Origin of the sequence: Streptomyces sp. NPDC007929 (assembly GCF_042959065.1) — a bacterium.
GTDB lineage: Bacteria > Actinomycetota > Actinomycetes > Streptomycetales > Streptomycetaceae > Streptomyces.
In genome coordinates, this window is sequence record NZ_JBIBKD010000006.1 from 434,404 (window position 1) to 652,235 (window position 217,832).

Annotated in this window: 186 protein-coding genes, 3 tRNA genes, 3 pseudogenes and 1 riboswitch (1 of these 193 running past the window's edge); of the genes and pseudogenes, 111 read left to right on the top strand and 81 right to left on the bottom strand. The window is 71.0% G+C overall.

Annotation, left to right across the window (positions count from 1 at the left end):
- The 3 genes from ACFZDE_RS22715 to ACFZDE_RS22725 form a co-directional block, all read right to left on the bottom strand.
- Positions 1-1,055: the 5' portion of an Ig-like domain-containing protein gene (locus ACFZDE_RS22715; protein ID WP_391202231.1), read on the bottom strand. It extends 163 nt beyond the left edge of the window; 1,055 of the gene's 1,218 nt are visible here — the first part of the coding sequence; it begins with the start codon at positions 1,053-1,055; its stop codon lies off the left edge, out of view.
- 207 nt (positions 1,056-1,262) lie between these two features.
- Positions 1,263-2,291, bottom strand: a complete 1,029-nt coding sequence (locus ACFZDE_RS22720) for a P1 family peptidase (RefSeq protein WP_391202234.1) — start codon at positions 2,289-2,291, stop codon at positions 1,263-1,265.
- Positions 2,292-2,327: 36 nt separating this feature from the next.
- On the bottom strand, positions 2,328-3,386 hold the full coding sequence (locus ACFZDE_RS22725) for a low temperature requirement protein A (protein WP_391202598.1): 1,059 nt from the start codon (positions 3,384-3,386) through the stop codon (positions 2,328-2,330).
- A gap of 5 nt (positions 3,387-3,391) precedes the next feature.
- On the opposite strand from ACFZDE_RS22725, the gene ACFZDE_RS22730 reads away from it, so the two are divergent.
- From ACFZDE_RS22730 to ACFZDE_RS22750, 5 genes are all read left to right on the top strand, one after another.
- Positions 3,392-5,089 carry a recombinase family protein gene (locus ACFZDE_RS22730; RefSeq protein WP_391202237.1) on the top strand — a complete coding sequence of 566 codons (1,698 nt, stop codon included), beginning with the start codon at positions 3,392-3,394 and terminating at the stop codon, positions 5,087-5,089.
- 1,059 nt (positions 5,090-6,148) lie between these two features.
- The gene (locus ACFZDE_RS22735; RefSeq protein WP_391202240.1) at positions 6,149-6,862 is read left to right on the top strand and encodes a hypothetical protein; all 714 of its coding nucleotides are present in this window, start codon (positions 6,149-6,151) and stop codon (positions 6,860-6,862) included.
- A 1,241-nt stretch (positions 6,863-8,103) separates the two neighbouring features.
- Complete coding sequence (locus ACFZDE_RS22740; RefSeq protein WP_391202243.1) at positions 8,104-8,946, top strand: phage major capsid protein; 843 nt, start codon at positions 8,104-8,106, stop codon at positions 8,944-8,946.
- Between the two features lie 660 nt (positions 8,947-9,606).
- On the top strand, positions 9,607-10,026 hold the full coding sequence (locus tag ACFZDE_RS22745; RefSeq protein ID WP_391202246.1) for a P27 family phage terminase small subunit: 420 nt from the start codon (positions 9,607-9,609) through the stop codon (positions 10,024-10,026).
- Between the two features lie 4 nt (positions 10,027-10,030).
- Complete coding sequence (locus ACFZDE_RS22750; RefSeq protein ID WP_391202249.1) at positions 10,031-10,276, top strand: hypothetical protein; 246 nt, start codon at positions 10,031-10,033, stop codon at positions 10,274-10,276.
- Positions 10,277-10,572: 296 nt separating this feature from the next.
- Here ACFZDE_RS22750 and ACFZDE_RS22755 read toward each other — a convergent pair whose 3' ends face one another.
- The 3 genes and pseudogenes from ACFZDE_RS22755 to ACFZDE_RS22765 all read right to left on the bottom strand — a co-directional run.
- A complete protein-coding gene (locus tag ACFZDE_RS22755; RefSeq protein ID WP_391202252.1) occupies positions 10,573-11,043 on the bottom strand; it encodes an NUDIX domain-containing protein in 471 nt (156 codons plus the stop codon).
- A gap of 2 nt (positions 11,044-11,045) precedes the next feature.
- Positions 11,046-11,789, bottom strand: coding sequence for a helix-turn-helix domain-containing protein (locus ACFZDE_RS22760; protein ID WP_391202255.1), 744 nt, complete (start codon positions 11,787-11,789; stop codon positions 11,046-11,048).
- Positions 11,790-12,542: 753 nt separating this feature from the next.
- Positions 12,543-12,803, bottom strand: a pseudogene (locus ACFZDE_RS22765) (low temperature requirement protein A); the annotation flags it as partial.
- 56 nt (positions 12,804-12,859) lie between these two features.
- Between ACFZDE_RS22765 and ACFZDE_RS22770 the strand changes: the two are divergent.
- On the top strand, positions 12,860-13,039 hold the full coding sequence (locus tag ACFZDE_RS22770) for a hypothetical protein (RefSeq protein WP_030845027.1): 180 nt from the start codon (positions 12,860-12,862) through the stop codon (positions 13,037-13,039).
- Between the two features lie 10 nt (positions 13,040-13,049).
- Here the strand turns inward: ACFZDE_RS22770 and mscL are convergent, their stop codons facing one another.
- The 6 genes from mscL to ACFZDE_RS22800 form a co-directional block, all read right to left on the bottom strand.
- A complete protein-coding gene (gene mscL / locus ACFZDE_RS22775) occupies positions 13,050-13,508 on the bottom strand; it encodes a large conductance mechanosensitive channel protein MscL (RefSeq protein WP_391202258.1) in 459 nt (152 codons plus the stop codon).
- A gap of 123 nt (positions 13,509-13,631) precedes the next feature.
- Positions 13,632-14,129, bottom strand: coding sequence for a hypothetical protein (locus tag ACFZDE_RS22780; RefSeq protein ID WP_391004351.1), 498 nt, complete (start codon positions 14,127-14,129; stop codon positions 13,632-13,634).
- Positions 14,130-14,367: 238 nt separating this feature from the next.
- Complete coding sequence (locus tag ACFZDE_RS22785) at positions 14,368-15,228, bottom strand: S-methyl-5'-thioadenosine phosphorylase (protein WP_391004353.1); 861 nt, start codon at positions 15,226-15,228, stop codon at positions 14,368-14,370.
- Positions 15,229-15,325: 97 nt separating this feature from the next.
- Positions 15,326-15,652 (bottom strand): FmdB family zinc ribbon protein, encoded by a 327-nt coding sequence (locus ACFZDE_RS22790; RefSeq protein ID WP_391202263.1) that lies wholly within the window; start codon positions 15,650-15,652, stop codon positions 15,326-15,328.
- A gap of 67 nt (positions 15,653-15,719) precedes the next feature.
- Positions 15,720-17,012 carry an MFS transporter gene (locus ACFZDE_RS22795; RefSeq protein WP_391202266.1) on the bottom strand — a complete coding sequence of 431 codons (1,293 nt, stop codon included), beginning with the start codon at positions 17,010-17,012 and terminating at the stop codon, positions 15,720-15,722.
- A gap of 301 nt (positions 17,013-17,313) precedes the next feature.
- Positions 17,314-18,843 (bottom strand): potassium/proton antiporter, encoded by a 1,530-nt coding sequence (locus tag ACFZDE_RS22800; protein ID WP_391004359.1) that lies wholly within the window; start codon positions 18,841-18,843, stop codon positions 17,314-17,316.
- A gap of 238 nt (positions 18,844-19,081) precedes the next feature.
- Here ACFZDE_RS22800 and ACFZDE_RS22805 point away from each other — a divergent pair, with 238 nt between their 5' ends.
- The gene (locus tag ACFZDE_RS22805; RefSeq protein ID WP_391202269.1) at positions 19,082-21,949 is read left to right on the top strand and encodes a penicillin acylase family protein; all 2,868 of its coding nucleotides are present in this window, start codon (positions 19,082-19,084) and stop codon (positions 21,947-21,949) included.
- A 144-nt stretch (positions 21,950-22,093) separates the two neighbouring features.
- Here the strand turns inward: ACFZDE_RS22805 and ACFZDE_RS22810 are convergent, their stop codons facing one another.
- A complete protein-coding gene (locus ACFZDE_RS22810; RefSeq protein WP_391202272.1) occupies positions 22,094-22,717 on the bottom strand; it encodes a 5-formyltetrahydrofolate cyclo-ligase in 624 nt (207 codons plus the stop codon).
- A gap of 93 nt (positions 22,718-22,810) precedes the next feature.
- Between ACFZDE_RS22810 and galU the strand changes: the two genes are divergently transcribed.
- The 7 genes from galU (at position 22,811) to ACFZDE_RS22845 (ending at position 28,325) form a co-directional block, all read left to right on the top strand.
- Positions 22,811-23,710 carry a UTP--glucose-1-phosphate uridylyltransferase GalU gene (galU, locus tag ACFZDE_RS22815; RefSeq protein WP_391202274.1) on the top strand — a complete coding sequence of 300 codons (900 nt, stop codon included), beginning with the start codon at positions 22,811-22,813 and terminating at the stop codon, positions 23,708-23,710.
- Positions 23,711-23,714: 4 nt separating this feature from the next.
- Positions 23,715-25,055, top strand: coding sequence for a gephyrin-like molybdotransferase Glp (gene glp / locus ACFZDE_RS22820; RefSeq protein WP_391004364.1), 1,341 nt, complete (start codon positions 23,715-23,717; stop codon positions 25,053-25,055).
- An 82-nt stretch (positions 25,056-25,137) separates the two neighbouring features.
- Positions 25,138-25,647 carry a cyclic pyranopterin monophosphate synthase MoaC gene (gene moaC / locus ACFZDE_RS22825; protein WP_391202277.1) on the top strand — a complete coding sequence of 170 codons (510 nt, stop codon included), beginning with the start codon at positions 25,138-25,140 and terminating at the stop codon, positions 25,645-25,647.
- Positions 25,644-26,144 carry a molybdenum cofactor synthesis domain-containing protein gene (locus ACFZDE_RS22830; protein WP_391004366.1) on the top strand — a complete coding sequence of 167 codons (501 nt, stop codon included), beginning with the start codon at positions 25,644-25,646 and terminating at the stop codon, positions 26,142-26,144. Before moaC ends, ACFZDE_RS22830 begins: the two co-directional genes overlap by 4 nt.
- 23 nt (positions 26,145-26,167) lie before the next feature.
- A complete protein-coding gene (locus ACFZDE_RS22835; RefSeq protein ID WP_391004685.1) occupies positions 26,168-26,788 on the top strand; it encodes a GNAT family N-acetyltransferase in 621 nt (206 codons plus the stop codon).
- A 171-nt stretch (positions 26,789-26,959) separates the two neighbouring features.
- On the top strand, positions 26,960-28,168 hold the full coding sequence (gene glpR / locus ACFZDE_RS22840) for a gephyrin-like molybdotransferase receptor GlpR (RefSeq protein ID WP_391202280.1): 1,209 nt from the start codon (positions 26,960-26,962) through the stop codon (positions 28,166-28,168).
- An 83-nt stretch (positions 28,169-28,251) separates the two neighbouring features.
- Positions 28,252-28,325 (top strand) — tRNA-Ala (locus ACFZDE_RS22845).
- Positions 28,326-28,422: 97 nt separating this feature from the next.
- Here the strand turns inward: ACFZDE_RS22845 and ACFZDE_RS22850 are convergent.
- A complete protein-coding gene (locus ACFZDE_RS22850; protein WP_391202282.1) occupies positions 28,423-28,911 on the bottom strand; it encodes a GNAT family N-acetyltransferase in 489 nt (162 codons plus the stop codon).
- 69 nt (positions 28,912-28,980) lie between these two features.
- Here ACFZDE_RS22850 and ACFZDE_RS22855 point away from each other — a divergent pair, with 69 nt between their 5' ends.
- Complete coding sequence (locus ACFZDE_RS22855) at positions 28,981-29,775, top strand: exodeoxyribonuclease III (RefSeq protein ID WP_391202285.1); 795 nt, start codon at positions 28,981-28,983, stop codon at positions 29,773-29,775.
- On the opposite strand, the gene ACFZDE_RS22860 is transcribed toward ACFZDE_RS22855, so the two are convergent.
- Positions 29,772-30,389, bottom strand: coding sequence for a MerR family transcriptional regulator (locus tag ACFZDE_RS22860; RefSeq protein WP_391202601.1), 618 nt, complete (start codon positions 30,387-30,389; stop codon positions 29,772-29,774). The genes ACFZDE_RS22855 and ACFZDE_RS22860 overlap by 4 nt on opposite strands.
- 155 nt (positions 30,390-30,544) lie before the next feature.
- Between ACFZDE_RS22860 and ACFZDE_RS22865 the strand changes: the two genes are divergently transcribed.
- From ACFZDE_RS22865 to ACFZDE_RS22880, 4 genes are all read left to right on the top strand, one after another.
- Positions 30,545-32,068: an NAD(P)-binding domain-containing protein gene (locus ACFZDE_RS22865; protein WP_391202289.1), complete on the top strand. Its 1,524-nt coding sequence runs from the start codon at positions 30,545-30,547 to the stop codon at positions 32,066-32,068.
- The gene (locus ACFZDE_RS22870) at positions 32,065-32,988 is read left to right on the top strand and encodes an alpha/beta fold hydrolase (RefSeq protein ID WP_391202292.1); all 924 of its coding nucleotides are present in this window, start codon (positions 32,065-32,067) and stop codon (positions 32,986-32,988) included. Before ACFZDE_RS22865 ends, ACFZDE_RS22870 begins: the two co-directional genes overlap by 4 nt.
- Positions 32,985-33,869 (top strand): short-chain dehydrogenase/reductase, encoded by an 885-nt coding sequence (locus ACFZDE_RS22875; RefSeq protein WP_391202296.1) that lies wholly within the window; start codon positions 32,985-32,987, stop codon positions 33,867-33,869. The genes ACFZDE_RS22870 and ACFZDE_RS22875 overlap by 4 nt, the downstream gene beginning before the upstream one ends.
- A gap of 76 nt (positions 33,870-33,945) precedes the next feature.
- Positions 33,946-34,170 carry a hypothetical protein gene (locus ACFZDE_RS22880; RefSeq protein WP_391004382.1) on the top strand — a complete coding sequence of 75 codons (225 nt, stop codon included), beginning with the start codon at positions 33,946-33,948 and terminating at the stop codon, positions 34,168-34,170.
- A gap of 69 nt (positions 34,171-34,239) precedes the next feature.
- Here the strand turns inward: ACFZDE_RS22880 and ACFZDE_RS22885 are convergent, their stop codons facing one another.
- Positions 34,240-37,509 carry a S41 family peptidase gene (locus ACFZDE_RS22885; protein WP_391202299.1) on the bottom strand — a complete coding sequence of 1,090 codons (3,270 nt, stop codon included), beginning with the start codon at positions 37,507-37,509 and terminating at the stop codon, positions 34,240-34,242.
- 165 nt (positions 37,510-37,674) lie between these two features.
- Between ACFZDE_RS22885 and ACFZDE_RS22890 the strand changes: the two genes are divergently transcribed.
- Together ACFZDE_RS22890 and ACFZDE_RS22895 are read left to right on the top strand one after the other, a co-directional pair.
- Positions 37,675-38,277, top strand: a complete 603-nt coding sequence (locus ACFZDE_RS22890; RefSeq protein WP_391004386.1) for a TetR/AcrR family transcriptional regulator C-terminal ligand-binding domain-containing protein — start codon at positions 37,675-37,677, stop codon at positions 38,275-38,277.
- Positions 38,278-38,374: 97 nt separating this feature from the next.
- On the top strand, positions 38,375-40,579 hold the full coding sequence (locus tag ACFZDE_RS22895) for an MMPL family transporter (protein ID WP_391202303.1): 2,205 nt from the start codon (positions 38,375-38,377) through the stop codon (positions 40,577-40,579).
- Between the two features lie 60 nt (positions 40,580-40,639).
- Here the strand turns inward: ACFZDE_RS22895 and ACFZDE_RS22900 are convergent, their stop codons facing one another.
- Complete coding sequence (locus ACFZDE_RS22900) at positions 40,640-41,041, bottom strand: ATP-binding protein (protein ID WP_391202306.1); 402 nt, start codon at positions 41,039-41,041, stop codon at positions 40,640-40,642.
- A gap of 137 nt (positions 41,042-41,178) precedes the next feature.
- Here ACFZDE_RS22900 and ACFZDE_RS22905 point away from each other — a divergent pair.
- Together ACFZDE_RS22905 and ACFZDE_RS22910 are read left to right on the top strand one after the other, a co-directional pair.
- A pseudogene (locus tag ACFZDE_RS22905) lies at positions 41,179-42,010 on the top strand (helix-turn-helix domain-containing protein).
- Positions 42,007-42,192, top strand: a complete 186-nt coding sequence (locus ACFZDE_RS22910) for a DUF397 domain-containing protein (RefSeq protein WP_391202309.1) — start codon at positions 42,007-42,009, stop codon at positions 42,190-42,192. Before ACFZDE_RS22905 ends, ACFZDE_RS22910 begins: the two are co-directional and overlap by 4 nt.
- Positions 42,193-42,205: 13 nt before the next feature.
- Here the strand turns inward: ACFZDE_RS22910 and ACFZDE_RS22915 are convergent, their stop codons facing one another.
- A complete protein-coding gene (locus tag ACFZDE_RS22915) occupies positions 42,206-43,348 on the bottom strand; it encodes an alcohol dehydrogenase catalytic domain-containing protein (RefSeq protein ID WP_391004396.1) in 1,143 nt (380 codons plus the stop codon).
- 90 nt (positions 43,349-43,438) lie between these two features.
- Between ACFZDE_RS22915 and ACFZDE_RS22920 the strand changes: the two genes are divergently transcribed.
- The 4 genes from ACFZDE_RS22920 (at position 43,439) to ACFZDE_RS22935 (ending at position 45,374) form a co-directional block, all read left to right on the top strand.
- Complete coding sequence (locus tag ACFZDE_RS22920; protein WP_107457033.1) at positions 43,439-43,624, top strand: hypothetical protein; 186 nt, start codon at positions 43,439-43,441, stop codon at positions 43,622-43,624.
- A gap of 44 nt (positions 43,625-43,668) precedes the next feature.
- Positions 43,669-44,184, top strand: coding sequence for a YbaK/EbsC family protein (locus ACFZDE_RS22925; protein ID WP_391202312.1), 516 nt, complete (start codon positions 43,669-43,671; stop codon positions 44,182-44,184).
- Complete coding sequence (locus ACFZDE_RS22930; protein ID WP_391202315.1) at positions 44,181-45,026, top strand: EamA family transporter; 846 nt, start codon at positions 44,181-44,183, stop codon at positions 45,024-45,026. The genes ACFZDE_RS22925 and ACFZDE_RS22930 overlap by 4 nt, the downstream gene beginning before the upstream one ends.
- Before the next feature lie 72 nt (positions 45,027-45,098).
- Positions 45,099-45,374: a dsRBD fold-containing protein gene (locus ACFZDE_RS22935; protein WP_391004403.1), complete on the top strand. Its 276-nt coding sequence runs from the start codon at positions 45,099-45,101 to the stop codon at positions 45,372-45,374.
- Between the two features lie 15 nt (positions 45,375-45,389).
- Here ACFZDE_RS22935 and ACFZDE_RS22940 read toward each other — a convergent pair whose 3' ends face one another.
- From ACFZDE_RS22940 to ACFZDE_RS22955, 4 genes are all read right to left on the bottom strand, one after another.
- Positions 45,390-46,553, bottom strand: coding sequence for a serine hydrolase (locus ACFZDE_RS22940; RefSeq protein WP_391202318.1), 1,164 nt, complete (start codon positions 46,551-46,553; stop codon positions 45,390-45,392).
- A 246-nt stretch (positions 46,554-46,799) separates the two neighbouring features.
- Positions 46,800-47,567, bottom strand: a complete 768-nt coding sequence (locus ACFZDE_RS22945; RefSeq protein WP_391004407.1) for an ATP-binding cassette domain-containing protein — start codon at positions 47,565-47,567, stop codon at positions 46,800-46,802.
- Complete coding sequence (gene cbiQ, locus ACFZDE_RS22950) at positions 47,555-48,316, bottom strand: cobalt ECF transporter T component CbiQ (protein WP_391004409.1); 762 nt, start codon at positions 48,314-48,316, stop codon at positions 47,555-47,557. The genes ACFZDE_RS22945 and cbiQ overlap by 13 nt, the downstream gene beginning before the upstream one ends.
- A gap of 1 nt (position 48,317) precedes the next feature.
- Complete coding sequence (locus ACFZDE_RS22955) at positions 48,318-49,376, bottom strand: energy-coupling factor ABC transporter permease (RefSeq protein WP_391202321.1); 1,059 nt, start codon at positions 49,374-49,376, stop codon at positions 48,318-48,320.
- Positions 49,377-49,543: 167 nt separating this feature from the next.
- Here ACFZDE_RS22955 and ACFZDE_RS22960 point away from each other — a divergent pair, with 167 nt between their 5' ends.
- A complete protein-coding gene (locus tag ACFZDE_RS22960; RefSeq protein ID WP_391004413.1) occupies positions 49,544-49,909 on the top strand; it encodes an SsgA family sporulation/cell division regulator in 366 nt (121 codons plus the stop codon).
- Between the two features lie 85 nt (positions 49,910-49,994).
- Here the strand turns inward: ACFZDE_RS22960 and ACFZDE_RS22965 are convergent, their stop codons facing one another.
- The 3 genes from ACFZDE_RS22965 to ACFZDE_RS22975 form a co-directional block, all read right to left on the bottom strand.
- On the bottom strand, positions 49,995-51,662 hold the full coding sequence (locus ACFZDE_RS22965; protein WP_391202323.1) for a penicillin-binding transpeptidase domain-containing protein: 1,668 nt from the start codon (positions 51,660-51,662) through the stop codon (positions 49,995-49,997).
- Positions 51,663-51,763: 101 nt separating this feature from the next.
- Complete coding sequence (locus ACFZDE_RS22970) at positions 51,764-53,395, bottom strand: penicillin-binding transpeptidase domain-containing protein (protein ID WP_391202326.1); 1,632 nt, start codon at positions 53,393-53,395, stop codon at positions 51,764-51,766.
- Between the two features lie 129 nt (positions 53,396-53,524).
- Positions 53,525-55,273: a phospholipid carrier-dependent glycosyltransferase gene (locus ACFZDE_RS22975; RefSeq protein ID WP_391202329.1), complete on the bottom strand. Its 1,749-nt coding sequence runs from the start codon at positions 55,271-55,273 to the stop codon at positions 53,525-53,527.
- 62 nt (positions 55,274-55,335) lie between these two features.
- On the opposite strand from ACFZDE_RS22975, the gene rsmI reads away from it, so the two are divergent.
- The 11 genes from rsmI to ACFZDE_RS23030 all read left to right on the top strand — a co-directional run bounded on the left by rsmI (position 55,336) and on the right by ACFZDE_RS23030 (position 69,620).
- A complete protein-coding gene (gene rsmI / locus ACFZDE_RS22980; protein WP_391202332.1) occupies positions 55,336-56,184 on the top strand; it encodes a 16S rRNA (cytidine(1402)-2'-O)-methyltransferase in 849 nt (282 codons plus the stop codon).
- Positions 56,185-56,483: 299 nt separating this feature from the next.
- The gene (locus tag ACFZDE_RS22985; protein ID WP_391004423.1) at positions 56,484-56,894 is read left to right on the top strand and encodes a hypothetical protein; all 411 of its coding nucleotides are present in this window, start codon (positions 56,484-56,486) and stop codon (positions 56,892-56,894) included.
- Between the two features lie 94 nt (positions 56,895-56,988).
- The gene (locus tag ACFZDE_RS22990) at positions 56,989-57,879 is read left to right on the top strand and encodes a TatD family hydrolase (protein WP_391202335.1); all 891 of its coding nucleotides are present in this window, start codon (positions 56,989-56,991) and stop codon (positions 57,877-57,879) included.
- Positions 57,880-58,002: 123 nt separating this feature from the next.
- Positions 58,003-59,595: a ubiquitin-like domain-containing protein gene (locus ACFZDE_RS22995; protein WP_391202338.1), complete on the top strand. Its 1,593-nt coding sequence runs from the start codon at positions 58,003-58,005 to the stop codon at positions 59,593-59,595.
- Between the two features lie 205 nt (positions 59,596-59,800).
- Positions 59,801-60,691 carry a 16S rRNA (adenine(1518)-N(6)/adenine(1519)-N(6))-dimethyltransferase RsmA gene (rsmA, locus tag ACFZDE_RS23000; RefSeq protein WP_391202341.1) on the top strand — a complete coding sequence of 297 codons (891 nt, stop codon included), beginning with the start codon at positions 59,801-59,803 and terminating at the stop codon, positions 60,689-60,691.
- Complete coding sequence (locus ACFZDE_RS23005) at positions 60,688-61,590, top strand: 4-(cytidine 5'-diphospho)-2-C-methyl-D-erythritol kinase (RefSeq protein WP_391004431.1); 903 nt, start codon at positions 60,688-60,690, stop codon at positions 61,588-61,590. Before rsmA ends, ACFZDE_RS23005 begins: the two co-directional genes overlap by 4 nt.
- Before the next feature lie 127 nt (positions 61,591-61,717).
- Positions 61,718-62,932 carry a HEAT repeat domain-containing protein gene (locus tag ACFZDE_RS23010; RefSeq protein ID WP_391202344.1) on the top strand — a complete coding sequence of 405 codons (1,215 nt, stop codon included), beginning with the start codon at positions 61,718-61,720 and terminating at the stop codon, positions 62,930-62,932.
- A 70-nt stretch (positions 62,933-63,002) separates the two neighbouring features.
- Positions 63,003-64,811: an ATP-binding cassette domain-containing protein gene (locus tag ACFZDE_RS23015; RefSeq protein WP_391202347.1), complete on the top strand. Its 1,809-nt coding sequence runs from the start codon at positions 63,003-63,005 to the stop codon at positions 64,809-64,811.
- Between the two features lie 192 nt (positions 64,812-65,003).
- Positions 65,004-66,803: a PQQ-binding-like beta-propeller repeat protein gene (locus ACFZDE_RS23020; protein WP_391202350.1), complete on the top strand. Its 1,800-nt coding sequence runs from the start codon at positions 65,004-65,006 to the stop codon at positions 66,801-66,803.
- A 79-nt stretch (positions 66,804-66,882) separates the two neighbouring features.
- Positions 66,883-68,703, top strand: a complete 1,821-nt coding sequence (locus ACFZDE_RS23025) for a PQQ-binding-like beta-propeller repeat protein (RefSeq protein ID WP_391202353.1) — start codon at positions 66,883-66,885, stop codon at positions 68,701-68,703.
- 236 nt (positions 68,704-68,939) lie between these two features.
- A complete protein-coding gene (locus tag ACFZDE_RS23030) occupies positions 68,940-69,620 on the top strand; it encodes a LuxR C-terminal-related transcriptional regulator (RefSeq protein WP_391004441.1) in 681 nt (226 codons plus the stop codon).
- A gap of 440 nt (positions 69,621-70,060) precedes the next feature.
- Here ACFZDE_RS23030 and ACFZDE_RS23035 read toward each other — a convergent pair whose 3' ends face one another.
- Positions 70,061-70,378 (bottom strand): hypothetical protein, encoded by a 318-nt coding sequence (locus ACFZDE_RS23035; RefSeq protein ID WP_391202356.1) that lies wholly within the window; start codon positions 70,376-70,378, stop codon positions 70,061-70,063.
- Positions 70,379-70,399: 21 nt separating this feature from the next.
- A complete protein-coding gene (locus tag ACFZDE_RS23040) occupies positions 70,400-72,079 on the bottom strand; it encodes a sodium/solute symporter (RefSeq protein WP_391202359.1) in 1,680 nt (559 codons plus the stop codon).
- Positions 72,080-72,243: 164 nt separating this feature from the next.
- Here ACFZDE_RS23040 and galT point away from each other — a divergent pair, with 164 nt between their 5' ends.
- From galT to galK, 3 genes are read left to right on the top strand one after another with little or no spacing between them, the layout of a single operon-like run.
- Positions 72,244-73,305: a galactose-1-phosphate uridylyltransferase gene (galT, locus tag ACFZDE_RS23045; RefSeq protein ID WP_391004447.1), complete on the top strand. Its 1,062-nt coding sequence runs from the start codon at positions 72,244-72,246 to the stop codon at positions 73,303-73,305.
- Complete coding sequence (gene galE / locus ACFZDE_RS23050) at positions 73,302-74,270, top strand: UDP-glucose 4-epimerase GalE (RefSeq protein ID WP_391202362.1); 969 nt, start codon at positions 73,302-73,304, stop codon at positions 74,268-74,270. The genes galT and galE overlap by 4 nt, the downstream gene beginning before the upstream one ends.
- Positions 74,270-75,424: a galactokinase gene (gene galK, locus ACFZDE_RS23055; protein ID WP_391202365.1), complete on the top strand. Its 1,155-nt coding sequence runs from the start codon at positions 74,270-74,272 to the stop codon at positions 75,422-75,424. Before galE ends, galK begins: the two co-directional genes overlap by 1 nt.
- Before the next feature lie 52 nt (positions 75,425-75,476).
- On the opposite strand, the gene ACFZDE_RS23060 is transcribed toward galK, so the two are convergent.
- On the bottom strand, positions 75,477-75,935 hold the full coding sequence (locus ACFZDE_RS23060; protein ID WP_391202368.1) for a GNAT family N-acetyltransferase: 459 nt from the start codon (positions 75,933-75,935) through the stop codon (positions 75,477-75,479).
- A gap of 309 nt (positions 75,936-76,244) precedes the next feature.
- On the opposite strand from ACFZDE_RS23060, the gene ACFZDE_RS23065 reads away from it, so the two are divergent.
- Positions 76,245-77,012 (top strand): LuxR C-terminal-related transcriptional regulator, encoded by a 768-nt coding sequence (locus tag ACFZDE_RS23065; RefSeq protein ID WP_391004455.1) that lies wholly within the window; start codon positions 76,245-76,247, stop codon positions 77,010-77,012.
- Here ACFZDE_RS23065 and tamR read toward each other — a convergent pair.
- On the bottom strand, positions 76,971-77,468 hold the full coding sequence (gene tamR / locus ACFZDE_RS23070; RefSeq protein WP_059196100.1) for a MarR family transcriptional regulator TamR: 498 nt from the start codon (positions 77,466-77,468) through the stop codon (positions 76,971-76,973). The genes ACFZDE_RS23065 and tamR overlap by 42 nt on opposite strands.
- A gap of 152 nt (positions 77,469-77,620) precedes the next feature.
- Between tamR and ACFZDE_RS23075 the strand changes: the two genes are divergently transcribed.
- Positions 77,621-78,451, top strand: a complete 831-nt coding sequence (locus ACFZDE_RS23075; protein ID WP_391202370.1) for a trans-aconitate 2-methyltransferase — start codon at positions 77,621-77,623, stop codon at positions 78,449-78,451.
- Between the two features lie 159 nt (positions 78,452-78,610).
- Here ACFZDE_RS23075 and ACFZDE_RS23080 read toward each other — a convergent pair whose 3' ends face one another.
- Both ACFZDE_RS23080 and ACFZDE_RS23085 read right to left on the bottom strand, forming a co-directional pair.
- Positions 78,611-79,288: a TetR/AcrR family transcriptional regulator gene (locus ACFZDE_RS23080; RefSeq protein ID WP_053675827.1), complete on the bottom strand. Its 678-nt coding sequence runs from the start codon at positions 79,286-79,288 to the stop codon at positions 78,611-78,613.
- A complete protein-coding gene (locus ACFZDE_RS23085; RefSeq protein ID WP_391004461.1) occupies positions 79,285-80,298 on the bottom strand; it encodes a fatty acid desaturase in 1,014 nt (337 codons plus the stop codon). The genes ACFZDE_RS23080 and ACFZDE_RS23085 overlap by 4 nt, the downstream gene beginning before the upstream one ends.
- 295 nt (positions 80,299-80,593) lie before the next feature.
- Between ACFZDE_RS23085 and ppc the strand changes: the two genes are divergently transcribed.
- A complete protein-coding gene (gene ppc / locus ACFZDE_RS23090) occupies positions 80,594-83,326 on the top strand; it encodes a phosphoenolpyruvate carboxylase (protein WP_391004463.1) in 2,733 nt (910 codons plus the stop codon).
- Positions 83,327-83,389: 63 nt separating this feature from the next.
- Here the strand turns inward: ppc and ACFZDE_RS23095 are convergent, their stop codons facing one another.
- From ACFZDE_RS23095 to ACFZDE_RS23130, 8 genes and pseudogenes are all read right to left on the bottom strand, one after another.
- The gene (locus ACFZDE_RS23095) at positions 83,390-84,046 is read right to left on the bottom strand and encodes an LPXTG cell wall anchor domain-containing protein (protein ID WP_391202373.1); all 657 of its coding nucleotides are present in this window, start codon (positions 84,044-84,046) and stop codon (positions 83,390-83,392) included.
- Positions 84,047-84,066: 20 nt separating this feature from the next.
- The gene (locus ACFZDE_RS23100) at positions 84,067-84,558 is read right to left on the bottom strand and encodes a hypothetical protein (protein WP_391004467.1); all 492 of its coding nucleotides are present in this window, start codon (positions 84,556-84,558) and stop codon (positions 84,067-84,069) included.
- Between the two features lie 54 nt (positions 84,559-84,612).
- The gene (gene pth, locus ACFZDE_RS23105) at positions 84,613-85,215 is read right to left on the bottom strand and encodes an aminoacyl-tRNA hydrolase (protein ID WP_391004469.1); all 603 of its coding nucleotides are present in this window, start codon (positions 85,213-85,215) and stop codon (positions 84,613-84,615) included.
- A 69-nt stretch (positions 85,216-85,284) separates the two neighbouring features.
- Entirely contained in the window at positions 85,285-85,881 is a 597-nt protein-coding gene (locus ACFZDE_RS23110) for a 50S ribosomal protein L25/general stress protein Ctc (protein ID WP_391202377.1), read from the bottom strand.
- Between the two features lie 185 nt (positions 85,882-86,066).
- Entirely contained in the window at positions 86,067-87,047 is a 981-nt protein-coding gene (locus ACFZDE_RS23115) for a ribose-phosphate diphosphokinase (protein WP_033312075.1), read from the bottom strand.
- Positions 87,048-87,182: 135 nt separating this feature from the next.
- A complete protein-coding gene (glmU, locus tag ACFZDE_RS23120; RefSeq protein WP_391202380.1) occupies positions 87,183-88,631 on the bottom strand; it encodes a bifunctional UDP-N-acetylglucosamine diphosphorylase/glucosamine-1-phosphate N-acetyltransferase GlmU in 1,449 nt (482 codons plus the stop codon).
- A gap of 134 nt (positions 88,632-88,765) precedes the next feature.
- A tRNA-Gln gene (locus ACFZDE_RS23125) sits at positions 88,766-88,836 on the bottom strand.
- Between the two features lie 22 nt (positions 88,837-88,858).
- Positions 88,859-89,517, bottom strand: a pseudogene (locus ACFZDE_RS23130) (hypothetical protein).
- Between the two features lie 168 nt (positions 89,518-89,685).
- On the opposite strand from ACFZDE_RS23130, the gene ACFZDE_RS23135 reads away from it, so the two are divergent.
- The gene (locus ACFZDE_RS23135; protein WP_391004477.1) at positions 89,686-90,993 is read left to right on the top strand and encodes a histidine kinase; all 1,308 of its coding nucleotides are present in this window, start codon (positions 89,686-89,688) and stop codon (positions 90,991-90,993) included.
- Positions 90,994-91,006: 13 nt separating this feature from the next.
- Here the strand turns inward: ACFZDE_RS23135 and ACFZDE_RS23140 are convergent, their stop codons facing one another.
- Complete coding sequence (locus ACFZDE_RS23140; RefSeq protein ID WP_391202383.1) at positions 91,007-91,501, bottom strand: SUKH-3 domain-containing protein; 495 nt, start codon at positions 91,499-91,501, stop codon at positions 91,007-91,009.
- Positions 91,502-91,592: 91 nt separating this feature from the next.
- Positions 91,593-92,180 (bottom strand): YwqJ-related putative deaminase, encoded by a 588-nt coding sequence (locus ACFZDE_RS23145; RefSeq protein WP_391202386.1) that lies wholly within the window; start codon positions 92,178-92,180, stop codon positions 91,593-91,595.
- Between the two features lie 345 nt (positions 92,181-92,525).
- On the opposite strand from ACFZDE_RS23145, the gene ACFZDE_RS23150 reads away from it, so the two are divergent.
- The 4 genes from ACFZDE_RS23150 (at position 92,526) to ACFZDE_RS23165 (ending at position 98,189) form a co-directional block, all read left to right on the top strand.
- On the top strand, positions 92,526-93,530 hold the full coding sequence (locus tag ACFZDE_RS23150) for an HNH endonuclease (protein WP_391004483.1): 1,005 nt from the start codon (positions 92,526-92,528) through the stop codon (positions 93,528-93,530).
- Between the two features lie 8 nt (positions 93,531-93,538).
- Positions 93,539-96,445, top strand: a complete 2,907-nt coding sequence (locus ACFZDE_RS23155; RefSeq protein WP_391202389.1) for an SUKH-4 family immunity protein — start codon at positions 93,539-93,541, stop codon at positions 96,443-96,445.
- Between the two features lie 245 nt (positions 96,446-96,690).
- Positions 96,691-97,152, top strand: coding sequence for a carboxymuconolactone decarboxylase family protein (locus ACFZDE_RS23160; RefSeq protein ID WP_391202392.1), 462 nt, complete (start codon positions 96,691-96,693; stop codon positions 97,150-97,152).
- A gap of 143 nt (positions 97,153-97,295) precedes the next feature.
- Positions 97,296-98,189 carry a cellulose-binding protein gene (locus tag ACFZDE_RS23165; protein ID WP_391202395.1) on the top strand — a complete coding sequence of 298 codons (894 nt, stop codon included), beginning with the start codon at positions 97,296-97,298 and terminating at the stop codon, positions 98,187-98,189.
- Between the two features lie 280 nt (positions 98,190-98,469).
- Here ACFZDE_RS23165 and ACFZDE_RS23170 read toward each other — a convergent pair whose 3' ends face one another.
- The 4 genes from ACFZDE_RS23170 to ACFZDE_RS23185 all read right to left on the bottom strand — a co-directional run bounded on the left by ACFZDE_RS23170 (position 98,470) and on the right by ACFZDE_RS23185 (position 102,792).
- On the bottom strand, positions 98,470-100,050 hold the full coding sequence (locus tag ACFZDE_RS23170) for a cation acetate symporter (RefSeq protein WP_391202604.1): 1,581 nt from the start codon (positions 100,048-100,050) through the stop codon (positions 98,470-98,472).
- A 29-nt stretch (positions 100,051-100,079) separates the two neighbouring features.
- Complete coding sequence (locus ACFZDE_RS23175; RefSeq protein ID WP_391202398.1) at positions 100,080-100,553, bottom strand: DUF485 domain-containing protein; 474 nt, start codon at positions 100,551-100,553, stop codon at positions 100,080-100,082.
- A 212-nt stretch (positions 100,554-100,765) separates the two neighbouring features.
- The gene (locus ACFZDE_RS23180; protein ID WP_391202401.1) at positions 100,766-101,278 is read right to left on the bottom strand and encodes a GNAT family N-acetyltransferase; all 513 of its coding nucleotides are present in this window, start codon (positions 101,276-101,278) and stop codon (positions 100,766-100,768) included.
- 20 nt (positions 101,279-101,298) lie between these two features.
- Positions 101,299-102,792 carry an MFS transporter gene (locus tag ACFZDE_RS23185; protein ID WP_391202404.1) on the bottom strand — a complete coding sequence of 498 codons (1,494 nt, stop codon included), beginning with the start codon at positions 102,790-102,792 and terminating at the stop codon, positions 101,299-101,301.
- A 469-nt stretch (positions 102,793-103,261) separates the two neighbouring features.
- Here ACFZDE_RS23185 and ACFZDE_RS23190 point away from each other — a divergent pair, with 469 nt between their 5' ends.
- On the top strand, positions 103,262-104,050 hold the full coding sequence (locus tag ACFZDE_RS23190; protein ID WP_391004498.1) for an ATP-binding cassette domain-containing protein: 789 nt from the start codon (positions 103,262-103,264) through the stop codon (positions 104,048-104,050).
- Positions 104,047-106,626, top strand: a complete 2,580-nt coding sequence (locus ACFZDE_RS23195; RefSeq protein WP_391202407.1) for an FtsX-like permease family protein — start codon at positions 104,047-104,049, stop codon at positions 106,624-106,626. The genes ACFZDE_RS23190 and ACFZDE_RS23195 overlap by 4 nt, the downstream gene beginning before the upstream one ends.
- A gap of 119 nt (positions 106,627-106,745) precedes the next feature.
- On the opposite strand, the gene ACFZDE_RS23200 is transcribed toward ACFZDE_RS23195, so the two are convergent.
- On the bottom strand, positions 106,746-108,188 hold the full coding sequence (locus tag ACFZDE_RS23200) for a DUF2079 domain-containing protein (RefSeq protein ID WP_391202410.1): 1,443 nt from the start codon (positions 108,186-108,188) through the stop codon (positions 106,746-106,748).
- A 369-nt stretch (positions 108,189-108,557) separates the two neighbouring features.
- Here ACFZDE_RS23200 and mfd point away from each other — a divergent pair, with 369 nt between their 5' ends.
- Complete coding sequence (gene mfd / locus ACFZDE_RS23205) at positions 108,558-112,091, top strand: transcription-repair coupling factor (protein WP_391202413.1); 3,534 nt, start codon at positions 108,558-108,560, stop codon at positions 112,089-112,091.
- Positions 112,092-112,115: 24 nt separating this feature from the next.
- On the opposite strand, the gene ACFZDE_RS23210 is transcribed toward mfd, so the two are convergent.
- The 3 genes from ACFZDE_RS23210 to ACFZDE_RS23220 form a co-directional block, all read right to left on the bottom strand.
- Positions 112,116-112,517, bottom strand: coding sequence for a MerR family transcriptional regulator (locus ACFZDE_RS23210; RefSeq protein WP_391202607.1), 402 nt, complete (start codon positions 112,515-112,517; stop codon positions 112,116-112,118).
- Between the two features lie 26 nt (positions 112,518-112,543).
- The gene (locus ACFZDE_RS23215) at positions 112,544-113,302 is read right to left on the bottom strand and encodes an SDR family oxidoreductase (protein WP_391004506.1); all 759 of its coding nucleotides are present in this window, start codon (positions 113,300-113,302) and stop codon (positions 112,544-112,546) included.
- A 205-nt stretch (positions 113,303-113,507) separates the two neighbouring features.
- A complete protein-coding gene (locus tag ACFZDE_RS23220; RefSeq protein ID WP_391004508.1) occupies positions 113,508-113,693 on the bottom strand; it encodes an Rv0909 family putative TA system antitoxin in 186 nt (61 codons plus the stop codon).
- Between the two features lie 170 nt (positions 113,694-113,863).
- Here ACFZDE_RS23220 and ACFZDE_RS23225 point away from each other — a divergent pair, with 170 nt between their 5' ends.
- The 13 genes from ACFZDE_RS23225 to ACFZDE_RS23285 all read left to right on the top strand — a co-directional run bounded on the left by ACFZDE_RS23225 (position 113,864) and on the right by ACFZDE_RS23285 (position 127,177).
- Positions 113,864-114,640: a DUF1524 domain-containing protein gene (locus ACFZDE_RS23225; RefSeq protein ID WP_391202416.1), complete on the top strand. Its 777-nt coding sequence runs from the start codon at positions 113,864-113,866 to the stop codon at positions 114,638-114,640.
- A 56-nt stretch (positions 114,641-114,696) separates the two neighbouring features.
- Positions 114,697-115,443 carry an N-acetyltransferase gene (locus tag ACFZDE_RS23230; RefSeq protein WP_391004512.1) on the top strand — a complete coding sequence of 249 codons (747 nt, stop codon included), beginning with the start codon at positions 114,697-114,699 and terminating at the stop codon, positions 115,441-115,443.
- Between the two features lie 212 nt (positions 115,444-115,655).
- The gene (locus ACFZDE_RS23235) at positions 115,656-116,312 is read left to right on the top strand and encodes a hypothetical protein (RefSeq protein WP_391202419.1); all 657 of its coding nucleotides are present in this window, start codon (positions 115,656-115,658) and stop codon (positions 116,310-116,312) included.
- A gap of 38 nt (positions 116,313-116,350) precedes the next feature.
- Positions 116,351-117,850 carry a protein kinase gene (locus tag ACFZDE_RS23240; RefSeq protein WP_391004693.1) on the top strand — a complete coding sequence of 500 codons (1,500 nt, stop codon included), beginning with the start codon at positions 116,351-116,353 and terminating at the stop codon, positions 117,848-117,850.
- A gap of 143 nt (positions 117,851-117,993) precedes the next feature.
- The gene (locus ACFZDE_RS23245) at positions 117,994-118,647 is read left to right on the top strand and encodes a SurA N-terminal domain-containing protein (protein WP_391004516.1); all 654 of its coding nucleotides are present in this window, start codon (positions 117,994-117,996) and stop codon (positions 118,645-118,647) included.
- 176 nt (positions 118,648-118,823) lie between these two features.
- On the top strand, positions 118,824-119,843 hold the full coding sequence (locus ACFZDE_RS23250; protein WP_391202422.1) for a nucleoside triphosphate pyrophosphohydrolase: 1,020 nt from the start codon (positions 118,824-118,826) through the stop codon (positions 119,841-119,843).
- 87 nt (positions 119,844-119,930) lie between these two features.
- The gene (locus ACFZDE_RS23255) at positions 119,931-121,268 is read left to right on the top strand and encodes a cytochrome P450 (protein ID WP_391202425.1); all 1,338 of its coding nucleotides are present in this window, start codon (positions 119,931-119,933) and stop codon (positions 121,266-121,268) included.
- Between the two features lie 140 nt (positions 121,269-121,408).
- A complete protein-coding gene (locus ACFZDE_RS23260) occupies positions 121,409-122,416 on the top strand; it encodes a transglycosylase family protein (RefSeq protein ID WP_391202428.1) in 1,008 nt (335 codons plus the stop codon).
- Between the two features lie 228 nt (positions 122,417-122,644).
- Positions 122,645-122,811, top strand: a riboswitch (cyclic di-AMP (ydaO/yuaA leader).
- Positions 122,812-122,814: 3 nt separating this feature from the next.
- On the top strand, positions 122,815-123,507 hold the full coding sequence (locus ACFZDE_RS23265) for a transglycosylase family protein (protein WP_391004525.1): 693 nt from the start codon (positions 122,815-122,817) through the stop codon (positions 123,505-123,507).
- Between the two features lie 252 nt (positions 123,508-123,759).
- Positions 123,760-125,049 (top strand): phosphopyruvate hydratase, encoded by a 1,290-nt coding sequence (gene eno / locus ACFZDE_RS23270; RefSeq protein ID WP_031138576.1) that lies wholly within the window; start codon positions 123,760-123,762, stop codon positions 125,047-125,049.
- Positions 125,050-125,167: 118 nt separating this feature from the next.
- Positions 125,168-125,662, top strand: a complete 495-nt coding sequence (locus ACFZDE_RS23275; protein WP_391004529.1) for a septum formation initiator family protein — start codon at positions 125,168-125,170, stop codon at positions 125,660-125,662.
- A 34-nt stretch (positions 125,663-125,696) separates the two neighbouring features.
- Positions 125,697-126,227, top strand: a complete 531-nt coding sequence (locus ACFZDE_RS23280) for a DUF501 domain-containing protein (protein WP_020277285.1) — start codon at positions 125,697-125,699, stop codon at positions 126,225-126,227.
- Positions 126,224-127,177, top strand: a complete 954-nt coding sequence (locus ACFZDE_RS23285; RefSeq protein WP_391202432.1) for an exopolyphosphatase — start codon at positions 126,224-126,226, stop codon at positions 127,175-127,177. The genes ACFZDE_RS23280 and ACFZDE_RS23285 overlap by 4 nt, the downstream gene beginning before the upstream one ends.
- A 19-nt stretch (positions 127,178-127,196) precedes the next feature.
- Here ACFZDE_RS23285 and ACFZDE_RS23290 read toward each other — a convergent pair whose 3' ends face one another.
- Together ACFZDE_RS23290 and ACFZDE_RS23295 are read right to left on the bottom strand one after the other, a co-directional pair.
- Positions 127,197-127,466, bottom strand: coding sequence for a type II toxin-antitoxin system RelE/ParE family toxin (locus ACFZDE_RS23290; RefSeq protein WP_217129824.1), 270 nt, complete (start codon positions 127,464-127,466; stop codon positions 127,197-127,199).
- Positions 127,463-127,735: a type II toxin-antitoxin system prevent-host-death family antitoxin gene (locus ACFZDE_RS23295; RefSeq protein WP_391202435.1), complete on the bottom strand. Its 273-nt coding sequence runs from the start codon at positions 127,733-127,735 to the stop codon at positions 127,463-127,465. The genes ACFZDE_RS23290 and ACFZDE_RS23295 overlap by 4 nt, the downstream gene beginning before the upstream one ends.
- A 227-nt stretch (positions 127,736-127,962) precedes the next feature.
- Here ACFZDE_RS23295 and ACFZDE_RS23300 point away from each other — a divergent pair, with 227 nt between their 5' ends.
- The 3 genes from ACFZDE_RS23300 to ACFZDE_RS23310 all read left to right on the top strand — a co-directional run bounded on the left by ACFZDE_RS23300 (position 127,963) and on the right by ACFZDE_RS23310 (position 132,518).
- Positions 127,963-128,877, top strand: a complete 915-nt coding sequence (locus ACFZDE_RS23300; protein WP_391202438.1) for a DUF2382 domain-containing protein — start codon at positions 127,963-127,965, stop codon at positions 128,875-128,877.
- A gap of 556 nt (positions 128,878-129,433) precedes the next feature.
- Positions 129,434-130,822, top strand: a complete 1,389-nt coding sequence (locus ACFZDE_RS23305) for an FAD-dependent oxidoreductase (RefSeq protein WP_391004539.1) — start codon at positions 129,434-129,436, stop codon at positions 130,820-130,822.
- A 388-nt stretch (positions 130,823-131,210) separates the two neighbouring features.
- Positions 131,211-132,518: a class I SAM-dependent methyltransferase gene (locus tag ACFZDE_RS23310; protein ID WP_391202441.1), complete on the top strand. Its 1,308-nt coding sequence runs from the start codon at positions 131,211-131,213 to the stop codon at positions 132,516-132,518.
- A 69-nt stretch (positions 132,519-132,587) separates the two neighbouring features.
- On the opposite strand, the gene ACFZDE_RS23315 is transcribed toward ACFZDE_RS23310, so the two are convergent.
- The gene (locus ACFZDE_RS23315; RefSeq protein WP_391202444.1) at positions 132,588-135,122 is read right to left on the bottom strand and encodes an FtsX-like permease family protein; all 2,535 of its coding nucleotides are present in this window, start codon (positions 135,120-135,122) and stop codon (positions 132,588-132,590) included.
- Between the two features lie 48 nt (positions 135,123-135,170).
- The gene (locus ACFZDE_RS23320; RefSeq protein WP_391004545.1) at positions 135,171-135,941 is read right to left on the bottom strand and encodes an ATP-binding cassette domain-containing protein; all 771 of its coding nucleotides are present in this window, start codon (positions 135,939-135,941) and stop codon (positions 135,171-135,173) included.
- A gap of 440 nt (positions 135,942-136,381) precedes the next feature.
- Between ACFZDE_RS23320 and ACFZDE_RS23325 the strand changes: the two genes are divergently transcribed.
- From ACFZDE_RS23325 to ACFZDE_RS23335, 3 genes are all read left to right on the top strand, one after another.
- A tRNA-Leu gene (locus ACFZDE_RS23325) sits at positions 136,382-136,465 on the top strand.
- 134 nt (positions 136,466-136,599) lie between these two features.
- The gene (locus tag ACFZDE_RS23330) at positions 136,600-137,775 is read left to right on the top strand and encodes a 4-hydroxybenzoate 3-monooxygenase (protein WP_391202447.1); all 1,176 of its coding nucleotides are present in this window, start codon (positions 136,600-136,602) and stop codon (positions 137,773-137,775) included.
- Positions 137,776-137,932: 157 nt separating this feature from the next.
- The gene (locus ACFZDE_RS23335; protein WP_391202450.1) at positions 137,933-138,826 is read left to right on the top strand and encodes a Bax inhibitor-1/YccA family protein; all 894 of its coding nucleotides are present in this window, start codon (positions 137,933-137,935) and stop codon (positions 138,824-138,826) included.
- A gap of 73 nt (positions 138,827-138,899) precedes the next feature.
- Here the strand turns inward: ACFZDE_RS23335 and ACFZDE_RS23340 are convergent, their stop codons facing one another.
- The gene (locus tag ACFZDE_RS23340; protein ID WP_391004550.1) at positions 138,900-139,130 is read right to left on the bottom strand and encodes a DUF4287 domain-containing protein; all 231 of its coding nucleotides are present in this window, start codon (positions 139,128-139,130) and stop codon (positions 138,900-138,902) included.
- A 101-nt stretch (positions 139,131-139,231) separates the two neighbouring features.
- On the opposite strand from ACFZDE_RS23340, the gene ACFZDE_RS23345 reads away from it, so the two are divergent.
- Entirely contained in the window at positions 139,232-139,537 is a 306-nt protein-coding gene (locus ACFZDE_RS23345) for a hypothetical protein (protein ID WP_391202453.1), read from the top strand.
- A 69-nt stretch (positions 139,538-139,606) separates the two neighbouring features.
- On the opposite strand, the gene ACFZDE_RS23350 is transcribed toward ACFZDE_RS23345, so the two are convergent.
- The 3 genes from ACFZDE_RS23350 to ACFZDE_RS23360 all read right to left on the bottom strand — a co-directional run bounded on the left by ACFZDE_RS23350 (position 139,607) and on the right by ACFZDE_RS23360 (position 143,091).
- On the bottom strand, positions 139,607-140,392 hold the full coding sequence (locus tag ACFZDE_RS23350) for a hypothetical protein (protein ID WP_391004554.1): 786 nt from the start codon (positions 140,390-140,392) through the stop codon (positions 139,607-139,609).
- 273 nt (positions 140,393-140,665) lie between these two features.
- Positions 140,666-141,886 (bottom strand): acetyl-CoA C-acetyltransferase, encoded by a 1,221-nt coding sequence (locus ACFZDE_RS23355; RefSeq protein WP_391202456.1) that lies wholly within the window; start codon positions 141,884-141,886, stop codon positions 140,666-140,668.
- Positions 141,887-142,065: 179 nt separating this feature from the next.
- Positions 142,066-143,091, bottom strand: a complete 1,026-nt coding sequence (locus ACFZDE_RS23360; protein WP_391004558.1) for a GDSL-type esterase/lipase family protein — start codon at positions 143,089-143,091, stop codon at positions 142,066-142,068.
- 156 nt (positions 143,092-143,247) lie between these two features.
- On the opposite strand from ACFZDE_RS23360, the gene ACFZDE_RS23365 reads away from it, so the two are divergent.
- On the top strand, positions 143,248-144,636 hold the full coding sequence (locus ACFZDE_RS23365) for a cystathionine beta-synthase (protein WP_391004560.1): 1,389 nt from the start codon (positions 143,248-143,250) through the stop codon (positions 144,634-144,636).
- Positions 144,637-144,981: 345 nt separating this feature from the next.
- Here ACFZDE_RS23365 and ACFZDE_RS23370 read toward each other — a convergent pair whose 3' ends face one another.
- The gene (locus ACFZDE_RS23370; RefSeq protein ID WP_391202459.1) at positions 144,982-145,416 is read right to left on the bottom strand and encodes a hypothetical protein; all 435 of its coding nucleotides are present in this window, start codon (positions 145,414-145,416) and stop codon (positions 144,982-144,984) included.
- A gap of 186 nt (positions 145,417-145,602) precedes the next feature.
- Here ACFZDE_RS23370 and ACFZDE_RS23375 point away from each other — a divergent pair, with 186 nt between their 5' ends.
- Both ACFZDE_RS23375 and ACFZDE_RS23380 read left to right on the top strand, forming a co-directional pair.
- Complete coding sequence (locus ACFZDE_RS23375) at positions 145,603-146,445, top strand: MurR/RpiR family transcriptional regulator (protein ID WP_391004564.1); 843 nt, start codon at positions 145,603-145,605, stop codon at positions 146,443-146,445.
- Positions 146,446-146,539: 94 nt separating this feature from the next.
- Positions 146,540-147,124 carry a hypothetical protein gene (locus ACFZDE_RS23380; RefSeq protein ID WP_391202462.1) on the top strand — a complete coding sequence of 195 codons (585 nt, stop codon included), beginning with the start codon at positions 146,540-146,542 and terminating at the stop codon, positions 147,122-147,124.
- 412 nt (positions 147,125-147,536) lie between these two features.
- On the opposite strand, the gene ACFZDE_RS23385 is transcribed toward ACFZDE_RS23380, so the two are convergent.
- Positions 147,537-148,910 carry a diaminopimelate decarboxylase gene (locus ACFZDE_RS23385; RefSeq protein ID WP_391202465.1) on the bottom strand — a complete coding sequence of 458 codons (1,374 nt, stop codon included), beginning with the start codon at positions 148,908-148,910 and terminating at the stop codon, positions 147,537-147,539.
- Between the two features lie 135 nt (positions 148,911-149,045).
- Here ACFZDE_RS23385 and hutU point away from each other — a divergent pair, with 135 nt between their 5' ends.
- From hutU to ACFZDE_RS23410, 5 genes are all read left to right on the top strand, one after another.
- Positions 149,046-150,710 carry a urocanate hydratase gene (hutU, locus tag ACFZDE_RS23390; protein WP_391202468.1) on the top strand — a complete coding sequence of 555 codons (1,665 nt, stop codon included), beginning with the start codon at positions 149,046-149,048 and terminating at the stop codon, positions 150,708-150,710.
- Between the two features lie 29 nt (positions 150,711-150,739).
- On the top strand, positions 150,740-151,942 hold the full coding sequence (locus ACFZDE_RS23395) for an allantoate amidohydrolase (protein WP_391202610.1): 1,203 nt from the start codon (positions 150,740-150,742) through the stop codon (positions 151,940-151,942).
- Entirely contained in the window at positions 151,933-153,285 is a 1,353-nt protein-coding gene (locus tag ACFZDE_RS23400; protein ID WP_391202471.1) for a formimidoylglutamate deiminase, read from the top strand. Before ACFZDE_RS23395 ends, ACFZDE_RS23400 begins: the two co-directional genes overlap by 10 nt.
- Entirely contained in the window at positions 153,282-154,559 is a 1,278-nt protein-coding gene (gene hutI, locus ACFZDE_RS23405; RefSeq protein WP_391202474.1) for an imidazolonepropionase, read from the top strand. The genes ACFZDE_RS23400 and hutI overlap by 4 nt, the downstream gene beginning before the upstream one ends.
- A gap of 76 nt (positions 154,560-154,635) precedes the next feature.
- Positions 154,636-154,971 carry a hypothetical protein gene (locus ACFZDE_RS23410; protein ID WP_391202477.1) on the top strand — a complete coding sequence of 112 codons (336 nt, stop codon included), beginning with the start codon at positions 154,636-154,638 and terminating at the stop codon, positions 154,969-154,971.
- A 115-nt stretch (positions 154,972-155,086) separates the two neighbouring features.
- Here ACFZDE_RS23410 and ACFZDE_RS23415 read toward each other — a convergent pair whose 3' ends face one another.
- Entirely contained in the window at positions 155,087-156,001 is a 915-nt protein-coding gene (locus ACFZDE_RS23415; RefSeq protein ID WP_381428989.1) for an RNA polymerase sigma factor SigF, read from the bottom strand.
- Between the two features lie 250 nt (positions 156,002-156,251).
- Between ACFZDE_RS23415 and ACFZDE_RS23420 the strand changes: the two genes are divergently transcribed.
- The 4 genes from ACFZDE_RS23420 to ACFZDE_RS23435 all read left to right on the top strand — a co-directional run bounded on the left by ACFZDE_RS23420 (position 156,252) and on the right by ACFZDE_RS23435 (position 159,831).
- The gene (locus ACFZDE_RS23420; protein ID WP_391004579.1) at positions 156,252-156,629 is read left to right on the top strand and encodes an anti-sigma factor antagonist; all 378 of its coding nucleotides are present in this window, start codon (positions 156,252-156,254) and stop codon (positions 156,627-156,629) included.
- A gap of 242 nt (positions 156,630-156,871) precedes the next feature.
- Positions 156,872-157,426, top strand: a complete 555-nt coding sequence (locus ACFZDE_RS23425; protein ID WP_391004581.1) for an ATP-binding protein — start codon at positions 156,872-156,874, stop codon at positions 157,424-157,426.
- Between the two features lie 316 nt (positions 157,427-157,742).
- The gene (locus ACFZDE_RS23430; RefSeq protein ID WP_391004583.1) at positions 157,743-158,465 is read left to right on the top strand and encodes an LPXTG cell wall anchor domain-containing protein; all 723 of its coding nucleotides are present in this window, start codon (positions 157,743-157,745) and stop codon (positions 158,463-158,465) included.
- A gap of 376 nt (positions 158,466-158,841) precedes the next feature.
- Positions 158,842-159,831, top strand: coding sequence for a hypothetical protein (locus ACFZDE_RS23435; protein ID WP_391202480.1), 990 nt, complete (start codon positions 158,842-158,844; stop codon positions 159,829-159,831).
- A 58-nt stretch (positions 159,832-159,889) separates the two neighbouring features.
- Here the strand turns inward: ACFZDE_RS23435 and ACFZDE_RS23440 are convergent, their stop codons facing one another.
- The gene (locus ACFZDE_RS23440; protein ID WP_391202483.1) at positions 159,890-161,395 is read right to left on the bottom strand and encodes an oligopeptide:H+ symporter; all 1,506 of its coding nucleotides are present in this window, start codon (positions 161,393-161,395) and stop codon (positions 159,890-159,892) included.
- Positions 161,396-161,908: 513 nt separating this feature from the next.
- Here ACFZDE_RS23440 and ACFZDE_RS23445 point away from each other — a divergent pair.
- On the top strand, positions 161,909-162,586 hold the full coding sequence (locus tag ACFZDE_RS23445; protein ID WP_062927250.1) for a response regulator transcription factor: 678 nt from the start codon (positions 161,909-161,911) through the stop codon (positions 162,584-162,586).
- A 28-nt stretch (positions 162,587-162,614) separates the two neighbouring features.
- Positions 162,615-163,889 (top strand): ATP-binding protein, encoded by a 1,275-nt coding sequence (locus ACFZDE_RS23450; RefSeq protein WP_391004591.1) that lies wholly within the window; start codon positions 162,615-162,617, stop codon positions 163,887-163,889.
- 24 nt (positions 163,890-163,913) lie between these two features.
- Here the strand turns inward: ACFZDE_RS23450 and ACFZDE_RS23455 are convergent, their stop codons facing one another.
- Positions 163,914-164,420: a GtrA family protein gene (locus ACFZDE_RS23455; RefSeq protein WP_391202487.1), complete on the bottom strand. Its 507-nt coding sequence runs from the start codon at positions 164,418-164,420 to the stop codon at positions 163,914-163,916.
- Positions 164,421-164,583: 163 nt separating this feature from the next.
- Between ACFZDE_RS23455 and ACFZDE_RS23460 the strand changes: the two genes are divergently transcribed.
- From ACFZDE_RS23460 to ACFZDE_RS23475, 4 genes are all read left to right on the top strand, one after another.
- A complete protein-coding gene (locus ACFZDE_RS23460) occupies positions 164,584-165,723 on the top strand; it encodes a 5-(carboxyamino)imidazole ribonucleotide synthase (RefSeq protein WP_391004595.1) in 1,140 nt (379 codons plus the stop codon).
- On the top strand, positions 165,720-166,247 hold the full coding sequence (gene purE / locus ACFZDE_RS23465; RefSeq protein ID WP_391004597.1) for a 5-(carboxyamino)imidazole ribonucleotide mutase: 528 nt from the start codon (positions 165,720-165,722) through the stop codon (positions 166,245-166,247). Before ACFZDE_RS23460 ends, purE begins: the two co-directional genes overlap by 4 nt.
- A 5-nt stretch (positions 166,248-166,252) precedes the next feature.
- Entirely contained in the window at positions 166,253-167,440 is a 1,188-nt protein-coding gene (locus ACFZDE_RS23470) for a membrane dipeptidase (RefSeq protein WP_391202490.1), read from the top strand.
- Between the two features lie 189 nt (positions 167,441-167,629).
- On the top strand, positions 167,630-168,766 hold the full coding sequence (locus tag ACFZDE_RS23475) for a membrane dipeptidase (RefSeq protein ID WP_391202493.1): 1,137 nt from the start codon (positions 167,630-167,632) through the stop codon (positions 168,764-168,766).
- 34 nt (positions 168,767-168,800) lie between these two features.
- On the opposite strand, the gene ACFZDE_RS23480 is transcribed toward ACFZDE_RS23475, so the two are convergent.
- Positions 168,801-169,193 carry a VOC family protein gene (locus tag ACFZDE_RS23480; RefSeq protein ID WP_391202496.1) on the bottom strand — a complete coding sequence of 131 codons (393 nt, stop codon included), beginning with the start codon at positions 169,191-169,193 and terminating at the stop codon, positions 168,801-168,803.
- A gap of 13 nt (positions 169,194-169,206) precedes the next feature.
- On the bottom strand, positions 169,207-169,578 hold the full coding sequence (locus ACFZDE_RS23485; protein ID WP_391004605.1) for a VOC family protein: 372 nt from the start codon (positions 169,576-169,578) through the stop codon (positions 169,207-169,209).
- Positions 169,579-169,694: 116 nt separating this feature from the next.
- Between ACFZDE_RS23485 and ACFZDE_RS23490 the strand changes: the two genes are divergently transcribed.
- Positions 169,695-170,201 carry a CGNR zinc finger domain-containing protein gene (locus ACFZDE_RS23490; protein ID WP_391202498.1) on the top strand — a complete coding sequence of 169 codons (507 nt, stop codon included), beginning with the start codon at positions 169,695-169,697 and terminating at the stop codon, positions 170,199-170,201.
- A gap of 102 nt (positions 170,202-170,303) precedes the next feature.
- Here the strand turns inward: ACFZDE_RS23490 and ACFZDE_RS23495 are convergent, their stop codons facing one another.
- On the bottom strand, positions 170,304-171,647 hold the full coding sequence (locus ACFZDE_RS23495) for a nucleotide sugar dehydrogenase (protein ID WP_391004609.1): 1,344 nt from the start codon (positions 171,645-171,647) through the stop codon (positions 170,304-170,306).
- A gap of 188 nt (positions 171,648-171,835) precedes the next feature.
- Between ACFZDE_RS23495 and ACFZDE_RS23500 the strand changes: the two genes are divergently transcribed.
- On the top strand, positions 171,836-172,993 hold the full coding sequence (locus tag ACFZDE_RS23500) for an acyl-CoA dehydrogenase family protein (protein ID WP_391004611.1): 1,158 nt from the start codon (positions 171,836-171,838) through the stop codon (positions 172,991-172,993).
- 54 nt (positions 172,994-173,047) lie between these two features.
- Here the strand turns inward: ACFZDE_RS23500 and ACFZDE_RS23505 are convergent, their stop codons facing one another.
- Positions 173,048-174,253: a phospholipase D-like domain-containing protein gene (locus tag ACFZDE_RS23505; RefSeq protein WP_391202501.1), complete on the bottom strand. Its 1,206-nt coding sequence runs from the start codon at positions 174,251-174,253 to the stop codon at positions 173,048-173,050.
- Positions 174,254-174,429: 176 nt separating this feature from the next.
- On the opposite strand from ACFZDE_RS23505, the gene ACFZDE_RS23510 reads away from it, so the two are divergent.
- Positions 174,430-174,795, top strand: coding sequence for a four-helix bundle copper-binding protein (locus ACFZDE_RS23510; protein ID WP_391004615.1), 366 nt, complete (start codon positions 174,430-174,432; stop codon positions 174,793-174,795).
- A gap of 59 nt (positions 174,796-174,854) precedes the next feature.
- Here the strand turns inward: ACFZDE_RS23510 and ACFZDE_RS23515 are convergent, their stop codons facing one another.
- Entirely contained in the window at positions 174,855-176,153 is a 1,299-nt protein-coding gene (locus ACFZDE_RS23515) for an LCP family protein (RefSeq protein WP_391202504.1), read from the bottom strand.
- 119 nt (positions 176,154-176,272) lie between these two features.
- Here ACFZDE_RS23515 and ACFZDE_RS23520 point away from each other — a divergent pair, with 119 nt between their 5' ends.
- Positions 176,273-176,830, top strand: coding sequence for an acyl-CoA thioesterase (locus tag ACFZDE_RS23520; RefSeq protein ID WP_260460539.1), 558 nt, complete (start codon positions 176,273-176,275; stop codon positions 176,828-176,830).
- Between the two features lie 129 nt (positions 176,831-176,959).
- Here ACFZDE_RS23520 and ACFZDE_RS23525 read toward each other — a convergent pair whose 3' ends face one another.
- Positions 176,960-178,321, bottom strand: a complete 1,362-nt coding sequence (locus tag ACFZDE_RS23525; RefSeq protein ID WP_391202507.1) for an LCP family protein — start codon at positions 178,319-178,321, stop codon at positions 176,960-176,962.
- A 246-nt stretch (positions 178,322-178,567) separates the two neighbouring features.
- Between ACFZDE_RS23525 and ACFZDE_RS23530 the strand changes: the two genes are divergently transcribed.
- Entirely contained in the window at positions 178,568-179,605 is a 1,038-nt protein-coding gene (locus ACFZDE_RS23530) for a glycosyltransferase (RefSeq protein ID WP_391004622.1), read from the top strand.
- Positions 179,606-179,724: 119 nt separating this feature from the next.
- Here ACFZDE_RS23530 and ACFZDE_RS23535 read toward each other — a convergent pair whose 3' ends face one another.
- From ACFZDE_RS23535 to ACFZDE_RS23555, 5 genes are all read right to left on the bottom strand, one after another.
- Complete coding sequence (locus tag ACFZDE_RS23535; protein WP_391202510.1) at positions 179,725-181,383, bottom strand: LCP family protein; 1,659 nt, start codon at positions 181,381-181,383, stop codon at positions 179,725-179,727.
- Positions 181,384-181,608: 225 nt separating this feature from the next.
- Positions 181,609-183,381 (bottom strand): LCP family protein, encoded by a 1,773-nt coding sequence (locus ACFZDE_RS23540; protein WP_391202513.1) that lies wholly within the window; start codon positions 183,379-183,381, stop codon positions 181,609-181,611.
- Between the two features lie 231 nt (positions 183,382-183,612).
- Complete coding sequence (locus ACFZDE_RS23545) at positions 183,613-185,403, bottom strand: LCP family protein (RefSeq protein WP_391202516.1); 1,791 nt, start codon at positions 185,401-185,403, stop codon at positions 183,613-183,615.
- A 242-nt stretch (positions 185,404-185,645) separates the two neighbouring features.
- Entirely contained in the window at positions 185,646-186,836 is a 1,191-nt protein-coding gene (locus tag ACFZDE_RS23550; RefSeq protein ID WP_391202519.1) for an LCP family protein, read from the bottom strand.
- Between the two features lie 148 nt (positions 186,837-186,984).
- Positions 186,985-187,767: a TIGR03089 family protein gene (locus ACFZDE_RS23555; RefSeq protein ID WP_391202522.1), complete on the bottom strand. Its 783-nt coding sequence runs from the start codon at positions 187,765-187,767 to the stop codon at positions 186,985-186,987.
- A 149-nt stretch (positions 187,768-187,916) separates the two neighbouring features.
- Between ACFZDE_RS23555 and ACFZDE_RS23560 the strand changes: the two genes are divergently transcribed.
- Both ACFZDE_RS23560 and ACFZDE_RS23565 read left to right on the top strand, forming a co-directional pair.
- Complete coding sequence (locus tag ACFZDE_RS23560) at positions 187,917-189,233, top strand: N-acetylmuramoyl-L-alanine amidase (RefSeq protein WP_391202525.1); 1,317 nt, start codon at positions 187,917-187,919, stop codon at positions 189,231-189,233.
- Between the two features lie 135 nt (positions 189,234-189,368).
- On the top strand, positions 189,369-190,451 hold the full coding sequence (locus ACFZDE_RS23565; RefSeq protein WP_391202528.1) for a sugar phosphate nucleotidyltransferase: 1,083 nt from the start codon (positions 189,369-189,371) through the stop codon (positions 190,449-190,451).
- Positions 190,452-190,868: 417 nt separating this feature from the next.
- Here the strand turns inward: ACFZDE_RS23565 and ACFZDE_RS23570 are convergent, their stop codons facing one another.
- The 4 genes from ACFZDE_RS23570 to ACFZDE_RS23585 form a co-directional block, all read right to left on the bottom strand.
- Entirely contained in the window at positions 190,869-191,918 is a 1,050-nt protein-coding gene (locus ACFZDE_RS23570) for a DNA-3-methyladenine glycosylase family protein (RefSeq protein ID WP_391202531.1), read from the bottom strand.
- A gap of 62 nt (positions 191,919-191,980) precedes the next feature.
- The gene (locus ACFZDE_RS23575) at positions 191,981-193,300 is read right to left on the bottom strand and encodes a coenzyme F420-0:L-glutamate ligase (RefSeq protein ID WP_391202533.1); all 1,320 of its coding nucleotides are present in this window, start codon (positions 193,298-193,300) and stop codon (positions 191,981-191,983) included.
- On the bottom strand, positions 193,297-194,256 hold the full coding sequence (cofD, locus tag ACFZDE_RS23580; RefSeq protein ID WP_391004644.1) for a 2-phospho-L-lactate transferase: 960 nt from the start codon (positions 194,254-194,256) through the stop codon (positions 193,297-193,299). The genes ACFZDE_RS23575 and cofD overlap by 4 nt, the downstream gene beginning before the upstream one ends.
- A gap of 35 nt (positions 194,257-194,291) precedes the next feature.
- Complete coding sequence (locus ACFZDE_RS23585) at positions 194,292-194,801, bottom strand: cysteine dioxygenase (protein WP_391202536.1); 510 nt, start codon at positions 194,799-194,801, stop codon at positions 194,292-194,294.
- Between the two features lie 657 nt (positions 194,802-195,458).
- On the opposite strand from ACFZDE_RS23585, the gene ACFZDE_RS23590 reads away from it, so the two are divergent.
- The 3 genes from ACFZDE_RS23590 (at position 195,459) to ACFZDE_RS23600 (ending at position 201,084) form a co-directional block, all read left to right on the top strand.
- A complete protein-coding gene (locus ACFZDE_RS23590) occupies positions 195,459-195,722 on the top strand; it encodes a WhiB family transcriptional regulator (protein WP_010034659.1) in 264 nt (87 codons plus the stop codon).
- Between the two features lie 161 nt (positions 195,723-195,883).
- Positions 195,884-199,549, top strand: a complete 3,666-nt coding sequence (locus ACFZDE_RS23595) for a glycosyltransferase (RefSeq protein ID WP_391202539.1) — start codon at positions 195,884-195,886, stop codon at positions 199,547-199,549.
- Entirely contained in the window at positions 199,546-201,084 is a 1,539-nt protein-coding gene (locus ACFZDE_RS23600) for a DUF5719 family protein (RefSeq protein ID WP_391202542.1), read from the top strand. The genes ACFZDE_RS23595 and ACFZDE_RS23600 overlap by 4 nt, the downstream gene beginning before the upstream one ends.
- A gap of 115 nt (positions 201,085-201,199) precedes the next feature.
- Here ACFZDE_RS23600 and ACFZDE_RS23605 read toward each other — a convergent pair whose 3' ends face one another.
- Positions 201,200-201,655 carry a metallopeptidase family protein gene (locus ACFZDE_RS23605; protein WP_078885356.1) on the bottom strand — a complete coding sequence of 152 codons (456 nt, stop codon included), beginning with the start codon at positions 201,653-201,655 and terminating at the stop codon, positions 201,200-201,202.
- Positions 201,656-201,949: 294 nt separating this feature from the next.
- On the opposite strand from ACFZDE_RS23605, the gene ACFZDE_RS23610 reads away from it, so the two are divergent.
- From ACFZDE_RS23610 to ACFZDE_RS23640, 7 genes are all read left to right on the top strand, one after another.
- Positions 201,950-202,372, top strand: coding sequence for a DUF3499 domain-containing protein (locus tag ACFZDE_RS23610; RefSeq protein WP_031110158.1), 423 nt, complete (start codon positions 201,950-201,952; stop codon positions 202,370-202,372).
- Between the two features lie 119 nt (positions 202,373-202,491).
- Positions 202,492-204,108 carry a lactate permease LctP family transporter gene (locus ACFZDE_RS23615; RefSeq protein WP_391202613.1) on the top strand — a complete coding sequence of 539 codons (1,617 nt, stop codon included), beginning with the start codon at positions 202,492-202,494 and terminating at the stop codon, positions 204,106-204,108.
- 102 nt (positions 204,109-204,210) lie between these two features.
- On the top strand, positions 204,211-205,575 hold the full coding sequence (locus ACFZDE_RS23620; protein WP_391202545.1) for a phosphomannomutase/phosphoglucomutase: 1,365 nt from the start codon (positions 204,211-204,213) through the stop codon (positions 205,573-205,575).
- A gap of 71 nt (positions 205,576-205,646) precedes the next feature.
- Positions 205,647-205,817: a Trm112 family protein gene (locus ACFZDE_RS23625; RefSeq protein WP_391004656.1), complete on the top strand. Its 171-nt coding sequence runs from the start codon at positions 205,647-205,649 to the stop codon at positions 205,815-205,817.
- A 112-nt stretch (positions 205,818-205,929) separates the two neighbouring features.
- Entirely contained in the window at positions 205,930-207,057 is a 1,128-nt protein-coding gene (locus tag ACFZDE_RS23630) for an SIS domain-containing protein (protein WP_391004699.1), read from the top strand.
- A gap of 73 nt (positions 207,058-207,130) precedes the next feature.
- The gene (gene manA / locus ACFZDE_RS23635; RefSeq protein ID WP_391202548.1) at positions 207,131-208,282 is read left to right on the top strand and encodes a mannose-6-phosphate isomerase, class I; all 1,152 of its coding nucleotides are present in this window, start codon (positions 207,131-207,133) and stop codon (positions 208,280-208,282) included.
- Positions 208,283-208,435: 153 nt separating this feature from the next.
- Complete coding sequence (locus tag ACFZDE_RS23640) at positions 208,436-209,416, top strand: cation diffusion facilitator family transporter (protein WP_391004660.1); 981 nt, start codon at positions 208,436-208,438, stop codon at positions 209,414-209,416.
- Between the two features lie 100 nt (positions 209,417-209,516).
- Here the strand turns inward: ACFZDE_RS23640 and lepB are convergent, their stop codons facing one another.
- Together lepB and ACFZDE_RS23650 are read right to left on the bottom strand one after the other, a co-directional pair.
- The gene (gene lepB, locus ACFZDE_RS23645) at positions 209,517-210,203 is read right to left on the bottom strand and encodes a signal peptidase I (RefSeq protein ID WP_391202551.1); all 687 of its coding nucleotides are present in this window, start codon (positions 210,201-210,203) and stop codon (positions 209,517-209,519) included.
- A gap of 106 nt (positions 210,204-210,309) precedes the next feature.
- A complete protein-coding gene (locus ACFZDE_RS23650; protein WP_391202554.1) occupies positions 210,310-212,535 on the bottom strand; it encodes a fructose-specific PTS transporter subunit EIIC in 2,226 nt (741 codons plus the stop codon).
- A gap of 514 nt (positions 212,536-213,049) precedes the next feature.
- Here ACFZDE_RS23650 and ahcY point away from each other — a divergent pair.
- On the top strand, positions 213,050-214,507 hold the full coding sequence (gene ahcY, locus ACFZDE_RS23655; protein ID WP_391004666.1) for an adenosylhomocysteinase: 1,458 nt from the start codon (positions 213,050-213,052) through the stop codon (positions 214,505-214,507).
- A 133-nt stretch (positions 214,508-214,640) separates the two neighbouring features.
- Positions 214,641-215,255, top strand: coding sequence for a hypothetical protein (locus ACFZDE_RS23660; protein ID WP_391004668.1), 615 nt, complete (start codon positions 214,641-214,643; stop codon positions 215,253-215,255).
- A 38-nt stretch (positions 215,256-215,293) separates the two neighbouring features.
- Here ACFZDE_RS23660 and ACFZDE_RS23665 read toward each other — a convergent pair whose 3' ends face one another.
- Positions 215,294-216,355 carry an RDD family protein gene (locus ACFZDE_RS23665; RefSeq protein WP_391202557.1) on the bottom strand — a complete coding sequence of 354 codons (1,062 nt, stop codon included), beginning with the start codon at positions 216,353-216,355 and terminating at the stop codon, positions 215,294-215,296.
- Between the two features lie 128 nt (positions 216,356-216,483).
- Between ACFZDE_RS23665 and ACFZDE_RS23670 the strand changes: the two genes are divergently transcribed.
- The gene (locus tag ACFZDE_RS23670; RefSeq protein WP_391202560.1) at positions 216,484-217,491 is read left to right on the top strand and encodes a stage II sporulation protein M; all 1,008 of its coding nucleotides are present in this window, start codon (positions 216,484-216,486) and stop codon (positions 217,489-217,491) included.
- Positions 217,492-217,832: the final 341 nt, after the last annotated feature.

Here is a 217,832-nt window from a genome sequence, read left to right on the forward strand (position 1 = left end):
TGGACGTCGGCGAGCCCCACGCAGCCGTGGCTGGTGCCCTGGCGGCCGAAGGGCGGGTTGCCCTTGTTGTACCAGTAGTTGCCGTGGAGGAAGGTGCCCGACGTCGTCAGCCGCATCGCGTGCGGCACGTCCGGGATGTCGTACTCCCCGCCGAGCCCGACCGTCCGGCTGTTCATCCGGGTCTGCACGAACTTCTCGGAGATCACCATCTGCCCGTTGTACGTCGTGTGCTCCGCGCTGCCCGCCGAGATCGGGATCGACTTGACGGTCTTGCCGTCCCGCACGACCGTCATGGTCTGGGTGTTGACGTCGACCGTGGAGACCTGCGAACGGCCCACCGTGAAGGTGACCGTCTTCTTCTGCACCCCGTAGACGCCGTCCGCGCCCTCGACCCCGTCCAGGTCGATCTTCATCGTGACCTTGGAACCGGCCTTCCAGTACTCCTGCGGCCGGAAGTCGAGCCGCTGCCCGTTGAACCAGTGCCCGACGACCTTCTGCCCGCTGCTGGACGTCACCGTGATGTGCGACTGCACGTCCTCACGCGCGGTGATGGCCTTGTCGAAGGTGAACGACACCGGCATGCCCACACCGACCGTCGTGCCGTTGTCCGGCGTGTACGTCCCGATGAAGCTGTTCGACGTCGTCACCGTCGTGAAGATCGAGTTGGCCGCGGCCGTCCGGCCCTCCGCGTCCTTGGCGGTCGCCGATATCTGGTACTTGGTGCCGCGCTCCAGCTGCTCCTTCGGCTTCCACGCCTTGCCGTCACCGGAGACCGAGCCCGCGACGGTCTGCCCGCCGTCCGCCACCGTCATCTTCACCTCGGTCAGCTTCCCGTCGCTGACCTTCACCCCGGTGGAGTTGATGGACGCGCCGGTCGAACCGTCCTTGGCCGAGATGGCGATCTTCGCGACGGACGTCTTGGTGCCGCCCTCGCCGTTCTTCTCGTCGTCCTTGGCGTTGGCGCTGCCACCGCAGGCGGTGAGCGTCAGGGCGCCGACCATCAGGGCGGCACAGGCCCCCAGAGTGCGCCGCGCTGAAATGTTCGGCGTTGTCACGGGCTGCTCCCAGTTCGTATATGTTGCGTGATCCGCTCCAGTACGTGGGAGAAGAGGGGCGGGGGAACCGGTCGGGTTCCGTCCGTTCCCCATGAGGGCCGTCACGTGACAGAACCGCGACAAATTCCAGCCCGGCTGTGCATCCGCTGTGCCCCGCGGGCCTGTTCAGCGCTTCAGCGCCCCCCCGTACAGCCCCCGTGCAACGCTTCAGCGCCCCCCGTACAGCTCCCCGTACGACGGCCACGCCCCGCCAGGACCGTCGACCGGCTCCGCGGCCCGCACGGCCCGGACGATCGCCCGCGTCACCATGTCCGCGCCCGCCGCCAGGATCTCGTTCAGGGCGAGCGGGTCCGCGGCGTCCAGCGCGCGGTCACCCGTCGCCAGAGCGAACACCGTGTCCCCGTCGTTGAGGAGATGCACCGGGCGCACCGCCCGGGCGATGCCGTCGTGCGCCGTGCCGGCCACCTTCTGTGCCTGTGCCTTCGACAGCTCCGCGTCCGTGGCGACCACCGCGAGCGTGGTGTTGAGCGGCGGCGGCGTGCTCCGCGCGGCCGTCTCCGTCAGACGCCGCCGCGCAGCCGCGTGGACGTCCGCCGCCGGGTACTCCACCCTCCCCTCGAACAACTCCCCGTACAGCACCCCTGTCTCCGGATCCACCGTCGACCCCGCCGCGTTGGCCACCACCAGCGCGGCCACCGTGATTCCCGAGCCGAGCACCGTGCTCGCGCTCCCGACACCTCCCTTCACCACACCGGTCACCGCTCCGGTGCCGGCGCCCACGCACCCCTGCGGCACCGGCGCGCCGGGCTCGCTCGCCGCGGCCGCCTCGACCGCGGCCCGGCCGGTCGCCGCGTCCGGCCGGGCCCGGAAGTCGCCGCCCCGCCCCAGGTCGAAGACGCAGGCCGCGGGCACCACCGGCACGACATGCGCCGGATCCGGCCCGACCCGGATGCCGCGCCCCCGCTCCTCCAGCCAGGCCATCACCCCCGACGCCGCGTCGAGCCCGTACGCGCTGCCGCCGGTCAGCACGACCGCCTCCACCGTCCGCACCACGTTGCGTGGATCCAGCGCGTCCGTCTCCTTGGTGCCGGGCCCGCCGCCCCGCACGTCCACGGCGGCCACCGCCCCGCCCTCCGGCGCGAGCACGACCGTGGTGCCGGTGAGCCAACCGTCGCCGGTACGCGTCGCGTGCCCCACCCGCAGTCCGGCGACATCCGTCAGTGCGTCAACTGTCATGCCGCACAGTCTCGTCCAGCCGGCCCGCCCCGGGGATCACGCCGGGCGGGTGGCCGCCAGTGTCTCTCCGGCCACCACCGCCAGCGCGCAGACCACCCCCGCCGCGAACACCGCCCAGTGCCCCAGGAACGTGCAGCAGATCACCAGCAGGGCCGTCGTCGGCAGCACCAGCTGCTGGGTGATGCCCCGCTTGAAGTGGCGCGAGTGCAGGGCCCACAGCGTGAGCAGGTACAGAGCAGTCGGCAGGGTCACGGCCGCCGACGCCGCCAGCGTGGTGATGTGCGCCTTGCCGACCGTCTCCTCCACCGCCACCTCCAGCCCCGCCCCGATCGCCGCCGCCGACGCGAGCACCAGGTAGTGGCCGTAGCCCCAGAGGAACGCCTGCCGGTTGGACCGCAGATGGCCGTGGATGGGTACCGCGAAGTAGATCCACCACGCCGCGAAGATGATCAGCAGCCCGCCCGCCGCGACGGGGAGGAGCTCGCCCAGCGCGTCGTTCTCGTCGATGCCGGACTTCACCGCGACCGTGGCCGCCGCGATCGTCTCGCCGAGCACGATGATGGTGAACAGCCCGTACCGCTCCGCGATGTGGCGGGGATGCCAGGACGTGGTGTACCCCCGCTCCGCGAACAGCGGCACGCACATCTCCAGCAGCGCCATCACCAGGAACCACCAGGGCCGGGCCCCCTCGGGCAGGAACAGCAGCCCCAGCCAGCCGACCTGGCACGCCAGCACGCCGCCGGCGTAGCGCAGGGCCGTCCTTCGCTCCGGGCCCTCGGCCGCCCGGGCCGCCCGCAGCCACTGCGCCGACATGGCCACCCGCATGATCGCGTAGCCCAGCCAGACCACGAGGTACTCGTGCTCCTCGAACGCCCGCGAGACCCCCGCCGCCAGGACCAGCACACCGGCGATCTGCACCAGCGTCACGACCCGGTAGAGGACGTCGTCGTTGTCGTACGCCGAGGCGAACCAGGTGAAGTTCATCCACGCCCACCCGTGAACCAACGGTCCAACACCGCGTTGACCTGCGGAAACGGGATGGTGGGCATCCCTTGCGCTCTGTAGGTCGAAGCGGGACGGCTTCGGCGAACGGATGACAGATGGAACGGGAAGACCTCCCCGCGCTGCGCTCACTCGGGTTCGAGGACAGCGAGCTGAAAGAGCTTGGACTGTGGGAACCGGCAACCGGCGAACCGTCCGCGCTGGCAGAGATGTACGTCCGACGCAGCAAGAAGAAAGACACGCTGTCCTCGCTGCGCTCGCATGTCCGCATCATGTGCGAACAGGCCCGACGCGACAGCACGCAGATTCGCCGTGTGTGGTTTGAGCAAAAAAGCGCGAGCAAGGCATATGTGCGGCGCGAGGAATTCGAGAGTGCCACGGCAGCAATCGTCGCGGGGCTATCCAAGACCCTGTACGTGCTCAAGACTTCCCGCCTTTCCCGTCGGGGGATGGGCCAGGTTGGTTTGCTCCTCGACACGTTTGAGGAAAAACAAGCGCGTATCTACGTGTGCGCGGAACACCTGGACTCGCGCAAGTCTCGAATGGTGCTGGCGTTCCTCTCGGAGCAAGCGCGCGACCAAGCCAAAGACATTGCCGAATTCACGAAAATCGGAATCGACTCGAACAAGGCCGACGGGCGTTGGACCGGCGGAGTGACACCGTTCGGTCTGGAGTCGCCCAAGGGTTCGGGGAAGCTGCGACGAGGTGCGGAGTATCCGACTTCCCGCCGCATCGCTGATCTTCTGTTGGCCACCCGCACCCCGGCCAGCATTGCCGAGGAACTGAACGGCGAGGGAATCACTACGCGCTACGGCAAGAAATGGCGCGCACAGACGATCATTCACCTGACAATGTCTCCGGCATGGGCCGGTCTCGTACCGAACCGTGAACGCGTGATGGACGAAAACGGGAACGCGACGGACAAATACCGGCGCACGGCCGAACCGTTGATGAACGCAAAAGGCGAACCGGTTTCCTGCGGTGAAGGTGTCGTAACGTACATAGAATTCGTCAAGATTCGCGCTCTGATCTCCGGCAGGTCCCGCGCAGGTTCGGGGTCGGCCATTGGCAGCAAGCGCCGAGGAATCCGACAGCCAGTGACGATTCTTACGGGGCTCTTCAAGTGTCCGAATTGCTGGGGTCCTATGGGGAACGGGGGACGGAACTACAACTGTCGCAACCGTGCCGTACAGGGGCCGTCCGTATGCCCTGGTGCGTCGACACAGCGGGAGCGGGCCGAGGACGCTATTACGCAACTGTGGACGGCGCACATTCTCAGCCTCACCCCCGAATCGGAAACCATTCAGAACATCGCGCGCCGGTGGCTCCAATATCGGGACCCGGCCGCAGAGGACCGAAAGCGCAACGTAACCGCAGCGCTGGAGCAAGCAGTAGGCCGAGAAATGAGATTGGAGAAAGAGTTCTTTGTTCTCGGAAAGATGGATGAAGAAAGGTTTGACCGGCTGCGCGAACAGATCAGCGGGCAGATTGCCGCGCTCAAATCGGAGTTGGCGGAACTGAGTAATGACGCTGACCTCTCCCCGCTGATGGACGCTGAGGCACTGACAGCCATCTGGAACGGCGAGGGAATCGAGGGACGGCGCGCACTGCTGAAAGCGGCGATCAAGTCGGTGACGATGGCCCCGGCCAAGCACAAGGGGGATCGAACCCCGATCATTGATCGGCTAGTGGTCGATTGGCGAGACAAGGAAACTCAGCGAAGTGACGAGGAGTGGGAAACAGCATTCGCGAATGTTCGGCGCAGTAGCCCGTTTGGGCAGCCTGAGAGCCGCTGACAGCCGTTAGCAACGCCCAAGAGCCCCGTTCGGTCCCCGTGACCGGGCGGGGTTCTCGCATGCCCTGAGACGGGCGCACAGAGCCTCTGAGGGCTACCGGGGGCGAGGCTGCCGAGGAGCCGCTGAGGGCCGTCTGAGGGCCGACGGGAACCCCGGTGACCTCAGGGACCGGTGACGGCGTGCGGAGCGCCTGAGGCCCGTTCTGAGGGCAAGAGAGGCCCCCGTTCCCGCCCGACTCTCTCGCTGTCCTGTGTCGGGCGATGAGCCGGGACTGTACTCACCTGACACCCCGTCAGGTATGGGGGTTTCCGGCTGCGCCGACAGCGAGGAGCGGAGTTTCAAAGGCTTGTAACGAGACAAAATGACTTGGTCTATAGGGGTACATCCATCCATACAACTCACTCTTAAGCCCTATGCAGCTACACCTGTAAGTCTATGGTCGGTCTCATTTTGGTTCGTAACAGCAGCGAGGAGCCGCACCCCTCGCGCCGCCTAGTGAGGCTGAGGCAGCGCTTGCGGTCTAGTACCCCTGTAACGAGTCGCAACACTGTCGACTGCGTGTCGGCGGCTTAGTGAGGAGATTGTGATGACCGGGCACACCAATTGTCTCGTGTGCGATGCAGAGCTAAAGAACAAGCAGCGCGCGTACTGCTCCGCAACGTGCAACACGGCAGCTTCCCGTAAGACACGCTGGGAGCAGCGCCGAATTGAGCTTGGGCTACCTGAGCACAAGGCTTGTGCGTCGTGTGGGCGAAAGATGTACCTGACATCCCCTAAAAAGGTTCGGTGCGGAGAGAATGACCCTTTCGCTGAGCCGTGCCTTGCTGCTCGGCGTGCCGCTCGACTTGAGGCGCAAGCCGTGATTGATGACCGAATCGAAGAGGCCACCCTCAAGACATGTGATCGGTGCGGGGAGGACATTTACAAGGATTCTGAGTATCGGAGTGGTCCGGTCCCGCGCTTTTGCTCGACGCGTTGCCGTGTGGCGGCTCATCGTGCTCGCCGTAGCGCCGCTTAATCCTCTGTCGTTTCCGTCCTGCTCTAGGTAAGGGGTTTGTGTTGAAGGCTGTAACCGAGTACCGCAATGCGCATGCTGCTGTGGTGGATCTGCACGGCCGTGCCGCTGTGAATGTGTGTGTCTGGTGTGGTGGTTTCGCAGACCAGTGGTGCTATGACTGGTCTTGTCCGCAGGAGCGTCAAGCGGACGGCCTTACGTGGTCCGATGATCCTGCTCGGTATCAGGCGATGTGTGCTCAGCATCATTCGCAGTTCGACGGTGCATTTCATCGTGTGGGGTTTGCCGGCCTGGCCGCTGAAATCGCCCCGTTGCGTGAGGCTGCGTCCGCTCGGTATGACGCCAAGCAGCGCGCGCATATTGACCGTGTGGCTACGCGTCAGGCCATCCTTGAGGAGCAGGTATTGCGTGAGGCCGCTGAGGAGCGAATTGCTCGTGCGGAAGCTAAGTGTGAGGAGCTGCGAGCAACTATTGAGGTGAAGCGGCAGCGAATCGACCTGTACGCGTTCCGTACGCATGACCCGCTGTCATCATTCTTCCCTGGGCTGTTTGTTCAGGGTGATGAGACGGATCGGATTATGGGCAGTGTGCTGTATGAGATTTACGAGGATTGGTGCAGTCAGATATGTGATCGGCTCGGTATTCCTAAGGTGATGCCTGTTCGTCGCATCTCGTTTTATCGCGCGCTTGAGGAGCGTGGAGCTGTCCGTAAGAAGCGTCAGGATGGTATCTGGCTGTACGGAATCAAGCTTGGGTAGTCCGTAGCGTCCCCCTCAGAGCCACAGAATGGCCCCGTAGGGCGCCTGGAATGAGTCTGGCGTGTCTCTGGCTCATGTGGACCCCTCAGCGCCTGAGAGCGGCTCTGAGGGGTTTTTGTTCGTGTAGGGATGAGTACAAGAACCTTGCTCTACGCTCTGATATCTGAGGGAATGAAGGTAAAGGATAGGCAAAGGAATTCGGGCTTCGAGTCTTGCCGGGCGATTTTGAGGCTCATTAGGCAGCGTCTGCGTTCTAGTAGACAGTGAGCGGGATGCTCGCGCTACAGAAACGCATGGGTGTCCGGGCCTACGGGTCCGGGCCTCTGTGTTCGTAGTCGGCGGCCGCTCATTAGTTAGGGCGTGTACAGGTGGCCTGGCGTTGTCCAGGCCACTGCTCCCCATTCTTCAAATTCTCCCTCGCGGCGCGGGAGGGTGTGAGTGTGCCCCCGGTAGTCCGTGTGATTTCCGGGGGCATGCCACGCAGATACTGAATTCAGTACCTGTACCCGCCCCGCAGGTTTCGGCAGCGTGAGCAGACCGCTGCTTTCTCACACTTCGGCAGGCTTCTTAACCGTGCGCCTGTCGATTGGCCTCAAATCGGCGAACGTGTCTGCTCATGTTCGCTGGTTTGGGGCCATTTTCCATATCCCGCGCCCCAAAGAGGAAACACACCTATGTCTGAGACTCCTGAGACTCCTGCCAACCCCGCTACTCCTGCTGAGCCTGCCGATTCTGCGAACAGTGAGGCTGCCAAGTACCGGCGCAAGCTGCGTGACGCTGAGGGCCGTGTTGAGGCTCTTACGGACCGCGTGAACACGCTTATCCGGCGGGACATTGAACAGCGAGTGAGCGGCCGTCTTTCCGTGCCTGCTGATCTGTTTGATCTCGGTAAGCACAAGGTTTCTGATCTTCTCAATCAGGCTGGCGAAGTTGATGAGGACGCTCTCAGCACGGCCGTTGAGGCGCTGATTGAGTCTCGCCCTGGTCTGGCTAAGGCCAAGGGTTGGGGGAGCGTTGGCGGTGCTCAGCGTTCTTCCGGTGCTGTGTCTGCTCCGTCGTGGCGTGACGCCCTACGCGGCTAATCGCTGCTGCGCCTAACTGAATATCGAGTTTTCCCGAAAGGCCGCATGTACCCCAGGTGGGTCGGCGGCCTTTCACGTACGCGCCTGCGGCGCAACCCGTCTCGCCCGTGGCGACCGGGATTTCCCCAGTAACCACACAGAAAGAACGGATGTGCCGCAATGGCTATCTACACTTCCACGCCCGGTGTCCAGGGTGTTCTACCGCCTGAGTTCGGTGAGCTAGTCACCAAGCCTGTTGAGGCTCTTTCGGTCGCTATGCAGACCGGATCTATCGTCAACACGGGTGCCCGCGAGTACCGGGTGCCCATCCTCGCCTCTGATGTGACCATTGGCGCTGTTGCCGAGGGTGCGGAGATTCAGCCGTCTGACGCTGTCTTTGATGAGATCACGGTTGTCCCCGCTAAGTTTGCGGGTCTGACGATCATCTCTCGGGAAATGGCGAATGACTCGAACCCGTCCGCGAGCGATCAGGTCGGTCGGTCGATTGCCCGGCAGATTGCTAACAGCGTGGACAACGCGCTACTCAATTCGCTTGCGTCGCCTAACCCTGAGGGTCTGGCCACGCTTGAGGGAATTTCCACGGTTGATGCGCCGGTCGCGTACACGAACCTTGACCCGTTCGAGCATGCGCTGTCGCTGTCTGAGGCTGCGGGGGGCAACGTCAATGCGTGGATCATGAGTGCTGCTACGGCGCTTGAGGTTGCGCAGCTTAAGACGGCGACCGGTTCGAATCAGGCTCTTCTAAACGGTGACCTGACCGCTGAGGGTCGCCGAACGATTCTTGGCCGGCCAGTGTTTGTTTCTCCGTACGCTCCTGCTGACGCTGTCTACGGCATCAGCAAGGCGGATGCGCTGATTGTTGTCCGTGAGGACACGAGCGTTGAGGTTGATAAGTCGGTGTTCTTCACGTCCGACCGTGTGGCGGTTAAGGGCACTATGCGTGTCGGATTCGCCTTTCCTCGTGCCGCTGCTCACGTTCGTATTCAGAACGCTGCCGCTTAGTCGTTAGACCATTGCCCCCTGGCCTTTGGCTGGGGGGCCTTTGGTGTCTATGCCCCCGGCTGTCTGTATGAGCCCCCGGCATGTATATGAGGCACCCCCCCTGCCTATGTGCGAGGCCCCTGCCCATAGCCGTGCCCGTGACCAACTGCCCTGTATTCCCTGGGGGATTGGTCAGCGCAGAGCCAGTGCTATAGCTCGGCATGGTCTGCTGCTGTCTGTGTCGGTGTCTGCTGTGTGTCTGTGCACAGCAGGTACTGAATTCAGTACCTGACTCATTGCACTCATTCGCCTTGATCATCGCTGGTCTATTCGCCTTGCTCAAGCTCCTCGCTCATGCGTCATGCATTGGGTTGATTCTTCTTTGAGGCATGCGCAGTTCAGCGCGCGAGGCACATGCACGCGCTCAGGGTTGCTGAGGCTCTGAGCGGCTCTGAGACGGGCTGTGATTCTGCGGATGAGGCAGGCGTGCGCCTGGCGTGTGAAAGGCGATGAGCCGGGCGTGTGGACGCGTGCAGCTACTGCATTCCGTGACTGCCTCGCCTCGCTGCCCCTCCCCCCCTGGGCAGGGCCCCCCTCCGGGCCTGTAGGTCACTCGGCAGTGAGGAAGAGAGCTAGCGCGGGGGGCCTCGACCTTTTCCGTGACAAACCGAGGATCTTGAAATGACTTATGAACCTGATTGGGGCGCTGAGTTTGGCGCCAATGGACAGACGAGTGCGGATGCGTCGGCTGCTTGGGCACGCATGGTCGCTGACATTGACGTGAGCCTGAGTCAGCGGGATGCGGCAGCAACATATTGCCTGTCAGTTGCTCGTGTTGCTGAGGCGGAACGACACATCAGTGAGCACGGCATGATTTTGACTGGCGCTAACGGTGTGCCGGTTAAGAACCCGGCAACGACGGTCATCAATATGTACTCGGCTGGCATACGTGCGTTGCAGAATTCCCTTGGCCTTACTCCGTATGCTGCTGCGCGTAACAAGGCTATGGCAAAGAATGGCCGTGCCGATTACGAGGATTACGACGCTGCGCCGACTGAGGCGTCGTCGGCTGCGCTGAGACTGGTGAACGGCCTTGAGTAGTCCCGTGTTTCCGGCATTGTTCGACGCGTTCCGTTCTGCGGGTCCCGTCGACCGGGCTACAGCTCATTCTTTCCATGCTGTGATCGTTCGCCACCTTGATGGTGACCGTATTACGGCGCGTGAGGCTCATATCTTGCAGCGCATCAATTGGGGTAACGCGCTTGATCCGTTCGCTGCGCGTGATCCGGAATGGTTGGAGGCGCTGAAGCGGCCTCTACAAACAAGTGTCAGCGAGGATGATGCCCAGTGACCACCTATGCGGCTGCTGTGGCCCGTTGGCTGGCGACACCTGAGGCACTTGAGCGGCCCTTGTGGGAGATCCCGCCCGTAGACCGGACGGCGTTCCTCGCTGCCCGTTCCCGTCGGCGCTTTTCCCAGCGTTCGTCTGACGATGATTACCGGACCCCGGAACATGATCAGCGCGTGACCGAATGGGCCGCTACTGAGTGACCGTGTACACGTAAGCCCCGTACTGCTGCCCTTTGATTGGCGGCTAGTACGGGGCCTTTTGTGTTCCTGGGCTGCGCTGTGTTCGGCGATTAGCACCTATCCCAAATAGGGGGCCGAGCGATTTTCCAAGTAGTGTTGAATGCGTAGCCTTTGGGTGTGGTGCATGGGTAGTGAGGTGACCTCATCAGTTCTCACGAAACGCACATCTGATGACTCGTCAGAAACGGTGAGCGTGCCCCCGGTGATACGAGCCTCGAAACACACGTTGAACTGGCGTCGCACTTCCCCGTCGCTGTAAGCGATGACATGGCGAGGGTCCGTATACGTGCCGACTAGGCCCGTGATCTCTACGTCAAAGCCGGTTTCCTCTTTCACCTCGCGCACAGCCGTTCCCGGTAGCGAGTCGCTCATGTCCATGCCCCCGCCGGGGAGTGCCCATAGGTCGTTGTCTTTCCGGCGCTGTAGGAGAATGCGCCCCTGATCATCTGTGACGACTGCTGAGGCAGCGACAACAAGGCTGTTAGGTTCCGGGGCTTGCGGGTCGTCGTAATACTCAGTGCGTGCCATGCCTAGCCTTTCTCGACGGGTGTGCCGGATTCCCAGACTGTGTTGAAGCTGTCGGCGTAGGTGTCGAACATGCCGCCGTCTGTGTTCCGGCGCAGGTGCCATACGGGAGCCCCGTAAGCGTTCACACCGAACACGTGAGCATTGACGAGCATTTCGCCGTCTGCTCGATAGACACTGTTGTAGAGCGTTGTTCTGTGGGTGCGTAGCTCGATTCCTCGCGTCCCCAGCAATGGCCTGTAGTGCAAGGCAGCGAGGCGGCATCGTGATTCGATCCCGTGGCCGAAGCGTTCTTCTTTCCCGCGCTGCTTGATGTTCTCACTATCAGCGTCGCCTAGTGCGATCCGAATTTGGCAGCCGGCCTCTGCTCGCTCGCTCAATAGGTCGTTGAGTCGCGGATATGCCTCGTGCAGAAAGACAGCCGCGTAGACCAGCACGTCAATGCTTTCCCGTGCTTGCGTAAATAGGTCGACGTACGCGGATACAGGCAGATTGGCGCGCTGCTCGTACAGTGCGACTAGTTCGGGGCTCACTGCTCTTGCTGGCCGTGCCTGGCGCAGTGCTGGCCAAAGGGCATGTACGTCTTCCCCTAGTGCCTCTGCTGCCTTGAATGCGGTTGTGCGTCTCGGCACCCGCCCTAGGTTGACCCACCGTTCAACGCTCTTGGGATCTACTCCGGTTTTCTTCGCTAGCTCCTCGTGCGTCCATCCCCCGGACGCCATGACTGCCCGTAGGCGCTCGTTCCGCATGGTCAACCCCTCCCCGTACTACGGACGTTGCTAAGGACGTTTTACCCCCTGCGGGACGTCCCACAGTGGGAAACGTGCGAGGTTCCAACGTCCTGGTGACAGTCGGAAGATCACGACCATGAGGGACAGCGAGTCGCACAGGCAGCGAGCCGGGGAGAACCAGGTGTGGGGGTTGGGCAATGACTGAACCTCTGCGCTATCCCGAACCGCCGGTAGATCTGCCGCTGGACGGGTGGCTATACGCGGCGCATCCCGTAAGCGGGTGCGGTACGTGCTCTGACGCTGAGACGGCGCTTGAGGCAGCGAGGCGTGCCGGTAATGCGCGAGACCGGTTTGAGGCTGCGCGGGTAATCCGGACGCATCCCCATGGCAAGCGCCCCTGAGGCGCCTAAGCCTCGCGCCGGACGGCGCCCGTTCGATCAGGGCGAGCCGTCCCCGCTTGAGTGCCTCGCTGCCCTTTCTGAGCTGTGCGGAATGTGCGCCGGTAGTCGGGTGATCTGGTGCCCCGACTGCTGGGGGTTCGATGGCTGCCCAACTTGCAGACGGAAGTGGGTAGTTGCTTGCCCCTCGTGTGCTGGCGGGACGCTTGAGCCCTTGCCGTGGTGAGTCTCCCGCTCCTCCCGTGGCCGTGTCGGTGCGGTGCGGTTGGGGGCGGGCCTGCTGCCCCGTTCGTGCGTCGGTCCCCTCGCGCAGCCGGGCGGGGTTGTTCGTTCATCTGCGCTGGTCAGGGCACCCGCGATAAGGTGTTGCTCTGTTGGTCCACGCCCACCACAGGGCGAAGAACACCATCGCGTAGTCGAGGATCCCCCGTCCCGCGTGTCCCTCGGCGACGGAGTGCACCAGCTCGACGCCCGCCTGGGCGACGGCCACGACGAAGCACAGGTCGAAGAAGAGCTCCAGCGGCGAGGCCGTGCGGTGCTCCTCGTCGCGGCCTCGGGCCCGGAGCCTGCGCAGGGGCCCCTGGTGGCCGGGCGCGGCGGAGGGGACGGGCGGGGGAGGGGGACTGGACGTCATGCGTCCCAGCACAGCAGAAGGCGCGGGGTTTTTCTCCGCGACCGTACCCTGGTTGCATGAGTACCGTCCCCGGCCCCGAGCCGCGCGAGCCGAAGCCCGCGCTGGTCTTCGACGACCCCCTCGACCAGCAGTCCTCCGACGACACCGACCGCGGCTGGGGCGAGCGCACCGACTCCGGCGGCAGCGCGGCGGACCTCAAGCGCTTCCTCGACGAGAAGCCGCCCCACCACCTCTGAAGCCGTCGCGCTAATCCCGGTCGTGCCCCGAGCCGCGCTGGGCGACCAGGGCGTCCCGGATCTCCTTCAGCACCTCCAGCTCGGTGACTTCGAGGACCTCCTGCGTGCCCTCCTTCGCCTTCCGGCGCGCTTCCACCCGGGCCAGGTACTTCGCCATGGGCAGGACCATCAGGAAGTAGACGACCGCCGCGGTGATCACGAAGCTCAGGGCGGCGCCGAGAACCGAACCCCACAGGATCTGGATGCCCTGCTCGCCCCGGCAGGACGAGCTCAGGCACGAGCTGTAGTGGTCGAGGTTCTTGGTCCCGATGGCTCCGACGACCGGGTTGATGATGCCCTTCACCACCGCGTTGACGATGTTGGTGAACGCGGCACCGATCACCACCGCCACCGCAAGGTCGACGACGTTCCCGCGCATCAGGAAGGCCTTGAAGCCCTGCCAGACGCCCGGATCCTTCTTCTCGCTCACCTCGGGGCCCCTCCTCGTACGAGCAGCTTGTGGAACAAAACGCTCCGCAACCTACGTCACGCTTGGGCCGAACCGAGTACGCGGGTCCCTCGAAAGAGGGCCTTGACCGGATCACACACAGCATCACCACAACGTCACCGCCAGCCGTCCGGTGGCACTCGCGCCGGCCAGCCGGGCGGCGGTGGGCCGCGGCACCGACAGCACGACCAGAGCCCCGCTGTCGCCCGCGTCCGCCACCGGCTCGGGCACCTTCGTCACCCTGGCGCCGCGCGCGACCACCCGGGCGTCACCGCCCGGCACCGTCCCCTCCGCGGCGATGACGTCGACCCGGTCCCCGGGCCGCAGCAGCCGTACCGCGGCCGCGTCGGAGATGCGGACCGGGGCCGTCACCGACCCGGCGGCGCGGTGCGGGGAGGCGGACCGCTCCCCGGACAGGGAGGCCGTGTGCGCGGGAGGCCGGGCCCGGGGATGACCACGGGCCCCGTCGGTGTCGCGCGGGCCCGCCGCCACGAGTGCCGTCGCGGTGACGGCGAGTCCGACGGCCACGGCCCGCCGCCGGTGCCGGACGAGCCGCCCGGACCCGTGACCGCCGCGCACCCGGACCGGATCGAACCGGGGCACCTCACGCGTCGTAGGCACCTCGGCGCCGGGCGGGCACGAGGCGAGCGACCAGGAGGGCGAAGAAGGCACGACCGAGGAACGAGCGAGGGACACGGAGACCACCACCTGCGACGAGGGACCGGCTTGCGCTCCCCACGATGAGGCTTCCCGGCGCCGCCCGCTCAGGCCTGTGGACCCACCGCCGGCCTGTGAACAACTCCCTCACCCGAACGGCGAGTTCCGCCCTCTTCCAGGGCGGCTACGGCAGCGCGAAACCCGGATCCATCCCACCCAGCGCACGCGCGCACAGACAGTCCCGCTCGCCCTCCCCGGGCAACCCGGCCACCGCGTCGAACAGCACGCCCCGCAGCCGGTCCACGTTCGCCGCGAACACCCGCAGCACCTCGTCGTGCGAGACGCCCTCGCCCGTCTCGGCACCCGCGTCGAGGTCGGTGACCAGGGTCAGCGACGTGTAGCAGAGCTCCAGCTCACGGGCGAGCGCCGCCTCGGGGTGGCCGGTCATGCCCACCACCGACCAGCCCTGCGCCTGGTGCCACAACGATTCCGCACGCGTCGAGAAGCGCGGCCCCTCGACGACGACCAGCGTGCCGCCGTCCACCGGTTCCCAGTCCCGGCCCCGCGCCGCCTTCAGCGCGACGGCCCGCCCGGACGGGCAGTAGGGGTCGGCCAGCGACACGTGCACCACGTTCGGCACCGAGCCGTCGGGCAGAGGCAGTCCGTCGAAGTAGCTGTTCGCGCGGGACTTCGTGCGGTCGACCAACTGGTCCGGCACCAGCAGCGTGCCCGGCCCGTACTCGGGGCGCAGACCGCCCACCGCGCAGGGGGCGAGGACCTGGCGCACACCGACCGAGCGCAGCGCCCACAGGTTGGCCCGGTAGTTGATCCGGTGCGGCGGCAGATGGTGCCCCCGCCCGTGCCGAGGCAGGAAGGCGACCCGCCGGCCGGCGACCTGACCGAGGAAGAGGGAGTCGCTCGGCGGCCCGTACGGGGTGTCGACCTGGATCTCGGTCACGTCGTCGAGGAAGGAGTAGAACCCCGAGCCGCCGATGACACCGATCCCGGCGCCTGCCTGGTCCGTCACGTTCGCCTTGTTCGCCATGCCCGCACCCTAACCGCAGGCGGAAACGCCGAGGACCCCGTCGCCCGAAGGTGACAGGGTCCCGTAAGAATCAGGCCTTGCGCGGCAGAACCAGGCGCTACGCGGCGGTGGTGCTGCTGGAGCTGGAGGAGCTGCTGGTGCTCGACGACGCGGTCGAGCCGGAGCTCGACGAGCCGGAGTCGGAGGACGACGAGCCCGAGGACGAGGTGCTCGACGACTTCGCGGCCGGGGAGCTGCTCGACGAGGAACCGCGGCTGTCGTTCCGGTAGAAGCCGGAGCCCTTGAAGACGATGCCGACCGCCGAGAACACCTTCTTCAGGCGGCCCTTGCAGTTCGGGCACTCGGTGAGGGCGTCGTCGGTGAACTTCTGCACCGCCTCGAGGCCTTCGCCGCACTCGGTGCACTGGTACTGGTAGGTCGGCACTGTCTTCCTCCTGGCACTCTCACTCGATGAGTGCTAACGACGAACCATAGTGACGTATTCCGGCCGCTCAGTCCACTGCCACCGGCACGCGGTGACCCACGCCACGTGCGACCGTCCGGCCGTTGCCCCGCGCCACCAGCCGGGAGCGCAGGGCCAGGAGGGTCGCCAGGGCGAGCACCGTGCCGCCCATCGGCACCAGGAAACCGGCGCCCGACCAGAAGCGGTCCTCCAGCTGTCCGGCGGCGGTGACGGCGGCGGCCTGGCCGAGTGCCACCGCTCCGGTCAGCCAGGTGAAGGCCTCGGTGCGGGCACCGGCCGGGACCAGGCTGTCGACCAGGGTGTAGCCGGTGATCAGGGCGGGTGCGATGCACATGCCGACCAGCAGGCCGAGGCCGGCGAGGACCGGCACCGAGTGGGCGGCCCACAGGCCCGACGCGGTCAGCGCGAGCGCCGCGTAGCCGATGACCAGGCGCCGCTGCGGGGCCGCCTTCCAGGCGATCGCGCCGCAGACCACGCCGGAGAGCATGTTGCCCGCGGCGAAGACGCCGTAGAGGACGCCGTTCAGGCCCGGCTCGCCGATCGACTCGGTGAACGCGGCGAGCGAGACCTGCATACCGCCGAAGACGGTGCCGATGCCCAGGAAGGTCACGATCAGCACGCGCACCCCGGGGACGCGCAGGGCCGAGGCGTGCTCCACGCGCGCGTGCCCGTCGGCGGCGACGGAGGGCTGGGTGCTCTTCTGCGCGGCGAACAGCAGGCCGCCGATCAGGGTCAGCGAGGCCTCCGTGACCAGTCCGGCGGCCGGGTCGACGGCCGTGCACAGGGCGGTGGCCAGCAGCGGGCCGACCACGAAGGTCAGCTCGTCCGTGACGGACTCGAAGGCGGCCGCGGTGGTCATCAGCGGCGAGTCCTTGAGCTTCACGCCCCAGCGGGCCCGCACCATCGGGCCGACCTGCGGCACCGAGGCACCGGTCGGGACGGCCGCCACGAACACCGCCCACAGGGGCGCGTCCAGCAGCGCGAGCGCGGTGAGGGTCAGGCCGGACAGCGCGTGCAGCAGTACGCCGGGGATCAGTACGGCGCGCTGGCCGTAGCGGTCGGCGAGGCGACCGCTGTAGGGCGCGAACAGTGCCATGGAGACACCGGTGACGGCCGCGGCGGCGCCCGCCGCTCCGTACGAGCCGGTGGTGTGCTGCACCAGCAGCACGATGGAGATGGTCAGCATCGCGAACGGCTGACGTGCCGCGAAGCCGGGGAGCAGGAACGTCCAGGCGCCGCGGGTGCGCAGCAGCCGGCCGTATCCCGGGCGGGCGGAAGCCGACGGGTTCTCCGACGCCTTCGAGGTGACCGTGGACACCACGGCCCGTGCCTTTCTGCCGCCTGGTAGCGCGGCCCCGTAGTGGGCGGCGCCGAGAGCTGTCCTCTTGCGCGGAACTGCGGTAGATGCCGGGCCCCGTGAGGAGGGGTGCCCCGACCGCCATACGGTCGCGCCAGCTCTGCGTCAGGCAGAGTTGGTTCGATCTGGGTAACGCCTTCATCGTACAGGGATCAAGGGGTGTGTGCCTGTGAAAGTGAGCACCATGGCGCGGCCTGCCCTCGAAATCGCAAAGCAGACAAAACGGCCGAACAGCTCGGATCGCCCCACCCGCATCTCCCCGCCCTCATCGCCCCGCCCCGTCCGTCCCCAGCCAGCCGGCCAGTTTGCCGCCGCGTCCCACGGCCCGCAGCCGCTTCTCGGCCGCGTCCCGGACGGGGTCCGTGGCGACCACCAGGAGCTCGTCCCCGCGCTGCAGGATCGTCGTCGGCAGGGGGACGAACGATTCGCCCGCGCGCACGATGAGCGTCACGGCCGCGCCGTGCGGGAGCCGCAGCTCGGCCACCTCCACGCCGTGCATCTTCGATCCGTCGGGGATCGCCACGGACAGCAGATGCCCGCGCAGCCGCTCCAGTGGTGCCGACTCGATGCCGAGGTCGGCGGCCTCCGAACCGTCGCCGAGGCGCAGCTTGCGGCCCAGCCAGGGCAGCGTCGGGCCCTGGACCAGGGTGTAGACGACGACCAGCACGAAGACGATGTTGAAGATCCGGCGGCTGGCGTCGACGCCCTGCACCATGGGGATGGTCGCCAGGATGATGGGCACGGCCCCGCGCAGTCCCGCCCAGGACATCAGGGCCTGCTCCTGCCAGGGTACGCGGAACGGCGACAGGCAGACCACCACGCTGAGCGGTCGCGCCACCATGGTCAGCACCAGCCCGATGACCAGCGCGGGCACGATGTCGTCGCCCAGCTCGTGCGGCGTGACCAGCAGGCCGAGCAGGACGAACATGCCGATCTGGGCCATCCAGCCGAGCCCGTCGGCGAACCCGCGCGTGGCCGGCCAGTGCGGCAGCCGCGCGTTGCCCATCACCATCGAGGCGAGGTAGACCGCGAGGAAGCCACTGCCGTGGGCCATGGCGCCCGCCGCGTACGCCACCACGGCGATCGCCATGACGGCGATCGGGTAGAGGCCGGACGCGGGCAGCGCCACATGCCTGAGCCCCCAGGAGCCCAGCCAGCCCACCGCGAGCCCGATGGCCGCGCCGATGGCCAGCTCCAGCAGGATCACGCCCAGCAGCACGTGCCAGTGCTCGACCGGCCCCGCCGTGGACAGGGAGACCACGAGGATGACCACCGGGGCGTCGTTGAAGCCGGACTCGGCCTCCAGCGTGCCCGTCACGCGCGCGGGCAGGGGGATCTTGCGCAGCACGGAGAACACGGCCGCAGCGTCGGTCGAGGAGACGACCGCGCCGATGATGAGCGCCTGCCGCCATTCCAGCCCGATCAGATAGTGAGCGGCCGTCGCGGTGACCCCGACGCTCACCGCGACACCGGCCAGCGCCAGTGCCGAGGCGGCCGGCAGGGCCGGCTTGACCTCTGTCCACTTCGTGCCCAGACCACCCTCGGCCAGGATCACGACCAGGGCCGCGTATCCGATGACCTGGGTCAGCTCGGCGTTGTCGAAGTGGATGTCGCCCACGCCGTCCTGGCCCATCGCGACGCCTATCCCCAGGTACACGAGCAGGCTGGGGAGTCCGCTGCGCGAGGAGATCCGTACCGCTGCGACGGCGACGAGCAGGACGAGCGAGCAGACGAGCAGGAGCTGGTTGAGGTGGTGAACAGTCAGCGGCTGAATCCTTCCCTGGCCCGCACGCACGCGCGCGTGGGCTCACGTACATCGCACATGAAGCTGTGGCGCACCGCGCCGACTACTTCGTTACCTTACCTAACTCTTGACGATTTCTTGACGCTTGCGGGTGCAAGATCGAACGTCCGTACGCGCTGGTTCCCGACTCCGCGTCAAGGGGCGCAAGGCCCTGCGCCTATCGTTGCTCCAGCGCTCAGTTAAAAGCACAGCCGAACCTGCCGCTCGCGTTAGGACAGCAAGGACAGCGATGCCCCCCAACACCACCGCCTCCACGGGTCAGCAGCCCGGCAAGTCCGGCAGGAGAAAGGGGCGCAAAGCCCGACTTATCGTGCTCGTCCTGGTGCTGGCCCTCATCGGAGGGGTGGCCTACGGGTCGTACTGGTCCATCAGTACCGTCCGGGCCTCCTTCCCGCAGACCAAGGGCACCCTCACCCTGAAGGGCCTGTCGGGCCCGGTCGAGGTCAAGCGCGACGACTACGGCATTCCACAGATCTACGCCTCCTCCGACGCGGACCTGTTCATGGCGCAGGGCTACGTCCAGGCGCAGGACCGGTTCTACGAGATGGACGTCCGCCGCCACATGGCCTCCGGGCGGCTGTCGGAGATGTTCGGCAAGAGCCAGGTCGACAACGACGAGTTCCTGCGCACCCTCGGCTGGGACCGGGTCGCCAAGCAGGAGTACGACACCAAGCTGTCGGCCACCACGAAGAAGTACCTCCAGGCCTACGCCGAGGGAGTCAACTCCTACCTCGAGGGCAAGGACGGCGAGGACATCTCCCTGGAGTACGCGGCGCTGGGCTTCACCAACGACTACAAGCCGCAGGCGTGGACCCCGGTCGACTCGATCTCCTGGCTCAAGGCGATGGCCTGGGACCTGCGCGGCAACATGCAGGACGAGATCGACCGAGCCCTGCTGACCAGCCGCCTCGGCCCGAAGCAGATCGCCGACCTGTACCCGCGGTACCCGTACAGCCGGAACAAGGCGATCGTCCAGGAGGGCCAGTACAGCGAACTGGCGGGCGCGTTCCAGCAAGGCGGCACGAGCGACCCCAGCGGCACATTCGGAACGAACGGCGCGAACGGCGCGAACGGCGCGAACGGGACGTCCGGCACCTCCGGTACGAACAGCACCTCCGGTACGAACGGAACCGCCGGTGCCTCCACCGGCACGGCCGCCGGCACGGCCGCCGGTACGAACACCGCCTCCGGCACCGCCGGTCTCGACAGCCAGTTGGGCGGCCTCACCAGCGTCCTGGACGACCTCCCGCCCGCCGTCGGCGTGAACGGCGACGGCATCGGCTCCAACTCCTGGGTCGTCGGCGGGCAGCACACCATCAGCGGCAAGCCGCTGCTGGCCAACGACCCGCACCTGTCGCCCTCCCTGCCGTCCGTCTGGTACCAGATGGGCCTGCACTGCCGCAGCGTCTCCAGCACCTGCCAGTACGACGTCAGCGGCTACACCTTCGCCGGTATGCCGGGCGTGATAATCGGCCACAACCAGGACATCGCCTGGGGCATGACCAACTCCGGTGTCGACGTCACCGACCTCTACCTGGAGAAGATCACCGGCAACGGCTACCTGTACGACGGCAAGGTCAAGCCCTTCGAGACCCGCGAGGAGACCATCAAGGTCGCCGGCGGCGAACCGAAGAAGATCGTCGTCCGCGAGACCAACAACGGCCCCCTGCTGTCCGACCGCGACGAGGAACTCGTGAAGGTCGGCAAGAAGGCCACCGTCGACACCGCCGCACCCGACCGGGGCGACGGCTACGGCGTCGCGCTGCGCTGGACCGCGCTCCAGCCCGGCACCACCATGGACGCCGTCTTCGCCATGGACAAGGCGAGGAACTGGACCGACTTCCGCAAGGCCGCCGCCCAGTTCGAGGTGCCGTCGCAGAACCTGGTCTACGCCGACAACGAGAACCACATCGGCTACACGCTGCCGGGGAGGATCCCGCTGCGCCAGAAGGGCGACGACGGCTCCGTCCCGGCGCCCGGCTGGGACCCGAAGTACCGCTGGACCGGCTACATCCCGCAGGACGCGCTGCCCTACGAGTACGACCCGGAGCGCGGCTACATCGTCACCGCCAACCAGGCCGTGATAGACCCGGACAAGTACCCCTACACGCTGACCGCGGACTGGGGCTACGGCGCGCGCAGCCAGCGGATCACCGACCTGATCCAGTCGAAGATCAAGGACGGCGGCAAGATCTCCACGGACGACATGCGCCAGATGCAGCTGGACAACAGCAGCGAGGTCGCCCGGCTGCTGGTGCCCACGCTGCTGAAGATCGACCCCGGGAACAAGGACGTCCGCGAGGCGCAGAAGCTCCTGGAGGGCTGGGACTACACCCAGGACGCCGACTCCGCGGCGGCGGCCTACTTCAACGCGGTCTGGCGCAACGTCCTCAAGCTCGCCTTCGGCAACAAGCTGCCCAAGGAGCTGCGTCCCAAGGGCCAGTGCCTGTGGGTCGAGCCGGTCAACACCACCGGCCCCGCCGACGAGGCGGAGAAGGTCCGCGAGTGCGGCCAGCGTGCCCCCGACCGGGCGCAGCCGGACGGCGGCGACCGGTGGTTCGAGGTGGTCCGCAAGCTCATGGACCAGCAGGACAGCGACTGGTGGAGCACCCCCAAGGTGGGCACCCGTCCCGCGGCGCACGACCGTGACCAGCTGTTCAAGCGGGCCATGATCGACGCCCGCTGGGAGCTGACCGCCAAGCTCGGCAAGGACATCGACACCTGGAGCTGGGGCCGGCTGCACCGCCTGTTCCTGAAGAACCAGACCCTCGGCACCTCGGGCCCCGGTTTCATCCAGTACGCCCTCAATCGAGGCCCCTGGGAGCTCGGCGGCGGCGAGGCCACGGTCAACGCGACCGGCTGGAACGCGGCCGGCGGCTACGGGGTGGTGTGGGTGCCGTCCATGCGGATGGTGGTGAACCTCGGCGACCTCGACAAGTCGAAGTGGATCAACCTCACCGGTGCCTCCGGGCACGCCTACAGCGCCCACTACGTCGACCAGACCCAGAAGTGGGCCGACGGCGAGCTGCTGCCGTGGGCCTTCTCGGACCAGGCGGTCGAGAAGAGCACCACCGACAAGCTGGTGCTCAAACCCTGAGCCGGTGAGCACCATGAGCCGGAGAACACCATGAACCGGTGACCGAAGGGCCCTCCACGCGCGCGTGGAGGGCCCTTCGGCGTGCGGCGAGGCACCCTCGCGCGCCCCGGCACCCCCGCGCCCCGGCCCCCGCGCGCCCCGGCGTCAGGACGCCGGCCGGAACCGCCGTACCCCCGACGGTGTCACCACCGCGTGCACCGGCCGGTCGTGCGGCTCCTCCGGGACGTGCTCGACGACCTCGGAGTCGTACAGCAGCACCACCAGGGCGGGATGCGTGCCCGCCCGTTCCAGCCGCGCCAGGACCCGGTCGTAGGAGCCGCCGCCGCGTCCGAGCCGCATTCCGCGCGCGTCGACCGCGAGCCCGGGCAGCAGCACCGCGTCGGCGGTGGTCACGGCGTCCGGTCCGAGGCGTTCGCCCGCGGGTTCGAAGAGGGCCATCCTGCCGCCGTGTTGCACCCGCGCCAGAGAGGCCCCGCCCTCGTACGGTCCCCAGTCGAGGTCGTTGTCGGGCAGCAGGGCCGGAAGCAGCACGCGCACGCCCCGGGCGTGCAGCGCGTCCAGGAGCGCGCGGGTGCCGGGCTCACTCCCCACCGAGACATACGCCGCCACCGTCGCGGCCTGCCCCAACTCGGGCAGCTCCAGTGCCCGGCCGGCCAGCGCGATCGACGTTTCCCGCAGGTCATCCGCCGTCAACCCGTTCCTCACCGCGAGGATCTCGCGCCGCAAACTCCGCTTGTCAGACTCGCCCGGACGTGCGATATGCCTCAATGGTTGCTCCCGTACTGTGGCAATACGCTCATAAGAGCGCCTATGAACCGGAGCCGCAGATTCCATCCAAAGGCACCGGATAGGGTGGCCGGCATGACTCAGCACCCTCGGATCAGCAAGGCTGTCATTCCCGCAGCAGGCCTCGGCACCCGGTTCCTGCCGGCCACCAAAGCCACTCCCAAGGAGATGCTGCCGGTCGTGGACAAGCCCGCGATCCAGTACGTGGTCGAGGAGGCGGTCGCCGCGGGTCTCGACGACGTCCTCATGGTGACGGGCCGCAACAAGCGCCCCCTGGAGGACCACTTCGACCGCAACTACGAGCTGGAGTCGGCCCTCCAGAAGAAGGGCGACGCCGGCCGTCTCGCCAAGGTGCAGGAGTCCAGCGACCTCGCGACCATGCACTACGTCCGCCAGGGCGACCCCAAGGGCCTCGGCCACGCCGTCCTGTGCGCCGCCCCGCACGTGGGCGACGAGCCCTTCGCGGTCCTCCTCGGCGACGACCTGATCGACCCCCGCGACCCGCTGCTGCAGCGCATGGTCGAGGTCCAGGAGCAGCGCGGCGGCAGCGTCATCGCGCTCATGGAGGTCGACCCGAAGCAGATCCACCTCTACGGCTGCGCGGCCGTGGAGACCACCGAGGACAGTGACGTCGTCCAGGTCAGCGGCCTCGTCGAGAAGCCCGACCCGGCCGACGCGCCCTCCAACTACGCCATCATCGGCCGCTACGTCCTCGACCCGCACATCTTCGACATACTCCGCCGGACCGAGCCGGGCCGCGGCGGCGAGATCCAGCTCACCGACGCCCTCCAGCAGCTCGCCGAAGACGAGAAGATCGGCGGCCCCGTGCACGGCGTCGTCTTCAAGGGCCGCCGCTATGACACCGGCGACCGCGGGGACTACCTGCGTGCCATTGTCCGACTCGCATGCGAACGTGAAGACCTGGGCCCGGACTTCCGGACCTGGCTTCGCAGTTACGTAGCCGAGGAGATGTAGCACGTTGAGCAGCGCCGCGCCCCACGTCACCGGCCAGGACCACTTCGGCCCCGACCACCTCTGGTCGGTGGACGAGCACCTGGAGGACATCCTCGCCACCGTCCGGCCCCTGGAGCCCATCGAGCTGCATCTGCTCGACGCTCAGGGCTGCGTCCTCGTCGAGGACATCACGGTGCCGGTGTCCCTGCCGCCCTTCGACAACAGCTCGATGGACGGCTACGCGGTACGGGTCGCGGACGTCGCGGGCGCGAGCGAGGAGTTCCCGGCGGCCCTGGAGGTCGTCGGGGACGTCGCCGCCGGCCAGGCCGAACCGCTCCCCGTGGGCCCCGGCCAGGCCGCCCGCATCATGACCGGCGCCCCCCTGCCGCCCGGCGCCGAGACGGTCGTGCCCGTCGAGTGGACCGACGGCGGGCTCGGCGAGGGCCCGGTGCGCGGCATGCTCGCCCGCAGCCTCGGCCCCGAGGGCGCCACCGGCCAGGTGCAGGTCTACCGCCCCGCCGAGGCCCGCGCGCACGTACGCGCCAAGGGCAGCGACGTGCGGTCGGGTGACCGCGCCCTTCAGGCGGGGACCGTCCTCGGCCCGCCGCAGATCGCCCTGCTGGCCGCGATCGGCCGCGGCACCGTCCGGGTCCGCCCGCGCCCGCGCGTGGTGGTGCTCTCCACCGGCAGCGAACTCGTCCAGCCCGACACGGAACTGGGCACCGGTCAGATCTACGACTCCAACAGCTTCGCCCTCACCGCCGCCGCCCGTGACGCCGGCGCCATCGCCTACCGGGTGGGTGCCGTCGCCGACGACGCCGAGACCCTGCGCTCCACCATCGAGGACCAGCTGGTCCGCGCCGACCTGATGGTCACCACCGGCGGGGTGAGCGTGGGCGCGTACGACGTGGTCAAGGAGGCGCTGTCGCACGTCGGCGACGAGGACGAGCCCGGCAGCGGCATCGACTTCCGCAAGCTCGCCATGCAGCCCGGCAAGCCGCAGGGCTTCGGCTCCATCGGCCCCGACCACACCCCGCTGCTGGCCCTGCCCGGCAACCCGGTGTCGTCGTACGTCTCGTTCGAGCTGTTCGTCCGCCCCGCGATCCGCACCCTCATGGGGCTGGAGGACGTCCATCGCCCCACGACCCGGGCGACGCTGACCGCGGAGAAGGCGCTGACCTCCCCGAAGGGCCGCCGCCAGTTCCTGCGCGGCACGTACGCCGACGGCAGGGTCACCCCGGTCGGCGGCGCCGGATCCCACCTGGTCGCCGCGCTCGCCCACGCCAATGCCCTGATCGCCGTCCCGGAGGACACCGTCTCGGTCGAGCCCGGCACCGAGGTCGAGGTGGTCCTGCTCGGCCGATAGCCGCTGGTTGGGGGTACCGTGTCGCGCACAACAGGCCCGTGCGCCGCACCGCGACGGGCCCGGACCGGGAGCGCCACACAGCATGAGCACGCAGGACCCACCCCCGCCAGACGGCCCTACGCCGGACCGGCTGACGCACATCGACGAGGCGGGCGCCGCCCGAATGGTCGACGTGTCGGAGAAGGACGTGACCGCGCGCACCGCACGCGCCAGCGGACGCGTCCTCGTCTCGCCCCGCGTCATCGAGCTGCTGCGCGGCGAGGGCGTCCCCAAGGGCGACGCCCTCGCGACCGCGCGGATCGCGGGGATCATGGGCGCCAAACGCACCCCCGACCTGATCCCGCTCTGCCACCCGTTGTCGGTGTCCGGTGTGAAACTGGACCTGTCGGTCGCGGACGACGCCGTGGAGATCCTGGCCACCGTGAAGACGACGGACCGCACGGGTGTCGAGATGGAGGCCCTCACCGCGGTCTCCGTCGCCGCGCTCACCGTGATCGACATGGTCAAGGCGGTCGACAAGGGAGCGGTCATCACGGACGTACGGGTGGAGGAGAAGACGGGTGGCAAGTCGGGCGACTGGAGCCGGGCATGACGTACCGCGCTCTCGTCGTCACGGCCTCGAACCGGGCCGCCGCCGGGATCTACGAGGACAAGGGCGGCCCGATGGTCGCCCACGGTCTGAAGGGCTTCGGCTTCGAGGTCGACGGCCCCCAGGTCGTCCCTGACGGCGACCCCGTCGAGGCGGCGCTGCGCGCCGGTGTCGACGCCGGTTACGACGTCATCGTCACCACCGGCGGCACCGGCATCTCGCCCACCGACCGCACTCCCGAGGCGACCCGCGGCGTGATCGACCACGAGGTGCCGGGCATCGCCGAGGCGATCCGGGCGTTCGGCCGGGACAAGGTGCCGACCGCGGCGCTCTCCCGAGGCCTGGCCGGGGTGGCGGGGGAGACGCTGATCGTCAATCTGCCCGGCTCCAGCGGCGGCGTGAAGGACGGTCTCGCCGTCCTGGAGCCGCTGCTGATCCACGCGGTGGAGCAGCTCCGGGGCGGCGACCACCCCAGACCCGGCAGCGGGGGTGCGAGCTGAGCAGCCCATCCTGGCCCGTGGAGCTGGTGGACGGCGACATCGTCCTCCGGCCGATAAAGCTGCGCGACCAGCGGGCCTGGCGCGAGGTCAACCGGCGCAACCGCGACTGGCTGCGCCCCTGGGAGGCGACGATCCCGCCGCCCACGCCCGGCGGGCCGATGACGCACCGCCCGACCTTCCGCCAGATGGTCCGCCATCTGAGGTCGGAGGCGAACGCGGGCCGGATGCTGCCCTTCGTCATCGAGTACCAGGGTCGGCTGGTGGGGCAGTTGACGGTCGCCGGGATCACCTGGGGCTCGATGTGCTCGGGCCATGTCGGTTACTGGGTCGACGAGTCGGTGGCGGGACGCGGCGTCATGCCGACGGCGGTGGCACTGGTCACGGACCACTGTTTCCGCACCGTCGGACTGCACCGCGTCGAGGTCTGCATTCGCCCGGAGAACGGGCCCAGCCGCCGGGTCGTGGAGAAACTCGGATTCCGTGAGGAGGGGCTGCGGCCGCGATATCTGCACATCGACGGGGCCTGGCGCGACCATCTCGTCTTCGCCCTCACGGCGGAGGAGGTCCCGGACGGTTTGCTCAGGCGCTGGCACCGGGCACGATCGCAGAGTAATCCGGGAATGCGGCCACACCCCGGAAATTGAATAAGTGTTCGAAATTGATCGGCAGGTGACCGTCTCAGGGCAATGAATTCCCGGCCCGGGTGGTCTGCTGATCGCATCGGTCACAAGAAAAGTTCGAAATATCAGCCAGATCGTGCGACACACCGGCTCAATTGGCAGATGGCCTCACGCAAACCCCTCTACGGTGTGAGCGTGAGCAGCAGCGGCCTCATCTACGCAGTCATTGTCGGGGCCTGGGCCGCCTACTTGGTGCCGATGTGGCTCCGTAGGCAGGACGAGCTGAACGAGGCCCGTCCGACGGAACGCTTCAGCACCGCCATCCGGCTGCTGTCCGGACGGGCGGGGATGGAGCGCCGGTACGCCAAGGACCTGCGGGCGCGCTCCACCGACGAGGGGGAGCAGGACGCCGACGACCTGGACGCCGTCACCGAGTCGGTGGACGTCCGGGCCTTCGCCGTGTCCAAGACCCGCCCGCAGACCCAGGCACCCGTACCGTCCCCCGCCCCCGAGCCCCAGGCCCGGCCGGCGGCCCCCGAGCCCTCCGCCCGCCAGTCGCCCGCACCGAACGCGGCGGGATCCGGCCGCCCCCGGGAACGGGTGCCGGCCGCCCGGCGCAACACACAGGCGAACCAGGCGGCCGCAGCGCGAGCCCGGCGCTCGAAGGTGCTCGCGCGCCGTCGGCGCACCACCACCATGCTGTTCCTCGCCTTCACCCTCGGCGCGATCGTCGCTGCGGTCGGCGGGCTGGCGTTCCTGTGGGCCCCCGGCGTGCCCGCGGTCATGCTCAGCGTCTACATCGCGTACCTGCGCTCCCAGGAGCGCCGCCGCTTCGCCTACCAGATGGACCGCCGCATGGCCGAGGTCGCGGCCCAGCGTCTGCGCGAGCGCCAGCGTCAGCCCCGCCGGCGCGCCGTGGCCGCCGATCAGCACGACGAACCGGAGGAGGGACCCGAGCCGGTCACCGACCCCGGTCTGTCGGCCCTCGCGGCGGACCGGCGCGCCCTCGTCGAGCAGACCGACCACGCGGAGTGGGTCGACCAGCAGCGCGAGCGGCAGCGGCGCCCCGGGCAGGGCGGTGACAGCTGGGAGCCGGTGCCGGTGCCGCTGCCGACCTATGTGACGGCCCCGGTCGCCCCGCGCGCCACCAGCGACGTGGACCTCGGCGCCCCCGACACCTGGAGCTCGGCCCGGTCGAGCACGGTCGCCCCGGACGCGGAGAGCGAGTCCGCCGTGGATCACCACCCCGGCGAGCCGGACCCCTCCACCCCGGACGCGGACGACGGCGACGGGCGCACCGACGCCCGCCGGGCGGCCTCCGCCCGACGGGCCCGGGAGCGCGGCCGCACCCCGCTCTTCGACCAGTACGAAGACGGGGATCGCCCCCGGGCCGCCAACGAGTAGCTCCGCGAAGCCGCAGGTGACCGCCCCTGGGGAACGGATTTCCAAGCAGGCCGATCGGGGTGCTAAAGTTTCACTCGTTGCAAGGGCCTGTGGCGCAGTCCGGTAGCGCACCTCGTTCGCATCGAGGGGGCCAGGGGTTCAAATCCCCTCAGGTCCACGCAGCTCAGAGCCCCGGTCGGGAAACCGACCGGGGCTCTGACGTGTGCTCAGCCCCGGACGGCGACCGCCGGGGCGCGGTGGTCGCTGAGCCTCCGTCAGCCGGCCGGTCGCAGGTCCTTGGCGAAGCAGCGACTCTCCTCGTGGCAGCGGTAGTAGCCGAACTTGGCGCACGGCTCGTAGCCGCTGGACGTGTACAGGGCGATGGCCTCCGGCTGCTTGGTGCCGGTCTCCAGGACCATGCGGACGCGGCCCGCCGCGCGGGCGTCCTCCTCCAGCGCGGCCAGGACGCGGCGGGCGAGACCCCGGCCGCGCATGCCGTCGGTCACATACATCCGCTTGAGCTCGGCGTCGCCGTCGGCGTTGCCCTCGTCGTTGGCGTCCCGAGCTCGCCAGCCGCCCGATGCCACGGGCGTGCCGTCCTCGTCGTACGCGATCAGGTAGGTGCCGTTCGGCGGGTCGAAGTCCGCGGCGGCCATGGGCGTGGCGTCGCCGTCGTCCCCGTAGCGGACGGCGTACTCGGCCTGGACCTGGTCGTTCAGCTTCAAGGCGTCGGGGTGGTCGAAGGAGACCCGGCGTATGTGCATGGCAGCTACCGTATTCGATCCGGAAATGGACCTCGTCCAGTGTGCCGGTATCGTGCCGGGGTGCTCACTGTGACCTCTGTGAATGTGAACGGGCTGCGTGCCGCCGCGAAGAAGGGCTTCGTGGAGTGGCTCGCGCAGACGCAAGCCGATGTGCTGTGCCTCCAGGAGGTGCGGGCCGAGCCGGAGCAGCTGCCGGAGCACGTCCGGGCGCCCGAGGGGTGGCACGTGGTGCACGCGCCGGCTGCCGCCAAGGGGCGGGCCGGGGTGTCCCTGTACAGCCGTCGCGAGCCCGACCGGGTGCGGATCGGCTTCGGGTCCGCCGAGTTCGACGGCAGCGGGCGGTACGTGGAGATCGATCTGCCGGGGATCACCGTCGCCTCCCTCTACCTGCCCTCCGGGGAGGTCGGCACCGAGCGGCAGGACGAGAAGGAGCGCTTCATGGGCGAGTTCCTCGTCCACCTCAAGGAGCTGCGGGAGCGGGCCGCCGCCGAGGGGCGCGAGGTGCTGGTCTGCGGCGACTGGAACATCGCCCATGAGCGGGCCGACCTGAAGAACTGGCGCGGCAACCAGAAGAGCTCCGGGTTCCTTCCCGAGGAGCGGGAGTGGCTGACCCAGGTCTTCGCCCCGGCCGACGGCGGCTACGTCGACGTCGTCCGGGCACTGCACCCGGACACCGAGGGGCCGTACTCGTGGTGGTCGTATCGGGGGCGGGCTTTCGACAATGACACGGGGTGGAGGATCGATCTCCACGTGGCCACCCCGGGGCTCGCCGAGCGGGCGGTCAAGGGGTTCGTGGAGCGGGCCGCCACGCATGCCGAGCGGTGGTCCGACCACGCGCCCGTGACCGTCGTCTACGACCGCTAGGGCTTCCTCATCCGGCGGTCCAGGGCCAGCGACAGTTCCGCCTCCACCACGCTGCGGGCCAGGGGGCGCAGGCGGGGGAGGTCTTCGGGGGTGGCGTGGGCGAGGACCAGGTCGGTGAAGAGGTCGGCCAGGGCGTCGGCGTGGGTGCGGACCTGCTGGGCCGCGGCGAGGACCGCGGCCAGGGGGATGCCCTCGTGGACCAGGGCCGAGGAGACGTCGAGGAGGCGGCGGCTGATGTGGACGATCTCCTCGCCGTCGGTGCCGAGGTAGCCGAGGTCCATCGCGGCGGCGAGGTTCTCCGGGGTGGCCTCGCCGGCGAAGTGGTCGGCGAGTTCCTCGGGGGTGAGGTGGACCGGCTCCTCCTCGGTGGGGCCGCCGACGCCGAGCAGGTCGCCGACGTCGCGGCCGTGGTCGAAGGCCTCCGCCAGTTCCGCGATGCCGCTGAGGGTGTGGCCGCGCTCCAGCAAGGCCGTGATCGTGCGCAGCCGGGCCAGGTGGTGGTCGTCGTACCAGGCGATGCGGCCCTCGCGGCGGGGTGGCGGGATCAGTTTGCGCTCGCGGTAGAAGCGCAGGGTGCGCACCGTGATCCCGGCCAGGCGGGCCAGCTCTTCCATGCGGTATTCACGCTTCTCGGCCACCTGGGCACCTTAAGGCGTACCAGGGGTAACTTTCCTGGCCCCGCCCCCTACCCATCGGTACGCCGCTGCCCTAGTCTCCCATTGCGCCAGTGTTCACTGGCACGGTTCTCGTGGTGTGTGGAGGTGTCGGCATGGGCGAGCGCGAACACGAACATGTACGGGTCGCGGTGATCGGGTCCGGGTTCGGCGGGCTGGGGGCCGCGGTGCGGCTGCGCCGTGAGGGCGTCACCGACTTCGTCGTCCTGGAGCGGGCGAGCAGTGTCGGCGGCACCTGGCGGGACAACAGCTACCCGGGGTGTGCCTGTGACGTGCCGTCCCATCTGTACTCGTTCTCCTTCGCGCCCAACCCCGACTGGCCGCGCACCTTCTCGGGGCAGGAGCACATCCGCGCCTATCTGGAGCACGTGACGGACACGTTCCGGCTGCGGCCGCACATCCGCTTCGACTCGGAGGTGAAGCGGATGGCCTGGGACGGCGAGCGGCTGTGCTGGGACATCGAGACCAGCAGCGGGAACCTGTCGGCGGACTTCGTCGTGTCGGCGACCGGGCCGCTGTCCGACCCGAAGGTGCCCGACATCCCCGGCCTGGAGTCCTTCCCGGGCAAGGTGTTCCACTCCGCCCGCTGGGACCACGACGCCGACCTGCGCGGCAAGCGCGTCGCCATGGTGGGCACCGGCGCCTCGGCCATCCAGATCGTGCCGTCGATCCAGCCCGACGTATCCCGGCTCACCCTCTTCCAGCGCACCCCGCCGTGGGTGATGCCCCGCATCGACCGGGCCATCAGCGACGCCGAGCGGTGGGTCCACCGGCAGCTGCCCTTCACCTCGCAGGTCCGGCGCGGACTGCTGTGGGGCATCCGGGAGTTGCAGGTCCAGGCGTTCACCAAGCGCCCGAACGAGCTCGGTTTCGTCGAGCAGCTGGCCCGGCGCAACATGGCCCGCTCCATCAAGGACCCGGCCCTGCGGGCGAAGCTCACCCCGGACTACCGCATCGGCTGCAAGCGGATCCTGCTGTCCAGCACGTACTACCCGGCGATCGCACAGCCCAACGTGGACGTCGTCGCCAGCGGCCTCGCCGAGGTGCGCGGCTCGACCCTGATCGCCGCCGACGGCAGCGAGGCCGAGGTGGACGCGATCGTCTTCGGCACCGGGTTCCACGTCACCGACATGCCCATCGCCGACCGGGTCGTGGGCGCCGACGGGCGGACCCTCGCCGAGAGCTGGAAGGGCGGCATGGAGGCCCTGCGCGGCGCCTCGGCGGCCGGCTTCCCCAACTGGATGACGGTCATCGGACCCAACACCGGCCTCGGGAACTCCTCGATGATCCTCATGATCGAGTCCCAGCTGAACTACCTCGCCGACTACGTCCGCCAGCTCGACGTCCTCGGCGGCCGGGTCGCCCTCGACGCCCGCCCGGACGCCGTGCGCGCCTGGAACCACCGGGTACAGGAGCGCATGAAGCGCACCGTGTGGAACACCGGCGGCTGCACCAGCTGGTACCTCGACGCGAGCGGCCGCAACACCACCATCTGGCCCGGTACGACCGCCGAGTTCCGGCGGGCGACCCGACGGGTGGACCTCACCGAGTACGACGTCCTGCGGGCCCCGGTGACGCGGAAACCCGCCGCCACCGAGAAGGCGGGGGCGGACGCGTGAGCCGCCTCCTGCACGTCGACTCCGGCCCCTACGCCCCGCCCTCCCCGGCGCGCGAACTGACCGCCCTGTCCGCCGACGGCGCCCGGCTGCACGTCGAGGTGCACGGGCCCGAGAACGCGCCCGCGGTCGTCCTCGCCCACGGCTGGACCTGCTCCACCGCCTTCTGGGCCGCGCAGATCCGCGACCTGGCGGCCGACCACCGCGTCATCGCCTACGACCAGCGCGGCCACGGACGCAGCCCGGCGAGCCGTGCGTGCAGCTCCGACGCGCTCGCCGACGACCTGGAAGCCGTCCTGGAGGCCACCCTCGCGCCCGGCGAGCAGGCCGTGATCGCCGGGCACTCCATGGGCGGGATGACCGTGATGGCCGCCTCCGCCCGAGCCGCCTTCCGGGCGCACACGGCCGCCGTCCTGCTGTGCAGCACGGGCAGTTCGCAGCTGGTCGCCGCCTCCACCGTCGTTCCCCTGAAGGCCGGGCGGACACGGACCTGGCTGACCCGGCGGGTCCTCGGCTCCCGCGCCCCGCTCGGGCCCGTCACGCCCCTGGCCCGCCGGATCCTCAAGTACGCCACGATGGGCCCCGGTTCGGCCCCGCACATGATCGAGGCCTGCGCCCGGATCGTGCACGCCTGCCCCCGCAAGGTCCGCCACTCCTGGTCGCAGGTGCTGGACCTGCTCGACCTCGACCACGGCGTCCGGGAACTGGACGTGCCCACGGCCGTGATCGTCGGCACCGCGGACCGGATGACACCCCCGGCCCACTCCCGGGCCCTGGCCGCCGCGCTGCCGCGCTGCACCGGGGTCACCGAACTGCCGGGCATCGGCCACATGACGCCCATCGAGGCGCCCGAGCTGGTCACCGGCCAGATCCGGGAACTCGTCCGCACACACATCCAGGTCGTATCCGAGGAGAGCGCATGAGCAGGGTGAGCCTCGAAGGCAAGGTCGCCGTGGTGACCGGGGCGGCGCGCGGCGTCGGGGAGTTGCTGGCCCGCAAGCTCTCCGCGCGCGGCGTGAAGGTGGCGCTGGTCGGCCTGGAGCCGGACGCGCTCAAGCAGGTCTCGGCACGGCTGCACAGCGAGAGCGACCACTGGCACGCCGACGTCACCGACCACGAGGCGATGGCTCGTGTCGCGGCCGAGGTGAAGGAGCGCTTCGGCCGGGTCGACATCGTCGTCGCCAACGCCGGTGTCGCCACCGGCGGTCCGTTCGTCGACTCCGACCCGGAGTCCTGGCGGCGGGTCATCGAGGTCAACCTCATCGGCTCGGCGGTGACCGGCCGCGCCTTCCTGCCGCTGCTGACCGAGAGCCGGGGCTATCTGCTGCAGATCGCGTCCCTCGCCGCGATCACCCCGGCGCCGATGATGACCGCCTACTGCGCCTCCAAGTCGGGCGTGGAGGCGTACGCGCACAGCCTGCGGGCCGAGGTCGGGCACCGGGGCGTGAAGGTGGGCGTCGGATATCTGTCGTGGACCGACACCGACATGGTGCGCGGGGCCGACCAGGACGACGTCATGCGGGAGTTGCGGCAGCGGCTGCCCTGGCCGTCCAACAAGACCTACCCGCTGGGCCCGGCCGTGGACCGGCTGGTGGAGGGGATCGAGCGCCGGTCGAGCCATGTGTACGGGCAGTGGTGGCTGCGCGGCATGCAGGGCGTGCGCGGCTGTCTGCCCGGGGTCATCGGGACGGTCGGGCAGCGCGAGATGCGGCGGTTCGCGGACCGGCTGACGGGCATGCGCACCGGCCTGGTCGGGGCCGGTGGGGCGGCCGACGAACAGCAGCGGGCTACGCTGCGTAAGTGATCGACATGCGCAGCGTCACGACCCGTGTGAATCTGATCGAGCCAGATCCCCTCACCCCCAACGGGAGTGAACCCACATGGGTATGAAGGACCAGTTCCAGGAGAAGTCCGAGCAGTGGCAGAACCAGGCCCGCCAGAAGGCGGACCAGGCTCGCGAGCAGGTGCAGGGCCGCGGTCGCCGGCGTGACGAGGACATGGACCCCTCGAACCCGCAGCGTGACCGCGAGCGCTCCGAGCCGCAGCGCGACCGTGAGCGTGAGCGTGACCAGGAGGACCGCTTCGACCAGGACTTCGACGCCTGACGTTGCGTGGTGAACGGAAAGGGGCTCCCCCGTGCGGGGCGCCCCTTTCCCCATGCGCCGCGCGGGCGCTCACGTCCTGGGCGGCAGCTTCGGGCGGGAGCGGTCCGGTACGTCGCTGTAGGTCGGTGGTGTCGCGGGCGGGTTGGTCTCCAGCAGCCCGAGCGCCAGTTCAACCGCGTCGGTCAGCTGGGCGTGCCGCCCCTCGGCCCAGTCCAGCGGGGTGCGCAGCACGTCGATGTCGGGGTCGACGCCCTTGTTCTCCACCGACCAGCCGTACGCGTCGAACCAGGCCGCGTTCATCGGCACCGTGATCACCGTGCCGTCGCCCAGCTCGTGGCGGCCGGTCATGCCGACCACGCCGCCCCAGGTGCGCTGCCCCACGACCGGGCCGAGCTTCAGCAGCTTGAACGCGGCGGTGATCATGTCGCCGTCGGAGGAGGTCGCCTCGTCCGCCAGGGCCACGACCGGGCCGCGCGGCGCGTTCGCGGTGTAGGACACCGGCTGGGCGTCCCGGGTCAGGTCCCAGCCCAGGATCGTCCGGCTCAGCGTCTCGATGACGAGTTCGCTGATGTGGCCGCCCGCGTTGCCGCGCACGTCCACGATCAGCGCCGGGCGGGACACCTCCATGCGCAGGTCGCGGTTGAACTGCGCCCAGCCCGAACCGCCCATGTCAGGGATGTGCAGGTAGCCGCAGCGCCCGCCGCTCAACTCGCGCACCACGGTACGGCGTTTGGCCACCCAGTCCTGGTAGCGCAGGGGCCGCTCGTCGACCAGCGGGACGACGGCGACCCGGCGCGGCGGACCCAGGCCCTCCGTCGCCTCACCCGACGAGTTCGCCGGGTTCTCGGGCGGGGCCGGGGTGAAGGTCAGCTCCACCGTCGTGCCGCCCGCCCCGGCCAGCAGTGGGTACGGGCCCGCGTCCGGGTCCACCGGGCGGCCGTCGACATGGGTGAGGATCGCGCCCTCCCGGATGCCCGTTCCGGCCAGCGGGGAGCGGGCCTTGGAGTCGGAGGAGTCGCCGAGCAGGATCCGCTTGACCGCCCAGCCGCCCTCCCGGCGTACGAAGTTGGCGCCCAGCAGGCCCTGGCGGCGCTGGTAGTGCGGCGGCCCCTCGTTGCGCCGGGCGGCGGTGACGTAGGCGTGGGACGTGCCCAGTTCGCCGAGGACCTCGCGGAGCAGGTCGGCGAACTCGTCGGGGGAGGCGACCCGTTCGACCAGCGGGCGGTACTGGTCCAGCACCCCGTCCCAGTCGATGCCGCACATGCCCGGCTCCCAGAAGTAGGCCCGGATCAGCCGCCCGGCCTCCTCGTAGGCCTGCCGCCACTCCGCCGCCGGGTCGGCCACGTGCAGGATGCGGCGCGCGTCGATCCACACCGTGGAGTCGCTGTCGCCCGGCTCGTTGGCCGGCACCGCGCGCAGTTCGCCCTCGTCGACGATCACCAGCCGGCTGCCGTCGCCGCTGACCGCGAACCAGTCGAGCTGCTGGGCCAGTTCGGACTTCCTGGCCTTGGTGATGCCGAAGTGCTCCAGAGTCGGCCGGCCGCTGGTGTCGTTGGGGTTGGCGAAGGTCTCGCCGAGGGCGCCCGAGATCGGCCAGCGCAGCCACACCAGCCCGCCGCCCGCCACCGGGTACAGCGCCGAGTACTTGGAGGCGGCCACCGGGAACGGTGTCACGCGGCTCTCCAGCCCCTCGGCCTCGACGGTCACGGCCCCGTTCTCGTCGGTGTCGTCGTCCTCGACCGGGTCCAGGCCCCCGGCGGCCGGACGGCCCTCGGGGTTCAGCGCGAAGGGGGAGGGGGTCGCCGAGGACAGCGGGACCAGGTAGGGGCGGCAGCCCAGCGGGAAGGACAGGTCGCCGGTGTGCACGTCGTAGACGGGGTCGAAGCCGCGCCAGGACAGGAAGGCCAGGTAGCGGCCGTCGCGGGTGAAGACCGGGTTCTCGTCCTCGAAGCGGCCGTTGGTCACGTCGACGACGAGCCGGTCGGCGAGCCGGGCCATCTTGATCTGCCGCAGACTCCGCCCGATGCCCGGGTGCGACCAGGTGAGCCATGCCCCGTCCGGGGAGAACGCGAGGTCGCGCACGGGTCCGTTGATCGACCGGATCAGCTCGGTGACCTCGCCGCCGGAGTCCTCGGTGACGTCGACGAGGAGGAGCCGGCCGTCGTGCGAGGCGACCGCGAGCCGCTCGCCGTCGGGGTCCGAGACCAGCTCGCGCACCCGGCCCAGCTCACCGGCGGCGAGGCGCCGGGGCGCACGGGCGCCGCTGGCCCGGGGCAGGGAGGCGATCTCGACGGCGTCCTCGCCCTCGGCGTCCGTCACGTACGCCACCCGACCGCTCCCGCCGAGCATCTCCGGCATCCGGACCCGGACGCCCGGGGTGTCGGTGAGGGTACGGGCCGGGCCGTCGCGGTGGGTCAGCCAGTACAGGCTGCCGCGCACGACGACGGCGCTGGCTCGCCCGGTCTCGTCGACCGAGAGTCCGTCGAGGTGCCGGGACGCGGCCACCTGGTAGGGGCGCCGCCCCGTGCGCGGCCCGCTCAGCCGTACGTCCAGCCGGCGCGGCACGGAGTCCGGGGACAGGTCGTCGACGATCCACAGGTCGCCCGCGCACTGGTAGACGACGCGGGTGCCGTCGCTGGCGGCGTGCCGGGCGTAGAAGGCGTCGTGGTCCGTGTGCCTGCGCAGGCCGGTCCCGTCGGGGGCGCAGGAGTAGAGGTTGGCGACGCCCTCGTGGTCGGAGAGGAACGCGATGCGGCCGCCGACGAACATGGGGGAGTGCAGATGGCCGCCGAGGCCCTCCAGCAGCCGTTCGCCGTGCAGCCAGAGCCTGCCGGTCGCGCCACCGCGGTAGCGCTTCCAGGAGGCCGGTTCGTGCGGCGGGGTGCCGGTGAGCAGCAGGGACTTGCGCTCCCCGGCCACGTCGGCGACCTGGATGTCGGAGACCGGCCCCCAGGGCAGTTTGCGGCCCGGGTCGCCGGCCGGGGTGACCTTGTAGGCCCAGGTGAAGTAGGAGAACGGCTCGCCGTGCGAGGCCACGGCCAGGATCTCGCCGTCCGGTGTCCAGCCGCAGACCCGGGTGTCGGCGCTGCCCCAGTGGCTGACCTGACGGCCCGGGCCGCCGTCCACCGGGACGACATGGACCTCGGGCACCAGGCTGCGCCAGCTGGTGTACGCGAGCCATCGGCCGTCGGGCGAGAAGCGCGGGTGGCCCAGTTTGGTGCGGTCGACGGTGAGCCGCCAGGCGCGGCCGGGGGCGTCGAGCGGGGCGAGCCAGAGGTCGTCCTCGGCGACGAAGCACAGCAGATCGTCATGGAGGTGGGGCAGGCGCAGATAGGTCACGTCCTCATGCTTTGCCGGGGGACGGAGCTGGGCAAGTCAAGGCAAATCCATGCCGGTCTCAGGTCCGTGATGCAGCACACGTACGAAACGGTTTCGTTTCCATAGAGGGTGCGCTACCTTGGTCGTGTACGAAACCGTGTCGTTCGGAGCAGGAAGGTGAGAGAGATGGCTGAGGTCGCCGCCGCGCGTCGCAGTCGGATCACCCCCGAGCGTGAGGCCGAGCTGTACGCGGCCGTGCTCGACCTGCTCCGCGAAGTCGGCTACGACGCCCTCACCATGGACGCCGTGGCGGCCCGCACGCGCTCCAGCAAGGCCACGCTCTACCGCCAGTGGGGCGGCAAGCCCGAGCTGGTGGCCAAGGCGATCCGGCACAGCAAGCCGGGCAGCATCGCCGACATCGACACCGGTTCCCTGCGGGGCGACCTGCACGCCCTCACCTCCCGTGAGGACGACTGCACCATGCAGCAGAACGCCGCGCTGATGCGGGGCCTGTTCATGGCGGTGCACGCCAACCCCGACCTCCTCCAGGCGTTCAGGGAACTCCTCGTGGAGCCGGAGATGGAGGAGTTCCACCGGGTGGTGCGGCGGGCCGTCGACAGAGGCGAGGTCCGCGCCGACTGCCCGGCGCTGGACTACGTCGTCCATCTGCTCATCGGCGCGTTCGCGACGCGCACGCTGATCGACGACCAGCCTCCGACGCAGCGGTTCCTCATCTCGTACATCGACGCCGTGGTCCTCCCCGCCCTCGGCGTGCCCGTCACCGACTAGTCCCCTCAGCCAGCCCCTACCTGACGTATCCGCTCACGTCGTCGGGCCGATCACCCCTGCCCTGAAACACCCCACGACTGACCGGGAGTACGCCCTCGTGGCCACTTTCCTCTACAAACTCGGCCGGCTCTCGTTCCGCCGGCGGCATTTCGTCGCCCTGATATGGGTGGCCCTGCTGACCCTCGCCGGGGTCGGCGCCGCCAGTGCCCCCGCCGCGGGCAACAGCTCCTTCTCCATCCCCGGCACCGAGGCCCAGAAGGCCTTCGACCTGCTGGAGCAGCGCTTCCCCGGCACCAGCGCCGACGGCGCCACCGCGCGGGTCGTCTTCAAGGCCCCGAGCGGCGAGAAGATGACCGACCCGGGCAACAAGGCGACGGTGAAGGAGACCGTGAAGGAGCTGTCCGACGGCTCCGAGGTCACCCGCGTCACCGACCCCTACCAGGCGAAGGCCGTCAGCAAGGACGGCACCATCGCCTACGCGCAGGTGTCGTACAAGGTCTCCGGCATGGAGCTGGACGACGCCGCGAAGGACGCCCTCAAGGACAGCGCCGAGGACGCGCGCGAGGCCGGACTGACCGTCGAGATCGGCGGCGACGCCCTCCAGGCCGTTCCGCACACCGGCTCCAGCGAGATCATCGGCATCGCGGTCGCCGCGGTCGTCCTGGTCATCACCTTCGGCTCGCTGGTCGCGGCCGGGCTGCCGCTGCTGACGGCGCTCATCGGCGTGGGCATCGGCGTGTCCGCGATCACCGGGCTGGCCAGTGCGCTGGACCTCGGCTCGACCACCTCCATCCTCGCGATGATGATCGGCCTGGCCGTCGGCATCGACTACGCGCTGTTCATCGTCTCCCGCTACCGCGCCGAACTGGCCGAGGGCCGCGAGCGCGAGGAGGCGGCGGGCCGGGCCGTCGGCACGGCGGGCTCGGCGGTGGTCTTCGCGGGCCTGACCGTGGTGATCGCCCTGGTGGGCCTGTCCGTCGTCAACATCCCGATGCTGACCAAGATGGGCATCGCGGCGGCGGGCACGGTGGCCATCGCGGTGCTGATCGCCCTGACGATGGTCCCGGCCCTGCTCGGTTACGCGGGCCGCAGGGTCAAGCCGATGGGCGAGAAGGGCAAGCTCCGCGGCCCGGCGAAGAAGCAGGACAGGCCGGCCAAGCCGAACCTGGGCACCCGCTGGGCGAGCTTCGTCGTCCGCCGCCCCCTCGCGGTCCTGCTGCTCGGCGTCATCGGCCTCGGCGCCGCGGCCGTCCCGGCGGCCTCCCTCGAACTGGGCCTGCCCGACGACGGCTCCCAGCCCACCTCCACCACCCAGCGCCGCGCCTACGACCTGCTGTCCGAGGGCTTCGGGCCGGGCTTCAACGGCCCGCTGCTGGTCGTCGTCGACGCCAAGGGCAGCGACGACCCGAAGGCGGTCTTCACCGAGACCGGCGACGAGATCAAGGCCCTGAAGGACGTCGTCACCGTCACACCCGCCCAGCCCAACAAGACCGGCGACACCGCCACCATCACCGTCATCCCCGGCTCCCAGCCGTCCTCCGTGACGACGGAGAACCTGGTGCACGGCATCCGGGACGCGGGCGCGGACATCAAGGCCGACACCGACGCCGACGTCCTGGTCACCGGCAGTACGGCGATGAACATCGACGTCAGCGAGAAGCTCAACGACGCGCTCGTGCCGTATCTGGTGCTGGTCGTCGGGCTCGCCTTCCTGCTGCTGATCGTGGTCTTCCGCTCGATCCTGGTCCCGCTGAAGGCGGCCCTCGGCTTCCTGCTGTCGGTGATGGCGGCCCTCGGCGCGGTCGTCGCGGTCTTCCAGTGGGGCTGGCTGTCCGGTCTGATGGGCGTGGAGCAGACCGGGCCGGTCATGTCGATGATGCCGATCTTCATGGTCGGCGTGGTGTTCGGCCTGGCGATGGACTACGAGGTGTTCCTCGTGACCCGGATGCGGGAGGCCTACGTTCACGGGGAGAAGCCCGCGCAGGCCGTGGTCACCGGGTTCCGGCACGGCGCGCGGGTCGTCACCGCCGCCGCGGTGATCATGATGGCGGTCTTCGCGGGCTTCATCGGCTCGTCCGAGTCGATGGTCAAGATGATCGGCTTCGGCCTCGCGATCGCGGTCTTCTTCGACGCGTTCGTCGTCCGCATGGCCATCGTCCCGGCCGTCCTGGCCCTCCTCGGCCGCAAGGCCTGGTGGCTCCCGAAGTGGCTCGACCGCGCGCTGCCCAACGTCGACGTGGAGGGCGAGGGCCTGCGCGCCGCCTCCGGCGACGACGGCGACAGGGAGCTGGTCCGCGTCTGACCGTTCGTGAGAGACCGGCCGGTGAGGGCACCGTGGGGACGGCGCGCCCCCACCGGCCTTTCACGCGAGCACGCCGACCTCGGCCCAGACCGTCTTGCGCGGGTGCGGGCCCGGAATCACGCCCCAGCGGTCGGCGAGGGCGGCCACCAGGAGGAGGCCCCGGCCGCCGGTGGCGTGCGGGGCCGGCCGCGTGAGGCGGGGGAGCCGGTCGCCGCACGTGTCCGTGACCTCGATACGGAGGGTGCCGCCGACGACGTAGAGCGTCAGCCGGAAGTCCCGGCCGGGGACGCGCCCATGGGTGGCGGCGTTGGCCGCGAGCTCGGCGACGATCTGCTCGGCAGGGCTCAAGGGCAGCCCCCACGCGCGGAGTTGCTCCGTGGCGAGGAGACGGGCGAGCCGTGCCCCCCGGGGCGTGGGGGAGAGCAGCAGGCTGAGGTTGCGGATGGTGGTCTCCTGGTTCATGTGACTCAGCGTGGCCGAGCCCGCGCACAGCGACCGGCGACAGCGGGTGTGCGTATCGCTACTGTCCGGGGTTTGTCTCGTGCTGTCTCGGCTGTCCCGGGCGTTGTACGGGTACGGCTGCGCGATGGAGGTGGGGCATGAACGAGGCTGTCGACGAGGCCGGCTGGGATGTCGAGCCGGGCGACGAGATCGAGCCGCTGGTCCAGGCGGTGGGGAAGCTGCTGAAGGTGTGCCGGGAGGCGGCGGGCCTGCGGGTCGCCGAGCTGGGCGAGGTGCTCGGCTACGGCGAGGACATGATCCGCAAGATGGAACGCGGGGCGCGGATCCCCCGGCCGGAGTACCTGGACAGAGCGGACCAGGTGCTGAACGCCCAGGGGCACCTGAGGGCGTTCATGAAGGACATGGAGAGGGCGGGCTCGGGAACTGGCGCAGTTGGAGGAGCGGGCGGTTGAGATGCTGCTCTACACCACGCATCACATCCACGGTCTTCTGCAGACGCCCGAGTACGCGGAGGTGATGTTCGAGAACCGGCTCCCCGCGCTCTCGCGAGACGTGGTGGAACGCGCGGTCGCGGCACGGATGGCCCGAAAATCCGTGTTCGATCGGGACCCTGCTCCGGCTTTGAGTTTCGTCCAGGAACAGGTGACGCTGGAACGCCCTCTCGGAGGCAAGATGGTGTTGCGCCGACAACTCGAACACCTGCTGGAGGTAGGACAGTTGCGGACCATCTCGATCCAAGTGATGCCGACTGACCGTGAGGAGCATGCCGGTATGCACGGGCTGATCGAAGTGCTGCGGTTCTCGGACGGCACGGGGGTCGGGCGTTCTGACGGTGCGTTCAACGGCCGTCCCGTCTCAAGCCCTCGGGACCTCAGGGTCCTCGAACTGCGCTATGGGATGATCCGGGCGCAGGCTCTCTCTCCGAGGGAGTCGCTGGCCTTCATTGAGCAAGCGCTGGGGAGACTATGAGCGCCACGGAACTCCACTGGGTCAAGAGCAGCTACAGCAGCGGACCTGACCCCGGCGACTGCGTAGAGGTCGCCCACGCCCCCGCCACGATCCACGTCCGGGACTCCAAGACCCCGGGGACCCCCCACGTGACGGTCGCCTCCGCCACGTGGGAGTCGTTCCTCGGGTACGTCACCGAGTGACAGCCGGGCCTCCTTACGCCGCCTGCGGGTGGAGGACCACCTTCGTGTAGCCCTCGACGCGCTTGTCGAACTTCTCGTACGCCGACGAGGCCTGGTCGAGCGGCAGTTCGTGCGAGACGACGAAGCTGGGCTTCGCGCGATCCTCGATGATCATGTCCCGCAGGTGGCGGTTGTACCGCTTGACGTTGCACTGCCCGGTGCCCATGCGGAGCCCCTTCTCGAAGAGGCGTCCGACGGCGACCATCAGCATGCCCTTCTTGGAGTGCTCGTCCGGACCGCCCGGGTCGCTCGGCACGTACAGGCCGGGGATGCCGAGCGCGCCCGTCGGGCGGACCGTTTCGACCAGGGAGTTCAGGACGATCGCCGGTTCCTCGCGGTCCTCGCCCTGGGCCTGGGCCTGGTAGCCCACGGCGTCGACGCCCTTGTCGGTCCCTTCACCGCCGGTCTGCTCCTTGATCTGCTCCGCCGGGTTGCCCTGGGTGAAGTCGATCGGGATCGCGCCGATCTCCTCCGCCTTCTGGAGGCGTTCCGCCACCCGGTCGACCACGAACACCTTGCTCGCGCCGCGCAGCATCGCGGAGTAGGCGGCCATCAGCCCGACCGGACCGGCGCCGTACACGGCGACCGTGTCACCGGGGCGTACGTCGGCCAGCTCGTTGCCGTGGTAGCCCGTCGGGAAGATGTCCGCGAGCAGGACGAAGTCGGTCTCCTTCTCGTTGCCCTCCGGGAGCTTCAGGCAGTTGAAATCGGCGTACGGGACCCGTACGTACTCCGCCTGGCCGCCCGTGTAGGGGCCCATGGCGACGTAGCCGTAGGCGCCGCCCGCGAAGCCCGGATTCACCGTCAGACAGAACCCGGTGTAGCCCGCCGAGCAGTTCTTGCAGAACCCGCAGGCCACATTGAACGGCATGACCACCCGGTCGCCCTTGCTGAGGGTGGTGACCCCCTCTCCTGTCTCCTCGATCACTCCGAGGTTCTCGTGGCCGAACACGATGCCCGGCTCCGCGGCCGTGCGGCCCTCGTACATGTGCAGGTCGGAGCCGCAGATGGCCGTTGATGTGACCCGGACGAGCACATCGTTCGGGTGCTGAATCCGTGGATCCTCCACTTGCTCTATCGCTACCTCGAAGGGCCCCTTGTATACGACAGCCCTCATTGTCAAGCACCTCCGTCTGTGCCGTGGCTCATATACCAGGCTGGTGCACGATGAGACGATTTGCACCCAGAGGAGAAAGGAAGCAGGGCTTTGTCACGTCGTATCGGCACCCTTCTCGTGGCGGTCTCCGGACTGTCCGGCACTACCTACCCGGTCGGGACCCGCGTGGCCATCCAGGGCACCGGCGGATCCGTCGACGGCTTCGTCGACGGCGACTGGCTGCCGCTCGCCTGGTGGGAGTTCGCGGACGTCCGGCCGGAGGAGGCCACCGGCTGAAACGGCCTCGCGTGTCCCCTACACGTACCGCTAGCGTGCGGGGCATGACGACGACAGCCGCCACTGACGCCGAAGGTTCCGGAGCCCACCCCCGATTCGCCGAGGCCCTGCGGGAGCTGGGGCTCGGAGACCTCGTCCACAAGGTCCGCCGGTTCCCGGACGCCACCCGTACCGCTGCCGAGGCCGCCGCCGCGATCGGGTGCGAGCTGAGCCAGATCTGCAAGTCGCTGATCTTCGCCGCGGACAGGGTTCCGGTGCTCGTGCTCATGGACGGGGCCTCCCGCGTCGACCTGGAACTCGTCCGCAAGGAACTCGGCGCCGAGAAGGTCACCCGGGCCAGGGTGGACGTCGTCCGGGAGACCACCGGGTACGCCATCGGCGGTGTGCCGCCCTTCGGGCACAGGACCAGGACCCGGGTGCTCGCCGACCGCTCCCTGCTGGAGCACGACGTCGTCTGGGCCGCGGCCGGGACGCCGCACGCCGTGTTCCCCATCGCCCCCGAGGACCTCGTCGCCCACGCCGGTGGCACCCTGGTGGACGTGCGCGAGCCCACCTCGTGACCCCTCTGGTCACCGCGGCCGTCCTGCTCGCCGCCGTCACCCACGCCAGCTGGAACGCCCTCGCCCACAAGATCACCGACAAGCTGGCCGGGTTCGCGCTGATCTCGGGCGGCGGCGTCCTGATCGGGCTGGCCCTCGCGCCCTTCGTGGCGTTCCCGGCGGCCGAGGCATGGCCGTACCTGCTCGCCTCCGCCGCGATCCACGTCGCCTACTACGCCCTGCTGATGAAGTCCTTCCGGCTGGGCGACTTCGGGCAGGCCTACCCCATCGCCCGGGGCACCGCGCCGCTGGTCGTGACCGTGCTCGCCGCCGTCTTCGCACACGAGGTGCCCGACGGGTGGGCCGCCGCGGGGGTCGCCCTGTCGTGCGCGGGGCTGACCGGCGTCGCCCTGTGGGGACTGCGAGGACGGCGGCCCGACTGGGCGGCGATCGGCGCGGCCCTGGCCACGGGGCTGACCATCGCGGTGTACACCGTCCTCGACGGTCTTGGCGTGCGGGCCTCCGGGTCCTCCCTCGGGTACATCGCCTGGCTGATGGCGGTCCAGGGCGTCGTCATCCCCGCCTACGCCGGGTGGCACTGGCGGGGGCGGACCGTCGCCCTGCTGCGGCCGTTCGCCGGGGTCGGACTGGTCGGCGCCGCGCTGTCCGTCGCCGCCTACGCCCTCGTCCTGTGGGCGCAGACCAGGGCCGAACTCGCCCCCATCGCGGCCCTGCGCGAGTCGTCGATCATCGTCGGCGCGGCGATCGGGGCCGTGTTCTTCAAGGAACGGTTCGGGGCGCCGAGGATCGCGGCGGCCGGGCTGCTGGTCGTCGGGATCGGGCTGATGCTGCACGCCCGGTAGACCGCTGTCGGGCGGGTGCGTCCGGCTCGTGCGAGGAGCACCCTGGAACTAAGCGTTCCGGAGGTGATCGTCATGATGCACACCACCGTGGGGTGGCACATCGAGATGGAGTTCACGGAGGACGACCAGCACACGAAGGCGGCCGCGATGGTCCGGCTCCCCGACGGCAGCGAGGTACGGGCGCACGGGCACGCCAGCCGGCACCAGACCGACGCGAATCAGCCACGGGTCGGGGAGGAGATCGCCGGCGCCCGGGCCCTCAACGAACTCGCCATGACGCTGCTGTCCAAGGCCCACGAGGAGATCGACCAGGCGTCCGGCCGGACCTCCCACCCCATCCACGTCTAGGCCCTCGCGAGGCGGTCACAGCCCCAGTGCTCCCCGCACCGCCCGCACCAGCCCCTGCGCCCGAGGGTCCGCCGTCACCGTCTTGCGGAAACCGTTGGTCACGTAGCCGAAGGCGATCCCCGTCTCCGGGTCGGCGAAGCCGAGGGCGCCGCCGCGGCCCGGGTGGCCGAAGGAACCCGGGGTGAGGAACGGCGAGGCGGTGCCGTGCAGCATGTAGCCGAGGCCGAAGCGGGTGCCGACCATCAGGACGCGGTCGGGGCCCGCCGATTCCTCGGTCCGGGCCAGTTCCACCGTCTCGGGCGTGAAGAGGCGGGCGGCGCCGGCCGTGTCGCCCATCAGGGTCGCGTAGAAGCGGGCCAGTCCATCCGCCGTCGCCACGGCGTTGGTCGCCGGGAGGGCGGACGCGAGGTAGGCGGGGTCGTTCTGGTCCGGGAACGGGGAGATCGCGGCGAACGCCCGGCGGGTGAGGGAGTCCGGATCCTCGTAGGCCTCGGTGACCGAGCGCTTCGGGCGGGCCCGCAGCCCCCCGGCCGGCTCGGCCCCCTCGACCCGGCCCACCCGCCCGGCCCGGCCCGCCTCCGACTCCGGCAGACCGAGCCAGAGATCGAGCCCCAGCGGGCCGGTGACCTGCGACGCGAGCCACTGCCCGGTGCCCTGTCCGGTGACGCGCCGCACCAGTTCGTCGAGCAGCCAGCCGTAGGTGAGCGCGTGATAGCCATGGTCGGTGCCGGGCTCCCAGGCCGGGGCCTGCGCCGCGACCGCCTCCGGTCCGCGCAGCGGGTCGAGGGCCTCGCGCGGGGTGAGCGGCCGGTCGAGGACCGGCAGCCCGGCCCGGTGGTTCAGCACATGCCGGACCAGCACCCGCTCCTTGCCCCGCGCCTTGAACTCCGGCCAGTAGTGGCCCACCGGCGCGTCCAGGTCCAGCTGCCCGCGCTGGTGCAGCAGCAGGAGTACGGCCGCCGCGACCCCCTTCGTCGCCGAGCGCACGACCTGCGCGGTGCCGCGCTCCCAGGGGGCCGTGCCGTCGACGTCCTTGCTGCCGCCCCACAGGTCGACGACCTTGTGCCCGTCCCGGTAGACGGCGACGGCGGCGCCCCGGTCCCCGAGCGTCGCGAAGTTCCGTACGAACGCTTCCCTGACCGGCTCGAAGCCCTCGGCGACCACGCCGTTCACGTCCACGTCCGTACTCCTCGTATCACTGCTGGGCTCCTCGTGTTCCCCCTCAGGGGTCCTTTCACTATGCCCGTCCGGGTCGCGCGGCCTGGCACCGCACCTCGCCGCGTTGCCGAAAGGCCCTAGTAGCTCCGCTACGAGGACCTTCCGGCGCCTTGCGATGCACGGCACCAGACCACGCGACCTGATCGGACGCTCATAGTGAAAGGACCCCTTAGCCAAGCAGGACGCTCACGCCGATGTTCCCGCGGGTCACGGACGGGCCGCGGCCGCCGGGACGGAACGCGGATCGAAACCGAACGGCAGCTCCAGACGGTGGGCCCCCATCAGCTCCTCGTCGGACAGCAGCTCACCGGTCGGCCCGTCCGCCGCGATCACCCCGTCGCTGAGGATCAGCGAGCGCGGGCACAGCTCCAGCGCGTAGGGCAGGTCGTGCGTGACCATCAGCACGGTCACGTCCAGGGAGCGCAGGATGTCCGCCAGTTCACGACGGGAGGCCGGGTCGAGGTTGGAGGACGGCTCGTCCAGGACGAGGATCTCCGGCTCCATCGCCAGCACGGTCGCCACCGCCACCCGGCGGCGCTGCCCGAACGACAGATGGTGCGGCGGGCGGTCCTTGAACTCCGCCATGCCGACCCGCTCCAGCGCCCGGTCCACACGCTCCTCCAGCTCGGGCCCCTTCAGCCCGGCCGCCGCGGGCCCGAACGCCACGTCCTCCCGGACCGTCGGCATGAACAGCTGGTCGTCCGGGTCCTGGAACACGATGCCGACCCGGCGCCGGACCTCGGCCATGTTCCGCCGGTCCACCGGCAGCCCGGCGACCCGCACCGTGCCGGCCCCGCCGGTCAGGATGCCGTTGAGGTGCAGCACGAGGGTCGTCTTGCCGGCGCCGTTCGGCCCGAGCAGCGCGACCCGCTCACCGCGCGCGACCGAGAAGTCGACGCCGAAGAGCGCCTGGTGTCCGTCGGGGTAGGCGAAGGCGAGGCCGGAGACCTCCAGGGATGCAGTCACAGGGTCCATCCCAGCAGACAGACGAGCAGAGCGGCACAGGGGAGGGCGAGGGCGTACGACCACTGCGCCCGGGACGCGGTCACCTCGTCGATGACCGGCATGGAACCGGCGTAGCCGCGGCTGACCATGGCCAGGTGCACCCGCTCGCCGCGCTCGTAGGAGCGGATGAACAGCGCGCCCGCCGACTTGGCGAGCACGCCCCAGTGCTTCACACCCCTCGCCTCGAAGCCCCGTGACTCCCGGGCGACGCGCATCCTCCGCATCTCGTCCGTGATGACGTCGCCGTAGCGGATCATGAAGGACGCGATCTGCACCAGCAGCGGCGGGAGCTTGAGGCGCTGGAGGCCGAGGAGCAGTTCGCGCAGCTCGGTCGTGGCGGCCAGCAGCACCGAGGCCGCGACGCCGAGGGTGCCCTTGGCGAGCACGTTCCAGGCGCCCCACAGGCCGTTCACGCTCAGGGACAGGCCGAGCACGTCGACCCGCTCGCCCTCCGCCACGAACGGCATGAGCACCGCGAACGCGACGAACGGCACCTCGATCAGCAGCCTGCGCAGCAGAAAGCCGGCGGGCACGCGCGCGACGCACGCGACGGCCACGAGCAGCACGGCGTACAGCCCGAACGCCCACATCGCCTCGCGCGGCGTCGACACCACGACCACCACGAAGGCGAACACGGCCGCCAGCTTGGTGTGCGGCGGCAGGCCGTGCACGGGCGAGTGCCCGTGCCGGTACAGCTTGTGCGCGTGCCCGGCCCCCATGTCAGACGCTCGTCACACTGCTGGTCTCCGACGGCGAGGCGTCCGCCGTACGGCGGCGGCGCACGGCCCAGAACACGCCGGTGCCCGCGACGACCGTGACCCCCACGCCGATGACCCCCGCCAGTCCCCCGGACAGGCGGGCGTCGTCGACGTCCTTCACGCCGTAGTCGGCGAGCGGGGAGTCGGACACCGCGTGCTCCTCGGCCTTCTTGTCGATGCCGTGGTCGCCGGCGACCTTCTCCAGGCCGTCGGGGTCGGCGGAGGCGTAGAAGCTGACGAATCCGGCCAGGACCAGCGAGGTGACCAGGCCCGCCGCCCACACCTTGCGGTGCGAGCTCCGGGCGGCCACCGGCGCGGGCTCGGCGCCGGGCGCGTCGACCAGCTCGCCGTCGACCCGCAGCTTGAGCTTCCGCGTCAGCCCGCGCGCCCCGTACACCAGGTCCGGGCGTACCGCGATGACCGCGCCGACGGTGAGCGCGGTGATGACGGCCTCGCCGATGCCGATGAGGAGGTGCACGCCGACCATGGCGGTGGCGACCTTGCCGATCGAGACGTCGGTGGTGCCGCCGATCGCGTACATCAGCGTGAAGGCCAGCGCGGCGGCCGGGACGGAGAGCAGGGCCGCGGTGAAGGAGGCCACCGTGACCGAGCGGCGGGTGCGCGGCAGCACCTTCACCAGACCGCGGAAGACGGCGTAGGCGACGACCGTCGTGACGATCGCCATGTTGGTGATGTTGACGCCGAGCGCGGTCAGGCCGCCGTCCGCGAACAGGATGCCCTGCATCAGCAGGACGACGGAGACACACAGGACCCCGGTGTACGGGCCGACGAGTATCGCCGCCAGCGCGCCGCCCAGCAGATGGCCGCTGGTGCCCGCCGCGACGGGGAAGTTCAGCATCTGCACGGCGAAGATGAACGCCGCGACCAGCCCGGCCAGCGGCGCCGTGCGCTCGTCGAGCTCGCGGCGCGCGCCGCGCAGGCTCAGGGCGACGGCGCCCGCGGCGATCACGCCGGTGGCGGCTGAGGTGGGCGCGTTGATGAATCCGTCAGGTACATGCACCGTTCGATGATGTGGCTTGATGCGAACGATGTGCAAGAGCGTGTGGCTCGTTTTATCTCACGCGTGAGATATCGGTTCCGAAGGCGCAATACGGGAAATATGCGACATTGGAGGGAGAGTGGACGCAGAGTTTCCACTCGGATTGCGCACGGTGAAGGGGCCGTCCGATGTCCGTAGTCGAGCAGTACGCGCGAGCCCACATCGTCTCGGACGCGGCGGTGCCGCTCGTCGACGAACTGGAGGCGGTTCCGGTCACCCTGCGGTACGACCCCGACCATGATCCCCGCTCGGTGCGGATGACCCTGCCCGGCAGCGGCGGGCACGAGTGGGTCTTCGGCCGCGATCTGCTGGAGGAGGGGCTGCGGGCCCCCACCGGGAGCGGCGAGGTACGGGTGTGGCCGTGCGGCCGGGTGCAGGTCGTCGTGGAGTTCCACTCCGCGCACGGCGTGTCGGTGGTGCAGTTCGAGCGGCAGGCCCTGCTGCGGTTCCTGCGGCGGACGTACATGGCCGCCGCGGAACCGGTCACGCACTGAGCCCGGCGCTCAACGGGCCGTCGGGGTCTCACCCGAGCGTCAGGGTCTCACCCGGCAGTCAGGGTCTCACCCGGCCGTCGGAGTCTCAGTCGCCCATCTTCAGCAGCGCCGCCACGAGTGGGCCCGCCGTCGAGCCGCCGTGCCCGCCCTGCTGGACGACACCCGCCGCGGCCAGATCGCCCCGGTAGGCCGTGAACCAGCCGTTCGGCTTCTTCTGCCCGTCGACCTCGGCGGACCCGGTCTTCGCGCCGACATCGCCGCTCACCCCGGCCATCGCCTCGGCCGCCGTGCCGTACGCGGCCGTGTACGACATCAGCTCACGCAGCTGGGACAGGGTGCTCTCCGGCATCGTGCGCGCGGCCTTCGCCAGCTTGCGTCCGTCGACGTCCGGGGAGACCAGGTAGGGCTGGTGGAAGGTGCCGGACTTGACGGTCGCCGACACCGACGCCATGTTCAGCGGGTTCATCCGGACCCCGCCCTGCCCGATCAGGGAGGCGCCCATCTGCGCCGCCGACTGCACCGGCACCGAGCCGTCGAAGGTCGGCACCCCGATCGCCCAGTTGTTCAGCCCCAGCCCGTAGACCTGCTGGGCCTCCTTGGTGAGGTCGTCGTCCTTCAGCTTCGGCGCCTGGCTGATGAAGGCCGTGTTGCAGGAGCGGGCGAAGCTCGCCTTGAAGGTGCCGTTCTTGATCTCGAACTTGTCGTCGTTCTGGAACTTCCAGTGGCCGTACGTGAAGTACTTCGGGCACGGGTGCTTCTTGTCCGCCGAGGCCAGGCCCTTCTCGATCAGCAGCGACGAGGTGATGACCTTCATCGTGGAGCCGGGCGCCAGGGAGCCCTGGAAGGCGGTGTTGAAGCCGGGGGAGGCGTTGGCGGCGGCCAGGATCTCGCCGGTCGACACCCGCAGCAGGACCACCGACGAGCGCGCCTTCTTCCCGACCTGCTTCTCGGCCGCCGCCTGCAGGGCCGGGTCCAGCGTGGTCCTCACCGTGCCCGGCGTGCCCTCGCTCAGCTCCAGCAGGGTCTTGTCGGAGAGGTCCTTGGCCTTGGCCGCCTCGCCGCGCACGACCCGGAGCTCGATACCGGCCTTGCCGCCCGCCTTCTTGCCGTACTTCTCGCGCAGTCCGTCCAGGATCGGGCCGATCGAGGCGTACTTCGCCTTGGTCAGCTCGCCGCCGTCCCGGTCGAGGGCCTTGACCGGGGGCGTGCCCGCCTCGCCGGTGACCAGCTCGTCGCCGTCCTTCAGGTCCGGGTGGACGACCGCGGAGTGCCAGTCGACCAGGGGCTTTCCGTCGGCGGTGCGGCGGGTGACGGCCAGTGCGCTGTCGTAGGCCAGCGGCTTGTCGGTGCCCTTGTAGGACACCGTGCCCTTGACGGAGAACGGCACCTTGTCACCGGCCGGCTTGCCCGGGGTGAGGGTGACGTCCTTGATGTGGGCGTCCTTGGTGTACCCGGTGAGCAGCGGCTTCGCGGCGGAGGGGTCGTCGGTGACCGCGGCGGCCCGGGCGACCTTGCCGGACTGCCAGGCGGTGAGGAAGGCGCGGGCGGTGGTGGTGACCTCGGATCGCGACAGCGGGCCGGTCTTCACCTTGGCCTTGCCGTCCGAGGCGCGCGTCCCGTCGTCGGCGGCGGCGCCACCGCCGTACAGCGCGTAGGCCCCGGCCCCGGCGCCCACGACGACCACGGCGATCATCCCGCCGATCACGGTGGGTCTCGTCTTCCGTCGCTCGGCGACGCGCCTCCTGTTGCCCACTGCTGTTCGTTCCTCCGCGCTTCCCCAGGGTCCCCGTTGCCCTCAGCTGTTCCATGTCAACGACGGCCACCACCCTAGAGTCCCGTCCCCGCGAGGTGAGATCAGCCACCTGTTCGTAGCACGGCTGCGACAATCGGCCCGGCCGCGTCGCCGCCGTGGCCGCCCTCCTCGGTCATGGCCGCGGCGGCGATGTCGCCGCGGAACCCGGTGAACCAGCTGTTGGACTTGGCGTTGCCGTCGACCTCGGCGGAACCGGTCTTGGCGCCGATGTCGCCGCCGAGCCCGGCCATGGCCTGCGCGGCGGTGCCCTGCGTGGCCGTGAGCCGCATCATCTGCTTGAGCTGCGCGGCGGTGCTCGACCGCAGGCCGCGGGCCTGGGCCAGCTCCCGGCCGTCCAGCTTCGGCGAGACCAGGTAGGGCTGGCGGAAGGTGCCGGTGATCGCGGTCGCGGTGACCGAGGCCATGTTCAGCGGGCTCATCTGGACCTGGCCCTGCCCGATGGCGCCCGCCGCCCGGTCCGGCCCGCCGACCGCGGGGACACGGCCGTCGAACGACACGATGCCGGTCTTCCAGTTGTCCCGGCCCAGACCGAAGCGCTCCTCGGCCTCCTGGGTCAGCGAGGCGTCCGTGAGCGGTTTCTCGTCGATGAGCTTGATGAAGGCGGTGTTGCAGGACCGCATGAAGCTGCCTGCGAGCGTCGCGCCCTCGTTGGGCCGCATACCGGTCAGGTTCTTGAAGGTCTGGCTCTGCCACACGGCGGTGTCGGGGCAGGGGGCCGGGCCGTTCATCGAGGTCACGCCGTTGTCGATGAGCATCGCGGCGGTGATGATCTTCATGGTGGAGCCGGGTGCCGCCTGGCCCTCGAAGGCCGCGTTGAAGCCGTCCTCGCGGTGGTTGGCCACGGCCAGCACCTCGCCGGTGCTGGGCTTGACGGCCACCACCGACGACTGGGCGAACCGCTTGACCGCCGTCTCGGCCGCGGCCTGCGCGCTCGGGCTGATGGTGGTGGTGAGCTTGCCCGGCCTGCCCTTGGCGAGGGTGAGCAGCGGGGTGTCGGGAGCGCCGTCGCCCTCGTGCCGGACGACCAGCTCGATGCCCGGGCTGCCACCGGCCTTCTCGCCGTACTTGTTGCGCAGGGCGTCGAGGACCGGGCCGAGGGAGGGGTACTTCTCCTTCGTCAGCTCGGTGCCGTCGCGGCCGACGGCCTCGATCGGCGGGGTGGCCGACTGCGAGGTGACGAGGGTGTCGCCCTTGGCCAGCTCGGGATGCACGACGGACGGCTGCCAGTCGACCAGCGCCCGTCCCGTGGTCAGCCCGCGCACCACCTTCAACTCGCTCTTGTACGCCAGTGCCTTGGACTTCCCCTCGTAGGCCACCTTCGCCTTCACCGTGTACGGCACGGTGGTGCCCCGGGCCGCGCCGGGCGTGATCCTCACGTCGGTGATGTGCGCGTCGTCGGTGAAGGCGGTGAGCAGTTCCTCGGCGGCGGCGTCGTTGTTCGTGTACGACGACGCCTGCGCCGCCGCTCCCTTCTGCCAGGCCGCGAAGAACTTGCCGGTGATCTCCTCGACCTCGTCGTCGCCGGGCGGCCCCGTCCGCTTCCCCGAGGCGACCCCGCCGGTGCCGCCGCCACCGTCCAGCGCGCTCACGATGTTGTAGGCGCCGTACCCGGCCCCACCCACCATCACCGCGAACACCCCGCCTATGACGGCGACTCTGACCCCCTTGCCCACAGCCGGTCCCCTCCCCGTTGAGCCCCCCGCGCTTCCTTTGAACGCGTTCAGAAAGCTCGATCCCGGGAGCACTCTATGCACAAGCGGTTACTACCGAAACGGGAGTACCGATATTTGACCGAAGGCAGATCACACCCAGGTGTCCAGCCACATCCGCGACCGCCAGTCGTCGATCGGGATCGCCTGGCCGGTGTACAGGGGCCAGAAGTAGATGAAGTTCCAGGTGATCAGGAGGACCAGGACGCCCGCGGCCGTGGCGCCCGCTACGCGGCGGGTGTCGGTGGAGCGGGGCGGGCCGATGATCGCGCCGAGGAGCATCGCCACCGCCAGGCACAGGAACGGCAGGAAGACGACGGCGTAGAAGAAGAAGATCGTGCGCTCCTGGTACATGAACCAGGGCAGGTAGCCGGCCGCGATGCCGCAGGCGATGGCGCCCGCGCGCCAGTCGCGGCGGAAGAACCAGCGCCACAGGACGTACAGGACCGCGAAGCAGGCGACCCACCACAGCATCGGCGTGCCGAGGGCGAGGACCTCGCGGGCGCACTTCTCGCCCGCGTCGGCCGGGCAGCCGTCCTTGCCGGGGGCCGGGGACTCGTAGAAGTACGAGACGGGGCGGCCGAGGACGAGCCAGCTCCACGGGTTGGACTGGTACGTGTGCGGCGACGACAGCCCGACGTGGAACTCGTACACCTGGTGCTCGTAGTGCCACAGGCTGCGCAGCCAGTCGGGCAGGAACGTCCAGCTGCCGCCCTTGCCGCTGGTCGCGGCCCAGTTGCGGAAGTAGCCGCCGGAGCCGTTCGTCGCGGAGAGGATCCAGCCGGTCCAGGAGAGCACGTAGGTGAGCAGGGCGACCGGGACCGTGGCGAGGAACGCCAGGCCCGTGTCGCGCTTGAGGACCGCCGTGTACGGGTGACGGGCACCGGCGACCCGTCGCGAGGCGACGTCCCACACCACCGCCATCAGGCAGAACGCGGCCAGGATGTAGAGGCCGTTCCACTTCGTGCCGATGGCCAGGCCCAGCATCAGGCCCGCCGCCCAGCGCCAGGGCCGCCATCCCAGGCGGGTCGTCTCCGCGGTGTACCGGTCGGGCCGGGCCCTGCCGTCCTCGTCCAGCGGCAGCGCGGCGGCGAGTTTCTCGCGGGCCCGGTCCCGGTCGACCAGCAGACAGCCGAACGCGGCCAGCACGAAGAACATCAGCACACCGTCGAGCAGCGCCGTGCGGCTCATCACGAAGTGCAGCCCGTCCACCGCCATCAGCGCGCCCGCGAGACACCCCAGGAAGGTGGAGCGGAACAGGCGGCGGCCGATCCGGCACAGCAGCAGCACCGACAGCGTGCCGAGCAGCGCGGTCATGAACCGCCAGCCGAACGGATCGAAGCCGAACATCAGCTCGCCGAGCCCGATGACGTACTTGCCGACCGGCGGGTGCACCACGTACGCCGCGTCCGTGGGAAGCGTCACGTGCCCGCCGGACGACAGGACCAGGTCGTTGGCGTTCTTGTCCCAGTTGAGCTCGAACCCGCGGTGGACCAGCGCCCAGGCGTCCTTGGCGTAGTACGTCTCGTCGAATATCACCGCCTTGGGGCTGCCCAGGTTCCAGAAGCGCAGCACCCCGGCCAGCAGCGTGACCAGCAGCGGGCCGATCCAGCCCGACCAGCGCACCAGCCGCGTCGCGAGCGCGTGCGGGACGCCGAGCGTCGCCCACAGGCGCGGCGAGGGCTCGGTGTACGGCGGCACCAGGCGGTCACGGACGTCGCGGGCGTCGCTTCTGGGCTGCCCCTGGTAGCCGAAGCGGCGCAGCCGCTGCTGCCAGGACGGCCGCTGGTCGAGCGGCGCCTGGCCCTGCCGGGTGTCCGTGGAGGACGCGGTACTGGTCACCGCGCCATCGTAGGGAACACGTCTGTGGGAGTCGCGTGGATGCGCCCTGCGAGGATGGAAACGTGACAGGAACCCTTGTTTTGGCAGGCACCCCCATCGGCGACATCCAGGACGCCCCGCCCCGGCTCGCCGAGGAGCTGGCGGGAGCGGAGGTGATCGCCGCCGAGGACACGCGGCGGCTGCGGCGCCTCACCCAGGCGCTGGGCGTGCAGCCGGCCGGGCGGGTCGTGTCGTACTTCGAGGGCAACGAGTCCGCCCGGACGCCGGAGCTGGTCGAGGCGCTGGTGGGCGGCGCGCGGGTGCTGCTGGTGACCGACGCGGGGATGCCGTCGGTGTCGGACCCCGGGTACCGGCTGGTCGCCGCTGCCGTCGAGAAGGACATCCGCGTCACCGCCGTGCCCGGGCCGTCCGCCGTGCTCACCGCGCTCGCGCTGTCCGGGCTGCCTGTCGACCGGTTCTGCTTCGAGGGGTTCCTGCCGCGCAAGGCGGGGGAGCGGCTCGGGCGGCTGCGGGAGGTCGCCGAGGAGCGGCGCACGCTCGTCTACTTCGAGGCGCCCCACCGGCTCGACGACACGCTGTCGGCGATGGCCGAGGTGTTCGGGGCCGAGCGGCGGGCCGCGGTGTGCCGGGAGCTGACCAAGACGTACGAGGAAGTGCGGCGGGGCGGGCTGGGGGAGCTGGCCGAGTGGGCCGCGGAGGGGGTGCGCGGGGAGATCACGGTCGTCGTGGAGGGCGCGCCGGGGAAGGGGCCCGAGGAGGTCGGGCCGCAGGAGCTGGTGCGGCGGGTACGGGTGCGCGAGGAAGCGGGGGAGCGGCGCAAGGAGGCGATCGCCGCGGTGGCGGTGGAGGTGGGGGTGCCGAAGCGGGTGGTCTTCGATGCCGTGGTCGCCGCGAAGAACGCGGCGGGATGACCGGGTTCGGGGGTGGGGCTTGAGGTGCTTTGCGGGGCGCGGGTTGTGGGGGTTGATCGCGCAGTTCCCCGCGCCCCTTCGGGGCGCTCCCCAAGGGGGCGCTGAATACCCTCTGAGCAGGGCGCATGTCGTTTGAGCGTGCGCCCCATGGGTGGGCAAAGGGGGAGGGGCGCAGGGGCAAGGGACGCTCAAATCGGGGCCAATAGTCGACAGGTCTGCTGCCATCGGTCCGGCCGAGGAGTCCACTGGGGTGCGGGGACGGAATCGTCCTCACGCCAAGCGGACCAACAGGAGCTGGCATGAGTGAGATCGCAGGGCAGACCGGGCTCCGCGCCGGTGCGACCGCAGTCGTCAACGAGTCCTACTCCTTCGCCTGCATGCGGTGCGGGCACGGCTGGGAGCAGTCGTACGAGATAGAGCACCACACGGACGCCGCGGGTCACCAGTTCGTCCTCTACGTCGCGGACGGCAAGGTGGTTCCCTCCCCGCTGAGCAAGCCCGAGTGCCGCAACTGCGACAGTCACGTCGTGCGGATCATGCGGCCCGGGCGGGTCGCCACGGCGCGTGACGCGGCGCACCGGCCCTCCCGCGTACCACCGCCCGCCGGGCCCGTGGAGGCGCCCGCGGCCGGGGTCGAGGGCGAGGAACGCGAGCACCACCACTGGCACCTGTCCGACCTGCTGCACCCCTTCCAGCGCAAGGCGAGCTGACCCGTCCGGCTCCCCTTGTCCGACGCCCTCCCCGGACCTCCTCCACCGGGGAGGGCGTAACCCTCCTCGCAGACCCCTTTCGTAGGATCGGGGCATGCCTTCGAACGACTCCGGCCGCCAGGACAAGAACGCGGCCCCGCCGCTCCCGGAGCCCCTCCGGGTGCCGGTCGCCGACTCCCACACCCACCTGGACATGCAGTCCGGCACGGTCGGGGAGGCGCTGGCGAAGGCGGCGTCGGTCGGGGTGACGACGGTCGTGCAGGTCGGCTGCGACCTCAAGGGGTCACGGTGGGCCGCGGAGACGGCCGCCGCGCACGACGCCGTCCACGCGACGGTCGCCCTGCACCCGAACGAGGCCCCCCGGATCGTGCACGGCGACCCCGACGGCTGGTCGCGGCAGGGCGCCCGCGAGCCCGGCGGCCCGGCGGCCCTGGACGACGCGCTCGCCGAGATCGACCGGCTCGCCGCGTTGCCCCAGGTCAAGGGCGTGGGCGAGACGGGCCTCGACTACTTCCGCACCGGGCCCGAGGGCAAGGACGCGCAGGAGCGGTCCTTCCGGGCACACATCGAGATCGCCAAGCGGCACGGCAAGGCCCTGGTCATCCACGACCGCGAGGCCCACGCCGACGTCCTGCGCGTGCTGAAGGAGGAGGGCGCTCCCGAGCGGACCGTCTTCCACTGCTACTCCGGTGACGCCGAGATGGCGCGGATCTGCGCGGCCGCGGGCTACTTCATGTCCTTCGCCGGCAACGTCACCTTCAAGAACGCCCAGAACCTGCGGGACGCGGTGGCGGTCGCCCCGCTGGAACTCCTCCTCGTGGAGACCGACGCGCCCTTCCTCACCCCGGCGCCCTACCGCGGCCGGCCCAACGCCCCGTACCTCGTGCCGATCACCGTGCGGGCCATGGCCGAGGTGCGCGGCGTCGACGAGGACACGCTGGCCACGGCCCTCGGCGCCAACACGGCACGCGCGTTCGGGTACTGACCCGCCGCCCACCTCCCCGCACGACTGTGCGTAGTCGCGTCGCTTTGGAGAGTGACGACCGCTCCGCTAGGTTCTGGGGGCCCGATCCGGACCCCTCTGGACCCCTCCGGCCCCTGGAGCGGCGTGAGCAACGCGCGGTACGAGACCTACGAGACGTATGGCCCGGCCTACGCCGACCCGGTGTACGGCGGATTCGGCGCACCGCCGGCCGATCCGCACGGCGCCGAGACGCTCGCCCACCGGATGCCCGGCACTCCCGGCGCCTACGCGGACACCTACCGGCCCGCCTACGAGGCACCGACGCCGCATGACCATGAGGCACCGACGCTGCCCGGCCACCGTACGGCGCCGACCCTGCCCGACCACGAGGTGCCGACCCTGTCCGACCACGAGGTGCCGACCCTGCCCGGTCTGCCCCGGCAGGGCGGGCCCGGCCCCGGCCCGTACCTCGGCCCCGGCCCGTACCTCGGCCCCGGCCCGTACCCCGGCCCCGACGCGGACCTTGACCGCGACCGCGACCGCGACCCGGGTACGGGCGTGCGCGCCGGGGCGCGTGCCGCGGCGCGCAACGGCTCGCACCGCCGGTCCGCGCGCCGGCGCAAAGCGCGCTACGCCGAGCGCCCCGACAGCCCCATGCGACGGCTGCTCCCGCAGGCCCTGGTCGTCGCCTTCCTCGCGGGCGGCACCACGGCGTTCGTCGCCAAGGACAAGGCGATCGAGCTGAACGTCGACGGCGAGACCCGCACGCTGCACACCTTCGCCGACGACGTCACCGAGCTGCTGACCGAGGAGGGCGTCGAGATCGGTGCCCACGACGTGGTGGCGCCCGGGCCCGGCGCCGGGATCAGCAGCGGCGACGAGATCGCCGTGCACTACGGCCGCCCGCTGCGGCTCACCCTCGACGGACAACGCCGCCAGGTGTGGACGACCGCCCACACGGTGGAAGGCGCGCTGCGGCAGCTCGGCGTACGGCAGGAGGGCGCCTACGTCTCCACCTCGCGCTCCCGGCGTATCGGGCGCGAGGGGCTCGCGCTGGACGTGCGCACCGAGCGCACGGTCACGATCATGGCGGACGGCCGCGCCCGCACCGTACGCACCAACGCGGCGACCGTCCGGGAGGCCGTCGAGAAGGCCGGGATCACCCTGCGCGGCCAGGACACCACCTCGGTCCCGCAGGGCAGCTTCCCGCGCGACGGGCAGACCGTCACCGTGCTGCGGATCACCGGCGGCCGGGAGGTCCGCGAGGAACCGATCCCCTTCCCGGTGCGGCGCGCGGAGGACCCGGCGCTGTTCCGGGGCACGGAGGTCGTGGAGCAGGCGGGCGAACCCGGCCTGCGCCGGGTCACCTTCGCCCTGCGCACGGTCAACGGCGTCCGGCAGAAGCCGCGCCGGATCCGATCCGAGGTGGTCCGCGAGCCGCGCCCGCAGGTGGTGAAGGTCGGCACCCGGCAGCGCCCGGCCTCGGTGCGGGGCGCCGACCACCTCGACTGGCAGGGCCTCGCGGCCTGCGAGTCCGGCGGCCGGCCCGACGCGGTCGACTCCTCGGGCACCTACGGCGGCCTCTACCAGTTCGACACCCGGACCTGGCAGGCCCTCGGCGGCAGCGGACGCCCCCAGGACGCACCCGCGGCGGAGCAGACGTACCGGGCGAAGAAGCTGTACGTGCGGCGCGGGGCCAGCCCGTGGCCGCACTGCGGGGGACGACTGCGCGGATGACGGCCCCGCCGCGGGCGATCGTGCCGCGCAGGGCGGCACCCGTCCCTCCGAGAGCGGCACCCTGCGGCCCGAGAGCGGCACCCTGCGGCCCGAGAGCGGCACCCGCGGCCCGAGAGCGGCACCCCGCGGCGCCGGACCGCGCAACGCCCCGGCGCCGGGCAACCAGGAAGCCGGGCCCCGTAGAACCCCCCGTACCCTTGTCCCCGTGACCAGCAGCCCCACGCCCGACGCCCTTCTGGGCCCCGCCGACGTCCGCGAACTCGCGGCAGCCCTCGGTGTGCGCCCGACCAAGCAGCGCGGACAGAACTTCGTGATCGACGCGAACACCGTCCGCCGTATCGTCCGCACCGCACAGGTCCGCCCCGACGACGTGGTCGTCGAGGTCGGCCCGGGTCTCGGGTCGCTCACCCTCGCGCTGCTGGAGGCGGCCGACCGCGTCACGGCGGTGGAGATCGACGACGTGCTGGCCGGTGCGCTGCCCGCGACCGTCGCGGCCCGGATGCCCGAGCGCGCCGACCGGTTCGCCCTGGTCCACTCGGACGCCATGCACGTCACCGAGCTGCCGGGCCCCGCCCCGACCGCGCTGGTCGCCAACCTGCCCTACAACGTGGCCGTCCCGGTCCTGCTGCACATGCTGGAGACCTTCCCGAGCATCGAGCGCACCCTCGTCATGGTCCAGGCGGAGGTCGCCGACCGGCTCGCCGCCCCGCCCGGCTCGAAGGTCTACGGTGTCCCCTCGGTCAAGGCCAACTGGTACGCCGAGGTCAAGCGCGCCGGTGCCATCGGGCGGAACGTGTTCTGGCCGGCGCCCAACGTCGACAGCGGCCTGGTCTCCCTGGTCCGCCGGAGCGAGCCGCTGAAGACGGCCGCCTCCAGGCGCGAGGTGTTCGCCGTGGTCGACGCGGCGTTCGCCCAGCGCCGCAAGACGCTGCGGGCCGCCCTCTCCGGGTGGGCCGGATCCGCCGCGGCCGCCGAGGACGCCCTGGTCGCCGCCGGGGTCTCGCCGCAGGCCCGGGGCGAGTCGCTGACCGTGGAGGAGTTCGCGCGGATCGCCGAGCACAGGGCGGACCGGCACCAGGAGAAGGAGAGCGCGTGAGCGTCACGGTCCGCGTCCCGGCCAAGGTCAACGTCCAGCTGGCGGTCGGCGCCGCCCGCCCCGACGGCTACCACGACCTCGCCAACGTCTTCCTCGCGGTCGGCCTCTACGACGAGATCACCGTCACCCCGGCCGCCGAACTCCGCGTCACCTGCGACGGCCCCGACGCCGACCAGGTGCCCCTGGACCGTACGAACCTGGCCGCACGGGCCGCCGAGGCGCTCGCCGAACGCCACGGCCTCAGCCCCGGCGTGCACATCCACATCGCCAAGGACATCCCCGTCGCCGGCGGCATGGCGGGCGGCAGCGCGGACGGCGCCGGCGCCCTGGTGGCCTGCGACGCGCTGTGGGGGACCGGCGCCTCCCGCGACGAACTCCTGGAGATCTGCGCCGAGCTGGGCAGCGACGTGCCGTTCAGCCTGGTCGGCGGCGCCGCCCTCGGCATCGGGCGGGGCGAGCGGCTGACGCCCCTGGAGGTCGGCGGCACCTTCCACTGGGTGTTCGCGATGGCCGGGCGCGGCCTGTCCACCCCGGCGGTCTTCCGTGAGTTCGACCGGCTCGGCGAGGGAACGGACATCCCCGAACCCGTCGCCTCCGCCGAACTCCTCGCCGCCCTCGCCAAGGGCGACCCGGACGCGCTCGCCGCCGCCGTCTCCAACGACCTCCAGCCGGCCGCGCTCTCCCTCTTCCCGGAACTCGCCGCCACCCTGGCCGCGGGCCGGGCCGCCGGCGCCCTCACCGCACTCGTCTCGGGCTCCGGCCCGACCACCGCGTTCCTGGTCCGCGACCCGGAGTCGGCGGCAGCGGTGGCGCAGGCCCTGGTGGCGTCCGGAACGTGCCGGACCGTGCGCACGGCATCGGGCCCGGCACCTGGCGCGACGGTGGCGGCAGCGGGGTGATCCCGACCGGCCGTCGGTTGCTCATGACCGGCCGCCGTCGATCACGTCCGGCCGCTGGTTAATCCCGTGCCCCCGCAGCCGCCGGGCGTCTAGGCTCCCCGGGTTGCCGACGAGGGGGAGCACTGGCGTGGAGCGACTGGTCGAGGCCGTGCGGCGTTCGGATCCGGACCAGGTCCGGGCCCTGCTGGACGACGGGGCCGACCCCGACACCGTCGCGGACGGCCTGCCGGTCCTCTGCCTGGCCGTGGCGGCGTACGACACCCCCGTCGCCGACGCGCTGCTTCAGGGCGGCGCCGACCCGCTGCGCCCGCTGCCCGACGGCGGCACCCCGCTGACCCGGGCCGTGGACGGCGGTGCACACCTCCTGGTCCACGCGCTCGCCACCGGCCGGATCCCGCTCCCGGCCCCGGCACGCGCCGACCTGCTGGCCCGGGCCCGGCGCTGGTCGGAGGCGGGCGCCGAAGCGGAACTGCGCCGGATCACCGGCCTCACCGGGCCCGTCGAGCGGATCCGGGTCGTCGACGACGAGATCGGCTGGTGGTGCGAGCAGCTCACGCTCGGCCCCATGACCGTGCGCGACGAGCACCGGGCGATCCTCACGTCCATGGAAGCCCTCTACGGCGTCCGCACGCCCTTCGACGAACTGGTGGCCCGGGCCCTGGCCCACCCCGACCGGGACCACGTCGTCTGGTCGGACGTGGTGTTCACCCTCGGCCGCCGCCTGGACGAGGAGACCTGGCAGTGGACCAGGGACCTCCTCAACCACCCCGACCGGCTGCACCGCCTGCTCGCCGCGGAGATCCTGCTCTTCCTGATCCTCGGCGACGCCTTCAAGGGGAGTGACCCGTTCTGGGAGCGGGGCAGGGAGCTGGCGCCCTGGGCCGAGCAGGAGGAGGACCCGGAGGTGCTGGCCGCCCTCCTGAACGCGATGACCCACGACAGCGCCCCCGAGATCGAGGCCGTGGCGCTGGCGCACCGCACCCACCCCGACCCGCGGGTACGCGCACTGGTGCCGGAGGCGGTGCGACTCCCCGGGAGCCTCACCGCCGTGCTCACCCTGGCCCGTGACGAGGACCCGGGCGTGCGCGAGGCCGCCTGCCGCCGGCTCGGGCACCACCGGGGCGACGAGCCCGAGGTGGGGGACGCCCTGGTCGCCCTCACCCGGGACGAGCGGCAGGAGATCCGCATCTGTGCCGTGTCCGGCCTGGCCCACCGAGACGATCCGCGCTGTGTGGAGGCCGAGCACCGGATCGGGCCCGTCGACCCGGAGCTGCCCTACGACGAGAGGCTGATGGACGTGTGGCGCTACCGGCGCCGCCAGGAGCAGGCGGACCGCGGCTGACCGCCCGGCCGGAGCACCCCCGCGCGCGACTACCCTGGAGGGTCGATCCATCCCCCTTGGCAGGAGAGTAATGGCCGTCAACCTGGTCAATGTCGAGAACGTCAGCAAGGTGTACGGCACCCGCGCCCTGCTCGACGGCGTTTCCCTCGGCGTCTCCGAAGGGGACCGCATCGGTGTCGTCGGCCGCAACGGCGACGGCAAGACCACCCTCATCCGGATGCTCGCCCGGCAGGAGAGCGCCGACACCGGGCGGGTCACCCACTCCGGCGGGCTGCGGCTGGGCGTACTCACCCAGCACGACTCCCTCGATCCCGAGGCCACCGTCCGCCACGAGGTCATCGGCGACATGGCCGACCACGAGTGGGCCGGCGACGCCAAGGTCAGGGACGTGCTGACCGGCCTGTTCGGCGGGCTCGACCTGCCGGGGTTCCCCAAGGGCCTGGACACCGTGATCGGCCCGCTCTCCGGCGGTGAGCGCCGCCGTATCGCCCTGGCCAAGCTGCTCATCGAGGAGCAGGACCTGCTTGTCCTGGACGAGCCCACCAACCACCTCGACGTCGAGGGCATCGCCTGGCTCGCCCGGCATCTGCGGACCCGCAGGTCGGCACTGGTCTGCGTGACCCACGACCGGTGGTTCCTGGACCAGGTGTGCACCCGCATGTGGGACGTCCAGCGCGGCGACGTCTACGAGTACGAGGGCGGCTACTCCGACTACGTCTTCGCCCGGGCCGAGCGTGAGCGCATCGCCGCCACCGAGGAGGCCAAGCGGCAGAACCTGGTCCGCAAGGAGCTGGCCTGGCTGCGCCGCGGGGCACCCGCCCGTACGTCCAAGCCGCGCTTCCGCGTCGAGGCCGCCAACGAGCTGATCAAGGACGTGCCGCCGCCCCGGGACAGCAGCGAGCTGATGCGGTTCGCGTCCTCGCGGCTCGGCAAGACCGTGTTCGACCTGGAGGACATCACCGTCCAGGCGGGCCCCAAGGTCCTCCTCAAGCACGTCACCTGGCAGCTCGGGCCCGGCGACCGGATCGGCCTGGTCGGGGTCAACGGCGCCGGTAAGACATCCCTGCTGCGGGCCATGGCCGAGGCCGCCCGCTCCGAGGGCGAGACCCAGCCCGTCGGCGGGCGCGTCCGCGTCGGCAAGACGGTGAAGCTGGCCTACCTCTCCCAGGAGGTCGCCGAACTCGACCCGGCCACGCGCGTGCTGGAGGCCGTGCAGCAGGTGCGCGAGCGCGTCGACCTCGGCAAGGGGCGGGAGATGACCGCCGGGCAGCTGTGCGAGACGTTCGGCTTCACCAAGGAGAAGCAGTGGACGCCCGTCGGCGACCTGTCCGGTGGTGAGCGCCGCCGGCTCCAGCTGCTGCGCCTGCTCATGGACGAGCCCAACGTCCTCTTCCTCGACGAGCCCACCAACGACCTCGACATCGAGACGCTGAACCAGCTGGAGGACGTGCTCGACGGCTGGCCCGGCTCCATGATCGTCATCTCCCACGACCGGTTCTTCATCGAGCGCACCACCGACCGGGTCTTCGCCCTGCTCGGCGACGGCGCCCTGCGGATGCTGCCGCGCGGCATCGACGAGTACCTGGAGCGCAGGCAGCGCATGGAGGAGGCCGCGGCCGCCTCGGCCCCCGCCGCCGTGGCGCAGACCGCCGCCCCGGAGAAGAGCGCGGCGGACCAGCGCGCCGCCAAGAAGGAACTTCAGAAGATCGAGCGGCAGCTCGACAAGGTCTCCGAGAAGGAGACCAAGCTTCACGCCCAAATCGCCGAAAACGCCACGGAATTCGCGAAGGTGGCGGAACTGGATGCCGAGCTGCGGGAGTTGGCCGGTCAGCGCGAGGAACTGGAGATGCGCTGGCTGGAACTCGCCGAGGACGCGTGAAGGGTGCGTGAAGACGCATAACGAGGGCATCACGGGCCGGTCCTCCCTTGGGAACAGGGGGTGATACGGCCCGGTGCCTCGATGGAACGGGGTGATAGAAAGAGCCGTCTTAGAACTTTATGAAGCGACTCTGAGCGTGTTGAGCATCTCAGGGCGTGGCTAAAAATCAGTGATCGAACGGGGGAGCCGCTGATGACTCAGCCGCCCAGTCAGCCGCCGCACGGTGGCTTCGGAGCACCGCAGAACCAGCCGCCGCAGGACGGTGGTCAGGGGGCACCGCAGACCCCGCCGCCGCCCCAGGGCCCGCCCCAGACGCCGCCGCCCCCGCAGGGCCCGCCGCAGCCGGGGTACGGCTACCCGCAGCAGCAGCCCGCGCAGCAGCCCGGTCCGTACGGGCAGCCCCAGCAGCCGGGGCCGTACAACTCCGGCCCCTACGGCCAGCCCCAGCAGCCCGGGCCCTACGGCCAGCCGCAGCAGCCGGGGCCGTACGGCCAGCCCGGCTACGGCTACCCGCAGCAGCCGCAGTACCCCGGCGCGCCCGGCACCCCGCCCGGGGGCGGCTCGAACAACCCCTTCAAGGGCAAGCCCGCCATGATCATCGGCGCCGCGGTCGCCGCGCTGCTGGTGGTCGGCGGCACCGTGTGGGCCGTCACCGGCGACGACGACAAGGGCAAGAAGAAGCCCGTCGCCCAGAAGACCGACGACGCCAAGCCCGGCACCTCCGCCCCGGTCAACCCCGGGGACGGCAGCGGCGACGGCGGCGAGGACCCCGAGGACCTCAACGCGGGCCGCCAGGCCGGCGAGGCCAAGGTCCTCTGGTACAAGGAGGCGCCCGACGCCCCCGGTTCCGGCGCCGACGCCGACGGCATGTGGATCACCGACAAGACCGCCGTGAAGGCCGCCTACAAGCAGCTGTCCGGCTACAACGTCGGCGACGGCAAGCCGGCCTGGGACGCCATCACCTTCCCGCAGAAGATCTGCGCGACGACTCCGCAGAAGACGTCCGACGACAAGATCGTCGTCGCGTACATGAGCGGCAGCAGCGACCGCGCCAAGTGCAACCAGCTCCAGGAGGTCGACCTCGTCACCGGCGAGAAGGGCTGGAAGGAACAGGTCGCCGACGGCGCCCTGTTCGACTCCACGCTCTCGGTGGAGCTGTCCATCACCGGCAAGACGCTGATGGTCGGCCGCTCCCAGTCCGGCACGGCCTACGACGTCACCAACGGCGACAAGCTCTTCGACAAGAAGAAGTACGGCAACGCCTGCTTCCCCGCGGCGTTCGCCGGTGGCGAGAAGCTGATCGCCGTCTCCTCCTGCGGCGCCGGCAGCGACAAGGAGCACGACGAGATCCAGGAGCTGGACCCGAAGACCGGCAAGGCCAGGTGGACCCAGCCGTTCGACAAGGGCTGGCGGGTCGCGCGCACCTACTCGGTGAGCCCGCTGGTCGTCTACAGCACCAACGAGGACAAGAAGGCCTGGAACATCTCCACCTTCACCTCCGGCGGCAAGTTCCGCTCGCAGGTCGGCTTCGACGAGGACTTCGCCCCCGAGTGCGGCTGGGCCATCCTCGAGCGCGACCTCACGGGCTGCCAGGGCGTCGCCGCCGACGACAACACGCTGTACCTGCCGACCAAGGCGACCACCGGCGCCAACGAGATCGTCGCGGTCGACCTCGCCAACGGCAAGGAGAAGTGGCGCGTGAAGTCGCCCTCCGACGAGTCGATGCTGCCGGTGAAGACCGAGGGCGGAAAGCTCATCGCCTATGTGCAGCCGTCCTACGACGCGGGCGGGCAGATCGTGTCCATCCCGACCGGCGGCGGCAGCCACAAGCCGTCCAAGCTGCTCCAGAACCCCGAGGGCGCGGCGGACATCGAGGACAGCTTCTTCTCCAAGGAGACCGACTGGGTCGATGGCCGCTTCTACATCTCGACGACCCGGCTGAGCGGGAACGACGACTCGAAGGAGAAGTTGATGCTCGCCTACGGCAAGTGACTTCTCGTTCTCCTTCCCTTGCCCCGTCCCCTTCCGCGTTCCCTTTCGTCGTCCGTCCCCCTTCCCGAGGTACCACGCCATGACCCAGCCGCCGCCCCCTCCGCCCCAGCAGCCCCCGCAGCCTCCGCAGGGGGGCGGCTTCGGGCCGCCCCAGGACCAGCCGCCGCAGACTCCGCCGGCCCAGGCTCCGCCGCCCCAGGCTCCGCCGACTCCTCCGCAGGGGTACGGGTATCCGCAGGGTGCGCCGGCGCCTCAGGCTCCGCCGACTCCTCCGCAGGGGTACGGGTATCCGCAGGCGCCTCAGGCTCCGCAGGCGCCTCAGCCTCCGCAGGGTTACGGCTATCCCGGTCAGCAGCCGCAGGCGCCTTACGGGCAGCCGGGGTACGGGCAGCAGCCCGGGTACGGCTACCCGCAGCAGACCATGCCGCACCAGCCGCAGGCCGGACAGTCGGGCGGCGGCGGGAAGTTCAGCGCCCAGATGACGATCATCGTCGCCGCGGTCGTGGCGATCGCCCTGATCATCGGCGGCGGCATCTGGTACGCCTCCTCCGGCAAGGACGAGGGCCCGGAGAACGACACCGCCGGTCAGACCGGCGGCACCGGCGGCAAGAACAACGGCAACGGCGGCACCGCCTCCGGCAAGGAGAAGGCGCCGGCCGACCCCAGTGCCAAGGTTCTCTTCCAGGTTCCGGCACCCGAGGTGAAGAACGACAGCACGGTCGTCGTCTCCGGCTCGTGGCTCACCGACAAGGCGTACGTCAAGAGCGGCATCGCCCGGATCGTCGGCTACGACCGCGACAAGGGCAGCGAGTTGTGGAAGCTCCCGCTGGCCGGTCCGGTCTGCCAGGCCAGCCGTCACGTCACCGACGACAACCTGACGGCGATCCTCTACCAGCCGGCGATGCCCACCAAGGCCGATCCCTCGCACGGCTGCACCGAGATCGCGCTCATCGACCTCGACGCCGGCAAGAGGCTGTGGACGAAGACCGTCAAGACCGGTGATCAGCTGATCAACTTCGACAACATCACGCTCAGCGGGAAGACCGTCGCCGTCGGCAGCAGCAGTGGCGGCGCCGCCTTCGACGTCTCCGGCAAGCTCCTGTGGAGCCCGAAGCCGACCGACTCCTGCTACGACGCCGGGTACGGCGGCGGCGAGAAGCTGGTCGCGGTGCGCAAGTGCGGCTCGTACGACCAGCGGCAGCTGCACATCCAGAACATCGACCCGAAGTCCGGGAAGGTGATCTCGGAGTACAAGATGACCGAGGGCATCGAGTACGCCAGCATCGTGTCGACGAACCCGCTGGTCGTGGCCGCCGACGTCGGCGACTCCGCGGGCGACGGCAGCGGCATCTCCGACTTCTTCTCCATCGACAGCAAGACCGGCAAGCTGCGTACGCGCATCTCCGCGCCGGGCGAGCAGTTCGCGGCCCGCTGCGAGGGCATCACCCGCGTCGAGGCCTGCAACCTGCTGGCCGTCGGCAACGACCGGCTGTACCTGCCGACCGAGGAGCACGACGGCACGGGCAAGTACAGCGAGACCAACGAGATCGTCGCCTTCGACCTCGCCACCGGCAAGCAGACGGGGCAGCGGGCCGACGCGGGCGACGGCTACACGATCTCGCCTCTGCGCATGGACGGCGGCAACCTGATCGCGTACAAGCGTCCGCCCTACGACAAGGGCGGGCAGGTCGTGAGCATCGCCGGGGACAGCTTCAAGGAGACGACGCTGCTGCGGAATCCCTCGACGGCGTCGGTGCGCGACGTGGAGACCAGCATGTCGCCGGAGTACTCCGAGTTCCTGTACGCCGAGGGGCACCTGTACATGTCGAAGGTGTACGCCAGCAAGCGGTCGTCGGTGCGGGAGAAGGAGTACCTGGCGGTCGGCTTCGGTACGAGCTGATCATCTGGTGATCGACTGATGATCGACTGATGTTGCGTTCGGTCCCGTCCCTGTTCAGGGGCGGGACCGTTCGTGTGTGGGGCGGTCAACCTGGAATGATGGCGGTTTCGGCGATCCGGGGCGATTCTCGTGGGTGGGGGAGCGCAACGTCGAACAAGCGTGTAGCTTCCGGGGGCATGAAGGCGGGGGAGCCGGGGGGCTTCCATGGGGGGCTGGGGTGACTGGGGGGTTGCTCGATGGGAGTGCGGCTCATGGTGGTCGACGACCACCGATTGCTGGCCGAGGCGTTGGCTTCGGCGCTGAAGCTGCGGGGGCACCGGGTGCTGGCCGCGGCGGCGCCGGCGGCGGGGGCGGCGGAGCTGGTGATCACGCGGGCGCCGGAGGTGTGCCTGCTGGGGACGGCGGCGCCGGCGGAGCCGGGGATCTTCGACCCGGTGGAGCGGATCAAGCGGGAGCGGCCGCAGGTGGCGGTGCTGGTGCTGGGGCCGGTGCCGAGTCCGCGGGGGATCGCGGCGGCGTTCGCGGCGGGGGCGTCGGGGTACGTCCGGCACGATGAGCGCATAGAGGGTGTCGAGCGGGCGATCATGAAGGCGCGGTCGGGGGAGGCGGCGGTGGCGCCGCAGCTGTTGCAGGGGGCGTTCAGCGAGTTGCTCAACCCCGCGGCCCAACCGGACGACGAGGGGCAGCGGTTGCTGTCCATGCTCACGCCGCGGGAGGTCGAGGTGCTGGTCCGCGTCGCGGACGGCGAGGACACCCGGCTGATCGCGGCGGGCATGGGCATCGCACCGTCGACCGCACGCACGCACGTGCAGCGGGTGCTGATGAAACTGGGCGTGGGTTCCCGCCTGGAGGCGGCGGCCTTGGCAGCACGGACGGGCTTGCTGGACCGGGCGGGCGCGGTGCGCCGGGAGTTGTGAGGCGGGTGGGGTGGGGGTTCGCGTCTTCGCGTGCCGCCGGGTGGGGGTCGGGGCCGCGCCGGGGGGTATCCGTCCTCGGAACGGCGCGATGGGCTTGGACACCGACTCACTCCCCGTTGACGCGCCAACCGCTGCGGGCGGACACCCCCCGACACGACCCCTTACGTACGACGGCGGCTGCGGGAGCACTTAGCTGCGGGCAGCGTGGCGCCCCCGCTGCGGGCATGCGTGCCGCTAGGGGCGGCACGGGTGGGCGCAGCGGCACCCCGCTACGCCGGGCTGCGAAACGTCCCGGCCCCAGCACCGACGCCGCAGCGCCCCGCTACGCCGGGCTGCGAAACCCCCCCGGCCTCAGCGGCAACGCAGCGGCACCTGGCAACGTCGGTACGCGGGCCCACCCGAGCCAGGGGAGTTGAACTACCGGCACCGACGCCGAGGGGCTACTCCACCCGGTCGTCGTCTTCCGGCTCGACCCCCGGAGGAGCCGGCGCCGCGGGCCTCAGCTTCAGCCAGATCAGGAAGAACAGCCCCAGCAGCAGCATCCCCAACCCGGTCCAGAGGTTGATGTTGACCCCCGCCGCCTTGTCGATGTCCGCGTCGGACGCCGTCAGCCCCGCGAGCGTGACGATGACGCCGTACACCACGAACAACCCACCGATGATCCGCCGGATGTCGAACAGCCGCGCAGCGGTCGCCGACTTGCCCTGCAGCTCGGTGATCTCCCGTTGCAGGTCCTTCTCGGAGTGGGACTCGGACATGTGCGATCAATCCTCCGTCGGTCAGAACGAGAACGGGATGTAGCAGGCCGCGGCCAGGACGACCGCGCCCCAGCCGAGCAGCGCCGGCTTGCGATACCAGGCCTCGTCCCCCGGCGCCGGCGGCTCCGCCATGCCGGGCGAGCGCGTGCCGTAGACCAGCCCCTGCAACTCCTCGGCCGGCTTGGGCGCCGTGAACAGCGACACCGCCACCATGACGACCGCACCCGCGACGAAACCGGCGATCGCGGAGACGAAGTTGGCCCCCTGGTCGGAGGGGATGTCGATGATGTCCTGCTTGTAGAGGACGAAGTAGTTGACCATCGCCGCGGTGGTGCCTGCGAGCAGCCCCCAGAAGCCCGATTTCATCGAAGCCCGCTTCCAGAACATGCCGATGATGAAGACGACGAACATCGGCACGTTGAAGAAGGAGAACAGCGTCTGGAGGTAGGCCATGATGTTGGAGAAGGACCGCGCGAGGAACGCCGTGCCGATGGAGGCCAGGACGCCGACCGCGGTGATGAGGCGGCCGAAGCGGACGTAGTACTCGTCCTCACGGTCGCGGACGACGTACTTCGCCCAGATGTCCGTGGTGAACACGGTGTTGAAGGACGACACGTTGGCCGCCATGCCCGCCATGAAGGCCGCCAGGAGACCTGTGACGGCGATGCCCAGCACACCGTTGGGCAGTAGTTGTTCCATCAGGTACGGGATGGCGTCGTTGTACTGGAGGTCGGAGCCGGATGTGCCGATCCTGGGGACCAGGACCGCGGCGACCAGGCCCGGGATCATGACCAGGAACACGATGAAGATCTTCGGGAACGCGGCGATCAGCGGCGTGCGCTGGGCCGCCGAGAGGTTCTTCGCGGACAGCGCGCGCTGCACCTCGGCGAAGTTGGTCGTCCAGTAGCCGAAGGAGAGGACGAAACCGAGGCCCAGGACGATGGTCAGCCAGTTCGCGCCGAGCGGGTTGTCGCTGCCGATGCCCGTGCCGCCCCAGGACGTCATGAAGTCGGCGCCGTGGCTCTTCGTCAGGGAGTCGGACAGACCGTCCCAGCCGCCGACCTTCTTCAGACCCAGGAAGGTGATGGGGATGAGCGCCGCGAGGATCACGAAGAACTGCAGGACCTCGTTGTAGATCGCCGAGGACAGGCCGCCGAGGGTGATGTAGGCGAGGACGAAGAACCCGGCGACGACGATCGCCACCCACTCCGGCCAGCCCAGCAGCGCCTCGACGACGATGGCGAGGGCGTAGAGGTTGACACCGGCGATGAGGATGGCGGCGAAGGCGAAGAGCACCGAGCTGAGCAGGTGCGCGGCCTTGTCGAAGCGCAGCAGCAGGAACTCGGGGACCGAGCGGACCTTGGAGCCGTAGTAGAAGGGCATCATCACCAGGCCGAGGAAGACCATGGCAGGGATGGCGCCGATCCAGTACCAGTGCGTGGTGTAGACGCCGTACTGGGCGCTGTTGGCGGCCATGCCGAGGATCTCGGTGGCGCCCAGGTTGGCCGCGATGAACGCGAGTCCGGTCACCCAGGCGGGCAGCGAACGGCCGGAGAGGAAGAAGTCGAGACTGGTCTTCACCGAGCGGCGGGCGGCGAAGCCGATGCCGAGGACGACGACGAAGTAGATGCCGAGGATCGTGTAGTCGAGCCAGTTCGTGGGGAGTCGCAGCTCGGCCGACAGATATGTGGGGGTCTGCATGAGCCCTCGCTTCGTTGCGTGAACCGATACCTCGCGGAATCTACTGCTCCACCTTCAGTGATTGAACACGCTCGATGACGCTCTTTGTTTGATTGTGATGTTGACGATTGGGGTGAGTCGTGTTTAGGTATGTTGGGTTCTGTTTGAAGGACAAGGAGTCCGGCGTGAAGAAGACCTCGACCCGGCTGGCCGACGGTCGCGAGCTCATCTACTACGACCTGCGTGACGACAGCGTGCGGGACGCCACCGACCGCCGCCCGCTGGACCGCACCGTCACCACGTCCGAGATCCGCCGTGACCCCCTGCTCGGTGACTCCGTCGCCATCGCCTCGCACCGCCAGGGCCGCACCTACCACCCGCCGGCCGACGAGTGCCCCCTGTGCCCCTCCGAGGGCGACCGGCTGAGCGAGATCCCGGACTCCTCGTACGACGTCGTCGTGTTCGAGAACCGCTTCCCCTCGCTGGCCGGTGACTCGGGCCGCTGTGAGGTCGTCTGCTTCACCTCCGACCACAACGCGTCCTTCGGTGAACTCACCGAGGAGCAGGCCGGCCTGGTGCTGGAGGCCTGGACGGACCGCACGTCGGAGCTGTCGCATCTGCCCTCCGTCGAGCAGGTGTTCTGCTTCGAGAACCGGGGCGCCGAGATCGGCGTGACGCTCCAGCACCCCCACGGGCAGATCTACGCCTACCCCTTCACCACCCCCCGTACCGCCCTGATGCTCCGCTCGGCCGCCGCCCACAAGGAGATGACCGGCGGGGAGAACCTCTTCGACGCCGTCCTGGAGCGTGAACTCGCCGGTGAGCGCGTCGTCCTGGAGGGGGAGCACTGGGTCGCCTTCGTGCCGTACGCCGCGCACTGGCCGTACGAGGTCCACCTGTACCCCAAGCGCCGCGTGCCCGACCTGCTCGGTCTGGACGAGGCCGCGCGCACAGAGTTCCCCAAGGTCTATCTGGAACTCTTGAGGCGCTTCGACCGGATCTTCGGTGAGACGGAGGCTCCGACGCCCTACATCGCGGCCTGGCACCAGGCTCCGTTCGGCGCGCTGGAGGAGTTCGACGGGGTCGTGCGCGAGGACTTCGCGCTGCACCTCGAGCTTTTCACCATCCGCCGCACTTCCGGCAAGCTGAAGTTCCTCGCGGGTTCCGAGTCCGGCATGAACGTGTTCATCAACGACGTGCCGCCGGAGCGCGCGGCCGAGCGACTGCGAGAGGTAGCGAGTTCATGAGCGGGAAGTACCTGGTGACGGGCGGCGCGGGATACGTCGGCAGCGTGGTCGCGCAGCACCTGCTGGAGGCCGGTCACGAGGTCGTCGTCCTCGACAACCTCACCACGGGCTTCCGCGAGGGCGTCCCCGGCGGCGCCGCCTTCATCGAGGGCGACATCCGCGACGCCGCCAAATGGCTGGACTCCTCCTTCGACGGCGTCCTGCACTTCGCCGCGTCCTCGCAGGTCGGCGAGTCGGTCGTGAAGCCGGAGAAGTACTGGGACAACAACGTCGGCGGCACCATGGCGCTGCTGGCCGCGATGCGCGAGGCGGGCGTGCGCACGCTGGTCTTCTCGTCGACGGCGGCGACGTACGGCGAGCCGCGGCAGGTCCCGATCGTCGAGTCCGCGCCCACCTCCCCGACCAACCCCTACGGCGCCTCGAAGCTCGCCGTGGACCACATGATCACCGGCGAGGCGGCCGCGCACGGCCTCGGTGCGGTCTCGCTGCGCTACTTCAACGTCGCGGGCGCGTACGGTGTCCACGGCGAGCGGCACGACCCCGAGTCGCACCTGATCCCGCTGGTCCTCCAGGTCGCGCAGGGCAGGCGCGAGGCGATCTCGGTCTTCGGTGACGACTACCCGACGCCGGACGGCACCTGCGTACGCGACTACATCCACGTCGCGGACCTGGCCGAGGCCCATCTGCTGGCCCTGACCGCCGCCACCTCCGGCGAGCACCTGATCTGCAACCTCGGCAACGGCAACGGCTTCTCGGTCCGCGAGGTCATCGAGACCGTCCGCACCGTGACCGGACACCCGATCCCGGAGGTGGTCGCCCCGCGCCGGGGCGGCGACCCGGCGGTCCTGGTGGCGTCGGCCGCCACGGCCCGCGAGAAGCTGGGCTGGAACCCGTCCCGCGCGGACCTCGCGGGGATCGTCGCGGACGCGTGGGACTTCGCGCAGAACATCGCAAGGGAGCAGTAGTGGGCGCACAACAGGTGCGGGACGGTTTCGAGGAGCTCTACGGAGCCGCCCCCGAAGGTGTCTGGGCGGCCCCCGGCCGCGTCAACCTCATCGGTGAGCACACCGACTACAACGACGGCTTCGTGATGCCCTTCGCGCTGCCGCACACCGCCGTCGCGGCCGTCTCCCCGCGCACGGACGGCGTGCTGCGCCTGCACTCGGCGGACGTCGAGGGCGGGGTCGTCGAACTGCGCGTCGAGGAGCTGGCGCCGGGGTCGGACCGGAACTGGACGGCGTACCCGTCCGGGGTGGTCTGGGCCCTGCGCGAGGCCGGCCACGCGGTCACGGGCGCCGACGTCCACCTGGCCTCCACGGTCCCCTCCGGCGCGGGCCTGTCGTCGTCGGCGGCCCTGGAGATCGTCGTCGCCCTCGCCCTGAACGACCTGTTCTCCCTCGGCCTGCGCGGCTGGCAGCTGGCCCGCCTGTGCCAGCGCGCGGAGAACGTCTACGTCGGAGCCCCGGTCGGCATCATGGACCAGACGGCGTCGGCCTGCTGCGAGACCGGGCACGCGCTGTTCCTCGACACGCGCGACCTCTCCCAGCGCCAGATCCCCTTCGACCTGGCCGCCGAGGGCATGCGGCTGCTGGTCGTCGACACGCAGGTCAAGCACTCCCACAGCGAGGGCGAGTACGGCAAGCGCCGCGCCGGCTGTGAGAAGGGAGCGGACCTGCTGGGCGTCGACGCGCTCCGGGACGTCCCCTACGACGGTCTGGACGCGGCGCTGGCCCGCCTGGGCGACGACGAGGAGGTCCGCCGTCTGGTCCGCCACGTCGTCACCGAGAACGAGCGCGTCGAACGGGTCGTCTCCCTGCTGGAGTCGGGTGAGACCCGCGCGATCGGCCCCGTCCTGGTCGAGGGCCACGCCTCGCTCCGCGACGACTTCCGCATCTCCTGCCCCGAACTGGACCTGGTCGTCGACACGGCCCTGGCCAACGGCGCCCTGGGCGCCCGAATGACGGGCGGCGGTTTCGGCGGCTCGGCGATCGTCCTCGCGGAGGAACCGGACGTCGACGCCATCAATAAGGCGGTGACGGAAGCCTTCGCCACAGCGGGCTTCACCCTCCCCCGAGTCTTCGAAGCAGTCCCCTCCCCAGGAGCCCACCACCTCCCCTGACCACCCCCAGCACTGCCCTCCCTCTGGCGGGGGAGGGCTTCGTCTCCGCAGTTCAGGCCAGCCTCTTCGTCAGCAAGTACTCCGTGATGCCCGGGGGGTAGTCCGGCACCACGCAGGCCACTTCGTAGCCCTGCTTCTGGTAGAAGCGCGGGGCCTGGAAGTCCCAGGTCTCCAGGCGGGCGGCGTGGCAGCCGCGGGACGTCGTCGCGATGTGTTCCGCCCGGGCCAGCAGCTTCGCGCCCAGGCCCCTGCCGCGGTGGCGTTCGTCCACCCAGAGGTAGGTGACATGGAGCCAGGTCGCCCAGGTGTGGCCGACCAGGCCGCCGGCGAGCGCGTCGTCCCGGTCGTTCACAGCCCACACATGCAAGGGCGCGTCCCTTTCGTCCGGTGTTCCGCGCAGGGCGCGCAGGATCGGAGAGGCGGCTGTGTTCGTGTCCCGCAGGCGTGTGCGGAGCAGATCACGTCGGGCCTTGTCGACTTCTGTCTCAAGACGGAACATGCGGCACACCATAAACGCGTCGGACAGTCAGTTCTGCAAATAACCTTCCGCTCCGGGCCCCCGTCCGTACCCTGATGAACAGCACCGGTGGGGGCCGGTGCCGTTCAGGGGGCGAGACAGCCGGGTACGACGCCCGGGGTGGGGGTAGCGGTGGCGCACGGCGGCGGCCGTGCGGCTGCGGCGACCCCGACAGGCTGCCGCGGCACGGGCCGACACGGTCCCACGCGGCGGATCCGGACACCCCGGCGCCGTACCCGCACGGTGTCATCCTCCGACGATGGGGTAGCCCCTGCTCTTCGGGAGCTCGGGGAAGGGGGTTTCGTGGTTCGCATCCGAGTGCTGGTCGTCGACGACCATCGCATCTTCGCGGAGTCACTCGCGGCGGCCCTGGCGGCGGAGCCGGACGTCGACGTCTCGGCGGCCGGCAGCGGTCCGGCCGCGCTGCGCAGCATGGAGCGGGCGGTCGCCGAGGGACGGCGCTTCGACGTGCTGCTGGTCGACGCCGACCTGGGCGGCAAGGTGCCGGGCGCCCGCCCGGCCGTGCCCGTGCGGGAGGGCGACGAGGACGGGCTCGTCGATGGGATCTCCCTGGTCACGGGCGTACGCTCCGCGCAGCCGCACGTACGGATCGTCGTCCTCGCCGAGAAGGACGACCCGCGGCGGGCCGCACTCGCCCTCCAGGCCGGGGCGTCGGGATGGGTGGCCAAGGACTGTTCGCTGTCCCGGCTGCTCACCGTCATCCGGGGCGTGCTGCGCGACGAGACGCATCTGCCGCCCGCGCTGCTGACCGGCGTGCTGCGGGAGCTCACCGCCGCCCGCAAGCATCGCACCGAGAGCGAGCGGCTCGTCGAGTCCCTCACTCCGCGTGAGCGGGAAGTGCTGCGGTGCATGGTGGCGGGACTGGGGCGCAAGGCCGTCGCCGAGCGCCTGTATCTGTCGCCGCACACCGTACGGACCCATATGCAGAACGTGCTCGGCAAACTCGGCGTGCACTCCACCCTCGCCGCCGTCGCCCTCGCGCGGCGCGCCGGGGTCGGACCCGTGGACCTAACCGGGGATGTTGTCGAACGGGGCGGTCAGCTGGCGTAGCAGCCCCGCCAGTTCGCCGCGCTGGGCCCGGGAGAGCTCCGCGAGGATCGCGCGCTCCTGGTCCAGCAGACCCGCCAGAGCCTGGTCCGCGCGGTCCCGGCCCTCGTCCGTCAGCCGGACCAGGACACCCCGGCGGTCACTGGGGTCGGGAAGCCGTTCCACCAGGCCCTTCTTGGCGAGGCGGTCGATGCGGTTCGTCATGGTGCCCGACGTGACGAGTGTCTGGGTGAGGAGCTGACCCGGCGAGAGCTGATACGGCGTGCCCGCGCGGCGCAGGGCCGTCAGCACATCGAACTCCCACGGCTCCAGGCTGTGCTCCGAGAACGCCAGCCGCCGCGCCCGGTCCAGATGGCGGGCCAGTCTGCTCACGCGGCTGAGCACCTCGAGCGGTTCCACGTCGAGGTCAGGGCGCTCCCGGCGCCACGCTGCGACCAGCCGATCGACCTCGTCCTCCATGACGATCAGTGTAGTGGTTGTGTCGACGTAGAGTCTCTTGACGTCAAGTATCTTGACATCGAGATATGTATGGGGTCACGCTGGGTGTGCGTCCCGCACGGTCACCACCAGGACACACGGACACCCGGGATACCCGGACACCAGGAGGACCCATGCCCGCAGCCACCCCCACCTGGGACCCCACCCAGTACCTCCGGCACGCCGACCACCGCGCCCGCCCCTTCACCGATCTCCTCGCCCGCGTCCCCGACCCACCCACCCGGCCACCGGCCCACCACCCCCGCATCGCCGACCTCGGCTGCGGCCCCGGCAACGTCACCGCCCTGCTCGCCGCCCGCTGGCCCACCGCCCGGATCACCGGCTACGACAACTCGCCCGAGATGCTCGACAAGGCCCACGTCGACCACGAGGGGCCGACCCCGGGCGGCGGACGTATCGACTTCGCCCACGCCGACGCACGGACCTGGACCCCGGACCGGCCCCACGACCTGATCATCAGCAACGCCACCCTCCAGTGGGTGCCCCGCCACACCGAGCGCTTCCCCGACTGGGTGGCAGGACTGGCCCCCGGCGGCACCCTCGCCTTCCAGGTACCGGGCAACTTCGACGCCCCCAGCCACCGGCTCATGCGCGAACTCGCCGGTTCACCGCGCTGGCGCGGCCGTCTCGCCGACACCCTGCGCCACACCGACGCCGTCCACACCCCCGAGGCCTACCTGGAGCGGCTGGCGTCCCTGGGCTGCGCGGCCGACGTGTGGGAGACGACGTACATCCATCTGCTCCAGGGCGAGGACCCGGTGCTCGACTGGGTGAAGGGGACCGGCCTGCGCCCCGTGCTGACCGCGCTCGCCGACGACCCCGAGGCACGGGAGGCGTTCGTCGCCGAGTACCGGGCGGCGCTGCGCGAGGCCTACCCGGCCGGCCCGCACGGCACGCCGTTCCCGTTCCGTCGGGTGTTCGCAGTAGCCCGGAAGGAGCGCTGATGATCACCGCCCTCGACCACGTCCAGCTCGCCGCCCCGCCCGGCGGGGCGGGTGCTGGTTCCGGGCCGGGGCGGTGCAGCCACACCTGGGGTCGAAGAGGACTTCCGGGCGGCGCGCAAGGCCCACCCCCGCGGGTGACGGGCTCCGGGACGGACCGGGTCAGGCCTTGCGGCGGCCTATCAGGTGCGGCTTGGCCTCTATCCCGTCCAGGCCGTGCCAGGCCAGATTCACCAGGTGCGCGGCCACCTCAGCCTTCTTCGGCCTGCGCACGTCCAGCCACCACTGGCCCGTCAGCGCGACCATGCCGACCAGCGCCTGCGCGTACAGCGGAGCCAGCTTGGGGTCGAAGCCGCGGCTCTTGAACTCGCGCCCCAGGATGTCCTCCACCTGAGTGGCGATGTCCGAGATCAGCGAGGCGAAGGAACCCGTCGACTGGGGGATGGGGGAGTCACGGACCAGGATGCGGAACCCGTCCGTGTACTCCTCGATGTAGTCCAGCAGGGCGAACGCCGCCTGCTCGCACAGCTCACGGGGGTGACCGGCGGTGAGGGAGCTGGTCACCATGTCGAGCAACCGCCGCATCTCACGGTCCACCACGACCGCGTACAGCCCTTCCTTGCCGCCGAAGTGCTCGTACACCACCGGCTTGGAGACCCCGGCCTTCGCCGCGATCTCCTCCACCGACGTGCCCTCGAAGCCCTTCGCAGCGAAGAGCGTGCGACCGATCTCCAGCAACTGCTGACGGCGCTCGGCACCGGTCATCCGGGTGCGACGCGCTCGCCGCGGCTTGTCATTGCTGGGGGTGCTGCTCGAGTCGGTCGCCACAGCGACCATCATGCCGCCTCGACGGACTCCTTCCCGCGCGGGGAGCCGCCTTCCCCGTTGGTACGGCGGGAATCGATACGGGAGCGTGACGGCCACCGCACGTCATACGCCCAGCCCGCCATCTCGAACCAGCGGATCAGCCGGGCGGACGAATCCAGCTGCCCGCGCAGCACCCCGTGCCGGGCCGACGTCGGGTCGGCGTGGTGCAGGTTGTGCCACGACTCACCGCAGGACAGCACGGCCAGCCACCACACGTTGCCCGAACGGTCACGCGACTTGAAGGGCCGCTTGCCCACCGCGTGACAGATCGAGTTGATCGACCACGTCACGTGGTGCAGCAGCGCCACCCGCACGAGCGAACCCCAGAAGAACCCGGTGAACGCGCCCCACCAGGACATCGTGACCAGACCGCCGATCAGCGCCGGCAGCGCCAGCGACACCACCGTCCACCACACGAACTGGCGGGAGATCGCGCGCAGCGTCTTGTCCTTGACCAGGTCGGGGGCGTACTTCTCCTGCGGCGTCTGCTCCTCGTCGAACATCCATCCGATGTGCGCCCACCACAGGCCCTTCATCAGCGCCGGAAGGGTCTCACCGAACCGCCACGGCGAATGCGGATCACCCTCCGCGTCGGAGAACTTGTGATGCTTGCGGTGATCGGCCACCCAGCGCACCAGCGGCCCCTCCACCGCCATCGATCCAGCGATCGCCAGAGCGATCTTCAACGGCCGCTTCGCCTTGAACGAACCATGCGTGAAGTGACGGTGGAACCCGATCGTGATGCCGTGGCACCCCAGGTAGTAGAAGAAGACCAGCAGACCGAGGTCCAGCCAGCTCACCCCCCAGCCCCACGCCAGCGGCACCGCCGCCAGCAGCGCGACGAACGGGACGGTGATGAAGAGGAGCAGGGCGATCTGCTCGATGGACCGCTTCTTCTCGCCGCCCAGCGTGGCGGAAGCGGCGTCGGTGGCCTGACCGGACGCCTTCGGTGCGTCCTCGATCACATCGGAACTACTGGTCATACGCGTCCCCTGGGGGTAAGTGGACGAAGAGGGAGTGGCCGGGGCACGCGAACCGTGAGGTGCTTCCTACGGTTCCGTAACCTACGGCATCGTAAGTATGGCAGTGCGTCGCCCGGCGGCAAGAAAGCCCGCGATCCTGCGCGTCCCGGCCGACACCTATCCTGGAGTCGGTCGGACAGCGCGGTCCGCTCTGATTTCTTCCCGGATGTCCGGACCGTATGCGGCGCCCCGCCGCGCGAGACGCCGTCCGGGTTCCCCTCCCAGACGAGCTTCAACACTGCAAGGAGCCGCACCTGTGAGCAGTGCCGACGACCAGACCACGACGACGAGCAGTGAGCTGCGTGCCGACATCCGCCGGCTGGGTGACCTCCTCGGCGAGACCCTCGTCCGCCAAGAGGGCCCCGAGCTGCTGGAACTCGTCGAGAAGGTCCGCCGCCTCACCCGCGAGGACGGCGAAGCCGCCGCCGAGCTGCTGCGCGGCACCGAACTCGACACCGCGGCCAAGCTGGTCCGCGCCTTCTCCACCTACTTCCACCTGGCCAACGTCACCGAGCAGGTCCACCGCGGCCGCGAACTGCGCGCCCGCCGCGCCGCCGAAGGCGGACTCCTCGCCCGTACGGCCGACCGGCTCAAGGACGCCGACCCCGACCACCTGCAAGAGACGGTCCGCAACCTCAACGTCCGCCCCGTCTTCACCGCACACCCCACCGAGGCCGCACGCCGCTCGGTCCTCAACAAGCTCCGCCGCATCGCCGCACTCCTGGAAACCCCGGTCATCGAATCCGACCGGCGCCGCCTGGACACCCGCCTGGCCGAGAACATCGACCTCGTCTGGCAGACCGACGAACTGCGCGTGGTACGCCCCGAGCCTGCCGACGAGGCCCGCAACGCCATCTACTACCTCGACGAACTGCACGCGGGCGCCGTCGGCGACGTACTGGAAGACCTCACCGCCGAACTCGAGCGCGCCGGCGTCAAGCTCCCCGACGACACCCGCCCCCTCACCTTCGGCACCTGGATCGGCGGCGACCGCGACGGCAACCCCAACGTCACCCCCCAGGTCACCTGGGACGTCCTGATCCTCCAGCACGAGCACGGCATCAACGACGCCCTGGAGACCATCGACGAACTCCGCGGCTTCCTCTCCAACTCCATCCGCTACGCCGGCGCCACCGAGGAACTCCTCACCTCACTCCAGGCCGACCTCGACAACCTCCCCGAGATCAGCCCCCGCTACAAGCGCCTCAACGCCGAAGAGCCCTACCGGCTCAAGGCCACCTGCATCCGGCAGAAGCTGGAGAACACCAAGCAGCGCCTCGCCAAGGGCACCGCCCACCGCGACGGCCACGACTACCTCGGCACCAGCGAGCTCCTCGACGACCTGCGCGTCATCCAGCGCTCCCTGCGCGAACACCGCGGCGGCCTCTTCGCCGACGGCCGCCTCGCCCGCACCATCCGCACCCTCGCCGCCTTCGGCCTCCAGCTCGCCACCATGGACGTCCGCGAACACGCCGACGCCCACCACCACGCCCTCGGCCAGCTCTTCGACCGGCTCGGCGAGGAATCCTGGCGCTACGCCGACATGCCCCGCGACTACCGCGCCAAGCTCCTCGCCAAGGAACTGCGCTCCCGCAGGCCCCTCGCCCCCACCCCGGCGCCCGTCGACGCGCCCGGCGAGAAGACCTTCGGCGTCTTCGGCACCGTCAAGCGCGCCCTGGAGGTCTTCGGACCCGAGGTCATCGAGTCCTACATCATCTCCATGTGCCAGGGCGCCGACGACGTCTTCGCCGCCGCCGTCCTCGCCCGCGAAGCAGGCCTCATCGACCTGCACGCCGGCTGGGCCAAGATCGGCATCGTCCCGCTCCTCGAAACCACCGACGAGCTCAAGGCCGCCGACACCATCCTCGAGGACATGCTCGCCGACCCCTCCTACCGGCGCCTCGTCGCCCTGCGCGGCGACGTCCAGGAGGTCATGCTCGGCTACTCCGACTCCTCCAAGTTCGGCGGCATCACCACCAGCCAGTGGGAGATCCACCGCGCCCAGCGCCGCCTGCGCGACGTCGCCCACCGCTACGGCGTACGCCTGCGCCTCTTCCACGGCCGCGGCGGCACCGTCGGCCGCGGCGGCGGCCCCACCCACGACGCCATCCTCGCCCAGCCCTGGGGCACCCTCGAAGGCGAGATCAAGGTCACCGAACAGGGCGAGGTCATCTCCGACAAGTACCTCATCCCCTCCCTGGCCAGGGAAAACCTGGAACTGACCGTCGCCGCCACCCTCCAGGCATCCGCCCTGCACACCGCACCCCGCCAGTCCGACGAGGCCCTCGCCCGCTGGGACGCCGCGATGGACGTCGTCTCCGACGCCGCCCACGCCGCCTACCGCCGCCTCGTCGAAGACCCCGACCTGCCGACGTACTTCCTCGCCTCCACCCCCGTGGACCAGCTCGCCGACCTGCACCTGGGCTCCCGGCCCTCCCGCCGCCCCGGCTCCGGCGTCTCGCTCGACGGCCTGCGCGCCATCCCCTGGGTGTTCGGCTGGACCCAGTCCCGGCAGATCGTCCCCGGCTGGTTCGGCGTCGGCTCCGGCCTCAAGGCCCTGCGCGAAGCCGGCCTCGACACCGTCCTCGACGAGATGCACCAGCAGTGGCACTTCTTCCGCAACTTCATCTCCAACGTCGAGATGACCCTGGCCAAGACCGACCTGCGGATCGCCCAGCACTACGTCGACACCCTCGTCCCCGACGAACTCAAGCACGTCTTCGACACCATCAAGACCGAACACGAACTCACCATCCGCGAAGTCCTGCGCGTCACCGGCGAAACCGAACTCCTCGACGCCGAACCCGTCCTGAAGCAGACCTTCGCCATCCGCGACGCCTACCTCGACCCCATCTCCTACCTCCAGGTCGCCCTGCTCAAGCGCCAGCGCGACGCCGCCCAGGCCGCCGAACAGCCCGACCCGCTCCTCGCCCGCGCCCTCCTCCTCACCGTCAACGGCGTAGCAGCCGGCCTGCGCAACACCGGCTGACCCACCCCCGACACGACCGTGCCCCCGAACCTCACCGGCTCGGGGGCACCGTCATCTCACACGTCAGCCGCGACCGGCCCGCCGGCGCCGCAGCACCAGACAACCGCCCGCCGCCACCAGCGCCGCAGCCACACCCGACAGCACACCCACCGGGGCCCCGTTGCCCGTCTCGGCGAGACCACCCTCCGCACCACCCTGCGGGGACGGCGACGACACCGGCACCGCCCCACCGGCCGACGGACTCGCCGACGCCGACCCGCTCGGCTCACCCGACGGTGCCTCGGACGCTCCCGACGAGGACGACGGCGAAATCGACGCGGACGGCGTCCCACCCCCCGGCTCCTGCTCGCCCTCGCAGTCCGTCCAGAACACCTTGTGCTTCGCGGACCCCTTCTCACCCTCGAAGTTCCAGAACAGCTTGTAGTGCCCGTCGGGCAGCGACAGGTCCTCGCTGCGCCCATGGCCCTGGGCGTCCAGCACCAGCGCACCGGACTCCACCGTCTCCCCCTTGTTCGCACTCGGAGGGATCGCGTCGATGTGCCAGTCGACCTGCTGACCACCGTCGAAACCGAAGGCATCCAGATAGAACGCGCACACGTGCGGCTCGTTGCGGCGCAACTCCTCGCCCGTCGAGGCGTCATGGATCTTCACCGTGCCGTTGTCACCAGGAGGCGCGGCATGAGCAATCACGAACAGACAACGCTCCGTTCCTCCACACATGTGGAGAACGCCAGAACCCCTCACACCACCACGAACGCCGCCGTCAGCAACGCCACCCCCGACAACGCCAGCACCCACGCCGCCCGCATCCGCAGCAGACCGCCCGCCACCACCACCGACGCCAGCAACAACGCCCCACCCAGCGGAATCCACGCGTACAGCACACCCGCCGGACCCGAACGCACCGCGTCATCACCACCGGACTTCAACACCACCGTGTACGTCCGGCCCCGCTCCACCGCGACCGACTTCTCCAGCACCACCCGCGACCGCGGCTGCGAACCCTCCGACAACGGCGTGTACCGGCCCCAGCACACATCCCCCGCACACCGCGACACCTCGACCGTGCCCCGCTCACGGCCCTTCGTCAGCATCACATGCTGCGCCGTACCCCACGACGCCCACACACCCGCGATCAGGATCAGCACCGCGACCGTACCCATCGCCGCGAACCGCCCGAACCGCAGCACAACGGCCGAACCCTGGGACGAAGAGGTGGCGATGGCAGGCATGGCCGGGATCATTGGTCATGCCTGAACGACCCGTCAACCTCGCCGGGTGACAAGTCAGGAGTTGTACGTGCTTTGCGCCCGCTCCAACCCCTCGATCACCAACGCCTCCACCGCATCCGCCGCCCGGTCCACGAAGTAGTCCAGCTCCTTGCGCTCCGCCGACGAGAAATCCCTCAACACGAAATCCGCCACCTGCATCCGCCCCGGCGGCCGCCCGATCCCGAACCGCACCCGGTGATACTCCGCACCGAACGCCTTCGTCATCGACTTCAACCCGTTGTGCCCGTTGTCCCCGCCCCCCAGCTTCAACCGCAGCACCCCGTAGTCGATGTCCAACTCGTCATGCACCGCCACCACATGGCCCACCGGCACCTTGTAGAAATCCCGCAGCGCACTCACCGGCCCACCCGACAGGTTCATGTACGACATCGGCTTCGCCAGCACCACCCGCCGACTCAACGGCCCAGGAGGCCCGATCCGGCCCTCCACCACCTGCGCCTGCGCCCGCCCGGCACGCTTGAACCGCCCCCCGACCCGCTCCGCCAGCAGATCCGCCACCATGAAACCCACGTTGTGCCGGTTCCCGGCGTACTCCGGCCCCGGATTGCCCAACCCCACGATCAGCCAGGGAGCGGCCGCATCGGTCGTCACGTCCATGTCTCCTTCATACGCGTCGGCCGCTGCCCCGCACGGGAACAGCGGCCGACGAAACGACGACGCAGAGGATCAGGCCTCGGCGGCCTCTTCGCCCTCGGCCTCTTCGCCCTCAGCGGCCTCCTCGGCCTGCGCGGCCAGGACCTGAAGGACGACGGTGTCCTCCTCGACGGCCAGCGTCGTGCCCTTCGGCAGCGTGATGTCCTTGGCGAGGATCGAGTCACCCGCGGTCAGACCCTCGATGGAGACGGTCACGGACTCGGGGATGTGCGTCGCCTCGGCCTGGACCGGCAGCGCGTTCAGCACGTGCTCCAGCAGGAAGGCACCCGGGGCCAGCTCACCCTCGGTGTGAACGTAGACGTCGACGTTGACCTGCTCGCCGCGCTTCACCAGCAGCAGGTCCACGTGCTCCAGGAAGCCCTTCAGCGGGTCACGCTGCACCGACTTCGGGATCGCCAGCTCGTTCGTCTTGCCGTCGATGTCCAGCGCGATCAGCACGTTCGGCGTACGCAGCGCCATCAGCAGGTCGTGACCCGGCAGGGTCAGGTGCAGCGGGTCCGAACCGTGCCCGTACAGGACACCCGGAACGTTGTTCTCACGACGGATACGGCGGGCGGCACCCTTGCCGAACTCGCTGCGCGTCGCGGCGGAGATCTTCACCTCGGACATAATCACTCCTCGAAATCAGAACGGACGTGGTCACCCGGCCACGAACGGCCTGCTACGAAGAGCGCGTCGATAACGGACCACCGCATCCCCAAACGGGAACGGCCTCCCTCGCCGAGCAACTGCAGCAGTCTACTCGGACCGGGAGGCCACACCCAAAAGGATCTACCCAGGCACCACGCGGGGGCCTACTGCTCGTCGAACAGGCTCGTCACCGAACCGTCCTCGAACACCTCACGCACCGCACTCGCGATCGTCGGCGCGATCGACAGCACCGAGATCTTCTCCAGATCCCGGCTCAGCTCACCCGGCGTCGGCAGCGTGTCCGTGAACACGAACTCACTCACCCGCGAGTTCTTCAGCCGATCCGCGGCCGGACCCGACAGCACACCGTGCGTCGCCGTCACGATCACATCCTCCGCACCGTGCGCGAACAGCGCGTCCGCCGCGGCACAGATCGTCCCACCGGTGTCGATCATGTCGTCCACCAGGACACACACGCGACCCTTCACCTCACCCACGACCTCGTGGACGGTGACCTGGTTCGCGACGTCCTTGTCACGCCGCTTGTGCACGATCGCCAGCGGCGCACCCAGCCGGTCGCACCAACGGTCCGCCACCCGCACCCGGCCCGCGTCCGGAGACACCACCGTCAGCTTCTCCCGGTCCACCTTCCGGCCCACGTAGTCCGCCAGCAGCGGCAGCGCGAACAGATGGTCCACCGGACCGTCGAAGAAGCCCTGGATCTGATCCGTGTGCAGATCCACGGTCAGAATCCGGTCCGCACCCGCGGTCTTCATCATGTCCGCGATCAGACGCGCCGAAATCGGTTCACGCCCACGGTGCTTCTTGTCCTGCCGCGCGTAACCGTAGAACGGCACGATGACCGTGATGGAGCGGGCCGACGCACGCTTCAGCGCGTCGATCATGATCAACTGCTCCATGATCCACTTGTTGATCGGAGCCGTGTGGCTCTGAATCAGAAAGCAGTCCGCGCCACGCGCCGACTCCTGATAACGCACATAGATCTCACCGTTCGCGAAGTCGAAGGCCTTCGTCGGGACGACCCCGACACCCAACTGCTGGGCGACCTCCTCGGCAAGCTCGGGGTGGGCGCGGCCGGAGAAGAACATCAACTTCTTCTCGCCGGTCGTCTTGATCCCGGTCACAGCACTGTCTCCTCAGAGGTGTCGCAGCTAGGTGTCGAGAAACCTCGCAGCCGGCTTGCCGGAGGCCGTCTCAGCTGGTGGGGGTGCGGGTGTGCACTTATCACCGTACGCCGTGTTTCAGGCATCGGTTTCCGGTCAGCCCTCACCGGCCGACTCCCGGGAAGCCGCCTCAGCCGCCTTCGCGGCCGCGCTCCCCGGACGCTTCCGAGCCACCCAACCCTCGATATTCCGCTGCTGACCACGGGCCACGGCCAGCGAACCCGCCGGCACATCCTTCGTGATCACAGACCCCGCAGCGGTGTACGCACCGTCCCCCACCGTGACAGGCGCCACAAACATGTTGTCCGAGCCCGTCCGGCAATGCGAACCGATGGTCGTGTGGTGCTTCTCCTGCCCGTCGTAGTTCACGAACACGCTCGCGGCACCGATGTTCGTCTGCTCACCGATCGTCGCGTCACCGACATACGACAGATGAGGCACCTTCGTCCCCTCACCGATCGTCGCGTTCTTCGTCTCCACGTACGTCCCGATCTTGCCCTTGGCACCCAACCGGGTCCCCGGACGCAGATACGCGTACGGCCCCACGCTCGCACCGGCACCCACCTCGGCACCCGACGCCACCGTGTTGTCCACCCGCGCACCCGCACCCACCCGGGTGTCGGTCAGCCGGCAGTTCGGCCCGACCTCCGCACCCTCCGCCAGATGCGTCGCACCCTGCAGCTGCGTCCCCGGGTGGACCACGGCGTCCTGCTCGAAGGTCACGGTGACGTCGATCCACGTCGTGGCCGGGTCGATGACACTCACCCCGGCCAGCATGGCCTCCGTGAGGAGCCGGTCGTTGAGAACGCGGCGGGCCTCCGAGAGCTGCACGCGGTTGTTGATGCCGGCGATCTCACGGTGGTCGGCGGCCACGGAGGCCCCCACGCGGTGACCGGCCTCGCGCAGGATCCCGAGCACATCGGTCAGGTACTCCTCGCCCTGACTGTTGTCCGTCCGCACCTTCTTCAGCGCGTCCGCCAGCAACTGACCGTCGAACGCGAACACACCCGAGTTGATCTCACGGATCGACCGCTGCGCATCGGTGGCGTCCTTGTGCTCGACGATCGCCGTGACCGCTCCGCTCGCGTCGTCCCGGACGATCCGCCCGTACCCCGTCGCGTCCGGCACCTCGGCGGTCAGCACGGTGACCGCGTTGCCGTCGGCGGAGTGCGTCCGCGCCAGCGCCCGCAGGGTCGCCCCGGTCAGCAGCGGCGTATCGCCGCACACGACGACGACCGTCCCGTCGACGGACCCGCCGAGCTCCTCCAGGCCCATCCGCACGGCGTGCCCGGTGCCGTTCTGCTCCGCCTGCACGGCGGTGCGGACGTCCGGGGCGATCTCACCGAGATGGGCGGTGACCTTCTCACGGGCGTGGCCGACCACGACGACCAGGTGCTCGGGGTCCAGCTCGCCCGCGGAGGCGAGCACATGACCGACGAGACTGCGACCGCAGAGCTCGTGCAGGACCTTGGGTGTGGCCGACTTCATACGGGTGCCCTCACCCGCTGCGAGAACGACGACGGCTGCCGGGCGGTTGGCGCTCACGGGATGCCCTTCGGCTGTGGATGGGGTGGGGTGACATCCGCAGGATACCGGGGGGTTTTGTGGGGGGCATGGGTGCGGGTCCTGACCGATGGATTGTGGGTCAGGACCCGAACTGAGGTCGTGCTCTCTGTGGGCTCCCGGAGAAGGATTCGAACCCTCATTCAACGGACCAAAACCGTTTGTCCTACCCTTAGACGATCCGGGATGAAGTGCGCACTATGTCCGATTCAGGAGATCGGGCTGTGCGCGGACTCCACTATGCCGTACCAGGAGCCCTCGATGCGACGGTACAGATCGGCGCCCTTCAGGACTTTGACCACCAAGCAACCTCGATAGGAATCACCGACGTTCTTGCGGCGTGTCTTCGGGTTGTGCCTCTTCATCGTCGTCTTGTTGAAGGCGGACCGGTCGGCGCCGACGAGGTCGGCCCAGTACCGCTCGGCGGCCGCGACGTCGGCCGATTCATGGATCATCACGGTGAATCTGAGGCGCTCGCGTTCCACTCCCAGTAGGTCGAGCCACGCCAAGAACACCCCGATCATGCCGGGGTCGCTGTTGACGAAGCAGACGTTCTCGCGGCGGTCATAGGGCTTGTCCTTGCTGCCTTCCGCCCAGTAGAGCCCGACACCCACGAGGAACAACTCCCGCGGTGACAGTGTCCCGACCGCCTGCTTGGCCACCCTCCTCGCCTCGCGATGGCCGATGCCTCCTCGGGAGTCCGCTGCCGCTCCGGCTTCGGCAGATCCCGCACCCACAGCGAGATCGAACTCTTCGAGCAGCCCAGCTCGACCTGGATCCGGTCGTACGTCCAGCCCTGGCGGCGGAGCGTGACCGCCCTCTCTCGTAGTCCCTCGAAGTCCGCGTACTTGCCGGATGCATGTGCCATACGCATACCGTCCGGGCGGAATGAGGGCCTCCGGGGTCGAACGGTGTGCGATTCAGCAGTTCGAGGGATATCGGGTGGTATCGCAGCCGAACGGTCACGGAGTGTGGTGTGGGCCGGGCCGGGAAATGCGCCGGAAAACCGGCGGGGGGCGCCCGTAGGCTGGGAGGCATGACCGCGACGGGGGAAGACCATGTGACGGCCCGGGGAGGGCCGTGGTGGTGGGCCAGGCGGCGTAGCGCCGTGTTCGATGTGAGCTTGGCCGTGGTGTCCGCGCTGGAGTGCGCGTTGGAGGGGATCCCGTTCGCGCGGGACGCGGGGATCCCGGTGGCGGTGGGGGTCGTCTTCGGCTTGCTGGCCGGTTCCGTGCTGCTCGTGCGGCGGCGGTGGCCGATCGCCGTGGTGCTGGTGTCGATCGCGATCACGCCCGCCGAGATGGGTTTCCTGCTGGGGATCGTCGGCCTGTACACGCTGGCCGCGGCGGAGCTGCCGCGGCGGATCATCGGTTCGCTGGCGGGGATGTCGCTGGTGGGGACGTTGATCGTGACGTTCGTGAAGACGCGGCAGGACATGTCGCGGGGGGACCTGGACATAGGGGACTGGTTCGTTCCGTTCGCGGCGGTCACGATGTCGCTGGGCTTCACGGCGCCGCCGGTGCTGCTGGGTCTGTATGTGGGGGCGCGGCGGCGGCTGATGGAGAGCTTGCGGGAGCGTGCGGACAGTTTGGAGCGGGAGCTTCAGTTGCTGGCGGAGCGTGCTGAGGAGCGGGCGGAGTGGGCTCGTAACGAGGAGCGGACGCGGATCGCGCGGGAGATGCACGATGTGGTGGCGCATCGGGTGAGCCTGATGGTGGTGCACGCGGCGGCGTTGCAGGCGGTGGCGCGGAAGGATCCGGAGAAGGCTGTGCGCAATGCCGCGCTGGTGGGTGACATGGGGCGGCAGGCGCTGACGGAGCTGCGGGAGATGCTCGGGGTGCTGCGCAGTGGTGGGGGTGAGCGGCGAGAGCCGGCGTCGTCGGTGCCGTTGGCGGCGGTGGGGGTGGCGGCCGCGGCGGCCGCGGCGGCTTCGCGGGTGGCGGATGACGAGGGGCCGTGTCTGGCGGAGATCGAGGAGTTGGTGGGGCAGTCGGCTGCCGCGGGGATGGTGGTGGCGTTGTCGGTGGAGGGGGATACGCGGTCGTATGCGCCGTTGGTGGAGCAGACGGCGTACCGGGTGGTGCAGGAGGCGTTGACGAACGTCCACAAGCACGCGGCCGGGGCGAAGACGTATGTGCGGTTGGCGCATCGGGTGTCGGAGATCGCGATGCAGGTGGAGAACGAGCCGCCCGAGGAGGCGGTGGCGTCGTCCGCGGGGTTGCCGTCGGGTGGGAACGGCCTGGTGGGGATGAGGGAGCGGGTTTCGGCGTTGGGTGGGGTGTTTGTGTCGGGGCCGACGGACGCGGGGGGTTTTCGGGTGTCGGCGGTGATTCCGGCGTCGTGACGCGGCTCGTCGCTCAGCCTGTGGTGAGGCGGGCGGGGGCGGTGCCGGCGATGAGGGTGGCGAGGGCCTGGTCGATGTCGGGGCCGAGGTACCAGTCGCCGGTGTGGTCGAGGGTGTAGACGCGGCCGTCGGTGTCGATGGCGAGGAGGGCGTGGCTGTCGGTTTCGGCGCCGAGGGGGCAGACGTCGGTGGCGAGGGCGCGGCCGAGGTCGCCGAGGGTGCGGGCCATGTGGAGGCCGTGCAGGGGGTCGAGGTGGAGGTGGGCGGGGGCGACCTGGCGGCCGGGGCCGGTGGGGGTGATGTGGAGTCCGCCGAATTCGGCCCAGGCCTCGACGGCGGCGGGGAAGACGGTGTGGCGGTGGCCGGCGGGTGAGGTGTGGTCGCGCAGGGCGTCGGCCCAGATCTCGGCTTGTTTGATGTCCCAGCGTCCGGGTTGCCAGCCGGCGGCGCGCAGGGCGGCGTCGACGGGTACGGCGAAGCGGGTGGTGGAGGTCCGGTCGGTGTGCATGCGCCCTTGGTCTCGTCGGGGTCATGGGGTGGCGCGCGCGAGTGGGCGCGCCGGGGTTTCCGGTGCGGTGGGTGTGGGGTCGGGGGTGGCGTCAGTTGTGCTGGGATGCCGGGTCGACTATGCGGACGCCGAAGTGGGCGCTGAGCGCGGTGCAGGCGCGGCAGGGGGTGGCGAAGCTGCCGTGGAGGGGGTCGCCGTCCTCGCGGATGCGCCGGGTGGTGAGTTTGGCCTGTTTGAGGGCTTTGCGTGCTTCGCCGTTGGTCATGGGTTTGCGTGCGGCGCGTTTGCTGCGTGCGGTGTCGGCGGCGGCGATGTGGCGGGAGATGAGGATGGTTTCGGCGCAGCGGCCGGTGTACCGGTCGCGTTGGGCGCTGGTGAGGGTGTCGAGGAAGTCCTGGACGAGGGGGTGCAGGGCGGGGGGTGTGTCGCCGCGGGCCGCGGTGCCGGTGAGGGTGGTGCCGCGGACGGAGAGGGCGGCGGCGACGGTGGGGAGGATGCCGTCGCGGCGGTGCTGGAGGGCGGGGGTGTGGGGTGCCTCGGCGGAGCTCCAGCCGACGCGGGGGTCGCCGCTTCGGGGGTCGGTGGCGTGGGTGGCGCCTGCGAGTTCGCCGCCTCTGGGGTCGCCGTTTCGTGGGTCGGCGGACCTGCCGGTGTGTGGTCCCGTCTGCGTGGCGTTCATGATCGTCTTCCCCTCCGTGCATCCCCCCGGGGGTCACAGACTGCCAAATGCCGTGGCTGGTGCGGAAGCTGGGGCGCGGCGACACGCCCGTAGCGGGTTGTGCCGTCACGGTGGGGTGACGCCTGGTCACGGAAGCGGAGGGGGTGCTGACCGGTGCCGATGACCGGTGTCGTCGTACCGCATAGGCTGTCGGCACCGCGGGCGATGCGGTGATCCGTTCGGGGCTCGATGCAGTGAACCGGAGGGTGATCCGCGGTCGGCGCGTGCAGTGACAGTCGATACGGGTCGTAGTGCGCCAAGGGTGGTCAATACGGGTCGTACAGAGTGCCGCAGGGGGCAACCGCCATGACGACAGGTCGGCTCGGGCAGCAAGCCGCGCCGCCGAACGCGGCCTATTCCGGGCAGGTCGTGCACTTCCCGGATCCGGTCCGGGCGGCGCGTCACCCGAGAGGGGTACGGGTCGACGAGCACGGTTACCCCGATTTCTCGGTGTACGCGCGCGCGGCCGCGGAGATCGCGGAGCCGCCGGAGGGTTTCGGTGTCGACGAGTTGCGGCTGACGGACTATGTGTCGGCGAACACGGCGCTGTCGGCGTCGGGGCACGAGTTGTGGGACACGGTGCCGGCGGTGGCGACGCCGCACGGCTGGACGTGGCACCACGTGGTGGGTACGCGGCGGCTGGAGCTGGTTCCGGTCGAGGTGAAGGCGTTGCTGCGGCATCACGGGGGTGTGGCGACGTCGGGTGTCGACCATGCCAAGCGGGGCACGCGGCCGTTGCAGGAGACGCGTCCGGCGCATTTCGGGCTGCCGAAGTCGGGTGTGGCGGTGACGGAGTCGCAGGTGCAGGGGGTCGAGGAGGATCTCGGCTACCGGTTGCCGGGTGCGTACCGGTCGTTCCTGAAGGCGGCGGGTGGCTGTGCGCCGGTGGGTGCCGCGCTGGACGCGGAGCTGGGGCTGCTGGTGGACCAGCCGTTCTTCACGGTGCGCGACGAGGCCGCGGTCAATGACCTGGTGTATGTCAACAAGTGTCTGCGTGACCATCTGACCAAGGACTTCCTGGGGGTCGCGTTCGTCCAGGGCGGGCTGCTGGCCGTGAAGGTGAAGGGCGAGCGGATCGGTTCGGTGTGGTTCTGCGCGTACGACGACGCGCGGGACGTGGATCCGTCGATGCCGCCGCCGGAGCGGGTGGAGCGGCTGCTGTTGCCGTGCGGGGACGACTTCGACGTCTTCCTGTCGCGGCTGGCGGGCAATCCGCCGGAGTTGGAGACGGTGGCGAACCTGATGGTGGACGGTGGGTTCGCGCGTGTGGTGCCGGTGGGTGCGGTGTCGTCCTCGGCCGTGGGGGAGTGAGTTCGGCGATGGTGACCTTCGCGCAGGCGCAGGAGCGCGCTGAAGAGTGGATCAACGGGGATGTGCCGTCGTACCAGCATCGTGAGGTGCGGGTGCGGGAGTTCGATCTCGGGTTCGTGGTGTGGGCCGAGGACCGGGCGGACGGGCCGCGGTCGGACGGTGGTGCGCAGCGGCTGGTGATCGCGCGGGACAGTGGCGAGGCGACGTTGTGGCCCGGGTTGCCGGTGGGTGAGGTGATCCGGCGGTACGAGGAGGAGTACGGCCGTCCGGACGCGGCGGACGAGCCGGCACCGGCGGCGCCTGCCGCGCGGGTGGATCTGAACCAGACGTCGTTCCTGCTGACTCCGCCGGAGTGGTTGCAGGACGCGGCGGACAAACTGGGCATTCCGGATCGGCGTGGTGGTGCGGGGTCCGGGGCCGGGTCCGGGGCCGGCGACGGCGCTGGGGAGCAGGGTGCTGCGGGTGCGGGTGCGGGTGCGGGTGCGGGTGCGGGTGCCGGTGCCGGTGCGCCTGCGGGTGCCGGTGCGGGTGCGTCTGCCGCGCCGGGGAGTGGTGCCTCGTGGCCGGCGGCCGGGGGTGGTGACTCCGGCGCCGAGGGCGACGCGGGTGCTTCCGGGGCTCCGGCGGCGCCGGGCGTGCCTGCGGGGGCGACTCCCTGGGCCGGTACGGACACCAACGCGGACGCCGGTGACGACCGTTCCGTGCCGCTGCCGGCGACGGTGTTCGCGCCGCCGCTGAGCGGGGCCGACAGCGACTCTCCCGCTCCGCCCTCGGCGACGCCCGAGGCCAAGACCACGCTGATGTCGGGTGGCAGTCAGCTGCCGCCGACGGCGCTGTCGCCCGCGGTCGAGGACCCGAACGCGCAGGGGCCGGGGGCGGCGCCCGGTGCGCCCGGTACGCCGGGTGCTTCCGCTGCCGCGGGTGCTCCGGGTGCTCAGGGTGTTCCGGGGACGCCGCCCGGTGGTGTGCCGCAGGGCGGTACGCCTCCGCCCGTGCCCGGCGGGCAGCCGTACGGGTATCCGCAGGCCCCGCAGGGGAGTACGCCCACGCCGGCCGCCGGGCCGGGGGCCGCCGGGCCGGGGGTCGCTCCGAACGCCGGGGACATCGCCGACGCCGCGACCAGCAAGGCCGCTCCGCCGCCCGGGCGCCGGGGTACGGGTCCGTCGACTCCGCCTCCTCCGGGCGCCCCGGGGACGCCCGGTGCTCGGCCCGGCAGTACGCCTCCGCCGTCGGGGCCCGGTGCGCCGGGCACTCCCGCGGGCGGCTATGTGCCCACGCAGATGGTGTCGGCGCTCGGGCCGGACGGTCCGGGTGGGCCGGGTGGTCCGGGTGGTCCTGGGGCCGGGGACTCCTCGGGGGCCGGTACGCCGCTGCCGCCGCCGGGGGCTCCGGGTGCTCCCGGTGTGCCTGGTGCGCCGAATCCGCCAGGGCCTCCCGGCGCCCCGGGCGGTACGCCGCCCGGCGGTGTCCACCACGCTGCCACGATGCTCGCCGACCCGAGTCGGATGGGCCCGGGTGCGCCGCAGCCTCCGGCTCCCCCTGGAGCTCCTGGCGCTCCCGGTGCTCCTGGTGCTCCGGGAGCGCCGAAGCCGCCGGGCGCTCCCAATCCGCCTGGTGCGCCGCAACCGCCTGGTGCCCCGGGTGCTCCCGGTGGTCCCGGGCCCGTGCACCACGCCGAGACCATGCTGGCCACGCCCCCGGCGGGCGGTGGCCCCGGCGTGCCTCCGCCGCCGCAGGCTCCCGGCGCGCCGCCCGCCGCCCCCGGTGCCGCCCCGGGCGCCCCTGGCACGCCGGGTGCGCAGCCGATGCCACCGGGGATGCCGGGCGCGGTGCCGCCCGGGATGCCGCCCGGCGCGATGCCCCCGGGGGCGATGCCGCCGCCCGGCCAGCCCGTCCCCGGGCAGCCGCAGGCGTACGGCTATCCGCAGCAGCCGACCGGGCAGCCGACGGTCGGGCCCGGCTATCAGGCCGTGCTGCGCTACCGCGCGCAGGACGGTTCCGAGCAGCAGCTGATCCGGCGTTCCGCGCCGGGCACGCCGCACCCGGAGTGGCAGATCTTCCACGAGCTGCGGGCCATGAACGTGCCCCCGGACCAGGTGCTGGAACTGCACACCGAGCTGGAGTCGTGCGAGCTGCCGGGGGCGTACTGCGCGCGGATGATCCGGGAGCAGTGGCCGCAGGCGCGCATCACGAGCATCGCGCCGTACGGCACGGATCACGCCAGCCGGCAGCAGGGGATGCAGCAGTTGCTGGCCCACCAGGGCGAGTTGCACCAGGTGGCGGACGGCCCGGCGCGCCCGGCTCCGGTGCGCGCTCCGCTGCCGCCGGTGCAGATGGTGCCGCCGATTCCGCCGGAGGCCATCGGGCAGGAGCTGGGTGCCGCGTTCGGGCCCGGGGTGTTCCGGTTCGAGCAGGCCGCCGTGTCGCGGCAGGGTGTGCCGCCGGTGGTGGCGCACACGCTGGTGGCGGCCGGACTGCCGATGGACATGGGCCCGTTCTTCTGGGCGCAGGCGCAGCCCGGCCGGCCCGTTCCGACGCTGGCGGAGCTGGCGGCCGAGCGCGGGGTGCAGCCGGCCTCGGACGCCGGTTCCTACCTGGTGATGGGCAGCGACTTCGGCAAGGCGATCTGCGTGCAGTACGGCACGGCGAACATCGTCGCCGTGCCGGTGGAGGCGGGGCCGGGCGGGGCGCCCGTACCGCCGCAGTTCGTGAACACCGGGCTGCCGGAGTTCGCGCGCTGCCTGGCGCTGCTCGGGCGGATGTGGCGGCTGCGGTTCGGGCTGAACCAGGAGCAGGCGGGCCGCTGGACCGTCGACTTCCAGGCCCAGCTGGCCGCGCTCGACCCGGCGGCTCTGGGGTCGCCGGAGAGCTGGTGGTCGGTGCTGCTGGAGCAGATGTGGGACGGACTGCTGTGACGCTTCGCCGCTGACGTGCCACAAGGAGCCGGGTCCGGTCGTTCGTACGACCGGACCCGGCTCTCTCGTGCCCGCGACTTTGTGCCCGCCTGTCGATGCCCGCCAGTTGCTGACCGTCTGTTGATGCCCGCCTCTGATGTCCGCGTCGAAAAGACTTCGTGCCGGGCTGTCACACCTTCCTCCGTCGCTCCGTCAGTGAAGTGACAGCGGCGCACGGCGCACCGCCGACACAGGAGGCAGAGACCATGCAGGCACGGATGACCAACCCGGCGTACGTTCTTCCCCGCGCGATGAAGGGCATCGGCACCGTCTTCCAGGCGATCGTGGAGAGTGGCCTGGCACAGGACGTGGCGGAGATCGCCGGGCTGCGGGCCAGCCAGATCAACGGCTGCGGGGCCTGCGTGCACGGCCACGTGGCCAACCTCCGCAAGGCCGGGGTGAGCGAGGACCGCATCGGGGCGGTCGCCGCCTGGCGGCACGCGCCCTTCTTCTCGGACGCCGAGCGCGCCGCGCTGGAGCTGACGGAGGCGATGACGCGGCTCTCCGACCTCTCCGGGGAGCCGGTCTCGGACGCACTGTGGGAGGAGGTGGCCGACCACTTCGACGAGAAGGAACTCTCCGCGCTGATCCTCACCGTCGCCGTCACCAACATGTTCAACCGCATCAACACGACCATCCAGGAGCCCGCGGGTACGACCTGGGGCTGACGGCCCGTGACCTGTGTGCGGAGTGTCGCGTTAGGCACACTTCCGTCTGGTCCACCAAGATGTGCGCGAAATCATCCCATTTCTAGCGCTACTTCGCATCGGTGCGCGTGCCCTGCGCACCGGTGTGGTGGAGAGGGGTCCGGATGAGCAGCGCGACGGCGTCCTCGCACGGCTTCCGCGCCGTGCGAGGGCGCGGCTACCGTCCCGAGCAGGTCGACGCTTACGCCGACGCCCTCTCCGCGGAACGGGACACTGCCTGGGAGAGGGCAGCCCGCCTCACGGTGCTCGCCCGGAGGATGGACGAGGAACTCCAGCGGCTGCGCGAGGCCGTGGCCGGGCTGGCCCCGCAGACCTACGACACGCTCGGCGAACGTGCACGGCGGCTCTTCGAACTCGGTGAGCAGGAGGCCACCGCCGTACGGGAGGGAGCGCTGGCAGATGCGCGGCAACAGGTGGACGCGGCACGGTCGTCCGCGGCCGTTGTGCGCGAGTCCGCCCGGGCGTACGCCGATGCCGTACGCGCCGACGGCGACGAACGCGCCCGTCAGCGGCTGCTCGCCGCCCACGCCGAGGCCGACGAGATCCGGGGCGTGACAGGGCGTGAGGCGGAGGAGGGGCGGGGCGAGGCGGTGGCCGCACTGCGGGAGATGCGGCAGCGCACCTTTGGGATGCTGGCCGAGCAGGACAAGGAGCGCGCCGAACGGTGGGCGGCGGTCGAGCGCGAGGAGGCCGCCCGTGAGGCCGAGTCGGACGCGCAGGGCGAGGAGGCCCTGGCCCGTGCCGAAGAAGCCCTGTCCGACGCCGAGCGGGCCCTCGCCGACGCGGAGGACTCCGCCCGCGACCTGGAGGATGAGGCCCACGCCCATGCCGCGGAGCTGGTCGCCCAGGCCCGCGAACACGCCGAGACCGTGGCCGAGGAGACCAACCGCCTCCTCGCCGAACACGCCGCCCAACGAGACGCCGCCCACTCCCACATCGACCGCATCCACACCAGCCTGACGGCTTGGGCGGAACGGACGGCACCGAAACGAGGCTGACCGCGCCCACGCGGCCTGCGGCCTACTGCCTGCACCCATCCGCCGGTGATTGGGCTGCCGACAGACAACCGTCGGCAGCCCGCAGCCAAGGGTCAGTCACCCGAAAGCTCCGCCCGTCGCCAACCGCCCGCCTCAGCCGTCAGCCGCGAACCGCCAACCACCAGCGGCCAACCGTCAGCCGCAGCCGCAGCCGCAGCCGCAGCCGCAGCCGTCGGCACGGCTCGGCATGGCATGGCATGGCGAGCCTGTTGGGAGGCGGGCTTCCGGACCTCGCGTCACCTCACTGGTCCCTGCGGACCGCTCCCGCCAGGATCCAGCCCTCCACCGCCTCGTACTGGTGGCGTTGTTCCTCCGACTTGCGGTGGCCGGAGGCCAGCGTGCCCAGCCAGCCGCAGGCGAAGCCCAGGGGGATGGAGACCAGGCCCGTCGTGGTGAACGGGAACCAGTTGAAGTCGGCCTCGGGGAAGGCCGACAGCGGGGAGCCGGAGACCAGGTTGGTGCCCGGCATCAGCAGCAGGACCGCCAGGGAGCCGCCGATGAGCGTGCTGAGCAGGCCCGTTCGCGTGTAGCGGCGCCAGAACAGGCTGTAGACCAGCGCGGGCGCGATCGCCGAGGCGCCCAGGCAGAAGGACAGCGTCACCAGCCACTGCAGGCTGCGATGCTGGACCTGGGTGGCCAGGAGGATCGCGGGGACGCCCACGGCCAGTGCCGACAGCCGCGCCACCGTCATCTCGCGCCGCGGCGACATCTCCTGCACCCGGGCCGCGAACACGTCGTGCGCGAGGGAGTTGGCGCAGGCCAGGATCATCCCGGCGACGGAGGCGAGCAGCGTGAGGAAGACCGCCGTGGTGACGGTCGTGAACAGGAACGTCTCCGCCGACGACACGTCCGCGCCGAACGCCGCCTGCGAGCCGAGCAGATACGCCGTGTTGCCCTGCGGGTCGACCTGCGCGATCAGCTCGCGCCCGACCAGCGCGGTCGCGCCGAAGCCGATGACCGTGATGACGAGCACGAACAGGGCCACGCCCGAGACCGCCCAGGACATCGACCGCCGCACCTGCCGGGCACTGGAGGCCGTGTACATGCGCATGGTGACGTGCGGCAGGACGCCACCGCCCAGGACCACCGTCAGATGCGCGGTGATCATGTCCAGGTCGGGGTGGGGCCCGCCGGAGAACTGCAGGCCCGAGGAGACGAACGCCGAGCCCACGCCGCTGTTCTGGGAGGCCGAGGCGAACAACGCGCCCGGGTCCCAGTCGAAGCGGTTGAGGATCAGCACCGCGATGATCATGCCGGAGCCGAGCAGCATCACGATCTTCAGGATCTGGATGAGGGCGGTGCCCTTCATGCCGCCGATCGCCGCGTAGCTGATCATCAGCGCGCCCACGCCGATGATGCAGCCGGTCTGCAGCGACTCGCCGGAGAAGCCGAGGATGAACGCCATCAGCTGCCCGGTTCCGGCCAGCTGGACCAGCATCAGCGGCAGCAGCGCCGCCAGGGTCACCGCACAGGCGGCGATGCGGACACCGCGTCCCGGCATCCGGCGGGTCAGGGCGTCGCCCATGGTGAAGCGGCCCGCGTTCCGCAGTGGTTCGGCCAGCAGGAACATCAGCAGCATCAGCGACAGGGCCGTACTCAGGGCCAGCACGACCCCGTCGTAGCCGAACAGCGCGATGACGCCGCCGGTGCCGAGGACGGTCGCGGCGGAGATGTAGTCGCCCGCGATGGCCAGGCCGTTGCGCATGGGGGACAGGGAGCTGTAGCCGGTGTAGAACTCGTCCAGGTCGTCCCGGTCCGGGCCCGTCATCACGCACAGCAGCAGTGTGATCGTGGCGACGGCGGAGAAGCCGACCAGGGACATGGCCTGGGCGTTGCCGCTGAAGTCGGTGTTCACCGTGTCCCCTCTCGTTTCGCGTCCAGCTCGGCGTGCTTGCGTATGCGGTCCGCGATCGGGTCGACGCGGCGGCGGGCGGTCTGCTCGTACAGGGCGATCGCCAGCCAGGTCACGGGGACCTGGATGAGCGCGAGCAGCAGGCCGGTGGGCAGACCGTCGGTGACGGTGCTCGTCATGAACGACGGGGCGAACGCCGAGAGGATCAGGAACAGAACGAAGTAGCCGAGCGCGGTGAGCGTGGCCACGCGGCGCTGCCAGCGGTAGGCGGTGCGCAGGACACGGAGGTCGCTGTGGTGCCCGAGCGCGGCATGGCGCTGGGGACGCCGTCCGGCAGGCTCGGGCTCCTCCCGCGGTGCCCAGGGGTAGGTGTCGTACGTGTAGCCGTCGTACGAAGGGGACGGGGGCGAGGCCGGGCGCGGGGGTGGTTCGGGTGGGCGGTACGGGTAGGACGGGGACGGGTCGTAGGACATCCCGGTTCTCCTTGCGAGGGTGGGATCCGGTGCGGCGGGCCGCAGGGAGGTGGGGGGCGGGAGCCACGCACGCTACTTCGGAGTAGGGGTCCAGCGCGAGGGTTTCGGCAAACTGATTGGTCGGTACGCGCTTACCTTTTCGACCAGGGGTGTTACCCGCGTTAACTCGCTTTCTTCGCAGGTCCGGGCGGGTCACCCGAGCCGTGAAGTCGCTAGCGCCCGGCGCTCCTCGCGGCGTCGAGGCTCCGGCGCACATAACGGACCCCCGGTTGTCCACCCACCGTCGTGTTCTCCACCCGTGTGAATCCGTTGCGGGTCAGGACCCTCATGGAGGCGAGGTTGTCGAGGGTCGTGCGCGCGGTGAGGGCCGTCAGGCCGTAGTCGGTCGCCGCCAGCCGGCACACCCGCGCGACGGCCGCCGTCGCCACGCCACGCCCGGCGGCCTGTTCGCCGACGCGGTAGCCGAGCTCGGCGCTGCCGCCCGCCAGATCCATCAGGTTCACCCGGCCGATCAGCTCGCCGTCCTCCCCGAGGACGACATGGAAGCGGCACACGCGCGCGTGCTGCTCTTCGAGGAGCGCCCCGAGACGCGCGGCGAACCCGTCCGGTGTGAAGAAGGCGTCCCCGCGGTCCGGCACCGTGCGCGCGAAGTACGCCCGGTTCTCCCGCTCGAACGCCAGCAGCGCGTCGGCGTGATCGGCCCGCAGGAGTTCCAAGCTCACCATGGGCGCGAGGATACGGACGCTCAGTCCCCCAGGACCGGGAATTTCCGGGGCGCCAGGAACAGCAGCACCAGGAACGCCAGGGCCGCCGCGCCCGCCGCGCCGAGGTAGACCGCGTGCACCGCGTCCGCGATCGCCCGACGGGTCGCCTCCGGTGCCGTGCCCGAATCGAGCGCCCGCGTCACCGAGTCCAGGTCGCCCGCGCCGCCGAGCCGTGCGGCCAGCACCCCGTTGGCGACCGCGCCGAACACCGCGGCGCCGATCGTCTGGCCGCTCTGGCGGCAGAACAGCACGGACGCGGTCGTCGTGCCCCGCTCCGCCCAGCCCACCGTCGACTGCACACCGACGATGAGGGGCAGCTGGAACAGGCCCAGCGCGGCGCCCAGCAGCAGCATCAGCAGCGTCGGCTGCCACGCCTGACCCGGATAGGGCAGGAAGGGGAACGCGAACAGGATCACGGAGGCCGTGCCGATGCCCAGCATCGCGGTGTTGCGGAAGCCGATCCTGCGGTACACGTGCTGGCTCAGTGCCGCCGACACGGGCCAGCTCAACGTCCAGACGGACAGCACGAATCCGGCGGCCACGGGGGCGAGGCCCAGCACCGACTGGGCGTAGGTGGGCAGGAACACCGACGGCGCGACCATCAGCAGGCCCAGCGCGCCCAGGGCGAGATTGACCGCGGCGATCGTACGGCGCCGCCACACCCAGCCCGGGATGATCGGCTCCGCCGCCCGGCGCTCCACCAGCACCACGACCACGACCAGGGCGAATCCCGCGCCGAACAGTGCCAGTGAGGGCGCCGACAGCCACGGCCACGCCACCCCGCCCTGCACCAGGGCCGTGAGCAGCACGCCGCCGCAGGCGAACACCGCGAGCGCGCCCGCCCAGTCCACGCGCGCCCGCGGGGTGTCCTCCCGCTCCGGCTCGTGGAGGTGACGGACGATCAGCCACAGCGCGACCGCGCCGATCGGAAGGTTGATCAGGAAGATCCAGCGCCAGTCCGCGTACGCGGCGAGCACCCCGCCGAGGCCCGGGCCGGCGACCGCGGACACCGCCCACACCGTCGAGAGCTTCGACTGGATCCTGGGGCGCTCCTTCAGCGGATAGAGGTCGGCGGCGAGGGTCTGCACCGTGCCCTGGAGCGCGCCGCCGCCCAGGCCCTGCACGACGCGGAAGGCGATGAGCGCCCCCATGTTCCAGGCCACCGCGCACAGCAGGGACCCGAGCAGGAAGACCACCGACCCGGCTATGAGGACCGGCTTGCGGCCGAAGGTGTCGGAGAGCTTGCCGTAGACGGGCAGGGTGACGGTCACGGCCAGCAGATAGCCGGAGAACAGCCAGGAGAAGACGGAGAAGCCGCCGAGGTCCCCGACGATCTGCGGGAGGGCCGTCGAGACGATGGTCGCGTCGAGCGCCGCCAGCGCCATCGAGAGCATCAGTGCCGCGACGACGGCTCCGCGCCTGCCGGTCGCGGCCGGATGTGCGGCCTCCCGTGCCGCGGAGCTGGTGCTGCCCACCCGGTGCCTCCCCCTTCGCCCCGGCCGCGCCCGCGCCACGGGTCCCGTCGTATGCCTGCCCCTTGCATCTACCTGCCGCGGACAGCTTCCCACTTGACCCTGACGCGACGGGAGGGTGGAGCCTGGCCGGGCCGGCGGGTGGAGCGAACCCTGAGACCGTCTCCACCCTGCGGTGGACTGCCCCTAGGGGTACCTCCGTACTACGACCTGGGGAGGGTTCGTACCGACGGAGGACGAGACGGGCCAGGGCTCGTCCTTAACCTGGCTTTATGCCGCCGGGGGGCGGTTGGCACACCGGCGGGGGTGGGGTTTTCCACAGCAAAAGACTGCGCTGAACACCAGGGCGCGGGACCCCTCCTCGCAACGAGACTGACAACGCGTCGAACGGACTCCTGGTCCGGCAACGCGCAAGCGGCTGTCGACCAGGCGACCGCCTTCACCATCTGCTGACCGATATAGGAGACATACCGTGACTTCGGCTGTGACCATTCCCAGGCACGGGGGTACTGGAGGGCGTACGGCCGTTGCCGCGCGGGCGCGGCAGGTCGTGAAGGCGTACGGATCCGGTGAGACCCGTGTCGTCGCCCTCGACCACGTCGACGTGGACATCGCACGCGGCCAGTTCACCGCGATCATGGGCCCCTCGGGGTCCGGCAAGTCCACGCTCATGCACTGCCTCGCCGGGCTCGACACCGTGACGGACGGCCAGATCTACCTCGACGAGACCGAGATCACCGGCCTGAAGGACAAGAAGCTCACAAAGCTGCGCCGGGACCGGATCGGCTTCATCTTCCAGGCGTTCAACCTGCTGCCGACGCTCAACGCGATCGAGAACATCACGCTGCCCATGGACATCGCGGGCCGCAAGCCGGACAAGGAGTGGCTGACGCGGGTCGTGGAGACCGTCGGGCTCGCCGACCGGCTCAAGCACCGCCCCACCCAGCTCTCCGGCGGCCAGCAGCAGCGCGTCGCCGTGGCGCGGGCGCTGGCGGCCCGGCCCGAGATCATCTTCGGGGACGAGCCGACCGGAAACCTCGACTCCCGCGCCGGTGCCGAGGTCCTCGGCTTCCTGCGCCGCTCGGTCGACGAGCTGGGCCAGACCATCGTGATGGTCACCCACGACCCGGTCGCCGCCAGTTACGCGGACCGGGTGCTGTACCTCGCCGACGGCCGCATCGTCGACGAGATGTTCAAGCCGACCGCGGAGGCCGTCCTGGACCGCATGAAGGACTTCGACGCCCGGGGGCGCACGTCATGACCGTCATGAAGACCTCGATGCGCAACTTCCTCGCGCACAAGGGCCGGATGGCGCTCTCCGCGATCGCCGTCCTGCTGTCGGTCGCGTTCGTCTGCGGGACCCTCGTCTTCACGGACACCATGTCGACCACGTTCGACAAGCTCTTCGCGGCCACCTCCTCCGATGTGACGGTCAGCGCCAAGGGCGCCTCCGACACCGGCGAGACCACCGCCGACAACGGCAAGCCGCCGGTCATGCCCGCCTCCGTGCTGGGCGAGGTCCGCAAGGCGCAGGGCGTGAAGTCCGCCGAGGGCGCGGTGTTCTCCACCTCGGTGACGGTCGTCGACGCCGACAAGGACAACCTGTCGCCCTCCAGCGGCGCCCCGACCATCGTCGGCAGCTGGAACGCCAACGAGGCCCGCACCATGAAGATCACCTCCGGTGCGGCCCCCGAGGAAGCCGACCAGATCATGGTCGACGCCGACACCGCCGACAAGCACGGCCTGAAGCTCGGCGACGAGATCGGCGTGATCAACGCCGTCGGCACCCACACCGCGAAGATCTCCGGCATCGCCGACTTCACCGTCACCAACCCCGGCGCCGCGATCTTCTACCTGGACACCAAGACCGCCCAGCAGGCCCTGGTCGGCGAGAGCGACGTCTACACCAACGTCAACGTCACCGCGGCCACCGGCGTCAGCGACGCACAGCTGAAGAAGAACGTCACGGCCGAACTCGGCGGCGGCTACCAGGTGAAGACGGCCAAGGAGACCGCCGACGCCAACCAGAAGGACGTCGAGGGCTTCATGAACGTCATGAAGTACGCGATGCTCGGCTTCGCCGGGATCGCCTTCCTCGTCGGCATCTTCCTGATCATCAACACCTTCTCCATGCTGGTCGCCCAGCGCACCCGGGAGATCGGCCTGATGCGGGCCATCGGCTCCTCCCGCAAGCAGGTCAACCGCTCCGTGCTGGCCGAGGCGCTGCTGCTCGGCATCGTCGGCTCGGTGCTCGGCGTCGGCGCGGGCGTCGGTCTCGCCATCGGCCTGATGAAGCTCATGGGCCAGATCGGCATGGAACTGTCCACCGACGACCTCACCGTGGCCTGGACGACGCCGGTGGTCGGCCTCGTCCTCGGCGTGATCGTCACCGTGCTGGCCGCCTACCTGCCCGCCCGGCGCGCCGGCAAGATCTCCCCGATGGCCGCACTGCGCGACGCGGGAGCCCCCGCCGACGCCAAGTCCGGCTGGATCCGCGCCGCGATCGGCACGGTCCTCACCGGCACCGGCGGCTTCGCCCTCTACCTCGCCTCGGCGGCCGACAAGGCCAAGGACGGCTCCCTGTGGCTGGGCCTCGGCATCGTGCTGTCGCTGATCGGGTTCGTCGTCATCGGCCCGCTCCTCGCCGGCGCCGTGGTCCGGGTCCTGGGCGCCGTACTGCTGCGCATGTTCGGCCCCGTCGGCCGCATGGCCGAGCGCAACGCCCTGCGCAACCCGCGCCGCACCGGCGCGACGGGCGCCGCCCTGATGATCGGCCTCGCCCTGGTGGCGTGCCTGTCCGTGGTCGGCTCCTCCATGGTGGCGTCCGCCACCGACCAGCTCGACAAGACCGTCGGCACCGATTTCATCATCCAGTCCGACAGCGGCCAGCTGATCACCCCGCAGGCCGTCAAGGCCGCCAAGTCGGCGCCGGAGGTGGAGCGGGTCACCGAGTACAAGTGGACCAAGGCCGACTTCACCACCCCCGACGGCAAGACGCTCAAGGACACGGCGATCACGGCGGCCGACCCGTCGTACGCGACCGACCTGCGCACCGAGACGGTCGCCGGCAAGCTGCCCGACGCCTACAAGCCCGACTCGATGTCGGTCCACGAGAAATTCGCCGAGGACCACGGCATCCGCCTCGGTTCCAAGATCAAGGTGGCCTTCAAGGACGGCTCCGCGGCCGACCTGACCGTCCGGGCGATCACCAGCAGTGACGTCGTGATCGACGCGGGCGCGATGTACACCTCCATCGCCACGATGGCCAAGTACGTCCCGGCCGACAAGATGCCGCTGGACTCGCTGGTCTTCGCCAGCGCCAAGGAGGGGCAGACGGACGCCGCCTACAAGTCCCTGAAGTCGGCGCTGCACGACTACCCGCAGTACGTCGTGCGCGACCAGACCGACTACAAGGACGCCCTGAAGGACCAGATCGGCCAGCTGCTCAACATGATCTACGGCCTGCTGGCCCTGGCGATCATCGTCGCCATCCTGGGCGTCGTGAACACCCTGGCCCTGTCGGTGGTGGAGCGCACCCGGGAGATCGGTCTGATGCGGGCCATCGGCCTCTCGCGCCGCCAGCTGCGCCGCATGATCCGCATGGAGTCGGTCGTCATCGCCCTCTTCGGTGCCCTGCTGGGCCTCGGACTGGGCATGGGCTGGGGCGCCACGGCACAGCAGCTGCTCGCCCTGGAGGGCCTGGGTGTCCTGGACATCCCCTGGCCGACGATCATCGGCGTCTTCATCGGCTCGGCGTTCGTGGGCCTGTTCGCCGCCCTGATCCCGGCGTTCCGGGCGGGCCGGATGAACGTCCTGAACGCGATCGCGACGGAGTAGCCGGACGTCGCGCACGGACCACCGCACACGGGGGTTGCGGAGGATGGGCCCGCCCCGGAGGCATCGCCTCCGGGGCGGCCTTGTGCTCAGCCCCCGGGCGTCTCCAGACGGCCCGGTTCTCAGCCCCCGGTGGCCGTCGTGCGCCGCTGGAGCAGCACGTAGCCGGCCGCCTCGCCCGCGATGCCGTACTCGGCGCGTGGATGCAGCTGCCGGGCGTACCCCACCGGGTCGCGGTACTCGCCGTCGACGTTCTCCAGGGCGATGTACCGCGGGGTGACGCCCTGCGTGGCGCCGAGCCAGAAGACCCGGCAGCGCGAGGTGAGGCGGCTGATCGGGCCGATGTTGGCCTCGACGGTGGCGTCGTCGGGGATCCGTGCCAGCAGCCGTTCCACGTCGGACACCGCGGCCGGCTTGCGGTAGATCTCCGCCCCGGTGAGCTGCCCCAGCGGCAGGGACGTGGTCAGCGCCAGGGCCGCCGCGACGGCCGCGGCCGGTAGGTGAACGGCGTAGGAGCGCAGCCACGCGCGCGTGCTGCGGCGTACGGCGGGGAGCGCGTCGGCCAGGGCGAGGAGGACGACCGGCATCAGGACCGCGCTGTAGTGCCAGTCGGTGCCCCAGTAGTGCTCGTCACCTGAGAGGAACCGCCAGCCGAGCGTCGGCAGCGCGACCAGCAGCAGCGGGGAACGCAGGGCGAGCAGCCCGGTGGTGGGGACGAGCAGCCAGGCGAGCGTGCGGAGCTTGGTGGCGAGGCCGTCGAAGGGGCTGCCCGCATCGCTGACCTTCGTCCAGTAGTCGTAGCCGCCGGTGGTGTTGAACGACGGGACGACCACCGTCAGGACGAGCACCGACGCCGCCACACCGAACACCGCGACGCCGAGCGCGTACCGGACCGTCCGCGCCGACGCGTCGCGCTCCCGCCAGGCCACGACCAGCGCGATGGCCGCCAGCGTCAGTCCCAGGTCCTCCTTCACCAGCACCAGGGGGAGCGCCCACCACAGGGCCGCGCGCGGGCGCCGCGCCAGGAGGGCCTCCAGGGAGAAGGCGATCAGCGGAACGGCGAAGCAGATCTCGTGGAAGTCGAAGTCGACGGCGCGCTGGATGCCCCAGGACAGCCCGTAGGCGAGCCCGAGCGCGAGCCCGCCGCGGCGGCCCAGGAGCCGGACGGCGGCCCGGGTGACCGGCACGGCGGACAGCGCGAAGAGCGCGGCCTGCGCGACCAGCAGCGTGACCGGCGAGGGGAAGAGCCGGTACAGCGGCGCGAGCAGGGCCGTCACCGGGCTGAAGTGGTCCCCGAGGATGACGAACCCCGGCCCCTTGAGGTCGGCCACCGGCGCCCGCAGATGCGCGTAGGCGCGCACGACCTGCTCGAAGATGCCCAGGTCCCAGGAGAGGCCGGCCAGGTGCCGGTAGCGGCCGACGGAGACGACCGTGTAGGCGGCGAAGAGGGCTCCGGCGAGAACCCAGGGGTCCGTTCGCGTACGGCCGGGGTGCCGGTCACCCGGGGGGAGGGTGACCGGCACCGGTATGTGAGGTCGTGGGACCTGGAGGGAGCGGGCGGGCATGCCGTGCCTTAGGGGTGCGGTGAAGAGGCCGGGAACGACGTCCGACCGATCATGCCGGGGCGAAAACGGCGGGTGGGGGTGATGATGTGAAGGTTGGGCGGCTGAATCCGCACTTGGCCGACTGCGTGCCGTGGCGCCCCGTGCCTCCACGGCGGAGCGTCCCGGGAGCGGGCCTCAGGGGGAACGGGTGTTCGCTCCGGGGGGAACGGGCGTTATCCACAGGCCCGCCGCGCGGGCGCGCATCGTCGTACGCTGGAGACCCCCCGGCCCGCGGCGCGCGTCAGGCCCGTCGTCCTGCCCACCGCAGGCCCTCGACTTGCCCATCTCCCGCCCGTCGACCTGCCCACCCCCCTGGACGGAAAGCCCCGAATGAGCCTGCACGGTCTGCTCGACGCCGTAGTCAAGGACGCCGCCCTCGCCGAAGCGATCAGGGCGGCCGCAGACGGCAACCGCATGCACGTCGACATGGTCGGCCCCCCGGCGGCCCGGCCCTTCGCCGTGGCCGCCCTGGCCCGCGAGACAGGCCGTCCGGTCCTGGCGGTCACGGCGACGGGCCGGGAGGCGGAGGACCTGGCCGCGGCCCTGCGCTCCCTCCTGCCGGCCGAGGGCGTCGTGGAGTACCCGTCCTGGGAGACGCTCCCGCACGAGCGGCTCAGCCCCCGCAGCGACACCGTCGGCCGCCGTCTGGCCGTCCTGCGCCGCCTGGCCCACCCCCGCCCCGACGACCCCGAGACCGGCCCGGTCTCCGTCGTCGTCGCGCCCGTCAGGTCCGTGCTCCAGCCCCAGGTCAAGGGCCTCGGCGACCTGGAACCGGTCGCGCTGAGGACCGGGCAGACCACCGACCTGGGCGAGATCGTCGAAGCCCTCGCAGCAGCCGCCTACGCGCGCGTGGAGCTCGTCGAGAAGCGCGGGGAGTTCGCCGTGCGCGGCGGCATCCTGGACGTCTTCCCGCCCACCGAGGAACACCCCCTGCGCGTCGAGTTCTGGGGCGACGACGTCGAGGAGATCCGCTACTTCAAGGTCGCCGACCAGCGCTCCCTCGAAGTCGCCGAGCACGGACTGTGGGCCCCGCCGTGCCGCGAGCTGCTGCTCACCGACGACGTCCGCAGCCGCGCGGCCGCCCTGGCCGAACAGCATCCCGAGCTCGGCGAGCTGCTCGGCAAGATCGCCGAGGGCATCGCCGTCGAGGGCATGGAGTCCCTCGCGCCGGTCCTGGTCGACGACATGGAACTGCTGCTGGACGTGCTGCCCAAGGGCGCCATGGCCGTCGTGTGCGACCCGGAGCGCGTCCGCACACGCGCGTCCGACCTCGTGGCCACCTCGCAGGAGTTCCTCCAGGCCTCCTGGGCGGCCACCGCGGGCGGCGGCGAGGCGCCCATCGACGTCGGCGCGGCCTCCCTGTGGTCCATCGCGGACGTCCGGGACCGGGCCCGCGAGCTGGACATGATGTGGTGGTCGGTGTCGCCGTTCGCGGCGGACGAGGAGCTGGACGGGGACACCCTCAAGCTCGGCATGCGTGCCCCGGAGACCTACCGCGGCGACACCGCCAAGGCCCTCGCCGACACCAAGGGCTGGCTCGCCGACGGCTGGCGCGCGGTGTTCGTCACCGAGGGCCACGGCCCGGCGGCCCGCACGGTCGAGGTGCTGGGCGGCGAGGGCATCGCGGCCCGCCTCGACTCCGACCTCGCCGAGATCTCCCCGTCCGTCGTGCACGTGGCGTGCGGCTCGATCGACCACGGCTTCGTCGACGAGGCCCTCGGACTCGCCGTCCTGACCGAGACCGACCTGTCGGGTCAGAAGGCGTCCGGCCGCGAGGGCGCCCGCATGCCGGCCCGCCGCCGCAAGACCATCGACCCGCTCACCCTGGAGCCCGGCGACTACATCGTCCACGAACAGCACGGCGTGGGCCGCTACATCGAGATGGTGCAGCGCACCGTCCAGGGCGCCACCCGCGAATACCTGGTGGTCGAGTACGCCCCCGCCAAGCGCGGCCAGCCCGGCGACCGGCTCTACATCCCCACCGACCAGCTGGAGCAGATCACCAAGTACGTCGGCGGCGAGGCCCCCACCCTGCACCGCCTCGGCGGCGCCGACTGGACCAAGACGAAGGCCCGCGCGAAGAAGGCCGTCAAGGAGATCGCGGCCGACCTCATCAAGCTGTACAGCGCGCGCATGGCGGCCCCCGGGCACGCCTTCGGCGCGGACACCCCCTGGCAGCGCGAACTGGAGGACGCCTTCCCCTACGCGGAGACGCCCGACCAGCTCACCACCATCGCCGAGGTCAAGGAGGACATGGAGAAGACGGTCCCGATGGACCGTCTGATCTGCGGCGACGTCGGCTACGGCAAGACCGAGATCGCGGTCCGCGCCGCCTTCAAGGCGGTCCAGGACGGCAAGCAGGTGGCCGTCCTGGTGCCCACGACGCTGCTGGTGCAGCAGCACTTCGGGACGTTCAGCGAGCGGTACGCGCAGTTCCCGGTGAACGTGAGGGCGCTCTCCCGCTTCCAGACCGACACCGAGGCCAAGGCGGTCCTGGAGGGCCTGCGCGAGGGCTCGGTCGACATCGTCATCGGCACCCACCGGCTGTTCTCGTCCGAGACCAAGTTCAAGGACCTGGGCCTGGTCATCGTCGACGAGGAGCAGCGCTTCGGCGTCGAGCACAAGGAGCAGCTGAAGAAGCTCCGCGCCAACGTCGACGTACTGACGATGTCCGCGACCCCGATCCCCAGGACGCTGGAGATGGCCGTCACCGGCATCCGCGAGATGTCGACGATCACCACCCCGCCGGAGGAGCGCCACCCGGTCCTGACCTTCGTCGGCCCCTACGAGGAGAAGCAGATCGGCGCCGCCATCCGCCGTGAGCTGCTGCGCGAGGGCCAGGTCTTCTACATCCACAACCGCGTCGAGTCGATCGACCGCGCGGCGGCCCGGCTGCGCGAGATCGTCCCCGAGGCGCGCATCGCCACCGCCCACGGGCAGATGTCGGAGTCGGCCCTGGAGCAGGTCGTCGTCGACTTCTGGGAGAAGAAGTTCGACGTGCTGGTGTCCACCACGATCGTGGAGTCCGGCATCGACATCTCCAACGCCAACACCCTGATCGTGGAGCGTGGTGACAACTTCGGGCTCAGCCAGCTCCACCAGCTGCGCGGCCGGGTGGGACGAGGGCGGGAGCGCGGCTACGCCTACTTCCTCTACCCGCCGGAGAAGCCGCTCACCGAGACCGCGCACGAGCGGCTCGCGACGATCGCCCAGCACACGGAGATGGGCGCCGGTATGTACGTGGCGATGAAGGACCTGGAGATCCGCGGCGCCGGAAACCTGCTCGGCGGCGAGCAGTCCGGGCACATCGCGGGCGTCGGCTTCGACCTGTACGTGCGGATGGTCGGCGAGGCCGTCGCGGACTACCGGCGGCAGCTGGAGACCGGCGAGATCGAGGAGGAGCCGCCGCTCGACGTCAAGATCGAGCTGCCCGTCGACGCGCACGTCCCGCACGACTACGCGCCGGGCGAGCGCCTCCGCCTCCAGGCCTACCGCGCCATCGCCTCCGCCAACTCGGAGGACGACATCAAGGCGGTCCGCGAGGAACTCGTCGACCGCTACGGCAAGCTGCCCGAACCGGTGGAGAACCTGCTGCTCGTCGCGGGCCTGCGGATGTTCGCGCGGGCGTGCGGGGTCGGCGAGATCGTGCTCCAAAGCAACAACATCCGCTTCGCGCCGGTGGAGTTGCGCGAGTCGCAGGAGCTGCGGCTCAAGCGGCTGTACCCCGGGGTCGTCATCAAGCCGTCCGTGCACCAGGTGCTGGTGCCGCGCCCGAAGACCGCGAAGGTGGGCGGCAAGCCGCTGGTCGGGCGGGAACTGCTGGCGTGGGTCGGGGAGTTCCTGACGTCGGTGCTGGGTTCGTGACGCACCGGCTCCGCTGAGGGGTGGTCAGGCCGCTGTGTGGTCAGGCACCGTCGCCGGCCGCGCATCGATCGCCCGGTGGCCGGTGGCCTGGCGCAGTGCCGTCGCGAGCCGGTCGCGCACGGCGATCTGCGCGGCGATACGGGCCTCCAGTACCGCCAGCCGATCGGCGGCCACCCGCAGCCCCTTCGCGGAGGCGGGCCCTGCCGTGACGTCACCGTCCAGGCAGGGCAGGAACACGCGTGCGTCGTCGAGCGTCAGCCCCACGTCGAGCAGTTGCCGGATGTTGCGGACGCGCACGGCCGTCGCGGCGTCGTACAGGCGATAGCCGTTGGCGGCCCGTTCCGAGGAGATGAGCCCCGCCTGTTCGTAGTGGCGCAGTGCGCGCGCCGACGTGCCGGTCGCGTCGGCGAGTTCACCGATCCGCATACGAGGTGCAGCCATGCGCGCCAGTGTCATGCGACGACCGCGCCGCCGTCCACCGGGAGGATCACCCCGGTGATGAACGAGGCCTGCGGGGACGCCAGCCGGGTGATGGCCCAGGCCACCTCCTGCGGGCGCCCGATCCGGCCGAGCGGCGTGTGGTCGAGCTGCCACGCGCGGATCGCCGCCTGCTGCTCGGGGGTGTGACCGGCGTGGTCGCCGATGGGCGTGTCGATCGCGCCCGGCGCCACCGCCGCGACCCGGATGCCGAGCGGCGCCAGCTCCACCGCCCAACTGCGGGTGAGCACCTCCAGGGCCGCCTTCCCGGCCGCGTACAGGGAGTTGCCGGGCCAGGCGCGCTGCCCCACCGACGTCGTGACGTTCACGACGACACCGCGGCTTTCCTCCAGGGCCGGGAGCGCCGCCTGGGTGAGCAGGACGGGGGCGAGGAGGTTCGTCGCGAGGAGGGGGCCGACGGTGGCGCGGGTGTAGGTGCGCAGCGACCGGGCGTCCACGACACCGGCGTTGTTCACCAGGACGTCGAGCCGGCCGTGCCGTTCGAGCGCCGTACGGACGACCGTCTCGGGGCCGTCGGTGGCCGTGATGTCGGCGACGAGCGGGCTGATGCGGGACGGGTCGTGCCCGGCGGTCTCGACGAGGGGTGCCTCGCGGCGGCCCACCGCCACGACGTGCGCGCCCTCGTCGGCGAAGGCGTGCGCGGTGGCACGGCCTATGCCGCTGCCTGCGCCGGTGACGAGCACGGTCCTGGTCTTCGGGTACGGGGTTGCCATGCGGTGATCGTCCGACCTTGACGCCAGTGTCAAGGTCAAGCACGACATGCCCGGCGGCGCGCGCGGCAGCGGCGAGGCACACACGTGAAGCCCGCCCGCGGGAGCACACACGCGAAGCCCGCCCACGGGAGCACACACGTGAAGCCGCCCGCAGGAGCTACCCGTGGGTCTCCGCGGACGGCCTCGGAGTCGGAGTTCGGAGGCCTTACTGCTGTTCCGGCCGGTCCCGGTCGCGGTCCATGCCCAGCGAGCCCTCGACGCGCTGCTGGCCGGAGTCGACCTGGTCCTCGTACTTGCCGCCGGTCCTCTCGTTGATCCGGTCTTCCGCGGCGTCAGAGCCCTGCTTGCCCTTGTTCCGCGCCTGGCTCTTGAACTTGTCGAAGATGCCCATGCAAAGCTCCCTCCGGAGGTGACTCAGAACCGACGATACGCGCGAGATGCGAAGAATGCGCATTGAGGCCCCATGTGGTCTGAACCTCTTCCTCGCTACCGTGTGACCGGGCACGGGCCGCCCGCCCGTGCCGGAGCGGAACGGAACGGAAAGACAGGGGAGGGCGCAGCGTGACGCGTCTGAGGGGCGGGGCGGCACTCGCTGTCGCGATGGTGTTCACCGGTTCGGCACTGGCCGGCTGCGAGGGTCTGGCCCCGCCGGCGGACGGCGGTGGATCCTCCGCCCCCGGCGCCCCGGCCGCGGGCGACGGCCGCGCCGTGAGCCCGCTGGACAACCCGGACGGCACCAAGCCGGGTCTGGCGGCGGTCACCTCCGACGCGGACAAGGAACGGGCACGCGGCCTGATCGAGAAGGTCGCCACAAAGGGCCGGGGCCCCAGGACGGGCTACGAACGCGACAAGTTCGGCTACGCCTGGAAGGACTCGGTGCCCCGCGAGGTCCCCTTCTCCCACAACGGCTGCGACTCGCGCAACGACCTCCTGAAGCGAGACGGGCAGGACCTGCGGTTCCGCGCGGGATCGGACTGCGTCGTCACCTCGCTGACGCTGCACGACCCCTACACCGGCAAGGTCATCGAGTGGACCAAGTCCCATGCGATCAAGGTCCAGATAGACCACGTCATGCCGTTGTCGTACGACTGGCAGATGGGCGCCGCACGCTGGAGCAAGGACAAGCGGGAGTCCATCGCCAACGACCCGCTCAACCTCGTCCCGGTGGACGGGCCGGCGAACGGTTCGAAGGGTGACTCCGGTCCGGCGTCCTGGCTGCCGCCGAACAAGCGGATCCGCTGCGCCTACTCGGTGCGCTTCGCCCAGGTGTCGCTGAAGTACGAACTCCCCGTCACGGCGGCCGACAAGGAGATGATGCTGAGGCAGTGCGGCGGGTAGGGCCCCTGCCCGTAAATCGGTTCCGTGGCCGCGCCGCCCCTGCCTACCGTGATCACATGCAGCCGAAGACATCGACCCTCGCCGACCGCCCGGACATGCTGGAGCGGGTCGTCGGGATGGCGGACAGCTGGCCGGAGTTCGTGATCCAGGACCTCGTCGGCGCCGCCCACTTCCCGCGGATCGCCTCCGAACTGCCCCAGTACGTCCTGTTCGCCGAGGACGAGGAGGGCGAGGTCGTGGCGAACGCCTACAGCGTGCCGTTCGCCCTCGGAACCGAACAGCGCGGCGGCCGGTTGCCCGCCAACGGCTGGGACACGGTGCTGGTGTGGGCCTTCTCCGATCTGCGGCGCGGAGTGCGGCCCGACACCGTCAGCGCGATCTCGGTCTCCATAGCCCCGCACGCACAGGGACGCGGCCTGTCCGGGGTGATGCTCTCGGCCATGCGGGACAACGCCCGGGCCCGTGGCTTCCGCGAGGTCGTCGCCCCGGTCCGCCCCAACGCCAAACACCTGGAACCGCACACGCCGATGGAGGAGTACGCCCGCCGCGTGCGCCCCGACGGCCTGCCCCAGGACCCGTGGCTGCGCGTCCACGCCCGGGCCGGAGCCACCATCGACTCGGTGGCCCCGGCGTCCATGACGGTGTCCGCCCCGCTCGCCGACTGGCGCCGCTGGACGGGCCTGCCCTTCGACACCGACGGCGACATCGAGGTGCCGGGCGCCCTGGTGCCGGTGCGCTGCGAGGTGGAGCGCGGGTACGCGGTGTACGTCGAGCCCAACGTGTGGATGCGGCACCCGCTGTAGCGGGGGACGGACGGCGCGGCTCACCCCGTCGCCGGGGGCGGGCTGTTCACACGAAGTGATCAGCATGACAACGGTTCGGTACAACCCGTGACCGGTTGTCCGTGTCGGGCTATACGCTCGGATCCCCAACAGGGACTGCCACTCGCACTCCCCCAACAGGGTCCGTCACTCGCACGTCCGTCCCCATCGGCCACACCGGTCCAGGAGCAGTCATGTACGGCCACGGCGCGGCGCCGCCTCCCCGCAGCGCGGCAACGGTCATCTCCCTGCGTGTGCTGTTCGCAGCAGCCGGCTTCCTCACGTGCGGCGTGCTGGCCTGCGTACCGCTGTTCCGGGTGGCCGTGCTGCGCGGCCGGGCCCTGGACTGGGTGCTGGCCTGGGCGAGTCTGCCGCTGGCCATCGTGTGCTTCGTCGTGATCGGCGCGCTGCCGGAGAGCGACTACCGAACCGACATCGCGCTGGCCATGATCCTGCTGCTCGGAGTGGGTGCCGCCATCTACTTCCTCATCGTGGACATCGGACACCACGGCGGGCAGCGGGCGTTCGCCGGTCACGCGCCGTCCCACGCGCCGTCCCACGCGCCGACCGTCGCGCAGACCCCCTACGGCTATCCGCACCAGGCACCGCCGTACGCCCCGACGTCCACGCCCATCCCGCAGCACCCCGTCCCGCAGCACCCCGGGCCGCACACACCGGCCCCGCACGACACACCCCCGGTCGCGGGCCCGATCCAGCCGCCCCCGTCGCCCCAGCGCCCCGCCCCGGCCCGCATCGACCAGGTCCGCGCCGAACTCGACGAGCTCAGCGACTACCTGCGCCGACACGAGGGCGAAGGCCACCGGGACGGCGACCCCGAGGGCGGACGGTGACCGCGGCGGCGGGACGGGTCGTCGCCGGACGCTACGAACTGTCCGCCGTCCTCGGGCAGGGCGGCATGGGCCAGGTCTGGACGGCGTACGACCAGCGGCTCGACCGGCGCGTGGCGGTGAAGCTGCTGCGCCCCGACAAGGTCGCCGGGCAGGACGCGGAGGAACTGCGGCGCCGTTTCGTACGGGAGTGCCGGGTGACCGCGCAGGTCGACCACCCCGGCCTGGTCACCGTGCACGACGCGGGCAGCGAAGGCGAGGAGCTGTTCCTCGTCATGCAGTACATCGACGGCGCCGACCTCGCCGGGCATCTCGCCGAGCGCACCCCATACCCCTGGCAGTGGGCGGTCGCGGTCGCCGCGCAGCTGTGCGCCGTACTGAGCGCCGTGCACGCCGTGCCGATCGTCCACCGCGACCTCAAGCCGCGCAACGTGATGGTGAAGCAGGACGGCACGGTCACCGTTCTCGACCTCGGTGTCGCCTCCGTCATGGACGCGGACACCACCCGCCTCACCCACACCGGCACACCCATCGGCTCGCCCGCCTACATGGCCCCGGAGCAGGCCATGGGGGGCGCCGTCGGGCCCTACACCGACCTGTACGCGCTCGGCGTGGTCCTGCACGAACTGCTCAGCGGCGACGTGCCCTTCTCCGGCTCCACGGCCCTCGGCGTCCTGCACCGGCACCTGTACGAGCCCCCGCAGCCCGTACGCCGCGTCCGGCCGGAGGTCCCCGAGGCCCTGGAGGCCCTCGTCCTGCGCCTGCTGGCCAAGGACCCGCAGCACCGTCCCGCCTCCGCACAGGAGGTGTACGAGCAACTGGAGCCGCTCCTGCCCGCGCGCGGGACTCCCACCGGAGGGGCCCTCGACCCCACCCGCCCCTTCCTGCGCCCGCACGCCCCCTGGCCCGACCGTGCGCGCACCCCCGCGCCCCAGCCCGCGCCGCCCGCCGCACCCGTCGCCGAGACCACGGGCACGACGGACATCGTCCGCGCCGTCGACGAGGTCAAACGGCTCCTCGGCGAGGGCCGCGTCACCCAGGCCGTCGACATCCTCGGCGCGATCCTGCCCGTCGCCGCGCGGCAGCACGGCGAGCACTCCCCGGTCGTACGCACCCTGCGCAAGCAGTACGCGGCGACCCTCCTCGACGACGGCCAGTACCGCCGCGCCCTGCCCGAGCTGCGCCGCCTCGCCGACGAACGCGCCGCCGAGGCGGGCCAGGCCGACCCGCAGGCCCTGCGCCACCGCTACGAGGCCGCCCAGTGCCTGGAACAGCTGGGCGAACCGGCCGCGGCCCTCGCCGAGTACCGGGCGGTCCTGCCGTACTACGAGAACCAGTACGTCGCCGCCGGTGGACCCGAGCTCGCGCACGACGTACGGCGCCGGATCGGGCACCTCCAGCTGGCCCTCGGAGACCGCGGTGCCGCGCACGACACCCTGGCCCGGCTGCTGCACGACGTGGAGCGCACGCACGGCCCCGGGCACCCGCTGGGCGCGGAGATCCGCAGGACGCTGCAGTGGCTGGGGCAGGTCCGCGGCTGACGAGCGGCGGGGGGCGAGGCGCGGCGGTGCCGGAAGTCCCGGTGAATCGTTGGTCGAATGGGTTGGCCGGAGCTTGACCACTGCCTACCATCGATCATCGCAAGACCTTGTGCACCGTCGCACAATCTCCTCGGGAGGTCTCCTTGCACCGCCGCAGTCGCACCGCGCTCGTCCTCACCGCCGCGATCGCCGCCGCGGCGCCCCTTCTCACCGCCTGCGGGAACGACGCGCATCCCGGCGCGGCAGCCGTCGTGGGCGGCCAGCGGATCACCGTCTCGCAGCTGGACGAGAGGGTCGGCGAGGTTCGCGCGGCCCAGCGGGCGGCCGTGCGGGACGAGGCGCAGTACCAGCAGGTCATCGCCAGGACCGGCACCCTCACCCGCGACACCCTGCACACCATGGTCCTGGACCGGGTGCTGCACCGCGCCGCAGAGGACGCCGGGGTGAGCGTCTCCCGCAAGGAGATCCAGATGATGCGCTCCGGCCTCGAACAGCAGGCCGGCGGTGCGAAGGCGCTGGAGACGACCTGGCTCCAGCAGTACGGCATCCCGCCGCGGCGCCTCGACGACAACCTCCGCCTCCAGCTGGAGGCCCAGAAGCTCGCCGAGAAGCTCGGCACGAACACCGACCGTCCCGAGTTCTGGAAGGCCCTCTCCGACGCCTCCAAGGACCTGAACATCGACCTCAACCCGCGCTACGGCACCTGGGACGTGCAGAAGAGCAGCCGAGCCGACGCCAAGACACCGTGGGTCCGGGACGTCACGGCGCCCCAGCCGCAGCCGCAGCAGGGCATGTAGGACGCCGACCTGGGGCCTGGGGGCCGGGGGTCTGGGGCCCGGGGGCCGGTGAGCGACCTGGCGGCCTGGCCTCCGGGGTCGGCGCACCCCTCGGTGCCCGGGCCCTGTGGACAACCCGGCCCGGGCCCCTGTGGACAACTTCGGGTGCTGTCGGCGTCGTGGGATAGCTTCGAACCGTGAACGCCAACAGCCCCGAAACCACCCCGGGCCCCGAGCGGACCGCCCCCGACGCGGCCGCCGCCCCCGGCCGCATCGTCCTGCTCACCACCAGCCACCGCGTCGCCCCCGGCCTGCTCTCCTGGCCCGCCTGGCAGGCACTGCACGCGGCGGACCGGGTGCTGTGCGCGGACGGCACGCACCCGCAGCTGCCGTATCTGCGCGAGGCGGGCATCCCCGTCGCCGAGGCGTCCCCGGCCGCCGAGGAGCTGGTCGACGCCTGTGCCGGTGGCCGCACCGTGGTCGTGGTGGCGACGGGCGAGGGCGAACCGGTCCTGACCGACGGCCTGGCCCGCCTCGCCGGCACCGGCCGGATCGCCATGCCCGAGCTGGAGCTGCTGCCCGCCTCCTACGACCTGCCGGGCGCCCGGCTCCTCGACCTCGTCCAGGTCATGGACCGCATCCGCGCCGAATGCCCCTGGTCCTCCCGGCAGACCCACGAGGGTCTGGCCAAGTACGGCATCGAGGAGGCGTACGAACTCGTCGAGGCGATCGAGGAGGGAGACCGCGACGAACTGCGCGAGGAGCTCGGCGACGTCCTGCTCCAGGTCGTCTTCCACGCCCGCATCGCCGAGGAGGGCCGCCCGGAGGACGGCGAGGACCCCTTCTCCATCGACGACGTGGCGGGCGGCATCGTCGCCAAGCTGATCCACCGCCACCCGCATGTCTTCGGCGACGCGACGGCCACCACCCCCGAGGAGGTCAAGGAGCACTGGCTGCGCACCAAGGCGGTCGAGAAGCAGCGCACCTCGATCACCGAGGGCATCCCCCTCGGCCAGCCCGGCCTGGCCCTCGTCGCCAAACTGGCCTCCCGCGTCCGCACGGCGGACCTGGACATACCCCTCCCACCCGTCGAGGGCATCGGCTACGACCTCCTGGCCCTGGCCGTCCGCGCCGAGTCGGAGGGCGTCGACCCGGAGGCGGCCCTGAGAGCGGCGGCCCGGGCGTACCGCGACGCGATCAGAGATGCCGAGGGCTGAGCGGCCGGGGGAGCCCCAGGGGAGGTGCCGGGTGCGGCAGCCGGGACGGTGGAGGGGCCGCCGCGCTAAGCCGGATACGGTCGAAGCGTGACCGACCAGCCCCAGCCCCACGCACCCGCGACCCAGCCCCACGCACCCGCGGCCGCCCCCGACCTCTTCACCTGGGAGTTCGCGAGCGACCCCTACCCCGCCTACGCCTGGCTCCGCGAGCACAGCCCCGTCCACAAGACGCGGCTCCCCAGCGGTGTGGAGGCCTGGCTGGTCACGCGGTACGCCGACGCCAAGCAGACGCTCGCCGACAGCCGGCTCTCCAAGAACCCCGCGCACCACGACGAACCGGCGCACGCCAAGGGCAAGACCGGCATCCCCGGTGAGCGCAAGGCCGAGCTGATGACGCATCTGCTCAACATCGACCCGCCGGACCACACCCGGCTGCGGCGCCTGGTGTCCAAGGCGTTCACGCCCCGCCGGGTCGCCGAGTTCGCGCCGCGGGTGCAGGAGCTCACCGACACCCTCATCGACGGGTTCGCGGGGAAGGGGACCGCCGACCTGATCCACGAGTTCGCCTTCCCGCTCCCCATCTACGCCATCTGCGACCTGCTCGGCGTCCCGCGCGAGGACCAGGACGACTTCCGCGACTGGGCGGGCATGATGATCCGTCACCAGGGCGGCCCCCGGGGGGGTGTCGCACGGTCCGTGAAGAAGATGCGCGGCTACCTCGCCGACCTCATCCACCGCAAGCGGGAGGCGCTGCCCACCGAAGCCGCCCCCGGCGAGGACCTCATCTCCGGTCTCATCCGCGCCTCCGACCACGGTGAGCACCTCACCGAGAACGAGGCGGCGGCGATGGCGTTCATCCTGCTGTTCGCCGGTTTCGAGACGACGGTGAACCTGATCGGCAACGGCACCTACGCCCTGCTCACCCACCCCGGGCAGCGCGCCCGACTCCAGGCCTCCCTCGCCGCCGGAGAGAGCGGCCTCCTGGCGACCGGCGTGGAAGAACTCCTGCGCTACGACGGCCCGGTCGAACTGGCCACCTGGCGTTTCGCCACACAGCCCCTCACCCTCGGCGGGCAGCGCGTCGAGGCCGGCGACCCCGTCCTGGTGGTCCTGGCCGCCGCGGACCGGGATCCGGAGCGGTTCGCCGACCCGGACGTGCTGGACCTCTCCCGCCGCGACAACCAGCACCTCGGCTACGGCCACGGCATCCACTACTGCCTCGGCGCCCCGCTGGCCCGGCTGGAGGGCCAGAGCGCGCTCGCCACCCTGCTCACCCGCCTCCCGGACCTCCGGCTCGCCGCGGATCCGGCCGAGCTGCGCTGGCGCGGCGGCCTCATCATGCGGGGACTGCGCACACTGCCGGTGGAATTCACACCAGCAGCGGCGAAAGCACGTGCCGTACCCGGCGGTAGCGGCCGCGGGTGACGAAACATCAGACCTGTGATCTTCACGTGATCTGCGCGGCATGAACTTGTGACAAGTGATCGACTGCCTATACGTTCACCCATCAACGCGGCGGGGAATCACGCCGCGTCGGTCACTGCTGTCACGCGAAAGGTCTCCGTATGCTCTCCGGGAACGGTCGGCACCGTCGCCCCCGCCAGGCTCCGGCTCTCCTCGTGGCGGCCGGAGTGACCGGCTCCGCCATCGCGATCCCGCTCCTCGGGGCCTCCGGTGCCAGTGCGGCCGACGGCACGACCTGGGACCGGGTCGCGGACTGCGAGACCGGCGGCGCGTGGAGCCAGAACAGCGGCAACGGCTACTACGGCGGCCTGCAGTTGTCCCAGGCGGACTGGGAGAACCACGGCGGCCTCGACTACGCCGCGAGCGCCGACCTGGCCAGCCGCTCCCAGCAGATAGCCGTGGCCGAGAAGATCCTCGCCGAACAGGGTGTCGGCGCGTGGCGCACCTGCGGACTGCTCTCCGGGCTGGAGCAGGGCAAGGGCTCGGACTCCGACACGTCCGGTTCATCCGACTCGTCCGGCTCGTCCGACCCGACGGATTCGCCCGGCCTGCTCGACCGGCTCGGGTCGTCGCCGTCCGAGAGCCCCTCCGCGTCCCCGTCCCCCGACGCCTCGTCGGATACGGAGGATGAAACGACCAAGTCGGACAAGTCGCCTGAATCCACCGGCTCTCCGTCGGAGGACCAGTCGGACGACCAGGAGTCCGGCAGCTCTCCGTCGGCCACCCCCGGGAGCGGTGAGTCCGGTGACGCACGCCAGGGTGACGAGTCCTCGGCCCTGACCGACACCGGCTCCGGCCGCCACCGCGGCCCCAGCGCCGACGAGTCCCGATCGTCCGGCGGCGACCGCACGGACGAGTCCACGGGCCGTCACGCCTCGCGCGGCGACGAGGGCTCCGGAGAGGTTTCCGCTGAGGGCTCCGGCGACGCCGCCCAGGGCAACTACATCGTGGGAGTCGGTGACAGCCTCTGGTCCATCGCCGACGCCCTTGACGTCAGCGGTGGATGGCACGCGCTCTACGAGACCAACGAGACTGCCGTCGGCGCCGACCCGAACATCATCCACCCCGGTCAGAAGCTCACGGTGGAGGGCGAAGGGGACGAGAAGTAGCCGTTCGGGCAGTGCGGAAACGAGGGCGGAAGTCCCCCCGAAACCGCGCGAGTTCGCGTCATGATTCGCGGTGAATGTCCCGTTTGGGGCCCGTGAGAGATAGATCTCAGAAGCCCTGATCGTCTTTGAAATTCCGTCGATCGCGTGTCTACGGTCGTGACCGCTCGTCACCACGAGCCCCGGCTGCCGCAACGCCGAATCCTGCCAGCGGCCGTACGGGAACAGTCGTCGCGTCAAGCGCCGTAGGCAGGAGCGGGGGACCCAAGGTAGGTGCCCGACCGGCCAGTTGTGCCGGAAGGGCTTGGGGTGAAGCCGTGTCCCGGGAGGGACGCGGCCGGGCAACTCAACCGGCCCGAACCCGACAGCTCACCTCGCAGGCGTCGGTGAGGGGATCCACCATGCTGTTTTCCGGCAAGGGCAAGCACCGCCGTCCGTCCAAGGCCACCCGCGTCGTCGCGCTCGCCGGCGTCACCGGTGCCGCCGTCGCCGCCCCGCTGATGGCGGCCGGCAACGCCTCCGCCGCCACCGCCTCCGAGTGGGACGCCGTCGCCCAGTGCGAGGCCGGCGGCAACTGGTCCATCAACACCGGCAACGGCTACTACGGCGGTCTGCAGTTCTCCGCCTCCACCTGGGCCGGCTACGGCGGCACCAAGTACGCCGCCACCGCCGACCAGGCCACCAAGGCCCAGCAGATCGAGATCGGCGAGAAGGTTCTCGCGGGTCAGGGCAAGGGCGCCTGGCCGGTCTGCGGCAAGGGCCTGTCGAGCGCCGCCTACACCGGCGGCGGCTCCTCGGACGACTCGGGCAGCTCCTCGCAGAGCCAGCAGCAGAGCACCGAGTCCCGCGAGACCCAGCAGCCCGCCTCCCGTTCCGAGGAGCGCCCGGCGGCCAAGAAGACCGTCACCACCCCGACCGGCAAGAAGGTCAAGAAGGGTGACGGCGAGTACAAGGTCGTCAAGGGTGACACCCTCAGCTCCATCGCCGCTGACGAGAAGGTCAAGGGCGGCTGGGAGAAGCTCTTCCAGCTGAACAAGGACATCGTCGACGACGCCAACCTGATCTACCCGGGCCAGCAGCTGCACCTGAAGTAAGCAGCGGCCCAGCCCCGTCCCCACGGGCTCCCCGCCCCGGTGCGTCCTCCCCCGTACGCACCGGGGCGGGGTTTTTTCCGCAACGGGCTTTGTTCCGTTCGGAAACAATTTACTCTCGGTTCTGTCCATGGGGTGGGCGACCCGGTGGCCGATCGCCCCGGGCCGGTTAGGCTCATGTCGCGAGCCACCGGGCCCGCACCTCGCCGGGTCCACGCGACCCGCGTACCGCGTCACATCAAGAAGGAGATGCTCGTGCCGTCCATCGACGTCGTCGTAGCCCGGGAAATCCTGGACTCCCGAGGCAACCCCACGGTCGAGGTCGAGGTCGGCCTCGACGACGGCAGCACCGGTCGTGCCGCCGTCCCGTCCGGCGCCTCCACGGGCGCCTTCGAGGCCATCGAGCTCCGCGACGGCGACTCGAACCGCTACCTCGGCAAGGGTGTGGAGAAAGCCGTCCTCGCGGTCATCGAGCAGATCGGCCCGGAGCTGGTCGGCTATGACGCCACCGAGCAGCGCCTGATCGACCAGGCGATGTTCGACCTGGACGCCACCGACAACAAGGGCTCCCTCGGCGCCAACGCCATCCTCGGCGTCTCGCTCGCCGTCGCCCACGCCGCCTCCGAGGCCAGCGACCTGCCGCTGTTCCGCTACCTGGGCGGCCCCAACGCGCACCTGCTGCCGGTGCCGATGATGAACATCCTGAACGGCGGCTCGCACGCCGACTCCAACGTGGACATCCAGGAGTTCATGATCGCCCCGATCGGCGCGGAGTCCTTCTCCGAGGCCCTGCGCTGGGGCGCCGAGGTCTACCACACGCTGAAGAAGGTCCTGAAGAGCAAGGGCCTGGCCACCGGCCTCGGCGACGAGGGCGGCTTCGCCCCGAACCTCGGCTCCAACCGTGAGGCCCTCGACCTCATCCTCGAGGCCGTCAAGGAAGCCGGTTACACCCCCGGCGAGCAGATCGCCCTGGCGCTCGACGTCGCCGCCTCCGAGTTCTACAAGGACGGCGTCTACACGTTCGAGGGCAAGGAGCGCTCGGCGGCCGAGATGACCGAGTACTACGCGGAGCTCGTGGACGCGTACCCGCTCGTCTCCATCGAGGACCCGCTGTTCGAGGACGACTGGGAGGGCTGGAAGACCATCACCGCCAAGCTCGGTGACAAGGTCCAGCTCGTCGGCGACGACCTGTTCGTCACCAACCCCGAGCGCCTGGCCCGCGGCATCGAGGAGGGCGCCGCCAACGCCCTGCTGGTCAAGGTCAACCAGATCGGCTCGCTCACCGAGACCCTGGACGCCGTCGAGCTGGCCCAGCGCAACGGCTTCAAGTGCATGATGTCCCACCGCTCCGGCGAGACCGAGGACGTCACCATCGCCGACCTGGCCGTCGCCACCAACTGCGGCCAGATCAAGACCGGCGCCCCGGCCCGCTCCGAGCGCGTCGCCAAGTACAACCAGCTGCTGCGCATCGAGGAGATCCTCGACGACGCCGCGGTCTACGCCGGCCGCAGCGCCTTCCCGCGGTTTCGCTCTGCGAACTATTAAGCACAGCAAGGGCTGACCCCGGCCACAAGAGGCAGCGTCGTACGTACGTCCCCGTACTCGGTCCCGTACCGTGTCCGGGGACGTACGCGCGTATGACGGTGGAGCGGGAGGCGGACAGATGGCCGTGAAGGACCGGGACCGGTTCTCCACCGCGACCAGGATCCGGCTGCTCGGTGAGCAGACCGCGGCCCGGGTCTACCGTTCCCAGACCAAGCGCCAGGCCCGCCGCTCGCGGCTGACCGGCCGGGCCGCGCTGCTCGCCCTGGTGCTGTGCTCGCTGATCGTGGCCCTGGCCTACCCGATGCGGGAGTACGTCTCGCAGCGCGCCGAGATCGACGACCTCCAGCGCGAGCAGCGGCAGGCCCGCGAGCGTGTCGAACGGCTGCGCGACCAGAAGGCGCGCTGGCAGGACGACGCGTACGCCGAGCAGCAGATCCGGCAGCGGTTGCACTACGTCATGCCGGGGGAGACGGGCTTCATCGTCGTCGACCCGCACGCGGCGAAGCAGTCCCGCACCGACCTGGGGGCGGCCGACCGCCCCTGGTACTCCAACGTCTGGGACGGGGTCGACAAGGCCGACGCCGCCGCCGGTGACCCGCGCCCCGCCCAGTGACCTGAACCCAGAGAAAGACAGCCTGAAGACAGTCATGGAAACGCCCCCGCCGACCACCCCGCGCACCGAGCCCACCGACGCCGACGTCGAGGCCTTCAAGCAGCAGCTCGGTCGGCCCCCGCGCGGTCTGCGCGCGATCGCGCACCGCTGCCCGTGCGGACAGCCCGACGTCGTCGAGACGGCCCCGCGGCTGCCGGACGGCACACCGTTCCCCACGCTGTACTACCTGACGTGCCCGAAGGCCAACTCGGCGATCGGCACGCTGGAGGCCAACGGCGTGATGAAGGAGATGACCGAGCGGCTGGCCTCGGACCCGGAGCTCGCGGCGGCCTACCGGGCCGCGCACGAGGACTACATCCGGCGGCGCGACGAGATCGAGGAGCTGAAGAACTTCCCGAGCGCGGGCGGCATGCCGGACCGGGTGAAGTGCCTGCACGTTCTGGTGGCCCACTCGCTGGCCGCGGGGCCGGGCGTGAACCCGCTGGGCGACGAGGCGCTGGCGATGCTGCCCGAGTGGTGGCGCAAGGGCGCCTGTGTGACGACCGTCGAGGAGGACGCCCAGTGACCCGTGTCGCCGCCGTGGACTGCGGTACGAACTCCATCCGGCTCCTGGTCGCCGACGCGGACCCGGCGACCGGCGAACTGGTCGACCTGGACCGCCGTATGACGATCGTGCGCCTCGGGCAGGGCGTCGACCGCACCGGCCGGCTCGCCCCCGAGGCGCTGACGCGGACGTTCGCGGCGTGCCGGGAGTACGCGGCGATCATCAAGGAGCACGGGGCGGAGCGGCTGCGGTTCGTGGCGACGTCCGCCTCCCGGGACGCCGAGAACCGGGACGAGTTCGTGCGCGGCGTGCTGGACATCCTGGGCGTCGAGCCGGAGGTGATCACCGGCGACCAGGAGGCCGAGTTCTCCTTCACCGGCGCCACCAAGGAGCTGGCCGGGAGCGACCATCTGCCCACGCCCTACCTGGTGGTGGACATCGGCGGCGGCTCGACCGAGTTCGTCGTGGGTGACGACCGGGTCCGGGCGGCCCGCTCGGTGGACGTCGGCTGCGTCCGTATGACCGAGCGGCACCTGGTCCGGGACGGGGTGGTGAGCGACCCGCCGACCGGGGAGCGGATCGCGGCGATGCGGGCCGACATCGAGGCCGCGCTCGACCTCGCCGAGCGGACGGTTCCGCTGCGCGAGGCGCGCACGCTGGTCGGCCTGGCCGGCTCGGTGACGACGGTGTCGGCGATCGCGCAGGAGCTCCCCGAGTACGACTCCGCTGCCATCCACCACTCCCGTGTCTCCCACGCCAAGGTCCGCGAGATCACGGAGTGGCTGCTGCGCTCCACCCATGCCGAGCGCGCGGCCGTGCCGTCCATGCACCCGGGCCGGGTCGACGTGATCGGTGCGGGTGCCCTCGTGCTCCTGTCGATCATGGAGCGGATCGGCGCCGAGGAGGTCGTCGTCAGCGAACACGACATCCTCGACGGGATCGCTTGGAGTTGCGCCGCCGAGGCGCGCTGAGACGGTGCCGGGCGGGGCGTCACAGGTTGCGGTAGACGTCCCGCCGGTCGCCCACCTTGACCACGAGCACGACGAGTTCACCGTCGTTGATCTGGTAGGCGACCCGGTAGCTACCGACCCTGAGTCGGTAGAGGCCCGACGGGCCGGTGAGCTTCTTGACGTCGGCGTCCTGCCGGTACGGATCGTCTCCGAGTGCGGTCAACGCCGTCAGGATGCGCATGGCGTCGGGTCGGCTGATGGCCCGAAGCTGACGCTGTGCCGCCGTGGTGAACCGGAAGGCGTACTTCACGCCGCGTCGCCGTCCTGCTCGGTGAACAGGTCCGCCAGCAGTTCCGCCATGGTCACGGTGGCGCCGCCCTCGGCCAGCACAGCTTCGGCCTCGCGCGCCAACATCACGTCGGCGGCTTCCTCCAACGCTTCGAAGTCCGAGATCGGGACCACGGCTGCCACCGGTGCGCCGTTGCGCGTGATGACGGTCGGGACACCTTCCTCGGCCCGGTTGATGTGATCGGCGAGGTGTGCGCGGGCTTCCCGTACGGTCACGGTGTTCTCAGTCATGAGCCCAGTGTACGCGCGTTCGTGTACACGCGAGCGAATGCCGGGAGTCGCGTTCGTCAGTGATCCTCGACGGGATCGCGTGGTCGGTGGCGTGACTCCGGAGCACTGAGGTCTCGTAAGTAACTTACGAGAAGTAGGTGACATTTGTTGCAGGTGATTCGTTTCGCCCTATTTGTGGTGGTGTACCCGCGCAGGGAAGAGCCCCTACGAGAAGGGCGAGACACACCATGATCACCAGAGAGCAGATAGCCGACGTCCTGGACCACACGGTTCTCGACGAGGGCGGCAAGAAGATCGGCGAGGCCAAGCACGTCTTCCTGGACGACGCGACGGGGCGCCCGGAGTGGGTGTCGGTCAAGACAGGCCTGTTCGGCACCAGTGAGACCTTCGTACCCATTCGTGACGCCAGGGTGGTGGAGGACCACACGGAGGTCCCGTACTCCAAGAGCATGGTCAAGGACGCACCCCACGTCGACGTCGATAGCGGCGGCCATCTGTCGCAGGACGAGGAGCATCGGCTCTACGAGCACTACGGCCTCGACTGGGACGAGTCCTGGTCCCGCGCCAATCAGCCCGGCGAGGGCGGCTGGGCACACGGCGGCGAGACCGGCGCGGCGGGTACGGCGGGCGCGGCGGGCGCGGCGGGTACGGCCCGAGGTGCGGGGGCCCCGGACGCCCGGAGCTCGGCGGACACCTCCGGCACCACCGCGCATGCGCGCGGGGGCACGGACGACACCGCCATGACGCGCTCCGAGGAGCGGATGCACGTGGGTGTCGAGCGCCGTGAGAGCGGCCGCGCCCGGCTGCGCAAGTACGTCGTCACCGAGGAAGTGGAGCGCACGGTCCCGGTGCGGCACGAGGAGGTGCGCGTCGAGCGCGAGCCCATCACGGACGCCAATCGCGACGCCGCCATGTCGGGGCCGGACATCGGTGAGGCGGAGCACGAGGTGGTGCTCCACGAGGAGCGGCCGGTGACCGAGACCGAGGCCGTGCCGGTGGAGCGGGTGCGCCTCACGACGGAGGAGCGGACCGAGCAGGAGACCGTGCACGGCACGGTGCGCAAGGAGCGCATCGAGGGCAGCGCCGAGGAGATCGACGACGGCCGCGACGGCCGCGACGGCCGGGGGCCGGGACGCCGCTAGGGCTCCGCGCGTGAGGCTCCACGGGTGCCGGCGAGGATCCGTCGCCGGTACCCGCCGGCGCGCCGGACCCATCACCGGACCCATCGCGGACCTGATCGCCGGGCCGGGAACCATGCTGGTCAGTAGCCTCCGCTGAGCGACGGCCGCCACGTGTGAGCGTCGCCCGAGGGCCTTGAGGAGGCTCCGGTGAACCCCCGGACGACGGTCCGTCGGGAAAGTTCGTGAAGTTCTTCACAAGGAATTCGGCTCTCCCGAGCGAGGAAAGGGCCCCCGTTGACCCGTCCGGGGGCTGAACAGCCCCTTGAACATGTTCAGAAGCATGGTATGGAGAGGATCGGGACGCCGCTCGCGGTGGTGCTCGGCGAGTGCCTCACCAAGGTCCCGGGAGCACAGAGAGGCAGCTCACGCGGCATTGACAACGCCCCGGGGTGCACACTGAAGCCCGGTTGTCACCATGACGTGGATCACGCGGGCCGCGGAGGATAACACACCCCCTGTAAGAGCTTGTGAAGGGGCGCACGAGCCACCCCCCTGAAGCGGGTGGATACTCGATGGCATGAGCACCACGGAGCGTCCCAGGATCCTCGTAGTAGGCGGTGGGTACGTAGGCCTGTACGCAGCTCGGCGCATCCAGAAGAAGATGCGCTACGGCGAGGCGACCGTCACGGTCGTCGACCCCCGGTCGTACATGACCTACCAGCCCTTCCTCCCCGAAGCCGCCGCCGGCAACATCTCCCCGCGCCACGTCGTCGTCCCGCTGCGACGCGTGCTGCCCAAGGCGGAGGTTCTCACCGGCCGGGTCACCACCATCGACCAGGACCGCAAGGTCGCCACGGTCTCCCCGCTGGTCGGCGAGGCCTACGAGCTGCCCTTCGACTACCTGGTGATCGCGCTCGGCGCGGTCTCCCGCACCTTCCCGATCCCCGGTCTCGCCGAGCAGGGCATCGGCATGAAGGGCGTCGAGGAGGCCATCGGCCTGCGCAACCACGTCCTCGAGCAGCTCGACAAGGCCGACTCCACCACCGACGAGGAGATCCGCCGCAAGGCGCTCACCTTCGTCTTCGTGGGCGGCGGATTCGCCGGTGCGGAGACCATCGGCGAGGTCGAGGACATGGCCCGGGACGCCGCGAAGTACTACAAGAACGTGTCCCGCGAGGACATGCGCTTCATCCTGGTCGACGCCGCCGACAAGATCCTCCCCGAAGTCGGTCCCAAGCTCGGCAAGTACGGCAAGGAGCACCTCGAGGGCCGCGGCGTCGAGGTCTACCTGTCCACCTCCATGGACTCCTGCGTCGACGGCCACGTGGTGCTGAAGAACGGACTTGAGGTCGACTCCAACACCATCGTGTGGACCGCCGGCGTCAAGCCCAACCCGGCCCTGGCTCGCTACGGCCTGCCGCTGGGCCCCCGCGGTCACGTCGACTGCGAGCCGACCCTCCAGGTCAAGGGCACCGACTACATCTGGGCCGCCGGCGACAACGCCCAGGTCCCGGACCTCGTCGGCCGCAAGGCGGGCAACGAGAACGCCTGGTGCCCGCCCAACGCCCAGCACGCGCTGCGCCAGGCCAAGGTCCTCGGCGACAACGTGGTGTCCGGCATGCGGGGCTTCCCGCAGAAGGACTACGCCCACGCCAACAAGGGCGCGGTGGCCGGTCTCGGCCTCCACAAGGGCGTCGCGATGATCGTCATGGGCAAGATGAAGATCAAGCTCAAGGGCCGTCTCGCCTGGTACATGCACCGTGGCTACCACGGTCTGGCGATGCCGACCTGGAACCGCAAGATCCGTGTCTTCGCCGACTGGACCCTGGCGATGTTCCTCAAGCGCGAGGTCGTCTCGCTCGGCGCGATGGAGACGCCGCGCGAGGAGTTCTACGAGGCCGCCAAGCCGGCCCCGGTCGCCGCCGCGCCGAAGGAGAAGACCGAGGAGAAGGCCAAGGCCTCCTGACCTCCGGTCGGTCACCTGCCTGACGAAGGGCCTCCCGCCATCCGTGGTGCGGGAGGCCCTTCGCCGTGCCCGGCACGCGCGGGCCGTTGGCCGTGTGCGGGACGGGCGGGCCCTTCGCCGTGTGCGGGACGTGCGGCCGTTGGCCGTGTGCGGGACGTGCGGCCGTTGGCCGTGTGCGGGACGTGCGGGCCCTTGGCCGTGTGCGGGACGGGCGGGCCCTTGGCCGTGTCCGGGACGCGCGGGCCTTCGCCGTGTGCGGGACGTGCGTCCGGGCGGCCGATGTGGCGGTTTTGCTCAGTCATGACGCGTGCCAGGGACTGCGCCGGGGCTCTTCGGGTGTTTACGTGGTGTCCGACATTCCGGGATTCCCGTCACGGAGGTGTACACCATGGCAGACGCCGCGCAGCGGCTGCAGGGCCTCTTCACACAGTTGCTCGGCGCACCGCTCCCCGTGCGCATCCGCGCCTGGGACGGTTCGCAGTCCGGTCCGCCGGGCGCCCCGACCCTGGTCGTACGCAACCGCCGCGCGCTGCGCCGCCTGCTGTGGAAGCCGGGCGAACTGGGCCTGGCCCGCGCCTGGGTGGCGGGCGACCTGGACATCGAGGGCGACCTCTACGCGACCCTCGATCTGCTGGCCGGTCTCATCTGGGAGCGCGGGGACGACGCCCGCACCCTCGCCCAGGCCCTGCGCGACCCCGAAGTCCGGGCCGCCGTACGCGGACTGGTCAAGCTCGCCGGACCCCCGCTGCCGCCCGCCCCGCCCCGCGAGGAGGCTCGCAACCCGCGCCGCCACCTGCACACCAAGCACACCGACCGACGCGCCATCAGCCACCACTACGACGTCGGCAACGACTTCTACGAGATCGTCCTCGGCCCGTCCATGGTGTACTCCTGCGCCTACTGGCCCACCCCGGACAGCACCCTGGAACAGGCCCAGCGGGACAAGCTCGAACTCGTCTGCCGCAAACTCGGCCTGCGGCCCGGCCTGCGGCTGCTGGACGTCGGCTGCGGCTGGGGCTCGATGGCCATCCACGCGGCCAGAGAACACGGCGTACGCGTCGTCGGCGTCACGCTCTCCCAGGAGCAGGCCGCCTACGCCCGCAAGCGCGTCGCCGACGAGGGCCTCACCGACAAGGTCGAGATCCGCGTCCAGGACTACCGCGACGTCCGCGACGGTCCCTACGACGCGATCTCCTCCATCGGCATGGCCGAACACGTCGGCGCCGACCGGTACCTGGAGTACGCCGCCGACCTGTACGACCTGCTCAAGCCCGGCGGGCGGCTCCTGAACCACCAGATCGCCCGCCGCCCGCAGGGCGACGAGACGACGTACAGCGTCGACGCCTTCATCGACTCCTACGTCTTCCCCGACGGCGAACTCCAGCCGATCGGCGCCACCGTGGCCCAGCTGGAGCGCGCCGGGTTCGAGGTGCGCGACGTCGAGGCGATCCGCGAGCACTACGCCCTCACGCTGCGCCGCTGGGTCGAGCGCCTGGAGGCCGACTGGCAGCGCGCCGTCCATCTCACCACCCCGGGCCGCGCCCGCGTCTGGCGCCTCTACATGGCCGCCTCCGCCCTGGCCTTCGAACGCAACCGCATCGGCGTCAACCAGGTCCTCGCCGTGCGGACCGCGGAATCCGGCGCGTCGGGCATGTCGCTGCGCGCCCGCGAGTGGACCGACTCCGGGCGCGGTTGATCCGGACCCGAGCCGAAGGGCCGGACTCCCCGTGGTGGGGAGCCCGGCCCTTCGGCTCGGCGGCAGAGGTCACTCCGTCTTGATCGCGTTCAGCATGTTCAGCCGTGCGGCGTTGCGGGCCGGCCACATCGCGGCCAGCACGCCCACCAGACCGGCCAGCACCAGGAAGATCCCGATCCGGTCCCAGGGCAGGACCAGCGAGTACCCCGGGATCTGGTCCGCGACGGTCTCGCCGATCGCCCAGCCGAGGAACGCCCCGAGACCGATGCCGACCACCGCGCCGAACACCGAGATGACCACGGCCTCCAGCCGGACCATCCGCTTCACCCGGCGCCGGTCCAGACCGATGGCGCGCAGCATGCCGATCTCCTGCTGCCGTTCGAAGACCGACATCGCGAGGGTGTTGACGACGCCCAGCACCGCGATGATCAGGGCCATGGCCAGCAGGCCGTACATGATGTTCAGCAGGGTGTTGATGGCGCCGCCGAACTCGTTGCGGATGTCCTGCTTGTCCATCACGGTGATCGCGGGGTTGTCGCCCAGCGCGTCGATGAGGGTCTTCTCGTTCGCCGAGGACTGACCGCCGTCCACCTTCACGAAGATCTGCTGGATGGACGGCTTGGTCTCGTGCGGGTTCACGACCTTCGTGTCCACGAGGACGGGGGAGAGGAACTCGCTGTCCTTGAAGACGGCGCCGACCGTCAGCTCGGCCTTCTTGTCGTCGCCGAAGGTGACGGGGACGGTGTCGCCGGTCTTCCAGCCCCTGCTCTTCGCCGTCTTCTCGGCGACCGCGATCCGGCCCTCGGCGAGCGAGTCCGCGCTGCCGCTGACGACATCGACGTTCAGGACCTTCTCGATGTCGCCCGGGGTGACCGCCGAGGCGGACACGTAGTCCCCGTCACCGTCGCGGAAGTAGACGCTCTGCTGCGGCGAGACCGCCGAGACGCCCTTGGCCTTCTGAAGCGCCGTCAGCGCGGACTGGTCGAGTTCACCGCCGTTGGCCATCGAGACCATGTAGTCGGCCTTGATGTTGTCGGTGGTCATCTTGTCGATGGCCGTGCCGACCGTGATGCCGAGCACCGACAGGCCGGTCACCAGCGTCAGTCCGATGGCGAGCGCCGAGGCGGTGGCGCCGGTGCGGCGCGGGTTGCGGACCGCGTTCTGGCCGGCCAGCTTGCCGGCCACCCCGAAGGGTCCGACGAGCAGCGGACGGACGAGCGCGATCACGGGCCGGGACAGCAGCGGAATCAGGATGATCACGCCGATCAGCGCGAAGAAGGCGCCCGCCCCGATGTACATGCGGCCGTCGTCGCCGCCGGTCGAGGCACCCGCCACGATCCCCACCGCACCGAGGGCGGTGACGGCCGCGCCGATGGAGTTGCGCAGCACCAGCGACTTGGTGGTGGCCACCGCGTGGACACTGTTCATGGCCGCCACCGGCGGGATCTTCGCGGCCCGGCGGCCGGGCAGCCAGGCGGCGAAGGTCGTGATCAGCACGCCCACCGCGAACGCCGCGATCACCGGCGTGGCGGACAGGACCAGCGGACCGTCCGGCATCTTCATGTCGAACGCGGCCATACCGGAGCGGAGTCCGACGGCCAGGCCGATGCCGAGGGCGAAGCCGACGGCCGAGGCGGCCAGGCCCACCAGCGCGGCCTCGGCGAGCACCGAGCGGGTGATCTGCTTGCGGGACGCGCCGACGGCGCGCATCAGGGCGATCTCCTTGGTGCGCTGGGCGACCAGCATCGTGAAGGTGTTGGAGATCAGGAAGATGCCGACGAAGAGGGCGATGCCCGCGAAGCCGAGCAGAACCTGCTTGAGGTTGCCCATGCCCTGTTCGATCTGCTCGGCCTGCTCGTCGGCGAGCGCCCGGCCGGTCTGCGCCTCGGCCGTGTCCGGGAGCAGCGGCTTGACCTCGGCCAGGATCCTCGCGTCGTCGGCGCCGGAGGCGGCGGTGACGGTGGCGCTCTCGAAGTAGCCCGGCTTGAGGTACTGCTTCTGGGCCACCGCGGTGTCGAAGAGGACGAGGCTGCCGCCGGCGTTGACGGCGCCGTCCTCGGTGGTGAACACACCGCTGAGGGTGTACTCCTTCACCGGGCCGTTGGTCGCGACGCGCACCCGGTCGCCGACCTTGTACTCGCCCTTTGCGGCGGACTCCTCGTCCAGGGCGATCTGGTCGTCCTTCACCGGGCCGGAGCCGTCGGTGAAGGTGTAGGCGGGGTCCTTGCCGTCCTTGCCGGGGGCGAAGTTGGAGCCCTTGTTGGACCAGCCGACGCCGATCAGCTTCCCGTCGGGGTCGGCGACCCCGGCGAAGCCCTCGACGCGGCCGTACACCCCGGCGACGCCGTCCACGGCGGACATCCGGTCGAGGTCCTTGCCGGTCAGGCCGTACTTCTGCTCGGCGTCGTCCGGGTCGGCGTACGAGGTGACGGAGACGGCGACGTCGTCGTAGCTCTTCGCCGACTGGTTGCGGAAGGCGTTGGAGAGGGTGTCGGCGAAGACCAGGGTGCCGGAGACGAAGGCCACGCCGAGCATCACGGCGAGTACGGTCATCAGGAGCCGGGCCTTGTGCGCGAGTACGTTGCGCAAGGCGGTACGGAACATGGGTTTCTCAGTCCAGTCGGTTCGGGCCGGGGCGTCGGTGAGGGGGCGTCAGCTCGTGCGGCCCTTGGCGTCGAACGCCTTCATGCGGTCGAGGACGGAGTCGGCGGTCGGGCCGTGCATCTCGTCGACGATCCGGCCGTCCGCCAGGAAGATCACCCGGTCCGCGTAGGCCGCCGCCACCGGGTCGTGCGTCACCATCACCACGGTCTGGCCCAGCTCCCGCACGGAGTTGCGCAGGAAGCCCAGCACCTCCGCGCCGGAGCGCGAGTCGAGGTTTCCGGTGGGCTCGTCCCCGAAGATGATCTCGGGCCGTGAGGCCAGCGCCCGGGCCACGGCGACGCGTTGCTGCTGACCGCCGGAGAGCTGCGAGGGCCGGTGGCCGAGCCGGTCGGCCAGGCCGATCATCCGGATGACGGAGTCCAGCCACTGCTTGTCCGGCTTGCGACCCGCGATGTCCATCGGAAGGGTGATGTTCTCCAGGGCGGTCAGGGTGGGCAGCAGGTTGAACGCCTGGAAGATGAAGCCGATCTTGTCCCGGCGCAGCTTGGTCAGCTGCTTGTCCTTCAGGGCGCCGAGTTCGGTGTCGCCGATGCGCACCGACCCGGAGGAGAAGGAGTCGAGCCCGGCCACACAGTGCATCAGGGTCGACTTGCCGGAGCCGGAGGGGCCCATGATCGCGGTGAACTCGCCCTGCCGGAAGTCGACGGAGACCCGGTCCAGGGCGACCACCTGGGTCTCACCCTGCCCGTAGATCTTCGACAGATCCGTGGCGCGCGCGGCCGCGGTGGTGGCCCGGTCGGTGAGGGAAGCGGTGGTCACGGGATGGCTCTCCTGTCGGACGGCTGTGTGCGGGGAAGGACGTGTTCCATCGTCCGGGTCCCACGGCGCCGTGTAGTCACCCGTAGTTCTGGTTCCGGAGGCCGACTCGGGTCTGACCGGGCCGGGCGGAGTCATACCTGGGGATGACGAACACCCCTGAAGGGCGCCGGTCTCGGGGCCCCTGAGGACCCGGGTGTCGGGAACCGGTGCGTCCGGGTGTCGAGAACAGGTGGAGTGCCCTCGTTCGGGCGGTGAAATTCCGTCATTCCGCATGCGCGGCCGACCGGCGCAGGGAAGGCTGTTGGCAAGTGCGGATGGCGTGTTCCGAGTGCTGATGCACCCTCAGACGTCAATAAAATAAGACAACATCGGTCCACGCTTCCGCTGTTCGGGGGACCTGTCCCGATAGTCTCGGAACCTCGATGCGGAGCCCACGGCCTGCCCGGATGGTGGAATGCAGACACGGCGAGCTTAAACCTCGCTGCCCCTTCGCGGGCGTGCCGGTTCAAGTCCGGCTCCGGGCACCTTCCGATCCCTGCGTGGTCCATTGAAGAGTTCACGGCGTGCCCGTTGACAGCGGACGTATGCCGTCGGAGACTCACATGCACATGGTGAAGAAAACTTCACCTGGCGAACGTGGATGAGAAGAGGTCGTCCGATGCGCACCACCGTCGGCATCATCGGAGCGGGCCCGGCCGGCCTCCTCCTCGCCCGGCTGCTCCACAACGCGGGCATCGACGCGGTCGTGCTGGAGAGCCGTGACCGCTCCTACGTCGAACAGCGCCAGCGCGCCGGGATCCTGGAGCAGGGCACGGCGGACGTGCTGCGCGCGGCCGGCGCCGGGGAGCGCCTGGACCGCGAGGGGCTGCGCCACGACGGCATCGAGCTGCGCTTCGACCGCAGGCGCCACCGCGTGGACTTCCCCGCCCTCACCGGCGGCCGGTCCGTGACGGTCTACGCCCAGACCGAGGTGTGCAAGGACCTCATCGCCCTCCAGCTGGTCGACGGCGGCCCCCTGCTCTTCGAGGCGGAGGCCCTGGCCGTGGAGGACGCCGGCACCGACACCCCGCGGATCCGCTTCCGGCACGAGGGCCGCGAGGACGTCCTGGAGTGCGAGTACGTCGTCGGCTGCGACGGCTTCTGGGGCGTGGCCCGCAAGGCGGTCCCGGCCGCACTCGCCCGCGTCTTCGAACGGACGTACCCCTTCGGCTGGCTCGGCATCCTCGCCGACGTGCCGCCCTCGCACGACGAACTCGTCTACGCCCGCCACGACTGCGGCTTCGCCCTGCTCTCCATGCGGTCCCCGGCCGTCTCCCGCCTCTACCTCCAGGTGCCCGACGGCACCGACGCCGGGACATGGAGCGACGAGGAGATCTGGGACGAGCTGGAGCGCCGCTTCGAGACCGACGACGACTGGCGTCTGGAGCGCGGCCCGATCACCCAGAAGTCCGTCACGCCCATGCGCTCCTACGTCCACGAGCCCATGCGCCACGGCCGCCTCTTCCTCGCCGGTGACGCGGCACACATCGTCCCCCCGACCGGCGCCAAGGGCCTGAACCTCGCCGTCGGCGACGTCGTGACCTTCGCGCGGGCCCTCACCCACGAGCGCGGGACCGGTTCGCCGGAGCTGCTCGACGCCTACTCCGCGACCTGCCTGCGCCGCGTCTGGCAGGCCGAGCGCTTCTCCTACGACATGACGACCCTGCTGCACCGCGCCCCCGGCGCCACGCCCTTCGAGGACCGGCTCCAGCTCGCCCGGCTGGAGCGGATCGTCTCCTCCCGCGCGGCCGAGACGGACCTGGCGGAGGCCTACACGGGCTTCCCGTTCGGGTGAGGCGGGAGTGACCCCCTGCGGTGAGGGGAATCACGAAGCCGCGTAGCGTGTTGCGCAGCACGACGAGGGAAAGATCCTCCCCAAGCAGTAGGGTCATTCCTTTGCCTACCTATTACTCTTGAGCCAAGGCCACGCCTGGTGGCCATGGAGGAGTGAAATGAGGAGCAGAAACCCGGTCTTCTCGCGACGGGGGTTCAGCCGCGACAACGGCTACGCGGGCTTCAACACCGCGCCGCAGGCCGGGGGTCCCGCTGTCGCCACGCAGGGCAACCCGTACGCCCAGCCGACGGGCGACCCGTACGCGCAGAACCCTTACGCCCAGCAGGACCTGCAGTACGGCGCGCCGCCGCAGGCCCCGGCCACCACCGGCCGGATGACCATCGACGACGTCGTCCTGCGCACGGCGAGCACGCTCGGTGTGCTCATCCTCACCGCGGCGCTCTCCTGGGCCCTGCTGCCGATCGACGACGCCAACATCAGCCGTAGCTACGGCATCGGTATCGGCGCCGCGCTGATCGGCATGGTCCTGGCGTTCGTGCAGTCCTTCAAGCGCAAGGCCTCGCCCGCGCTGATCCTGACGTACGCGGCCTTCGAGGGTGTGTTCCTCGGCGTCGTCTCCAACATCGTCGACAACCGCATCGCCGACGGTGCCGCCATGCAGGCCGTGATCGGCACGATGGCGGTCTTCACCGGTGTGCTGATCGCCTACAAGGCCGGCTGGATCCGCGTCAACCGGCGCTTCTACGGCTTCGTGATGGCGGCCGCGCTCGGCTTCATCCTGCTGATGACCGTGAACCTGCTGTTCGCGGTGTTCGGCGGCGGTGACGGCCTCGGCTTCCGCAGCGGTCCCCTCGGCATCGTCTTCGGCGTCATCGGCATCCTCCTCGGTGCCTGCTTCCTCGCCCTGGACTTCAAGCAGGTCGAGGACGGCGTCGCCTACGGCGCCCCGCGCGAGGAGGCCTGGCTCGCGGCCTTCGGTCTCACGCTGACGCTGGTGTGGATCTACATGGAGTTCCTGAGGCTCATCTCGATCCTCAACAGCAGCGACTAGTCCAGGCAGTCGTCACGCGAAGGGCCCCGGCTTCGGCCGGGGCCCTTCGTCGTCGGGAGGACGGTGTGCGCGCCTACAGGAATTTGCGCGCGGCCCGCCTCAGGTCGTACTCGTGGATGATCGCCTTGGCGTGGCCGTACGCGAGGTTGTGTTCGTGGCGGAGCCAGCTGACCTTTTCCTCGAAGCGGAAGAGCGCCGGGCCGTCTTCGACGGTGCGCAACCAGTCGGAGATCTCACGACCGGTGCAGTGCGGGATGCGGGCGAGCATGTTGCGGTGGGTCTCTTCGGAGAAGACTTGGGACATCGGCGCCTCCGGACGCTGGGATGTAAGCCGGTCCTTCAGGTCACCGTGCCTGAGTGTTCGCCCGTTGGCAACAGTCCCGCTGGGACGCGTACGCTCGCGGCGTGGTTGATACGACGCCTCTGACCCGTGCGGTGGAGCACTTCGCCGATCGATTGAGGGCTGCGCCCCAGAGCCGGTTGCAGCGGGGCGCTGCCGCTGAGGCTCTCGGGCTGGCCCGGGAGTTGGCCCGCAGGGCACAGGTTCTCGAGGGCGCGGAGCCCCGGGAGATGCCGGATGCGGGGATGTTTGCGGCAGCAGATCAGATCACCGTCGCCGGGAACGATCTGGCCGTGGTGCTTCCCGCGGACGCCGATGTCGAAGACGCGGTGCGGGTGGTGGAGGAGGCGCAGAAGCGGGCGGGGGTGTAGCGCCGTGCGCGGGGTGCGGGTCGTCTGTGGCTGGTCGCGCAGTTCCCCGCGCCCCTTCGGGGCGCTTCCCTAGAGGGACGCGATGACCCGGTCCGCGAGGATGTAGACGTTCTCCTCGCCGCACTCGAACGTCAGGGTGTAGGCCCCCGAGATGCCCGAGCCGCCCAGCAGGACCGGGGTCCGGCCCGCGCGCAGGGCCGCGGAGAGGTGCTCGGCGGTCTCGCGATGGCCCGGGGTCATGCACAGGGTCGTGCCGTCGGCGAACACATAGACGTCCAGCGTGCCCAGCGGGCCGGGGCGGACATCGGTCAGCTCGACGCGGGAGGAGGCCAGCTCCTCCAGAGCGGCGACGGTGCGCTCGTGGTCGTTCACGACCGGGGACTGCGTCGGCACGAAGTCCGGGTGCGAGGGGTGCCGGCGGCGGGCCGCGGCCAGCTCAGGGGACTCGGTGGCGGGTTCCTCGGTGTCGGCGCCGTGCTCGGACACCGGCTCGAGGCCCGCGAAATCGGCCTGGCGGGGCAGGAACAGGTCGACCTCGTGCAGACCGCCCAGCAGGGAGGGCGCGTCGGAGGCGTCACGGGCCTCCTGGGCGGCCCAGAACGCCCGCGCCTCGGCGAGCTCCCGCTCCCGCTCCTCGGCGAGTGCCGCCGCCACGGCGGCGCGTATCTCATCGGTGTCGGCAGCGGTACGAGCGGCGGGCAGCAGCGCACGGGTCGTGGCGGCACGGCTCTCGGCCAGCGCGGTGTGCAGGGCCGCGACCTGTCGGCGCAGCTGCAGGACGGTGCGCAGGACGGCGACGCCCACGGCGCCCGTGGCGGCCGTGGTCACCAGCAACGCGATCGGCATGGCGCTCACTGACGTACTCCCGGTTCAAAGTCGACCCCCGACTTCCTACATCAGCTTGAAGGGCGGACTGACCGGCTGTCAGTGCGTAACGTCACGAAACGGACGGGGCTTCGATGCCGGGGGAGGGGGTGGGTCCACTGTGACCTGCGGTTCTCCCCCGGCGGAGGGAGATAGGTCACATCCTGGGGGAGATTGGATCACAAAACAGCCCGGAACCCTGGAGTTTCCAGGGTTCCGGACCGGAGGCTCACAGCGGGTGCTATGGCGGTTACGCTGCGCCGCTCAGCTGAGGCGCTCGATGACCATGGCCATGCCCTGGCCGCCGCCGACGCACATCGTCTCCAGGCCGAACTGCTTGTCGTGGAACTGGAGGGAGTTGATGAGCGTGGTGGTGATGCGGGCGCCGGTCATGCCGAACGGGTGGCCGACGGCGATGGCACCGCCGTTGACGTTCAGCTTCTCCAGCGGGATGCCCAGATCGCGGTAGGAGGGGATCACCTGGGCGGCGAACGCCTCGTTGATCTCGACCAGGTCGATGTCACCGATGCCCAGCCCGGCGCGCTTGAGGGCCTGGTTGCTCGCCTCGACCGGGCCGAGGCCCATGATCTCGGGCGAGAGGCCGGAGACGCCGGTCGACACGATCCGGGCCAGCGGCGTGAGGCCCAGCTCGCGGGCCTTGGTGTCGGACATGATCACGAGGGCCGCGGCGCCGTCGTTCAGCGGGCAGCAGTTGGCGGCCGTGACCATGCCGTCGGGGCGGAAGACCGGCTTGAGGCCCTGCACGCCCTCCAGGGTGACGCCGGCGCGGGGGCCGTCGTCCTTGGCGAGGACCGTGCCGTCGGGGAGGGTGACCGGGGTGATCTCGCGCTCCCAGAAGCCGTTCTTGATGGCTTCCTCGGCGAGGTTCTGCGAGCGGACGCCGAACTCGTCCATGTCCTGGCGGGTGACGCCCTTGGCGCGGGCCAGGTTCTCGGCGGTCTGGCCCATCGCGATGTACGGGTCGGGCAGCAGGCCGTCCTCGCGCGGGTCGTGCCAGGTCGAGCCCTCGGACTCGGCGACCGCGGCGGTACGGGCCTCGGCGTCGGCGAACAACGGGTTGTGCGTGTCCGGGAGGCTGTCGGAGTTGCCCTTGACGTACCGGGAGACCGTCTCGACACCGGCCGAGATGAAGACGTCGCCCTCACCGGCCTTGATGGCGTGCAGAGCCATCCGGGAGGTCTGGAGGGAGGACGAGCAGTACCGGGTGACGGTGCAGCCCGGCAGGTGGTCCATGCCCATCTGCACGGCGACGACACGGCCGAGGTTGTGGCCCTGCTCGCCGCCGGGCAGGCCGCAGCCGAGCATCAGGTCGTCGATGTCCCGCGGGTCCAGCTCGGGGACCTTGGCCAGGACGGCCTGGATGATCGTGGCGGTCAGGTCGTCCGGCCGTACGTCCTTCAGGGAGCCCTTGAAGGCGCGGCCGATGGGGGAGCGGGCGGCTGAGACGATCACGGCTTCGGGCATCACGGCTCCATTGACGTACCGGGTGGTCTGGCAGGGCTGACTGGGAAGTTACCTGTACGTATGGCCTGGGTCACGGGTGTCACGGTGTGACCCTGACCGCAGTTTCCAAGCGCTTGCTTTCCTGGCGGCGCCCGGCGGGTGTGCCGGGCGCCCCTCTCCAGTCTCCTCCGCCGTGCTCCTCAGTTCGAAGGGGTCGCGGGCGCCGGTTCCTGCTCGGGGACCCGCCGGCGCCGGCGGCGCTTCAGCAGGGCCCACGGCCCGCGCGGTCCGCTCGGCATCGCCGCCGCGACCTCCGTGCCCGCCTCCGAGGCGGCCTCCGCCGCCGCCCGCGCCACCGGCAGGAAGCCCTCGCGGCGGGAGGCGTCCGGGCGCTCCTCCTCGGCGGGCCACAGGCCCAGGGCGGCGCAGACGGTCGGCAGGACCGCCATCGCCGCCGTCGCATAGCCCTCGGCGGAGGGGTGGTAGCTGTCCGGGCCGAACAGCTCGCGCGGGTTCTCGGCGAACTCCGGGCCCAGCAGGTCACCCAGCGACACCGTGCGGCCGCCCTGCTCGACGACCCCGATCGTCTGGGCGGCGGCCAGCTGGCGGGAGGCCCGCCGGGCCAGCCAGCGCAGGGGCTGCCGTACCGGCTCGATCGTGCCGAGGTCGGGGCAGGTGCCCACCACCACCTCGGCACCGGCCGTGCGCAGCCGCCGGACCGCCGAGGCGAGGTGGCGCACCGAACGGGTCGGGGGCATGCGGTGGGTGACGTCGTTGGCCCCGACCATGATCACGCAGATGTCGGGCACCGGGTCGGGATCGGCCAGCACCAGCGCCACCTGACGGTCCAGGTCGTCCGAACGCGCCCCGGGCGTCGCCACCGTGCGCAGCGCCACCGGCCGCTCGGCCAGCGCCGCGAGCCCCGACGCCAGCAGCGCCCCCGGTGTTTGCCCGCCCCGGTGCACGCCCTGGCCCGCGGCCGTGGAGTCGCCCAGCATCGTCAGCCTCAGCGGCGCCTCGGCCGGACCGGCGTAGACCCGGCCGTACAGCCCGTCCGCGTGCGGTACCCGAGGAGACGTGCCGTTGCCGACCCGGCGCCGCGCCAGCTGCACCTCGGCCAGCACCAGACCGACCGCCGCCGCCCCGGCCAGACCGACCCCGCCGCCGCCGTACGCCGCGCCGGCGGCGATCCGCCGGGCCACCCTCGCCCTCGACATGCTCGTCATGCGTCGCTGCCACCTCCTCGAACCCGTACACCCAGTGCTTGCCCCGTACAGCCCGTCGCCCAATCGCAACAGGGAGTGATCGACCGTCACGGACCACCGCGAGGTCATAGGCTGGCGGCACCACTCAGACCACTTCTGCGGCATCCGGAGACAACGGTGCAGTTCCACGACTCGATGATCAGCCTCGTCGGCAACACCCCGCTGGTGAAGCTCAACAGCGTGACCAAGGGCATCAGGGCGACGGTCCTGGCCAAGGTGGAGTACTTCAACCCCGGCGGTTCCGTGAAGGACCGCATCGCCCTGCGCATGATCGAGGCGGCCGAGGAGAGCGGCGCACTCAAGCCCGGCGGCACGATCGTCGAGCCGACCAGCGGCAACACCGGCGTCGGACTCGCCATCGTGGCGCAGCAGAAGGGGTACAAGTGCATCTTCGTGTGCCCCGACAAGGTGAGCACCGACAAGATCAACGTGCTGCGCGCGTACGGCGCCGAGGTCGTGGTGTGCCCCACGGCGGTGGACCCCGAGCACCCCGACTCGTACTACAACGTCTCCGACCGGCTGGTCCGTGAGACGCCGGGGGCCTGGAAGCCCGACCAGTACTCCAACCCCAACAACCCGCTCTCCCACTACCACTCCACCGGCCCCGAGCTGTGGGAGCAGACCGAGGGCAAGCTCACCCACTTCGTGGCGGGCGTGGGCACCGGCGGCACCATCTCCGGAACCGGCCGCTATCTGAAGGAGATCAGCGGCGGCTCGGTGAAGGTCGTCGGCGCCGACCCCGAGGGCTCCGTCTACTCCGGCGGCTCCGGGCGGCCCTACCTCGTCGAGGGCGTCGGCGAGGACTTCTGGCCGACCGCCTACGACCGGAGCGTCGCGGACGAGATCGTCGCCGTGTCCGACAAGGACTCCTTCCAGATGACCCGCCGCCTCGCCAAGGAGGAGGGCCTGCTCGTCGGCGGCTCCTGCGGCATGGCCGTCGTGGCCGCGCTGGAGGTCGCCGAGCGGCTCGGCGAGGACGACGTCGTGGTGGTCCTGCTGCCGGACAGCGGCCGCGGCTACCTCAGCAAGATCTTCAACGACGAGTGGATGGCCGACTACGGCTTCCTGGAGGACACGGGCCCGAGCGCCCGCGTCGCCGACGTGCTGAACGACAAGGAGGGCGACCGCATGCCCTCCCTCGTCCACATGCACCCGGAGGAGACGGTCGGTCAGGCCATCGACGTGCTGCGCGAGTACGGCGTCTCGCAGATGCCGGTCGTCAAGCCGGGCGCCGGACACCCCGACGTGATGGCGGCCGAGGTCGTCGGCTCGGTCGTGGAACGCGAGCTGCTGGACGCGCTGTTCAGCAAGAACGCCTCGCTGGAGGACCCGCTGGAGAAGCACATGTCCGGCCCGCTGCCCCAGGTCGGCTCCGGCGAACCGGTCGCGGACCTGATGGCCGTGCTGGGCAAGGCGGACGCGGCGATCGTCCTCGTCGAGGGCAAGCCGACCGGTGTGGTCAGCCGCCAGGACCTGCTCTCCTTCCTCGCCCGCACCGGGAAGTGACGGCCAACGGCCGGTGAACTGCCGGTGAATCGGCCGGACTTGACGCGCCCGTGATCTTCGCGGACTTCGCGGAAACGGTACGCGCGCGTCATGTTCGCGCAGCACCCGCTTAACACGCGTCCTGCACAGTGGTGGATGTCGGCGAGGGTGGGAGCGGCTCCCCGCCCGAACCGGCGGCGAACGGCGTCGACGGACCTCCGGAGCGGCTCCCGGACCTCCATGGACGCCCAGGACGCGTACGCCCGGCCTGACCGGGCCCGCGTCCCTCGCGGGGACCGCCGTCGTCCCGCCCCCCGTACACGGGGGTGCGGCGGTCCCCGCGCATTCCGAACGGCGTGCGTGTGCTCAGTCCTCCCAGTCACCGTCCTGGGAGGACCTGCGGCGGCGGCCGAAGAGGTGGGGGTCGGCGCGCAGCGCCTGGACGACGTTGACGCCGACGATGCCCGCCCAGGCGACGAGCAGCCCGGGCAGCCGGGCCGTGCCCGCGCCGATCGCGGACAGCGGCACCGCGAGGACCAGGGAGACGATCCCGAAGCCGAACCGCTCGCCCCACGAGTCCGTGACCTTCGGCGACCGGGAGTCCCGGGCCGTCTGCATCTGCTGCTCCGCGAGCTGCCGGCGCACCCGGCGCTCCACCGCGCCGTCGATCCGCTGGTCGACCTTCTCCAGGAACGAGTCGACCAGCGCCGACTCGTACTCCTCGCCCAGGTCCCTGCGCGCGTGCAGGGTGGCGTCCAGTTCCCTCTTGAGGTCGGTGTCCCGCGCGTCCATTCCCGTCATGCCGTCCACGGTAGAAACCGCTGCCGCCGACCGCACTGGGGTTAGCCCCCGTGTTCCCCGGGGGACGACGCGCCGATCGACCGCCTCCGCGAGGTGGGCGCAGTCGATCGCCGCCCACCCGGCTTGCCGGTCTGCATATGCTCATGCAGAATCCTCAGCTACTGAATAGGCGAGGGGGAGCACGTCATGAGCGTGACCGACAGCCCTGCCGCGCGGCTGCAGGCCCTCTTCGAGGGCCACCGGCTGACGCCGACCCAGCGGCGCATCGCGCACAGCATGGTGCGGCGCGCGGCCGACGTGCCGTTCCTGTCGAGCGTGGAGCTGGCCGAGCTGGCCGGGGTCAGCCAGCCGTCCGTGACCCGGTTCGCCGTCGCCCTCGGCTTCGACGGCTACCCCGCCCTGCGCCGCCATCTGCGCGAGGTCGCTCCCGCCGAACCCGCCGCCGAGGCCGGGTCCCACAACGAGTATCAGCAGGCCGTGGAGGCCGAGATCGAGAATCTGCGGCACCTGGCGGAGGCGCTGGCCGACCCCGGCCCCGTCCAGCGCGCCGGGCGTCTCCTCGCGGGCTCCCGGCCGCTGCTCGTTCTCGGCCTGCGGGCGGCCGCTGCCCAGGCCCACGGTTTCGCCTACTTCGCCGCCAAGGTGCATCCCGACGTACGGCTGCTCGGCGAGGGCGGCACGATGGTCCAGGACCGTATCGACGCCGCCGTCCGGGCCGGGGCGAGCGCGCTGCTCTGTTTCGCGCTGCCCCGGCATCCCCGCGAGGTCGTCGACACCCTCGCCTATGCCAAGGAGGCCGGGCTGACCGTCGTCACGGTCGCCGACTCCGCCTTCGCGCCCGTCGCCAAGGTGTCCGACCTGCTGCTCCCGGCCGCCGTCGGCACCGGCCTCGCCTTCGACACGGCCTGCGCGCCGATGCTGCTCGGCCGGGTGCTGCTGGAGGCCATGTGCGATGACCTGCCCCAGGCGCAGTCCCGCCTGGAGGAGTTCGACACGAAGGCGGCGGCGCGGGGCCTGTTCGTCGACTGACGGTTGACGGCACGGGCGCGTTTTTAAGACTCGTCTCACGTTGCGCCGCTACCGTACGGCTCCCAAAAGGCTTCGGACCGGACGGAGGCTGGACGTGACGCGTGGAGGACAGGGACTGGCCCGAGTGGCCGTCGTCGTACGGGCGGGGGCGGCCCCGCTGTGGTGGCTGGGCGTTCTCGCGGCGGGCATCGGCCTGCTCGCACCGGGCCTGACCGGACGCCGCATCGGCGTCCTGGCCGGAGCGGCCCTCTTCGTCCTGGCGACGGCGACGGTCGCCGGGAGCCGGCGGAAGCGCTACGCGGCACTGGCGGCGGCCGCGGCCCGGGCCGGCAAGCACGACGTGCTCCAGGACCGCGCGGTCACGGTACGCAACTGGCGCCGGGGCCACTGCTGGTGGCTCCTCCTCGCCTTCCTGGCCGCCCTGGGCAGCTCCTTCGCGGTCCCGGCGGCCGGGGGCATGCTCCTGGCCGGCTGCGGCGCGGGCCTGTGGCTGAAGTCGGCCTGGCTGGGCCGCCGCGAGCAGACCGGCGAGGCGCTGCTGTGGGTCCGCGTCGACTGGCTCCGAGGCGGAGCGTCCCACCCGGCCGGCCCACGCGTGAAGGCCTACCGCACCACCGGCATCGCAGCAGGCGACGCAGCCCCGGGCGGAGCCCGAAGGAAGTCACCGGCGCTGGTGTAAAAACCGACGACGGAACAACACCCCAGGGACGCGGAGAACCGCGCGACAACCCACCACGCACGCGAGGCCGGACACCTACGGAACCCCTAACCCCGCCCCTTCAGGGGCGCGGGGAACGGCGCGACAAGCCACCACGCACGCGAGGCCGGACATCTACGGAACCCCTCACCCCGCCCCCTCAGGGGCGCGGGGAACTGCGCGACAAGCCACAACGCACGCGAGGCCGGACATCTACGGAACCCCTCACCCCGCCCCTTCAGGGGCGCGGGGAACTGCGCGACAACCCACCACGCACGCGAGGCCGGACGCCTACGGAACCCCTCACCCCGCTCCCTCAGGGGCGCGGGGAACTGCGCGACAAGCCACAACCCACGCGAGGCCAGACGCCTACGGAACCCCCACCCCGCCCCCGTCAACACAACGCATCCACCTCACCCCCACCCGACTCGGCAACCACCTCCTCCACCGTCTGCGCCCGCCGCACCACCGCGAACCGCCCACCCGGCACAAACCCGTACACCCCCGGCCGCACCAGGGAGTTGTAGCCATAGTGGTGGGCGAAGTAGTACGCCCCGGTGTCCAGCGCCGCCGCGTAGTCCCCCTGCTCCAGCAACGGCATGGACCGCCCCTCCGCCAGCAGATCCCCGGCGAAACAGGCCGGCCCCGCCACGTCCTGCACCACCACCGGCCCCTCCTTGGGCCGCCCCTTCGCGTCGTACGCGGAGATCCGCAACGGCCAGCTCCCCGGGGCGTACACCGTCCGTGCGGCCACCTGCACCCCGGCGTGCGTCACCGCCACCGCCCGCCCACCGGAGGTCTTCGCGTACTCGACCCGCGCCACCACCGTCCCGTGCTTGGCCAGCAGTGACCGCCCGAACTCGGTGACCAGCCCGTACCGCCCGTCCAGCAGCCCCGGCACCTCCTCCGCCAGCAACCGCGCGTACCGCGCATAGGTCGGTGCCGTCTCCTCGGACGCGAAGTTCACCGGCAGGCCGCCGCCGATGTCGAGCGTGTCGACCTGACGCCGCCCGGCCCGCCGGTTGATCTCCTCCGCCAGCGCGTACGTCTCCGCCACACCCCGGACCATGAGGTCCAGCGGGATGCCCTGGGACCCGGTGTGCGCGTGCAGCCTGGTCAGCCAGGGCCGGTCCAGATACGCCTGGACGACCCACTCTCGGGCCCCCTCGTCACGCAGCGCCACCCCGAACTTCGAGGTGGCCGTCGCCGTGGACAACGCCTCGATGGAACCCCCGCCGACCTGCGGATTCACCCGGATCCCCAGCGGGGAGCGGCTGGTCGAGGACCGCAGCAGGGCGTCGATGCGGTCCAGCTCCTGCGGGTTGTCCGCGTTGACGGCGACGCCCAGGGCCAGCGCCTCGCGCAGCTCGGCCGGTGTCTTCGCGGGCGAGTCGAGCACCGTCATCTCCGGCGGCATGCCCGCCGCCCGGGCCAGGGCCAGCTCACCGGGGCTCGCGACCTCCGCCCCGACCCCCTCCTCGCGCAGCAGCCGCAGCACCGGCACGAGCGGGGTCGCCTTCACCGCGAAGGCGTGCAGCACGGGCGTACCCGGCGCCACCACCGCCTCGAACGCCGCCCGCAGCCGCGCCGCCGACTCCCGGATGCCGGTGACGTCCAGCAGCCCGACGATGGGGCTGTCGGGCCCGAGCAGCCCTTGCTCCACGGCGGCCCGCACCGCCTCGTCCCGCCGCGCGGCCCGCCGGGCCCCGGTGTCGTCGGCCCCGTCCGTCCCGTCCCGTCCGATGTCCGTCTCGATGTGTGCGCCCATGCATCCAGCCAAACACCCACGGCGGCGCCGCGCCGACACCCCGACGTATTGACTAGCTCTATTCAGAAGTCCAGGATGTGAATAGAGGCAGCAACACACCGCCGGGAGCACCACGCACCCACCAGGAGGCAGACCATGTCAGGACCACGCCCCGTCCGAGCACCGCGCGGCACGGAACCGAGCGCCCTGGGATGGCAGCAGGAAGCCGCCCTGCGGATGCTCCAGAACAACCTCGACCCCGAGGTCGCCGAGCACCCCGACAAGCTCGTCGTCTACGGCGGCACCGGCAAGGCCGCCCGCGACTGGCGCTCCTTCGACGCCATGGTCCGCACCCTGAAGGGCCTGAAGCAGGACGAGACCATGCTGGTCCAGTCCGGCCGCCCCGTCGGCGTCATGCAGACCCACGAGTGGGCCCCGCGCGTCCTGATCGCCAACTCCAACCTCGTCGGCGACTGGGCCAACTGGGAGGAGTTCCGCCGCCTCGAACACCTCGGCCTGACCATGTACGGGCAGATGACCGCCGGCTCCTGGATCTACATCGGCACCCAGGGCATCCTCCAGGGCACCTACGAGACCTTCGCCGCCGTCGCCGCGAAGAAGTTCGGCGGGACACTGGCCGGGACCATCACCCTGACCGCCGGCCTCGGCGGCATGGGCGGCGCCCAGCCGCTCGCCGTGACCATGAACGACGGCGTGGCGATCTGCGTCGACTGCGACCCGCGCGCCATCGAGCGGCGCATCGAGCACCGCTACCTCGATGTGAAGGCCGACAGCCTCGACCACGCCCTGAAGCTGGCGACCGAGGCACGCGACGCCCGCCGCCCCCTGTCCATCGGCGTCCTCGGCAACGCCGCCGAACTGCTCCCGCAGCTGCTCGCCATGGGCGCCCCCATCGACATCGTGACCGACCAGACCTCGGCCCACGACCCGCTGGCCTACCTGCCGCTGGGCACCGCCTTCGAGGACATGGCCGACGCCGCCGCCAAGGACCCGGCCGGCTTCACCACCCGGGCCCGCGAGTCCATGGCCCGGCACGTCGAGGCCATGGTCGGCTTCATGGACGCCGGCGCCGAGGTCTTCGACTACGGCAACTCCATCCGCGGCGAGGCCCAACTCGCCGGATACGACCGCGCCTTCGCCTTCCCCGGCTTCGTCCCCGCCTACATCCGCCCGCTGTTCTGCGAAGGCAAGGGCCCCTTCCGCTGGGCCGCCCTGTCCGGCGAGGCCTCCGACATCGCCAAGACCGACAAGGCGATCCTCGACCTCTTCCCGGAGAACGAGTCCCTCGCCCGCTGGATCAAGATGGCCGGTGAACGCGTCCACTTCCAGGGCCTGCCCGCCCGCATCTGCTGGCTCGGCTACGGCGAGCGCGACAAGGCCGGTGAGCGCTTCAACGACATGGTCGCGACCGGTGAGCTGGCCGCGCCGGTCGTCATCGGCCGCGACCACCTCGACTGCGGCTCGGTCGCCTCCCCCTACCGCGAGACCGAGGCCATGCTCGACGGATCCGACGCGATCGCCGACTGGCCGCTGCTGAACGCCATGGTCAACGTCGCCTCCGGGGCGTCCTGGGTGTCGATCCACCACGGCGGCGGCGTAGGCATGGGCCGGTCCATCCACGCCGGGCAGGTCACGGTGGCCGACGGCACCGCCCTCGCCGGTGAGAAGATCCGCCGGGTGCTCACCAACGACCCCGGCATGGGCGTCATCCGGCACGTCGACGCCGGGTACGACATCGCCGAGTCGGTGGCGGGGGAGCGCGGCGTCCGCGTCCCGATGCGCGAAGGTGACCCGGCGTGACCCAGAACAGCGGCGGCTCCTTCCACCAGATGTGGCGCGAGCTGCTCCCCCTCGGCAGGCACCCCGGCTCCGGCGGCTACCGGCGCTTCGCCTGGACCGCGGTCGACGGCGAATGCCGGGCCTGGTTCGAGGACCAGGCCCGCTCGCGCGGCCTCACCCACGAGGTCGACCGCAACGGCAACCAGTGGGCCTGGCTCGGCGACCCCACCGCCGGGGACGCCGTCGTCACCGGCTCGCACCTCGACTCCGTGCCCGACGGCGGGGCCTTCGACGGCCCCCTCGGAGTGGTGTCCGCCTTCGCCGCACTGGACGAGCTGCGTCGCAGGGACGCCCGCCTCACCCGGCCCCTCGCCATCGTGAACTTCGGCGACGAGGAGGGCGCCCGGTTCGGGCTCGCCTGCGTCGGGTCCCGGCTCACCGCCGGGCAGCTCACCCGCGCCCAGGCGCACCTGCTCATCGACGGCGACGGCGTGACGCTGCCCCGGGCCATGGAGGCGGCCGGGTACGACCCGGACGCCATCGGGCCGGACCCCGAACGGCTCGCCCGCATCGGCGCCTTCGTCGAACTGCACGTCGAACAGGGCCGGGCCCTGGACCTGTCCGGCGACCGGGTCGGCCTCGCCAGCGCGATCTGGCCGCACGGCCGGTGGCGGTTCGACTTCCGCGGCGAGGCCAACCACGCCGGCACCACCCGGCTCGCCGACCGCCACGACCCCATGCTGTCCTACGCCGAGACCGTCCTCGCCGCCCGGCGCGAGGCCGAACTCGCCGGAGCCGTCGCCACCTTCGGCAAGATCGCCGTCGAACCCAACGGCGTCAACGCCATCCCCTCCCTCGTACGCGGCTGGCTCGACTCCCGGGCCGAGGACCAGGCCGGCCTCGACACCGTCGTCGACGGCATCGAGAAGGCGGCCCGCGGCTACGCGGACGCCCACGGCATCGACCTCGACATCGTCCGCGAGTCCTACACCCCCGTCGTCGAGTTCGACCACGCCCTGCGCGACGAACTCGCCCGCATCCTCGGCACGGACAGCGACCTCACGGTCCCCGTCCTCGGCACCGGCGCGGGACACGACGCCGGGATCCTGTCCGGGAGCATCCCGACCGCCATGCTGTTCGTGCGCAACCCCACCGGCGTCTCCCACTCCCCGGCCGAGTCCGCGAGCGAGGACGACTGCGTCGCCGGGGTACTCGCACTCGCCGACGTACTGGAAGGACTGGCGTGCAGGTGACGACAGCAGCCCCGCGGACCTACTGGCTGGAGCACGCCTGGCTCGGCACCCATGTCGAGCCGGGTGTCGCCCTCGACGTCGCGGACGGCCGCATCACCGCCGTCCGCACCGGCACCCCCACCCCGCCCCCCGGCGCCGAGGTCCTGCGCGGACTCACCCTGCCCGGCCTGGCCAACGCCCACAGCCACGCCTTCCACCGCGCCCTGCGCGGCACCGTCCAGGTCGGCTCCGGCACCTTCTGGACCTGGCGCGAGGTCATGTACACCACGGCCGCCCGGCTCACCCCGGACAGCTACCACGCCCTCGCCCGCGCGGTGTACGCCGAGATGGCCCTGGCCGGCATCACGGCCGTCGGCGAGTTCCACTACGTCCACCACGCCCCCGGCGGCACCCCCTACGCCGACCCCAACGCCATGGGGGAGGCCCTCATCGCGGCCGCGGCCGAGGCCGGCATCCGCATCACCCTCCTCGACACCGCCTACCTCTCCTCCGGCTTCGGACAGCCCCCCACCGCCCACCAGCTCCGCTTCTCCGACGGCGACGCCGAGGCCTGGACCACACGCTGTGCACTTCTCAAGGAACGGGATCACGCACGGATCGGGGCCGCGATCCACTCCGTACGAGCCGTGCCCGCCGAGCAGTTGGAGACCGTCGCACGCTGGGCCGAGGAGCGGCGGGCCCCGCTCCATGTGCACCTGTCCGAGCAGACCGCCGAGAACGACGCCTGCCGGGAGGCCCACGGCTGCACCCCGACCCAGCTCCTCGCCCTGCACGGCGTCCTCGGGCCGCGCACCACCGGCGTCCACAACACCCATCTCACCGCCGAGGACATCTCCCTCATCGGCGCAAGCGGCACCGGCACCTGCATGTGCCCGACCACCGAGCGGGACCTCGCGGACGGCATCGGACCGGCCGTCGCCCTGCAGAACGAGGGCTCCCCGCTCTGTCTCGGCTCCGACAGCCACGCCGTCATCGACCTGCTCGAAGAGGCGCGGGCCATGGAACTGAACGAGCGGCTGCGCACCCGAACCCGAGGTCACTGGACGGCGGCGGCCCTGCTCCGGGCGGCCTCCGTCGACGGCCACGCGGCCCTCGGCTGGGAGGACGCGGGCCTCCTGGAGACCGGCGCGCTCGCCGACTTCACCACCCTCGCGCTCGACTCCGTCAGGACGGCAGGGCCGCTTCCGCGGCTCGGGGCCGAGACGGCCGTATTCGCCGCGTCGGCAGCGGACGTGTCGCATACGGTCGTGGCAGGCCGGCACGTCGTACGGGACGGGGTCCACTCCCTCGTACCGGACGTGCCGCGAGCCCTCGCGGACGCCGTCGAAGCCCTGCGCGGATGAAGCCCGGGAACCCGGGCCACGCATCAGACCCCACCGCCGACCAGGCCACCGAGGACGCCATGAGCAACGCGACGACCGTCAGCCCCGCCCACTCCGCGAGCACCGCGAGCACACTCATCACGAACATCGCCAGCCTGGTCACCAACGACCCCTCCCTCGGTGACAATTCCCCCCTCGGACTGGTCCGGGACGCGGCCGTCGTCATCGAAGGCGACCGCGTCGTGTGGACCGGTGATCACAGCAAAGCACCCGCCACTGACAATCGGGTCGACGCCGGCGGCCGGGCGGTCCTGCCCGGCTTCGTGGACTCCCACTCCCACCTCGTCTTCGCCGGCGACCGGACGCAGGAGTTCAACGCCCGGATGTCCGGGCGGCCGTACAGCGCGGGCGGCATCCGCACCACCGTCGCGGCCACCCGGGCGGCGAGCGACCGGGAACTCGAGGCCAACGTCACCCGTTACCTCGCCGAAGCCCTCCGCCAGGGCACCACCACGTTCGAGACCAAGTCCGGCTACGGCCTGACCGTCGAGGACGAGGCCCGCGCCCTGCGCATCGCCGCCGCCCACACCGACGAGGTCACCTACCTCGGCGCCCACATCGTCCCGCCGGACCACGCCGACGACCCCGCCGGCTATGTCGCCCTGGTCACCGGCGAGATGCTCGACGCCTGCGCCCCGCACGCCCGCTGGATCGACGTCTTCTGCGAGAAGGGCGCCTTCGACGGCGACCAGGCCCGCGCCGTCCTCACCGCAGGCAAGGCCAGGGGCCTGCACCCCCGTATCCACGCCAACCAGCTCTCCTACGGCCCCGGCGTGCAGCTCGCCGTCGAGCTCGACGCGGCCAGCGCCGACCACTGCACCCACCTCACGGACGCCGACGTGGACGCCCTGGCTTCCGGCCGTACGGTCGCCACCCTGCTGCCCGGCGCCGAGTTCTCCACGCGGGCGGCATGGCCGGACGCGCGGCGCCTGCTGGACGCGGGCGTCACGGTCGCGCTGTCCACCGACTGCAACCCCGGCTCGTCCTTCACCTCGTCCGTCCCGTTCTGCGTCGCGCTGGCCGTACGGGACATGGGGATGACCCCGGACGAGGCCGTGTGGTCGGCGACCGCGGGCGGCGCGGCGGCCCTGCGGCGCGACGACGTCGGCCGCCTCACCCCGGGCGCCTACGCGGACCTGACGCTCCTCGACGCCCCCAGCCATGTCCACCTCGCCTACCGCCCCGGTGTCCCGCTGGTCAGCGGGGTGTGGCGGCGGGGGCAGCGCGTGGTGTGATCACCGGCCCGCGATAATGCGATGCCGCGTCGGACGAACGGAACGACCGACCGGCATCGGCGAAGGGCGGGGACACATGGGGCAGGGACGGTGGGCGGGGCACTGGTCGGCACCCCTCGTGGTGAACGTCCTGCTCGGGATCCCGGGCGTGGTGCCGATCTGGCTGCTCTGGTACGTCGCGGCGAACTGGCCGCTCGCCGACGCCGGCTGGACCATGCGGGAACCCACCGAGAACGACGGCATCGCCCCCGCGCTCGTGATCGCGGTCCCCGTGGTCACGCTGTACGTCCTGATCTGGTGGCTCGCCAACAGCCCGCTGCGGCGCCGCACGGCGCTCGCCCCGCACACCTACTGGCTGCTGAGCCTGACGGCCCCGCTGCTGCCGACGGCCGCGCTGTTCCTCAACTCCTGAGACGCCGCCGGGCAGACCCCTGACGGGCCCCCGCGACACCACCGGTGGCACGCGCCCGGGGGCGGGCCGTCCGGCCCGCCCCCGAGGGACACGTACACCAGGGGTCGTTCGAGGGTCACTCCTCGACGGTCAGTCCCTTGCGCAGCCGCACCAGCGTCCGCGACAGCAGACGCGAGACGTGCATCTGCGAGATGCCCAGCTCCTCGCCGATCTCCGACTGGGTCATGCCCGCGACGAAGCGCAGGGACAGGATCTTCCGGTCGCGCGGCGGGAGTTCCGCGATCAGCGGCTTCAGCGACTCGACGTACTCGATGCCTTCGAGCCCGTGGTCCTCGTAGCCGATGCGGTCCGCGAGAGCGCCCTCGGAGTCGTCCTCCTCCGGCTGGGCGTCCAGCGAGGAGGCCGTGTAGGCGTTCGAGGCTGCCATGCCCTCGACGACCTCGTCGTTGGAGATCCCGAGACGCTCCGCCAGCTCGGCCACCGTGGGGGCGCGGTCGAGCTTCTGGGCCAGCTCGTCCCCGGCCTTGGCCAGGTCCAGCCGCAGCTCCTGCAGACGACGCGGAACGCGCACGGACCACGAGGTGTCACGGAAGAAGCGCTTGATCTCGCCGACGATGGTCGGCATGGCGAACGTGGGGAACTCCACACCGCGGGACAGCTCGAAGCGGTCGATCGCCTTGATGAGGCCGATGGTGCCGACCTGGATGATGTCCTCCATCGGCTCGCTGCGGGAGCGGAACCGGGAGGCGGCGAACTTGACGAGCGCGAGGTTCAGTTCGACGAGCGTGTTGCGGACGTACGAATACTCGTGGGTCCCTTCCTCCAGCGTCTCCAGACGCTCGAAGAGGGTCTTGGACAGCGCCCGGGCGTCGACCGCGTCGACTTCCTCGTACGGGGGGATGTCCGGAAGACCGGAGAGGAGGTCGTCCTGTGTGACGAGCATCTCGACCTGCTCGATGGGATCCAGATGTTCCGGAGGGGGTGTCGACGCCGCTTTGTGGGTACGCGAGTCGTCGAGCCGGGGTGACATGATGTCCTCCATCGTTCTCGGCATATGGCTGCCGGAGCCGTTAGGTGCACTGCGGTGTGCGGCGCCTCCAAAGCCGGCCGTGTCGGGTACGTGTCCTTACTAGGCCTACCCGCTTTCCCGAGCCCACCGCAAGTGCGTTCTGTGGGCATATGTCCGTTTGTGTGTAGTTGTTCGGGTGTCGGACCGTGCGGGGAAGGCGTAGTGTTCGAGGGCGTCAGCAACCACCTCGACGTCGGGAGAGAGAGACGGCATGGACCGCGGGACGGTCGGCAGCGCACAGTCTGGCCGGCTTCTGGTGGAGGTGCGGGAAGAGGGCTCTAGCGCCGTCGTGACCCCGGCGGGTGAGTTGGATCACCACACCGCCGATCTGTTGCGTGAGCCACTCGACGACTGCCTCGCCAAAGGATTCAAGCGCCTGATCATCGATTGCGCACGCCTGGAGTTCTGTGACTCCACGGGACTCAACGTGCTCCTCGGTGCGCGGCTGAAGGCGGAGGCCGCCGGTGGCGGCGTCTCGCTCGTCGCCATGCAGCCGGTGGTGGCCCGCGTCTTCGAGATCACCGGCGCGGATGCGGTCTTCAGCGTCCACGACTCGCTCGAGGCGGCCCTGACCGACGAGTCGGGCTGACCTGCCGTGCGTCGGCGCGCGGTGCCTCGGCCATCCCCCTGTGACCGGTGTCCCAGCCCCGTCACGTCTTTCGTGCCGAATACATGGGTGTTCAGTCGGTCCGCCAGGGCAGGAGACATCCTGAACCTGTAGGTCGCCGGGGTGGCGGGGCGCCGTGAAACCGACGTGCCGCGCGCTGTGTGACCGACTGTGTAGTGAATGTTGTGAATCGTGAACTGGTGAATCGGTGAGGTGAAGCGCTGATGAGCACCACCCGGCCTTACCCGCCGGGCGACCGCGGGCCGGAGCCCAGCGGCGCTTCCGGGGCGTCCGAGGGTGGCGTAGCGGCGGCCGGTGCGGCCGGAGAGGGCGTGGGTGCGCCGTCCGGAGCCGCGGCGCCGCCGGGGGGTCGGCAGGTGCGCCGGCTGAGCTTCGAGGACCAGAGCGGCGTGGTGCCGCTCGCCCGTGACTTCACCCGCCAGGCGCTGTACGCGTGGGGCTGGCTGCCCGCCGCCTCCGCCGACCAGCGGGCCGCCGCCGAGGACGTGCTGCTGGTCGTCTCCGAGCTGGTCACCAACGCCTGCCTGCACGCCGAGGGGCCGGATCAGCTGCTGATCACCTGCGACAACAAGGTGATCCGCGTGGAGGTCACCGACCGGGGCACCGGCCAGCCCGCCCCTCGTACCCCGCACCGCGCGGGGCGCCCGGGTGGCCATGGCATGTTCATCGTCCAGCGCCTGTGCCTGGACTGGGGCGTCGTCCGTGCGCCGGGCGTCTCCGGCAAGACGGTCTGGGCGGAACTGGGCGCACCGGCCTGATCGCGGGGAGTACGCGTTCCGGCTCCGCTGTGTGCCCGGCCCGTCTCGTGGTGCGCCCGACCGGCCTGGGGGTGCGACTGTCCGGTCGTGACCATTCCTGTCCGGTATGGGTCGTATCTGCTGCTTTCGGGTCCCGGTGAGCGCCCTTGGTGCGCCCGAACGGGTGACGACCCCGCATCGGACCTCTTACGCCACTCACCGCGCGCCGGATCCCCACGGATCCGGCGCGCACTGCGTCTTCCTTCCTCAAGGCCCCGGGCGTACCTTGACGGCCCGATCTGATACGCCGTCAGGAAACAGGAAGGGGAGCGGCACCGTGTCGTACCGCAAACGAACCGCCGCGCTCGCGTCCGCCGCGGCCCTGGCCGGCTCGGCGGTGTGGATGGCCGCCCCCGTCGCCCGGGCCGAGGTCGTCGACGTCAACTACCAGTGCAAGACGCCGATAGGCGACAAGAGTGCCGTCTCGCCCATCGACATCAAGGGTGTCGAGAGTGGCAACGGCTACCGGATCACCATGTCCTGGCAGAAGGGCGTCTCCTCCAGCCCGGTCGAACTGGGCAAGGGCGCGATGACGCCGAGCGCCACCATCGCCCTGGGCGGTGCCGACAGCGGCACCCTGGCGGTGTCCGGGCCCGCCAACGACGCCGCGATCCCGGCCAATACGCCGATCAAGATCAGCGATCTGAGCGGCACGTACACGCCGAAGAAGAGCGGCAAGGTGACCTTCACGGCCGGTGTGCTCACCATCAAGGCACTCGGCACGACGACCACGTGCACCCCGACGAACGACCCGGGCCCGTCCCTCACCCTGGACGTCAGCGCCGGGAGCGGGGGCGGGAGCGGGGGTGGCTCCGGCGGTTCCACCCAGGGCGGCGGCACCGGCGGGGACACCGGGGATGCCGGTGCCGGGCTGCCGCGGACCGGACCCGAGGACTCGGCCGTCGCCCTCGGCACCCTCGGCGGCACGGTCCTGCTCGCCGGAGCGGCGGGCGCACTGTGGCTGACGCGACGTCATCAGGGGGCCAGGGCCGACCGTTGACGGCGGCGCACCCTGTCTGGCGGGGGTGCGGCCGGTTTCCGAACCGCACGGGGGCGATCCGGGCGCCTGCCCGCGGGGCGCGCTCCGGCAGCACCTGCGCGAGTCGCGGCCCGGCAGCACCCCTCCTCGCAGGCTGCGGTCCTGCACCCCTCCTCGCGGGCCGCGGTCATGCAACCCGCCCCCGCAGCCCGCCCGCACGCCGCCGTCATGCCCCCGCCGCCACACCGCAACTCCGCCCGCCCGCTCGTACGTCCGCGCAGCAGCACCGCACAGCACAGCACCACACCCGCGCCACCCGACTGTGAAGCAGCACCCCACCCGGCCGCCCGCCCGCACCGCACATCCGTTGGAGCCGCCGATGTCGCCGATATCGCCGATGTCGCCCGTCGTTCGTCCGACGTACGTGTCGCTCACGGTGCTGGTCGCCCTGCTGCTGGTCCTGGCGGGAGCCGGGGTCGCGCGGGGTGCGGAGCGGCCCGTCGTCGAGCTGGACAGGGCCCAGGCCGGAACCGGCGGTTCGGTCACCGTCAGCGGCAGCGGCTGGCGGCCCCGGGCCCTGCTCACGCTGCTCGTGTGCGGGCAGGCCGAGCCGAAGCGGGGCGTGACCGGTGGCACCAACTCCTGTGCCAACGCCGACGGCCGGGCCGTCACCACCGGCTCCGACGGGCGCTTCCGCCGCGAACTGCCCGTCGTGGAGCCGCCCGTGCCGTGCCCCTGCGTGGTGCACGTGGCGACGGTGACCGGACGCGGTGCCGAGGCCGACGCCGCCCTCCAGGTCGCCGGGCACGCCGTCGAGCCGCTGCCCGCGGACGCGGCCGGTGGGCGGCTGTCCCTGCTCGCGGACACCCGGCTGCGGGGCTCCGGCGGTCTGCTCACCTGGTTCGGCTCCCCGCCCGAGCGGACCCTCGTGGTCACCGTCGGCAACGTCGGCACGTCCCCCGTGAAGAACCCGGTCTTCCAGGTCGGCACCTCCCACGGCGTGTTCGCCCCGCAGTGGCAGGACCAGCGGTGGCGCGGCACGATCCGGCCCGGGGGCGAGGCCCGTATCGAGCTGCCGGTGGAGCTCGGAGCCGGGGCGCACGGCGACTACACCGTGTCGCTGAAGTACGGCGGCAAGGTGCTCGCCGAGCACCCCTGGGGCGTGGGGCGGCCCTGGGGCGTGACCCTGTTCTGGGTCCTCGTCCTGCTCGTCGTCCCGGCGGCGCTGCTGCGCGCGGCCCTGGCCGTGATCGACCACGTACGACCGCGCCGCCCCGGCCACGCGGCCCGCCCGCCCCGCCGGGTGGGGCCGCTCATGGCCCGCCGGGCCTCGGCCGAGCCCTGGTTCGCCCCGGACGCCGACCCGCCGCGCCCGCCCGGGACATGAGGAAGGGCCGCCACACCCGGGGTGCGGCGGCCCTTCTCCAGACGTCGGACGGCGCTGATCAGCGGACGTCGCCCATCATGGCCTTGACCTTCTTGCGGTACATGAACACCGCGAAACCGGCGACCACGGCGAGCGCCGCCTCCAGCGCCACGAAGCCCGTCCGGTCGAGGTTGACCCCGCCGACGGCCGGGTTGGACAGCAGCGCGGTGACGGAGTCGCCCGCGGTGACCGCGAGGAACCAGACGCCCATCATCTGCGAGGCGTACTTCGCCGGAGCCATCTTCGTCGTCACCGACAGTCCCACCGGGGACAGCGTCAGCTCACCGACGGTCTGCACGAAGTAGATCGCGACCAGCCACATCGCCGCGGCCTTGTGACCGCCCTCGGCGATCGACAGCGGGGCGAGGAAGAGGAAGAAGGACGCACCCACCAGCACCAGGCCGGAGGCGAACTTCACGATGGTGCTCGGCTCCTTGCCGCGGCGGTTCAGCCACAGCCACAGCCAGGCGAAGACCGGGGCCAGCGCCATGATCAGGACCGGGTTGACCGACTGGTACCAGGAGACCGGGAACTCCCAGCCGAAGATCGTGTTGTCGGCCTTGTCGCTGGCGAAGAGCGACAGGGTCGAGCCGCCCTGGTCGTAGATCATCCAGAAGACGGCGGCGGCGACGAAGAACCAGATGTACGCCGACACCTTCGACCGCTCGCCGGAGCCCAGGTCCTTGTCGCGCAGGATGCGGGAGATGACCAGGATCGGCACGAGCAGGCCGAGGAGCGTCAGCGGGATCAGTGCCCAGTTCAGGGTGAAGTGACCGGTGCCGCCGACCAGGCCGTAGAAGACCACGGCGATGGCCAGCCAGATCAGGCCCTTGCGCAGGGTGGACGCCTTCTCGGCGGGCGACAGCGGGGTCGGGACCACGCTGCTCCTGGCGTCCAGGTGGCGGCCGCCGAGCAGGAACTGGACGAGGCCGAGCGCCATGCCGAGCGCGGCCAGCGCGAAGCCCAGGTGCCAGTTGACGTTCTCCCCGACGGTGCCGATGACCAGCGGCGCGACGAAGGCGCCGAGGTTGATGCCGATGTAGAAGACCGTGAAGCCACCGTCGCGGCGCGGGTCGTCCGGGCCGTCGTAGAGGTGGCCGACCATCGTGGAGATGTTGGCCTTCAGCAGACCGGAACCGATGGCGACCAGGCCCAGGCCGACGTAGAAGCTCGCGGCGGCGGGCAGCGCCAGGCACAGGTGGCCGAGCATGATGACCACGCCCGCGACGGCGACCGTCTTGCGGGGGCCGAGCACCCGGTCGGCGAACCAGCCGCCGGGCAGGGTGAGCAGGTACACCAGCGACAGGTACACGGCGTAGATCGCCGTCGCCGTGCCCGCGGGAAGGTGCAGGCCGCCGGGGGCCACCAGATACAGCGGGAGCAGGGCCCTCATGCCGTAGTAGGAGAAGCGCTCCCACATCTCGGTCATGAACAGAGTGGCCAGTCCGCGGGGGTGGCCGAAGAAGGTCTTCTCGGAACCGGGGGTGCCCGGTCGGGCCGAGTCCTTCGTCAGGCTGGACGCCATGGTCGTTCCTTGCTGCTCGGGACGCGCCCCGCGGCAGCGGTGGTGCGCCCGGTGGGGGGCTGCCGGCACCGGTGGGTACGGCCGTCCGCCCGACGCCTACGGGGGTCCGCTCCGGGTCACGAAGCGGTGGGCGGTCGCCACCGGGATCCACGCCTCTACGCGCGTCGCCGCACTACGAGGCCCGGCCACAGGTCGTTTCCGTCGGGGCCGGCGGGAACCGGCCCGCACACAAAAGAGACCTTCAGGGCAAATGCCTCCGAAGGTCGCCGTGGTGCTACAGGCGCTGAATCACCATACGGCAGGACACCGCCGCATATGGAAGAGCTTGAGACACGGATCACAGGTTGCAACGCAACCGCACGCCGGTTTCCAAGGTCCTTACTACGATCTCACCTCATAGGCGGAGGGTCGGTGCCCCTACCCCCGCTTCGTAAGAACCGGGTATGACAGCGGTAAGAATCAAGGATTCCGGTCACACCCCAGCTCAGGGCGTCGCAGGTCTACCATCACCTCATGACCCGTGTACTGCTCGCCGAGGACGATGCGTCCATCTCGGAGCCGCTGGCCCGCGCTCTGCGCCGGGAGGGCTACGAGGTCGAGGTCCGCGAGGACGGACCCACCGCTCTCGACGCCGGACTGCAGGGCGGCATCGACCTGGTCGTGCTCGACCTCGGCCTGCCCGGCATGGACGGCCTGGAGGTGGCCCGCCGCCTGCGGGGCGAGGGCCACGCCATCCCGATCCTCATCCTGACCGCGCGCGCCGACGAGGTGGACACCGTCGTCGGGCTCGACGCGGGCGCCGACGACTACGTCACCAAGCCGTTCCGGCTGGCCGAACTGCTCGCCCGCGTGCGGGCCCTGCTGCGGCGCGGCGCCTCCGAGCCGCAGCAGCCGCCCGCCACGCACGGCGTGCGCATCGACGTCGAGTCGCACCGCGCCTGGATGGGCGAGGAGGAGCTCCAGCTCACCGCCAAGGAGTTCGACCTGCTGCGGGTGCTGGTGCGCGACGCGGGCCGGGTCGTCACCCGCGACCAGCTGATGCGGGAGGTCTGGGACACGACGTGGTGGTCGTCGACCAAGACCCTCGACATGCACATCTCCTGGCTGCGCAAGAAGCTCGGCGACGACGCGGCCAACCCCCGCTACATCGCCACCGTGCGCGGCGTGGGTTTCCGTTTCGAGAAGAGCTGAGCCGCGAGGCGGGCTCGGGTAACAGGACATGCGTCGCCGACTGATCCAGTCCACGCTCGCCGTGGTGCTCGTCGTGATCGCCGTCTTCGGCGTCTCCCTCGTCATCGTCGAGACCCGGACGATCAGCAACAGCGCCCAGGAACGGGTGGAGTCCGAGGCCGTCCGGCTCGCCAGCATCGTCGACAGCCGGCTCTTCGGGGCGCAGCAGGTCGACGCCGAGGTGCTGCGCGAGCAGGTCACGCAGAACCACTACTACGCCGTGATCCGCATCCCCGGGGAGGCGCCCATCGAGGTGGGCACCCAGCCCGCCGGGGACGTCATCAGCGCGACCGCGCCCGGCGAGGAGGGCGAGACCGTCACCGTCCAGGAGCCGCGCTCCTCGGTGACCCGTGAGGTCGGCCGCACCCTGCTGATCATCGCGCTGGTCGCGCTGCTCGCGGTCGTGGCCGCGGTCCTGCTGGCCGTCCGCCAGGCGAACCGGCTGGCGTCGCCGCTGACCGACCTCGCGGAGACGGCCGAGCGGCTCGGCTCGGGCGATCCACGGCCCCGGCACAAGCGGTACGGGGTGCCCGAGCTGGACCGGGTGGCGGACGTGCTGGACGGCTCCGCCGAGCGCATCGCCCGCATGCTCACCGCCGAACGCCGTCTGGCCGCCGACGCCTCCCACCAGCTGCGCACTCCGCTCACCGCCCTGTCGATGCGGCTGGAGGAGATCACCCTCACCGACGACCTGGACACGGTGAAGGAGGAGGCGACGATCGCGCTGACGCAGGTCGAGCGGCTCACGGACGTCGTGGAGCGGCTGCTGACGAACTCCCGCGATCCGCGCACCGGCTCCGCCGTCTCCTTCGACCTCGACGAGGTCATCCAGCAGCAGCTCGCGGAGTGGCGCCCGGCGTACCGCAGCGCGGGCCGGGCGATCGTCAGCTCCGGCAAACGGCACCTGCGCGCGGTGGGCACGCCCGGCGCGGTCGCGCAGGTGCTGGCCGCGCTGATCGAGAACTCCCTCATGCACGGCGGCGGCACGGTGGCCCTGCGCACCCGCGTCACCGGCAACCAGGCGGTCATCGAGGTCACGGACGAAGGCCCCGGCATTCCCGCCGACCTCGGCGCCCGGATCTTCGAGCGGGCGATCAGCGGCCGCAACTCCACGGGCATCGGCCTGGCCGTGGCCCGCGACCTGGCGGAGGCCGACGGAGGCCGCCTGGAGATGCTCCAGACCAAGCCCCCGATCTTCGGCCTGTTCCTGTCCCGCACCCCCCTGTCCAGGGCCGAGGGCGACGAGGAACCGACGGTCCGCTGAGACCGGGCCGGACCTGGAGGGCGGCTACGGCACCTGCTGCTTCGCCTTCGCGGGGACGGCCGGCTCGCCGCGCAGCACCGGGGCCGGGGCGGCCGCCGTCTCGCGGGCGGGCAGTGTCCGGAAGACCCAGGAGCGGTAGGACCAGAAGCGGAACAGGGTCGCGATGCCGATGCCCAGGAACTTGAAGACGTTGTTCTGCAGCGGGGTGTTCCAGCCGAAACCGTAGGTGGCCGCGTACAGGACGCCGTTCTCGATGACCAGGCCGATCGCGCTGAACAGCAGGAAGAGAGTCATCTCACGGGTACGGCCACTCTTGTCGCGGTCGCGGTACGTGAAGTAGCGGAAGCCGACGTAGTTGAAGACGATCGCGACGACGGTCGCGATCACGCTCGCGCGCACCACCTGGAGGTCGGTGGTGTGCCGCACCAGGTTGAAGACAGCGAGGTTGACCAGCACTCCCGCGCCGCCCACCGCGCCGAACTTGGCGACTTCGCGGACGATCCGCCGGAGCCGAGAGGCACCATGTCCCATGGTCGTACAGGCCCCCGTCCGGTCGTCGGCGTCAACCCAGCCATGCTAACCACCCTCCCGCGCGATCTTCCTGCGGATACCGGTGGACCGCCGGAGAAGGTCCGCGAGGCCCCGGGGAGGGACAGGAAACCGGCCACCCTGGCGCGGCCGATACCCTGAGGGAGTGACGTTCCCCGTAGTCGGCATGGTCGGCGGTGGCCAGCTCGCTCGTATGACACACGAGGCGGGCATCCCGCTGGGCATCAGGTTCAAGCTCCTCAGTGACACCCCGCAGGACTCCGCTGCGCAGGTCGTGAGCGATGTCGTCGTCGGCGACCATCGCGATCTCGACACGCTGCGCGAGTTCGCCCGTGGGTGCGATGTGATCACCTTCGATCACGAACACGTGCCCACCGAGCACCTCCGGGCCCTGGAGGCGGACGGCATCCCCGTGCGCCCCGGCCCCGACGCGCTCGTGCACGCCCAGGACAAGGGGGTGATGCGCGCGAAGCTCGACGCGATCGGCGTCCCCTGCCCCCGGCACCGGATCGTGACCGACCCGCGGGACGTGGCCGCCTTCGCGGCCGAGGGCGACGGATTCCCGGTCGTCCTCAAGACCGTCCGCGGCGGCTACGACGGCAAGGGCGTGTGGGTCGTCGACTCCGCCGAGGAGGCCGCCGAGCCGTTCAAGGCCGGTGTCCCGGTGCTCGCCGAGGAGAAGGTCGACTTCCTGCGCGAGCTCGCCGCCAACGTGGTCCGCTCACCGCACGGCCAGGCCGTGGCCTACCCGGTGGTCGAGTCCCGGCAGGTCGACGGCGTCTGCGACACCGTCATCGCCCCGGCCCCCGACCTCGACGAGTCCCTCGCCCTGGCGGCCTCCGAGATGGCGCTGAAGATCGCCAAGGAGCTCGGCGTCGTCGGGCACCTCGCGGTCGAGCTGTTCCAGACCCGCGACGGTCGCATCCTCGTCAACGAACTCGCGATGCGCCCGCACAACTCCGGCCACTGGTCGATGGACGGCGCCGTCACCAGCCAGTTCGCCAACCACGTCCGCGCGGTCCTGGACCTGCCCCTGGGCGACCCGCGCCCGCGCGCCGCGTGGACGGTCATGGTCAACGTCCTCGGCGGCGACTACCCGGACATGTACTCCGCGTACCTGCACTGCATGGCCCGCGACCCCCAGCTCAAGATCCACATGTACGGCAAGGACGTGAAGCCCGGCCGCAAGGTCGGACACGTCAACACCTACGGCGACGACCTGGACGACGTGCTGGAGCGCGCCCGTCACGCTGCCGGCTACCTGAGAGGCACCATCACCGAATGAGCCCTGTTGTTGGCATCGTCATGGGGTCGGACTCCGACTGGCCCGTCATGGAGGCCGCCGCCAAGGCCCTCGACGAGTTCGAGATCGCCTACGAGGTCGACGTCGTCTCCGCGCACCGCATGCCGCGCGAGATGGTCGCCTACGGCGAGCAGGCCGACGGCCGCGGGCTCAAGGTGATCATCGCCGGGGCGGGCGGCGCCGCCCACCTGCCCGGCATGCTCGCCTCCGTGACCCCGCTGCCCGTCATCGGCGTGCCCGTGCCGCTGAAGTACCTCGACGGCATGGACAGCCTGCTGTCCATCGTGCAGATGCCGGCCGGTGTCCCCGTCGCCACGGTCTCCGTCGCCGGTGCCCGCAACGCCGGGCTGCTCGCCGCCCGCATCCTCGCCGCCCACGACGAGGAACTGCGCGGCCGGATGCGCGACTTCCAGCAGGAGCTGAACGACCAGGCCACCGAGAAGGGCAAGCGCCTGCGCGCCAAGGTCGAGGGCGCGGGCGGATTCGGCTTCGGCGCGGGGAAGTGACGACGATGACCTCCGAGGAGGCAGCCCGGGAACTCCTGCGCGAGTTCCCGGTCGTCGACGGCCACAACGACCTGCCGTGGGCGCTGCGCGCACAGGTCCGCTACGACCTCGACGCCCGCGACATCGCCACCGACCAGAGCGCCCATCTGCACACCGACATCCCCCGGCTGCGCGCGGGCGGGGTCGGCGCCCAGTACTGGTCGGTGTACGTCCGCACGGACGCGCCCGACCCGGTCGCCGCCACCCTCGAACAGATCGACTGCGTACGGCAGTTGCTGACCCGCCACCCCGGGGACCTGCGCCCCGCGCTCACCGCCGCCGACATGGAGGCCGCGCGCCGGGAGGGCCGGATCGCCTCCCTCATGGGAGCGGAGGGCGGCCACTCCATCGCGGGCTCCCTGGGCACCCTGCGCGGCCTGTACGGCCTCGGTGTGCGGTACATGACCCTCACCCACAACGACAACGTCGCCTGGGCGGACTCCGCGACCGACGAACCGAGGGCCGGTGGCCTGACCGCGTTCGGCCGTGAGGTCGTCCGGGAGATGAACCGGCTCGGCATGCTCGTCGACCTCTCCCACGTGGCGGCGACGACCATGCGGGACGCGCTCGACACGAGCTCCGCCCCCGTGATCTTCTCCCACTCCTCCGCCCGGGCCGTGTGCGACCACCCGCGCAACGTGCCCGACGACGTCCTTCAGCGGCTGCCCGCCAACGGCGGTATGGCGATGGTGACGTTCGTGCCGAAGTTCGTGCTCCAGGCGGCCGTGGACTGGACGGCCGCGGCCGACGAGAACATGCGCGCCCACGGCTTCCACCACCTCGACACCACCCCGGAGGCCATGAAGGTCCACCGCGCGTTCGAGGAGCGGCACCCGCGCCCGGTCGCGACGGTGTCGACGGTCGCCGACCACCTGGACCACATGCGCGAGGTCGCCGGTGTCGACCACCTCGGCATCGGCGGCGACTACGACGGCACGGCCTTCACCCCCGACGGCCTCTCCGACGTCTCCGGCTACCCCAACCTCCTCGCCGAACTCCTCGACCGCGGCTGGTCCAAGGCCGATCTGGCCAAGCTGACCTGGAAGAACGCGGTGCGGGTGCTGGACGCGGCGCAGGACGTCGCCCGGGGACTTCAGGCGACGCGGTCACCGTCCAACGCCACGATCGAGTCACTGGACGGGCCGGCCGGCTGATCGTCGGGGGCGGGGTGGCCGGTGCGGCCGGTCGCCCCGCCCACGTACCTGAGACAGCGGTCACGCATCTCGTCGAGCGGCGCCCGCCCGCGAGTCCCGGGCCGTACTCCGAACGCCCCGCCCACCAGGAACCACTCCCCGCTCCGTGCGACGGTGACCGTACCTCACGAACGACCGTACGGAGCCGCCATGGCAGACCTCCAGGACGACCTGCGCACCGCCGCCGCGGCCGCCGGCGAGTTCGACGAACTGGCCGAGCCGTACCCGGACGAGGGCGTCGTCACGGCGGAGTCCTACGAGCCCGTCTCCGACCCGGACGACGCGCCCATGACCCGGGCGCGCGCGATCCTCGCCGCCCACCCCGTCGCCGACGGCTACAACGGCCTGCCCTGGGCGCTCAAGCGCCTGTCCTGGTACGACCTGGAGGAGGGCGAGAGCACGGTCGACACGGACGTACCCCGGCTGCGCAGCGGCCATGTGGGCGCGCTGTTCTGGTCGTTGCACCTGCCCGAGGGCCTGGACGGCGACCGGGCCGTCGGCGCCACCCTGGAGCAGCTGGACCTGGCGAAGACCGTCGTGCGGACCTGTGAGGAGGGGCTGCGGCCGGCCTGCACGGCCGGGCAGGTCGCGGACGCCCGCAACTGCGGCCGGGTCGCGGTGCTCCTCGGCCCCGCCGGAGCCTCCGCCCTGGGCGACTCGATCGGCATCCTGCGCCAGCTGCACCTGCTCGGTCTGCGCGTCCTCACGCTGACCGGCGTGTCCTGGGCGAGCGAGGCGGGCCTGACCCGGTTCGGCGAGGAGGTGGTGCGTGAGATGAACCGCCTCGGCGTGATCGCGGACCTCTCCGGCGCCTCCACCCAGACCCTGCGGCGCGTGCTGAGCCTGTCCCGGGCCCCCGTGCTGTGCAGCCGCTCGGCGGCCCGGAGTCTGCGCCCCCACCCGGTCAACCTCCCCGACGACCTGCTGGCGGAGCTCGGCGCGGCCAAGGGGCTGTGCCTGGTGCCGCTGACCGCCGAGCAGACCGGCCCGACCGTCCGCGACGTCGCCGACCACCTCGACCACATCCGCGCCGTGGCCGGAGCGCACTGTGTCGGACTGTCCGGCACGTACGACTCCGGAGCCGCGCACCCGCAGGAACTCGGCGACACCTCCTGCTACCCGCGCCTGGTCGCCGAGCTGCTCAGACGCGGCTGGGAGGAGCCGGACGTGGCGCTGCTGACCTGGGGCAACGTCCAGCGCGTCCTGCGCGGCGCCGACTTCACGGCCCGCTCCGCCCAGCAGCGCCGCGAGCCGTCCACGGCGACGATCTCGGAGCTGGACGGGTGAGCGACCCGCGACCGGACGGGCCGGGCCGCCCCGGTCAGCCGTGCTCGATCCGGCACAGGCAGAACGGGTGGCCGGCCGGGTCGGCGTAGACACGGAAGTCCTTCTTCTCGAAGTCCTCCTTGTCCAGCACCCGCGCGCCCAGCGCCAGCACCCGCTCCTCCGCCGCGTCGATCTCCTCCCAGGTCGCCCCGCCGTCGAAGTCGAGGTGGAACTGCTGGGCGTTGCGGTCGGCCCGCGGCCACTCCGGCGGCGTGTGGCCGGGGGAGCGCTGGAAGGAGAGACGGGGCCCGCCGGGGATGCGCAGCACCACCCAGTCGGCGTCCTCCTCCTCCGGTGTGCCGCCGCCGACCTGGGCGTAGAAGCGGGCCAGCTCGCGCGGGTCGGGGCAGTCGAGGACCACGGAACGGAAACGTGCCACGGCGGACATGGGACCTCCGGTGTCAGCAGGCGCAGAGGCAGAACGGGTGCCCTGCCGGGTCGGCGTAAACCCGGAAGGTCCGCTCCCGGTCCTCGGCGTCCAGCGCCTTCGCGCCGAGCGCCAGAACGCCCTTCTCGGCGGTGTCCAGGTCGTCCACCACGAGGTCCAGGTGGAACTGCTGCGAGCCGTCCTCGGACGGCCACCGCGGCGGTACGTACCCGGGGGAGGCCTGGAAGGCCAGCGGTGTGCCGCCGGGCACCTTCAGGTCGACCCACACGTCGTCCCCGTCGGTCTCCACCGTCGGCGTGCCGCCGAGCACCTCGGCGTAGAAGCCGGCCAGGGCGCGCGGGTCGGGACAGTCCAGGACGACGACACCCAGCTTGGCGAGAGCCATGACTTCCTCCTCGAAGTCGGCGTTACCCACAGACGCGGGCAACCGGTAACCGTTACTGCATGGTCCCCCATTGGGGGTAACCTCGCAAGGGGAATCGCGAGAGGTACGGTCCAGCCATGACGGAGAGAGTGCCCGCGCCCGGCGGCCTGGCCCTGGTCGAGGCCCTGGTGAACACGCTCGACATCGAGTCGGGCGCCGACGCGCTGGACTCGGCGGAGGGCAGGGCGCGCTTCGGCATCACCCCCGAGGAGACCGGCCCGGCCCGCACCCTGCGCGAGTCACTGCGCGCGGTCCTCCTCGCCCATGCCGGCCACCCACCGCACCACGAGGTCCGCCCGCTCGGCGACCTCCTGGCCGGTGCCCCCCTCGTCGTCACCGTCGACACGACGGACGGCTCCGCCGCCCTCGCCCCCACCGACGGCCGCACCCTGCACGCGCGCGTGGCCGCCGCCGTCGCCGAGGCCCTGGTCGCCGGCACCTGGACCCGCCTCAAGGCGTGCGAGGCCGGCGACTGCCACTGGGCCTACTACGACCGCAGCCCGGCAGGCCGCGGCCGCTGGTGCTCCATGCAGGTCTGCGGAGCCCGCGCGAAGATGCGCCGCTACCGGGCCAAGGAGGTGTAGCCACCCCGCCGCACAGCCCGGTGGTGCAGAATGCACGAAGACGCCGGTTCGGCCGACTGAGCCTCGGCCGAACCGGCGTCGTCCCGTCGACGCGCCTCGCACTCAGGCCCTCGGGCGGCCCATCGCCCGGTACGTCCAGCCGGCCTTGCGCCACAGCTCCGGGTCCAGGGCGTTGCGGCCGTCCAGGATGACCCGCGCCGCCGCGACCTCGCCGAGCGCCTCGGCGTCCAGCTCGCGAAACTCCCGCCACTCCGTCAGATGCAGCACGATGTCGGCCCCGCGCACGGCGTCCAGCGCCGAGCCGGCGTAGCCGAGCGTCGGGAACACCTCGCGGGCGTTGTCCATGCCCTTGGGGTCGTAGACCGTGACCTGGCCGCCCTGGAGGTGGATCTGCCCGGCCACGTTGAGCGCGGGCGAGTCCCGCACGTCGTCCGAGTCCGGCTTGAACGTCGCACCCAGCACCGCCACCCGCTTGCCCAGGAACGGCCCGCCGCCCAGCGCCTGCCGGGCCAGCTCCACCATCTGCCCGCGCTGGCGCATGTTGATCGAGTCGATCTCCCGCAGGAACGTCAGCGCCTGGTCCGCGCCCAGCTCACCGGCGCGCGCCATGAACGCCCGGATGTCCTTCGGCAGACACCCGCCGCCGAAGCCGATCCCGGCCCGCAGGAACTTCCGGCCGATCCGGTCGTCGTAACCGATGGCCTCCGCCAGCTTGGCGACGTCACCGCCCGCGGCCTCGCACACCTCCGCCATCGCGTTGATGAACGAGATCTTCGTGGCGAGGAAGGAGTTCGCGGAGGTCTTCACCAGCTCCGAGGTCGGGAAGTCGGTCACCACGAACGGCGAACCCTCCGCGATCGGCGTCGCGTACACCTCCCGCAGCAGCTTCTCGGCCCGCTCGGAGCGCACACCCACCACGAGACGGTCGGGGTGCAGCGTGTCGTCGACGGCGAAGCCCTCGCGCAGGAACTCCGGGTTCCACGCCAGCTCGGCGTCCTGACCGGCGGGGGCGTGCGCGGCCAGGTAGGCAGCCAGACGGTCCGCCGAGCCGACCGGCACGGTCGACTTGCCGACCACCAGCGCCGGACGGTGCAGATGCGGGGCGAGCGAGGCCATCGCGGCGTCGACGTAGCTCATGTCGCAGGCGTACTCGCCGTGCCGCTGCGGGGTGTTCACACAGACGAAGTGCACATCGCCGAACGCGCCGATCTCCGCCCAGTCCTGGGTGAAGCGCAGCCGCCCGCTGGACCCCTCGATGCCGGCCACATGCTTGCGCAGCAGCTCCTCGAGACCCGGCTCGTACATCGGCGCCTCGGCGCGCTCCAGCTTCTCGATCTTCTCGCGCACCACGTCGAGGGCGAGCACCTCGAAACCCAGCTCGGCCATGGCCGCCGCGTGTGTCGCGCCGAGATAACCGGTGCCGATCACGGTGATCTTCAGGGCCATGGGTACTCCAGGGGTCTACGGCATGCGGTGCGCGCCCGAGCATAGCCGGGGCATGGCAGTCCGCTTCACTGGGCAACTTCTCCCCTGTCGCCTAGCTCACGTATCACTCCCGTGGGCGACGCCATAAACTTTTGATTACTTAACGGTAGTTAGCGTCAGCATCGCAGCGTTTTGGAGCGTGAGAGACCTTGGCCGGATCGGCTGACTTCGACCTGTACCGCCCGTCCGAGGAGCACGACATGCTCCGTGACGCCGTCCGCTCCCTGGCCGAGGCGAAGATCGCGCCGCACGCCGCCGCGGTGGACGAGGAGGCCCGCTTCCCGCGCGAGGCCCTCCAGGCGCTGGTCGCGAACGACCTGCACGCCGTGCACGTACCCGAGGAGTACGGCGGCTCCGGCGCGGACGCGCTGGCCACCGTCATAGTGATCGAGGAGGTCGCCCGGGTCTGCGCCTCCTCCTCCCTCATCCCGGCGGTGAACAAGCTGGGCTCCCTGCCGGTGATCCTCTCCGGCTCCGAGGACCTGAAGAAGAGGTACATGACCCCGCTCGCCAAGGGCGACGGCATGTTCTCCTACTGCCTCTCCGAGCCGGACGCCGGCTCCGACGCGGCCGGCATGAAGACCAAGGCCGTCCGCGACGGCGACCACTGGATCCTCAACGGCGTGAAGCGCTGGATCACCAACGCCGGCGAGTCCGAGTACTACACGGTGATGGCCGTCACCGACCCCACCAAGCGCTCCAAGGGCATCTCGGCCTTCGTCGTGGAGAAGTCCGACGAGGGTGTCTCCTTCGGTGCCCCGGAGAAGAAGCTCGGCATCAAGGGCTCCCCGACCCGCGAGGTCTACCTCGACAACGTCCGCATCCCCGCCGACCGCATGATCGGCGAGGAGGGCACCGGCTTCGCCACGGCGATGAAGACCCTCGACCACACCCGCATCACCATCGCCGCCCAGGCCCTCGGCATCGCCCAGGGCGCTCTCGACTACGCCAAGGGCTACGTCCAGGAGCGCAAGCAGTTCGGCAAGCCGATCGCCGACTTCCAGGGCATCCAGTTCATGCTCGCCGACATGGCCATGAAGATCTCGGCGGCCCGCGCCCTGACCTACCAGGCCGCCGCCGCCTCCCAGCGCGTCGACGCCGACCTCACCTACCTGGGCGCCGCCGCCAAGTGCTTCGCCTCGGACGTGGCGATGGAGGTCACCACGGACGCGGTCCAGCTCCTCGGTGGCTACGGCTACACCCGCGACTACCCGGTGGAGCGCATGATGCGCGACGCCAAGATCACCCAGATCTACGAGGGCACGAACCAGGTCCAGCGCATCGTCATGGCGAGGAACCTGCCGTAACCCCTCCCCGCGGACACTTTCCGGCCCCCGGCTCGTGCCGGGGGCCGGCGTGTTTCACAGGAACCGCCGGATCGGGGTCACCGCGGCCTCGGCGAGGCGCATTGGCAGGGGGCGCCGCTTCCAGCGGGCCGGGTCGACCGGGTCGCTGCGCTCGCGGTCGGCGTCGAAGTCGGCGTCGAGCCGCGCGGTGAAGTCCTCGTCGAGGACGGCCAGCACGACCTCCTCGTCGTGCTCCATGGAGCGGCGGTTGAAGTTGGTGGAGCCGATGAGGGAGCAGACCCCGTCCACCGTGACGATCTTCGTGTGGAGCATGGTCGGCTGGTACTCCCGCACCTCCACACCGGCGTCCACCAGCGTCTGGTAGTGCTGCCGCCCGGCCAGCAGGCACGCCCGCTGGTCGGTGTACGGGCCGGGCAGCAGGATCTCGACCCGGACCCCGCGACGGGCCGCCGCGGCCAGCAGGTCGATGAAGTAGGCGTCGGGGGCGAAGTAGGCCGTGGCCAGCCGCAGGCGGTCCTGCGCCGAGGTGATCAGGACCCGCAGGACCGTCTGCATGTCCTGCCAGCCGAAGGAGGCCGAGCCCCGCACGACCTGGACCGTGGCCCGGCCCGGCTGCTCCTGGGCGGTGAAGCGGTCGTGGTCGTCGTAGAGGTCGTCGTGGCACTCGGCCCAGTTCTGGGCGAAAGCCGCGGCGATGCCGTCCACGGCCGGGCCGCGGACCCTTACATGGGTGTCGCGCCACTCGTCCGGGTTGCGCGCGTCTCCGGCCCACTCCTCCGCGATGCCCACGCCACCGGTGAAGGCGGTGTGCTCGTCGGTGACCAGCACCTTGCGGTGGCAGCGGTGGTTCTGCCGCATCGGCGACAGACGCAGGGGCCGGCGGAACCAGGCCACCTGGACGCCCGCCTCGTCCATGGCGTCCAGCAGGTCCCGCTCTATCTCCTTCGCCCCGAAGCCGTCCAGCAGCAGCCGCACCCGGACCCCCGCGCGGGCCCGCTCGGCCAGGGCCGCGGCGAACTCGTGGGCGACCTCGCCACGCCAGTACACGAACGTCATCATGTCGACGGTGTGCTCAGCGGCCCGGATGGCCGCCAGCATCGCCGGGAAGATCTCGTCGCCGTTGCGCAACGGCACCAGCTCGTTGCCCTCGGTCGCCGCGATGCCGATCAGCCGCTCCAGCCGTCTGCGCAGCCGCTGCTTCTGCTCCTCGGGACCTCTCGGCTCCGGAGCGCGCGTCTCGTCGTACGTCTGCACTGTCACGCACGTCGTTTTGCCGCTCCGGCCGGTTTCACGCAGGGGCCGGTGCGTCGAGCCTCACAACCGGACGGTGCGCCGCACACGGAGAAGGTCCGTCCTGTGGTGCTCATGGGGCCACAGGCGTAGGACGAGAGGTGCGGGTGCCGAACCGCGGCGCCCGCCACCCCCTGGAGGACGTCATGACCCAGCAGCCCGCCACCACCACCCCGCTCAGCAAGGAGATGCAGGACTGCGTCCAGACCTGCATGACCTGCCACAGCGTGTGCGAGGAGACCATGAGCTCCTGCCTGCAGATGGGCGGCACCGCCCAGATGCAGATCATGCGCGCGGTCATGGACTGCGCCGAGATGACGCGCCTGTGCGCCGACATGATGATGCGCCGCTCGCCGCTCATGGCCGAGATGTGCGCGATGTGCGCCCGCGCCTGTGACATGTGCGCCGAGGCGTGTATGTCCATGCCGGACGACGCGCAGATGATGCGCTGCGCCGAGGCGTGTCGCCGCTGCGCCGAGAGCTGTCGCTCGATGTCGGGCGCCTCGATGTGAGAAGCGCCGCACGGCGAAGGGGGCACCCGACCGGGTGCCCCTTCGTGGTGCCTGGCCGCTCAGTTGCCGGAGACGGTGACCGTCTCGTCGTTCTTCAGCTGGTTCACCAGCGTCTTCACCTTCGCGGTGTCCCACTGGAGGTTGCCGTTGGCGGTGTTGCCCGCGATCGGCATGTTCATCGACTTGCCCTCGCCGCCGCTGACGCCCTTCATCGCCCAGAACATGGAGGCCAGGTCGAACAGGCTCATGTCCTTGTCGACCACGAGGGTGTCCAGGCCCGCGCTCATGGTCGGGTACAGCTTGAAGGGGTTGAGGACCGTGCCCGGGGTGGCGACCTGGTTGGCCAGGGCCGAGAGGAACTTCTGCTGGTTCTTCGTCCGGTCCAGGTCGGAACCGGCGAGCGCGTAGCGGGTGCGGACGAAGGCGAGGGCCTGCTCGCCGTTGAGCGTCTGCTTGCCCTTCTTGAGGTCCGCGCCGGATTTGGTGTCCTTGATGTCCTGTGGGATGTCCATCTCGACGCCGCCGACCGCGTCCACGATGTTGGCGAAACCGGCGAAGCCGATCTCCACGTAGTGGTCGATGTGCAGGCCCGTGTTGGCCTCCACCGTGCGCACCAGCAGCTCCGGGCCGTCCTCGGCGTAGGCCGCGTTCAGCTTCGTCTGGCGGCCGGTGTTCGGGTAGAGCTTGCCGGAGTCGGAGCCCTTGAACGACGGGATCGTGACGTTGGAGTCGCGGGGCAGCGAGATCAGGGTCGGGGCGCCGCCGCCGGTGTGCAGGATCATCATCGAGTCCGTGCGCTTGCCCTCGGCGGACCCGGTGTGCAGCTTCTTCTTCTCCTCGGCCGACATGCCCTTGCGGCTGTCGGAGCCGACGATCAGGTAGTTCGTGCCCTCGCCCGCCTCCGGGCGGTCGATGACCTTCGACAGGTCGACGTCGCGGTTGAGTTTGGAGTCGGCCCAGAAGTATGTGCCGACGCTCGTCACCACCAGCAGGGTCACCAGCGTGATGGCCGTCACCTTGATGCGGCGGCGCCAGTTCGGGGCGGGGCGCGGCTCGTACATGCCGTCGCCCGGGCCGCCGGGGCCCCTGCCGCCGGGGGAGCCGTAGACCTGGCCGGTGTTGTAGCCGCTGTCGTAGTCGGCGGGGCCGTGGCCGCCGCCGTCCACGTACGACGGCTGCTGCGGCACTCCGCCGCCGTACGGCGGGGCGCCGCCGTATCCCGCCTGCCCGGGCGATGCCGCCGGGCCGCGGCGGACCTGCCGCATGACACGGGCGCTCTCGGGCTGTGCGCTCGAGCTGCCGCGTCCGTAGCGGTTGCCGCGGTTGTCGCCGGTGAATCCCTCGGGCCAGTCATTCATGCGCCCCAGTGTGCAGGTCCGCGTAGTGGCCCATACAAGAGTCGTCGGAAAATCAGAGCACGGCTGTGGCGAAGCTGACACAAATCCCCCTCATACCGCCTCGGCATAAGGTGGGGGCCATGACAGACCAGGCCCCAGCTGCGGATTCCGGCAGTACGGATATCCCGGGCAAGCCGACTTCGGCGTCCCGTACGACCCTCAGCCACATCATGACCCACAACGACACGAACCTTCTGGGGACCGTGCACGGTGGGGTGATCATGAAGCTGGTCGACGACGCGGCCGGGGCCGTGGCGGGACGGCACTCCGGCGGGCCGGCGGTCACCGCGTCCATGGACGAGATGGCGTTCCTGGAGCCGGTCCGCGTGGGTGACCTGGTGCACGTGAAGGCCCAGGTCAACTGGACCGGCCGGACCTCCATGGAGGTCGGCGTCCGGGTCCTGGCCGAACGCTGGAACGAGTCCGCCCCGGCCACCCAGGTCGGCTCGGCCTACCTCGTCTTCGCCGCGGTCGACGCCGACGGCAAGCCCCGCCGGGTCCCCCCGGTCCTCCCGGAGACCGAGCGCGACAAGCGCCGCTACCAGGAGGCCCAGATCCGCCGAACCCACCGCCTGGCCCGCCGCCGAGCCATCATGGACCTCCGCGAGAAGCGAGCGGCGGAGGGCATCGAGGACTGACCGGCGGGGCCTGACCGGCGGGGCCTGGGCCGAGGCCGCGCGCCTCCTTGGGTGCCGGCCTCGGGTGCGTCGGGGCTGGTCGCGCAGTTCCCCGCGCCCCTGGGGCATGCGGCCCTGGGGCGTGTGTCCCTAGCCGCAGGCCACCTCGTCCCCCCGGACCACCCCGAACTCGCCCTGGCCCGGGTCCTCGGCGCGGACTTTCTGGACTTTCTCGAAGTCCGGGCCCGCGATGACCTTCAGGGTGGCGCCGAGGCCCTTGACCGGGCGGAGTTCGCTGCCCGGGAGGGCCGTTGCCAGGGACTTGGCCGAGCGGTCCCAGCGGGGGTCGTAGGCGACGATCGTGCGTTTGACGTCACGGGTGGCGGAGTTCACGGGGGCGTGGGTCGTGCGGAAGCCCGTCGAGGCCAGGGCGGCGTCCACGCGGCGGCCGAGGCCGGGGGTGCGGGTGCCGTTCTCCACCTGGACGCGGATCTGCTGCGGGGCGACCGCGACGACCCGCGCCGCGCCGCGCGAGCGGTGCACGGAGAGCGGCTGGTCCTCGCGCAGGGCGTGGAAGAGCCGCTCCGACTTCACCGGGTCCCATTTCAGCGTCGAGCCGACACCCTTCACGGCGTACCCCATCCGCCCGATGGGGACGGTGGTGAACTCGGAGGAGGAAGGGGAGAAGTTCCGCATGGCGCGGCCCAGGTCCAGCATCTCGTCCGTGCCGAAGCCCTTGTCGGCCCGTACCGAGCCGAGCACCGCCCGGGTCACGTCCCGGAACTTCATCGGGTTGAGGAGGATCCCGGACGAGGTCAGCCGGTCCACGAGGGCCGCCATGAAACGCTGCTGCCGCTTCATGCGGCCCAGGTCGGACGCGCCGTCGACATGGCGGGCGCGGACGAACTGCAGCGCCTGCCCGCCGCCGAGGGTGTGCCGCCCGGCCGGCAGGTTCAGCCCGGTGTAGCTGTCCTTGAGGGGATCGGCGGTGCAGATCCGCACGCCCCCGACCACGTCCACCGTCTTCATGAAACTGGTGAAGTCGACCTCCAGATAGTGGTCGATCTTCACCTTTGTCATGCTCTCGACCGTGCGCACGGTCAGCTGCGGCCCGCCCTCGGCGTACGCGGCGTTCAGCTTGAGCGGATGCCCCTGGTGCCGCTTGCCCGACACCCGGTCGACATGCTCCGGCGTCACCGCGTACGAGTCGCGCGGCAGGCTCACCACACTGGCGCGTTCCCGGTCCTCGGAGATGTGCACGATCATGATCGTGTCGGTGCAGTGGCACGGTGCGCCGCCCAGCCGGTACTTGCGGCGCTCCTCCTTGCTGATCTTCTCGCGGCCGTCGGTGCCGACCAGCAGGACGTTCATACCGTGTCCGGCCTGCGGGCGGTTCTTCATGTCCTTGAAGGGATCGACCCGGGTGATGTCCGCGTCCAGGCTGGTCATGACCGCGTGCCCGATCCCGGCGGAGGCGAGCACCACCACGGACAGCGTGGTGACCGCCCGCATGGCCCAGCGCGGCCGCCGCGCGGGCGGCGCGGGCCGGCGCGGAGCGCGGCGGGGGGCGGGCGGGTGCGGGCGGCGGCGGGGAGCGGCGGTAGACCGAGGGGACCGCGGCGGCGTGGGCATGGGGCACCTCCGGACGACGGCCGTACGTGGGATCCGTGAAACCGTAGGCCGATACGATCTGCGGCCCGCGCCACCGCCCCGGCGGCGCGCACCGCTGTCCCCCGTTCGCGGTAACGTGAGGCTCCTATGAACGCCAATCCCGACGTGCGGCTCCCCGCCGTTTCCGTGATCATGCCCGTCCTCAACGAGGAACGGCATCTGCGGGGAGCAGTCCAAGCGATCCTCGCGCAGGAGTACGCCGGCGAGATGGAGGTCGTGATCGCCCTCGGTCCGTCCACGGACCGCACGGACGAGATCGCCGCCGAACTCGTGGCAAACGACCCGCGCGTACACACCGTCCCCAACCCCACCGGCCGTACGCCCGCGGCGCTGAACGCGGCGATCAACGCCTCCCGGCATCCGATCGTCGTCCGCGTCGACGGCCACGGCATGCTCTCGCCGAACTACATCGCGACCGCCGTACGGCTCCTGGAGGAGACCGGCGCGCAGAACGTCGGCGGCATCATGCACGCCGAGGGCGAGAACGACTGGGAGCACGCGGTCGCCGCCGCGATGACCTCGAAGATCGGGGTCGGCAACGCCGCCTTCCACACCGGCGGCCAGGCCGGCCCGGCCGAGACCGTCTACCTGGGGGTGTTCCGGCGCGAGGCGCTGGAGCGGCAGGGCGGCTACAACGTGGAGTTCATCCGCGCCCAGGACTGGGAGCTGAACTTCCGCATCCGTGAGGCCGGCGGGCTGATCTGGTTCTCGCCCGAGCTGAAGGTGTCGTACCGGCCGCGGCCGAGCGTGAAGGCGCTGGCCAAGCAGTACAAGGACTACGGCCGCTGGCGGCACGTGGTCGCCCGCTTCCACGAGGGCTCGATCAACCTGCGCTACCTCGCCCCGCCGACCGCCGTGTGCGCGATCGGGGCCGGGGTCCTGGTGGGCGCCCTGCTGACGCCGTGGGGCTTCGTCGTGCCCGGCGGCTATCTCGCGGCGATCCTGCTCGGCTCGCTCCCGGCGGGCAAGGGCCTGCCGCTGAAGGCGCGGCTGCAGATCCCGGTGGCGCTGGCCACGATGCACATGTCGTGGGGCTGGGGCTTCCTGACCAGCCCGCGGGCGCTGGCGCGGAAGGTCATCGCCTCCCGGCGCCCCGCGGTGCGCGCGGACGCCGCCGCGGGCTGACCGGAGCGGACGTGAGGTGACCGTGGGCCCCTTTCCCGCCCGGGAAAGGGGCCCACGGCGTACGGGGCGATGCCGCCCGGCGCCATGACCGGGCCCCGCTGTTCACACGGCGGGCGTGATCACCACCGGTAAGGCCGGTACACGTCCATGCACTCCTTCTTGTCCGCGCTCAGCGCGTCCGCGGAGTCGGGCAGGTCGCCCGCCCGGGGAGCCTTCTGCTTCGGGTAGGTGGTGCCCTCGCGCCAGTCGCTGCCGATGGTCAGGGTGGTGGTCACGTCGTCCGTGGCCCGCACCTGGCTGCTCGGCACGCCGACCGCCTCCGCCACCGACAGGGCGTTGGCCCGGCCCTGCTCCCCGGTGCTCTTCGGGTACGTCACCTGGGTCCGCGCGTGCGGGTCCTGCTGCCCGGAGGCGACGGCCCGGGTGAAGCCCTCCTGCTGGAGTGCGGCCGCGATCGCGGCGGCCCGCTGCGGAACGGCGGCCTGCTCGTCACTGGCCGTTCCGTTGACGACGGTGACCGAAAGCCCGGCGGCCGGTGCGGCGGCGGGCCCCGTGGCCTGCACCGACGCCGGGGACGGACCCGCTGCCGCGGTGCGCGCCTTGCCGGCCTTGTCGAAGGGGACGTCGTCGCGGAGCATCGCCCACATCGAGTCGGCGTCCTCGGGCTTGGGCACGAGGTGGTTGCGGTCCAGCGGGTCCTCGATCCACGGCATCGTCGTCATCGTGATGCGCTTGGTCGGGACCGACTTCAGCTGCATGCCGACGTCGTACAGCTCCTTGACCGTGCCGATCTCCTCGGACACCTTGAGCGCCTTGGTGCCCGCCTCGGCCAGGCCCATCAGACGGCCGGTGTCGGTGAAGACGTTCTGCTGCTTCAGCGTCCGGATCATCGCGTTCATGTACATGTGCTGCGCCTTGGCGCGCAGCGGGTCACTGCCCCAGGCGTGCCGGGTGCGCAGCCACTGCAACGCCTCCTCGCCCTGCACCTTGTGCGTGCCGGCCTTCAGCTTGAGTCCGGAGCCGCCGCGCTGGCCGGGCAGCGGCCGGTCCCACACGTTCTGGTTGACGCAGACCGGGACACCGCCGATGGCGTCGGCCATGTCCACCACTCCGGCGAAGTCGACCATCATCCAGTGGTCGATGTACACGCCGGTCAGGTTCTGCCAGGTGGCGAGCGTGCAGCCCGGGCCGCCGCGCTGGAGGGTCTCGTTGATGATCGTGTTCTTGGCCGGGTAGGTCTCGCCGGTGTCGGGGTCGACGCACTTCGGGATGTCCACCCGGGTGTCCCGCGGAATGCTCACCACGGATGCGCTCTCGCGGTCCGCCGAGACGTGCAGGAGCATCTGCACGTCCGCCAGGGGCTTGTTGCCGACGTTGTCCCGGCCGCCGCCGAGCTTGACGTTCGCCGCGGAGTTCCGGCTGTCGGAGCCGATCAGCAGGATGTTGAGCGGGGTCTGGCCGGCCGCGTTGGGCCCGGTCTTCTTGACGTCGGACTCGCCCGCGTTGCGCTTGCCCTTGTCGATGTTGCCGTTGAGGTGGCGGTAGTAGAGGTATCCGGCGCCGGCCGTCCCGAGTATCAGGAGCGACAGCACGATCGCGGACCAGCGCAATATCCGGCGGCCGCCCCCGCGCCGCCGTCCGCGCCGACGGCCGTGGCCGCCGCCCTCGCCACTCTCGCTTCCGCCCCCGGCGGGCGCCGCCGTCCCCGGACGCTCGTCCTGGGCGAGGCCGCCCGAATCGCGCCGTGTGCTGCCTCCGCGCACGTCACTCTGCGCCATACCCCTGCCTCCCACCCCTACGGCCGACCCACGGGATTGCCCCGAGTCGTGTTCGGATCACGGATGACCCGTGTCCGTGCGGACCGCGGGATTCCCCGCCGCTCGCCGGAGCACGGTCGTCCCCGCTCCTGGTTGGACCACTGACATGCCCGGTCGGATGTACACCCGGCCGATTCGTCCGGGCATGCTCCGTCCCCCTGTGAGACGCAGAACGGGGGGCTCAGGTCACTTTGCGCACTCGACCTTGTCGGCCGTGGCCTTCTGCACGTCCTCCGGCACCTTCGCCGGAGTCGTGAGCGGCACGCCCGCACCCTCGAAGTCCTTGCCGAGGGTGAGCGTCATCGCGGGGACGCCCTGGGAGTTGGTGACACTCTCGCCCGGCTTCATCGCGGCGCCGGACAGGCCCATGATCGCGGCGAGCCGGCGGGCCTGGTCCGCCTGGTCGGGCGCGTACTCCAGCGTGGTCTTCGCCAGCGGCCGCTCGGCGTTGCCCGCGTTCTCGGAGCGGGTCACGCCCTGCTGGACCTGAAGCCAGCTGAGGGTCTCCTGGGCGCTGCCGGCGTCGGCACCGCCGTTGAGGATGCGCACCCGCACCTCGGAGGCGGGCGCCTTGCTGCCCTTCAGCCGGGCGGCCTCGGCTGCCTTCTCCTTCTTCTTCTCCTTCTTCACCTCGGTCAGCGAGACGTCGTCGCGGACCATCGCGAACAGCTGCTGGGCCTGCGGCTCCTTCAGGACCACCGTGGCCTTGACCTTCTCCGCGGGGTTGTCGATCACCGGCACGGTGGCGAAGGTGAGGTTCTTCGTGTCGAACTTGCCCAGTTCCGCCCCGAGATCGGCCAGCTTCTTGATCGTGCTGATCTGGTCGTCGACGGTCAGCGCCTTGGTGCCCGCCTCCGCCAGCTTGATCATCTTCGGTGGGCTGGTGAGGGTGTCGTTGGACTTCAGCTTGCGCAGCATCGAGCCCAGGAACTGCTGTTGCAGCTCGATCCGGCTCAGGTCGCCGCCGAAGCCCACGGAGTGCCGCGTCCGGACGAAGGCCAGGGCCTCCTCGCCCTCGATCGTGTGCTCGCCCTTGGGCAGGTCGAGCTTGGAGTCGGGGTCCTTGATGTCCTTGGCCAGGCAGACCTCGACCCCGCCCACCGCGCTGGTCAGCGTCTTGACCGCGTTGAAGTCGGCCACCATGAAGTGGTCCATCTTCAGCCCGGTCAGCTCGGTGATCGTGCGCATGGTGCAGCTCGGCGTCCGCTCCTCCTGCCCGAGGCTGTTGTTGAAGCGGGTGCGCTGCTGGCCCGGGATGACCTTCTCCGAGCCGTCCTCCTGCGTCGTCGGGCAGTCCGGGATGTCGGTGATCAGGTCGCGCGGGATGCTGAGCACCGTGGCGTTCGACCGGTCCTTGGACACGTGCAGGACGAGCGTGGTGTCGGCGTGCCCGGCGCTGTTCTTGTCGCCGTAGCCCTCGTTGCCCTTGCCGGTGCGCTTGTCGGTGCCGATCAGCAGGATGTTGATCGCGCGGTCCTTGCTGAACCCGCCGGTGCCGGCGCCGTCGTCGGAGACGGACGTGATGTTGTTGTTGAGGTGCTCGTAGTAGAGGTACGCGGCACCGCTCGCCCCGATCAGGACGAAGGCCAGCGTGCCGCCGGTCCACATCAGGACCTTCTTGCCCTTCGCCTTCTTCGGCGCCGGACGGCGCCCGCGGCGCCCCGCGGCCGCCTCGGACGGGGCGGTGCCGGTGCGTCGGCGCGGGGACGGAGCCTCGGCCGCGGCCGCACCACCGGAACGCCGCGCGGGAGCCGTCCGGCCGGTACGGGCAGCGCCGCCCTGGCCGGTCGTACCGCCCCGGCCGGACGCGCCACGGCCACCGGAACCACGGGGCCCGGGCACGGCCGACTGCGCTGCGGAAGGGGCCAGTCGCAGTTCGTATTCGCCGGTGTTCGGGTTGAGTACCCACTGGTCTGCGGGGTCGATGTCGTCCGCCCGCCCACGGCCTTGCGCGTCCACGGTTGCCTGATTCCTCCGTCGGGCCACGCGGCGCCCTCCCCGGAAGGCGCGCGGTGCTGGTCAGCAGTGCACACCCCCAGGACGGAGCTCAAGAGGGAGAGCACTGGATCGCACACACTATCCGCACACTTCGGCATCAAGCGACGTGGGTGAGAAATTGCACGTTCTCACAACTGGGCAATCCCGCCCATTTGTTTGAAGGAACTTCGGCGAACGCGAAGGAAATTCACTTCACTTGGCGCACTCCACCTTGTCGGCGGTGGACTTCTGCACGCCCTCCGGTGCCTTTGAGGGCGCGGTGAGCGAGACCCCCGCTCCCTTGAAGTCCTTGCCGAGGGTGAGGGACATCGCGGGTAGCCCCTGGTCGTTGGTCACGCTCTCGCCCGGCTTCATCGCGGACCCGGGCAGGCCCATGAGGGCGGCGAGCCGGCGGGCCTGGTCGGCCTGGTCGGGCGCGTACTCCAGGGTGGTCTTCGCCAGTGCGGCGGGCGCGTTGCCGGCGTTCTCCGACTTGGTGACGCCCTCCTCGTTCTGCAGCCAGCTCAGCGTCTGCTGCGCGCTGCCCGCCACGGCACCGCCGTTGAGGATCCGCACCCGCACCTCGGAGGCCGGGGCCTTGGTGCCCTTCAGCCGAGCGGCGACCGCGGCGGCCTCCTTCTTCTTCTGTGCCTTGACGGCGGTGAAGGAGACGTCGTTCCTGATCATTTCGAACACCTGCGGGGCCGTCGACTCGTTCAGCACGACCGTGGCCTTCACCTTCTCGGTCGGATTGTCGATGACCGGAATCGTGGTGAACGTCAGGTTCTTGGTGTTGAGCTTGCCCAGCTCCAGACCGAGGTCCTTCAGCTTGCCGATGCTGTCCAGCTGCGAGTCCACGGTGAGCGCCTTGGTGCCCGCCTCGGCCAGGTCGAGCATCTTCGACGGGCTGGTGAGGGTGTCGTTGGACTTCAGCTTGCGCATCAGCGCGCTCAGGAACTGCTGCTGCAGCCCGATCCGGCTCAGGTCGCCGCCGAAGCCGACGGCGTGCCGGGTGCGCACGAAGGCCAGGGCCTGCTCGCCCTCGATGGTGTGGGTGCCCTTGGACAGCTTGAGGTGCGAGTCGGGGTCGTCGAGGTCCTTGCCCACACAGACCTCGACCCCGCCGACCGCGCTGGTCAGCGTCTTGACCGCGTTGAAGTCCGCGACCATGAAGTTGTCCGGCTTGATCCCGGTCAGCTCGGTGACGGTCCGCATGGTGCAGCTCGGCGTACGGCCGTCCTGACCGAGGCTGGTGTTGAAACGGACCTGCCGCGTGCCGGGGATGACCTTCTGGGTGCCGTCCTCCTGCGTCGTCGGGCAGTCCGGGACGTCGGTGATCAGGTCGCGCGGGATGCTCAGCGCGGTCGCGTTCGACCGGTCCTTGGACACGTGCAGCAGGATCGTGGTGTCGGCGTGCCCGACACTGCCCGCGTCGCCGTAGCTGCCGTTGCCCTTGCCGGTGCGCTTGTCGGTGCCGATCAGCAGGATGTTGATGGCCTTGTCCTTGCTGAAGCCACCGGTGCTCGCGCCGTCGTCGGAGACGGACGCGATGTTGTCGTTCAGGTGCTCGATGTAGAAGTAGGCCGCGCCCGCACCCGCGACCAGCACGAACGCCATCGCGCCGCCGGTCCACAGCAGGATCTTCCGGCTCCTGGAGGCCTTCTTCGCCGGGCGTCGTCCGCGCCGTCCCGGCAGCGGCTCCTCCGGCGCCCCGCGGCGCCTGCGCGCCGGCGGCACCGCGCGCCCGGGCGTCTCGGGTCGCGACCGGCCGGATGTCTCGGGTCGCGAGCGGCCGGATGCCTCGGGTCGCGAGCGGCCGGGCGCCTGGGCGTGGCCGCGCGCGGGCGGGGCTGCCTCCGAGGGCCGCGGCCTGCGGGGCGAGGGGACGCCCGGCTGCGGCGCGGAGGGCCCCAGCCGCAGTTCGTACTCACCGGTGCTCGGGTTCAGCACCCACTGGTCTGCGGGATCGACGTCGTCCGCCCGCCCACGGCCTTGCGCGTCCACGGTTGCCTGATTCCTCCGTCGGGGCACGCGGCGCCTTCCCCCTCCACGGCGCTCGGGTCTCGGTCACTCAGTGCGCGACCTCAGGACCGTCCCTCAGAGCCGGGCGCACCGGATCGCTCACACTAACCGCCCCATTCCGCGCAGGGCGACGACGGTGACCCATTCCACGTCCCTACACCTGGGCAATTCGCCCATTTCCCGGGCGCGGAGTTCATTGCCTTGGAGTGGCCTTGGTGCCCGCTTTACTCGCAGGTGTCCTCGGCTGCCGTGTTCCCCCGAAACGTCGGTGGAGGAGAAACGGTGACGGTGGTCCCGCGATAAGGGCCCGGAAGCGAATCCCCGTACGACCCGTCACGTGTGCCGGTCAGCCGCAGCGGGGCCCGGCGTTGCAGGTCGCCGCCCTTGACGACCACCGGCGCGTCCGTCCGCAGCCGCTCGAAGAGCCGCTCGGCGGCGGGCTCCACGAGTTGGTCGCGATTGGTGTCGTACGCATACGACTCCCGGGGCACGGTCAGGAATTGCACTTGTTCCATGGGGATGTCGCGCAGACCGCGCACGAGATCGTACAAACCGCGCAAGCTGGCCAATTCCGGGTCGGTGGTGAGCGACGACGTGGCGGCGTCCAGCACGGGATACAGCTTCACCGGATTCAGCATGACGTCGTTGCTGCGCACCTTGTTGACGAGTGCCCCGAGGAATCGCTGCTGACGCTCCATCCGCTCGGTGTCACTGCCGTCGCCGAGGGTTTTGCGGGCGCGGACATAGCCGAGGGCCTGCTCGCCGTCGAGCGTCACGCGCCCGGCGGGCAGCCGCAGCTTGGCGGCCCGGTCGTCGACCGGCTTCCGCAGGCACACCTCAACGCCGTCGACCGCGTCGACCATCTTCTTGAAGCCGTGGAAGTCGACGACGACGTGATGGTCGACGCGGATGTCGGTGAGCTTCTCCACGGTCCGGATCGTGCAGGCGGAACCGCCCAGCTGGAACGCCTGGTTGAACATGGCGAAGCGGGGCGTGCTGCGGGACCCGTCCGGGCGGCGGCAGCCCGGCAGGTTCACCATCAGGTCCCGGGGCAGGGAGACGGCGGTGGCGCTGCCCCGGCCCGCGGACAGGTGCAGCAGGATCGTGGTGTCGGACCGCTCGGTGCCGGAGTCCCGCCCGTAGCGGGCGTTGTCGCTGCCCTCACGCGAGTCCGACCCGATGAGCAGGATGTTCCGCGCGTCCTTGACGAGGGAGGTGGGCCGCTCCTTGTCGTACTTCGCGAGCTCGGCCGCGGCCGCCTCGTCGGGGGTGATGTTCCCGCTGAGCTTGGCGTAGACGGCCCAGCCGACCCCGCCGGCGGCCACGAGCAGGGCCGTGGCGCCGAACGCGGTGATCCGCACCCACCGCCGCCGGCGCCGCCGCGCCAGCCCCCGCCCGCTGGCGGACGCCCCCACGCCAGGACCGACCCTGTAGCCCACGGCAGCAACCACCCCTCCTGACGTAGGAACGCCCCGAGCGCACCGCTCCTACGACCATGGCGCGAACGGAGGGCCGGGGGTGGCCGGGGATGGGCCGAACGGGGGAGGGGTCCGGGACCGTCCGTCAGTTTCGGTCCTGGTGGCCCGCCGTGCCGCGGGCGATCGTCGTGACCCTCTCGCTCTCCACCCGCTTGTCCAGCACCCCGTCCCCGGCCTGCTCCAGGTGCCGGCACAGCACCACGGAACCCCCGGTGGCGAGCGGCCCGTACAGGCCCGCGTTCAGCCCGTCCCACGTGTCGTACGGCAGCCCGGACAGGATCCGCGACCCGGGCCCGGTCAGCCCCAGCGCCGTCGCCTCCGCCCGGGCCCGCTCGACCACCTCGGCCCCGCTGAACTCCCGCCCGGCCACGATCAGCGCGGGCTCCTCCGGATCCACGGGCGCGTACGGCACGAACCGGTCGCCCTGCCCCGGCACCTCCACCGCGTAGTCGACGAAGCCCTCGGGCGCCTGCGGGAACCGCCCGCCCAGAGGCCGCAGCGCCATCGCGATCCGTGCGCCGGAGCACGCCCGGGCCTCCTCCAGCCGGTCCGGCCCGCTCACCACGACGTCGGCCGCCTGGGCGTCCCCTGACACGTCCGCGACCACTCCCACCGACGCGCACGCCAGCAGCCACACCGCCGTCTGCCAGTGCGCGGGCAGCAGCAGCGCCACCCGGTCCCCGGGCTCGACGGACAGCTCGTCCTGGAGGAGGTTCGCGGTCTTGGCCACCCAATTGGCGAAGGTGGCCACGGACAGTTCGACCCGTTCACCCGTGGCGTCGTCGTAGAAGGTCACCAGGGGGCGTCCCGGATCCGCGGCGAGCGCGGAACCCAGCAGGTCGGCAGGGGTGCGATCGGTGGCGTTCACCGCGCAAGCGTACGCAACGCACAAGCCCCCGCCCAACGGCCCGCCCGCCGCCGCGCCCCGAATGCGCCACCGGTTCGGCGGAATCCCGGCCGACACCCCGTCAACTCCCAAATGGACAGACTTGTACGACTATGTCCAAGATCAGGGGCATGCGTGGATTCCTTGCTTCCTCGATCGGTGTCACCTGTGCGGCCGCACTGGCCCTCCCCCTCACCCCTCCCGCCCTCGCGGCGACGGCGAGACCGGTGCCGGCCGCGGAAGCCGCGAGACCCGCGCCCCACGCGGGGACCCCGGCCACGACCTCCTCCGACCGGCGCGCCGCGGAACCGTCCGCCGCCGGCAGCACCCAGTCCCTCCCCCTCGAACCCCTCACCCGCGACCGCGCCACCCCCTCCGCCCCCGCCACCGAACAGGGCCTGCCCCGCCGGGCCGTACGCCCCTTCTCCCTCGTCGGCGTCGTCTGGGACGACCCGGACGCCGAACTGCACGGCCGCGTCCAGGTCCGCACCCGCGCCACCGGCACCGGCACCTGGTCGGACTGGCAGGACGTGGAGACCCACAACGCCGACCACGCCGCCGACCCGGACACCCCCGAGCGGGCCGCCGGACGCGTGCGCGGTGCCACGGCCCCGCTGTGGGTCGGCGACTCCGACGGCGTGGAACTCCGGGTCCGCTCCGAGTCCGACGACCGGGAGACCGACTCCGCCGGGCACCCCTCGGACGCCCACGACCCGGGCGCCGCACTCCCGCTGCCCTCGGGCCTCCGGCTCGAACTCGTCGACCCCGGCGAGGACGACGGCACCGCCCGCGGCGCCCTCGACGCCGGTGAGCTGACGGAGGGACAGCTGCGGGCCAAGCCGTACGTCGGACCGCGCCCGGGTATCGTCACGCGGCGCGGCTGGGGAGCGAACGAGGGACTGCGGGAGAGCGGCTTCAAGTACACGAAGAAGGTCAAGGCGGCCTTCGTGCACCACACGGCCAGCGGCAACAACTACAGCTGCTCGCAGGTCCCGTCACTCATCCGCAGTATCTACCGCTACCACGTCAAGAGCATGGGCTGGCGGGACATCGGCTACAACTTCCTCATCGACAAGTGCGGAAAGATCTACGAGGGCCGCGCCGGGGGCGTGGCGAAGCCGGTCCTCGGCGCACACACCCTGGGTTTCAACAGCAACAGCATGGGGATCGCCGTCCTCGGGTCGTACGGCACCAAGAAGCCGTCGAAGTCCGCCGTCAAGGCCGTCGCCCGGCTGACCGCGTGGAAGCTGGGGCTGTACGGGGTGAATCCGAAGGGGAAGACAACTCTGAAGTCGGCCGGCAGCAATCTCCACCGCAAAGGCAAGAAGGTACGACTGAACGTGATCTCGGGGCACCGGGACGGCTTCAAGACCGAGTGCCCGGGACGCAAGCTCTACGGAAAGCTCGGCTCGGCCCGCTCCAAGGCGGCCCACTACCAGGGCCGCTGAGCACACGTTCACCGCCGACGGGGGGGGCAGGGGGCGGCATGCCGCACGGCCAACGAAGGCGCCACGGAACGGTCTGCATACACTGACCGGCCGAAAGACAGTTCGGCCGGTCCCGGCAGGAAGCAGAGACGACACGTGACTGAAGCGATCCTCCTGGTCGGTGGCAAGGGCACCCGGCTGCGCCCGCTCACGGTGCACACGCCCAAGCCCATGGTCCGGGCGGCCGGCGTGCCCTTCCTCACGCACCAGCTGGCGAGAGCGAGAGCCGCGGGTGTCGAGCACATCGTCCTGGCCACGTCCTACCTGGCCGAGGTCTTCGAGCCGTACTTCGGTGACGGCGCCGCGCTCGGACTGCACATCGAGTACGTCACGGAGGAGGAGCCGCTCGGCACGGGCGGTGCCATCCGCAACGTGGCCTCCCGGCTGCACTCCGGCCCCGACGACCCGGTCCTGATCTTCAACGGCGACATCCTGACGGGCCTGGACATCCGGGCCCTGGTCGACACCCACGAGACGACGGGCGCGGACGTCTCCCTGCACCTCACCAAGGTCACGGACCCGCGCGCCTACGGCCTGGTCCCCACCGACGACACGGGCAGGGTCCAGGCCTTCCTGGAGAAGCCGCAGACGCCGGAGGAGATCGTCACCGGCCAGATCAACGCGGGGGCGTACGTCTTCCGCCGCTCGGTCATCGACGCGATCCCGCAGGGCAGGCCGGTCTCGGTGGAACGGGAGACGTTCCCGGACCTGCTGTCCGCCGGAGCCCACCTCCAGGGCATGGTCGACTCGACGTACTGGCTGGACCTCGGCACCCCGGCGGCCTTCGTCCGCGGCTCGGCGGACCTGGTCCTCGGCCGGGCCCCGTCGCCGGCGGTCCCCGGCCGCTGCGGCGACCGCCTGGTCCTGCCGACGGCGCGGGTCGCCTCCGACGCCAAGCTGTCGGGCGGCACGGTGGTGGGGGAGGGCGCCTTCGTCGCCGAGGGCGCGCGGATCTTCGGCAGCACGATCCTGCCGGGCGCGGTCATCGAACCGGGTGCGGTCATCACCGACTCCCTGATCGGCACGAAGGCCCGCGTCGGCCGCCGCTCGGTCCTCACGGGCACGGTCATAGGCGACGGCGCGGTGATAGGCCCCGACAACGAACTCCTCGAGGGCGCCCGCATCTGGTGCAACGCCCAAATCCCCCCGGGCGCAGTCCGCTTCTCCTCAGACCAGTAGCCACTCAGCTGCGGGCGTGAGAAGCTGCTCAGCTGCGGGCAGGCGGAGCCGCTCAGCTGCGGGCGCGCGATGCCGCTCAGCTGCGGGCGTGCGGAGCCGCTTAGCTGCGGGCATGCGAAGCCGCTCGGCTGCGAACACGCGATGCCGCTCAGCTGCGGCACGCGGAGCCGCTCAGCTGCGGGCAGGCGGAGCCGCTCAGCTGCGGGCGTGCGATGCCGCTCGGCTGCGGGCGTGCGATGCCGCTCGGCTGCGAGCGCGCGTAGCCGCTCAGCTGCGGCACGGGTGGGCGCAGCGGCACCTCGTCGCGCCGAGCCGCGCACCCACCCGCCCCCAGCACCAACGCCGAGCACCGGGCCCCGACAGCACATCAGCAACAGCAGCCCACAGTCCACAGCCCACAGCTCAAAGCCAACAGGCTCAAAGCTGCCCGATATCCCACCGAGGCATCTTCGGCGCCCGCCGCCCCGGCACCCTCCCACTCAGCAGAATCAACCGAGCCGCCCGATGCCGCTGCCCCGCATACGGCTCCAGCAACCGCAGCATCACCGCATCATCGGCATCCCGATCCCCACCCAGCGCCCACCCCACGATCCCGGGCAGATGCAGATCCCCCACCGTCACCTCGTCCGCCGCCCCATGACTGCGCTGAACCGTCTCCGCGGAGGTCCACGGCCCGACCCCCGGCACCAGCTCCAGCCGAGCCCGAGCCGCCCCGGGCTCCATCCCCACCGCCTGCTCCAGCCGCGCAGCGACCCGCACGGCACGCAGAATCGTCGACGCCCGCTTGTTGTCGACCCCGGCCCGATGCCACTCCCACGACGGGATCAACGCCCACGTCCGAGGCGCCGGCATCACATACATCCGCGCGGGCGCGGGCCCCGGCGCCGGCTCCCCGAACTTCCGCACCAGCAACCGCCACGCCCGGTACGCCTCGTCGGTCGTGACCTTCTGCTCCAGGATCGACGGAATCAACGACTCCAGCACGCGCCCGCTCCGCGTCAGCCGCAACCCCGGCCGCCGATGCGCCGTCGACGCCAGCAGCCGGTGCCGCGGCACGAACGCCGACGGCTCGTCCGCGGCCCCGAGCAATTCGGGCAACCCCTCCAGCAGCCACTGAGCCCCCGGCCCCCAGGCCTCCCCGCGCACCCCACCGCCGTACGCGCACACCCGGAGCGTCCCCGGCCCGGCCGGAGTGAGGCAAGTCCGCCACACGGCACCGTCCGGCGTCGTCCGGAACGTCGGATCGCCGGGCCCGCGCCGCAACGGCCCGAGCACCAGACCGAGATCCAGCGGCCCGTCCGGCACCCACTCCCGCACCAGCCGCGGCCCGCCCGACGGCCCGGCCGTCTGCCCCGCCGACTGCCCCTCAGACCGCCCCGCCACCTGCCGCGGCACCCCCGCGGGCACACCGGCATGCCCACCCCGCACCGTCGTGCGCGTGGGCCGCGGAGCGAACCGTCCAGCCATGAATGACGTCCCTGGGATCCGTAAGGAGCAGCCCTACGAGCGTAGGCGCCGCCCGGCACCTGTCACCGCACCTCGATGAACGCCCCCGCGTCCCGCTCGGGCCGCGGCCGCGGTTCCTCCGCCGGATGCCCGACCGCCACCGCCCCCATCGGGTCCCAGTCCGCGGGCAGGTCCAGCACCTCGCGCACCACGTCCCGGCAGAACATCGTCGATGACACCCAGGCCGACCCCAGCCGCTCCCCGGCCAGCGCGACCAGCAGGTTCTGCACCCCGGCCCCCGTGGCGACCACGAACATCTCCCGCTCGGCGCCGTCCCGCCGCGGATCGCCGTAGGTGTGCGAGCCGTCCATGACCAGGCAGGGGACGACGAGGTACGGCGCGTTGCGCAGGACGTCCCCGCGCCGGACGCGCTTGGCGATGGACTCCTCGCTCTTGCCGTCCCGGCGCAGATCGGCGATCCAGGCGTCCTTCATGGCGTCGAGCAGCCGGGTCCGCGACTCCTGCGACTCCAGCAGGACGAACCGCCAGGGCGTGGTGTGGTGCGGGGCCGGTGCCGTCACGGCCGCGGCCACGGCCCGCCGTACGGAGGCCGCGTCGACAGGCTCGTCGGTGAAGGACCGGACCGTACGGCGCTGGGTCACGGCCAGCCGCACCGCCTCGGAGGTGCCGAGGCGGAACATGTCGTCGCGGGCGCCGCGGACCATGGCCCGCGCCCCCTCGCCGCGGTCGTCCCCGTCCACCACGTGCGCCAGTCCGCGCACCACGGCGACGGGCAGCCCCGCGGCCTTGCCCTTGACCAGGTCGCCGGCGGCGGCGAGCTCGTCGGCGGTGGCGACGACGGTGGCGCTGAGCGGATTGCCGTAGGCGTCCGTGCCGCCACGCAGATCGTCGAGCACGCGCACTCCGGCGGCGCCGATCGCGACGTCAGTGAGCCCGGCCCGCCAGGGCCGCCCGAAGGTGTCGGTGACGACCACCCCGACATCGACGCCGAGGGCGTCCCGCAGCCCGTCCCGGATCGCACGGGCGGAGGCGTCCGGGTCCTCGGGCAGCAACAGCACCGTCCCGGACGGGGTGTTGGACGCGTCCACCCCGGCCGCGGCCATGATCAGGCCCTGCCGGTTCTCGACGATCCGCAGGGCGCCGCGCCGGGCCACCACCCGGACCGTCTCGGCGTCGATCGCGGCCTCCCGGTCGGTGGCCCGGACGATCCGGCCCTCCGCCTTGGACACGATCTTCGAGGTGACGAGCAGTACGTCCCCGTCGGCGAGGCCCGGCTCGGCGGCCGCGATCAACTTGGCCAGGTCGTCCCCGGCCACCACCTCCGGTATCCCGCCCAGGGCCCAGACCCGGTACCCGGCGGCTCGGCGCGTCGCGTCGCTCACGCCCCGCGCACCTCCTCGGCCAGTGCCAGCGCCTCCCGGGCCATCCGCGCGGTCGCGTCGGTGTCGCTCATCATCAGCGGCACGGCCCGGCAGCGGATCCCGGCCGCCTCGACCCGCTCCACCGCGCCCGCGTCCACCGAGTCCACCAGCCAGCCGTCCAGCAGGCCCGAGCCGTAGTGCTCGGCCACCGCCGTCGCGGTCGACTCGACGCCCACGGCGGCGAGCACCTTGTCGGCCATGCCCCGCACGGGCGCGTCACCGACGATGGGGGAGAGGCCGACGACCGGCACCCCGGCGTCGGCGATCGCCTCCCGGATGCCGGGCACGGCGAGGATCGTGCCGATCGACACGACCGGGTTGGACGGCGGGAAGAGGATCACGTCCGCCTCGGCGATGGCCTCCAGGACGCCCGGCGCGGGCTTCGCCTGCTCGGCGCCGACCGGCACGACGGCCCGGGCGGGCACCGAGGCACGCAGCCGCACCCAGTACTCCTGGAAATGGATCGCCCTGGTCTCGCCGTCCAGGTCCACGGCCACATGGGTCTCGACGCGGTCGTCGGACATCGGGATCAGCCGCACGCCCGGCTTCCAGCGGTCGCACAGCGCCTCGGTCACCGCGCTCAGCGGGTATCCGGCGCCGATCATCTGGGTCCGCACGATGTGCGTGGCGAAGTCCCGGTCGCCCAGGCCGAACCACTCGGGCCCGACGCCGTACGCCGCGAGCTCCTCCTTGAGGTGGAAGGTCTCGTCGGCGCGACCCCAGCCCTGCTCCTCGTTGATGCCGCCGCCGAGCGTGTACATCACCGTGTCGAGGTCCGGGCAGACCTTCAGCCCGAAGAGGTGGATGTCGTCCCCGGTGTTGCCGATGACCGTGATGTCCGCGTCCGGGACGGCCTGCTTCAGACCACGCAGGAACCGGGCACCGCCGATGCCGCCTGCCAGAACCACAATGCGCATAGGCGACAGTCTTGCAGGCGGCTACGACATCCGGGTCAGGCAGTCGTCACGGCACCCGGCAGGGCCCGGGCCTCGCAGTGCGGCGCCGTGTGCATCGGCATCTCGGTGAGGCCGGGGTAGTAGACGTGCAGGCTCACGGCCGGGTCCAGCGCGTCGTTGACGACCTCGTGCACGTACCCCGGCGCGAACACGCGCTGCGCGCCCGCCCGCAAGGCGCGTGTGCCCCGCTCGGTGCGCTCGGTCAGCGTGCCGTCCAGGACGGTCAGCACACCGGAGGAGCGGCCGTGGTCGTGCGGCCCGCTGCCCTGGCCGGGCACCCAGGACAGCAGCCACACCTCGTAGCCGGGGCCGGTGCGCAGCCGGTGGTACCAGCGGCTGGTCGCGTCGTAGCGGACGAGGTGCTCCCACTGGGAGCGGTCCTCGGCGAGGGAGCGGGCCAGCCCGACGAACTCGGCGACGGTGGCCGGGTGCTCGCGCGGGGTCTGCAGGAGGTGGGTGACTTCGAGGATGTCGCCGGCGATCTGGAGGTCGCTGTCGCTGTTCATGGGGTGCGTGGTTCCTCAGTGAAGGAAGGTCAGAGGGAACGGGAGCCGGGATACGGGTGACCCGGCCTTCAGCTGGAGCAGGTGTGGCTCAACAGCTGGAACAGCGACAGCTACAGCGAGCGCGGGCAGCACCGAGGGACCCGGCGGTGCGGGTCGAGGTGAGCGCCAAGTTCGCGAGCATGCCCACAAGGACACCGGTTCACACCTTCACTGTCAACTCGACACCCGGTATGTGGGATGTGGTTCACCTCATCCGGTCGATCGCTCAGATGAAAGGTTTGTTCATGGCCCGCCCGGGACACATGGCGTCCAACCGGGCGCACAAACCCCGTTGCGTACTCGTGATCCGACTGTGATCCGTTTCGCTTCGACGTGCGTGTCGGAACGAGATCGAACTCCTGGGCGTCCTTCTTCGTACAGGTCTGCAAGGGGTCCGTCGGAAGGTGTGAGCCCGCGTGGGCTCCGCCAGTGTGTCAGGTTTTAAGGTGATTTGAACACTTTCCGCATGGGCTTGGTTCCGCAGAGTGAATAAGGGGCTCAATAGCAGATCTCGGCTTGACTCGCCCGGAGCAGCACACTTGTAATTTCACTCGTGTCGTTCAGCCGGAATCGGTAACGGCTAGATCACGGGGACGCGAAGACAGACGAGGGGCGCACATGACCGAGACGGTGCAGCAACTGCTGGTCGACGACGCGGACGAGGAACTCGGCTGGCAGGAGCGCGCGCTGTGCGCCCAGACCGACCCCGAGTCCTTCTTCCCCGAGAAGGGCGGCTCGACCAGGGAGGCCAAGAAGGTCTGCCTCGCCTGCGAGGTCCGCTCCGAGTGCCTTGAGTACGCCCTCGCCAACGACGAGCGATTCGGCATCTGGGGCGGTCTGTCCGAGCGGGAGCGCCGCCGGCTCAAGAAGGCCGCCGTCTGACCCCCACCCTCTCCGATGACGGCCCGTCGCCCGTGGGTTATCCACAGGCGGCGGGCCGTCTTCCGCGCAGCCGATAGTGTGGTCGCTCGTCCGAGACGCCCCGCCGCCCCCACCGGGCACGGGCGTCCACCGCAGTCCACCGAACCGGGGCCCGTACCTCGATGTCCGTGCACAGCCACCCGGCAGCCCATCACGACACCGCTGCCACACCTGAGTTCGCGCGTCATGTGGTGACCGCGGTCCTCGTCTCCCACGACGGCGCCCGCTGGCTGCCCGACGCGCTCGCCGGACTGCTCGGCCAGGAGCGGCCCGTCCAGTACGCGATGGGAGCCGACACCGGCAGCGCGGACACCTCCGCCCAGCTGGTCACCGACGCCCTCGGCCCCGACCGCGTGCTGCACCTCGCCCGCCGCACCGGCTTCGGCCAGGCCGTCGAGGAGTGCGACCGCGTCGCCCCGGTCCTCACCCCGGACGAGCTGCCGTACCTCAAGCGCCCCAGCGGCTGGGACCCGGTCACCCGCTCCTGGCGCGACGACGCCTACGACCTGCCCGAGCTGCCGCACGGCGAGCCGGTGCAATGGCTGTGGCTGCTGCACGACGACTGCGCCCCGGACCCCGACGCCCTGGCCCAGCTGCTGCGGGTCGTGGACAGCGAGTACGAACTGGGCCGCGAGGACGTGGCCGTCGTGGGCCCCAAGCTCCGCGGCTGGTACGACCGGCGGCAGCTGCTGGAGGTCGGCGTCTCCATCGCCAACTCCGGCCGCCGCTGGACCGGCCTGGACCGCCGCGAACAGGACCAGGGCCAGCACGACCACGTCCGGCCCGTGCTGTCGGTGTCCACCGCCGGCATGCTCGTCCGCCGCGACGTCTTCGAGCAGCTCGGCGGATTCGACCGCCACCTGCCCCTCATGCGCGACGACGTCGACCTGTGCTGGCGCGCCCACACGGCCGGCTACCGCGTCCTGGTCGCCCCCGAGGCGGTCGTCCGGCACGCCGAGGCCGCCAGCCGCGAGCGCCGCACCGTCGACTGCATGGGCCGTACGGCAGCCTCCCCGCACAAGGTCGACAAGGCCGGCGCCGTCTACACCCTGCTCGTCAACTCACGTACCGCCGTGCTCCCCTGGGTGCTGCTGCGGATCGTGCTCGGCACCCTGCTGCGCACCGTGGCCTACCTCGTCGGCAAGGTCCCCGGACAGGCCCTCGACGAGATCCGCGGCCTGATGGGCACCCTGCTCCGGCCCGAGCGGATCCTCGCCGGGCGGCGCGGCAGAGGCGCACCCCGGATCGACAAGGACGAGCTGCGGGCGCTGTTCCCGCCGCCCGGCGCGACCGTCCGCGTCACCGTCGAGCAGGTCGCGAGCAGCCTCGTCGGCCGCTCCGACCCGGAGGCCGCGGCCGGCGCCGGACGGCACGGCAGCGCCGTCGAGTCGGGCCCCGGCGGCGACGACGCCGACTTCCTGGAGATCGAGCAGTTCGCCCGGCTCAAGCGCATCGCGCGCAAGCCCGGCCCGGTCCTGTTCCTGGTGCTGCTGCTCGTCTCCCTGGCCGCCTGCCGCCAGCTCCTGGGCGGCGGCGCGCTCGCGGGCGGCGCCCTGCTGCCCGCCCCCGCCGACTCCGGCGAGCTGTGGTCGCGTTACCTGGACGCCTGGCACCCGGTCGGCGCCGGGGGCACCTCGTCCGCGCCGCCGTACGTCGCGCTGGTGGCGATGCTGGCGTCCCTGCTGTTCGGCTCGACCGGCCTGGCCGTCACGGTCCTGCTCGTCGGCTCGGTGCCGCTGGCCGGTGTCGCCGCCTACTTCGCCTCCCGCCCGCTCGTCGAGTCCCGGCTGCTGCGCGCCTGGGCGGCCGTCGTCTACGCCTTCCTGCCCGCCGCCACCGGCGCCCTCGCCGGCGGCCGCATCGGCACCGCCGTGCTGGCCGCGCTGCTGCCGCTCATCGCCCGCGCGGGCATCGCGGTCGGCGGCCTGACGAACTCCTCAGGATCGCGCGGCAGCTGGCGCGCCACCTGGGCCTACGCGCTGCTGCTGACCATCACCACGGCCTTCACCCCGATCGTCTGGCCCATCGCGCTGCTCCTCGGCGCCGCACTGCTGGTGCTGCGCCGCAGCGACATCACGGCCTACGGGCTGCGCTTCCTCGCCCAGCTCGGCACCCCGCTGCTGCTCCTGGCGCCCTGGTCGCTGACGCTGCTCCCGTTCGGCTTCTTCCGGGAGGCGGGCCTCGCGTACGGCCCCTCGGCGGCCTCCGCCGTCGACCTGCTCGGCGCCAGCCCCGGCGGCCCCGGCACCGTCAGCGGCTTCATGCTCCTGGGCATCGTGCTCGCCGCGCTGGCCGCTCTGCTCCGCTCGGAGCGCCAGGGGGGCATCCGGGCGGCCTGGGCGGTCGCCCTGGTCGGCTTCGTCTTCGCCGTCCTGTCCAACAACTCCACCTGGGCCGGCCCCGCCACCCTCGTCTACGGCATCGCCCTCCTGGCGGCCGCCGCGCTCGGCGCCGACGGGGCACGCGCGCGGGTGGCCGAGCAGAGCTTCGGCTGGCGCCAGCCGGTCGCCGTGCTGATCGCCTTCGCCTCGGCCGCAGGACCGCTGCTCATCGCCGCGGGCTGGATGATCCGCGGCGCCGACGGCCCCCTGGAGCGGCGCGACCCGATCCAGGTCCCGGCGTTCGTCGCCGAGGAGAGCGGCACCCGCGACCAGGCCCGCACCCTCGTCCTCGACAGCGACTCCGGCGCCCACGTCGGCTACATGCTGGTCCGCGGCTCCGGCGCCCGCCTCGGCGACGGCGAGATCGCCGCGGCCGACGGTGAGAACGACAGGCTCGACAAGGTCGTCGCCAACCTGGTCGCCGGCTCCGGCGCCGACCAGGCAGACCAGCTCGGCGGCTTCGCCGTGCGCTACGTCCTCGTCCACCAGGGCGCGCCCCGCGAGGTCACCCGCGTCCTGGACGCCACCCCCGGCCTGACCCGGCTCAGCCAGCAGGCGGGCGGCGCGCTGTGGCGCGTCAACCGGGAGGTCGCGCGCGCCACGATCGTCCCCGCCTCCGGCACCCCGCGGCCCGTCGCCGCCGGACCTGTCGACATCCACACCACGATCCCGGCCGGGGCCGGCGGACGCGTACTGCGCCTCGCCGACGCCGCCTCCGACGGCTGGTCCGCCACGCTCGACGGCACGCCGCTGACCCGCACCACGGTCGACGGCTGGGCCCAGGGCTTCGAACTCCCCGCCTCCGGCGGCCGGCTGGACGTCACCTACGACGACCCGATCGGCCACACGGCCTGGCTGTGGGCGCAGGGCCTCCTCGCCGTCGTCCTGGTCGTGCTCGCCCTGCCCGGGCGGCGCCGCGACATCGACGACGACCTCCCCGAGGAGCCGGCCGTCCCGGCCCAGGCCGTCGCGGGCGAGGGCCGCCGCGCCCGCCGCCTGCGCGCCCAGGCGGAGGCCGAGGGCGAGGCCGAAGAGGCCGCGGCCCCCGATGAGTTCCCGCAACCGCCCCCGCCGCAGCAGCCCCCGGCGGCGGTGCCCCAGCAGCAGACCCACGGGGAGTGGGACAACGCCGGCTACCAGCCCGGCGCGTACCCGGGCTACGGCGACCCGTACCAGAACACCCCGTACCAGGCGGACGCCTACGGGCAGCAGCAGTACCCGGCGGACGCGTACCAGGCCGGCCAGTACGACCCGTACGCGTACGGGGGACAGGGCCAGAACCAGCCGTACGACCAGCAGGGCTACGACCAGGCCTACCAGCAGGGCTACGGCACGCCGTACGACCCGGCGCAGCAGCACCACCCCCACGGCACGGGCAGTGAGCGTCCCGACGGGAGCCAGCAGTGAACCGCACCACCCTGTCCCTGATCGCCGGTGTGACCGCGCTCGCCGCCGTCACCGGCTTCGCCGCGCTGTCCGCCCCGGACGCCCCCGGCACGGAGACCGCCGCCAAGGCAGCCGCCCAACTGCCCGTGGAGCGCACGAGCCTGCTCTGCCCGGCGCCCAGCACGTCCGACCTCGCCGAGACGTCCTACACCTCCTTCACGCCCGTCACGAAGGGCACCGGGAGCGGCGGCAAGGCCGAACTCCGCCAGGCCGCCGAGGAGCCGGCCGACGGCGGGGACCAGGGCAAGGGCGAGGGCGACGGCGGCGGCAAGGACGACGGCAAGTCCGGCGGGGACAAGCCGGCGAAGCCCGTGCTGACGCCCAAGGAACCCGGCAAGCCGGTCACCGGCGACAGCTCCGGCGGCGACGCACCCGCCCTCGTCGGCACCGCGGACGGCAGGTTCGCGCCCGGCTGGACCGTCCAGGAGACCACCGAGGTCGCCGCGGGCACCGGCCGCGGCCTCCAGGGCATCAACTGCACCGCCCCGGACACCGACTTCTGGTTCCCCGGCGCGAGCACGGACGCCGACCGCACCGACTACGTCCACCTGACGAACCCCGACGACTCGGCCGCCGTGGTCGACATCGAGCTCTACGGCAAGGACGGTCTGCTGAAGTCCGCGGTGGGGGAGGGCATCACGGTCCCGCCGCACACCGACGAGCCCGTCCTGCTGTCGACCCTCACCGGCGAGCGGCAGACCAACCTCACGGTGCACGTCAACGTCCGCAGCGGACGCGTGGGCGCCGCCGTACAGGCCCTGGACGACAAGCTGGGAGGCGACTGGCTGGCCGCGTCCACGGACCCGTCCGGCAGCCTGGTCCTGCCCGGCATCCCCGAGGACGCCACCGCCGTGCGCCTGGTCGCCTTCACCCCCGGCGACGCCGACGCGGACCTGAAGGTGCGCCTGGCCTCCCCCTCCGGGCTGATCACCCCGGCCGGACACGAGAGCGTGCACGTCAAGGGCGGCATGACCACCGCCGTCGACCTGGGTGACGTCACCCGCGGCGAGGCGGGCTCCCTGGTGCTGACCCCGACGGACCGGTCCGTGCCGGTCGTGGCGGCCCTGCGGGTCGTCCGCGGCAAGGGCGACAAGCAGGAGACCGCCTTCATCCCGGCTACCCGCCCGGTCGGCACGCGCGCGACGTCCGCCGACAACAGCGCCAAGGGCAGCACCCTGTCCCTGACGGCCCCGCGCGCCGCCGCCACGGTCAAGGTCACGGCCTCGGCCGGCAGCGAGGGCGGCACTCCGGTGTCGAAGACGTACACGATCAAGGCGGGCACCACCCAGGACATCGAGCCCCCGGCCCCGAGCGGTCTGAAGGGCACCTACGCGCTCACGGTCGAGACGGTGTCCGGCGGCCCGGTCCACGGGGCCCGCACCCTGAAGGCGAGCGAGAACGGCGTGCCCGCCTTCACCGTGCAGACCCTGCCGGACGACCGGGGAACGGTGGCGGTCCCGGAGGCGGACGAGGACCTGTCGGTTCTCCAGAAGTAGCTCTCCCGGCCGGGGCACCCGCCCCGGCCGGCGGCCCTCGCCGTAGGCCTCCCTGGTCCTCGCCGTAGAGCTTCCCTGGCCCTCGCCGTAGGTCTCCCTGCCCTCGCCGTGGGGCCTAGCCCTGGTCCTCGCCGTAGCGCGGATCCACTGTCTCCGGTGTCAGCCCGAGCAGCTCGGCGACCTGCTCCACGACGACCTCGTGCACCAGGGCCGCCCGCTCGTCGCGCCCCTTGGTGCGGATCTCGACCGGCCGCCGGTAGACGACCACGCGCGCGGGGCGGCCCTCGCGTGCGCTGATCGTGCCGCCGAGCGGGACGGCCTCGTCGTTCCACGCCTGGCCGGGCCCGTCGAGCCGCGGCACCTCCAGGACCAGGAAATCGATGTCGGCGAGCTGCGGCCACCGCCGCTCCAGGCGCTCCACGGAGTCCTGCACCAGATCCGCGAACGCTTCCGCGCGGCTCGCGGCGAGCGGCACCTGCGGCGGTGCGATCGGGCCGCGCATGCCCCGTCCGTGGCGATCACGACGGCGGGGCCCGGGGGCGGCGGCACGGGGCGTTACGGGCTTGTCCATCACTGGTGAAGGGTAGTCCCCGCCGGGCCCCCGCGCCCGGCACCGCACGGCGGCACGGACGGCTTCCGGCCGCGCCGCGCGGCATGTCGTTACATGACCATTCAAGCCAAGGTTGGGCTCAAATCCGTATGACGACGAGACCGGCGACCTCGCGGCAAATGGTGGTTTTATGACGACTGTTGACCGCTTGTGTGATCGTTCGAGGTCGAGGTCGGCGATGTCCTGCCAGGTCAGGAAGGTACGCCCGAAGGGGTGTGTGGGGTGTTTCACAGCACGACACGGGGGAGTGACCTGGTGGAGAGTCGTCGCGGCCCGCTCAAGAGTGCGGTACCGTCCAACGTCGTGAGCCCTGTACGTCGCTGTTCGCGCACCGCTTGCGGCCGTCCCGCCGTCGCGACGCTGACGTACGTCTACGCCGACTCGACCGCGGTCCTCGGCCCGCTCGCCACCTACGCCGAACCCCACTGCTACGACCTGTGCGCCGAGCACTCCGAGCGCCTCACCGCCCCGCGCGGCTGGGAGGTCGTCCGGCTCCTCGACGGCTCGGCCCCGGCCCGCCCCAGCGGCGACGACCTGGAAGCGCTCGCGAACGCCGTGCGCGAGGCGGCCCGCCCCCAGGAGCGGGCGGCCGAGGCGGGCGGCGGCGGCCGTGGCGCCGACCCCCGGGAAGTGGCCCGGCGCGGACATCTGCGCGTCCTGCGTTCCCCCGACAACTGACCGCCCCCTGACGGTTTCTCCACGCGTCCACTCATTGACGCGAGCTTGGCGCGGACATGACCATTCCGTTTTGAGGCGCGAGAAATCGCTTTCGCATGACGGAAACCGGGGAGGCGCCCGTGTACGTCCAGGAACTGGAACCCGTCGCCGGATCGCTCGGCCTGTCCGCCCTGGTGGCGGCCCTGCCCCTGGTGATCGTCCTGGTCCTGCTCGGCGGCGTCCGCATGAAAGCCCACCTGGCGGGCCTGACCGGCCTCCTCGCCGCCGTTGCCGTCGCCTGGCTCGCCTACGGCATGCCGCTCGGCCAGACCCTCTCCAGCGGCGCCCAGGGCGCCGTCTTCGGCCTGTTCCCCATCCTGTGGATCGTGGTCAACGCCCTGTGGGTGTACCGGATGACCGTCCGCACCCGGCACTTCGACATCCTGCGCCGGTCCTTCGGGCGGCTGTCCGACGACCCGCGCATCCAGGCCCTCGTCATCGCCTTCTGCTTCGGGGCGCTGCTGGAGGCGCTCGCCGGCTTCGGGGCGCCCGTCGCGATCAGCGCGGTGATGCTGGTCGCCCTCGGTTTCGAACCGGTGCGCGCCGCCGTCGTCGCCCTGGTCGCCAACACCGCGCCCGTGGCCTTCGGCGCGATGGGCACGCCGGTCGTCACGCTCGCCCAGGTGACCGGGCTGCCCCTGGACTCCGTGGCGTCCGTGGTGGGCCGTCAGACGCCGCTGCTGGCCCTCGTCGTGCCCCTGGTGCTGGTCTGGCTCGTGGACGGCCGGCGCGGTCTGCGCGAGACCTGGGTGCCCGCCCTGGCCTGCGGAGCGGCCTTCGCCGTCGCCCAGTTCGCCGCGTCCAACTTCGTCTCCGCCCAACTCGCCGACATCGGCGCCGCCCTGGCCGGCGCCGGCGCCCTGGTCGCCGTACCACGCGCGCGTGTGCCCGCCGCCGAGTCCGTACGCGCCTCCGTGCTGACCGGCGCCCGCAGCGAGGAACTCGACGAGGAGGACCCGCCCCGCGAGGTGCTGCGCGCGTACGCCCCCTACGCGCTGATCGTCGTGATCTTCTCCGTCGCGCAGATCCCGCCCGTCAAGGACTGGCTCGCCCAGACCACCCAGAGCTACGACTGGCCCTTCCTGGACGTCGCCGGACCCGACGGCGAACCGGTCGGCGGCAACGTCTTCAGCTGGCCCGTCGTGTCCACCGGCGGCACCCTCGTCCTGCTCGCCGGGATCCTCACGGCCGTCGTCATCGGGGTACACGCGCGCGTGGCGCTCAGGGAGTGGCTCGCGACCGTCCGCGAACTGCGCTTCGCGATCCTCACCGTGACCTCCGTCCTGGCCCTCGCCTACGTCATGAACCTCTCCGGGCAGGCGGCGACCATCGGCCACTTCGTCGCGGCGGCCGGAGCCGGGCTCGCGTTCCTGTCGCCCGTCCTCGGCTGGTTCGGCGTCGCCGTGTCCGGCTCGGACACCTCCGCCAACGCCCTCTTCGGCGCCCTCCAGGTGACCGCCGCCCGCGAGTCCGGACTCTCGCCCGAGCTGCTGGCCGCCGCCAACAGCTCCGGCGGCGTCCTCGGCAAGATGATCTCCCCGCAGAACCTCACCATCGCCTGCGCGGCCGTCGGACTCGCGGGCCGCGAGGGCGACCTGCTGCGCAAGGTACTGCCGTGGAGCCTCGGCCTGCTGCTGGTGATGTGCCTGATCGTGGTAGGCCAGAGCACCCCGGTCCTGGGCTGGACGCTGCCCTGACCTGAGGCGACGGCCGGGCTCTTCCGGGCGTCCGCCCGGCGCGCTGTCGGTGGGCGAGGGTAGTTTGGGCGGACCGACAGTACTTTTTCAGGAAGGTTGGCCGTGGCTGCTGATCTGTCGCAGGTCGTGAAGGCGTACGACGTACGCGGGGTCGTCCCCGACCAGTGGGACGAGTCCCTGGCCGAGCTCTTCGGGGCGGCCTTCGTGCGGGTCACCGGCGCGAGCGCCATCGCCACCGGGCACGACATGCGGCCCTCCTCACCCGGCCTGTCGCGGGCCTTCGCGCGCGGGGCCGCCGCCCTGGGCGCCGACGTGACGGAGATCGGCCTCTGCTCGACGGACCAGCTGTACTACGCCTCCGGCGCGCTGAACCTGCCGGGCGCGATGTTCACCGCCTCCCACAACCCGGCGCAGTACAACGGCATCAAGATGTGCCGCGCCGGCGCCGCCCCGGTCGGCCAGGACACCGGCCTGGCCGAGATCCGCGAACTGGTCGAGGGCTGGAGCGAGTCGGGCGCCCCCGAGCCGGCCGCGCACACGGGCACCATCTCCGGCCGCGACACGTTGTCGGACTACGCGGCCCACCTGCTCTCCCTGGTCGACCTGACCGCCATCCGCCCCCTGAAGGTCGTCGTCGACGCGGGCAACGGCATGGGCGGGCACACCGTCCCCGAGGTCTTCGCCGGCCTGCCGCTGACCCTGGTGCCGATGTACTTCGAGCTCGACGGCACCTTCCCCAACCACGAGGCCAACCCCCTCGACCCCGCCAACCTCGTCGACCTGCAGAAGCGGGTCCGCGAGGAGGGCGCCGACCTGGGCCTCGCCTTCGACGGCGACGCCGACCGCTGCTTCGTCGTCGACGAGCGCGGCGAACCGGTCTCCCCGTCGGCGATCACCGCCCTGGTCGCCTCCCGCGAACTGGCCCGGCACGGCGGCAAGGGCACGATCATCCACAACCTGATCACCTCCTGGACGGTCCCCGAGGTGGTCGAGGAGAACGGCGGCAGCCCGGTCCGCACCCGCGTCGGCCACTCCTTCATCAAGGCCGAGATGGCCCGCACCGGCGCGATCTTCGGCGGCGAGCACTCCGCGCACTACTACTTCCGCGACTTCTGGAACGCCGACACCGGCATGCTGGCCGCCCTCCACGTCCTCGCGGCCCTCGGCGGCCAGCACGGCCCCCTCTCCTCCCTCGTCGACCGGTACGACCGCTACGCCGGCTCCGGCGAGATCAACTCCACGGTCGCCGACCAGCAGGCCAGCCTCGCCGCGATCCGTTCCGCGTACGGCAGCCGCGAGGGCGTCACCCTCGACGAGCTCGACGGCCTCACGGTCTCCGCCGCCGACTGGTGGTTCAACGTCCGCCCGTCCAACACCGAGCCGCTGCTCCGCCTGAACGCGGAGGCCCGCGACGCCGCCACGATGGCCCGGGTGCGCGACGAGGTGCTGGCGATCATCAGAGGCTGAGGCCCCGCCCCCACCGGCGGTAACCTGACCAGGCACGACCCCAAGCGCCCGCACCCCGGAGGAAACCCCTCATGCCGCTCGAATCCGGCCTCCTCGAGATCCTCGCCTGCCCGGCCTGCCACGCCTCCCTCACCGAGCAGGAATCCGAACTGGTCTGCACCGACACCAGCTGCGGCCTGGCCTACCCGGTCCGCGACGGCATCCCCGTCCTGCTCGTCGACGAGGCCCGCCGCCCCGCGTGACCCACGGGGGCGCCCGCACCCCCGCGACACCCCGGTGCACATGGCCCCCGGCACAGCGGGCACGCTCCAGGACACCCTCACAACGGACCCCGGCGATGGGAAGCTGCCGCCCATGCTCGACGAATCGCTGCTCGACTCCCCGGAGGGCCTCGCCGAGGCCGACCACCGCGGACTGCTCCGCGGCGCCGCAGAAGCCGGCGCCCGCGTCCGGACGGCCGCCCGCCACGCCGCCGAGGCGGGCGTGGGCGACCTCAAACCGGACGGCCGCCCCCGCGCGGTCCTCATCGCCGGCCCCGGTGCCGCCGCCACCCACGCCGCCGACCTCATCGGCACCCTCGCCGGCGCCGGCAGCCCGGTCACCCGCCTCGCCCCCACCGGCGTCGCCCCCGCCGCGGGCGCCCTGCGCTGGGAACTGCCCGGCTGGGTCGGCTCCGTGGACCTGTTGCTGATCACCACCCCGGACGGCACCGAACCCGGCCTGTCCCTGCTCGCCGAGCAGGCCTACCGCCGGGGCTGCACCGTCGTCGCCGTGGCACCCGCCCGCACCCCGCTCGCCGACGCCGTCGCAGGCGCGCACGGCCTGTTCATCCCCATGGCCACCGCCCCGTACGACCAGGACGAGCCCCTCGCCGCGTCCGCCCCCGGCGTCCTGTGGGCCCTGCTCACCCCGCTCCTGGCGCTCCTGGACCGCACCGGCGTGCTCGCCGCCCCGCCGGACGCCCTCGGCAAGGTCGCCGACCGCCTCGACCTCGTCGCCGAGCGCTGCGGCCCGGCCATCGCCACGTACAGCAACGCCGCCAAGACCCTGGCCGCCGAACTCTCCGACGCGCTCCCGGTCGTCTGGACCGAGGGCGTCTCGGCGGGCCCGGCCGGGCGCCGCTTCGCCGCGGCCCTCGCCGAACTGTCCGGCACCCCCGCGGTCGTCGCCGAACTCCCCGAGGCGCTCGCCGCCCACGGCGCCCTGCTCGCAGGCCCGCTCGCCGCCAGCGCCGACCCCGACGACTTCTTCCGCGACCGCGTCGAGGAACCACCCGCCCTGCACGCGCGCGTGGTCCTGCTCCGCGACCGCCCCATCGGCGGCCTCACCGCGGCCCCAGGCGCCCGCGACCTCGCCCTCAGCCACGACACACCCATCAGCGAGCTGGAACCCGAGGCCGGCGGCGAACTGGAGACCCTCGCCGAACTGATCGCCATCACGGATTTCGCCGCCGTTTACCTCGCGCTCGCATCGAGGGCCTGATCTTGCCCGGGACAGCCTGACGCGCCCGCACCCCGCACCCTTCGACGCGCCCGCACCCCTCAGAGAGAACGCCATGGACCGCCTCGACAACACCGTCCGCCCCTACGCCTGGGGTTCCCCGACCGCCATCCCGCAGCTGCTCGGCGTCGAACCGACCGGCGAACCACAGGCGGAGATGTGGATGGGCGCCCACCCCGGCGCACCCTCGCGCACCGGCCGGGGCACGCTCGTCGAGGTCGTCGACGCCGACCCCGAGAAGGAACTCGGACCCCCCACCGTCGCCAGGTTCGGCCCCCGGCTGCCCTTCCTGCTCAAGATCCTCGCCGCCGGAGCCCCCCTCTCGCTCCAGGTCCACCCCGACCTCGCGCAGGCCAAAGAGGGCTACGCGGACGAGGAACGCCGCGGCATCCCCATGGACGCCCCGCACCGCAACTACAAGGACGCCAACCACAAGCCCGAACTGATCTGCGCGCTCACCGAGTTCGACGGCCTGTGCGGCTTCCGCGACCCGCTGGCGGCCGCGGCCCTCCTCGACGACCTCGGCGTCGACTCCCTCAAGCCCTACGTCGACCTGCTGCACGCCCACCCCGAGGACGCCGCCCTGCGCGAGGTCCTCACCGCGATCCTCACCGCCGACCCCGGCGAGATGTCCCGCACCGTCACCGAAGCGGCCGCCGCCTGCGACCGCCTCGGCGGCGCCTACGCCCCCTACGCCGACATCGCCCACCACTACCCGGGCGACCCCGGCGTCATCGCCGCGATGCTGCTCAACCACGTCCGGCTCCAGCCCGGCGAGGCCCTCTACCTGGGCGCCGGTGTCCCGCACGCCTACCTGGACGGCCTCGGCGTCGAGATCATGGCCAACTCCGACAACGTCCTGCGCTGCGGCCTGACCCCCAAGCACGTCGACGTCCCCGAACTGCTGCGCATCGTCCGCTTCCTCCCCAGCGACCCCGGAGTCCTGCGCCCCGAGGCCTCCCCGGACGGTGAGGAGGTCTACGAGACGCCCATCGACGAGTTCCGCCTCTCGCGCTACGTCCTGCCGGAGGCGGGCGCCGCACACGACCTCACCCGCCCGACCCCGCAGATCCTGCTCTGCACGGCCGGCGCCGTCCGGGCCGGCGAACACGACCTGACCCCCGGTGAGTCCGTCTTCGTCCCGGCCGGCGAAAAGGCCGAAGTGTCCGGAACGGGAACGCTTTTCCGGGCCACCGTCATCGCCTGACCGTTTCGGCGGCCCCCTGCCGGTGACCTGACTCACCGCGGCCTCGGCGGGCTGCAACAATGGCCCACCGTCAAGCACGGGCAAAGCCACGGCCCGGGCACCCACGCGGGTGCCCGGGCCCTGGAACGGCGTACGAAGGGACAACGCGGAGATATGAGCGCGTCAGGCGGAACCAAGGCGATCGTGGCGGCACTGGCCGCCAACCTCGCCATCGCGGTAGCGAAGTTCGTGGCGTTCCTCTTCAGCGGCTCGTCATCGATGCTCGCCGAGTCCGTCCACTCCGTCGCCGACTCGGGCAACCAGGCACTGCTCCTGCTCGGCGGCAAGCGGGCGCAGCGCAAGGCCACCCCGGAGCACCCCTTCGGCTACGGCCGCGAGCGCTACATCTACGCCTTCCTCGTCTCCATCGTCCTCTTCTCGGTCGGTGGCATGTTCGCCCTCTACGAGGGCTACGAGAAGATCAAGCACCCGCACGAGCTGACGCACTGGTACTGGCCCGTCGGCGTCCTGGTCTTCGCGATCATCGCCGAGAGCTTCTCCTTCCGGACGGCCATCAAGGAGTCCAACCCCCTGCGCGGCAACCGCTCCTGGAAGGACTTCGTCCGCCACGCCAAGGCCCCCGAGCTCCCCGTCGTCCTCCTGGAGGACCTCGGCGCCCTCGTCGGCCTCATCCTCGCGCTCGGCGGCGTCGGCCTCGCCCTCCTCACCGGCGAGAGCGTCTGGGACGGCATCGGCACCCTCTGCATCGGCATCCTGCTCATCCTGATCGCCCTGGTCCTGGCCGCCGAGACCAAGTCCCTGCTGCTCGGCGAGTCCGCCGGCCTTGAGGAGACCCGGAAGATCGAGGCCGCCGTCGTCGACGGCGACACCGTCACCCGCGTCATCCACATGCGCACCCTCCACCTCGGCCCCGAGGAACTGCTCGTCGCCGCCAAGATCGCCGTCCGGCACGACGACACGGCCACCGAGATCGCCACCGCCATCGACGCCGCCGAGGCCCGCATCCGCGACGCCGTCCCGATCGCCCGCGTGATCTACCTGGAGCCGGACATCTACAGCGAGCGTGAGGCCGCCAAGGGCCCCGACCCCGAGGCCACGCCGGGCGGACCGGCCCCGGCCGACGCCGGACACTGAACTCCCGCACCAGCCCGTGGGGCCCGCCGAACCACTCGGCGGGCCCCACGGGCTTTACGGGGCCTACGAGCCTCACGGGCTTCAAGTCCCGGCGCGATCCTCAGATCCGCACGGCCCAGGGCGGCGGGGGCGGCGTCGCGGCCCGCGCCCGCCGCCGTACGGCCACCGCCGCGATCCCCAGACCGGCCCCGGTCAGTACCAGCAGCGCGCCGAGCACCATCGCCGTGCCGAGCGCCATCGGCACGGTGTAGTCGTCGATCACCCGCCCCCGGACCGTGGACCCCGGAAGCGTCCCGCCCCGGTCGTCGAGGAAGGCGCGCGCGTCACGGGCGTTCCCACGCCGGTCGCCCAGCATGAACAGCCGCCCCTTCGGCACCCGTACGTCGTAGGACGGCCCCGCGAACCCACGGCTGTCCTCCGGACGCTCCACGTACGGCTCCCGGAGCGGCTCGCCGTTCACCAGGACACGGGTGTTCGCGCCCGCTCCCGTGCAGCACGTCACCTGGTCACCGCCCACGCCGATGACGCGCTCCATCACCAGCGCGTCGAAGCCGTACCGGTCCGGCGCCGAGAACAGCACGACGTCCCCACGCCGTACGTCGCTCCCGTCGATCCGCTCGAAGACGACCCGGTCACCCGGTCCGTACGTCGGACTCATGCTCTCGCTCGACACGACCGAGCCGCCGAACCCCTGCCTCGCGTACCCGAAGGCGCCGAGCCCGGCCAGCAGCCCCACCACCCCCACCACGACGGCTGCGATCCCCAGTCCCCGCCCGTTACCGGACATTGCGCTCCTCCCCATACGGCCACTCAGCGGGCGCAGAGCCTAAACGCCCCTCCGCGACGCGAGCCGGGCGGGGCCCGCGTCCGAACCCCGGACGCGGGCCCCGGCCCTAGCCGACCTCGCGCAACACCCCGAGGAGCGCCGACGCGTCCGATGCGCCCAGCAGCCGCTCCCGGAACGCGCCGTCCGTCAACTTCCGCGACAGCAGCGCCAGAATCCGCAGATGCTCATCGCCCGCCGCCGCCTCCGGTACGGCGATCATGAACACCAGCCGCGCCTTCGTACCGTCCGGAGAGCCCCACTCGACGCCCTCCGCGGACCGGGCGAAACCGACGACCGGCTCCGTCACCGCGTCCGTCTTGGCATGCGGAATCGCGATCTCCTCCCCGAGCCCGGTCGTGCCCTGCTCCTCCCGCCGCAGCGCACACGCCACCAGCTCGTCCACGTCCGCCACCCTGCCGGTACGGGCCAGCAGCTCACCCATCTCCCGGATCGCGGACTCCTTGTCGCCCGCGCCGAGTTCGAGTCGCACGGTCTGCCGGGTGAGGTATCCGGAGAGCACCTCGCCCCCGCCGGGCTCCTCGTCGGGAGCGCCACTCGTGCTCCCGGGAGTTCTTGCCGCCTCGGAAGCGTCACTCGTGCTCCCGGGAGCCCTTGCCTCCTCGGAAGCGTCACTCGCGCTCCCAGGAGTTCTTGCCTCCTCGGAAGCAGCGGACGCGCCGACCGGCTCCGCCGCGTGTACGGCCCGCTCCGCCACGGCATCCCCGCCGCCCGGTGCCCCCACACCGACGAGCGCTGGCTCGGGCCCGATCGGTGCGTCGGCTCCGGCGAGTTCCTCCCCGCGCCGCCTGCGCTCACTCAGGTCGACCATGGCGACCGTGGCCAGCGCCGTGACGACGGAACCGATCACCACGGCCACGAAGAACATCGGCACCCCGCTCACCGCGCCCAGCACGGCCACGATCGGCCCGCCGTGCGGCACCGCGTCCTCGACGCCGAAGACCCCGGCGATCGCACCGGCGACCGCGCCGCCCAGCATGTTGGCGGGGATGACCTGCGCGGGACGCGCCGCAGCGAACGGGATCGCACCCTCGGAGATGCCGAAGCACCCCATGAACAGGGCGGCGAACCCGGTCTCCCGCTCCTGCTCGGTGTACAGCCGCTTGCGCATCAGCGTGGCCAGGCCCTGTCCCAGCGGCATGACCGGGATCGCGGCCGCGCACATGCCCATGACCGTCTGATTGCCGGTCGCGATGAGACCGGCACCGAACAGGAACGCCGTCTTGTTGACCGGCCCGCCCATGTCGAACGCGATCATGAGCCCCAGAACCGCGCCGAGCAGGACGGCACTGGCACCGGTCATCCCGCTGAGCCAGTCGGTCAGGTGCTCGAACACCCAGGAGATCGGCCGGCCGATGACGTAGATGAAGAACAGGCCCAGGGCCGTGGTCGCCACGATCGGGATCACGATGATCGGCATGATCGGCCGCGCGAACTTCGGGACCTTGACCTTCTTGATCCACAGCACCAGATACCCGGCGAGGAACCCGGTCACGATCGCCCCGATGAACCCGGCACCCGCCTTGGAGCCGTACAGCTCACCGGTGTTGGCGATCCAGCCGCCGATCATGCCGGGTACGAGCGCCGGCCGGTCGCCGATGGCGTAGGCGATATAGCCGGACAGGATCGGCACCATCAGCGTGAAGCCGATGACGCCGATGTTGTTCACATCCATCCAGAAGGAGTCCTTCGGGATGACCAGACCGCCCGACGGGTCGGTGTGTCCGCCGAGCGACAGCGAGATCGCGATCAGCAGCCCGCCGACCACGACGAACGGGATCATGTAGCTGACCCCGTTCATCAGCGCCTTGTATCCGGCGCTCCGCTCCTTGCCGCCATCGGCCGCGGCCGCCGTGGTCGCCGTGGGGGTCGAGGGAGCCGAGGGGGCCGTGGGGGAGGAGCCCCCCTCGGCGTGCACGGGCGCCGACAGCACCCGCTCGATCAGCTGCTCGGGGTGGCGAATGCCCTCCGCGACCCCGACCGTCAGGACCCGCTTGCCGGCGAAGCGGGTCAGGTCCACATCCTTGTCCGCGGCGACGATGACGCCGTCGGCGTGCCTGACATCGTTGTCATCGAGGACGTTTTCAGCCCCGATGGATCCCTGTGTCTCCACCTTCATGTCGATGCCGCGGCTCTCGGCGGCCTGGGCGAGCTTTTCGGCCGCCATGTACGTATGGGCGATGCCGGTCGGGCAGGCGGTCACCGCGACCAGCCTCAACCGCCGCTGCTCGCCTTCGCCGCTGCCCGTGGGGGGAGGGCCGGCCGGATTGATCACGTCGATCTCCTCACGCCTTCGCCCTGCGGAACCCGCGTCCCGGACGCCCCGCAGGATCGATCAGCTGTTCAGAACTTCCGGGCATCCTGCACCACCCCGCCCCAGCCGCAAAGGCCGGAACATCCCTGCTCATCCCGCTTCGACACCTCCTGCCACCGCCTTCGTTGGTGTCCTGTTACCACTCCCACCCCTCGAACACCCACCCCACCGACCCCACCCACCACGGTCCGACAGCGGCCGACGCCCCACCCTCGCACCGCCTCCATGGCCAGATCCGTTCGGAGGCGGACTGGGGGCGGCCCGGCCTCCCGGTGTAGCTTGGGACGGAGCCAGACGTCGCTGCTGATGGCGGTCGGGCGGTCCCACCGCGGACCGGCCGAGGGAGAGAGGGCCTCCGACGGACTGCGCTGCGCGCACGCGGGCATGCCTGTGTCCTCTTTCGGGCACCCCTGTGTCCGCCGCCGCGCAGACCAGCCGTACCCACCTCGACCCAAACCCCGAGGAGCAGCTCGCAATGACGACTGTCGAGAACCGACAGGACTTCAAGGTCGCCGACCTCTCCCTGGCCGCCTTCGGCCGCAAGGAGATCACCCTCGCCGAGCACGAGATGCCGGGCCTGATGGCGATCCGCAAGGAGTACGCCGAGGCCCAGCCCCTGGCCGGCGCCCGTGTCACCGGCTCCCTGCACATGACCGTGCAGACCGCCGTGCTCATCGAGACCCTGGTCGCCCTCGGCGCGCAGGTCCGCTGGGCCTCCTGCAACATCTTCTCCACCCAGGACCACGCGGCCGCCGCCATCGCCGTCGGCCCGAACGGCACCGTGGACAACCCCCAGGGCGTCCCCGTCTTCGCCTGGAAGGGCGAGACCCTGGACGAGTACTGGTGGTGCACCGAGCAGGCGCTGACCTGGCCGGACAGCCCCACCGGCGGCCCCAACATGATCCTGGACGACGGCGGCGACGCCACCCTCCTCGTCCACAAGGGCGTCGAGTACGAGAAGGACGGCAAGGTCCCCTCGCCCGACACCGCCGAGTCCGACGAGCACCGCGTCATCCTCGAACTGCTGACCCGCACCCTGGGCGAGAACCCCCAGAAGTGGACCCAGCTGTCCTCGGAGATCCGCGGCGTCACCGAGGAGACCACCACCGGCGTCCACCGCCTGTACGAGATGCAGCGCGACGGCCTCCTCCTGTTCCCGGCGATCAACGTCAACGACGCGGTCACCAAGTCGAAGTTCGACAACAAGTACGGCTGCCGTCACTCGCTCATCGACGGCATCAACCGCGCCACCGACGTCCTCATCGGCGGCAAGACCGCGGTCGTCTTCGGCTACGGCGACGTCGGCAAGGGCTGCGCGGAGTCCCTGCGCGGACAGGGCGCTCGCGTGATCGTCACCGAGATCGACCCGATCTGCGCCCTCCAGGCCGCGATGGACGGCTACCAGGTCGCGACCCTCGAAGACGTCGTCGAGACGGCCGACATCTTCATCACCACGACCGGCAACAAGGACATCATCATGGCCTCGGACATGGCCAAGATGAAGCACCAGGCCATCGTCGGGAACATCGGCCACTTCGACAACGAGATCGACATGGCCGGCCTCGCCAAGATCCCCGGCATCGTCAAGGACGAGGTCAAGCCGCAGGTCCACACCTGGACCTTCCCCGACGGCAAGGTGCTCATCGTCCTGTCCGAGGGCCGCCTGCTGAACCTGGGCAACGCCACCGGCCACCCGTCGTTCGTGATGTCCAACTCCTTCGCGGACCAGACCCTGGCCCAGATCGAGCTGTTCACCAAGCCCGACGAGTACCCGACCGGCGTCTACGTGCTGCCCAAGCACCTCGACGAGAAGGTCGCCCGCCTCCACCTCGACGCGCTCGGCGTGAAGCTGACGACGCTGCGCCCCGAGCAGGCCGAGTACATCGGCGTGCAGGTGGAGGGCCCGTACAAGCCGGACCACTACCGCTACTGAGCCGAGCAGCACCGCTGCCGCGTTCGCAGCCGGTCGGATCTCCGAGGCAGGCCCCCGCACCCCCGTGCCGGGGGCCTGCCCCGTTCGACGGGCCGGCGACGACCGGCCCAGCCCGTCAAGACCCAGGACCCTCATGCCCCGCGGCCGCTATTCGCTCCACGATCCGCACGATCACACCCCCCTCGCAGAAGAACACTTCCAGTGCGCCCCCGGCCCCTCCGGCTGGCGCTACGTCTCCCAGCTGACCACCCCCGCAGGCGATCACCACGGCTCCGTCGACCTCACCCTCGACGAACTGGGCCGCCCCCTCCGCCTCGAACTCCACGCCGCAGCCTGGCAGGTCCGCGGCGCCGCCCTCGACGGAGTCACCTGGGTCCGCACCGACCCCACCGGGACCGACGCCACCGAAGGCAATGTGCGCGCCCACGCCTTCACCGGCACCTCCCCGGCCTTCCTCGTCGCCACCGCCCGTCTCCTGCGCCTCACCCCCTCCGCGGCCGCCACCCGCGTACGCCTCGTCGCCTTCACGGACCCGGTCCTCGCCCCACGCACCGTCGACCAGTCCTGGGCCTTGGTGAAGAGCGAAGCACACGCCACTGACAACGGCCCCCTGGCCGTGGACGAATACCAGGTCACAGCGCTGGACACGGGCGAGCAGCACACCGTGCACATCGCCGGGGACGTGGTCCTCGCGGCCCCCGGCATCGAGCTCGAAGACCTGGAATCACCGCCGTCGGTGTTCCCCTGAACAGACAGCCGGGCCGGGGCGGCAGGCCCCGCGCTCCCCTAGGCCGGCGGCACGAACCCGGTGCCTGGCCGGTCGCCCGCCGAGCCCGCCGGTGACTCAAAGGGCCGCTCCGCGGCGGACGGCTCGGAGACCACCTCAGGCCCTCCAGCCGACGGTCCGTACTCAGCGAGGCCCCCGCCACGAGCCTCGGGCGAGGCCGCTGGGCCTACCGCCGCCGGACCGGCAGCGGTAGGGGCTGGAACGGCGGCGGTCATGACCGGGGTGGCGGCGGTCGCAGCAGGCTGGGTCACATCGCCCCCGGCCGTGGCAGCACGGGCCGTCTCACCGCCGACCGTGGCGGCACGGGCGGCATCGCCCCCGAAAGCCCGCCGGGCCTCCCGGGCCTGCCGTTCCTGCACGACAGCCGCCAGATACGCCGCCGGCGGCACGCCCTGCGGCACCGGAGCCCCCGTTCGCTCCGCCAGATCCGACGCCAGCCGCCCAGCCATCGACCAGCCCACCTGCGGATCCAGCTGCTGCATGCGCGTCAGATACTGCCGGACTGCGAGCCACAACCCGTCGGGCACCCCCGACAGATCGAGCTCCGAGAACCGCCCCGCCAGCCACGGCGGAGGAGGCGGCACGAAACCGGTCCGCGTGACCGGAATCCGCTCCCGCACGACGAGCGTCCCCGCGAACACATCCCCCAGCCGTCGCCCGCGCGCCGACACGAACGAGGCGATGCAGGCCACGATTCCGAAGGTCATCAGGATCTCGATCACCGCGATCAAGCCCCTCACCAGCGCATGCCGGAACCGGATCGGCCCCCCGTCGTCCCGTACGACGCGCAGGCCGCACGCCATCTTCCCGAGCGACCGCCCATGACTGAGCGTCTCCACGGCGATCGGCCCGCCCACCAGGACGAGCACGAACGTCGCGATCGACAACGCCGTCTGCGCCGCCTCGTCGAGCGAGGCCGTGGACGTCACCAGCCCGATGGTCACGGCCACGTAGACCGCCATCGCCACCACCAGATCGAGCAGCACGGCCAGCGCCCTGCTGGGCAGCCTCGCGGGGCGCAGCTCCAACGCCACAGCCTCGCCCGTCACCAGCTCACTCACGCCCGCCGTCCTTCCCCTGCCCTGCCCCCGACAAGGCCAGTCTGCCAAGCTGAGGGCGCATCGCACCGTAGTACGACAAGCTGATCCACGACGAGCCTCCGACGACCAGCCGAGGAGCAGGCACACCGATGGACCTCGACGTCTTCGTCTCCGCCCACCGAGCGGAGTGGGACCGCCTCGAAGCCCTCCTCCGCCGCCAGCGCCGCCTGACCGGCGCCGAGGCCGACGAACTCGTCACCCTCTACCAGCGCACGGCCACGCACCTCTCCCTGATCCAGTCCAGCGCCCCGGACCCGCAGCTGACCGGACGGCTGAGCCAACTCGTGGCACGCGCGCGCAGTGCCGTGACGGGCACCCGCCGCGCGTCGTGGCGGGACGCCACCCGCTTCCTGACCCAGGGCTTCCCCGCCGCCGTCTACAAGGCACGCCACTGGTGGGTGCCCACAGCGTTGCTGTCGACGGCGGTCGCCGCCCTCCTCGGCTGGTGGATCGGCACGCACCCCGAAGTCCAGGCCTCCATCGCGGCCCCCAGTGAACTCCGCGAGCTGACCCGCCCGGGCGGCCAGTACGAGACGTACTACTCCAGCCACCCGGCCGCCAGCTTCGCCGCCCAGGTCTGGACGAACAACGCCTGGGCCGCCGCCCTGTGCCTCATCCTGGGAGTGTTCCTCGGGCTGCCGGTCCTCTGGATCCTCTTCCAGAACATGCTCAACCTCGGCGTCGGCATCGGCCTGATGTCCTCGGCCGGCCGCCTCGACACGTTCCTGGGCCTGGTCCTCCCGCACGGTCTCCTCGAACTGACCGCTGTCTTCGTCGCTGCCGGCACCGGTCTGCGTCTGGGCTGGACGCTCATCGACCCCGGCCCCCGGACGCGCCGCACGGCTCTCGCGGAAGAGGGCCGAGCCGCCATAGGCATGGCCATCGGCCTCGCCCTCGTCCTCTTCGTCTCCGGCGCGATCGAAGGCTTCGTCACCCCGTCCGGCCTCCCCACCTGGGCCCGCATCGCCATCGGGATCGCCGCCGAAGTGGCCTTCCTGGTCTACGTCTACGTCCTGGGCGGCCGTGCGGCCCGCGCCGGGGAGACAGGTGACGTGGATGCCGCGGAACGCAGCGCGAGCGTCCCCACCGCCGCCTGATCGTCCCGCCGACCGGCGGATGTGCGACCACCTCCGTTCAACTGCTAGTCTCCTCTTCGCCCCACAGGAACCGTTGACACGGCAAGTGCGGGGAGGTAGATTCGAACAGTTGCCTGGAGATGGGCTCTAGCCCTGGACCGGCCACAGTGAACATCTATCTGCTTCTTGAAACACTGATTTCATTGAAGCCTCTCCCGATGAATCGGAAATGAGCGGCCGGTCAGTCCGGCCCGGAACTTCTGATAAAGTCGGAACCGCCGGAAAGGGAAACGCGAAAGCGGGAACCTGGAAAGCACCGAGGAAATCGGATCGGAAAGATCTGATAGAGTCGGAAACGCAAG

Coding starts and splice junctions, on each gene's coding strand:
- ACFZDE_RS23640 (WP_391004660.1), top strand. CDS start 208,436: ATGAGCGCGTCAGGCGGAACCAAGGCGATCGTGGCGGCACTGGCCGCC.
- ACFZDE_RS23035 (WP_391202356.1), bottom strand. CDS start 70,378: ATGTCCGAGTCCCACTCCGAGAAGGACCTGCAACGGGAGATCACCGAG.
- galU (WP_391202274.1), top strand. CDS start 22,811: ATGACTCAGCACCCTCGGATCAGCAAGGCTGTCATTCCCGCAGCAGGC.
- ACFZDE_RS23605 (WP_078885356.1), bottom strand. CDS start 201,655: ATGGACAAGCCCGTAACGCCCCGTGCCGCCGCCCCCGGGCCCCGCCGT.
- ACFZDE_RS23395 (WP_391202610.1), top strand. CDS start 150,740: ATGTGGCGCGAGCTGCTCCCCCTCGGCAGGCACCCCGGCTCCGGCGGC.
- ACFZDE_RS23510 (WP_391004615.1), top strand. CDS start 174,430: ATGACCCAGCAGCCCGCCACCACCACCCCGCTCAGCAAGGAGATGCAG.
- ACFZDE_RS23415 (WP_381428989.1), bottom strand. CDS start 156,001: ATGTCACCCCGGCTCGACGACTCGCGTACCCACAAAGCGGCGTCGACA.
- ACFZDE_RS23080 (WP_053675827.1), bottom strand. CDS start 79,288: ATGATGGTCGCTGTGGCGACCGACTCGAGCAGCACCCCCAGCAATGAC.
- ACFZDE_RS22900 (WP_391202306.1), bottom strand. CDS start 41,041: ATGAACCAGGAGACCACCATCCGCAACCTCAGCCTGCTGCTCTCCCCC.
- ACFZDE_RS23315 (WP_391202444.1), bottom strand. CDS start 135,122: ATGTTCCGTACCGCCTTGCGCAACGTACTCGCGCACAAGGCCCGGCTC.
- ACFZDE_RS23020 (WP_391202350.1), top strand. CDS start 65,004: ATGACTCAGCCGCCCAGTCAGCCGCCGCACGGTGGCTTCGGAGCACCG.
- ACFZDE_RS22935 (WP_391004403.1), top strand. CDS start 45,099: ATGATGCACACCACCGTGGGGTGGCACATCGAGATGGAGTTCACGGAG.
- moaC (WP_391202277.1), top strand. CDS start 25,138: ATGAGCACGCAGGACCCACCCCCGCCAGACGGCCCTACGCCGGACCGG.
- tamR (WP_059196100.1), bottom strand. CDS start 77,468: ATGGAGGACGAGGTCGATCGGCTGGTCGCAGCGTGGCGCCGGGAGCGC.
- ACFZDE_RS23165 (WP_391202395.1), top strand. CDS start 97,296: ATGAGCAGCGCGACGGCGTCCTCGCACGGCTTCCGCGCCGTGCGAGGG.
- ACFZDE_RS23200 (WP_391202410.1), bottom strand. CDS start 108,188: ATGCCCGCCCGCTCCCTCCAGGTCCCACGACCTCACATACCGGTGCCG.
- ACFZDE_RS23625 (WP_391004656.1), top strand. CDS start 205,647: ATGCCGCTCGAATCCGGCCTCCTCGAGATCCTCGCCTGCCCGGCCTGC.
- ACFZDE_RS23435 (WP_391202480.1), top strand. CDS start 158,842: ATGTCGCCCGTCGTTCGTCCGACGTACGTGTCGCTCACGGTGCTGGTC.
- ACFZDE_RS22730 (WP_391202237.1), top strand. CDS start 3,392: ATGGAACGGGAAGACCTCCCCGCGCTGCGCTCACTCGGGTTCGAGGAC.
- ACFZDE_RS23275 (WP_391004529.1), top strand. CDS start 125,168: ATGGCCGTGAAGGACCGGGACCGGTTCTCCACCGCGACCAGGATCCGG.
- ACFZDE_RS22880 (WP_391004382.1), top strand. CDS start 33,946: ATGGGTATGAAGGACCAGTTCCAGGAGAAGTCCGAGCAGTGGCAGAAC.
- ACFZDE_RS23100 (WP_391004467.1), bottom strand. CDS start 84,558: ATGCCTGCCATCGCCACCTCTTCGTCCCAGGGTTCGGCCGTTGTGCTG.
- ACFZDE_RS23490 (WP_391202498.1), top strand. CDS start 169,695: ATGACGGAGAGAGTGCCCGCGCCCGGCGGCCTGGCCCTGGTCGAGGCC.
- ACFZDE_RS22865 (WP_391202289.1), top strand. CDS start 30,545: ATGGGCGAGCGCGAACACGAACATGTACGGGTCGCGGTGATCGGGTCC.
- ACFZDE_RS23025 (WP_391202353.1), top strand. CDS start 66,883: ATGACCCAGCCGCCGCCCCCTCCGCCCCAGCAGCCCCCGCAGCCTCCG.
- ACFZDE_RS23590 (WP_010034659.1), top strand. CDS start 195,459: ATGACCGAGACGGTGCAGCAACTGCTGGTCGACGACGCGGACGAGGAA.
- mfd (WP_391202413.1), top strand. CDS start 108,558: ATGAGCCTGCACGGTCTGCTCGACGCCGTAGTCAAGGACGCCGCCCTC.
- ACFZDE_RS23280 (WP_020277285.1), top strand. CDS start 125,697: ATGGAAACGCCCCCGCCGACCACCCCGCGCACCGAGCCCACCGACGCC.
- manA (WP_391202548.1), top strand. CDS start 207,131: ATGGACCGCCTCGACAACACCGTCCGCCCCTACGCCTGGGGTTCCCCG.
- ACFZDE_RS23595 (WP_391202539.1), top strand. CDS start 195,884: ATGTCCGTGCACAGCCACCCGGCAGCCCATCACGACACCGCTGCCACA.
- ACFZDE_RS23355 (WP_391202456.1), bottom strand. CDS start 141,886: ATGCCCGAAGCCGTGATCGTCTCAGCCGCCCGCTCCCCCATCGGCCGC.
- ACFZDE_RS23515 (WP_391202504.1), bottom strand. CDS start 176,153: ATGAATGACTGGCCCGAGGGATTCACCGGCGACAACCGCGGCAACCGC.
- ACFZDE_RS23235 (WP_391202419.1), top strand. CDS start 115,656: ATGTACGGCCACGGCGCGGCGCCGCCTCCCCGCAGCGCGGCAACGGTC.
- ACFZDE_RS23295 (WP_391202435.1), bottom strand. CDS start 127,735: ATGACTGAGAACACCGTGACCGTACGGGAAGCCCGCGCACACCTCGCC.
- ahcY (WP_391004666.1), top strand. CDS start 213,050: ATGACGACTGTCGAGAACCGACAGGACTTCAAGGTCGCCGACCTCTCC.
- ACFZDE_RS23030 (WP_391004441.1), top strand. CDS start 68,940: ATGGGAGTGCGGCTCATGGTGGTCGACGACCACCGATTGCTGGCCGAG.
- ACFZDE_RS23110 (WP_391202377.1), bottom strand. CDS start 85,881: ATGTCCGAGGTGAAGATCTCCGCCGCGACGCGCAGCGAGTTCGGCAAG.
- ACFZDE_RS23475 (WP_391202493.1), top strand. CDS start 167,630: ATGGCAGACCTCCAGGACGACCTGCGCACCGCCGCCGCGGCCGCCGGC.
- ACFZDE_RS22805 (WP_391202269.1), top strand. CDS start 19,082: ATGCCCCCCAACACCACCGCCTCCACGGGTCAGCAGCCCGGCAAGTCC.
- ACFZDE_RS22875 (WP_391202296.1), top strand. CDS start 32,985: ATGAGCAGGGTGAGCCTCGAAGGCAAGGTCGCCGTGGTGACCGGGGCG.
- ACFZDE_RS22745 (WP_391202246.1), top strand. CDS start 9,607: ATGACTTATGAACCTGATTGGGGCGCTGAGTTTGGCGCCAATGGACAG.
- ACFZDE_RS23385 (WP_391202465.1), bottom strand. CDS start 148,910: ATGGGCGCACACATCGAGACGGACATCGGACGGGACGGGACGGACGGG.
- ACFZDE_RS23170 (WP_391202604.1), bottom strand. CDS start 100,050: ATGTCCCTGGTCGGCTTCTCCGCCGTCGCCACGATCACACTGCTGCTG.
- ACFZDE_RS23180 (WP_391202401.1), bottom strand. CDS start 101,278: ATGGTGAGCTTGGAACTCCTGCGGGCCGATCACGCCGACGCGCTGCTG.
- ACFZDE_RS23140 (WP_391202383.1), bottom strand. CDS start 91,501: ATGCACACCGACCGGACCTCCACCACCCGCTTCGCCGTACCCGTCGAC.
- pth (WP_391004469.1), bottom strand. CDS start 85,215: ATGGACGTGACGACCGATGCGGCCGCTCCCTGGCTGATCGTGGGGTTG.
- ACFZDE_RS23210 (WP_391202607.1), bottom strand. CDS start 112,517: ATGCGGATCGGTGAACTCGCCGACGCGACCGGCACGTCGGCGCGCGCA.
- ACFZDE_RS23060 (WP_391202368.1), bottom strand. CDS start 75,935: ATGGTGTGCCGCATGTTCCGTCTTGAGACAGAAGTCGACAAGGCCCGA.
- ACFZDE_RS22770 (WP_030845027.1), top strand. CDS start 12,860: ATGAGTACCGTCCCCGGCCCCGAGCCGCGCGAGCCGAAGCCCGCGCTG.
- ACFZDE_RS23040 (WP_391202359.1), bottom strand. CDS start 72,079: ATGCAGACCCCCACATATCTGTCGGCCGAGCTGCGACTCCCCACGAAC.
- ACFZDE_RS23520 (WP_260460539.1), top strand. CDS start 176,273: ATGACAGACCAGGCCCCAGCTGCGGATTCCGGCAGTACGGATATCCCG.
- ACFZDE_RS23195 (WP_391202407.1), top strand. CDS start 104,047: ATGACCGTCATGAAGACCTCGATGCGCAACTTCCTCGCGCACAAGGGC.
- cbiQ (WP_391004409.1), bottom strand. CDS start 48,316: ATGGGGGCCGGGCACGCGCACAAGCTGTACCGGCACGGGCACTCGCCC.
- ACFZDE_RS23670 (WP_391202560.1), top strand. CDS start 216,484: ATGGACCTCGACGTCTTCGTCTCCGCCCACCGAGCGGAGTGGGACCGC.
- hutU (WP_391202468.1), top strand. CDS start 149,046: ATGTCAGGACCACGCCCCGTCCGAGCACCGCGCGGCACGGAACCGAGC.
- ACFZDE_RS23495 (WP_391004609.1), bottom strand. CDS start 171,647: ATGGCCCTGAAGATCACCGTGATCGGCACCGGTTATCTCGGCGCGACA.
- purE (WP_391004597.1), top strand. CDS start 165,720: ATGAGCCCTGTTGTTGGCATCGTCATGGGGTCGGACTCCGACTGGCCC.
- ACFZDE_RS23485 (WP_391004605.1), bottom strand. CDS start 169,578: ATGGCTCTCGCCAAGCTGGGTGTCGTCGTCCTGGACTGTCCCGACCCG.
- ACFZDE_RS22740 (WP_391202243.1), top strand. CDS start 8,104: ATGGCTATCTACACTTCCACGCCCGGTGTCCAGGGTGTTCTACCGCCT.
- ACFZDE_RS22860 (WP_391202601.1), bottom strand. CDS start 30,389: ATGGAAGAGCTGGCCCGCCTGGCCGGGATCACGGTGCGCACCCTGCGC.
- lepB (WP_391202551.1), bottom strand. CDS start 210,203: ATGTCCGGTAACGGGCGGGGACTGGGGATCGCAGCCGTCGTGGTGGGG.
- ACFZDE_RS23150 (WP_391004483.1), top strand. CDS start 92,526: ATGACGACAGGTCGGCTCGGGCAGCAAGCCGCGCCGCCGAACGCGGCC.
- ACFZDE_RS23560 (WP_391202525.1), top strand. CDS start 187,917: ATGCGTGGATTCCTTGCTTCCTCGATCGGTGTCACCTGTGCGGCCGCA.
- ACFZDE_RS23375 (WP_391004564.1), top strand. CDS start 145,603: ATGAGCGTGACCGACAGCCCTGCCGCGCGGCTGCAGGCCCTCTTCGAG.
- ACFZDE_RS22990 (WP_391202335.1), top strand. CDS start 56,989: ATGCCTTCGAACGACTCCGGCCGCCAGGACAAGAACGCGGCCCCGCCG.
- ACFZDE_RS23630 (WP_391004699.1), top strand. CDS start 205,930: ATGCTCGACGAATCGCTGCTCGACTCCCCGGAGGGCCTCGCCGAGGCC.
- ACFZDE_RS23300 (WP_391202438.1), top strand. CDS start 127,963: ATGATCACCAGAGAGCAGATAGCCGACGTCCTGGACCACACGGTTCTC.
- ACFZDE_RS22945 (WP_391004407.1), bottom strand. CDS start 47,567: ATGGACCCTGTGACTGCATCCCTGGAGGTCTCCGGCCTCGCCTTCGCC.
- ACFZDE_RS23410 (WP_391202477.1), top strand. CDS start 154,636: ATGGGGCAGGGACGGTGGGCGGGGCACTGGTCGGCACCCCTCGTGGTG.
- ACFZDE_RS23015 (WP_391202347.1), top strand. CDS start 63,003: ATGGCCGTCAACCTGGTCAATGTCGAGAACGTCAGCAAGGTGTACGGC.
- ACFZDE_RS23310 (WP_391202441.1), top strand. CDS start 131,211: ATGGCAGACGCCGCGCAGCGGCTGCAGGGCCTCTTCACACAGTTGCTC.
- ACFZDE_RS22755 (WP_391202252.1), bottom strand. CDS start 11,043: ATGGCACGCACTGAGTATTACGACGACCCGCAAGCCCCGGAACCTAAC.
- cofD (WP_391004644.1), bottom strand. CDS start 194,256: ATGCGCATTGTGGTTCTGGCAGGCGGCATCGGCGGTGCCCGGTTCCTG.
- ACFZDE_RS23260 (WP_391202428.1), top strand. CDS start 121,409: ATGCTCTCCGGGAACGGTCGGCACCGTCGCCCCCGCCAGGCTCCGGCT.
- ACFZDE_RS23265 (WP_391004525.1), top strand. CDS start 122,815: ATGCTGTTTTCCGGCAAGGGCAAGCACCGCCGTCCGTCCAAGGCCACC.
- ACFZDE_RS23455 (WP_391202487.1), bottom strand. CDS start 164,420: ATGGGACATGGTGCCTCTCGGCTCCGGCGGATCGTCCGCGAAGTCGCC.
- ACFZDE_RS22785 (WP_391004353.1), bottom strand. CDS start 15,228: ATGGCGAACAAGGCGAACGTGACGGACCAGGCAGGCGCCGGGATCGGT.
- ACFZDE_RS23445 (WP_062927250.1), top strand. CDS start 161,909: ATGACCCGTGTACTGCTCGCCGAGGACGATGCGTCCATCTCGGAGCCG.
- ACFZDE_RS23305 (WP_391004539.1), top strand. CDS start 129,434: ATGAGCACCACGGAGCGTCCCAGGATCCTCGTAGTAGGCGGTGGGTAC.
- galE (WP_391202362.1), top strand. CDS start 73,302: ATGAGCGGGAAGTACCTGGTGACGGGCGGCGCGGGATACGTCGGCAGC.
- ACFZDE_RS23330 (WP_391202447.1), top strand. CDS start 136,600: ATGCGCACCACCGTCGGCATCATCGGAGCGGGCCCGGCCGGCCTCCTC.
- ACFZDE_RS23335 (WP_391202450.1), top strand. CDS start 137,933: ATGAGGAGCAGAAACCCGGTCTTCTCGCGACGGGGGTTCAGCCGCGAC.
- ACFZDE_RS23440 (WP_391202483.1), bottom strand. CDS start 161,395: ATGGCGTCCAGCCTGACGAAGGACTCGGCCCGACCGGGCACCCCCGGT.
- ACFZDE_RS23420 (WP_391004579.1), top strand. CDS start 156,252: ATGGACCGCGGGACGGTCGGCAGCGCACAGTCTGGCCGGCTTCTGGTG.
- ACFZDE_RS23085 (WP_391004461.1), bottom strand. CDS start 80,298: ATGACCAGTAGTTCCGATGTGATCGAGGACGCACCGAAGGCGTCCGGT.
- ACFZDE_RS23370 (WP_391202459.1), bottom strand. CDS start 145,416: ATGACGGGAATGGACGCGCGGGACACCGACCTCAAGAGGGAACTGGAC.
- ACFZDE_RS23425 (WP_391004581.1), top strand. CDS start 156,872: ATGAGCACCACCCGGCCTTACCCGCCGGGCGACCGCGGGCCGGAGCCC.
- ACFZDE_RS23360 (WP_391004558.1), bottom strand. CDS start 143,091: ATGACGAGCATGTCGAGGGCGAGGGTGGCCCGGCGGATCGCCGCCGGC.
- ACFZDE_RS23660 (WP_391004668.1), top strand. CDS start 214,641: ATGCCCCGCGGCCGCTATTCGCTCCACGATCCGCACGATCACACCCCC.
- ACFZDE_RS23220 (WP_391004508.1), bottom strand. CDS start 113,693: ATGGGCATCTTCGACAAGTTCAAGAGCCAGGCGCGGAACAAGGGCAAG.
- ACFZDE_RS22915 (WP_391004396.1), bottom strand. CDS start 43,348: ATGAGGGCTGTCGTATACAAGGGGCCCTTCGAGGTAGCGATAGAGCAA.
- ACFZDE_RS23525 (WP_391202507.1), bottom strand. CDS start 178,321: ATGCGGGCGGTCACCACGCTGTCCGTGGTGGTGCTCGCCTCCGCCGGG.
- ACFZDE_RS23155 (WP_391202389.1), top strand. CDS start 93,539: ATGGTGACCTTCGCGCAGGCGCAGGAGCGCGCTGAAGAGTGGATCAAC.
- ACFZDE_RS23340 (WP_391004550.1), bottom strand. CDS start 139,130: ATGTCCCAAGTCTTCTCCGAAGAGACCCACCGCAACATGCTCGCCCGC.
- ACFZDE_RS23215 (WP_391004506.1), bottom strand. CDS start 113,302: ATGGCAACCCCGTACCCGAAGACCAGGACCGTGCTCGTCACCGGCGCA.
- ACFZDE_RS23075 (WP_391202370.1), top strand. CDS start 77,621: ATGCCCGCAGCCACCCCCACCTGGGACCCCACCCAGTACCTCCGGCAC.
- ACFZDE_RS23095 (WP_391202373.1), bottom strand. CDS start 84,046: ATGTGTGGAGGAACGGAGCGTTGTCTGTTCGTGATTGCTCATGCCGCG.
- ACFZDE_RS23470 (WP_391202490.1), top strand. CDS start 166,253: ATGACCTCCGAGGAGGCAGCCCGGGAACTCCTGCGCGAGTTCCCGGTC.
- ACFZDE_RS23450 (WP_391004591.1), top strand. CDS start 162,615: ATGCGTCGCCGACTGATCCAGTCCACGCTCGCCGTGGTGCTCGTCGTG.
- ACFZDE_RS22830 (WP_391004366.1), top strand. CDS start 25,644: ATGACGTACCGCGCTCTCGTCGTCACGGCCTCGAACCGGGCCGCCGCC.
- ACFZDE_RS23585 (WP_391202536.1), bottom strand. CDS start 194,801: ATGAACAGCGACAGCGACCTCCAGATCGCCGGCGACATCCTCGAAGTC.
- ACFZDE_RS22960 (WP_391004413.1), top strand. CDS start 49,544: ATGTCCGTAGTCGAGCAGTACGCGCGAGCCCACATCGTCTCGGACGCG.
- ACFZDE_RS22890 (WP_391004386.1), top strand. CDS start 37,675: ATGGCTGAGGTCGCCGCCGCGCGTCGCAGTCGGATCACCCCCGAGCGT.
- ACFZDE_RS22985 (WP_391004423.1), top strand. CDS start 56,484: ATGAGTGAGATCGCAGGGCAGACCGGGCTCCGCGCCGGTGCGACCGCA.
- ACFZDE_RS23135 (WP_391004477.1), top strand. CDS start 89,686: ATGACCGCGACGGGGGAAGACCATGTGACGGCCCGGGGAGGGCCGTGG.
- ACFZDE_RS23530 (WP_391004622.1), top strand. CDS start 178,568: ATGAACGCCAATCCCGACGTGCGGCTCCCCGCCGTTTCCGTGATCATG.
- hutI (WP_391202474.1), top strand. CDS start 153,282: ATGAAGCCCGGGAACCCGGGCCACGCATCAGACCCCACCGCCGACCAG.
- ACFZDE_RS23160 (WP_391202392.1), top strand. CDS start 96,691: ATGCAGGCACGGATGACCAACCCGGCGTACGTTCTTCCCCGCGCGATG.
- ACFZDE_RS23535 (WP_391202510.1), bottom strand. CDS start 181,383: ATGGCGCAGAGTGACGTGCGCGGAGGCAGCACACGGCGCGATTCGGGC.
- ACFZDE_RS23570 (WP_391202531.1), bottom strand. CDS start 191,918: ATGGCTGGACGGTTCGCTCCGCGGCCCACGCGCACGACGGTGCGGGGT.
- ACFZDE_RS22720 (WP_391202234.1), bottom strand. CDS start 2,291: ATGACAGTTGACGCACTGACGGATGTCGCCGGACTGCGGGTGGGGCAC.
- ACFZDE_RS22925 (WP_391202312.1), top strand. CDS start 43,669: ATGACGACGACAGCCGCCACTGACGCCGAAGGTTCCGGAGCCCACCCC.
- ACFZDE_RS23175 (WP_391202398.1), bottom strand. CDS start 100,553: ATGTCCTACGACCCGTCCCCGTCCTACCCGTACCGCCCACCCGAACCA.
- ACFZDE_RS22910 (WP_391202309.1), top strand. CDS start 42,007: ATGAGCGCCACGGAACTCCACTGGGTCAAGAGCAGCTACAGCAGCGGA.
- ACFZDE_RS23230 (WP_391004512.1), top strand. CDS start 114,697: ATGCAGCCGAAGACATCGACCCTCGCCGACCGCCCGGACATGCTGGAG.
- ACFZDE_RS22760 (WP_391202255.1), bottom strand. CDS start 11,789: ATGCGGAACGAGCGCCTACGGGCAGTCATGGCGTCCGGGGGATGGACG.
- ACFZDE_RS23145 (WP_391202386.1), bottom strand. CDS start 92,180: ATGAACGCCACGCAGACGGGACCACACACCGGCAGGTCCGCCGACCCA.
- ACFZDE_RS23480 (WP_391202496.1), bottom strand. CDS start 169,193: ATGTCCGCCGTGGCACGTTTCCGTTCCGTGGTCCTCGACTGCCCCGAC.
- ACFZDE_RS22850 (WP_391202282.1), bottom strand. CDS start 28,911: ATGCACATACGCCGGGTCTCCTTCGACCACCCCGACGCCTTGAAGCTG.